Here is a 228,191-nt window from a genome sequence, read left to right as displayed (position 1 = left end):
CGGCGTGCCGCCGCGGGTCAGCGGACCGCCGAGGGCGAACTCGCCCCGCGGACGCGCAGTTCGGGCTTGCCGGTGCCGTCGGCCCGTACCGTCCACACGTTCTGCTTGCGGGTGCTCCCTCCCTCCCGCTCCGGCAGCGCGTACGCCAGCGTCCCGTCGTCCAGCCAGGCCGCCTGGTCGTCGACGCTGCGGCGCTCGGCGAGCGGGTGCTCGCGCATCGTCCGCAGGTCGAGGACGTACAGCCGCCACGGGTTCTTCGTACCGCCGCGGACACGCTTCTTGAAGGCGAGGCGGGTGTTGTCGGGGGACAGGGACGGGCATTCGACGTTCTCGCGCAGGGCCCGCGCCTTCCACTTGCGCAGGTCGCCCTGGACGAGGTGGGTGCGGCCCTTGGTGGAGACGGTGGCGTAGAAGCGGTTGTCGTCGCGGGCGAAGGTCACGCCCCAGTAGTTCACGTCGGGGGAGTGGTGGCGGCGGCCGTCGAGGGTGAGGGGGATCTCCTCCATGTTCTTGATCAGGTAGCCGGTGCGGGTGTCCAGGATCGACGTACGGGTGGAGAAGGACGAGTCGCCGCCCGCGTAACTGTCGCCGGTGGTGAACATCGTCCACGACAGCATCCGCCCGGACGCCGAGACCCGCGCCCGGTTGGGGATGCCGGTGAGCGCGACGCGCCGCTTCTCGCGCAGCCGCCCGTCGAGGACGACGGCGTACGACTTCGGCGGGATGCCGGAGCGGCGCAGCAGGCACAGGGCGGTGCCCCCGGCGGCGTAGAAGCGCTCGCAGGACGGACCGTCGGGGGTCCTCGCGGTGCGCGGCCCGGAGCCCGGCAGGGGGACGCGGGCCACGCGGCCCGCGCCCTCGTGCGTGGAACGGAAGTAGAGGTGGCCGGGGTCGAGGGCGAACTCCGAGTGCGACGCGACCGGTTCGGCCCGCTGCACGGCGCGCACCGTGTACGTGACGGCCACGGCGGCGAGCAGCGCGGCGGCGGCCACGACGGCGACGACACGCGTACGGGTGGAGGCCTCGGGCGGGGTGAGGGTCATGCGGTGCCTTCCGAGGGTGGGGGCGCGAGCGGGCGCTCCGGCGGGCCTTCCGCCGGGTGGCCGGTCGGGTGCTCCGTACGGTTCTCTGGAGGGTTCTCTGTACGGGACTCCGTCGGGCGCAGCAGCAGGGCCGCGCCCGCGAGGGCGGCGACGAGCGCGAGGGCCGCGCAGGTCAGGGCCGCTCCGATGCCCCACAGGGTCCACGCGGCGCCGAAGCCCGCCGCGGCGAGGAGCCTGCTGAGCGCCTGGCCGGTCTGGAGCACCGCCATGCCGCTCGCCCGCCGCCCCTCCGGCAGGCAGGGCGTCGCGAGCGCCATCAGGACGCCGTCGGTCGCCGCGTAGAAGACGCCGAGCGCGAGCAGCACCCCGACGAGGAGCGGTCGGCCGTCGGTGGGCAGGAGCAGCAGCGCGTAGGCGGCCAGCAGCGCGACGTGCCCCGCGAGGAAGGGGCCCCGGCGGCCGAGCCGGTCGGCGAGGCGCCCCACCGGCACGGCGAGCGCGAGATAGACCGCCGCGGTGCCGAGGGGCAGCAGCGGGAACCAGCTCTCGGCGAAGTCCAGACGCCGCTGGAGCAGCAGATACAGGAAGGCGTCGCCGATGGTCGCGGCGCCGAGGAGCGCGGCGGCGGCGCAGACACGGCGGAAGGCGGGGACGCGGAGGAGGGCGAGGGCGGGGGCCCTGCGCGGACGCGCCGCCGCCGGGGCCCGCGCCACGTCGTGCTTCGCCGCGAGCGCCTGTGCCGCGTCCCGCCCCGGTACGAACACCACCAGGAGCAGCACCCCGAACAGGCCGAAGCAGAAGCTGACGACGAACACCGCGTCGTACGCGTCCGCGGTCATCCACAGCAGCGCGAACGCGGCGAGCGGGCCGAGCAGCGCGCCCGTGGTGTCCATCGCCCGGTGCACGCCGAAGGCCCGGCCGAGGCCGTCCGGCGGGCTGCTCAGCGAGATCAGCGCGTCCCGGGGCGCGGTCCGCACGCCCTTGCCGAGGCGGTCCGCCGCGATGGCGGCCCCGATCCCGGCCGTGGCGCCGCCCGCGAGCAGCAGCCCGAGCCGGGACAGGGCGGACAGCAGATACCCCGAGCCCGCGACGAGCTTGTGCCGCCCGCCGCGGTCGGCCGCGTATCCGCCGAGGAGCCGTACGAACGCGGTGGCGCCGTTGTAGAGGCCGTCGAGGAAGCCGAAGGCCAGCGGGGACAGGCCGAGGCCGAGGACGAAGTAGAGGGGGAGGACGGCGGCGACCATCTCCGAGGAGATGTCGGTGACGAGGCTGACCGCGCCGAGGGCCAGGACGGGGCCGGTGACGCGCCCGCGCCCCGTCCCCGCCCCTGTCCCTGGCCCCGCTCCCGGCCCCGCGCCTGTCCCGGCTTCGGCTTCGGCTTTCACCAGGGACGTGGATGTGGATGTGGACTTGGACTTGGACCCGGTCCTGGCCGTGGCCACCGCGTCCGTGGTCGACAGATACATCTGTGCGGGTCCCGGGCCGGATCAGCGGCAGCTGTAGGACGGGCTGCTGTCCTTCGTCGACCCGTCCGTGCCGATGAGTTTCCAGGAGTAGCCGTTGTCGGTGAAGTCGAGCTTCACCACGCCGAAGGTGTTGGTGATCCGCTTCTGGCTGTTCCGCTGCACTTCCTCGATCTTGTACGGGTTCGCGCCGCCCGTGCCGGCGAGCAGCTCGACCATGCCGTCGGAGTCGGCCTTGCCGTTCGCGTCCTGCGGGGCGAACCGCTCGTAGTGGTGGTCGTGGCCGCCGAGGACGAGTTCGGCACCGGCCTCGTCGAGGATCTTCCAGACCGGCTTGCCGACCGGGTTGTTGCCGTGCTCGCCGGAGGAGTACAGCGGGTGGTGCCAGTACGCGGCCACGCACTTCTTGTCGTTGGCGGCGAGGTCCTTCTTCAGCCAGTTGATCTGTGAGCTGTTGAAGCTGTTGGAGTCCAGGGCGATGAAGTGCCAGCTTCCCTGGTCGAAGCTGTAGTAGCTCTTGCCGTCGGGGTACGCGACGGATCCGAAGTACGACTTGTAGCCCTTGAGCGGGCCCGCCGGGTCGTACGTCTCGTGGTTGCCCGGCACCGGACGGGTCTTGTTCTTGAAGGCGCCCCACGTCGTTGCGTAGTACTTCTGGAAGTCCTTCAGACGGGCGTCGTCGTACTGGTTGTCGCCCATCGTCATCACGAACTTCGGGTCGATCTGCTGCACGAGCGCGGCGGTCTTCGGGTGGGCGCAGCCGCTGTCGCTCTTGGTGCACTGTTCAGCGATGTCACCGACGGCCACAGCGGTGAACGCCGCCCTGGTCGAGGGGGAGGCGTCCGCCTTGTCGGCGGGCGACCACAGAAGCACCCCGCCGACGAGCGCGAGCGCCCCGGCAGCGGCGGTCGGGACGGCCCAACGTGCCTGGTGGGTGCGGGAGTTGGAGGGATTTTCGCCAGTACGGGGGGTGCGCGACATGTCCGCCTCCTGGGCGTGATGGGGGGTGGGTGAGGGCTGTCTCAGGCATGGTGGCGAGAGGGCATGTGCGCGTCAAGGTTATGGACGGATAACTGTTAGGAAACTTTCCTTTCAAGTGTCCGGGGTGTGGTCCGACGGCTCTGTCAGTGGGCTCGCCTAAGGTTGCGGGGAGTGGGGCGAAGGGTGGATGCGGAGCGGGTTCGCAGCGGGTTCGGAACGAGTGCGGAGCGGATGAGGTGGTGGCGATGGCGGCGGCCGATGTCGACTGCGTCGCCGAGCGTGTCGAGCGCGTTGCGCGCGCCGAGCGCGTTGAGCTTGCCGCGCTCGTCCGTCCTTGCGCCGCCGTGTTCCTTCCGGCGCACGTGCCCCGGGACGGCCGGATCGCGTGGTGGCGTCCGGACGGCGGGGAGCTGCCGGGGCTGCCGGGGCCGGACGAGGGCTCCTGGACGCGGGGTGAGATCACTGTCGTGCGTCGGCACGGCGCGGGTGTACGACGCCATGCCGTCCCCGCGCTGCTCACGCCGGTGACCGAGGCGGTCGGGGTGTTGTTGGGTGGGCCTGGTGGGCCTAGTGGTTTCAGTGGGTCTGGTGGTCCTGGTGGTCCTGGTGGTCCTGGTGGTCCTGGTGGTCCCGGTGCGACCGGTGGGTTTGGTGCGTCCGGCGGGCCTGGTGGGTCACGCACGCTCGGCGCGCCAGGCAGGGCTGGTGTGTCAGGTTCGCCCGGTGTGTCAGGCAGGGCTGGTGTGTCAGGTTCGCCCGGTGTGTCAGGCGGGACCGGCGGGTCCGGTGCCGCGCGCCCCCGGGCCTTGCACCCCGCCGTAGCGTGCTGGCACGCGGCGGCCCTGCACGCCCTGCACCTGGCCGCCCGCGGCAAGATCCTCCCCGGGCTCACCGGTGCGGACGTGGACGCGTGGCGGGCGGGCCCGCTGGACGCCGACGACATCGCGCAGCTGCGGGCCATCGCCGCCGCGATGCCCGCCGACGCGCATGCCGTACCGCTGCCCGGCAGCCGCCCGCCGTTGCGGCTCCCCGAGCCGTACGCCCTGGTCAGGGCGTTCGTCGACGCGGTAGTCGACACGCTGCCGCGCACACCCGCGGCGGCGTACGCCGTCGGCGCGCCCTTCGCCGCGCGCGAGCCGCAGCCGCTGCTCGCCGCGCGGGAGTGGGCGGCGGAGGTGGCGGCCGGGCAGGACGTCGGGGTGCGGGTGTCCCTGCGGGTGGATCTGCGGGCGCACGACCTCTTCGACGCGGAGGACGCCGGGGCGGAGGGGGAAACCGGAGCCACCGGGGACGCCGCGGCCTCAGCTGACGCCAGAGCCTCAGCGGCCACTGGGGCCTCCGGGGATACCCCGGCCTCCGGGGGCGTCACGGCGTATGGGGGCGCCGAGGCCTCCGGGGGTGCTGTGGCCTCCGGAGGTGCCGCGGCTGCCGAGGGTGCTGTGGCCTCCGGGGGCGTTGTGGCTTATGGGGATGTCGCGGCTCGCGGGAACACCGCGGCCTCGGGGGCCACCGCGGCCTCAGGGAACACCCCGGCCTCGGGGAACACCCCGGCCTCCAGGATCACCCCGGCCTCCAGGATCACCCCGCCCGCCGGGGACGCTGCGGCTCATGGGGACGTCACGGCCCGCGGGAACACCGCGGCTTACGGCGGTGCCGCGGCCGCCGGAACCGCGGGTGCCCCCGGCGCGGCCGCCGGAATCGCGGGTGCCCCCGGCGCAGCCGCCGCCGTGCTCCAGGTGCACAGCCTCGCCGACCCCACCCTGGTCGTCGACGCCGCGCAACTCTGGTCCGGGGCCGAGCACTTCGGGCCGCGGGCCAAGGCCCACACCCTGCTCGCGGTGCGTCGCGCGGCGCGGGTCTGGCCGCCGGTCGGGCGGCTCCTCGACCGCCCGCGCCCAGACGTGCTCCCGCTGGCCGAGCAGGAGCTGTACGACCTCCTCGGCGCCGCGGCGAGCAGGCTCGGGGCGGCCGGGGTCGACGTCCACTGGCCGCGCGAGCTGGCACGGGACCTCACCGCCACGGCAGTGGTGCGCCCCGCGCCGGGCACCGCGGCGGACAACTTCGACTTCTTCAAGGCGGACCAGCTCCTGGAGTTCCGCTGGGAGCTGGCGCTCGGCGCCGAGGGCGAGGGCGGCGCCGCTCCGCTCACCGAGGCCGAGATGGACGCCCTGGCCGAGGCGCACCGCCCCATCGTGCGCCTGCGGGACCAGTGGGTCCTGGTCGACCCCGCCCTCGTACGCAAGGCACGCAAGCGCGACCTCGGCCTGCTCGACCCGGTGGACGCCCTGACGGTCGCGCTCACCGGCACCGCGGAGGTGGACGGCGAACGCGTCGCCGCCGTGCCCGCCGGCGCCCTGGCCGGGCTGCGCGAACGCCTCGTCGCGGAGCCGCGTCCGGTGCCGCAGCCGCCCGCGCTCAGGGCCACCCTGCGCGACTACCAACTGCGCGGCCTCGCCTGGCTGGACCGCATGACCGCGCTCGGCCTCGGCGGCTGCCTCGCCGACGACATGGGGCTCGGCAAGACCGTCACCCTGATCGCCCTGCACCTGCACCGGGCGCGCCCCGAACCGACCCTCGTCGTGTGCCCGACGTCGCTGCTCGGCAACTGGCAGCGGGAGATCGAACGGTTCGCGCCGGACGTCCCGGTCCGCCGCTACCACGGCCCCGGCCGGAGCCTGGACGACATCCCCGCGGGCGCCGTCGTCCTCACCACGTACGGCACGATGCGCACCAGCGCGGCCGAACTGGCCGCCCGCGACTGGGACCTGGTGGTCGCGGACGAGGCGCAGCACGTGAAGAACCCGTACGCGGCGACGGCACGAGCCCTGCGCACCCTGCCCGCGGCGGCCCGGGTCGCGCTCACCGGCACGCCCGTGGAGAACAACCTCTCCGAGCTGTGGGCGCTGCTCGACTGGACGACGCCGGGGCTGCTCGGGCCGCTGAAGGCGTTCCGGGCGCGGCACGCGCGGCTGGCGGAGACGGGCGGGACCGCCGAGAGCGACGAGGCGGTGGCGCGCCTGTCCCGCATCGTCCGCCCCTTCCTGCTGCGCCGCCGCAAGTCCGATCCTGGCATCGCGCCCGAACTGCCCCCGAAGACGGAGACCGACCACCCGGTCCCGCTCAGCCGTGAACAGGCGGCGCTCTACCAGGCGGTGGTGCGCGAGACGCTCGCCCGCATCGAGACGGCGGACGGCATCGCGCGCCGCGGCCTGGTGATGAAGCTCCTGATGTCGCTGAAGCAGATCTGCAACCACCCGGCGCAGTACCTCAAGGAGGGCGCCGCCGCCCGCTCGGGCGCGGTCCGCCCCCGCTCCGGCTCCCGCTCGGGAAAGCTGGACCTCCTCGACGAGCTCCTGGACACGATCCTGGCCGAGGACGGCGCGGTGCTCGTCTTCACGCAGTACGTGGAGATGGCGCGACTCCTCGAAGCCCACCTGGCCGCGCGCGGCGTCCCCACGCAGCTGCTGCACGGCGGTACGCCGGTGGCCGCGCGCGAGACGATGGTGGACCGCTTCCAGGCGGGCGGGATACCGGTCTTCCTCCTCTCCCTCAAAGCGGCGGGCACGGGCCTGAACCTGACCCGGGCGGGCCACGTCGTCCACTACGACCGCTGGTGGAACCCCGCGGTCGAGGACCAGGCGACCGACCGGGCGTACCGCATCGGCCAGACCCAGCCCGTCCAGGTCCACCGCCTCATCACCGAGGGCACGGTGGAGGACCGCATCGCCGAACTCCTCGCCGCCAAGCAGGCCCTCGCGGACGCGGTGCTCGGCGACGCGGGCGAGACGGCCCTGACGGAACTCTCGGACGCGGAACTCGCGGACCTGGTGACGCTGAGGCGGGCACGGTGAACGCCGCAGGGCGGGGCGCCGGTGGCGGCCGTGGCGCGGACGGCGGTGTCGGCGGTGGGCGTGGTGGTGGCCGTCGTCCGGGCGCTGCCGCAGGGCGACGGGACGCGCGCGGCAGCGTCGGAGGGGGGCGGGCGCGCGTCTTCCCGGCGTTCGCCGCGCGCACCGACCCCGGGGCGCCCTTCGCGTCGACCTGGTGGGGCGACGCGTGGATCGCCGCCCTGGAGGAGTCCGCGCTGGACCCGGCACGCCTGGCCCGCGGTCGGGCGTACGCGCGTGCGGGGCACGTCGACACCATCACCGTCGAACCGGGGCGCATCGTCGCCTACGTCCACGGCAGCCGCCCCCGCCCCTACCGCGCCGAACTCCGCATGCGCACCCTCACCCCCGAGGACTGGGACCGCTTCCTCGACGCGGCCGCGGCGGACCCCGGGCACCTAGTGTCCCTGCTCGCCAGGGACATGCCGCACGCCCTGGCGGCCACCGCCGACCGGGCCGGTGCCCGGCTCCTCCCCGGCCGCGGCGACCTGATCTCCTCCTGCACCTGCCCCGACCGCGGCCACCCCTGCAAACACGCGGCGGCCCTCACGTACCAGACGGCCCGCATCCTGGACGCCGACCCCTTCGCCCTGCTCCTCCTGCGGGGCGGCGAGGAGCGGCACCTCCTTGACGAGCTGTCCCACCGCAACGCCCGCGCGGCGACCGAGGAGACCCCGGCCGGTCAGGGCCGTCAGGGCGGCCAGGGCGGTCCCGGCGGCCCCGGCAGCTCCACCGCCGAACCCCCGCCCCTCCCCGGCGTCCTCGCCCGCGAGGCCCTGGCGTCCGACCACCGACCGCCGCTCCCGCCCCCGCTGCCACCCCCCGCCCGCCCCGGCGAGGCCCCCCTCCTGCCCTCCGCCCCCGGCGCCCCGGACCTCGCGGCCCTGGAGTTCCTCGCCGCGGACACGGCCGCCCGCGCCCACGCCCACCTGACGCGGGGCGCACCGCCCTTCGCGGACCCCGACCCCTGGAAGGACGCGATCCGGCTCGCCGCGTCGCACCCCGGCCTCTCGGGCCGGCACACCTTCGGTCGCCGGTTCGCCGAGCTGGCACGGTCGGTGGGCCGCACCCCCACCGACCTCTCCCGCGCGGCGGCGGCCTGGCGCCAGAGCGACGAGGAGGGCCTCGCGGTCCTGGAAACCGCGTGGGACCCGCCCGCGGGACCGTTCGACCGCGCCCGGGGAGCCCTGGCGACGGCAGGCCTGCCCCGCATGACGATCGACCGAAACCGCCTCACGGACCCCACCGGCACCCGCCAGCTCCGCTACGGACGCGACGGCCACTGGTACCCGTACCGGGGCGAACCCGCCGCCGACGGCACCGACTGGTGGCCGGAGGGCCCACCGGACACGGATCCGGTGGGAGCCTTCACGGTCCTCCTCGCCACCTGAGACGGCTCCGGCCGCTACCGTTGGCTCTCCAGAACACGCGAAGAGCACAGGACGTACCCAAGGAGACCCGGTGGACGCAGAGTTGACAGCCCTCGCGGCGGCCGGAGCCACGGCGCTCGTGCAGTCGATGGTGGGGGACGGGTGGACGGCCGCGCGGGAGCGGGTCGTGGGGTTCTTCTCGCGGCGGCGCGCCGCGGGAGCCGCGGGCGCCGCCGGCGGTGAGGACGCCGTCGCCGGTGAACTCGACGAGGCACGGGAGGAGTTGGTGGCGGCCCGGGACGCCGAGGACGCCGACGCCGCCGCCGACGTCCAGGCCGAGTGGCGCAACCGGCTGCGCCGGACCCTGCGGGCCGACCCCGAGGCCGCCGCCGAACTGCGCGCCCTGCTCGCGGAGCTGACCCCCGCCGACGGGTCCGAGGGGTCGGGCGGCGTCGTGCACAACAGCATCAGCGGCGGCGTGCAGCACGGCAACGTCATCCAGGCCCACACGGTGGGCGACGTGCGGCTGGGCTAGCGGGGAGGGACGGAACCGGTGCCCGGTGGGCCGCCCGGGGCGGACGCGGCCCACCCAGGTCGATCCCGGGCGGACGCGGCCCACCCGAGTCGTCCCCTGGCGGACCAGGGGTCAGAAGTCCACCCGTGCCCGGTCGTCCAGGCGCCCCACCGAGTCCTGCGCGAACTGCTTCTCGTAGTCGGAGCGGATCTCCTCGATGAGGACGTCGCGCTTCTTCGCCTCGGCGGTGGGGTAGAGGAGGATCAGTTCGTAGGACCGCTCGCGCTCGATCCTGCCGTTGCTGTCCTTCCACTGGCCCCGGCCCCGCTGGATGGTCAGGCCGTCGGGGAAGCCGGGCGTGACCTCCTTGTCGATGAACCTCATGAACTGCTTGTCCGTCACGTCCGGGCCGCCGTCGGGGCGCTCGGTGCCGAAGAACAGGCGGGTCTCGACGAAGGGCTTGCCGCGGGGCGGCGTGGTGGCCGCGGTCTCCTTGCCCGCCGACGCGGCGGGCCGCCGGTCGGCCGAGCCGGGCTCGTCGCTGTCGAGGGCCGCGTACGCCGTGGGCGCGCCGATCGCGAGGACGGCCGCCGCGGTCGCGAGGGCCAGGCGCGGGCCGGTGAGCGTGAGGGTGAGGGCCATGAGGGGGATGCCGCCTTTCGTGCGGAAGCTCGACGGCCGCTCACAGTAGAGGACCGGGACCACCGCGATCCGCCGCGCCACGAGGCCTGACCGTAAAGCGCCGTCTTCCGTCCCGACACGCGCATCCCCTACGTTTCCCGGTACTTGACGGGTGCGGCGGAGGGGACGACGGTGCGCGAAGTGACGGAACGTGTGACGACGAGGACGCGTACGGCGGCAGCCGTTCGGGGGAGGGCGCGCGCCCTCGCGGCGGCCTGCGCCCTCGCCGCGGGGACCCTGACCGCCGGGGCCCTGGCGACCGCCCCGCCCGCCCTGGCCGACGGCGGCCCCGCGCCCACCGCCGCCGACTCCTCGTACGCCGCCACGACCGGCGTCGGTGTCCACAACGCGTACGAGAAGACGAAGTACCCCTACTTCGCCGACGCCCTGGACTCCGGTGCCGCGATGCTGGAGATCGACGTGTGGACCAACGTCTTCGGCGGCGGCTGGCGCGTCTCGCACAGCAACCCCGTCGGCAACGACAACAACTGCGAGAACGCGCAGCGCCCCCAGGAGCTGCGGACGAAGGCGCGCGACCAGCGGCTCGACGGGTGCCTCGCCGACATGAAGGCCTGGCACGACGCCCACCCCGGCCACCGGCCGATCCTGGTGAAGGTCGAGCTGAAGGACGGCTTCCAGGGCCGGGGCGGCCGCGGCCCCGCCGACCTCGACGCCCTCCTGCGCGCGAAGCTCGGCGACGCCCTGTACCGGCCGGGACAGCTGGCCGCGGGCAGCGCGAACCTCGACGAGGCCGTGCGGGCGAAGGGCTGGCCCGCGCGGTCCGAACTGGCGGGCAAGTTCGTCGTCGAGCTCATCCCCGGCACCGTCGAACAGGGCAACCCGGCCGACACCCTGTGGACCGACCGCGAGTACGCCACGCACCTGCGCGACCTCGCCGCCGCGGGCCGCCTCGGTGACGCCGCCGCCTTCCCCGCCGTCCTCGGCGCCGCCGCCGGTGACCCCCGCACGCGGTACACGGACGCCTCCATCCGGCCCTGGTTCGTCCTGTTCGACGGGTCCGCGTCGACGTACGCGGGCGGCACGGTCGACACCAAGTGGTACGCGGACCGCCGCTATCTCGTCGTCATGACCGACGCCCACGGCGTCGCGCCCGCCATCGACGCCGTCCGGCCGACCGAGGCGCAGGCCCGCGACCGGGTCGCCCTCCTCGCGGGGCGGCACGCCAGCGTCGTGTCGTCGGACTGGTACCCGCTGCCGGGGGTCCTCTCGACGGTCGTGCCGCGCGGCTGACCCCGGGGCCCGGGGCGCGGGGTCAGGTGGGGCGGAACCGTATCCAGACCGGTGCGTGGTCCGAGCCCGCCGCGTCCCTGCGCTGCCGCGGATCGGCGCCCACCGACGGCAGGTCGGGCGCCGCTTCCGCGTCCGGCAGCCCCGTGCCCGCGTCGCCGGTCGCCGTCACCCGGGCGGTGAGGCGATGGCTCAGGAGAATGTGGTCGATCAGTTCGCGGCGGCCGAACTGGATGCGTGAGAAGCGGCGTTCGGCCGGTATCAGCGGCGCCACGTTCCACAGCCGCGTCGCGTCGCCCTTGTCGGGCCTGCCGTACCCCGGCGTGCCGAGTTCGGATCCCGGCGGTCCGACCAGGAGCTGGGTGGTCGCCGCGGCCACCTCGTCGTTGAGGTCGCCGAGGACCGCCACGTCGTGCATGCGCCCGTCGCCGTCCAGGAGCCGGTCGGCGAGCGCGCGCAGCGTCACGGCCTCGGCGGTGCGGCGGAACAGGGCGTACGCCCCCACGCGGGCCCGCTCGCCCTCGTCGCGCGGCTGGAACCGGCCGCCCGGGTACGTCAGGAGCTTCGACTTCAGATGGCAGACCGCGGCGTCCAGGGTGAGGGCACGGCTCGTCACCCGCACGGCGAACAGGCCCCGGCCCGCCGCCCCCACCTGCCGCCCCGAGTCGTCGCCCTGCACCGGCCGCAGCGCCGCCGGGAACGCCGCGACGTCCGCGACCACCTCCGGCTCAAGACGGCTCAGGAAGCCGACCCTGATGCCCCGGTCGTCCGCGTGCTCCGACAGGGCGGTGTGCCAGGTGCCGTCGAGCATCCCCGCGAGATCCGCGAGCGCCGCCGGGTCGCCGACCTCTTGCACGCCGAGCAGGCTCGGGTCGAGGGCGCGCACCGTGCGGGCGAGCGCGGCCAGCTTCGCCTCGTACGCCGCCTTGTCGCGGGGGCCGGACGGGCCGCCGGGACGGTAGAGGTTCTCCAGGTTCCAGGTGCCGAGGAGCATGTGGGCGGCTCCCTACTCTCCCTCAAGGGGTAACGGCGTGCGGACTCCGCCCGCGCGCCGGTGGGCGGCTGCCGTCCGCATGCGGTGGTGCCGGTGATGCGGCAGCGGTGATGCGGTGGTGCGGCAGTGCGGTGGGAAGTCGTCGTCCGCACGCGCTGGACGGCTCCCGCCAGCGTGCCCGGGAATCGCCCGCCGCGACAGGGCGGGGAACGGCGCAGTCCCCGTACCGTGAACGGATGACCGTGCCTGCCGCATCCGGCCCCGCCGACCTCGTCGGCACGGGCCCCGCCGACCTCGTCGTCACGGGCTGCACCGCCCTCGTCCATGACGAAGCCGAACGCGTCGGTTTCGCCGAGGACGCCGCCGTCGTCGTACGCGACGGTGTGATCGACGGCATCACCACCACGGCCGCCGTGTCCGGCCTCGCTGCCGCCGAACGCATCGACGCCCGTGGCCGGGCCCTGCTGCCCGGCCTGATCAACTGCCACACCCACTCCCCGATGGCGGCCCTGCGGGGCATCGCGGAGGACCTGCCGGTGGAGGAGTGGTTCAACGACCACATCTGGCCCATCGAGTCCAACCTGGGCGAGCGCGACGTGGAACTCGGCGCGCGGCTCGCCTGCGCCGAGATGATCCGCGGCGGTGTCACCACCTTCGCCGACCACTACTTCGCCATGGACACCGTCGCCGACGTCGTCGCCGGGACCGGGCTGCGGGCCAGCTTGGGCCAGGCCTACTTCTCCTCCCAGGGGCCCGAGGGGCGCGCGGCCTCCCTGGACTTCGCGCTGCGCCGACGGGGCGACGCCGACGGCCGCGTCACCACCTGTCTGGCCCCGCACGCCCCGTACACCGTCGACGACGCCGACCTCGCCGCCACCGCCGAACTCGCCCGCGCGCACGGCCTGCCCGTGCATCTGCACGCCGCCGAGAGCCGCGCCCAGACCGAGCACAGCCTCGCCCGGCACGGCGTGACCCCCATCGGCGTCCTGCACCGCACCGGCCTGCTCGACACCGACGTGCTGATCGCCCACGGCACCGGCATCGTCGACAGCGACCTGGACCTCCTCGCCGCGGCCGGCGGGCGCGTGGCCGTCGCGACCGCGCCGCGCGGCTATCTGAAGTTCGCCTGGGACCCGACCCCCGTACGGGCCCTCGCCGGCCTCGGCATCCCGGTCGGCCTCGCCACCGACGGCGCGGCCTCCAACAACTCCCTCGACGTCTGGGAGGCGATGGCGCTCACCGCCCTCGTGCAGAAGTCCACGACCGGCGACCCCCGTTGGCTGACGTCCCGGCAGGCGCTGCACCACGCCACCCTGCAGAGCGCCCGCGCCGTCGGCCTCGGCGACCGGATCGGCTCCCTCGCCGTGGGCCGCCGCGCCGACCTCGTCCTCGTCGACCTGACAGGGCCGCACACCCAGCCCGTGCACGACCTCGCCGCGACCCTGGTGCACAGTGCCCGCAGCGCCGACGTCCTGACGACGATCGTCGACGGCCGTGTCCTGATGCGGGACCGCGAACTGCTCACCGTCGACGTACCGGCCGTGGTCGCCGAGTTGGAGGAGCGGCTGCCCGCGCTGGTCGAGCGGGGACACGGAACGCGGATCCAGACGTACGACGGGTGAGGCCGTCCCCGGCCCGGACGGACGACGGACGCGCCAGCTCCCCCTCGCGGCGGCTCCGGCACCCGGCGGCTCCCCCACACGGCCCCGCTTCCTAGGCTGGCCCCATGGCGAACCCCGCGGCTTCCACTCCTCCCGACGCGCTCATGAACGACGCGCTCATGAACGACGGGCTCATGAACGACGGGCTCATGACCGACCCCTACGGCACCTACGCGCGGCTGCGCGAGAGCACCCCGGTGCGGCGCGTCAGCGGGCCCGACGGCAGCCCGGCCTGGCTCGTGACGCGCTACGACGACGTGCGCGCCGCCCTCGCCGACGAGCGGCTCTCGGTGCACAAGAAGCATGCTCTGCCCGGCAGTTACCGCGGTTTCTCACTGCCGCCCGCCCTGGACGCGAACATGCTGAACATGGACCCGCCCGACCACACCCGCATCCGGCGCCTGGTCGTCAAGGCGTTCACCGGGCGGCGCGTCGAGAAGCTGCGTGCGCCCGTGCGGCACACCGCCGACCGGCTCCTCGACGCCGTCGAGCGCGACGGCCACGCCGACCTCGTGGCGGCGTACGCCGAGCCGCTGCCCATCACCACCATCTGCGACCTCCTCGGCGTGCCCGCCACGCACCGGCGCGACTTCACGGACTGGACCGACGCCCTCATCGCCCCCGACCCCGCGCGGCCGCAGCGCGCCAAGGAGGCGGTCGTCGCGATGCTCGGGTTCTACACCGGTCTCGTCGCGGACAAGCGGAAGGCGCCCGGCGACGACCTGCTCTCCGACCTGATCGCCGCCCGCGACGAGGGCGACCGGCTCGGCGAGGACGAGCTGACGTCGCTCGCCTTCCTGCTGCACTTCGCCGGGTACGAGAACGCCGTACAGCTCATCGGCAACTCCGTGCTCGCCCTCCTGACCCACCCCGACCAGCTCGCCGCCCTGCGCGCCGACCCGGCACGCCTCCCCGGCGCCGTCGAGGAGTTCATGCGGTACGACACGTCGGCGGTGTTCTCCATCCGGCGGTTCGCCCGCGAGGACGTCACGATCGGCGGGGTGACCGTGTCCGCGGGGGAGACCGTGTTCCTCGGCCTCGGCTCCGCGGGCCGCGACCCCGGCCGCTTCCCCGACCCGGACCGCCTCGACATCACCCGGGACGCGGGCGGGCACCTCGCGCTCGGCCACGGCATCCACCACTGCGTGGGCGCGCCGCTGGCCCGCCTGGAGCTGACGGTCGCGGTCGGCGCGCTCCTCGAACGCTTCCCGCGGCTCGCGCTCGGCGTGCCGGAGCAGGAGCTGCGGTGGCGTCCCTCGATGCGGTCGCGGGGGCTGCTCGCGCTGCCGGTGGTGTTCTGACCTGCCGCGTCCGCACCGCTGACCTGCCGCGTCCGCCTCGCTGACCTGCCGCGTCCGCCTCGCTGAGAAAAAAATTCAGAAATCCCGTACAGCTCCGATGAGTTCTTGTGAGACATCCGGTCAGCCCTTCCGGGAGCCGCGCACCGCGGTCCGGATCCGGAGGAATGCGCCATGGGACTGCCGCACATCGTCACGCGCGCGGAGTGGCTGGCCGCGCGCGAGAGCCTGCTCGCGAAGGAGAAGGCCGCCACCCGCGCCCGCGACCGGCTGAACGCGGAGCGGCGCGGCCTGCCGATGGTCGAGGTGCCACAGGAGTATCTGTTCGACGGCGCGGACGGCAAGGCGACGCTGCTCGACCTCTTCGAAGGCCGCGACCAGCTGATCACCTATCACTTCATGTTCGCCCCCGAGTGGGACGCGGGCTGCCGCAGCTGCTCGGCGTTCCTCGACCAGATCGGCCATCTCGCGCACCTGCGGGCCCGCGGCACGACCTTCGTCGCCGTCTCGCGCGCCCCGTTCACCCGCATCCTGCCGTTCAAGGCCCGCATGGGCTGGGTCGTGCCGTGGTTCTCGGCGTGCGGCGACGAGTTCAACCGCGACTTCGCCGCGTCGTACACGGACACCGCCGGACGGATCACCGACCGGCCGGGGATCAGCTGCTTCCTGCGCGACGGCGACCAGGTCTTCCACACGTACTCGACGTTCGACCGCGGCCTCGACGGCCTCGGCTCCACCACCAGCCTCCTCGACCTCACCGCCCTCGGCCGCCAGGAGGAGTGGGAGGAACCGAAGGGCCGCGCCTCCGCCCTCGGCGCACCGGCGGGCAGCGACCGGGTGCGGTACCACGACGAGTACGACGAGTACGACTACTGACGCCGGGCACGGCGACCGGAGCTGTCACGCGGCGTGACAATCGCCTCCGTACGGCCCCAACTCGGTGTCGGTTGCGTCACGTTGCGAGTCCTCAGGGGGGTCCTGCGCGTTCTACCCGGTGCAGAGTCGATGTCGACTCGCAGTCGATGTCGACTCGCACACGGGGAACGAGAACGAGAACGTACACGGGGGATCGAGAACATGATGAACGGACGAGTCGTCCTGGAGAGCTTTCCGGCGGGCGGACCGCGCGGATCCTGGCCCGCGGAGGAGTTCGCGCGGGACCGGCGCAGCGAGGGCCAGCGCGCGGAAGTCGTGATGGACCTGTCGACCGACGCGTTTCTGGTGATCGTACGAGGCAAAGCGGATCTGGCTGATTCCTGACGCCCGCCGCAGACGGCGGCACACGGGCATGCGGCTCCACGCGGGCATACCACTCCGCGCGGGCACCCGGCTCCACATGGGCATGCGGCCCCGCACGGGGGAACACGGCGAAGGGCGCCGCGCGGTCGACCGCGCGGCGCCCTTCGGGTGTGGGCAGGGTGTGGCGGCACCCCTGAGGCGTCCCCGGGTCAGGCCCGGACCGCGCTCGCCCACCCCGGCACGGCCCCGGCCATCCGGCACAGGGCCAGGTACAGGGGGATCGGGGGGGTGTACGGGGTGTGGGGGGCGGCGTTCCCGGGGCCCTCGGGGGTCTCCGGGCGGTGCACCAGGACGGGCTCCCGCATCGAGTCCGGCGGCAGCAGGGCCCCCCGCGAGTAGTACGCCGAGGACGGCCACTCCAGGGCCACGTCGGAGTCGGCGGGCACGATCCACCACCAGCGCGGCCCGTCCTCGTACACACAGCCCACGCGGGGGAGCCGTGCGAGCAGATGCGGTCCGAACTCCGCCGGTATGGCCACCGCGTCGCAGCCGAGCGGCTGCTGCATTCCGGCGGGGACGGCGAGCCGTGCCACTGGCTGCACACTCACGACCCGCCGTCCGACCGCCCGCTCCCGCTCTCGCGAGAGCCGTACCAAGGTGTCAAGCTCGAACAGCCGCACTGACCCCGCGCTCACATATCCCCCGGCCGCATCTCTCGTCGCTCTCGTCGCTCTAGTCGTACTGGTCGCACTCGCCTCACCGTCATCCGGCCCGCGAGCCGCCGGTCACCCGGACGGGCTCAGGCGGCGGAGCCGTCGTCCACATCGAAGGCCGCCGCGTCGAACCCGCCTGCCGCGTCGACACCGAAGCTCTCCACTCCGAAGGAGCAAGCCGCCGGATCGGGAGATCTTGGCAGCTCCGCCCACACCGAAAGGCCGGATCCGAAGTCCTGGACACCCCATGCGCTGCTCACGGCGCTCACGAGAAGCAGTCCCCTCCCATGCTCCTCGTCGGGCCCCCTGAGGCCCGGCCGTGGCACTCCCGCGCCGTGACCCTCGTCGCGTATGGCTATCCGCACGGTGTCGGCACCCGTGCAGATCTCGCAGACGACGGTACGGCTTCCGGTGTGCACGATCGCATTGGTGACCAGCTCGGACACGACGAGCGCCGCGATGTCGCAGGCGTCGTCGCCGACCGCGAGGGAACCGAGCCTGTCGCGCGTCAGCCGCCTTGCCCGCGCCACGGAACTCGGCGTCGCGGCGAGGGTGAAGGTGACACAGGGCTCGCCACCGTGCGCCCGGCCCTTGGTGCAGGCACCAAGTCGGCCGCGGGTGGCTTCAGTTCCTAACGATGCGGGCGGAGTCACGCTCTCCACTATCGCCCCGGCGCGAACACCTTGGCAAGGGCCACTCTGAAAAGTGCACAGTGACATGTCCCTTTGAGACGGCGCATGGCACACTTCTCGCAACGCCTCACCAAGCGGCGTGAGTTGGCACGACACGCAGTGAAGAGCGGTTACGCACGGTAACGCGGGTGGTGCACCGGCATGCAGAGAGCGACGCGAAGTGGGTGGAGGTAGGACGTGAGCGAACCGCGGTCGGCGCCGACCGTCGGGCAGGTCGTTCTCGGTCGTCGCCTGCAGGACCTGCGCGAACGGGCCGGCCTGAAGCGCGACGAAGCCGCACGGATACTCCGCGTGGCCCCGGCCACGGTCCGCAGGATGGAGACCGCCGAGGTCGCCCTGAAGATCCCGTACCTCCAGCTGCTGCTGAAGGCGTACGGCGTCACGGACGAAGAGGCGGACGCCTTCGTGCTGCTCGCCGAGGAGGCGAACAAGCCCGGCTGGTGGCAGCGCTTCCACGACATCCTGCCCGGCTGGTTCAGCATGTACGTCAGCCTGGAGGGCGCCGCGAGCCTCATCAGGTCCTACGAGCCGCACTTCGTGCCGGGGCTGCTCCAGACGGAGGACTACGCGCGTGGCGTGCTGCGCTCCGGGGCCATCGGCCAGACCCGGCCCGAGGACATCGAGCGGTATGTGGCGCTGCGCATGGAGCGCCAGGCGCTGCTCGCCCGGGAGGACGCGCCCCGGCTGTGGGTCGTGATGGACGAGACCGCGCTGCGCAGGCCCGTGGGCGAGCCCGAGGTGATGCGCGCCCAGGTCGACCGTCTGCTCGAAGCGGTGGAGCTGCCGCATGTGACGTTGCAGGTCGCGCCGTTCGCGGCGGGCCCGCACCCCGGCACCTTCGGCCCGTTCGTGCTCTTCCGCTTCGCCATGGCGGAGCTGCCGGACATGGTCTACAGCGAGTACCTGACCGGCGCCGTCTATCTGGACGCGCGCACCGAGGTGGCGACCCACCTCGAGGTCATGGACCGCATGGCGGCCCAGGCCGCGACCGCACAACGCACGAAGGAGATCCTCCGGGATGTCCGCAAGGAGCTGTGAATGGACCGAGATCGACACCGTGCGGGCACGGGCCCCGCGTCCCGGCCCGACGCCCGCGCCGATTCCCGGCCGCCGGGGTCCGGATCCCGGGTCTACAACGGCATGCCCGCCCGCGACCTGGGTGTCGAGGGCTGGCACAAGCCTTGGAGCGGCGGCAACGGCGGGAACTGTCTCGAAGCCATGAAGCTCGCCGACGGCCGCGTCGCCGTCCGCCAGTCCTCCGACCCGGACGGACCGGCCCTGATCTACACCGACGGTGAGATCAGGGCGTTCATACAGGGAGCGAAGGCCGGGGAGGCGGACTTTCTGCTCTCGTGACACGTGTGCGTTGTGCGTGGGGCTTGCTGGGTATGACGGTGACGCGCGACGCGGTGACGCGCGGCGCGGTGCCGTGGCGTGATGCGGTGGCGCGCGGTGCGGTGGCGCGCGGCGCAGCGATTCGGTGATGTGGTGATTTGGTTGTTGCTGTTGTTTGGTTGTTGAAGGGGCAAGGGAGCCACTGATGACCGGGACGGAGCAGGCCCAGGACGACCGGGGCGGCTCGGCGTACATCGACACCAGCAAGCCGCATCCCGCGCGGATGTACGACTGGTGGCTCGGCGGCAAGGACAACTATCCCGTCGACGAGGAGATGGGCCGCCAGCTCGTCGCCATGGACCCGCGCATCCCGGCTGTGGCGCGGGCCAACCGCGCGTTCATGCAGCGCGCCACGCGCTGGCTCGCCACCACGGCCGGGATCCGGCAGTTCCTCGACATCGGCACCGGCATCCCCACCGAGCCCAACCTGCACCAGATCGCCCAGGGCGTGGCGCCCGACACCCGTGTCGTCTACTGCGACAACGACCCCATCGTGCTCGCCCACGCCGAGGCGCTGCTGCGGTCGACGCCCGAGGGCGCCACGGAGTACATCCAGGGCGACGCGCGCGACCCGGCGACGATCCTCGCCGAGGCCCGCAAGACCCTCGACTTCACCCGTCCCGTCGCCCTGTCCCTCGTCGCCCTCCTGCACTTCGTCCCCGACGAGGACGGCGCGTACGACGTGGTGCGGGAACTGGTGTCCGCGCTGGCGCCCGGCAGCCATCTGATGCTGTCCCACGGCACCGGCGAGTTCACGCCCGACCGGGCGCGCTCCGCCGGCGACCTCTACAAGGCGCGCTCCATCGACCTCGCGCTGCGCGACCGCGCCGAGGTGGTCCGCTTCTTCGACGGCCTGACCCTGGTGCCGCCCGGGGTGACGGTGGCCGACGAGTGGCACCCGGAGCTCGGCGAGCGCACGCCGCCCGTCGGGGACGGGCCGCTGCCCATCTTCGGCGGGGTCGCCCGCAAGGAGCAGGGGCGGCCGTAGAGCCGCCCGTCAGGCCCGTACGTCAGGCCCGTACGGGGTGGCGGGCGCCCTCCTTTTTGGAGTCCGAGTCCGAGTCCGGTGCTCCGTGCCGCGGGGCCGGTCACGCCCTGAGCGGGCGGGTCGACGCCGTCACGGGCGACGGCAGCGACGTCGCGCCCATGAGATGGCGGTCCACGGCTGCCGCGACCGCGCGGCCCTCAGCGATCGCCCAGACCACCAGGGACTGCCCGCGCCCCGCGTCCCCGGCGGCGTACACCCCCGGCACATCGGTGGCGTACTCCTCGTCCCGGGCCACCGTCCCGTCCCGCGTCACCGCGACGCCGAGCTCCGCGACCGCGCCGCCCGCCGCCACCTCCGGCCCCTCGAAGCCCAGGGCGAGCAGCACCAGGTCGGCCCGCAGCGTCCGCTCCGCCCCCGGCACGGGGCGCCTCCGCGCGTCCACGCCGCCGAGGTGGACGGCCCGTACCCGCCCCGCACCGTCCCCCGAGAACCGCAGGGCCGACGCCGCGAACAGCCGCGCGTCGGCGTCGGGATCCTGCGCGAAGCGCAGCTCACCCGCCTCCTCGTGGGCGGGGGACACCCGGTGCACGGTGGGATACACCGGCCACGGGTCGACGGCCTCGTCGCGCTCCGCGGGCGGGAGCACGCGGATGTCCACCTGCGTCACCGACGCGGCACCCTCCCGTACCGCCGTGCCCAGGCAGTCCGCCCCGGTGTCGCCGCCGCCCACGATCACCACGTGCTTGCCGGCGGCGGAGAGCGGCGAGACGTCGAGGTCGCCCTCGCAGACGCGGTTGGCCGGCGGCAGATACTCCATGGCCTGCACGACCCCCGCCAACGCGCGCCCCGGAACCGGGAGCTCCCGCCACGCCGTGGCCCCGACGGCCAGCACCACCGCGTCGTGGCGGGCCCGCAGCCGCGCGGCACCGATGTCCCGGCCGACCGCCGTCGAGGTACGGAACCTGGTGCCCTCGGCCCGCAGCTGCGCGAGCCTGCGCTCCAGCTGCGCCTTCTCCATCTTGAACGCGGGGATCCCGTACCGCAGCAGCCCGCCCGGCCGGTCGTCCCGCTCGTACACGACGACTGTGTGCCCAGCCCGTGTGAGCTGCTGCGCCGCCGCGAGGCCCGCGGGTCCCGACCCGACGACCCCCACCGACTTCCCGCTGAGGCGCTCCGGCGGGCGCGGTGGCGCGAGGCCGTCCGCCCAGACGCGGTCGGCGACGGCGGCCTCGACGTTCTTGATGGTGACGGCGGGCTGGTTGATGGCGAGCACACAGCCCGCCTCGCACGGCGCCGGGCACAACCGGCCGGTGAACTCGGGGAAGTTGTTCGTGGCGTGCAGCCGCTCGGCGGCGGCGTGCCAGTCGGCGCGCGAGACGAGGTCGTTCCACTCGGGGACGAGGTTCCCCAGCGGGCACGCCTCGTGACAGAAGGGCACCCCGCAGTCCATGCACCGCTCGGCCTGCTGCTCCACGAAGGGCAGCACGCCGCCCGGCACGTACACCTCGTCCCAGTCCTTGACCCGCTCGCCCACCGGCCGCCGCGGCCACTCCCGGCGCGCGTGCCGCATGAATCCCTTGGGGTCGGCCATCGCCGTCTCCCTACGCGTAGGCCGCGTCGCGTCGTCCTTCCGCCACGGTACGTCGGGCATGGGGGACCGGCATGCCGGCATGGGGGACCGGCTTGGCGGAGGGGGTGGGCTCACCCGCAAGGCCGGGGGCGGGCCCCGGGCTCCGGGCTCCGGGCTCCGGGTGTCGGGTGTCGGGTCTCAGGTCAGGCCCAGGATGAAGGAGAAGGCCGCGGCGGTCGCGGCGGCCGTGCGGACGTGGTTCCACGCCGTCCACTCGGCCACGTACGAGCGCCAGTACGCGGCGCCGTCCTCGGACGCCGGGTCCACCTTCGCCAGGGCCTCGTTCCTCGGCACGTTCGCAGCGACGGTCACGCCGAAGCACCCGAACAGATACAGCGCGCAGCCGAGCAGCAGCTCCACCGTGCCCTCGTCCGGCCACAGCACGAACGTCACCACGGCGAGCACCGCGCTCAGGCCCGTCGCCCCCATGAACACGGCCATGAACGCGGGCCTGAGCGCCGCCACGTTGATCGCCTGCATGGCCGCGACGCCCTGGGCGGGCGGCAGGGCGGCGAGCCCCCGCATCACGAAGGCGGAGAAGCCTATGAACACCCCGGCGACGAGGCCACAGGCGACCGCGCCGACCACGGTGAGCACGAAGTAGGGTCCCTCGATCATGGCAACTCCCTGGCTGGATCCGGCCCCGGCCGGACGGGCACCACACCGGTCCCGAACGCTGCGGACCGGACGTGGTCTGGGTGGGGTGGGCTGGGCGACGTGGTCTGGGTGGGGTGGGCTGGGCGACGCGGACTGGATGGGGTGAGCTGGGCGACGCGGACTGGACGAGGTGGGCCGGGCGACGCGGACTGTCTGGGACCAGTCAATGACCACGACGCCCCGGAAGCCATACGCGGAGCCCGCGATCTCATACGCCCGCGTCTCACGGGGAGCCCGGCCCGCTTGCGGTGTCGTCGCCCGACCGCCGTCGCTCCTGCGGTCGCCCCACTGCCGTCGCTTCTGCGGTCACCCCACCGCCGTCGCTCCGACGCCATCGCTCCACGGCCTCCGCGAAGGCTCGGTGAGCGGCGGGGCATCATGGGCCCGTGCGACTCGAAGCGATCACTTGGGAACGGCTCACGGACACCCTCGCCGACCGGCTCGCCGACCTGGAACCGCAGGACGGCTCCTCCTGGCCCCGCGCCGCCTTCGACGGCGCCCCCGCCTCCCGGCCGGGTGACCTCGCCCGGCAGGTGGGCGAGGCGCTGCGCCTGCGGGGACGGCCCTCGCTCGTGGTCGGCACCGAGGGGTTCCTGCGGCCCGCCTCGGTCCGCCTGGAGTACGGGCACGAGGACGTCGAGGCCTACTACAGCGGCTGGTTCGACACCAACGCCCTGTGGCGCGAGGTCTTCGGGCCGCTGGAGGCGGGCGGCACCGGGCGTGTCCTGCCCGACCTGTGGGACCCGCACGCCGACCGCGCCACCCGCACCCCCTACGTCCAACTCCCTCCCGGCGCCGTGCTGCTGCTGCACGGCCCGCTGCTGCTCGGCCACTGGTTCCCCTTCGACCTGACGGTGCACATACGACTGTCACCCGGTGCCCTGCGACGTCGCACACCGGAGACGGAACACTGGACCCTGCCCGCCTTCGACCGCTACGAGACGGAGACCGGGCCCACCACCGCGGCCGATGTCGTCGTCCGCGCCGACGACCCCCGCCACCCGGCCTGGAACGGCTGACCCCCGCAGCCCCACCCACCTGCGAGCTGCGCCCACCCACCTGGAGCTGTGCCCTCCCACCTGGAGCTGTGCCCTCCCACCTGGAGCTGTGCCTCCCGCCTGGAGCTGTGCCTCCCGCCTGCGAAACGTGCCCTCTCGCCTGCGAACCGCGCCCGCCCTCCCCGAGCTGTGCCCTGCCCTCCCCGGGCTGTGCCCTGCCCGCCCACCACCTGTGAGCGGCTGCGCACCGCCCACGGGGCTGCGGGTGCGTCCCGTCGGTACGGCGCCCACAATGGGGGTGCCGGGACCATTGCGGGTGCCGGGACCAGCGGTGCTCCCGCGCCGCGCCGGCCATCCGGCACCGGGAGGTACCCATGACCACCGCCGCAGACATCATGCACCGGGGAGCCCAGTGGATCCCCGCGCACGAGACCCTGGACCGCGCCGCCCAGCTCATGCGCCAACTCGACGTGGGCGCCCTGCCGATCAGCGACGAGAACGAACGGCTGTGCGGCATCCTCACCGACCGCGACATCGTCGTCGGCTGCGTGGCCATGGGACACGACCCCGCCAAGGTCACCGCGGGCGACATGGCCAAGGGCACCCCGCGCTGGGTGGCCGCGGACGCCGATGTCGACGCCGTGCTCGATGAGATGCAGGGACATCAGATCCGCAGGCTGCCCGTGATCGAGAACAAGCGCCTGGTCGGGATGATCAGTGAGGCCGACCTCGCCAAGTACCTCACCGACGAGCAGCTCGCGGGCTGGGTGGAGAGCGTGTACGCACGGTCCTGAACGCGGGGCCCGGACCGAGGCGTGGTCGCTGCGGCCCGGTAGCTGAGTCCGGTCGTCGAGGCCAAGTGGCTGAGTCCGGTCGCCGAGGCCGGGTGGCTCAGCCCGGTCGCCGAGGCCGGGTGGCCGAGCCCGAACGCCGAGGCCGGGTGGCTCAGCCCGAACGCCGAGACCGGGTGGCGCAGCCGGGTCACAGCCAGCCGTTGCGCCGGAAGCCGCGGTACAGCGCGAAGCAACCCGTGGCGATCACCCCCATCACCAGTCCGTAGCCGTACTGCCAGTGCAGTTCGGGCATGTGGTCGAAGTTCATGCCGTACATCCCGCAGATCATCGTGGGGACGGCGACGATCGCGGCCCATGCCGTGATCTTCCGCATGTCCTCGTTCTGCGCGACCGTGACCTGGGCCAGATGTGCCTGGAGGATCGAGTTCAGCAGTTCGTCGAAGGCGGCTATCTGCTCGGTGACCCGCTTGAGGTGGTCGTCCACGTCGCGGAAGTACGCCTGTATCTCGGGGGCGATCAGGCGCATCGGTTTCGCGGCGAGCACCTGGAGGGGGCGGCCCAGCGGCACCACCGCCCGCTTCAGTTCGAGCAGCTCGCGCTTGAGCTGATAGATCCGGCCCGGGTCCACCCCTCGCGCCCCCTCGGGCGCGAACACGTCCGCCTCCACCTGGTCGATGTCGTCCTGCATCGCGTCCGCCACGCCCAGATAGTCGTCCACGACCTGGTCCGCGATGGCGTGCAGCACCGCGGCCGGGCCCTGCGCGAGCTGTTCCGGGGTGCCTTCGAGCTGCTCGCGCAGCGGGCCGAGCGAGCCGTGCCTGCCGTGCCGCACGGTGATCACGAACTCTCTGCCGACGAAGACCATGATCTCGCCGGTGTCCACCACCTCGCTGGTCGCCGTGAGCTGGGCGTGTTCCACATAGCAGACCGTCTTGAACACCGCGAACAGCGTCTGGCCATAGCGCTCGACCTTCGGCCGCTGATGGGCGTGCACCGCGTCCTCGACGGCCAGCGGGTGCAGGTCGAAGAGGTCGGCGATGTCCGCGAACTCCTGCTCCGTGGGTTCGTGCAGTCCGAGCCAGACGAAGCCGTCGTCGCTCTTGCGGATCTGCGTCACGACCTCGACGAGGCTGCCGTCACGGCCCGGCGTCTGACGTACACCCTTGCGATACGTCACGCACTTGACGACGGAGGAGCCGAGCGGCGAGCGGGCGGGGTGGCTCAGGTCGACGCGCGGGCCGCGCCGGGTCAGCCGTGCCACCTTCCGCAGTCCGCGGACGGTCCGCAGATTTCCCACCTTGCGCAGGCCACCGACCTTCCGCAGGTTGTCCGTCATCGACATGTGCAGCTCCTAGCGCTGGACTTGATGACCAAGTCTGCCAGTCCGGTCCGACACCACGCTGAGGCCTGTGGGAACGGAACACTCCGCTCCGAAGCTGTAATGATCCCCATATGACACGTATCGACGGACATGTCCTCGCTGGGCCGCCGCGCGAGGCGGCGGCCCGCTGCACCGCCTTCGCCGCTCTCTTCGACCCCACCACCTTCCGGCACATCGAACGGCTCGGCGTCGGGCCCGGCTGGCGCTGCTGGGAGGTCGGCGCCACCAGCACGTCCGTCGTGTCCTGGCTCGCCAAGCGGGTCGGACCCACCGGTCTCGTGCTCGCCACCGCCGTCGACACGGCGCCGCTGCGGTCCGCCGCGCGTCCGCCCGTCCAGGTGCGGACCCATGACCTGGGTGCCGACGCGCCGCCGCCCGAGACGTTCGACTTCGTACACGCCCGGCTGGTCCTCACCCGCGTACCGGACCGCGAACAAGCCCTGCGGTCCATGGTCCGGGCCCTGCGTCCGGGCGGCAGGCTCCTGGTCGAGGAGGCCGACCCGGCCCTGCAGCCGCACGCCTGCCCCGACGAGCACGGGCCCGAACAGGAGTTGGCGAACCGGCTTCGTGACGGCGTCCGCACCCTGCTCGCCGAGCGCGGCACCGACCTCGCGTACGGGCGGGTGCTGCCGCGGCTGCTGCGTGCCGCGGGGCTCCGCCAGGTGGAGGCCGACGCGTACTTCCCGCTGGTCTCCCCGGCGGGCGCGGCCCTGGAGTCCGCCACCGTCGAGCAGGTGCGCGCGGACCTCGTCGACGCGGGGCTCGCCACGCACGACGACGTCGAGCGGCACCTCGCCCACGTCGCCGAGCACGCCGTCGACCCGGCCTCGGCCCCGCTCGTCTCGGCCTGGGCCCGCAAAGCCTGACGTTTGCTTGTCCCGGGTGGGGTGTGCGAGGCCTGACGTTTGCTTGTCCCGGGTGGGGTGTGCGAGGCCTGACGTTTGCTTGTCCCGGGTGAGGTGTGCGAGGCCTGACGTTTGCTTGTCCCGGGTGGGGTGTGCGAGGCCTGCCTTCCGCTCGTCCCGGCCCGGGACCGCAGGGCCTGATCGCGGGGGCACGCGCTCCTGACGCCGTGTCACGACGCAGCGCCGTCCGCCACCTCGTCGGCACCGCCCTTCACCTCCCCTCGCGGGCGGTGTCGCAGGCGGGGGCCCGCCACGCCGGCCGGGCCCCGACCCGCGACACCGCCCGCGCCCCGGCCCTGCACCCCTCGGTCACCGCGTCCGGCAGCGCCGCCCCCGCGAGCCGTGCCGCGACGAACGCCCCGGTGAACGCGTCACCCGCCCCGGTGGAGTCCCGCGCGTCCGCCCGGACGGCCGGAACACGGGCCAGCACCTGTCCGTCCCGCACGGCCAGCGCGCCCTCCCCGCCCAGCTTGACCACCACCTCGGGGAACCGGCGGCTCAACTCGGCCGCCGCGTCAGCGGGTCCGGGCAGCCCGGTGAGCAGTTCCGCCTCGTCCCGGCTCGGCAGCAGCACGCTCACGCCCGCCGTGTCGGCCAGGAAGCGGTCCGGTCCGTGCCGGGCGAGGAACCCCGCCGAGGCCGGATCCACACTGACCGTGAGCCCACGCGCGCGTGCCGCCGCCAGGGCCGCCCGCGCCGTCTCGCGGCTAGGCCCGGCGAAGAACAGGTACCCGGACAGATGGAGCCAGACGACGCCATCGAGCAGCGAGGGTGACCAGTCGTCGGGTGACAGGCGCAGAGAGGCGCCGCTGTCGGTCAGGAACGTCCGCTCGGCCGCCGCGCCGGCCGCGTCCACCAGACTGATCACGGTGCCCGTGGGGGCGTCGGGGTCGACGGCCAGATGGGGACGTACGGCGGCACGGACCAGCATCTCCTCGTGCCACGCCGCCGCGTCGGCCCCGGCCCGCCCGAGGAAGCGCACGTCGGTGCAGCCCCAATGGGCCGCCCAGCACGCGACGTTGGCGCCCGCGCCGCCCGGCACGGTACGGATGGCGGCGGCCGTGTCGGTGCCCGGTGCGAGGGGGGTGTGGTGCCGGGCGACGATGTCCGTGACGACGTCACCCACGACCAGCAGTGCGCCGGGAGCAGTCCCGCCCTGCCCGTCGGCTCCAGCAGGGGCTCCATCCGGGACGGCGCTGAGAAAGGCTCCGTCCGGCTTGGTGGTGTCGGGTGGGGTCTCGTCCGGCCCGGCGGTGTCGGCACAGGTCTCGCCCGGTCCGGCGGTGCCGGTACAGGTCTCGCCCGGTCCGGCGGTGCCGGTACAGGTCTCGCCCGACCCGGCGGTGCCGGCAGAGGCCCCTTCCGGCCCCGCGGCGCCGACGGGAGCCCCATCCGGCCCGGCGGCACCGATCACCCCCGCACCCACGCCGCCGCGATCCGCGCGGCGAGGCGCACGTTCCCGCGCACGGCGGCGAGGTTGGCCTCCAGGGAGGCTCCTGCGGTGCGGTGCATCAGACGGTCGAGCAGGAACGGTGTCACGGCCTGGCCCGTCACGCCCTGTGCCGCGCACTCCCGCAGTGCCTCGTGGAGCACGCGCGCGTGGAGGGCGGGTTCGAGCTGCTCGGCCCTCGCCACGGGGTTGGCCACGACGAGAGCCGAATCGGGACCCGCCACCGTGTCCTGGGCGCGCATGACCGCGGCGACCTCCGCGGGCGTCCGCAGCGTCCAGTCCACGGCGTGCCCGGAGTCCGTGAGGTAGAAGCCGGGGAAGCGGTCGGTCCCGTAGCCGGCCACCGCGACGCCCAGCGTCTCCAGGCGCTGCAGCGTCGCCGCCACGTCCAGGATCGACTTCACCCCCGCACACACCACCGTAATCCGGGTCCGGGCGAGCAGGCCGAGGTCCGCCGACTCGTCCTGCGTGCGCGTCCACTCCCGGTGCACGCCGCCGAGGCCGCCCGTGGCGAACACCCGCAGTCCCGCGCGGGCCGCGAGCGACGCGGTCGCGGACACCGTGGTGGCTCCGTCGGCACCCGTGGCCACGGCGAGCGGCAGGTCGCGGTGGCCCAGCTTGCGGATGGCGTCGGACCCGGCGACGCGCTCCAACTGCTCCTCGGACAGGCCTACGCGGGGGCGGCCGTCCAGGACGGCGATCGTCGCCGGTACGGCGCCCTCCGCGCGTACGGCCTCCTCCAGTTCGAGTGCCACGCGCAGATTGCGCGGGCGCGGCAGTCCGTGCGCGATGATCGTGGACTCCAGGGCGACGACCGGATGCTGCCGGGAAAGAGCCGTCTGTACCTCGTCGGACACCACCAACACGGTCAGCCTCCTGCCAGTCGGGCCAGTCGGGTCTCCCTTCATCCCTGGCGGTCGGGGCACCCCAGCAAACCCATTAGGGTGACCGGCCATGACCACGAATGATCAGAGCGCCGCCTCTTTTGCTGTGCACATTCCGGATGTCGCGCTGGAGGAGGAGCCGCTCGACCCGGCGCAGATCGTCTCCGGAGAGCCCGTCGTCACCGGCAAGGTCCTGTGGGAGTCCGCCGACGGCAAGCAGGTGCGCGGCATCTGGCAGATCACCCCGGGCGTCGTGACCGACACCGAGGCGAACGAGCTCTTCGTGGTCGTCAGCGGCCGCGCCACCGTCGCCGTGGAGGGCGGCGACGTACTGGAGATCGGCCCCGGCGACGCGGCCGTCCTGCGTGAGGGCGACCGTACGACGTGGACGGTGCACGAGACGCTGCGCAAGGCGTACCACATCACGCTTGGCGACTGAGCGGATCGCCTCCGACGGTGGGGCGGGGGCACGTACCGCGGTCGGGCGTGATCATCCCGGCGTCCGGGCGTGAACCCGCCCCGGGTGTCCGGGCGTGAACCCGCCCCGGGTGTCCGGGCAGGATGACGCTCGGTGGCCGGGCAGGATCATGCTCGGCGGCCGGAGACAGGGCACGCTCGGCGTCCAAGCGGGGCCACGCTCGGCGTCCGGGCGGGTTCACGCTCGGCGTCCGGGCGAAGTCACCTCTGACGGTTCGGCCGGATCACCCCCGGCGCCCGAGCAGGGCGAGCCCGGCGAGCGGCAGCAGCAGGAGCGCCGCGCCCAGGTTGAGCCAGCCGTAGCTCGCCCGCGCGACCACCAGGCCCGCCACGGCCCCGCCGACGCCCGCGGCGGCGTTCATGGTCAGGTCGGAGAGGCCCTGGGCGGCGGCGCGCGCTGCCTGCGGCACGGAGTCGGTGAGCAGCGCGGAGCCCGCCACGAGCCCCGCCGACCAGCCGAGGCCGAGCAGGAAGAGGCCCGCGGCCGTCTGCCCGTGGTTGCTCCCCGCGGTCCCGGCGAGCAGTGCCGCGCAGCCGAGGAGCCCCACGGACAGGCCGATCACCGCGAGCCGCCCGACGCGGTCGGCGAGTCGCCCCATCACCGGCGAGAAGGCGTACATGCCCGCGATGTGGCCGCTGATGACCAGGCCGATCAGGTCGATGCCCGCGCCGTGGTGGCCGAGGTCGACCGGGGTCATCGACATGATCGAGACCATGGCGGTGTGCGCGATGGTGACCGTCACCAGGGCGAGCCGGGCCCGGCCGGAGGCGGCGACCGCGGCGATCCCGTCCCGCAGCGAACTGCCCCCGGCCGTGCGCTCGGCGGCCGGTTCGAGGGCCCGCGCGGTGAGCAGCGGGTCCGGGCGCAGCAGCACCGCCACCACCAGCGCCGAGATCAGGAAGACACCGGCCGCCCACACGAAGGGCCCCGACGCCTCCGGGATGCCGAGCCCGTGGACGCTGCGCCCCGCGGGCGCCGCGATGTTGGGGCCGAGGACGGCGCCGATCGTCGTCGCCCACACGACGTTCGAGATGGCCCGCGCCCGGCCGTCGGGCTCGGCCAGGTCGGCCGCCGCGAACCGGGCCTGCAGATTGGCCGCCGACGCCGCGCCGAACCCGGCCATCCCGACGAGCAGCAGCGGGAAGCTCCCGACGGCCGCGGCCGCGACCACGACGGCCGCGCCCACCGCGCCGATCACATAGGCCAGTACGAGACCGGGGCGCCGGCCCCGCGCCGTCATCAGCGCCGCGAGCGGCACGGAGAGCAGCGCCGTCCCGGCGACGGTCGCCGTCGGCGCGAGCCCGGACAGCGACTCCCTGCCGCTGACCTCCTTCGCGAGGACGGCCGCGAGCGCGACGCCCGTGGCCACGCCGAGCCCGCCGAGTATCTGGCTCGCGACCAGGACCGCGGTGACCCGGCGCCGCACCGAGGGCAGCTCCTCGACACCCACGGGCACCCCGGCCACGGACCCGGAGCCGGCCACCCGCCCGATGGCCCTCATCTGGGAAACCGGGGATATCGGCGACATCGGGGACATCGGCGACACCGAGGGCGTCGCGGATCGTGGGGGACCGGCATGGCACCCCGGGGCACCGACGGCGACTGCTGCCACGACGGCGGCGAGGAGGATATGACCACGCGCGCAGTGTGCCAGGAAGGCGCTGACGGGGACATGACCTGTTCCGGAAGGAGTGCTTCAAGAAGCGGCTCAAGGAGTGCCTCAAGGAGCGGCTCAAGGGGTGCTCCAGGGAGTGCTTTAAGGGGTGCCCCAAGGGGCGCCTCGCGGAGTGCCTCAAGGGGCGGCTCAAGGACTGCCTCAAGGGGTGCCTTGAGGAGCGCCTCAAGGAGCCCCTCAAGGAGTGCCTCGCAGAGCGCCTCAGAACAGCGGCGCGGGCAGCACCCCTTCCAGCGCGAGGAGCTGCCGCTTCGTCTCCAGGCCGCCCCCGAAGCCGCCGATGCCGCCGTCGCGCTCCACCACGCGGTGGCAGGCCACGACGACCGGCAGCGGATTGGAGCCCATCGCGACGCCCACCGCCTGGGCCGCGCCGGGCTGGCCGACGCGCCGGGCCAGGTCGCCGTACCCCACCACCGTGCCGAACGGCACGCCCGTGGCCAGTTCGCGCAGCACCTGGCGGTTGAAGCCGGATATCAGCGACCAGTCGAGCGGCAGCTCGAAGTCGCGCAGCTCACCCGCGAAATACGCCCGCAGCTGGCGCACGGGCTCCGCGAGGAGCGGCGAGGCGGGGTCCTCGGCCGGCTCGGCGCCGAGGCGGGACGCGAGCCGCGCCAGTGCCTTGTCGCGCACGTCGGGCGTGGCGTGGAAGACGACGTTGACCAGGCCGTTGTCCGTCGCGGCCAGCAGCAGCGGGCCGATGTCGGAGGCGACGACGGTCCACACGGCGCGGGGGCGCGGGGCCTGCGGCCCGCGCTCGTCCCGGTCCTGCTCGTGGTGCCCCATGGCGTTCATGACGCATACGGTACGACCGGCCACTGACAGCGCCGCGGGACGATGGTCCCGCGGCGCCGGGCGGGCCGTGGCCCCGCCGCTCCGGGCAGGCGGTGGTGGTGCCGCTCCGGGCAGGCGGGCGCCCGCCGTGCCGGGGCCGGTGCCGCGCGCCCGACCTCAGCCGCGGATCGCGCCGCGCACCACGTCGGGCTTGTTGGTGATGATGCCGTTCACACCGAACCCGGCGACGCGCTGGGCGGCGGCGGCCTCGTCCACGGTCCAGGTGAAGATCTCCAGGCGCTTGCCGTGCGGGCCCTTGAGCGCGTGGATCGCGGCCACGTAGTCGGCGGATATGGACGTGTGCGTCGAGTTGATCTGGTCCGCGAACTTGGCGTACGCGGGCAGGTCGGCGACCGCGGGCGTGCCGAGGAAGCCGGTCTTGACGTCCGGCCGCAGCTCGTGCACCTTCTTCACGCTGTCCGCGCCGAAGCTCTGGATGACCAGCTTGTTCTTGACGTGGTTGCGGTCGAGCCAGCCCGTCTTGCGCAGCACCCGCAGGGTGTCCTGCTCGATGCCGGGGTACAGCTCCGGCTTCTTGATCTCCAGGACCAGGCTCTGGTGGTTGCGCGAGACGCGGTTCATGTACTGCGTCAGCGTCGGCACCCGCGCGCCCTTGTACTTCTCCCCGAACCAACTGCCCGCGTCAAGCTCGGCGATCTCCGCCGCCGTGAAGTCCTTCACCTTCCACGGGGCGCGGTCGGGGAAGACCTCCTCGACGTTCGTGGTCCGCTTCAGGTTGTCGTCGTGGACGATGACGAGCTCGCCGTCCTTGGTGCGCTGGACGTCGTTCTCGACCCAGCGGAAGCCCATCCGCGCGGCCTTGTCGATCGCGGCCAGCGTGTTCTCGGGCGCGTAGGCGGAGGCGCCGCGGTGTGCCACGACTGTGGGGGTCTTGTGTGCGGCGGCCGACTTCCCAGTTGCGACGGCGGCGTCGGCGGGGGTCCGCGCGGCAGCGGTGGAGGGCAGGACGAGCGCGCCTGCCCCCAGCAGGGCGGCGGTGGTGGCAGCGGCGGCGCGTACGTACACGGGTTCTCCTCGCGTCAGGACTCACGGGGGTTCCGTTTGAGAATGACAGTGCACGGCCAACTACTGACAGGTACAGGATGGCCACAGGTTGAACGCCAATCCCCCAAGTGAGGACCCCGCGCGCGGAAGCCGTGTTTCTTTGCCGGAAAATCGTTCGTGCGTTCACGGCTGAGCCCTACTCTCACCTCAGTCCACGGCCCCTCGTCAGGCCGTCGGACAGGGAAGACGGGGCGTTCCGGGGACATCCGAGTACGACAGGCGGAAGGGCTACCGCTCATGGAGGGCACGGTCGACGGCTTCAGCTACGGATTCGTCACGCCCGTGGTCGCCTACCTGATGGCATGCCTCGGAGGGGCGCTCGGCCTGCGCTGCACCACGAGATCGCTGCTCGTCGCGCACTCCTGGCGCCCCGGCTGGCTCGCCCTCGGCTCCGCGGCCATCGGCTCCGGCATCTGGACGATGCACTTCATCGCCATGATGGGCTTCACCGTGGAGGGCACCCCGATCCACTACGACCGGACGACGACCTTCGCGAGCCTCGCCGTCGCCATCGTCATGGTCGGCATCGGGATCTTCATCGTCGGCTACCGCGGCGCCAGGGGAACCGCGCTCTTCACCGGGGGCACCATCACGGGGCTCGGCATCGCGTCGATGCACTACCTGGGAATGGCCGGTATGCGCCTTGGCGGCAGACTGGAGTACAACACCCTGACCGTGGCCGCCTCCGTGGTGATCGCCGTGGTCGCCGCCATCGCCGCCCTGTGGGCCGCGGGCCAGATCAGGGGCTTCCTCTGGAGTCTCGGCGCCAGCCTCGTCATGGGGCTCGCCGTCAGCGGCATGCACTACACCGGCATGGCCGCCGTCAGCGTGCATCTGCACGGTCCGTCCACCGCGCCGCCCGGCGACTCGTCCGCCGAGATCCTCGCCCCCCTCATGGTCGGCCCGCTCGCCTTCCTGCTGCTCGCGGGCGTCATCGTGATGTTCGATCCGCTGATGATGCTGGGCAAGGCCGACCTGAAGGCCGCCGCGCGCCCGCGCACCTCCCCGTACTCCGTGCCCCGCTCCGGGGACCGCCCGATGTCACACGTGAGCCGCCGCGGCGGGCCCCGCCCCGCCACCCGCAGGAGCCGCCGCCGGCCGGAGGCGCGCGCCCTGCGGAAGTGGTGAGCGGAGGGCGTTGTCAGTGGGTGGTCGTACGGTTGATTCCATGCGGCCCGTATCGAAGATCGAACGCACGGTGGCGCCTTTCGAGGTCGTCAGCCCGTACCAGCCCAGTGGCGACCAGCCCACGGCCATCGCCGACCTGGACAAGCGCATCCGCGCAGGTGAGAAGGACGTCGTCCTGCTCGGCGCGACCGGCACCGGCAAGTCGGCCACCACCGCGTGGATGATCGAGAAGCTCCAGCGCCCCACCCTCGTGATGGCGCCGAACAAAACCCTGGCCGCCCAGCTGGCGAACGAGTTCCGAGAGCTCCTCCCGAACAACGCCGTCGAGTACTTCGTCTCGTACTACGACTACTACCAGCCCGAGGCCTACGTCCCCCAGTCGGACACGTACATCGAGAAGGACTCCTCGATCAACGAGGAGGTCGAGCGCCTGCGCCACTCCGCGACGAACTCGCTGCTCACCCGCCGCGACGTCGTCGTGGTCGCGTCCGTCTCCTGCATCTACGGCCTCGGCACCCCACAGGAGTACGTGGACCGTATGGTGCCGCTCAAGGTCGGCGAGGAGATCGACCGCGACCAGCTCCTGCGCCGCTTCGTCGACATCCAGTACACCCGCAACGACCTCGCCTTCACCCGCGGCACCTTCCGCGTCCGCGGCGACACCATCGAGATCTTCCCGGTCTACGAGGAGCTGGCCGTCCGGATCGAGATGTTCGGCGACGAGATCGAGGCCCTCTCCACGCTGCACCCCCTGACCGGCGAGGTCATCAGCGACGACGACCATCTGTACGTCTTCCCGGCGTCCCACTACGTGGCGGGCCCCGAGCGCCTGGAGAAGGCCGTCACCGGCATCGAGAAGGAGCTCGCCGAGCGCCTCGCGGAGCTGGAGAAGCAGGGCAAGATGCTGGAGGCCCAGCGCCTGCGCATGCGCACCACGTACGACCTGGAGATGCTGCGCCAGATCGGCTCCTGCTCCGGCGTCGAGAACTACTCGATGCACTTCGACGACCGCGCCCCCGGCACCGCCCCCAACACCCTCCTCGACTACTTCCCCGAGGACTTCCTGCTCGTCCTGGACGAGTCGCACGTCACGGTCCCCCAGATCGGCGCGATGTACGAGGGCGACGCCTCCCGCAAGCGCACCCTCGTCGACCACGGCTTCCGGCTGCCCTCCGCCCTGGACAACCGCCCGCTGAAGTGGGAGGAGTTCCTCGGACGCATCGGCCAGACCGTCTATCTCTCAGCGACCCCGGGCAAGTACGAGCTCTCGCGCGGCGACGGCTTCGTCGAGCAGATCATCCGCCCCACCGGCCTCGTCGACCCCGAGGTCGTCGTCAAGCCCACCGAGGGCCAGATCGACGACCTGGTGCACGAGATCCGCAAGCGCACCGAGAAGGACGAGCGCGTCCTCGTCACCACCCTCACCAAGAAGATGGCCGAGGACCTCACCGACTACTTCCTGGAGCTCGGCATCCAGGTCCGCTATCTGCACAGCGACGTCGACACCCTGCGCCGCGTCGAGCTCCTGCGCGAACTGCGCGCCGGTGAGTACGACGTCCTGGTCGGCATCAACCTCCTCCGGGAGGGCCTGGACCTGCCCGAGGTCTCCCTGGTGGCGATCCTCGACGCGGACAAGGAGGGCTTCCTGCGCTCGGGGACCTCCCTGATCCAGACCATCGGCCGCGCCGCGCGCAACGTCTCCGGCCAGGTCCACATGTACGCCGACAAGATCACCCCGGCGATGGAGAAGGCCATCGACGAGACCAACCGCCGCCGGGAGAAGCAGATCGCGTACAACAAGGAGAAGGGCATCGACCCGCAGCCCCTCCGCAAGAAGATCAACGACATCGTGTCGGCGATCGCACGCGAGGAGGTCGACACCGAGCAACTGCTCGGCACCGACTACCGCAAGGCGAAGGACGGCAAGGGCGCCAAGGCCCCGGTGCCCTCCCTCGGCAGCGCGGCCAAGGACGGCAAGAAGGCCGCCGCGGCCGGATCCGCCAAGGGCAAGGGCGCGAAGGCGGCGCCCACGGACCGCCCCGCCACCGAACTCGCCGCGCAGGTCGAGGAGATGACCGAGCGGATGCGCACGGCCGCCGCGAACCTCCAGTTCGAGATCGCCGCCCGGCTGCGGGACGAGGTGTCGGAGATGAAGAAGGAGCTGCGGCAGATGAAGGAAGCCGGCCTCGCGTAGCGCGTGCCGGAAGCCGGCCCGGCGTAGCGCAGTGTTGCAACACCGACACAAAGTGCCCGACCGGGTGCGTCGCCCTGGACACCGCTGCATAGGGTGAACGGGCAACCGCCGCAACGGGCGGTTGCCCGGGGCAGTTCGAGAAGGGGACAGCGCGTGACGGTCAACATGACCAAGGGCCAGGCCATCAGCCTGCAGAAGAACGACGGGGGCGCGCTGACCTCAGTGCGCATGGGGCTCGGCTGGCAGGCGGCCCCGCGGCGCGGCCTGTTCGGTTCGCGCACCCGCGAGATCGACCTCGACGCGTCGGCGGTGCTCTTCGCCGACAAGCAGCCCGTCGACGTGGTGTTCTTCCGCCACCTCATCAGCGACGACGGCTCGGTGCGGCACACCGGCGACAACCTCGTCGGCGGCGTCGGCCAGGGCGGCGACGACGAGGCCATCCTCGTGGACCTCCAGCGCGTCCCGGTCCACATCGACCAGATCGTCTTCACGGTGAACTCCTTCACCGGCCAGACCTTCCAGGAGGTGCAGAACGCCTTCTGCCGCCTGGTCGACGAGACCAACGGCCAGGAGCTGGCCCGCTACACCCTCGACGGCGGCGGCCAGTACACCGCCCAGATCATGGCCAAGGTGCACCGCGCGGGCTCCGGCTGGCAGATGACGGCCCTCGGCAACCCTGCCAACGGCCGCACCTTCCAGGACCTGATGCCGGCGATCCTGCCGCACCTGTAAGCACCGGGGGCCGTCCGTCCGGCACGGCAGTCCGAAACGCAGGCCCGGTGAGGGGGCCGACACAAGGGGGAACGAACGCGATGACGGCTGAGCTGGTCAGGGGGCAGAACCACGCACTGCCCGGTACCCGCCTCGAGATCCGGGTGTCGGCCGGCAAGCCGATCGTGGCTGGGGCCACGCTCAGCGACGAAGGGCGCGCGGTGCGCGGCACGTCCTGGGTCGCGCACCCCGGCGCGCCCACCCTGCCGGGGCTCGAAGTGTCCCAGCAGGCGGCGGCCGACCACCGTCTCGCCGTCGACCTGGACGCCCTGCCGGACGGGGCGCACCAGGTCAACGTGATGCTCGCGCTGCCGGTCGGCGTCGGCGGCCCGGTCACCTTCGGCGCCGTCGCCGCCCCCTTCGTCGCCGTCACCGGCCTCGACGGCACCGAGATCGCCAGCTACACGATCACGGACCTGTCCGCCGAGTCCGCCGTCGTCGCCCTGGAGCTGTACCGCAGGGGCGACGCCTGGAAGGTCCGTGCCGTCGGCCAGGGCTATGCGGGCGGCCTCGCCGACCTGCTGGCCGACCAGGGCCTGACCGACGCCCGGGAACTGGCGGGCGCCATCAACGAGGCGGTGGCGCGCGGCCTGGCCCGCTCGGTGGCAGCGCCCCCGCCCCGCCCCGCCGACGAGGCCCGGGTGCGCGCCGCGGCCCAGGGCCACACCGCCCCCGGCCAGCCGGCCACCCCGCCCGACCCGGCCGCCGAACCCCCGGCCCAGCCCGTGGTCCCTGCGGCCCCCGCCGCCCCCGCGCAGCAGCCCGGCGACGGCGGCCCCGTGAACTACACCCACCCGCGCCGTCAGACCGCCGCGCCCCCGCCGCCCCCGCCCGCGGCGTCCCCCGCGGCGCCCGGACAGCACCCCGCGCCCGTCGCCGGTGACGCCACCGGCTGGTCCCTGGAGGAGCGGCTCTACAACCAGGTCTGGGGCATGTTCGAAGACCTGGCCCGCACGGCCGCCGCGTACCGCAGCGCTGTGGACTTCGCCGACTCCCGCATGGAGCAGGAGCTGGACAAGGTCCTCTCCGACCCGCGCAGCCGCATCGGCGACACCGGGGACACCGCGCGCGCCGCCGCCCGTGCCCGCCACGGCGACCTCGTCGACCAGGCGCGCGCCGCCCTCGACCGCGACCTGGCCCAGCTCGCCGCCGAGGCGGAGGTCGTGGAGCCGGCCCTGCCCGTGGCCTTCGCCGACTGGTCGAGCCCCGTCTGGCAGGGCTATCGCGCGCCCATGGAGGTCCCGATGGCGCTGCGCCTCGGCGGCCTGCACCTGCCCGAGCGCCCGGACCTGCGCATCCCCATGCTCGTCCGGCTGCCCCTCGAACGCGGCCTGTGGATCGACAGCGGCCGCTCCGGCACGGACTCCCTCGCCGACGCGGACCAGCTGCGCCGCCTCGCCCTGGACAGCGCCGTGACGCACGCTGCCCGGCTGCTCGCCTCGTACCCGCCCGGCGCGTTCACGGTGCACGTCATCGACGCCGCGGGCACCGGCCGGAGCGCCTTCGCCCCGCTCGTGACGGCCGGAGTCCTGGACGAGCCGCCCGCGACCGGCGCCGCCGGTGTCACCGCCATGCTCAAGCGGCTCACCCAGCGTGTGGACCTGGTGCAGATGGCCGTCAGGGGCGGTGTCGCCGACGCGCTGCCGCAGGATCTGGACACCGGTGAGCAGCTGCTCGTCGTCAACGACTTCCCGCACGGCTTCGACGACCGCGCCGTGACCCGGCTGCGCTACCTCGCCGACGAGGGCCCCGCGGTCGGCGTCCACCTCATGATGGTCGCCGACCGCGAGGAGGCCGCCGAGTACGGCCCCCTGCTCGACCCGCTGTGGCGGGCCCTGCTGCGCCTGACGCCGGTGCCCGAGGACCACCTCGCGGACCCCTGGGTCGGCCACGCGTGGACGTACGAGCCGCCGGCGGTGCCGCCGGGCAGCCAGGTGCTCGCCCACGTCCTGGACCGGGTGGGAGCGGCCCGCCGCACCGGAAGCCGCTGACGGCCGTCCCTCGCCCGGGGCCCCTCGCCCCTCTCCCCTCGCCGCACAGCCCGCCCGCCCCCATCGCGGGCGGGCTGTTGTCGTTCGGTGGCGAGCTTTGTCGATCTAATGACTGTCGGCAGCCCATCTACCGTCCTGACCTGGCCACTTGGGCGTTGTTTGCCGCTCCCTTTACCTAACCTTGGTGTTTCGCGTACCCTGGTGCGTGCGGAGGGGAGTACTCCCGTACGCGACGTGCCCGTCAATACGGACCGCCATCGGTCCCGGGGCGTCGGCCCGAGGCGCGGACAGCGCGCCCGGGTGGAAGAGACCTCCGGCAGCGACGACGCTGATCAGTAGCCGTACGACGCCGGAGGCGCAGTGGACGTTTCTATGACCCTGTGGGTGCTGACCGTTCTCGGTCTGTGTGCCCTGATCGCGGTGGACTTCTTCATCGGGCGCAAGCCCCACGACGTGTCCATCAAGGAAGCCGGTACGTGGACGATCGTCTGGATCGTGCTCGCCGTGCTGTTCGGAATAGGCCTGCTCATCGCGGGTGAGAGCCAGGCGTCCGGCGAGTTCTTCGCGGGCTTCATCACCGAGAAGTCGCTGAGCGTCGACAACCTCTTCGTCTTCATCCTGATCATGGCGAAGTTCTCGGTGCCCTCCCACCTCCAGCAGCGCGTACTGCTGTTCGGCGTGCTGATCGCCCTGGTCCTGCGAGCGATCTTCATCGCCGCCGGTGCCGCGGTCATCGCCAACTTCTCCTGGGTCTTCTACATCTTCGGCGCGTTCCTGATCTACACCGCCTGGAAGCTCATCCAGGAGGCCCGCGCCGACGAGGAGGAGGACGACTGGGAGGAGAACCGCCTCCTGAAGTCCATCGAGAAGAAGTTCGGCGTCTCGGACCGCTACGAGGGCACGAAGCTGTTCATCCAGAAGAACGGCAAGCGCATCATGACGCCCCTCATGGTCGTCATGCTCGCCATCGGCACCACCGACGTCCTGTTCGCGATGGACTCCATCCCGGCGATCTTCGGCCTCACCCAGGACCCGTACATCGTCTTCACCGCCAACGCCTTCGCCCTGATGGGTCTGCGGCAGCTGTACTTCCTCATCGGCGGACTGCTGAAGAAGCTGGTCCACCTGAGCTACGGCCTGTCGGTGATCCTCGGCTTCATCGGCGTCAAGCTCGTCCTGCACGCCTTGCACGAGAACGGGGTACACGTCCCCGAGATCTCCATCCCGGTGTCGCTCGGCGTCATCTGCGGCGTGCTGGTCATCACCACGATCACCAGCCTCATGGCCTCCAAGAAGCAGCAGGAGCGCGAGGCGGCCGAGGCCGGCCCGTCCGGCAGCGACGACAGCCAGAAGGACAGCGTCGAGGCGTAAGCGCACAGAAGAGCCATCTGGAGCGGTGCACGGTCGGTCGTCGACCGTGCACCGCTCCCGCATAGAAAGGCACACATGAAGTCGCGGCCCTCCCGTGAGCGGGGCAGCATCAAGTACATGATCCCTAAGTTCCGGGCACTCGCCGCGCGGTGGACGACCGCCGTGCCCGTGCTCGGAGTCGTCCTCCTCGTCCTCACCTGGGGGCGCGATCTGCCCGGCCTCGTCGTCGCCCTGGTGACGGCGGTACTGGCCGGGGCCGTGCTCTCCGCGGTCCATCACGCGGAGGTCATCGCGCACCGCGTCGGCGAACCCTTCGGTTCCCTGGTCCTTGCCGTGGCGGTCACGATCATCGAGGTCGCCCTCATCGTCACCCTGATGGTCGACGGCGGCGACAAGAGCGCGACCCTCGCCCGTGACACGGTCTTCGCGGCCGTCATGATCACCTGTAACGGCATAGTGGGTCTCTGTCTGCTGACCGGAGCCCTGCGCCACCGCGTGGCCGTCTTCAACTCCGAGGGCACCGGTGCCGCGCTCGCGACCGTCGCCACCCTGGCCACGCTGAGCCTGGTCCTGCCGACCTTCACGACGTCGAAGCCGGGCCCGGAGTTCTCCACCTCGCAGCTCACCTTCGCCGCACTGGCCTCACTCGTCCTGTACGGACTGTTCGTCGCGACCCAGACCGTACGGCACCGCGACTACTTCCTGCCGGTCACCAAACAGGGCAAGGTCGTCGACGGCGACGACCACGCCGAGGTGCCCTCCTCGCGCACCGCCCTCATCAGCCTCGGCCTCCTCGGGCTCGCCCTGATCGGTGTCGTCGGGCTCGCCAAGGGCGTGTCGCCGACGATCGAGTCGGGCGTCGAGTCCGCGGGCCTGCCGCACGCCGTGGTCGGTGTGATCATCGCCCTGCTCGTGCTGCTCCCGGAGACCATCGCGGCCGTGCGCGCGGCCCGCAGGGACCGCGTCCAGACCAGCCTCAACCTGGCCCTCGGCTCGGCGATGGCCAGCATCGGCCTGACCATTCCCGCCGTCGCCATCGCCTCCGTGTGGCTGTCCGGGCCGCTCGTGCTCGGCCTCAGCTCCACCCATATGGTGCTGCTCGTCCTCACGGTCCTCGTCGGCACGCTCACGGTCGTCCCCGGACGCGCCACACCGCTGCAGGGCGGTGTGCACCTGGTCCTGTTCGCGGCGTACCTGGAGCTCGCGGTCAATCCATGAGATGTGGTGTCCGGCCGGGACGCGCCGCGATCCGGCCGGACACCATGCCTCACCGCACGTACCTCCCCGAGCATCCGGGCGGTGGCGCACGGTCATCCGGCGACCGGCACCACCACCTCCTTCCGCGCGGGCCGCGTCTCCGGCAGCAGCGCGAAGCACCCGAGGCTCAGCACCGCCATCGCCGCCAGATACGCCGCCACACCCCACGGAGGCCCCTCGCCCCGGGCCGCCGCCGTCGCCACCATGGGCGTGAGCGCACCACCGAGGACCCCGGCGAGGTTGTAGCCCACCGCGGCGCCCGTGCAGCGCACACGGGGCGCGTACAGCTCCGGCAGATACGCCGAGACCACGGCGAACATCGTGACGAACGCGAGCATCGTCACCAGGAAGCCGGTGAACATCAGCAGTGGCTCTCCCGTGGCCAGGAGGGCGACCATCGGGAACATCCACAGGGCGGTGGCCGCGCACCCCACCAGACACATCGGTCGCCGTCCGTAGCGGTCGCCGAGCAGGGCCGCCACCGGTGTCAGGGCGCCCTTCACGACGACGGCCGCCATGATGCAGGCCAGCATGACCGTACGGCTCACGCCGAGCTGCTCCACGCCGTACGCCAGCGACCACGTCGTGACCGCGTAGAACACCGCGTACCCGACGGCGAGCGCGCCCGCCGTGAGCAGCACCAGGCGCCAGTGCTCGCGCGCGACCTCGACGAACGGCACGCGCGCGTGCTCGCGCACCTGAAGGAAGTCCGGGCTCTCCACGAGCGAGGCGCGCAGCACGAGACCGGCCAGGGCCAGAAGGCCCGCCCCCCAGAACGGGATCCGCCACCCCCAGGAGGCGAACTGCGCGTCCGTGAGCGCCGCGGAGAGCGTCAGCGTGATGCCGTTGGCCAGCAGGAACCCGATCGAAGGGCCGACCTGCGGGAAGCTCGACCACAGCGCCCGCCGCTCGGGTGGCGCGTGCTCGGCCGTGAGCAGGACCGCGCCGCCCCACTCGCCGCCGAGCCCCACGCCCTGGACGAAGCGCAGCACCAGGAGCAGCAGGGGAGCGGCCACACCGATCGACTCGAACGTCGGCACACAGCCGACGGCCACGGTGGCCAGGCCGGTCATCAGCAGGGAGATCACCAGGACGGGCCGCCGGCCGCGCCGGTCGCCGAGATGCCCGAAGAGCACCGAGCCGAGCGGCCGGGCCACGAAGCCCACGCCGAACGTCGCGAACGCGGCCAGCGTTCCCGCGAGCGGCGAGAAGGTCGGAAAGAACAGCGGCCCGAGGACGAGCGCCGCCGCGGTGCCGTAGATGAAGAAGTCGTAGAACTCGATGGCCGTCCCCACCAGCGACGCGGCGGCGAGCCGTGGCAGCGAGGGCCCTGAGGCCTGATCTGTTGACGGAGGGTCACTGTTGCGCACGCTGCGTCAACTACCCGGTGTGACGGGCGGTTACGGGGGCGTGCGGAGGTGTCGGCACGTGACCCGAAGTACGGCCTCGCGCTGCTCGTGTGCGATAAAACCATCTGTGAGCAGCAGCCCGACGCGCATGGAGGTCCCTGTGCCCCACACCCTCGCCACCGCCCCGGTCATGATCCTCAACGGGCCCAATCTGAACCTCCTGGGCAAGCGCCAGCCGGAGATCTACGGCACCGACACGCTCGCCGACGTCGAGGCGATGTGCGCCGAGGCGGCCGCCGCGCACGGCGGGACGGTCGACCTGCGCCAGTCCAACCACGAGGGCGAGTTGGTGGACTGGATCCACGAGGCGCGGGAACGGCACGCGGGCATCGTCATCAACCCGGCCGCGTACACGCACACCTCGATCGCGATCCTGGACGCCCTCAGCACCTGCGACGGGCTGCCCGTGGTGGAGGTCCACATCTCCAACGTCCACCAGCGCGAGGAGTTCCGCCGCCACTCGTACGTCTCCCAGCGTGCCGACGGCATCATCGTGGGCTGCGGGGTGCAGGGGTACGTGTTCGGGGTGGAGCGGGTGGCTGCGCTGGTGGCGCGGGGCTAGTCCCGCGCCACCAGCGGGGTCACCAGCCGCGCGTGCGCCACTCGGCGAGGTGCGGTCGCTCCGCGCCGAGGGTGGTGTCGCCGCCGTGGCCCGGGTAGACCCACGTCTCGTCGGGCAGCGTGCCGAAGATCTTGGCCTCGACGTCGCCGATGAGGCGCGCGAACCTCTCCGGGTCCTTCCAGGTGTTGCCGACGCCTCCGGGGAACAGGCAGTCGCCCGTGAAGACGTGCGGGTGGCCGTGGGGGTCGTCGTACACGAGGGCGATCGAGCCCGGGGTGTGGCCCACCAGATGCCGGGCGGTGAGCGTGATCCGGCCGAATGCGATGGTGTCGCCGTCGTCGACCAGGACGTCCGTGGGCACCGGGATGCCCTCGGCGTCCTCGCGGCCCGCGTACGTGCGCGCGCCCGTGGCCGCGACCACTTCCTCCAGCGCCTGCCAGTGGTCACCGTGCTGGTGCGTGGTGACGACGGACCCGATGCCGTCGTCACCGATCAGCGTCAGCAGCGTGTGCGCCTCGTTCGCCGCGTCGACGAGCAGCTGCTCGTCGGTGGCCCGGCAGCGCAGTAGGTAGGCGTTGTTGTTCATCGCCCCGACCGCGACCTTGGAGATCATCAGGTCCTGCAACTCGTGCACGTCCGCGGGTCCGCCGACCTGCACTGCTCCGCTGTACGTCATGGCCGCCAGCCTATAGCGGGGGGAGGGCGGGAAGTGGGCCGCCTTCGCAGGTCAGGTCGGCCGCCAGAGCGTCGCCGCCGCGGCGCCCGGCGAGCCAGCCGACCAGGGCGGGGGGCGGCCCCGCCACGGTCACCTCGGGCTTCTCCGCAGCGCGGCCCGTGCGCCACGCGCGCGTGCCGTCGGTGACGCTCGTCGCGGGCACGTCCGGGTTCCCCGAGAAGCGGGCGGTCAGGAAGTCGGTCTCGCGCTCCAGGAACTCGGCGGACAGATCCTCGAGGTGATATCCGACCCCCAGGTCGACGAGGTGCAGCTCCAATTCGACCCAGCGCCGGAACGGCACCCGTGACGCCGAGTCCGTGACGCCGTTGCGCATCGTGATGGTCCGGGACCAGTCGGCGGGCAGCGCGGCCTGCGCCTCCAGGCGCGCGGCGGACTCCCGCAGGTCGACGAGGTGGTCCGCGATCGGCCGGGGCGCGTCCCGCTCGATGTCGGCGCCACGGGCCGCCCCGCTCACGTACATGGGCCGCCCTGCCAGCACATTCACCAGCGCGTCGGCGTTCCGCGCCACGTGGGCGAGGACATGGCCGCGGGTCCAGCCCGGAAGCAGTGACGGCTCGGCCGTCGAGACGTTGTCCAGGTCGGTGGCTGCGGCGAGCAGCCGTTCGGTCGCGTCACGTACAGACGCCAGGTCGCGCACATGATCAATCATGGGCCCGACGATAGCTTCGCCACACGTTCGGGTGAAGGCGGTGGATGAGCCCCGCAAATCGAATGCCCGTGCTATACGCTCGACGATGGCATCGGGCACTCTTGAGAGTCGGGCTTCGTCCCCCCGGGTTCCACCCCGGACTCCTCCACACAGAGATCCAGCCCGGCGTTGTCAGTGGGTCGCTCTAGTCTGTGAAGGACGGGGGCCCCGCCCCTGTCACTTCTCTCAAGAAAGGTGCGGACCGGCGTGGCCGACCGTCTCATCGTCCGTGGCGCGCGCGAGCACAATCTCAAGAACGTCTCGCTCGACCTCCCGCGTGACTCCCTCATCGTCTTCACCGGTCTGTCCGGGTCCGGCAAGTCCTCGCTCGCGTTCGACACGATCTTCGCCGAGGGCCAGCGCCGGTACGTCGAGTCCCTGTCCTCGTACGCCCGCCAGTTCCTCGGGCAGATGGACAAGCCGGACGTGGACTTCATCGAAGGCCTCTCCCCGGCGGTCTCCATCGACCAGAAGTCGACCTCGCGCAACCCGCGCTCCACGGTCGGCACCATCACCGAGGTCTACGACTATCTGCGCCTGCTCTTCGCGCGCATCGGCAAGCCGCACTGCCCCGAGTGCGGCCGACCGATCTCCCGCCAGTCGCCGCAGGCCATCGTCGACAAGGTCCTGGAGCTGCCCGAGGGCAGCCGCTTCCAGGTCCTGTCGCCGCTGGTGCGCGAGCGCAAGGGCGAGTTCGTCGACCTCTTCTCCGATCTCCAGACCAAGGGGTACAGCCGCGCCCGGGTGGACGGCGAGACCATCCAGCTCTCCGAGCCGCCCACGCTGAAGAAGCAGGAGAAGCACACCATCGAGGTGGTCGTCGACCGCCTCACGGTCAAGGACAGCGCCAAGCGCCGCCTCACGGACTCCGTGGAGACCGCGCTCGGCCTCTCCGGCGGCATGGTCGTCCTGGACTTCGTGGACCTCCCCGAGGACGACCCCGAGCGCGAGCGGATGTACTCGGAGCACCTCTACTGCCCCTACGACGACCTGTCCTTCGAAGAGCTGGAGCCCCGCTCCTTCTCCTTCAACTCGCCCTTCGGCGCCTGCCCCGACTGCACGGGCATCGGCACGCGCATGGAGGTCGACCCCGAGCTGATCGTCCCCGACGAGGACAAGTCGCTCGACGAGGGTGCCATCCACCCCTGGTCCCACGGCCACACGAAGGACTACTTCGGGCGCCTCGTCGGCGCCCTCGCCGACGCGCTCGGCTTCGCCACGGACATGCCGTGGGCGGGCCTGCCGCAGCGCGCCAAGAAGGCCCTCCTGAACGGCCACAAGACCCAGATCGAGGTCCGCTACCGCAACCGCTACGGCAGGGAGCGGGTCTACACCACCGCCTTCGAAGGCGCCGTCCCGTTCGTGAAGCGGCGGCACAGCGAGGCCGAGAGCGACGCCAGCCGCGAGCGCTTCGAGGGCTATATGCGCGAGGTGCCCTGCCCCACCTGCGAGGGCACGCGCCTGAAGCCGATCGTCCTCGCCGTCACGGTGATGGGGAAGTCCATCGCCGAGGTCTCCGCGATGTCGATCAGCGACTGCGCGGACTTCCTCGCCCAGCTCAGGCTGGGCGCCCGCGACAAGAAGATCGCCGAGCGGGTCCTGAAGGAGGTCAACGAACGGCTGCGCTTCCTGGTCGACGTCGGACTGGACTACTTGTCGCTCAACCGCGCCGCGGGCACCCTCTCCGGCGGTGAGGCCCAGCGCATCCGCCTGGCCACGCAGATCGGCTCCGGCCTGGTCGGCGTGCTCTACGTCCTGGACGAGCCGTCCATCGGCCTGCACCAGCGCGACAACCACCGCCTGATCGAGACCCTCGTCCGGCTCCGCGACATGGGCAACACCCTGATCGTCGTCGAGCACGACGAGGACACCATCAAGGTTGCCGACTGGGTCGTGGACATCGGCCCCGGCGCGGGCGAGCACGGCGGCAAGGTCGTGCACAGCGGCTCCCTGAAGGAGCTCCTGGACAACGACAAGTCGGTCACCGGGCAGTATCTGTCGGGCAAGCGGGCCATCCCCGTCCCCGACGTCCGCCGCCCCGCCGACCCCACGCGCCGGCTCACGGTGCACGGCGCCCGCGAGAACAACCTCCAGGACATCGACGTCTCCTTCCCGCTCGGCGTCCTCACGGCCGTCACGGGCGTCTCGGGATCCGGCAAGTCGACGCTGGTCAACGACATCCTCTACACGCACCTGGCCCGGGAGCTGAACGGCGCCAGGTCCGTCCCCGGGCGGCACACGCGCGTGGAGGGCGACGACCTCGTCGACAAGGTGGTGCACGTCGACCAGTCGCCCATCGGCCGCACCCCGCGGTCGAACCCGGCGACGTACACCGGAGTCTTCGACCACGTCCGCAAGCTCTTCGCCGAGACCACGGAGGCCAAGGTCCGGGGCTATCTCCCCGGGCGCTTCTCCTTCAACGTCAAGGGCGGCCGCTGCGAGAACTGCTCCGGCGACGGCACCATCAAGATCGAGATGAACTTCCTCCCGGACGTGTACGTCCCGTGCGAGGTCTGCCACGGCGCGCGCTACAACCGCGAGACCCTGGACGTGCACTACAAGGGCAAGTCCATCGCCGAGGTCCTCGACATGCCCATCGAGGAGGCGCTCGACTTCTTCGAGGCGGTGCCCGCCATCGCCCGCCACCTGAGGACCCTCCACGACGTGGGCCTCGGGTACGTCAGGCTCGGCCAGTCCGCGCCCACGCTCTCCGGCGGCGAGGCCCAGCGCGTGAAGCTGGCCAGCGAGCTCCAGAAGCGCTCCACGGGCCGCACGGTCTACGTCCTCGACGAGCCGACCACGGGTCTGCACTTCGAAGACATCAGCAAGCTCATCTCGGTCCTCTCGGGGCTCGTCGACAAGGGCAACACGGTCATCGTCATCGAGCACAACCTCGACGTGATCAAGACCGCCGACTGGGTCGTCGACATGGGCCCGGAGGGCGGCAGCGGCGGTGGCCTCGTCATCGCCGAGGGCACCCCCGAAGAGGTCGCCGGCGTGCCCGCCAGCCACACCGGCAAGTTCCTGCGGGACATCATCGCCGCTGACCGGATCAGCGACGCGGCGGTGCCGCAGGCACGCAAGGGCGCGAAGAGGGCCCCCGCCAAGAAGACGGTGGCCGCGACGGCGACCGCGAAGAGGACCGCCACTGCGAAGACCGCCACCAAGGCGACCTCCACCAAGGCGACGGCCACCAAGAAGGCGGCGGCTGCGAAGTCGGCGGCCACGAAGGCGGCCACCGACACGAAGGCCGCCACCAAGCAGGCAGCGGCCAAGAAGACGGTCGCCAAGAAGACGGTGGCCAAGAAGGGTGCGGCCAAGAAGACCGTCGCGCGGTCCCGCAAGGCCTGAGTGCCGGTCCCGGTCCGGGGGCGGTTCCTTCGGCCCCGGTCCCGGCTTCGGACCGAGGGGCTGGCTTCGGCCGCGGCCCTGGCTTCGGCTTGGGCGGGCTTCGGTTCCGGCACGTCAGCGCGTCGTCCCCGCAGGGACGGCGCGCTGACGTCTTGTTGTGCGTGCGCCGGCGTGTTCGGCTGGCCCGGACCCCACGAGCAGCGAGGGAGAAGGCGGACCATGGCCGAGGAGACGACGCGCACCACGCCCACAGCCGCCCCGCCCGTGCGGGCCGAACGCGACGGCCCCGTCACCACGGTCGTCCTCTCCCGCCCGCACACCCGCAACGCGGTCGACGGCCCCACCGCCCGCGCGCTCGCGGACGCCTTCCGGGCCTTCGACGCCGACCCCGAGGCGTCGGTCGCCGTCCTGTGGGGCGAGGGCGGCACCTTCTGCGCGGGCGCCGACCTCAAGGCCCTGGGCACGCCCGACGCCAACGACGTCACCGGAACCGACGGGCCGATGGGGCCGACGCGGCTGAACCTGTCCAAGCCCGTCATCGCCGCGGTCTCCGGCCACGCCGTCGCGGGCGGTCTCGAACTGGCGCTCTGGTGCGATCTGCGGGTGGCCGAGGAGGACGCCGTGTTCGGGGTCTTCTGCCGCCGCTGGGGCGTACCGCTCATCGACGGCGGGACAGTGCGACTGCCCCGGATCGTCGGTGAGGGCCGCGCCATGGACCTCATCCTCACCGGTCGCCCCGTCGACGCTGCGGAAGCCCTCGGCATGGGCCTCGTCAACCGCGTCGTACCGCGGGGGACCGGGCGGGCGGCGGCCGAGCGGCTAGCCGCGGAGATCGCCGCGTTCCCGGGGACCTGCCTGCGGAACGACCGGCTCTCCGCCCGCGAACAGCACGGGCTGCCCGAACGGGAGGCCCTCGCGGCCGAGTTGCGGCACGGCCTGCGCTCGCTCGACGAAGCGGCCGAGGGCGTCGCGCGGTTCACCGCCGGGGCGGGGCGGCACGGCGCCTTCGGCGCGGACGACTCGCACCCATAGCTACGCCTCCGGTGTGCCCGGCTCCGAGAACTGCAGGTCCAGCTGGATCTTCACGACCTCGCCGAGCATGCCGGGCGCGAACGTCAGGCCGTACTCGCTGCGGCGGATCTCGCCCGTCGCCTCGAAACCGGCGTGCCGGGTGTCGCCGAACGCGCCGAGGCCGCCGAACTCCACGGCGAGCGTCACCGGACGGGTCACGTCGCCGATGGTCAGGTCGCCCGCCAGCGTCCACTCCTCACCGGCGCCGGTGATCCGGCGCGAACGGAACACCATCGTCGGGCGGCGCTCCACATCCAGCAGGTCGGAGGCGCGCACATGCGCGTCGCGATCGGTGTTGCCGGTGTCGATCGACGCCAGGGCGATCGTGGCGTTCACCGCCGTGTCCTCCAGGGTCTCGCCCACCAGCAGCTCCGCGTCGAACTCCGTGAAGCGGCCGCGGACTATGGAGATGCCGAGGTGACGGATGGTGAAGTTGACGGCCGAGTGCAGCGGGTCGTGCGTCCAGCGGCCCGCGGGCAGCGGCAGAGCAGGGGCGGCAGCGGCACTCGGGGCAGCAGGGGCAGCTGTGGCGGCGGCGTCGGCAGTGGTGGCGGTGTTGGTCTCGGTAGTCATGGCGTCCACTGTGGAGCGGTGCAGGAGGCCGAGGAAGGCCGGGCCGAGACTGGTAGTGGCAGGGCCATGATGAGAGCGGCCGCACCGGAACGCGTCCTGATACGTTCGAACGGTGAGCGACAACGAGCTGGGAGCCTTTCTGCGCGCCCGCCGCGAGGCCGTCACCCCCACCGAAGTGGGCCTGCCGAGCGGCCCGCGACGCCGCACCCCCGGCCTGCGCCGCTCCGAGGTCGCCACGCTCGCGGGCATCAGCGTCGAGTATCTGACCCGCCTCGAACAGGGGCGTGACCGCAACCCCTCGCCGTCCGTGCTGGGTTCGCTCGCCGACGTCCTGCGGCTCACCGTCGAGGAGCGCCTGCATCTGCGCCGTCTGGACCGGGCGAGCAGCGCGGCGGACGATCCCTGCTGCGCCGCCGCCCCGCCGCCCGCCCTGTCCGTGCGCCCCACCGTGCGTGCCCTCGTCGACCGTCTCGAACCCACCCCGGCGGTGCTGCTCAACCGGCTCAGCGACGTCCTCGCGTACACGACCGGCTACGAACGGATCGCCCGGCCCCTCGGTCTGCTCGACGACGACCGGCCCAACGTGATGCGCTTCGTCTTCACCGACGTGCGGGCGCGCACCGCGTTCACGGAGTGGGATCTGGTCGCCGACGACCAGATCGCGTATCTGCGCAGCGAATCGCCGATGATCGACCCCCATGTGCAGGAGTTCGTCGACGAGTTGACGGTGCTCGCGGGAAAGCCGTTCGCCGACCGCGTCGAGGGTGTTCCCGGGGTGCCGCGTCGCAGTGGTGTGCTGTGCATGGCCCACCCGCAGGCGGGGGCGCTGCGGCTCGCGTACGAGTCGCTCGCGCTGCCGGACGTCGACGGTCAGCGGCTGCTGGTCCACCTGCCCGCGGACGACGCCACGGCGGTGGCGCTCGACCGTCTGAACGGCCGCAGACCGGGAGGCTTGCGCGCGGTGGGCGACTGACCCGCACGCGCACCCGCCGCGTTCGGGTCGCGTGGCGGCGTCTACGCCTCGCCGAGCTCCCGCGCGTACGGCGGCTCCGCGCCCGCGCGCGAGCAGGTGAGCGCCGCCGCGCGTGCCGCGAACCGCAGTACCGCCTCCCAGTCGTCGGCGCCGAGGCCCGCCACCGCGTCCGCGGACAGCGCGTCGCGTGTACCGAGGGCGTGCAGCAGCGCGGCGTTGACCGTGTCGCCCGCTCCGATCGTGTCCACGACGTCGACCGCGACACCAGGCACGGACACCTCGCCGTCGCGCGTGAAGACGGAGAGGCCGTCGCCGCCCCGCGTCACCACCACGGCGGCGGGCCCCGACGCCAGCCACTCCCGCGGTGTCCCGCCGAGCCAGCGCGCGTCCTCCTCCGACACCTTCAGGAGCGTCACCGAGGGCAGCCAGCTCTTGAAGCGGGCGCGGTAGGCGTCGGCGTCGGGGATGAGGCCGGAGCGGATGTTGGGGTCGAGCGCCGTACAGACGCCGCGCTCCGCCGCGTCCCGCATCAGCTCCTCGTAGGCGGTCGCGCCCGGTTCGAGGGCGAGCGAGCAGGTACCGAAGGACATCGCCCGTACGCCGTCGGGGAACCGGGAGGGCGCCGCGAAGAGGCGGTCCGCGGTGCCGTCGACGTAGAAGGAGTAGCCGGCGGAACCGTCCGCGCCGATCGAGGCGACGGCCAGCGTCGTCGGCTCGGCGCCGCGCTGGACGTGCGTCACGTCGACACCGGCGGCCCGCAGCCCCGCGAGCAGCGCCTCGCCGAACGCGTCGGACGAGATCCGCGAGCAGAAGGCGGTGGCGGAGCCGAGGCGGCTGAGGGCGATCGCGGTGTTGTACGGGCCGCCGCCGAGGCGCGGCGCCAGGGCGGGCAGGGGGAGCGCGGGGGCTCGGCCTTCGGCGCCGACGCTTGCGGCCGCGCCCGCACTCGCGCCAGCGCGTCCGCCCGTACTCGCGCCCGCGTGCACGCCCGCGCCTGCGCCCGCATCGACGTTCACGCCCGCGCCCGCATCAGCGTTCACGCCTGCGCCCGCACCGGCGCCCACGGAGGCTTCGCTCCCGTCCGCGGTGTGCCGTCCGTCCCGGGGCGCGGGCCCGGCCTCCTGCGGAACGAGGTCGATCAGGGCCTCTCCTGCGACGACTATCACTGACGGTTCCTTTCCACGCTCCCGTGCTCCGGAGCGTCCGTACCTCGACGGCGTCCGACGGCGTCCGACGGCGTCCGACGGCGTCCGACGGCGTCCGACGGCGTCCGATGGTGCCCGACGGCGTCCGGCGGCGTCCGACGGCGTCCGATGGTGCCCGACGGCGTACCCGACGGCGACCTGCGCACAGGCTAGGGCCAAAGGAGGCGGGCGTGGTCGATGCGGGCGGCACTCGGGCGCCGCGGAGCCGCACCCGGTCACTCGATCGCCCACCGGTAGGGTCTACGCGTCGCCGCACCCCCTGACCTGTGGAGAGTCCATGCCCGGCACGCCCCCCGCCCGCCGTACCGTGCTGCGCGCCGCCGCACTCGTCCCGGCCGCGGGGCTCGGGCTCGCCGCCTGCTCGACCGGCGGCAACGGCAACCGCTCGGCGCCGACCGAGCCGGTGGACCTGGGCGCGGCCGAGGAGGTCCCGGTGGGCTCCTCCAAGCTCTACACCGACGAGAACGTGGTGGTCAGCCGGATCTCCGACGACGAGTACAAGGCGTTCAGCAGCATCTGCACCCATGCGCGGTGCCCCATCCAGAAGCTGAAGGGCGCCAAGCTGACCTGTCAGTGCCACGGCAGCGAGTTCGACGCGAGGAGCGGCAAGGTGCTCCGCGAGCCCGCCGTGTCCCCGCTGGCGGAGCTGCCCGTGAAGGTGGCGGGCGGCAAGATCGTGGCGGGTCCGGAAGCCTGACCGGGCCGCACTGCCGGTCCTGCTCCGGTCACTGCCGGTCCCTACCTCCCCCTCGTTCACTGCCGGTCCCACCCCATCCCGATGTTCACTGCCAGTCCCACCCCATCCCGATGAGCCCGGCCCGCACCTGGGGCTCCACCAGGTGCACCGAGCGGTGGCTGCCGCTCAGCGTCAGCTCCTGGCGTCCGAGGCGCGGGGCTGCCGCCGAGTGCTGGGTGAAGCGGTGGCAGCGTACGGGGAGCGCGTTCTCGGCGAACCTGACCTGGAGCGCGTACTGGCCGCCGGCGAAGCTGAAGCTGCGTACGTACTCGGTGCTCGTGCCGGCCGTGCCGTCCTCGAAGCCGTAACAGAACAGATGGGTGTCGCCCGCCCGCAGCCGCGCGTCGAACAGGAGCTCCGCGACCAGGACGCCGGTGTCGTGGTGCCAGCGGACGCGGCCGGTGCGGCAGTTCTCCAGGGCGCGCACCTCCACGTTTTCCGGGGCGGAACCGGGGTCGCCGTGGTGGATGGCCAGGTAGCGGTCGATGCCGTCCTTGTGGGCACGTACGACGTGCTGGGAGTCGCGTCCCAGGAGTTCGCGGTGTGCGCCGATACGGACGCGCTCGTGGTGGCCGACGGTGTGCAGACCGCCGTCCCGCGGTGCCTCCAGGTCGGCGAGCAGTGACTGAAGGACGTCGGACGCCTCCACCAGGGAGCGGTACGAGCGGGCGGCGGGCCGCTCCGCGTCCGGTCGCTCGTCGTCCTTGGCGAGCAGCCGGATCAGGGACTCCTCGGGGAGTCGCAGTATCTCCTCCAGGGCGCGTACGGCACGCAGCGACTCGGCGCGCTGAGGGCGCCGCGCGCCCTGCTGCCAGTAGCTCAGGCTGGTCACGCCGACCTGGACGCCCGCCCGCGCCAGGTGGTGGCGGACGCGCTGCAGGGGCAGCCGCCGGGCGGCGATGGCGGCCCGCAGGGCGACGTGGAACGGCCCGGTGCGCAGGGCGGTGGCCAGGTCCTCCGCGCGGCTGTCCGCAGGCGCGGCGGAAGGAGGGACCGGCACAGAAGCCGGGGGAGTGGCAGGAGGGGAAGCCGGGAGAGCCGGGAGAGCCGGGAGAGAGGGAGAGGCGACGGGGGATGCGTGGGGGGAGGCGTACCGCACCGCAGGTCCTTTCTGTGAACGTTCACTGCGGCCGCACGGGTGTACGCCCCGGTCGGGGCGGGCGGCCAGGTGGGCGCAGGGCCGGTGTTCACACGGATACGCCGCCGTTCACGCTGCATGTTCCTCCCGCATTGAAGCGTGTTGACCTGCACCGGACAACACTTGATGCTCAATCGCAGCGTCCGGACGCGCTCCTCCACCTCTCACCCCCCCTTGCTCGGGAGGAACGCGATGCACCCAAGAAACAGCGGAACCAGCCGTCGCAGACGGATCTCCGCGCTCACCGCCGCCGCGGCGGCCTTCCTCGCCGTACCGGCGGCCACCGCCGTTGCCGCGCCCCACGAGACGCCGTCCCCCCACGGCACGTCGTCCCTCCCCGCCCCGTCCGCCGACGCTCCGGCCGCCTCGGGAGCGGCCGGCAAGTCGGCCCTGGCGGCCAAGCGCCTGAACATCACCATGCAGGCGCAGCAGAAGAACAACTGGTGCTGGGCGGCGGCGGGCAACACCATCGCCACCTTCTACGGCAGGAACTACAGCCAGAACCAGTTCTGCAACGCCGCCTTCGGCCGCAGCCAGAACACCGAGTGCCCCAACAACCAGGCCAACCTGGGCAACGTGCAGAACGCCCTGGCCTGGGCGGGCATCAGCCGTGGCTCGTACATCGGCGACTGGCTGCGCTACTCCGCCGTGCAGACGGAGATCAACGCGGGCCGTCCGATCGAGACCCGCATCCTGTGGTCCAACGGCGGCGGCCACATGCACACCATCTACGGCTACGACACGGCCAACAGCTGGGTGTACTGGGGCGACCCCTGGCCCTCCAGCGACCGCTACAACTGGGCCTCCCACAACTGGTACGTGAACAACAACACCTTCTCCTGGACCCACTCGCTGTACCGGATAGGGGCGTGAACGCGATGACCCGTCACGACACCCGCACCGGCCACGTCCTGAAGGCCACACTCGCCGGGACGGCCGCCGCGCTGCTCCTCGGCCTCGCCGCGCCGCACGCCACGGCCGACTCGGGCCCGGCCGCGCAGCCCGCACCGCCCGCGCCCGGCGCGCCCTCGGAGGCCTCCCGCGACGCCGCCCACGAAGCGGCCGAGGCCCCGAAGACCCTGGACACGCTCGCCCGCTTCTTCGCCCGCGAGGGAGCCGTCACCAAGGGGGCGGCCGACCCGCGCGTGCAGGGCGACAAGGCCGTGCCCGTCTACTACTTGTCGCCGGACTTCGTCGCGGGCAAGAAGAAGGCGCCCATCGCACGGATGGAGTTCCTCGCCAGCAAGGCGGTGTCGGCCGACGGCCAGGAGGCCTCCCTGTGGTCCGTCCGGCAGGGCGGCTCCTGGGAGATCGTGAACATCGCCACCGGGGACGACGAGACCCACTACGCGCGCGTGGGTGCCGACAAGCTCCCCGGAGGCACCGTCTTCCACGAGCCGCAGATCAACGCCTGGTACGTCACCAAGGGTGCCCGCGTCCTGCCGCTCGACGAGGAGGCCCGGCGGGCGGTCGGCGCGCGGGGCACGACCACCGCCGCCTACCAGGAGCGCGTGCACAAGGAGTACGGCGACAAGCTGCCGGGGTCCGCGTACGCGAAGTCCGGACAGGCGGGCGGGTTCGGTCCGGACTCCGCGGACGCGCCGGCCAAGGCCGGGGGCGCGCAGGCCAAGGCCGAGGGCACGGCGTCCGCCGCCGGGTCCGACGGGGCGGTGGCCGTCGCCTCCTCCGTGGCCGGGGCGGGGGCGCTGGTCGCGCTCGCTCTGTCGGGGGTCGCGGTTGTCCGGCGGCGGGGGCGTCGTCTGGGCTGAGCCGGCCACGGCCCTCGGCCGTGACGTTCCCCACCCGTCCGCCCTCCCGGGGCGGGCGGGTGGCCGACGGCCAGTGGGCTTCGCGACTGACTGTCACCGCTCGCCAGTAGGCTGTCCGACATGGCCGACCCTTCCAGCTACCGCCCCAAGCCGGGGCAGATCCCCGACTCGCCGGGGGTCTACAAGTTCCGTGACGAGCACCGCCGGGTGATCTACGTCGGGAAGGCCAAGAGCCTGCGCCAGCGGCTCGCGAGCTACTTCCAGGACCTGGCGAACCTGCACCCCCGCACGGCGACGATGGTCACCACCGCCGCCTCGGTGGAGTGGACCGTCGTCGCCACGGAGACCGCGGCGCTCCAGCTGGAGTACACCTGGATCAAGGAGTACGACCCGCGGTTCAACGTGAAGTACCGCGACGACAAGAGCTATCCGTACCTCGCGGTGACGATGAACGAGGAATTCCCGCGCGTGCAGGTGATGCGCGGTCAGAAGAAGAAGGGCGTGCGCTACTTCGGTCCGTACGGCCACGCCTGGGCGATCCGGGACACGGTGGACCTGCTCCTGCGCGTCTTCCCCGTCCGCACGTGCTCCGCGGGCGTCTTCAAGAACGCCGCCCGCACCGGCCGCCCCTGCCTCCTCGGCTACATCGGCAAGTGCTCGGCGCCCTGCGTCGAGCGCGTCTCCCCCGAGGAGCACCGCGAACTGGCCGAGGACTTCTGCGAGTTCATGACCGGCCGCACGGGCACGTACATCCGACGCCTCGAACACCGGATGACGGAAGCCGCCGAGGACATGGAGTACGAGCGCGCGGCGCGGCTCCGCGACGACATAGAGGCCCTCAGGAAGGCGATGGAGAAGAGCGCCGTCGTCCTCGCCGACGCCACCGACGCCGACCTGATCGCGGTCGCCGAGGACGATCTCGAAGCCGCCGTCCAGATCTTCCACGTACGCGGCGGACGCGTGCGCGGCCAGCGCGGCTGGGTCACCGACAAGGTCGAGGCGGTCACCACGGCCGACCTCGTCGAGCACGCGCTGCAGCAGCTCTACGGCGAGGAGACGGGCGACGCCGTCCCCAAGGAGGTCCTCGTCCCCGCGCTGCCCGACCCCGTGGAGCCCGTCCAGGACTGGCTCACCCAGCGCCGCGGGTCGAACGTGTCGCTGCGCGTCCCCCAGCGCGGCGACAAGAAGGCGCTCATGGAGACCGTCGCGCGCAACGCCCAGCAGTCCCTCGCCCTGCACAAGACCAAGCGCGCCTCCGACCTGACGACCCGCTCCCGCGCCCTGGAGGAGATCGCGGCGGCCCTGGACCTCGACAGCGCCCCCCTGCGCGTCGAGTGCTACGACATCTCGCACCTCCAGGGCGACGACGTCGTGGCCTCCATGGTCGTCTTCGAGGACGGCCTCGCCCGCAAGAGCGAGTACCGCCGCTTCCAGATCAAGGGCTTCGAGGGGCAGGACGACGTCCGGTCCATGCACGAAGTGATCACCCGACGCTTCCGGCGCTATCTGGTCGAGAAGGAGAAGAACGGGGAGTGGACCTCCGAGGAGGTGCAGGAGAGCCTCACCGAGGAGGACGGGCGGCCCAAGAAGTTCGCGTATCCGCCGCAGCTCGTCGTCGTGGACGGCGGCCAGCCGCAGGTCGCCGCCGCCCAGCGCGCCCTGGACGAGCTCGGCATCGACGACATCGCCGTCTGCGGCCTCGCCAAGCGTCTCGAAGAGGTCTGGGTGCCCGGCGAGGACGACCCGGTGATCCTGCCGCGCACCAGCGAGGGTCTCTACCTCCTGCAACGGGTGCGGGACGAGGCACACCGCTTCGCGATCTCCTACCAGCGGACAAAGCGGAGCAAGCGCTTCAGGTCGAGCCCGCTGGACGACGTGCCCGGCCTCGGCGACGCCCGCAAGCAGACGCTGATCAAGCACTTCGGTTCGGTGAAGAAACTCCGGTCGGCGACCCTCGACCAGATCTGCGAGGTGCCCGGCATAGGCCGCAAGACGGCCGAGTCCATCCTGGCGGCCTTCGCCCGAGCGGAACCGGCGGCACCCGCCGTGAACACCGCCACCGGAGAGATCATGGAAGACGAGCAGGACCACACGGGTCCCGCACCCGCGGGTCAGGCATCGGCGGATCCGGAGTCCGAGGGCCCTGAATCCGCGGCCCCCGAGCCTGCGGGCCGTGAATCCGCAGGTCCCGAGCCCACGGGTCCCGCACCCACGGCTCCCGACTCCGCGGCTCCCGAGCCCGAGGACCCTGAACCCGCGGGCCCCGGGTCCACGGCTCCCGCACCCGCGGATCCCGCGCCCACAGGCCCCACGCCCGTGAATCCCACCCGCGCGGGTGACGTGCACGACGGCGAGTCCGCCGCGGGTGCGGGAGACTCGCACGACGGGGCGGGGACCGGTTCACACCGCGCCCCGAGCAACGGCTAGGGCGCCCACGCGCGTGGGCGCCGCACACGGACGACGGGGGATGGAGACATGAGCGAGCACGACGAAGACGGAGCGCAAGTGAGTACGGGCACGACCATCGAACCGGGCGAGGCGGCGGAAGCGGCCATCCCCGAGCTGGTGATCATCTCCGGGATGTCGGGCGCGGGCCGCTCCACGGCGGCCAAGTGCCTGGAGGACCTCGGCTGGTTCGTCGTGGACAACCTGCCGCCCGCGCTGATCCCCACCATGGTGGAGCTCGGCGCCCGGTCCCAGGGCAATGTCGCGCGCATCGCGGTCGTCGTCGACGTCCGCGGTCGGCGCTTCTTCGACAACCTGCGCCAGTCCCTCGCGGACCTGGAGTCCAAGCACGTCACCCGGCGCATCGTCTTCCTGGAGTCCTCGGACGACGCCCTGGTGCGCCGCTTCGAGTCGGTGCGCCGCCCGCATCCGCTCCAGGGCGACGGCCGCATCGTCGACGGCATCGCGGCCGAGCGGGAACTCCTGCGCGAGCTGCGCGGCGACGCCGACCTGGTCATCGACACCTCCAGCCTGAACGTGCACGAGCTGCGCGCCAAGATGGACGCCCAGTTCGCGGGCGACGAGGAGCCGGAGCTGCGGGCCACGGTCATGTCCTTCGGCTTCAAGTACGGCCTGCCGGTCGACGCCGACCTGGTCGTGGACATGCGCTTCCTGCCCAACCCGCACTGGGTGCCCGAGCTGCGCCCGTACACCGGACTCAACGAGGAGGTGTCGGCGTACGTCTTCAACCAGCCCGGCGCCAAGGAGTTCCTCGACCGCTACACCGAACTGCTCCAGCTGATCGCCGCGGGCTACCGCCGCGAGGGCAAGCGGTACGTGACCATCGCCGTGGGCTGTACGGGCGGCAAGCACCGCTCCGTCGCCACGTCCGAGAAGCTGGCCGCCCGCCTGACGGCCGCCGGGATCGAGACCGTCCTCGTCCACCGGGACATGGGGCGCGAATGAAGCCCAACCGCCGGGTGCTCCGCCTGAACCGCACCGGCCGCAAGCGGGGCGCCCAGCCCAAGGTCGTCGCCCTCGGCGGCGGCATGGGCCTGTCCGCCTCGCTCGCCGCGCTGCGCCGCATCACCGGCGACCTCACCGCAGTGGTGACGGTCGCCGACGACGGCGGCTCCAGCGGGCGGCTGCGCGCCGAGCTCGGGGTGCTGCCGCCCGGCGACCTGCGCAAGGCCCTCGCCGCGCTCTGCGGCGACGACGACTGGGGCCAGACGTGGGCGCGCGTCATCCAGCACCGCTTCCAGTCCCGCGGCGACCTGCACGAGCACGCCGTCGGCAATCTGCTGATCGTCGCCCTGTGGGAGCAGCTCGGCGACCATGTCCAGGCCCTGGACCTGGTCGGCAGGCTGCTCGGCGCGCAGGGCCGGGTGCTGCCCATGTCCGCGGTGCCGCTGGAGCTCCAGGCGCTGGTCAGGGGCCACGACCCGGACCGGCCCGACGACGTGGACACCGTCCGCGGCCAGGCCACGGTCGCGCTCACCCCGGGCGAGGTGCAGTCGGTGCACGTCGTCCCGCAGGACCCGCCGGCCGTCCCGGAGGCCGTGGAGGCCGTCCTGGACGCCGACTGGGTGGTTCTCGGCCCCGGATCCTGGTTCTCCTCCGTGATCCCGCACCTGCTCGTGCCCGAGCTGCTCGACGCGCTCACGGAGACCAAGGCCCGCCGGGTGCTCTCCCTGAACCTCGCGCCGCAGCCCGGAGAAACCGAGGGGTTCTCTCCGCAGCGTCATTTGGAGGTTTTGGCCCGACACGCCCCTAAACTCGCCCTGGACGTGGTGCTGGCCGACGAGGCCGCCGTGCCCGACCGTGGATCCCTCACCGAAGCCGCCAAGCGGTTCGGCGCCACGGTGGAGCTGGCGCCGGTGGCCCGGCAGGACGGCAGCCCCAAGCACGACCCGGAGCTGCTGGCCGCCGCGTACGACCGTATTTTTCGGATGCATGGAAGGATCGGCCCATGGCGATGACGGCAGCGGTGAAGGACGAGATCTCCCGGCTCCCCGTCACCCGGACCTGCTGCAGAAAAGCAGAGGTCTCGGCGATCCTGCGGTTCGCAGGCGGCCTGCACCTGGTGAGCGGCCGCATCGTGATCGAGGCGGAGCTGGACACGGCGATGGCGGCCCGGCGGCTCAAGCGGGACATCCTGGAGATCTTCGGGCACGGTTCGGAGCTGATCGTGATGGCTCCGGGCGGCCTGCGCCGCGGCTCGCGCTACGTCGTACGGGTGGTCGCGGGCGGTGACCAGCTGGCCCGCCAGACCGGTCTGGTGGACGGCCGCGGCCGTCCCATCCGCGGTCTGCCGCCGCAGGTGGTGTCGGGGGCCACCTGTGACGCGGAGGCCGCCTGGCGCGGCGCGTTCCTCGCGCACGGCTCGCTGACCGAGCCCGGCCGCTCCTCCTCCCTGGAGGTGACCTGCCCGGGTCCCGAGGCGGCGCTCGCCCTGGTGGGCGCGGCCCGGCGGCTGCAGATCGCCGCGAAGGCCCGTGAGGTGCGCGGGGTGGACCGGGTCGTCGTCCGGGACGGGGACGCGATCGGTGCCCTGCTCACCCGGCTCGGCGCCCATGAGTCGGTGCTCGCCTGGGAGGAGCGGCGGATGCGCCGCGAGGTCCGGGCCACCGCCAACCGCCTGGCCAACTTCGACGACGCCAACCTGCGCCGCTCGGCCCGCGCCGCCGTCGCCGCGGGCGCCCGGGTGCAGCGCGCCCTGGAGATCCTCGCCGACGAGGTGCCCGAGCACCTGGCGGCCGCGGGCCGGCTGCGCATGGAGCACAAGCAGGCCTCCCTGGAGGAGCTGGGCGCGCTCGCCGACCCGCCGCTGACCAAGGACGCCGTGGCCGGGCGCATCCGGCGCCTGCTCGCCATGGCCGACAAGCGGGCGCAGGACCTGGGCATTCCGGGGACGGAGTCCAATCTGAGCGACGAGCTCGCCGACAACATGGTGGTCTGACACCCCCGCGTGCCGGGCCGACCCTCCCGCATCCCAGAAACCGCCGGTGCCCCACGGGCCCCGGCGGTTTCTTCGTCGCCCCCGGGCTCCGCCCGTCCCGCCCCACGAACCGGCCACCCGACGTATTGACATGATCATGAAGGGTGACAAGCCTGGCGTTCGCGCACAACCGTGCCGGACAACTGCAAGGGGGGCTCATGAGACGAAGAGCGCGCGCGAGATCGATCCTCGCCGCCGGCGCACTGCTCGTCGGCGGACTCGTCGCCGCACCGCACGCCCAGGCGAGCGACCCGGCGAAGGCCGCGGCCGCCGGTGACGACGCCGTGCGGGTCTACCGCGCCGAGGTCACCGAGAAGCAGATCCCGATCCTGGTCGCGGCGGGCCAGGACGCACACGAACTCGCCGGGCAGGCGCCCGAGCACGGCACCGGCCGTGTCGAGCTGTATCTGACGAAGGCCCAGGCCGAGAAGATCGAGCGCCGGGGCATCGCGCTGAAGGAGCACAAGGTCTCCGCGGCGGCCGCGAAACGGGTCGAGGCCGCGGGGGACGGCGTCTACCGGCCGTACAGCGGCAAGGGCGGCCTCCAGGAGGAGATCGTCAAGACCGCGCAGGCCCACCCCGGCATCACCAAGGTCGTCTCGATCGGCAAGACGCTCCAGGGCAAGGACATCCTCGCGCTGAAGCTCACCAAGGGCGCCCAGAAGTCCAAGGACGGCTCCAAGCCCGCCACGCTGTACATGTCCAACCAGCACGCGCGTGAGTGGATCACCCCGGAGATGACCCGCCGCCTGCTGCACCACTACGTGGACAACTACGGCAAGGACAAGCGCGTCACCAGGCTCGTGAACTCCACCGAGCTGTGGTTCGTGCTCTCCGCCAACCCGGACGGCTACGACTTCACGCACGCCGCCGACGGCGAGCGGCAGTGGCGCAAGAACCTCCGCGACATCGACGGCGACGGCCGGATCGCCGCGGGCGACGGCGTGGACCTCAACCGCAACTTCGCCTACAAGTGGGGCTACGACAACGAGGGTTCGTCCCCGAACCCCTCCTCGGAGACCTACCGCGGCACCGGCGCGATGTCCGAGCCCGAGACGAAGGCGATCGACCGCTTCCAGAAGCGCATCGGCTTCACGTACGGGATCAACTACCACTCGGCTGCCGAACTGATCCTCTACGGAGTGGGCTGGCAGGTCGCCACGCCCACCCCCGACGACGTGCTCTACAAGGCACTCGCCGGCACCCCCGAGAAGCCCGCGATCCCCGGCTACCACCCGCAGGTCTCCTCCGAGCTCTACACCACCAACGGCGAGGCCGACGGCCACGCGGGCAACGTCAACGGCATCGCGATGTTCACCCCGGAGATGTCCACCTGCCAGACCGCGTCGAACGTCGACCCCGACGACGCCTGGAAGCCCGAGGACTGCGCGTCCATCTTCACCTTCCCCGACGACGAGAAGCTGATCCAGCAGGAGTTCGCGAAGAACGTCCCCTTCGCGCTCGCCGTCGCCGAGACCGCACTCCACCCCGACCAGCCGGTCTCCGTCACCGGCATCGACGCCCCCGACTTCACCCCCGACTCCTTCACCACCTCCTACGCGCGCGGCGGTGACCAGGAGGTCGCCGTCACCGCCCGCAGGTCCGTACGCGACAAGGAGCTCCGCTACCGCGTCGACGGCGGCCGGACACAGAGCGGGGAACTCAAGCGCTGGAAGGGCGGCGAGACCTACGGCGGCGAGGACAACCTGTACTTCGACCAGTACCGCGCCGAGATCGAGGGCGCCCGCGCGGGCGACGAGGTCGAGGTGTGGTTCACCGGCCGCGCCAAGAAGGGCCGCACCGAGAGCCCGCACTTCACGTACACCGTCGCCGAACGGCCCAGGGCGGACACGCTCGTCGTCGCCGAGGAGGGCGCCAAGGCCACCCAGCTTCAGAAGTACGTCGACGCCGTCAAGGCGAACGGCCGGACGGCCGCCGTCTGGGACGTCGCCGAGCAGGGCGTCCCGCACCCCCTCGGCGTCCTCGCGCACTTCCGCGCGGTCGTGCACTACACCGGCGACCCCGTGCCCGGGGCACCCACCCAGCTGGCCCTGCGCGCCTACCTCAACGAGGGCGGCAAGCTCATCGAGTCCGGCGAGCGGGCCGGCGGCAACGTCAACCTCGGCGAGGCCCTGACCGACGACTTCGCGCAGTACTACCTGGGCGCCTACGAACGCCTCACCGCGCCCGGCGCGACGAGCTTCGAGGGCAGCGGCGCGCTCGCCGGGACCGGGGGCGCGCTCGGCGCCGCCGACGGGAACCCGCCCGACAAGGCGGGCCGCTTCACCGTCACCTCCGACAATCTGCCCGCCAAGGACTTCCCGCAGTTCAAGAGCGCGGCGGCGGGCTCCTACCCGGGCCTGACCAACCCGTACGCGCCGTACGAGGGACAGGGCATGGCCTCCGCGACGCACGCCGACCGGGACTACAAGCGGCTCACCCGCACCTTCGACCTGACCGGCGTCACGGCGGCCGACGCGCCGGAGCTGCGCGTCGCGCTGAACTGGAGCATGGAGTCCGGCTTCGACCACGGGCTCCTCGAAGCGCACACCGCGGGCGCCGACGACTGGACCACGCTGGCGGACCGCAACGGCGGCTCGTCCGCCACCGTGCCCGCCCAGTGCGCGGCCGGCTTCTTCATCAACGCCCACCCGTTCCTGCGCCACTACCTGACGCGCACCGCGACGAGTTGCGCGGCGAGCGGCACCAGCGGCGCCTGGAACAGCTTCACCGGCTCCTCCGGGGGCTGGAAGCAGGCCTCCTTCGACCTCAGCGCGTACGCGGGCAAGAAGGTCGAGGTGTCGCTCAGCTCGGTCACCGACCCCTCCGACGGCGGCAGGGGCCTCTTCGCCGACAACGCCCGACTGGTCGTCGGCGGCACCGCGACCGAGACCGAGGGGTTCGAGACGACGCTCGGCTCCTGGGCCGTCGCGCCGCCCCCGGCCGGGAGCCCCAATATCACAGGTGACTGGGTGCGCACCGGCGAGCTCTACAAGCCCTACGCGGCCGTCACGGCGCGTGACAGCGTGCTGCTCGGCTTCGGGTTCGAGCACGTGGCCGGAAACGCCGAGAGGGCCGCTCTTATGGGCGCTGCCCTGACACATCTGCGCAGCTGACACAGCGTAATCAGAACCAGGGTCCCGGTGGCCCGTACCCCTACCGAGGGGTACGGGCCATCGAGCCGTTTCCGGCCCCGCTCGATGTCACCTATGAGGCTTCAGAGAGGTAGGGTCGGAGGCGGTCGGGGACATCCCATACATCTCGCCGGCGTCTCAGACCGGCGTACCAACGAGGAGATCGGTTCGTGACGATCCGCGTAGGCATCAACGGCTTCGGCCGCATCGGGCGCAACTACTTCCGCGCGCTGCTCGAGCAGGGTGCGGACATCGAGATCGTGGCTGTCAACGACCTGGGTGACACCGCCACGACGGCGCACCTGCTCAAGTACGACACGATCCTGGGCCGCCTCAAGGCCGAGGTGTCGCACACCGAGGACACCATCACCGTCGACGGCCACACCATCAAGGTGCTGTCCGAGCGCAACCCCGCCGACATCCCGTGGGGCGACCTCGGCGTCGACGTCGTGATCGAGTCCACCGGCATCTTCACCAAGCGCGACGACGCCGCGAAGCACCTCGCGGGTGGCGCGAAGAAGGTCCTCATCTCGGCTCCGGCCAAGGACGAGGACATCACCATCGTGATGGGCGTCAACCAGGACAAGTACGACGCGGCGAACCACCACGTCATCTCCAACGCCTCCTGCACCACCAACTGTGTGGCGCCGATGGCCAAGGTCCTCGACGAGAACTTCGGCATCGTCAAGGGCCTGATGACGACGGTGCACGCGTACACCAACGACCAGCGCATCCTGGACTTCCCGCACAAGGACCTGCGTCGCGCCCGCGCGGCCGCCGAGAACATCATCCCGACCACGACGGGCGCCGCGAAGGCCACCGCCCTGGTCCTGCCGCAGCTCAAGGGCAAGCTCGACGGCATCGCGATGCGCGTCCCGGTCCCGACGGGCTCGGCCACCGACCTGGTCGTGGAGCTTCAGCGCGAGGTCACCAAGGACGAGGTCAACGCCGCGTTCAAGAAGGCCGCCGACGACGGCGACCTCAAGGGCATCCTGTACTACACCGAGGACCCGATTGTGTCCTCGGACATCGTCAGCGACCCGGCGTCCTGCACCTTCGACTCCTCCCTGACCATGGTCCAGGAGGGCAAGTCGGTGAAGATCCTCGGCTGGTACGACAACGAGTGGGGCTACTCCAACCGCCTCGTCGACCTCACGGTCTTCGTCGGCGGTCAGCTCTAAGCGGTCCCCGTCTCAGAGCCAGGCATCCCGATGTGAGCACAGGGTCCGGACAGCGCGAGGTGGCGCGGTTCGGACCCTGTGGTGCGTGAGCCCCTCTCCAGAAGTCCGAGCCACGGAGTCCTATTACATGAAGACGATCGACGAACTTCTCGCCGACGGTGTCGCAGGCAAGCGGGTCTTCGTCCGCGCCGACCTCAACGTGCCGCTCGACGGCACGACCATCACCGACGACGGCCGCATCCGCGCGGTCGTGCCCACCGTCAAGGCGCTGGCCGACGCGGGCGCCCGCGTGGTCGTCGCCTCGCACCTGGGCCGCCCCAAGGGCGCCCCGGACCCGGCGTTCTCGCTGGCCCCGGCCGCCGCCCGGCTCGGTGAGCTCCTCGGGGCCGAGGTCCGCTTCGCCACCGACACCGTGGGGGACTCGGCCAGGGCCACCGCCGCGGGCCTCGCCGACGGCCAGGTCGCCGTCGTCGAGAACCTGCGTTTCAACGCCGGTGAGACGGCCAAGGACGACGCCGAGCGCGGTGCCTTCGCCGATCAGCTCGCCGAACTGGCCGATGTCTACGTGGGCGACGGCTTCGGCGCCGTGCACCGCAAGCACGCCTCGGTGTTCGACCTGCCGGCCCGGCTGCCGCACTACGCCGGGCACCTGATCAGCACCGAGGTCGGTGTCCTGAAGAAGCTCACCGAGGACGTCAAGAGGCCGTACGCGGTCGTTCTCGGCGGCGCCAAGGTCTCCGACAAGCTCGGTGTCATCGAGCACCTCCTGGAGAAGGCCGACCGCATCCTGATCGGCGGCGGCATGGCGTACACCTTCCTGAAGGCGCAGGGCCACGAGGTCGGCATCTCGCTCCTCCAGGAGGACCAGATCCCTGCCGTGCAGGGCTACTTGAAGCGCGCCGAGGAGCGGGGCGTCGAGTTCGTCCTGCCGACGGACGTCCTGGTCGCCGGTGAGTTCCCGGACCTGAGGACGAAGGCCCCGGCCAACCCGACCACGGTCGCCGCGGACGCCATCCCGGCCGACCAGGAGGGCCTCGACATCGGCCCCGAGACCCGCAAGCTCTACGCCTCCAAGCTCGCCGACGCGGCCACCGTCTTCTGGAACGGCCCCATGGGCGTCTTCGAGCACCCCGACTACGCCGAGGGCACCAAGGCGGTCGCCCAGGCACTTCTGGACTCCTCGGCCTTCACGGTCGTCGGCGGCGGCGACTCCGCCGCGGCCGTGCGCACCCTGGGCTTCGACGAGAACGCATTCGGCCACATCTCGACCGGTGGCGGCGCCTCCCTCGAATACCTCGAGGGCAAGACGCTCCCCGGCCTCGCCGCACTGGAGAACTGACACCCCTCATGACGAATCAGACCGCTCGCACGCCGCTGATGGCGGGCAACTGGAAGATGAACCTCAACCACCTCGAGGCCATCGCGCACGTCCAGAAGCTCGCTTTCGCGCTGGCCGACAAGGACTACGAGGCCGTCGAGGTCGCCGTCCTGCCGCCCTTCACCGACCTGCGCTCCGTGCAGACCCTGGTCGACGGCGACAAGCTGAAGATCAAGTACGGCGCCCAGGACATCTCGGCCCAGGACTCCGGGGCCTACACCGGCGAGATCTCGGGCCCGATGCTCGCCAAGCTGAAGTGCTCCTACGTGGCCGTCGGCCACTCCGAGCGCCGCCAGTACCACAACGAGACCGACGAGATCTGCAACGCCAAGGTCAAGGCCGCCTTCAAGCACGGCATCACGCCGATCCTGTGCATCGGCGAGGGCCTGGACATCCGCAAGGCGGGCCAGCAGGTCCAGTACACGCTCACCCAGCTCGACGGCGGCCTCAAGGACGTCCCCGCCGAGCAGGCCGAGTCCATCGTGATCGCCTACGAGCCGGTGTGGGCCATCGGCACCGGTGAGGTCGCGACCCCCGAGGACGCGCAGGAGGTCTGCGGCGCGATCCGCCGCCGTCTCGCCGAGCTGTACTCGCAGGAACTGGCCGACAAGGTCCGCATCCAGTACGGCGGCTCCGTGAAGGCGAAGAACGTCGCCGACATCATGGCGCAGCGTGACGTCGACGGTGCCCTGGTGGGCGGTGCGGCGCTCGACGCCGACGAGTTCGTCAAGATCGTTCGCTTCGGCGACCAGTGACGTCACCAGTGAGTATGCGCTAGCGGCGATACGTCGTACTCTTGCGGGGTCCGAGGCTTGCATTCTGAGTGTTCCGCACTCACGAAAGAGCTTCGGGCCCCGTCGTCGATTCAGATCCGAGGAAGTTGGTCCAGCCGTGGTTATGGGGTTCTCGATCGCCCTGATCGTCTTCAGCCTGCTGCTGATGCTGCTGGTGCTGATGCACAAGGGCAAGGGCGGCGGCCTTTCCGACATGTTCGGTGGCGGAATGCAGTCGTCCGTCGGCGGCTCCTCGGTCGCCGAGCGCAACCTCGACCGGATCACGGTCGTGGTCGGACTGCTGTGGTTCGCGAGCATCGTCGTGCTCGGCATCCTGATGAAGGTCAACAACTGACAGCTGACGTGGGCCGCTTGCCAATTCGGCGGCGGTTTGGTTCGCTGTCCCGCTCATAGCCCCATGTTCAGTACGCGCCCCCGTGCGCGGCTTATCATGGGGCTTGCGTGTCGGGGTGGGGTGTAACTCCCAACACTGGACGCGCGTTGGGCCTTACGTAGACTGAGGCGCCCGCAGCGGAGCCGGCAGTCGACCCCGCGGCGCAGCCGCCGTTCGACACAGGCAGCACCATCACGCAGGGAGTTACGACCGTGGCAAGTGGCAACGCGATCCGGGGAAGCCGGGTCGGGGCGGGGCCGATGGGCGAGGCCGAGCGCGGTGAGTCCGCGCCGCGACTGCGCATCTCCTTCTGGTGCTCCAACGGGCACGAGACGCAGCCGAGCTTCGCCAGCGACGCGCAGGTCCCCGACACCTGGGACTGCCCCCGCTGCGGCTTTCCGGCAGGCCAGGACCGGGACAACCCCCCGGACCCGCCGCGCACCGAGCCGTACAAGACCCATCTCGCCTACGTCCGCGAGCGGCGCAGCGACGCGGACGGCGAGGCCATCCTCGCGGAGGCGCTCGCCAAACTGCGGGGCGAGATCTGAGACGTCAACCGGCCGGACACCGAGAGGTGCCCGGCCGGAGCTGTATCTCCTCCCTGAGTTCCGCGCCCTCAGCGCCCTCAGTTCCGCGCCTTGAGTCCCGCACCTTGAGTGTCAGTGGCTACCTCTACGGTGGGTCCAGGTTCGGCGGATCATCATCGGTCCGGGCTGTGAACCACGGGGCTCGAAGGGGGAGTTGTGACGGCTGTTGTCGAGACGCCGGACACGGGCACGCGCAGCGTCGCCTGGCGCGGCGGCTTCGGACGGCTGTGGGGCGCCGCCGTCCTGTCCAGCTTCGGCGACGCGCTCCGCAAGGCCGCCCTGCCCCTGCTCGCCGCGTCCCTCACGGACGACCCGCTGCTCATCGCCTCCGTCACCGCCTGCGGATATCTGCCCTGGGTCGCCTTCGGCCTGCTCGGCGGCGCCGTCGCCGACCGGGTGGACCAGCGGCGCGCCATGTGGATGGTGGACGTGGTGCGCGGCGTGCTCGTGGCCGCCTTCGCGGTGGCCGTCGCCCTCGGCCACGCCACGATCGGGCTGCTCATCGCCCTGGCCCTGCTGCTCACGACCCTCCAGACCCTGTTCGACAACGCCGCCACGGCCCTGCTTCCCGCCCTCGTGGACCGCGACGCCCTGGGCAGCGCGAACGCCCGGCTGCTCACCGGACAGCAGTTCGCGGGCGGCCTCCTCGCCGCGCCCGCGGTGCCCTTCCTGATGACGGCGGGCCCCGGCCTGCCGTACGCGGCCGACGCGGCGACGTATCTGGTGGCGGCCGCGCTCGTGGCCTCCCTGCGGGTGCCCGTGCCCGAGCGTCCGCCCAGACCGGCGGGGGCCACCCTGCGGTCCGACATCGCCCGCGGCCTGCGCGCCCTGTGGCAGGACCGGGTCCTCAGGGGCCTGTGCGTGGCGACCGCGCTCGGCAACGTCGGCATAGGCGCGCTCATCGCCACCCTCGTCGTCCTCGTCACCCACTGGCTCGACGCGGGCAGCGGCGGATACGCGGCGGCCATAACGGCCTACGCGGCCGGAAGCCTGCTGGGCGGTGCGCTGGCGGGCAGGCTCGCCCGCAGGTTCGGACGCGTCCGCAGCGTGTTCGTCGCCGGAACGGCCCAGATCGCCGCGCTCGTGGCGATGGGGACGGTCCGCGACCTCACGGCGCTCGTCGTGAGCATGACGTTGTTCGGGGCCATGGGGATGGTGTGGAACGTCAGCAGCCACACCCTCATGCAGCAGCGCCCGCCCGCCGCCATGGTCGGCCGCGTCAGCTCGGCGTTCCGCACCCTGGCGGTCGCCGGAGCGCCCCTCGGCGCCGTCCTCGGCGGGGCCGTCGCGGCCCTGTGGGGGCCCAACACGCCGATGCTGCTCGCCGCCGCCCTGTTCGCACTCTCCGTCGTCGCCCTCGCCCCCGTGCTCAAGTCCACCGGCTCCGTGCCCGAGTCCACCGACAGCGGACAGACGACTCGCGGCGCGCGCTGATCAATTAGGTTGGAAGGGCAGCGGGGCGCACGCACGGTACTCAGGTTGCACGAGAGAGAGCTGAAGTCCGAGATGAATGCAGAAGTCCGCACCAGGCTGAATCAGACGCCCGAATGGACGGCGCTGGCCAAGCACAAGGAGCAGCTGGGGGAGGTGCGGCTGCGGGAGCTGTTCGACGCCGACCCCGCGCGCGCGGGAAAGTACACCCTCCAGGTCGGCGACCTGCACCTCGACTACTCCAAGCACCTGGTGACCGACGAGACCCTGGCGCTGCTCAGGGACCTGGCCGCGGCCACGGACGTCTTCGGCCTCCGCGACGCCATGTTCCGCGGCGAGAAGATCAACACCACGGAGGGCCGCGCGGTCCTGCACACCGCGCTGCGCGCCGCCCGCGACACGGTCGTCGAGGTGGACGGCGAGAACGTCGTACCGGCCGTGCACGCCGTGCTCGACAAGATGTCGTCCTTCTCCGACAAGGTCCGCTCGGGCGAGTGGACCGGCCACACCGGCAAGCGCATCAAGAACGTCGTCAACATCGGCATCGGCGGCTCCGACCTCGGTCCGGCGATGGCGTACGAGGCCTTGCGCTCCTTCACGGACCGTGAGCTGACCGTCCGCTTCGTGTCGAACGTCGACGGCGCCGACCTGCACGAGGCGATCCGGGACCTGGACGCCGCGGAGACGCTGTTCATCGTCGCCTCCAAGACGTTCACCACGATCGAGACGATCACGAACGCGACCTCCGCGCGGAACTGGCTGCTCACCGAGTTGCAGGCCGACGAGAGCGCGGTCGCCAAGCACTTCGTGGCGCTGTCGACGAACACGGAGAAGGTCTCCGACTTCGGCATCGACACGGCCAACATGTTCGAGTTCTGGGACTGGGTCGGCGGGCGCTACTCCTACGACTCGGCGATCGGCCTCTCCCTGATGATCGCCATCGGCCCGGACCGCTTCCGCGAGATGCTCGACGGCTTCCGCCTCGTCGACGACCACTTCCGCACGGCGTCCCCCGAGGAGAACGCACCGCTGCTGCTCGGCCTGCTCGGCATCTGGTACGGCAACTTCCACGACGCCCAGTCGCACGCGGTCCTGCCGTACTCGCACTACCTGTCCAAGTTCACGGCCTACCTCCAGCAGCTCGACATGGAGTCCAACGGCAAGTCCGTGGACCGCGACGGCAACCCGGTGCGGTGGCAGACGGGTCCCGTGGTGTGGGGCACCCCGGGCACGAACGGACAGCACGCGTACTACCAGCTCATCCACCAGGGCACCAAGATCATCCCGGCGGACTTCATCGGCTTCGCCGAGCCGGTGGCCGACCTGCGGCCGGGCCTGGTCGCCCAGCACGACCTGCTGATGGCCAACTTCTTCGCGCAGACGCAGGCCCTCGCCTTCGGCAAGACGCCGGACGAGGTCCGCGCCGAGGACGTTCCGGAAGAACTCGTTCCGCACAAGACGTTCCAGGGCAACCACCCGACGACGACGATCCTCGCGAGCGCGCTGACCCCCTCGGTCCTCGGCCAGCTCATCGCGCTCTACGAACACAAGGTCTTCGTGCAGGGCGCCGTCTGGAACATCGACTCCTTCGACCAGTGGGGCGTCGAACTCGGCAAGGTGCTCGCCAAGCGCGTCGAGCCCGCCCTGACGGAGGGCGCGGACGTGCCCGGCCTGGACGCGTCGACGACCGCGCTGGTCGCCAAGTACCGGGAGCTGCGCGGGCGCTGAGCCCCAGGCAGGACGAAGGGCCCCGGACCAGGTGCGGTCCGGGGCCCTTCGTCCTGTGGGCCAGGTCCTGTGGGCCAGGCCGACGCCGTCCTGTGGGTCAGGCCGACGCCGGGGGATACAGATCCCGCGGCAGCTGGGACGCCGCCGCCGCGTCCAGGAGCCACAGCGTGCGCGCCCTGCCGTACGCTCCCGCCGCCGGGGCCTGGACCTCGCCCGCCCCGGACAGCGCGATCGCCGCGGCCTTCGCCTTGTCCTCGCCCGCCGCGAGCAGCCACACCTCGCGGGCCGACCGGATCGCCGGCAGGGTGAGCGAGACGCGCGTGGGCGGCGGCTTGGGCGCGCCGTGGACGCCGACCACCGTGCGCTCGGTCTCCCGCACCGCGGGCGACTCCGGGAAGAGCGAGGCCACATGGGTGTCCGGGCCGACGCCCAGCATCAGGACGTCGAACGTCGGCACCGGCCCGTGGTCCTCGGGGCCCGCCGCCGCAGCGAGTTCGGCCGCGTACGACTCCGCCGCCGCGTCCGCCTCGTAGAGACCGTCGGACGCGGGCATCGGATGCACCCGCGCGGGGTCGAGCGGCACCGAGTCGAGCAGGGCCTCGCGGGCCTGCGTGTGGTTGCGCTCGGGGTCGCCGTCCGGCAGGAACCGCTCGTCGCCCCACCACAGGTCGAGCCGCGACCAGTCCACGGCATCGCGGGCGGGCGCCGCGCTGAGTGCCGCGAGCAGGCCGTTGCCGTTGCGGCCGCCGGTGAGGACCACGGAGGCGGAGCCGCGGGCCGACTGCGCGTCGACGATCCTTGTGATCAGCCGGGCCGCGGCGGCCTGGGCCATCAGCTCCTTGTCGCGGTGCACGACGAGCTGCGGGGCGGTGCTCACTTGGCGGCCGCCTTCTTGGCCGGGGCCTTCGCGGCCGCCTTCTTGGCGGTCCCCGACTTGCTCCCGCCGTCCTTGGCCGCAGAGTCGTCCTCGGCCGACGCGTCCCCTTCGGCGGCCGAACTCCCGGAGGAACCCGAACCGGAATCCGAGGAGGAACCCGAACCGGAATCCGAGGAGGAGCCCGAACCCGCACCCGGATCCGAGGACTCCTTGTCCCGCGAGTCCACCGAAGGCTCCGGAGCGACCGCCTCACCGAGCCGGTCCACGCCGAACTTCAGCGCGGCCGCGTAGGTGTCGTCCGGGTCCAGGCGCCGCAGCTCCTCCGCGATCAGCTCGGACGTCTCACGGCGCTTGAGCGCGACCGCGCGGTCCGGCTGGCCCTGGATCGACAGCGTCGCGAGGGAGCCGTCGGCACGGTCGAGGACGATCGGGCCGCAGTTGGTCTCCATCCGCACGCCCGTCAGGCCGGGGCCCGGCGACAGCGTTCGCTTGACCGGTACGCCCAGGCGCTCCGCGAGCCACATCGCGAGCAGTTCGACGCTCGGGTTGAACTCCTCGCCCTCCACCTGCGCACCGGTGACCTCGCAGGCCACCTGGTCCAGGGCGGCGGCCAGCATCGAGCGCCACGGCGTGATGCGGGTCCACGACAGGTCCGTGTCGCCGGGGTGGTAGGCCTCGGCGCGCGCGGTCAGCTCGTGGATGGGCTGCTCGGCCGCGTAGGTGTCGGTGACGCGGCGCTGGGCCAGGGCGCCGAGCGGGTCCTTGGCCGGGTCGAGCGGGGCGTTCACCGGCCACCACGCCACCACCGGCGCGTCCGGGAGCAGCAGGGGCAGGACCACCGACTGGGCGTGATTGAGCACCTCGCCGTACAGGCGCAGGATCACCGTCTCGCCGGTGCCCGCGTCCGCGCCGACCCGCACCTCGGCGTCGAGGCGCGACGTCGTGCGGTCGCGCGGCGAGCGCGAGACCCGCTTGATGACGACCAGGGTCCGCGAGGGGTGCTCGCGGGAGGCCTCGCTGGCCGCCCGCAGCGCGTCGTACGCGTTCTCCTCGTCGGTGACGATGACGAGGGTGAGCACCATGCCGACGGCCGGTGAGCCGATGGCGCGGCGGCCCTGCACGAGGGCCTTGTTGATCTTGCTGGCCGTGGTGTCCGTCAGGTCGATCTTCATGGCCGGCGCCAGCTCCGTCCGTCTCGTGCGAGCATTTCGTCCGCCTCGACCGGCCCCCAGGTGCCGGCCGGGTACTGCGCCGGCGTGCCGTTCTCGTCCCAGTGCTGCTCGATCGGGTCGAGGATGTTCCAGGACAGCTCGACCTCCTCCGTGCGCGGGAACAGGTTGGCGTCGCCGAGCAGCACGTCCAGGATCAGCCGTTCGTAGGCCTCCGGGCTGGACTCGGTGAAGGACTCGCCGTACGCGAAGTCCATCGACACGTCCCGGATCTCCATCGAGGTGCCCGGCACCTTCGAGCCGAAGCGGACCGTGATGCCCTCGTCCGGCTGGACGCGGATGACGATCGCGTTCTGCCCGAGCTCCTCCGTCGCCGTGTGGTCGAAGGGGGAGTGCGGGGCGCGCTGGAAGACGACCGCGATCTCCGTGACGCGGCGGCCGAGGCGCTTGCCGGTGCGCAGGTAGAAGGGCACGCCCGCCCAGCGGCGGTTGTCGACGCCCAGCTTGATCGCGGCATAGGTGTCGGTCTTCGACTTGGGGTCGATGCCCTCTTCCTGGAGGTAGCCGACCGCCTTCTCGCCGCCCTGCCAGCCCGCCGAGTACTGCCCGCGGACGGTGTCCTTGGACAGGTCCTTGGGCAGCCGCACCGCGCCGAGCACCTTCGCCTTCTCCGCGACCAGCGCGTTGGCGTCGAAGGACGCGGGCTCCTCCATGGCGGTCAGGGCCATGAGCTGGAGCAGGTGGTTCTGGATGACGTCGCGGGCGGCGCCGATGCCGTCGTAGTAGCCGGCCCGGCCGCCGATGCCGATGTCCTCGGCCATCGTGATCTGTACGTGGTCGACGTACGACCGGTTCCAGATCGGCTCGAACATCTGGTTGGCGAAGCGCAGCGCCAGGATGTTCTGGACGGTCTCCTTGCCGAGGTAGTGGTCGATCCGGAACACCTGGTCCGGGGCGAACACCTCGTGCACGATCGCGTTCAGGTCCTTGGCGGACTTCAGGTCGTGACCGAACGGCTTCTCGATGACGGCCCGGCGCCAGGAGCCCTCCGGCGCGTCCGCGAGCTCGTGCTTCTTCAGCTGCTGGACGACCTGCGGGAAGAACTTCGGGGGCACCGAGAGGTAGAAGGCGAAGTTGCCGCCCGTGCCCTGCGCCTTGTCGAGCTCCTGGATGGTGGACTTCAGCTGCTCGAAGGCGGCGTCGTCGTCGAAGTTGCCCTGGACGAAGCGCATCCCCTGGATGAGCTGCTGCCAGACCTCCTCGCGGAACGGCGTGCGCGAGTGCTGCTTGACCGCGTCGTGGACGACCTCGGCGAAGTCCTCGTCCTCCCAGTCGCGGCGGGCGAAACCGATCAGCGAGAAGCCCGGCGGCAGCAGACCCCGGTTGGCGAGGTCATAGACAGCAGGCATCAGCTTTTTACGGGACAAATCGCCCGTGACGCCGAAGATGACGAGGCCCGACGGCCCCGCGATGCGCGGGAGCCGTCGGTCCGCGGCGTCACGAAGCGGGTTGGCTCCATGAACTGCGGTCAAGGTGTCAGCCCTCCGAGGGGGAAAGGCGCTTCAGCTCCGCCTCGGTCGACTTGAGCAGGTCGTTCCAGGACGCCTCGAACTTCTGCACGCCCTCGTCCTCCAGGAGCTGCACGACCTCGTCGTAGGAGATCCCGAGCTTCTCCAGGGACGCGATGTCCGCGCGCGCCTGGTCGTAGGCACCGGCGATGGTGTTGCCGGTGACCGAGCCGTGGTCGGCGACGGCCTCCAGGGTGGCCTCGGGCATGGTGTTCACCGTGCCGGGGGCGACCAGGTCGTCCACGTACAGCGTGTCCTTGTACGCCTTGTCCTTGACGCCGGTCGACGCCCACAGGGGGCGCTGCTTGTTGGCGTGGGCCTTGTCGAGCGCGGCCCAGCGGTCGGAGCCGAAGACCTCCTCGTACGCCTCGTAGGCGAGCCGGGCGTTGGCGAGGGCGGCCTTGCCGCGCGCCGCCTTGGCCTCGTCGGTGCCCAGGGCGTCGATGCGCTTGTCGATCTCGGTGTCCACGCGGGACACGAAGAACGACGCCACCGAGTGGATCTTCGACAGGTCCAGGCCCGCCGCCTTGGCCTTCTCCAGGCCGGCGAGGTAGGCGTCCATGACCTCGCGGTAGCGCTCCAGGGAGAAGATCAGCGTGACGTTGACGCTGATGCCCCGGCCGATGACCTCGGTGATGGCCGGCAGGCCCGCCTTGGTCGCGGGGATCTTGATCAGCGTGTTCGGGCGGTCCACCAGCCACGCGAGCTGCTTGGCCTCGGCGACCGTGGCGCGCGTGTGGTGGGCGAGCCGCGGGTCGACCTCGATCGAGACCCGGCCGTCCTGGCCGTCGGTCGCGTCGAAGACCGGGCGCAGGATGTCGGCGGCGTCACGGACGTCCGCCGTCGTGATCATGCGAATGGCTTCCTCGACCGTGACCTTGCGGGCGGCGAGGTCGGTGAGCTGCGTGTCGTAGCCGTCGCCCTCCGAGATCGCCTTCTGGAAGATCGAGGGGTTGGTCGTGACGCCCACGACGTGCTGCTGGTCGATCAGCTCGGCGAGGTTGCCGGACGTGATCCGCTTGCGCGACAGGTCGTCCAGCCAGATCGCGACGCCTTCGTCGGAGAGGCGCTTGAGTGCGTCTGTCATGGAATTACATCTCCTACTTGGTCGTATATGGGCGTCAGCGCTGAGCGGCGGCGGTCCCATTCAGTGAATCGAGCACAGCCCGCGCCGCCGAGGCCACCGCGTCGGCGGTGAAGCCGAACTCGCGGAACAGCACCTTGGCGTCCGCCGACGCACCGAAGTGCTCCAGCGAGACGATGCGGCCCGCGTCACCGACGAAGCGGTGCCAGGTCAGGCCGATGCCCGCCTCGACCGCGACGCGCGCCTTGACCGACGGCGGCAGCACCGAGTCCCGGTACCCCTGGTCCTGCTCCTCGAACCATTCGACCGACGGCATCGAGACGACGCGCGTCGGGACGCCCGCCGCCTGCAGCTGCTCGCGCGCCTCCACGGCGAGCTGCACCTCGGAGCCGGTACCGATGAGAACGACCTCGGGAGTCGTGTGCTGCCCGGAGGGCCCTTCCGCCTCGAACAGGACGTACCCGCCCTTGGCGGCGTCCTCGTTGCGCTCGTACGTCGGCACGCCCTGACGGGTCAGCGCCAGGCCGTGCGGGGCGCCCTTGCCGAACTCCTTGGTGTGGCGCTTGAGGATCTCGCGCCACGCGACGGCGGTCTCGTTCGCGTCGGCCGGGCGCACGACGTTCAGGCCCGGGATGGCACGCAGCGAGGCCAGGTGCTCGACCGGCTGGTGCGTCGGGCCGTCCTCGCCGAGGCCGACGGAGTCGTGCGTCCACACGTACGTCACCGGCAGGTGCATCAGGGCCGACAGGCGCACGGCGTTGCGCATGTAGTCCGAGAAGACCAGGAACGTGCCGCCGTAGATGCGCGTGTTGCCGTGCAGCGCGATGCCGTTCATCTCCGCGGCCATGGAGTGCTCGCGGATGCCGTAGTGGATCGTACGGCCGTACGGGTCGGCCTCCGGCAGCGGATTGCCCTCCGGCAGGAACGACGACGTCTTGTCGATCGTGGTGTTGTTCGAGCCCGCCAGGTCGGCGGAGCCGCCCCACAGCTCGGGGATCACCGCGCCGAGCGCCTGCAGGACCTTGCCGGACGCGGCCCGCGTCGCGACGCCCTTGCCCGTCTCGAAGACCGGGAGCTTCTCCTCCCAGCCGGCCGGCAGCTCGCCCGCGGCGACACGGTCGAACTCGGCGGCGCGCTCGGGCTGCTGCGTACGCCAGTCGGCGAAGGACTTCGCCCATGTCGCCTTGGCCTCGCTGCCCCGCTCCAGGGCGCCGCGGGTGTGCGCGAGCACCTCGTCGGCGACCTCGAAGGACTGCTCCGGGTCGAAGCCGAGGACGCGCTTGGTGGCCGCGACCTCCTCGTCGCCGAGCGCTGAGCCGTGCGCGGCCTCGGTGTTCTGCGCGTTCGGGGCGGGCCAGGCGATGATCGAGCGCATCGCGATGAAGGACGGCCGGTCGGTGACGGCCTTGGCCTCCTGGATCGCCGCGTACAGCGCGGCCGGGTCCAGGTCGCCGTTCTCCTTGGGCTCCACGCGCTGCACGTGCCAGCCGTAGGCCTCGTACCGCTTCTCGGTGTCCTCGGAGATCGCCGTCTCCGTGTCGCCCTCGATCGAGATGTGGTTGTCGTCCCACAGCAGGATGAGGTTGCCGAGCTTCTGGTGGCCCGCCATCGAGGACGCCTCGGCGGAGATGCCCTCCTGGAGACAGCCGTCACCGGCGATGGCGTAGATGAAGTGGTCGAAGGGCGACTCGCCCGCGGCGGTGTCCGGGTCGAACAGACCGCGCTCGTACCGCGCGGCCATCGCCATGCCCACGGCGTTGGCGACGCCCTGGCCGAGCGGGCCCGTCGTCGTCTCGACACCCACCGTGTGGCCGTACTCCGGGTGACCCGGGGTCTTCGAACCCCAGGTGCGGAACGCCTTCAGGTCGTCGAGCTCCAGGCCGAAACCGGCCAGGTACAGCTGAATGTAAAGCGTCAGAGACGAGTGTCCCGCGGACAGGACGAAACGATCGCGGCCGGTCCAGTCGGCGTCCGCCGGGTCGTGCCGCATCACCTTCTGGAAAAGGGTGTATGCGGCAGGCGCGAGGCTCATGGCCGTACCCGGATGGCCGTTGCCGACCTTCTGTACGGAATCCATGGCCAGGACGCGGACGGTGTCGACAGCCCGCTGGTCCAGTTCGGTCCACTCGAGGTCTGTGGTGGTCGGCTTGGTGCTCACCCTGGGTCAGGGCTCCTCTCCACATGTCGAATGCCGGCGGCGTATGGATCCCACCGGCCGCTGACGAGCCTACCGCTGTAAGAACGTGCATTCTTTCGAGTCATTCCAGACTGCGGGGGACGGTTCGAATCCGCCTCCCGAAAGGAATCCCTTGTTCACCATGTGAATGCGGTACTGCTCATCTGCCGACTGGTTCCGGTCGTCCGTTCGACGTCCGCGCGCCGGGTGCGCGCACGTGCTCCGCACTCCCCTCCGGTCGCCTCCCGCTCCCTCCCTTCGCTCCCCGCTCCGGTCCTGTTGCCCCTCAACACGAACCCACCCCCGCGAAGGGCGAGGTATGGGCAACGTCTACAGTGGCGTGGTACGCGCGAGCCTTTACCGGATCTTCATGTCCGAACGTCCGACGCAGGGCTTGCTGGGAGTCTCTGTCAGGGGTGTGCGTGACGGCCGTTGAATCCCGTCCAGCGGGGGTAATCGGGACGAGCCAGAACCCGAGCAACCGGCCGTTCGGGGCCCGAGTCAAGGCGTTCGTGGCGCTGACCAAGCCGCGGATCATCGAGCTGCTGCTGATCACCACCGTTCCGGTGATGTTCCTCGCCGAGCAGGGGGTGCCGGACCTCACGCTGGTCCTGCTCACCTGCGTGGGCGGCTATCTCTCGGCCGGTGGCGCGAACGCGCTCAACATGTACATCGACCGCGACATCGACGCCCTCATGGAGCGCACGTCGCAGCGGCCGCTGGTCACCGGTATGGTCAGCCCCCGGGAGTGCCTGGCCTTCGGCATCACGCTCGCCGTGGTCTCCACGCTCCTGTTCGGCCTCACCGTCAACTGGCTCTCCGCCTGGCTGTCGCTCGGGGCGCTGCTCTTCTACGTCGTCGTCTACACGATGCTCCTCAAGCGGCGCACCTCCCAGAACATCGTCTGGGGCGGCATCGCGGGGTGCCTGCCGGTCCTCATCGGCTGGTCGTCGGTCACCAACTCGATGTCCTGGGCGCCGATCGTCCTCTTCCTGGTCATGTTCTTCTGGACGCCGCCGCACTACTGGCCGCTGTCCATGAGGGTGAAGGAGGACTACGCGCGCGTGGGCGTGCCGATGCTTCCGGTGATCGCCTCCAACAAGGTCGTCGCGCGCCAGATCGTCCTCTACAGCTGGGTCATGGTCGCCGTCTCGCTGCTGCTGCAGCCCCTCGGTTACACCGGCTGGTTCTACACCGCGGTCGCCCTCGCCACCGGTGGCTGGTGGCTGTGGGAAGCGCACGGGCTGCAGAACCGCGCCAAGTCCGAGGCGACCGGCGGCAAGCTCAAGGAGATGCGGCTCTTCCACTGGTCCATCACCTACGTCTCGCTGCTGTTCGTGGCGGTCGCGGTGGATCCCTTCCTGCGGTAGCCCCCGGCGGGCCCGTTCCGTTCTCGGCCCCGTTTTCCGTTTCCTTTCCGCTTCCCCTTCCCGTCCCTCTTCTGCTTCCTGTTCCTCCTCCTGTCCCTCCTGTTCCTCCTCCTCTCCTTCCTCCTCGCCTTCCTGTTATTCCTCTCCCTCTTTCCGGGCCGGGTACAGGTAGCCGTCCGCGTCCCGCCGGGCCGTGCGGCCGGTGCGGAACCAGCCGTCCCGGAGCACCGCGTCCGTGGCCCGCGCGTCCCCGAGGTACCCGTCGAACAGGGACGGGCCGCGCACCCACAGCTCGCCGTCCACGACCCGCACTCCGACACCCGGCGCGGGGGACCCGAAGCTGCCCGGCCGCGCGCGGACGTCGGCGTGGTCGAGCGCGGCGATGTCGCCCGTCTCGGGGGCGCCGAGGACGGCACGGACGAGGGCGGCGGGGGTCGCGGTACGGATCGCCTCCAGGAGCTGGGAGGGCGTGTCGTACGGATCCTGCGCCTCCACGACGGCGAGGCGCAGGGGGGCCAGCTGGTGGGGAGCGGTGTCCAGGACGGCCCACCACACGTCGGGCGGGCCCGTCAGCCGGGCGGCCCGGTGCTCCCGCACGGCCGCGCAGACCGCCGCCGGGCCCGGTCGCGCGGGCAGGACGACGGTGCCCCGTGTCTGCCACTGGCGCAGGACGGCCGTCCAGGCGGCCGGGTGCCCCGGCGGGAAGGCGCAGACCAGGGTGCCCGGGGGCTCGGGCCGGCACCCGGGGTGGGTGCGCAGGGCGCTCGCACGGTGGGAGAGGACTATGCCTCGCGGGAGTGGGGTGTCGGCGGGGCCGGGGGTGCCGGTGAACAGGATCAGGTGGGGGTCGGACTCGTCGGCAGGTGTCCGGCCGGGGGGTTGCCGGCGCTCGTGGGGCGGCCGTCCGGGTGGTTCACCGACTGGCGGGGTCCCTTGTTCCGGTACGAGGATCTCCTGCCGTTGCAGGAACTCCTGGAGTACGAGGTGCTGGGCGCCCGCGGTGGTGGCGCTCCGGGCGCGCCGGGCACCTGCGCCGGTGCCCGGCTTCGGTTGCGGTTCTGACCCCGGTCGCGGTTCCGTCCACGGTTCCTCTTCCAGTTCTGGTTCCGGTTCCGGTTCCTGTTCCTGTTCCGCCCACGGTTCGTCCGTGACGACGAGCCGCGGTGCCGCCGCCCGTACGACAGCGGTCGTGGCCGTGCCCTTGCCCCGCGGGTCCAGCGGGACGAACACCGCACCGGCCCGCGCCGCCCCGGCGAACAGCGGCAGCGCGGCGAACAGGTCGCCCGTCAGGCAGACGACACGGTCCCCGCGCCGGACACCGCGCGCCCGCAGGCACCCGGCGGCCCGGTCGGCCGCCGCGTCCAGTTCCGCGAAGCCGAGCGCGCGGCTCCCGCACACCACGGCCGGGCGGTGCGGGTGCGCTTCCGCGGCGGACCGGAAGACCTCGTCGATCAGCAGACCGGTCATGCTCCCCGGTCCTACCATGGGGCGGTACGGGGCGGAACGTATGTGCGAGCCATGGGCCGACTCCGGGCGCACCGTGGCCGAGACCACGCCACCCGGACGTCGCCGAACGATTTACCCGTCGGTAGCATCCTGTGCCATGGCAGACACGGAGCAGGGCACGGAGCAGAGCGCGGACCAGGGCACTGAAGAGGGCACCGCCGCCACGGCTGCGGCCTCCACGTCCGCGCCCGCGGACAAGGAGGCCGGAGGCAAGGAAGGCGCTACGGCCGCGGGGAGCGCCGGGGACGCAGAGAAGGCGGAGGGCTCCTCGCCCACCGAGGCCACCGGGGGCGTCGCGGCTGCTGAGGGCGCTGGCCCCGCTGAGGGCGTCGAGGCCGCTGAGACCGTCAAGGCTGCCGAGGGCGACAAGGCCGCTGAGGGCGACAAGGCCGCCGAGGGCGACAAGGCCGCTGAGGGCGACAAGGCCGCTGAGGACCCCAAGCCTGCGGCAGTGGCTGAGCCTGCCGAGGGCGCCAAGGCGGTTGAGACCCCCAAGCCTGCCGAGGCCACCGATTCTGCCGGGGCTGCCAAGCCCGCCGAGGCGAAGCCTGCCGAGACCGTCAGGCCCGCCGAGACGGTCAAGCCCGCCGAGACGGTCAAGCCTGCTGAGACGGCCAAGCCTGCTGAGACGGCCAAGCTCGCCGAGGCGGCCAAGCCCGCTGAAAGCCCCAAGCTCGCCGAGGCGGCCAAGCCTGCTGAGGCGGCCAAGCCTGCTGAGGCGGCCAAGCCCGCTGAGACGGCCAAGCCCGCTGAAAGCCCCAAGCCCGCCGAGACGGCCAAGCCGGCCGAGCCCGCCGAGCCCGCCGAAGCCCCCAAGGACCCCGCCGCCCTCAAGGCCGCCAAGGAGGCCGCCCGGGTCGAGCGTGCGGCCGGGAAGCTGGCCAAGGCGATCACCGTGTTCGCGCGGAAGCACGGCGGGGCCGAGGGGCAGGTCGCCTACATCGGTGAGCGCGGTGCGCGCATCGTCCTCGTCGGTGCGGACGGCAACTGGGGCGACCTCGTGGCACCGACCCACAAGATCGCGACGACCGCCGTGGAGCGGGCCGGAATCACCGTCCACGAGGACTTCGACGGCGAATTCGCGGCCAAGGTGAAGACTGGACCGTACGAGTGGACGCGCATGGCGGGCATCCAGGTCGGCGGCCCCGCGAACGGCTGAGACACGCGCGGGCCGGGCCCCGAGCGGCGCGGCCAGCAACACCTGACGCCGGGCTCACCCGTTAGGACCGTAGGTACACACAGACACACCCAGGTACACGGTCCATGCAGGGGAGCCAGGATGATCGAAACACCGTCCCTGGTGGACCAGCACTGCCACGGCGTCCTGCGGACGGAGCTGGGCCTCGGCACCTTCGAGGCCCATCTCGGCCGGGGGGAGGGCCCGCCCGCCCCCGGCACCACCTTCTTCGACACCCAGACGGGTTTCGCCGTGCGCCGCTGGTGTCCGCCGCTGATCGGTCTCGAACCGCACTGTCCGCCCGCCCGCTATCTCGCGCGCCGCCGCGAGCTCGGGGTCCTGGAGGCCGGCCGGCTGCTGCTGCGCGGCAGCGGGATCACGACGTACCTCGTCGACACCGGTCTGCCCGGTGACCTGACGGGACCCGGCGAACTGGCGTCGGCCGGTGCGGCGGACGCCCACGAGATCGTCCGTCTCGAACTCCTCGCCGAGCAGGTCGCCGACACCTCGGGAACGGTCGACTCCTTCCTCGCCAACCTCGCCGAGTCCGTGCACGGCGCCGCGAACGGGGCCGTGGCCTTCACCTCCGTCGCGGGGGCGCGCGGGCGCCGGGCGCTCGCCGCCGAACCGCCGGGCCCCGGTGAGGTGCGCGGGGCGGTGGGACGGTGGCTGGCCGGACGGCAGGTGGGCGGCGAACTGACGGACCCGGTGCTGCTGCGGCATCTGCTGTGGATCGCCGTCGCCTCCGGGCTGCCCCTGCAACTGCACGCGGGTGCCGCCGACCCGGAGGGCTCCTTCGAGGACTTCGCCCGCGCGACGGCCGGGCTCGGCACCGATCTGGTGCTCCTCGGCACCTATCCGCACCACCGCGCCGCGGCCCACCTCGCGGGTGTCTTCCCGCACGTGTACGCGGACCTCGGCTCCGCGCTCGTACGGACCGGGGCGCGGGCGGCGGCCGTCCTCGCCGAGATCCTGGAGCTGGCCCCCTTCGGCAAGCTGCTGTTCTCCAGCGGCGCGCAGGGGCTGCCCGAACTGCACGTGGTGGGCGCGCACCTGTTCAGGGAGGCACTCGGACGGGCGCTCGGCTCCTGGGTCGCGGACGGCGCGTGGTCGCTGACGGACGCGCAGCGCGTGGCCGGGCTGATCGCGGCGGGCAACGCGGAGCGCGTCTACGGACTCGCGGAGGGGTAGCCGCCGGACGGCGCACCGTGAGGGGCGGGCCGGTCCTCCAGCCGCGGGTTCACAGGATCGCGGGTTCAGACAGTGGAGAGCGCCGGGTCCGCCTGGGTCGGGACCCCGGGCGAGAGCACCGGCCGCTCCCGCAGCGACAGGAGCACCCGTACCACCCCGATCCACACCAGGCATGACCCCAGCATGTGCGCCGCCACCAGCACCTCGGGCAGGTCCGTGAAGTACTGGACGTACCCGATGACGCCCTGGGCGAGCAGGATCAGGAACAGGTCCCGGGTACGGGCCAGCGGCCCGGGGGGCGCGTCGACCGCCTTCAGGACGAACCACAGGGCGAACGTCAGCGTCACCACGACCCACGCGAGGACGGCGTGCAGCTTGGTCACGCCCTCCCAGTCCAGGCCCACCGCGCCGACGTTCATGCGCGGTACGTCACTGGAGTCACCGGCGTGCGGACCCGCGCCGGTCACCACCGTGCCCACCGCGATGAGCAGCACCGAGACCCCGACCAGGACCCACACCAATTGCGCGACGGCCTTGCCGACGAGCGGGCGGGGCTCCGCGTCGCCCTCCCGCGTGCGCTGCCACATGGTCGTGGCGACCGCGATCAGCGCGGTGGAGAGCAGGAAGTGCGCGGCGACCGTGTACGGGTTGAGGCCGACGAGGACGACGATGCCGCCGAGCACCGCGTTGCCCATGACCAGCCAGAACTGCGTCCAGCCGTACCGGGTCAGGCTGCGCCGCCACGGCTTCTGCGAGCGCACGGCGATGATGGCCCAGCCGACGGCGGCGCACAGCACGTACGTCAGCAGGCGGTTGCCGAACTCGACGACCCCGTGGAAGCCCATCTCGTGGGTCGCGGTGAGCGATTCGTCGGTGCACTTGGGCCAGGTCGGGCAGCCGAGACCGGACCCGGTGAGCCGGACGGCGCCGCCGGTGACCACGATGACCACCGTCATCACGAGCGAGGTGAGCACCGCGCGCCGGACGGTCCGATCGGTCGGGGTCCAGCGTTCCGCGATGAAGGCGAGCGGATTGCGTGCTGCTTGAGCCAGTCCGGCCCGGGTCACGTTTGGCACGGGCCCATCGTAGGGGGCCGCTTGTGCACGGCTTCACGAGGGGGACGTATCCGGTCCATTTGTGACGCCGGTTACGCCGGTTACACGGGAGACGCCGGTCACGCCAGGTCACGCCGGTGACAGTGGCAGTGACAGTGATGACGCCGGGTGACGGCGATGACGCCGCGCGACGGCGATGACGCCGATGTCGCGACTACTCCCAGCGGAAGAACCGCCCGGCCGCACCGAGCCCGAGCACCGCCCACACCGCGAGGATCCCGAGGTCGCCCCACGGCATCGACGCGCCGTCCTGGAGGACGTCCCGCAGCCCGTCGGAGAGCGCCGAGATGGGCAGCAGGGCGAGCGCCGACTCGACGCCGCCGGGGAACTTGTCGAGGGGCACGATCACGCCGCCGCCGACCAGCAGGAGCAGGAAGACCAGGTTGGCGGCGGCCAGCGTCGCCTCCGCCTTGAGGGTGCCCGCCATCAGCAGGCCGAGCCCGGAGAAGGCGGCCGTGCCGAGGACGAGGAGCAGCAGGACGGCGAACGGGTTGCCGTGCGGCGACCAGCCGAGCGCGAAGGCGACGGCGGTGAGCAGCGCGATCTGGAGCACCTCGGTGACCAGGACGGACAGCGTCTTGGCGGTCATCAGACCCCAGCGCGGCAGCGGCGAGGCACCGAGCCGCTTGAGCACTCCGTACCGCCGCTCGAAGCCCGTCGCGATGGCCTGTCCGGTGAAGGCCGTCGACATGACGGCGAGGGCGAGGACGCCGGGCGCGAGGAAGTCGACCGCCTCGCCGTCTCCCGTGTCGACGATGTCGACCGCGCTGAAGAGGACGAGTAGGAGGGTCGGGATGACGACGGTGAGCAGCAGCTGCTCGCCGTTGCGCAGCAGCATCTTCGCCTCCAGGGCCGCCTGCGCGCCGATCATGCGGGGGAGCGGGGCGGCGCCCGGCTTCGGCGTGTACGTACCGGCGGCGCTCATCCGCGCAGCTCCTTACCCGTGAGCTCCAGGCTGTGTCGTCCCGGGGGGCGACCCCCGGACCCCCGGCCGAAATGCGGGTGGGCCTGCGTCATGAGCGCAACTCCTTGCCGGTGAGCTCCAGGCTGTGTCGTCCCGGGGGGCGACCCCCGGACCTCCGGCCGAAATGCGGGTGGGCCTGCGTCATGAGCGCAACTCCTTGCCGGTGAGCTCCAGGCTGTGTCGTCCCGGGGGGCGACCCCCGGACCTCCGGCCGAAATGCGGGTGGGCCTGCGTCATGAGCGCAACTCCTTGCCGGTGAGCTCCAGGAAGACGTCTTCGAGGGTGTGGCGTTCGACCGAGATCCGGTCCGGCATGACGCCGTGCTGGGCGCACCAGGAGGTGACGGTGGCGAGCAGCTGGGGGTCGACGGTGCCGCTGACGCGGTAGGCGCCGGGGGTGAGTTCCGCGGCGGCGGAGTCCGGGGGCAGCGCCTTGAGCAGGGAGGCGACGTCGAGCCCGGGGCGGCCGGTGAAGCGGAGCGTGTTCTCGGCGCCGCCGCGGCACAGCTCCTCGGGGCTGCCCTGGGCGATGACCTTGCCCGCGTCGATGATCGCGACGTCGTCGGCGAGTTCCTCGGCCTCGTCCATGTGGTGCGTGGTGAGGATGACGGAGACGCCGTCGGCGCGCAGATCGCGTACGAGGTTCCAGGTGGCGCGGCGGGCCTGCGGGTCGAGGCCCGCGGTCGGCTCGTCGAGGAAGACGAGTTCGGGCCTGCCCACCACGGCCATGGCGAGCGCGAGGCGCTGCTGCTGGCCGCCGGAGAGGCGCCGGTAGGTGGTGCGGCCGCAGGAATCGAGGCCGAGGCGTTCGATGAGCGCGCCGACGTCCAGCGGGTGGGCGTGCAGCTTGGCGACGTGACGCAACATCTCGTCGGCGCGGGCGCCGGAGTAGACGCCGCCGGACTGGAGCATCACGCCGATGCGGGGCCGCAGCGCGGCGGCCTCCCGGACCGGGTCGAGGCCGAGGACGCGGACCTCGCCCGCGTCCGGCCCGCGGTAGCCCTCGCAGGTCTCGATGGTGGTGGTCTTGCCGGCGCCGTTCGGGCCGAGGACGGCCGTGACGGCGGCCGCGCGGACGTCCAGGTCGAGGCCGTCCACCGCGGTCTTTGTCCCGTACCGCTTGACCAGACCCCGGGCCTGGACGACGGACTCATTTCCCATGCCGGGAAGTCTAGAGAGCGCTGCCCGCCCCTCGGCCGGGGGGCGTCCCGTAAGGGGCGCGGGGAACTGCGCGGCCAGCCAGGAAGTACCCGCGGACGCGTCTGCGCCCTTCTCGGCAGACGCGTCTGCGGCTCGTCGCGCGCTGAGCGCGCAGTTCCCCGCGCCCCTCAAGGGGTCCCCGGCCGGTGCTTCGGCAGCCACGCCTGCGCGTAAGCCACCGCGTCGGCCAGAGGGAAGAGGCGGGCCGTCGCCGCCCCGACCGAGCCGCGCAGCACGGGCCGCTCCCGTTCGTAGTCCGCGCCCAGCTCGTCGAAGCGCGTCTCGTCGATGTCGGTCTCGCGGACCGTCATCCAGCGGCGGCGGCCGTCGTCCGTCATGACGGCGAACGAGTTCTCCACCAGGGGCGCCGGCACCGGGAGCCGGTACTCCGCCAGGTGGAAGGCGGTGCACGCGCCGAAGCCCGCCCCCAGGAGCAGCACGCGCGCCCCCGCCGCCTCGAGGCGGGCCAGCGGGCTGTGCTCGCCGAGTCGGCAGTCCAGGGCGTGGCCGTCCACCAGGTGCTCCGCGCGGGGCCCGACGGCCGCGAAGGAGGTCTGCGGGTGGGCGCTGCGGACGGCTCCGGGCCAGGTGCGTACGGTCTCGGGCAGGACGCCGACGCCGCGCGTGCGGGCGGTGCGCGGGTCGTACGCGGGCATCGTGGCGCGGATGGTGGGCCACCACTCGGCGGGCACGGGCGGATGCTGCCACTCCGCGGGATCGGAGATGCCGCCGGAGTGGGTGGGCGCCACCAGCGTCCCGTCGTCACCCAGACAGTCGAGCAGGGCGAGGACGACCGCTTCGGGGCCGCCGTTGACCCAGCCGAGGGAGCTGAGCGAGGTGTGGACGAGCACCGTGTCGCCGGGCCGCAGTCCCAGGGTGCGCAGGTCCGCCGCGAGCGAGTCGCGCGTGCACAAAGGGCCGGTGAGAGGGGGTGTCGACATGTCCAAGGAGTGTCCTGGACGGGGTCGTCGCCCGCCACTGATTTGATCGATCAGTGATCGTTTTACCAGGTCAGCTTAGGTGAGCCTAAGTGATGCACGGCACCGAACACTGATCCGGGCGCGGGTTGTCAGGCTCTGAGGAATTACGCAACAATGGCGTTGTGAAAAACGTTGGCGAGGCTCGGGAGGTCCCGGAGAGGGCCCCCCAGGAAGAGTTCGCGACCGGTGAGCGGTCCACCCGCAACCGCGTCGCGCGCTCCATCCTGGACCACGGCCCGTCCACCGTCGCGGACCTCGCCGGACGGCTCGGCCTGACCCAGGCCGCGGTCCGCCGCCATCTGGACGCCCTGGTCCAGGAGAACGTGGTCGAGGGCCGCGAGAAGCGGGTCTACGGCGCGCGTACCCGAGGCCGCCCGGCCAAGGTCTTCGCGCTGACGGACTGCGGCCGTGACGCCTTCGACCAGTCCTACGACAAGCTGGCGGCCGACGCCATGCGCTGGATCGCCCTGACCCACGGCGAGGCCGCGGTCGCGGAATTCGCCCGCGCCCGCATCGCCGAGCAGGCCGAGGCCTACCGCGCGGCCATCGAGGCCGCCCCTCCGGAACGGCGCACCGACGCCCTGGCGAAGGCGTTGACCGCCGACGGGTACGCTGCTACGGCGCGCAGCGCACCGGTGGGCGAGCAGCTCTGCCAGCACCACTGCCCCGTAGCGCACGTCGCCGAGCAGTACCCACAGCTCTGCGAGGCGGAGACGGAGATCTTCTCCGCGCTCCTCGGGACGCACGTCCAGCGACTCGCCACCATCGCCCACGGCGACGGCGTCTGCACGACGTACATCCCCAAGGCGGCCCCGCAGCCCGCCGGCAGTGCCGACAACACTGCCGACAGCACGGGCGGCACCGACATCGCTGAAAACACTGCCAACACTTCTGCAAGCACGGCCGGGAGGAACCCCGCATGACTCTCCCCACGGAGACTGCCCACCCTGAGCTCGAGGGCCTGGGCAAGTACGAATACGGCTGGGCCGACTCCGACACGGCCGGTGCCTCTGCCAAGCGCGGCATCAACGAGGACGTCGTCCGGGACATCTCCGCGAAGAAGAACGAGCCGGAGTGGATGACCAAGCTCCGCCTCAAGGGCCTGCGCCTGTTCGAGAAGAAGCCCATGCCGAACTGGGGCTCGGACCTCTCCGGCATCGACTTCGACAACATCAAGTACTTCGTGCGCTCCACGGAGAAGCAGGCGGAGTCCTGGGAGGACCTGCCCGAGGACATCAAGAACACGTACGACAAGCTCGGCATCCCCGAGGCGGAGAAGCAGCGCCTGGTCGCCGGTGTCGCCGCGCAGTACGAGTCCGAGGTCGTCTACCACCAGATCCGTGAGGACCTGGAGGAGCAGGGCGTCATCTTCCTGGACACCGACACCGCCCTGAAGGAGCACCCGGAGCTCTTCAAGGAGTACTTCGGCACGGTCATCCCGGTCGGCGACAACAAGTTCGCGTCGCTGAACTCCGCCGTGTGGTCCGGCGGCTCCTTCATCTACGTGCCGAAGGGCGTGCACGTCGAGATCCCGCTCCAGGCCTACTTCCGCATCAACACGGAGAACATGGGCCAGTTCGAGCGGACGCTGATCATCGTCGACGAGGACGCCTACGTCCACTACGTCGAGGGCTGCACGGCGCCGATCTACAAGTCGGACTCCCTGCACTCCGCGGTCGTCGAGATCATCGTGAAGAAGGGCGCCCGCTGCCGCTACACGACGATCCAGAACTGGTCGAACAACGTCTACAACCTGGTCACCAAGCGCGCCGTGGCCTACGAGGGCGCGACCATGGAGTGGATCGACGGCAACATCGGCTCCAAGGTGACGATGAAGTACCCCGCCGTCTACCTGATGGGCGAGCACGCCAAGGGCGAGACCCTCTCCATCGCCTTCGCGGGCGAGGGCCAGCACCAGGACGCCGGCTCCAAGATGGTCCACATGGCGCCGAACACCTCGTCCAACATCGTCTCCAAGTCGGTGGCCCGCGGCGGCGGCCGCACGTCGTACCGCGGCCTGGTCGAGATCGGCGAGGGCGCCCCCGGCTCGAAGTCGAACGTGCTGTGCGACGCGCTGCTCGTCGACACCATCTCCCGCTCCGACACGTACCCCTACGTGGACGTCCGCGAGGACGACGTGTCCATGGGCCACGAGGCCACCGTCTCCAAGGTCTCCGAGGACCAGCTCTTCTACCTGATGAGCCGAGGCCTCACCGAGTTCGAGGCGATGGCGATGATCGTGCGCGGCTTCGTCGAGCCCATCGCGAAGGAGCTGCCCATGGAGTACGCCCTGGAGCTCAACCGGCTGATCGAGCTGCAGATGGAGGGCGCGGTGGGCTAGGGCGCCCCGCCGAACCGATCACAACTCCGGGCTCAGTCGCTGAGCCCCATGAGCCTGCCGCCGGCGGCAGGTGCAAACAATGAGGCAGAAAGCGAGCAACACCGAAGCCATGGCTCAGGCTCAGAACATCCCGGTGGGCGGCACCACCTCCGGCTCGATCGCGGTGGCCGCCGAGTCGACCGTCGCCACGCGCATGAGCGCCCCCCCGTCCTTCGACGTGGCGGACTTCCCGGTGCCGCACGGCCGCGAGGAGGAGTGGCGGTTCACCCCGCTGGAGCGGCTGCGCGGGCTGCACGACGGCACCGCGGTCGCCACCGGCGACGGTGTGAGGGTCGACATCGACGCCCCCGAGGGCGTCGTCGTCGAGTCCGTCGGCCGTGACGACGCGCGGGTCGGCAAGGCGGGCGTCCCCGTGGACCGCGTCGCCGCCCAGGCCTACTCCGCGTTCAAGGAGGCCGGTGTCGTCACCGTCCCCAAGGAGACGGTGCTCACCGAGCCGATCCGCATCGCCGTGCACGGCGAGGGCGGCGTCGCCTACGGCCACCAGGTCATCGAGCTCGGTGCCTTCGCCGAGGCCGTCGTGGTGATCGACCACACCGGTGACGCCGCGCTCGCGGCCAACGTCGACTACGTCCTCGGCGACGGTGCCAAGCTGACCGTCGTCTCCGTCCAGGACTGGGACGACAAGGCCGTGCACGTCGGCCAGCACAACGCCCTGATCGGCCGGGACGCGAGCTTCAAGTCCTTCGTGGTCACCTTCGGCGGCGACCTCGTGCGCCTGCACCCGCGCGTGCAGTACGCGGGCACCGGCGGCGAGGCCGAGCTGTTCGGCCTGTACTTCACGGACGCGGGCCAGCACCAGGAGCACCGCCTCCTGGTCGACCACAACGTCCCGCACTGCAAGTCCAACGTCGTCTACAAGGGCGCGCTCCAAGGCGACGACGCGCACGCCGTGTGGATCGGTGACGTCCTCATCGAGGCCAGGGCCGAGGGCACCGACACCTACGAGATGAACCGCAACCTCGTCCTGACGGACGGCGCCCGCGTCGACTCCGTGCCGAACCTGGAGATCGAGACCGGCGAGATCGTCGGCGCCGGTCACGCCAGCGCCACCGGCCGCTTCGACGACGAGCAGCTGTTCTACCTGATGGCGCGCGGCATCCCGCAGCAGGAGGCGCGCCGCCTCGTGGTGCGCGGCTTCTTCGCCGAGCTGGTCCAGCAGATCGGTGTCGCGGACATCGAGGAGCGGCTCATCACGAAGATCGAAGAGGAGCTGGAGGCGTCCGTCGCATGACGTACGTACGCGCCTGCGGCCTGAGCGAGCTGGAGGAGGACACCCCCAAGCGGGTGGAACTCGACGGCACGCCGGTCTCGGTCGTCCACACCGAGGGTGAGGTGTTCGCGATCCACGACATCTGCTCGCACGCGAACGTCTCCCTCTCCGAAGGCGAGGTGGAGGACTGCCAGATCGAGTGCTGGCTGCACGGCTCCGCCTTCGACCTGCGTACCGGCAAGCCGTCCGGCCTGCCCGCGACGCGCCCCGTCCCCGTATACCCCGTAAAGATCGAAGGGGGCAGCGTCCTTGTCGACGTACACGCCTCCCTCACCCAGGAGTCCTGAGGCACCCATGGCAACGCTTGAAATCCGAGACCTGCACGTCACCGTCGAGGCCGACAACGCCACGAAGGAGATCCTCAAGGGCGTCGACCTCACCGTGAAGCAGGGCGAGACGCACGCCATCATGGGCCCGAACGGCTCCGGCAAGTCGACTCTCGCCTACTCCATCGCCGGTCACCCCAAGTACACGATCACCCAGGGCACCGTCACCCTCGACGGCGAGGACGTCCTGGAGATGGAGGTCGACGAGCGGGCCCGCGCCGGCATGTTCCTCGCCATGCAGTACCCGGTCGAGGTCCCCGGCGTCTCCGTCTCCAACTTCCTGCGCACGTCGGCGACGGCGATCCGCGGCGAGGCCCCCAAGCTGCGCACCTGGGTGAAGGAGGTCAAGGAGTCGATGGCCGCGCTCCAGATGGACCCCTCCTTCGCCGAGCGCAACGTCAACGAGGGCTTCTCCGGCGGTGAGAAGAAGCGCCACGAGATCCTCCAGATGGAGCTCCTCAAGCCGAAGATCGCGATCCTCGACGAGACCGACTCCGGCCTGGACGTCGACGCCCTGCGCGTGGTCTCCGAGGGCGTCAACCGCGTCCGCGACACGGGCGAGGTCGGCACCCTCCTGATCACGCACTACACGCGCATCCTGCGCTACATCAAGCCCGACTTCGTGCACGTCTTCGCGAACGGCCGCATCGCCGAGTCCGGCGGCGCCGAGCTCGCGGACAAGCTGGAGAGCGAGGGCTACGAGGCCTACGTGAAGGGTGGCGCATCCGAGTGACTGTGGCCCGCCAGGGGCTGCCCGGCCTCCTCGACACCGAGGCGCTCCGCAAGGACTTCCCGATCCTGGAGCGCGCGCTCCACGACGGAAAGAAACTGGTGTACCTGGACAACGCGGCGACGTCGCAGAAGCCGCGCCAGGTCATCGACGCGCTGAGCGAGTACTACGAGCGGTACAACGCCAACGTCCACCGCGGTGTGCACGTCCTCGCCGAGGAGGCCACGGCGCTGTACGAGGGCGCCCGTGACAAGGTCGCGGAGTTCATCAACGCGCCGAGCCGCGACGAGGTGATCTTCACCAAGAACGCCTCCGAGTCGCTCAACCTCGTGGCCAACATGCTCGGCTGGGCCGACGAGCCCTACCGCGTGGACCACGAGACCGAGGTCGTCATCACGGAGATGGAGCACCACTCCAACATCGTGCCGTGGCAGCTGCTCTCGCAGCGCACCGGCGCGAAGCTGAAGTGGTTCGGCCTCACCGACGACGGCCGGCTCGACCTGTCGAACATCGACGAGGTCATCACCGAGAAGACGAAGATCGTCTCCTTCGTCCTGGTCTCCAACATCCTGGGCACGCACAACCCGGTCGAGGCCATCGTGCGCCGCGCCCAGGAGGTCGGGGCCCTGGTCCTGATCGACGCCTCCCAGGCCGCGCCGCACATGCCGCTCGACGTGCAGGCCCTGCAAGCCGACTTCGTGGCCTTCACCGGCCACAAGATGTGCGGCCCGACGGGCATCGGCGTGCTGTGGGGCCGCCAGGAGCTCCTGGAGGACCTGCCGCCGTTCCTGGGCGGCGGCGAGATGATCGAGACCGTCTCGATGCACTCGTCGACGTACGCCCCCGCGCCGCACAAGTTCGAGGCGGGCACCCCGCCGGTCGCGCAGGCCGTGGGCCTGGGCGCGGCCGTGGACTACCTCACCTCGATCGGCATGGACAAGATCGCGCTGCACGAGCAGGCGATCACCGAGTACGCGATCAAGCGCCTCCTGGAGGTCCCCGACCTCCGGATCATCGGCCCGGCGACGGCCGAGGAGCGCGGCGCCGCGATCTCCTTCACGCTCGGCGACATCCACCCGCACGACGTGGGCCAGGTCCTCGACGAGCAGGGCATCGCGGTCCGGGTCGGCCACCACTGTGCCCGCCCGGTCTGCCTGCGGTACGGAATTCCCGCGACCACGCGAGCGTCGTTCTACCTGTACTCCACGCCCGGCGAGATCGACGCCCTCGCCGACGGTCTGGAGCACGTACGGAACTTCTTCGGCTGAGGGGCTGGCTGGTGTGAAGCTGGATTCGATGTACCAGGACGTGATCCTGGACCACTACAAGCACCCGCACGGGCGCGGTCTGCGCCCCGGCGACGCCGAGGTGCACCACGTCAATCCGACGTGCGGCGACGAGATCACGCTGCGGGTGAAGTACGACGGCGCGCGCATCGAGGACGTGAGCTACGAGGGCCAGGGCTGCTCCATCAGCCAGGCCAGCGCCTCCGTGCTCAACGACCTGCTCGTCGGCAAGGAGCTCGCCGAGGCACAGCGGATCCAGGCCGTGTTCCTGGAGCTGATGCAGTCCAAGGGCAAGCTGGAGCCGGACGACGCGATGGAGGAGATCCTGGAGGACGCGGTCGCGTTCGCCGGTGTCTCCAAGTACCCCGCGCGCGTCAAGTGTGCTCTGCTGAGCTGGATGGCGTGGAAGGACGCGACGGCGCAGGCACTGGGCGCCGACGTCGAGGCCCCCGAGGCCGAAAGGAAGACGGCATGAGCGAGAACGAGACCCTCACGACCAAGCCCGCCTCGGAGGAGGAGGTCCGCGAGGCCCTCTACGACGTCGTCGACCCCGAGCTGGGCATCGACGTCGTCAACCTGGGCCTGATCTACGGCATCCACGTCGACGACGCCAACATCGCCACCATCGACATGACGCTGACGTCCGCGGCCTGCCCGCTGACCGACGTCATCGAGGACCAGGCGAAGTCCGCGACGGACGGCATCGTCAACGAGCTGCGGATCAACTGGGTCTGGATGCCGCCGTGGGGCCCGGACAAGATCACGGACGATGGCCGGGAGCAGCTTCGGGCGCTGGGGTTCAACGTCTGACAGGTCTTCGTGAAGGGCCCGCACCGACTGGTGCGGGCCCTTTTGCATGCGCCTGCATATGTACAGCCGTACGCATCGATGTGTACACTCGTACGCATGGGATACGGACTGCTGGCCGCGGCCATCGCGGCGGAGGTGGCCGGGACGACGGCCATGAAGTACAGCGAGGGATTCAGCCGACTCTGGCCGTCGCTGTTCACCGTCGCGGGATATCTGCTGGCCTTCACACTGCTCGCGCAGACGCTGAAGACGCTGTCGGTGGGGACCGCCTACGCGATCTGGGCGGGGATCGGGACCGCCGCCGTCGCGGGCATCGGGATGCTGTTCCTCGGGGAGTCGACGAGCATGGTCAAGATCCTGGGGATCGTGCTCGTGATCGCGGGTGTGGTGGTGCTGAATCTGGGCGGGGCCCACTGATGGGGCGCCGCTACGACCCCGAGCGACGGCAGCGGATCATCGACGCGGCGCTGCGGGTCGCGGCCGAGAAGGGCATCGCGGGCCTGAGCCACCGCTCCGTCGCCGCCGAGGCCGATGTGCCGCTCGGGTCGACCACGTACCACTTCAGGACCCTCGACGATCTGCTGGTCGCCGCGCTGCGGCAGTCCAACGAGGGGTTCGCGCAACTGGTGCGCGAGCGTGGAGTCCTCCAGGACCCCGACGCCGACCTGCCCGCCGAGCTGGCGGCGCTGCTCGGGGAGTGGGCTGCCGGGGGGCGCGAAGGGGTCGAGCTGGAGTACGAGCTGTATCTGGCCGCGCTGCGCCGCCCCGCGCTGCGGCCGGTGGCCGCCGAGTGGTGTGAGGGCGTCGGCGAGGTCCTGCGGGAGCGGACGGACCCCGTCACCGCGCGGGGCATGGTGGCGATGATGGACGGCATCTGCCTCCAGGTGCTCCTCACGGGCGCGGAGTACGACGAGGCGTACACCCGGGAGATGCTCGGGCGGGTCCTGGCCTCGGCGGGGACTCCCTCCTAGCGGAGCTTGTAGTCGGGCGCGGCCCCGTAGTCGGGCGCGGCCCCGTAGTCGGGCGCGGACCCGCAGTCCGGCGAGCCGCCGGGGGCGCCCGGCACCTGAGACGCTCCGGCACCGGTTCGCCTCCGCGCCCCCGCCCCGGTTAGGTTGCACCCATGACCGATACGACTGCTCCCCGCGTTACCGGCGCTGTTGCCGCCGGGCTTGCCACCGTCGCCGCCGACGGCACCGTTCTCGACACCTGGTTCCCCGCGCCCGAGCTCGTCGCCGAGCCGGGTCCCTCCGGCAGCGAGCGGCTGACCGCCGAGCGCGCCGTGGAACTGCTCGGTGAAGGCGCCGCGAAGGCGATCGGTCCCGACGCCCGCCGGGGCGTGGACGTCGTCGCCGTCCGCACGGTCATCTCCTCCCTCGACGACAAGCCGCTGGACGCGCACGACGTGTACCTGCGCCTGCACCTGCTCAGCCACCGCCTGGTCGAGCCGCACGGCCAGAGCCTCGACGGCATGTTCGGGCTGCTCGCCAACGTCGCCTGGACCTCGCTCGGCCCGGTCGCCGTCGACGACCTGGAGAAGGTCCGTCTGAACGCCCGCGCCGAGAGCCTGCACCTGGCGGTGACGTCCGTCGACAAGTTCCCGCGCATGACGGACTACGTGGCCCCCAAGGGCGTGCGCATCGGCGACGCCGACCGCGTGCGGCTCGGCGCGCACCTCGCCGAGGGCACCACCGTGATGCACGAGGGCTTCGTGAACTTCAACGCCGGCACCCTCGGCACCTCCATGGTCGAGGGCCGCATCTCCGCGGGCGTCGTCGTCGGCGACGGCTCCGACATCGGCGGCGGCGCGTCCACCATGGGCACCCTGTCCGGCGGCGGCAACGTCCGCATCGTCATCGGCGAGCGCTGCCTCGTCGGCGCCGAGGCGGGCGTCGGCATCGCGCTCGGCGACGAGTGCGTCGTCGAGGCCGGTCTGTACGTCACGGCGGGCACGCGCGTCACGATGCCCGACGGCGAGGTCGTGAAGGCCCGCGACCTGTCCGGCGCCTCGAACATCCTCTTCCGCCGCAACTCGGTCACCGGCGCCGTCGAGGCCCGCCCGAACAACGCGGTCTGGGGCGGCCTCAACGACGTGCTGCACAGCCACAACTGACCCGCGCGGGCGGCCCGGTGCCGCCCGGTCACGCGTCCGTGATGAGGGTGCCCTTCCTGCCGGAGGGGCGCCCTCGTTGCGTATGCTGCGCGCAGTCGGAGGGGAGATCGGCATGTACAAGACAGGGGCACGGCCCCTGGGCGCCGCGTTACGAGCCCTGGCGGCCGGGGCCGCGGCCGTGGTCGTCCTGCTCGCGGGCAGCGGCGAGAGCCTGGGCAGGGACACGGCAGCTAGGGGCGGTGACGCGGCAGGGCGAGGCGGTGACGCGGCAGCGCAGGGCCGCGGTACGGCAGCGCAGGGGCGTGACACGGACGCGCGCACCCACGCCCTCCGGCACAGCGACATCCCCTGGAGCGGCAGCCGCAGCCCCTTCGAGTTCCAGGTGAAGCTCGGGGACGGCCGCCGCGTCGCCCTGTACTGCCTGCGCGACGAGCGCCTCTACGCCCAGGACCGCGGCCCCCGGGAACGCGGCTGGTCCGAGCCCGCCGTCGTGTACCGGGCCGGGAGCGGAGCCTGCCGGGGTGTCACGCTCAGGGCGCGGGCCGCGACCGTCGCGGCCGTCGCCCGCTTCGGCACCCGGCGGGTCGCCTTCGAGCGGGACGGCGACACCCTGAAGTGGACGATGTCCGGAGGGTTTTCGCGGGACCAGGCATAGCGGCACACGTCCGCGCACGTCACCAGGGGCAGAGAGGCCGCAGGGCAGTCGGGCCCGGGGCGTGAACGAGAAGGTGACGATGGATGCCGAGAGTCAGAAACGGTTCCGGGAGTTCGTCGAAGGACGGTCCGCGGCGCTGCTGAGGACCGCCGTGCTGCTGACCGGCGGCGACCGGCACGCCGCTGAGGACCTCCTGCAGAACGCGCTGGTCAAGGCCGCGGGCCGGTGGTCGAGGATCGAGGACCCGGAGGCGTACGTACGCCAGGTCCTCTACCGGCAGCAGATCGGCAGGTGGCGGCTGAAGTGGCCGCGGCGCGAGGTGGCGGTGGCCGAACCGCCCGAGCGGCCCGGCGCCGACACGGCGGGCGGTGCCGACCTGCGGATGGTGATGCGGGCGGCGCTCGCGAGACTCACCCCGCGGCAGCGCACCGTACTCGTCCTGCGCTACTTCGAGGACCTGCCCGAGGCCGACGTGGCGGGCATCCTCGGCTGCACCGTCGGCACCGTGCGCAGCACGACGCACCGCTCCCTGGCCCGGCTGCGCGCCCTCGCGCCCGAGCTCGCCGACCTCGGCCCTGCCGCCGCCGAGGCCGCGCCGTCCCGTGACATCCCGCCCGTGGAGGTACGCCCGTGAACGTCGACAGGCTGGTGCGCGAGACGCTCCAGGAACAAGCCGCCGAGCAGCCCGGACCCCCCGGTGACCTGGCGGGCCGGGTCCTCGCCGCCCGGCGCCGCCGCCGCACCCGGGCCGTCACCGGCGCCGCCCTCGCCACGGCGGCCTTGGTGGCCGCGGCCGTGGCCGTGCCCGCTCTCGACTCCTCGGACCCGGGGCGCCGGGACGTGCGCCCGGCGGGCCGCCCCGATGTCGTTGCGCACCCCGACCAGGCGGTGCCCCGGGACTTCGTCGCGGCCGGGCGGGTGGGCATGGCCGGGTACGCCGCGTTCCGCGACATGAGGCAGCGCAACGGCGACGAGGTCCTCGTACGCTCCTACTGGCTCCTGAACCCCAGGACGCAGAAGTACGAGAAGGCCGACGACAGGTGGGCCTGGGTCGCCGTCGCCCCCGGCATGCGGACCGCCGCCGTCCTGGAGGGCGAACTGCCCGCCCGCCGCATCGGCCTCCTCGACCTGGCGTCCGGCGAGGTCACGCGCTGGATCACACCGGCCCACCCGGCCGCCGCCGTCGAGTGGTCGCCGGACGGCAAGCGCCTGGTGGCGACCACGTACAGCAAGAACCCCGACCGCCTCGTCAAGGTGCCCGGCACATCCCCCGCGCCGCAGCAGCACTTCAGCCGCACCGGCTGGGTCGTCGTCGACGCCGCGTCCGGCGACGTCGGCCCCTTCCGCGAACTGCCCCAGACACCAGGGGAGAAGGACGGCGGGTACGCCGGTGTCGCCCGGCAGGACCTGCACTGGAGCCACGACGGCAGCCGGCTCTACGTGCAGCAGTACGAGGGTCCGCGCGGCCGGAACTACCGCGACTGGTACACCATGGCGGGCGACAGGACCGCGGCGCCCGAAGGGGAACGGCACGCGGGCTGGCCGCGGGCCGGTCTCTCGCCGGACGGGAAGCTGCTCGCCGCCGACGGCACCACCGAGGGCTCCCCGATCCTCGACCCGCGGACCGGCAAGCAGATCGCCCGGGTGCCGAGCAGCGAACAGCTCGCCTGGGCCGACAGCAACCGCCTCATCGCCCTGAGCTGCGGCCCGGGACCCTGCACCGGGAAGAACGAGCAGCGGACGCGGCTCGTCCTCGTCACCGTCGGCAGCGACAGGACCGTCCCGCTGACCGCGCTCCGCGAGCGGCCGAAGGGCTACAAGGGCGTCTGGTCGCCGATGCTCACGACCCGCTGAACCGCCCCCGCGGGCAGCGCTCCGCCCAGCGCCTCATAGGCGGCCAGCAGCCCGTCGACCGCCTCGCGGCCGGCGGGCAGCAGCGGTGCCCTGACCGGGCCCGCGGGCAGGCCGAGCGCGCCGAGCAGCGCCTTCGCCGTGACCGCGCCGGGCAGCCCCGACGCCATCATCAGCTCGATGAGTTCGGTGAGCTGCCGCTGCCCGCGCGCGGCCGCCGCCGTGTCGCCCGCGTCGAACGCGTCCACGATCGCCCGCAGGCCGCGCGGCGCCACGTTCGCGACCGTGCTGATGTAACCCGCGCCGCCGAGCGCGTACAGCGGAAGGACGAACTCGTCGCAGCCCGTGTAGTACGCGAGGTCGCAGTTGGCCATCACCTTCGCGGAGCCGAGCAGGTCGTACGCGCAGTCCTTCACCGCCACGATCCGCGGGTGGTCCGCGAGCCGCAGCATCGTGTCCGGCTCGATGCGGGTGCCGGTGCGGCCCGGGATGTCGTAGAGGACCACCGGCAGTCCCGACACGTCGGCGACCGCGCGGAAGTGGGCCTCGACCGCCTCCTGCGGCGGCCTGCTGTAGTACGGCGTGACCACGAGCAGCCCGTCCGCGCCCGCCTTCTCGGCCCGCAGGGCGAGCTCGGCGGTGTGGGCCGTGTCGCTGCTGCCGACGCCCGCGACGACCGACGCCCTGCCGTCGACCGCCTCGCGGACGGCCTCCACGAGCGCGGCCTTCTCCGCGTCGGACGTCGTCGGTGACTCACCGGTGGTGCCGGACAGGACCAGGCCCTCGCAGCCCTCGGCGACCAGCCGGTCGGCGAGCAACTGGGCGCCGTCGAGGTCGAGGGCGCCGGACGTGGTGAAGGGCGTGACCATCGCGCACAGGGCGCGGCCGAGGGGCGCGGCGGGAACGGCGCGCGCCGCGTGCGTCGTGGGGGGCAGATGAGCTGCGGTCATAAGGGCAGTCTCAGCCCGCCGGGAGTGAAGCTCCACTTAATTCTGCTACGAGATGACGGGCAGCAGTGCTACGAGATCATGGGCGGCAGTGCCACCAGGTGACGGGCAGCAGTGCTACGAGGTGCGGAGGCGAACCCGTGAGGGACCGTACCCACGCGCACGGAAATGCGTCACCATGGCGGGAGCCGGACGCGCAGACGCCGGGACGTCCACAGGTCGTTCACAGGAGGCACCATGAGGCTGGGCAGGGCAGTCGCCACCGGAATCGCCGAGGAGAGTCCGCAGGAGCGGGAGGCCGAGCGGTCCTGCACCCCGCCGCGGGACGTAGAGACCGTGCCCGAACCCGCCCCGGCCGCCGCGGAGCCGGCCCCCGTCCTGGACGAGGTGCCGGCCGGCCGATGAGGTTACGGCTTCCCGAGGAACGCCTCACGGAGCCGCCCACCGGATACAAGATCGCCCACCCGGTCCTGTCCCAGGACGGCACCCGGGCCGGGTTCACCGGCGTCTCGCTGGGCGGCTCCCTGCCCTACGGCGCGCTCGACGAGGCCCGCTGCGCCTACGGGCGGCGGCACCGCGCGCCGCACCGGCGCTGCGACTGCGGCTTCCACTGCGTGCACGAGCGCTCGGCGGCGGAAGGGCTCCTGTGCACTGCCGAGCACCGCAGGGCCGCCTTGCTCGAAGTGGCCGTGCTCGGCGCCTACATCCGCTTCGAGAAGGGCTTCCGCTACGCGCGCCAGCGGGTGCGGGTGCTCACCGTGCAGCCGTGCGGCTGCGGCGCGGCGGCCACCCGCCTCGCCGACGCGGGCTGGGGCCGACCGGGCTGGCGCGCGCTGGAAGCGGTGTGCGGCCGGTGCGGGCGGGGCAGCGGCGGCACGGCGGTGAGCCTGTCGCGGTTCGCCGCGGTGGCGGGGGAGGGGCTGCGGGTGCTGCCCGCGCCCGCGACGGCCTCCGAGGGGGCGGGTTCCGTGCCGGGTGCCGTGCCGGGGCCCCTCGGCCCGGCCGCCGCGGCCGGTGTCGGGCTGCCCGAGCTGGCCGCCGAAGCGGCCCTGCTCCAGGCCCGCCTCGACTGGTTCCAGGTCGAGTTGGGGCGCATCGGCGGCCAGGGGCAGGACGGTCCCGGTCAGGAACGGGGGTAGCGGGGGTAACTGGGGTAACGGGGTAACGCAAGCCCGCGCGGGGCCGGAGCCGTCGCACCCTCGCGTCACGATCCGGGCAGGGCGGCGGGCGCGGCGGGGCGTGATGACACGGACGGGGCGGGATGTGGCCGGAGTGCTACTCGCGCCGAAGAGGCCTCGTTGACGCGCCCCGGCGGGCGCAGGACCCTCGGGCCATGACCCCGCATCCGTACGAGCGTTACGTCGCCGTCGGAGACAGCCAGACGGAAGGCCTCGGCGACGGTGACGAACGGCGCGGCTACCGCGGCTGGGCCGACCGGCTCGCGGAGATGCTCGCCGCAGGCCACCCGGACTTCGCGTACGCCAACCTGGCGGTGCGCGGGCGCCTGGCGGAGCAGGTCAGGGACGAGCAACTGGCCCCGGCCCTCGCCCTGAAGCCGGACCTCGTGACCGTGGTCGCGGGCGTCGGCGACCTGGTCAGGCCCGGCTACGACCCGGCCCGCACCGCACGCGCCGTCGAGGAGATGTTCGCCGAGTTCACCGCGACGGGCGCCCGCGTGGTCACCGTGACCTTCCCCGACATCGCCCGCATCGCGCCCCTGGCCCGCCGGGCGCAGCCCCGCGTCGTCGACCTCAACGCCCGTGTCCGCGCCGCCGCCGACCGGCACGGCGTCCTGGTCCTCGATCTGTTCCCGCAGCGCATCACCGCCGACCCGCGGCTGTGGAGCCGTGACCGGACGCACGCGAGCCCCGTCGGCCACGCCCGCGTCGCCGCCGGTGTCGCCGACGCGCTCGGTCTCGCGGGCTTCGCGGACTGGGCGCGTCCGCTGCCCCCGCTCGCCCCGGTCTCGGCGCTCGCCGGCGCGGCACAGGAGGTGCGCTGGCTCGCCGGCGCGGTGGGGCCGTGGGTGCGGCGCCGGGTCGTCCGGGTGCGGCCGGGGGCGGCGGGGGGCGGGACGCACCGGGCGAAGCGCCCTGGCCTCGTCGCGGTGACGCTGCCCGAGCCGGAACGGGCTTGAGGCGGGTGCGCCCGGCGGCGGGTGAACTCGGAGGCGGGCGAGGGTGAGGCGGGCGGGCTTGACCTGAACCGAGGTTCACATTGGAGCGTAGGGGTCGTCCGGCAGACAACACCCTGACGCCAGTGGAGAGTCCCATGACGCAGCGCGCCACCACGCACCCCGACCCGACCCGCTCCGACGTGGGCCTCGCCTTCTTCAGCACCTGGCACGTCGGCACGCCCGAGCGGCAGCGGGCGGCGGTCGACGCGATCGCCGCGGCCTGGGAGAGCCGCCCCTGGCCGCACGAGGGCCTGCTGTCGTACCACGTGTACGAGGGCGAGGACGGCGCCACCCTGATGCACCACTCGCAGTGGCGGGACGACGAGGCCTACCAGGACTTCTTCGCCCGCGGCAGGGACGAGCGGAACGCCGAGATCGACGCGGCGGTGCCCGGGGTGGAACGGCTCGGGCTGACCAAGACCTTCCTGCACGAAAGCGTGCGTCCGGGCCCCGCGGGCACCGTTCCCGAGGCCTTCGTGACCGTCGACGTGTCCTTCGAAGGGCCGGACGCCGACCGGCAGCGGGCCTGGGTGCGGACGGTCACCGACGCCATCGCCGCGAGCCCCGCCGTCCCCGGCCTGCTGGCGGCGCACTTCCATCTGAGCACCGACGGCACGCGCATCGTCAACTACGCGGAGTGGGAGACCGCGGCGGACCACGCGCGGGCGCTCGCGTCCCCCGGAGAGGGCATCGGCACGCTGTCCGAGGAGTGGCGGCGGGTGCGGGACTTCCCGGGCACGCTGGAGGCGGGCCGGGTGCGGCGCTACCGGCGGGCGTACGGGGTCGTGCCCGAATAGTCCCGCCCGAACAGTCCTGCCCGAATAGTCGTGCCCAGGGGCTTTACCGGGGCCGCCGCAGGTGGAGTCATAAGGACGAGAGCGTGTGATCGAGGATCGGGCGGCCCCGGCCGTCCCGCTCGGCCCCGAGGAGTCGTCATGACGATGGACAGCGGCACCGGCACCGACAGCGGCAGCGGCAGGGAATTCGAGATAGTCCGGGAGTTCGAGGTCGACTCGCCGCCCCGGGACGTGTGGGAGGCGGTCACCACCGGCACCGGCGGCTGGCTGTGGCCCATGGTGTACGAGCCCCGGGTGGGCGGTGACGCGGCGCACGGTGCCGTGGTCACCGCCTGGGATCCGCCCCGTCACCTCGCGGTCCGCTCGGACCACCCCGGAGCGCTCCCGCCGGAGCAGAACGCCGACCACCTGGAGCACCTCATCGAGCCGCGCGACGGCGGCCGCCGCTCCTGGGTGCGGCACGTGCACGGAGGCACGTTCGTCGTCGGCGCCCGGGACATGCGGAACGCCCCGGACGCCCCGGGTATCCGGGGCGTCCAGGGGCACCGGGACATCCCGGACGTCCAGATCCCCGAGAGCCTGAGCAACCCCGAGAGCCTGAGCAACCCCGAGGGCCTGAGCGACCCCGAGGGCCTGAGCAACCCCAAGAGCCCGCACAACCCCAAGAGCCTGCGGAACCCCAGGAACCTCAGGAGTTCCAAGAGCCCCAGGACTCCTCGGAGCGCCAGGGGCAACAGAGGAATCCAGGCCGGCCGGGCCGCCGAGGCCGCGCAAGCGGCCAGGGCGGCCCAGGACTGGGACGACCAGTACGAGGCGGCGAGCAAGCACACCGACTTCTATCTGCACAGCCTGCGGCAGTACCTGACGTACTTCGTGGGCCGCCCCGTCACCTTCACCGCTCTCGACGCCCCGGCCGCCGCGGCGGACGCCTCCGCCTTCGTCAGGCTCGCGCAGGAACTCGGCCTGCCCGACGACGCGTCGGAGGGCGCCCGCGTCCGCCTCGGCGCGGCGGCGAGCGAACTGGACGCCGTGATCGACTTCCGTACGACGTACTTCATCGGACTGCGCACCGAGGACGCGCTCTACCGCTTCTTCGGCCGCAACCACTTCGGCAGGCCCGTCGCGCTGAGCATCCACGACTTCGCGCCGGGCGCCGACGCCAAGGGCACCGAGGCCGCCTGGCACGACTGGCTGACGCGACTGTACGCCTGAGCCGCGCGCCGGGGCACGAGCGGGCGGCTACGGCCGGAACCGCACCACCTGCGGGTCGTGGTCGCTGTTCTGCTCCGCGAACTCCGCGTTCAGATGCACGCTGTCGTAGTGGTACCGGCCGACGCCGGGGCTCACCAGGATCTGGTCGAGCACCTGGGAGTTGCCCTGGAAGACGTACGAGTACCGCTCGGAGCGCGGCAGCGACTTGACGCCGGCGCGCAGCGCGCCGCCCGCCTCCAGGGCCTTGGTCGTCGCGGAGAACTCGAAGTCGTTGATGTCGCCGACCACGAGCACGTCCGCGTCCTTCTGGGCACCCCGGATCTCCCGCACGAAGGAGTTCACGGCCTCGGCCTGCCGCACCCGCTGGATCTCGGAGGAGCGCGTCGGCGGCTGGTGGTGCGAGGTCAGCGCCTCGTCGCCGCCCTTGGACGCGAAGTGGTTCGCGACCACGAACACCGTCCGGCCGCGGAAGCCGAACTCGCCCGCGAGCGGCTTGCGGCTGTTGGTCCACGCCGCGTCGGCCGGGGCGATCCGGCCGGGCGAGTGCGTGAGCGCGGCCCGCTTGCCGGTGCGCACGACGCCGGTGGCGGTGGTCGCGTCCCCGGCGCCGCGGTCGGTGAACGACACCCGCTCGGGGTTGAAGAGGAACACCTGGCGGATGTTGCCGCCGGGCTCGCCGCCGTCCTTGTTGTTCTCCGGGTCGATGGAACGCCAGGAGTAGCGGGGCCCGCCCGCCGCAACGATCGCGTCCGTGAACTTCTTCAGGGTCTGCCCGGCGGTGACCGTGCCGTCGTTCTTCGGGCCGTTGTCGTCCTGGATCTCCTCCAGGGCGACGATGTCCGGCGCGGCCAGGTTGGTGACCACGGCGGACGCGAGCGCGTCGAACTTCGCCTGCGGGTCGCCCGGGTCGAGGTTCTCGACGTTGTACGTGGCCACGGCGAGCTCGTCCTTGCGCTGCGGCCGGGTCCGCTCCCGCTCCAGGCCCCCGCTCCTGACCTCGCCCAGCTCCCGGGCGGCCAGCGTGTACCCGCCGTACTGGTTGAAGTCGAGCGGTCCCTCCGCCCCGCCGCTCAGGACGTCGCCGACGTCCGCCTTCGGGAACAGCCGCTCCGAGAGCGGGGCGAGCTGCTGCACCTGGAGGCGCCCGGTGTTCTGCGCGGCGTACGAGCCGTACAGCGCGCCGCCGCGCCGGGTCGGGCGCTCGTGCGGCTTCACGGTCACCCACAGCTCGGCGTGCGGGTCGGTGGCGCCGACGACGCGCGAGGAGCCGACGCGTACGTTCATGCCCTCCAGGGACTCGTAGAGGTCCAGGGCGTACGCGCGCGGCTTCAGGGGCAGGGCGTTGACGCTGTTGTCCGCGGCCGGGTCGCCCTTGGGGGCGTAGGCGCCGGGGACGTTCTTGGCGCTGATCGTCACCGGCGCGGGCAGGGCGTTGCCGGAGGACTCGACGGTCACCGCCGGCTTGGTGATCTGGGTCAGCGACTGGTTGCCGGAGGAGACGCCGCCCGGCACGTACTCGGTGACCGTGCCGGAGACCCGGACGGCGTCGCCGGTGCGCACGGTCGGCGTGGTGGCGGTGTAGACGAAGACGGCTTCGCTGGTCGCGCGGTCGCCGTCCCCGCGCACGTCCTGGAACCAGAAGCCCTTGGAGCCGTAGCCGCGCACGCCCGTGACGATGCCGGGCACGCCCTCGACCTGCTGCCCCGCGAGCGGCGAGACACGCGTGCCGCCCTGGATGTCGTGCACCCTGACCTGCTCGGCGGCGCCGGGCGACGCGGGGGAGGCCGTGGAGGCACCGGCGGTGGCGGCGAGCAGCCCGGCGGCGAGCGCGGTGGCGACGACGGCGCCGACGGCGGCGGATCTCGGTATGTGAGGCATTCGGGAGACTCCGAGGTGAGGAGGGGTGGGACGCGGCCCGGGGGAGGGGCCGAAGAGCGGCGCTCTACGCGCGTCAATCTCTTGTGCGGGCGGGGGAGTTGTCAAGGCTCTTCGGGTGTGCGCCGGCTGGACGCCGGGCGACGGGCGGATGACTCGGGAGCGGTACGGGGCGAGGCGGGCACGGCCGGACCGGGCCGCCCGGCGGCGGCGCGGAAACCCGACCGGTTCCGGTACGCCGGACGGGCGGGCGGCAAACGGTCAAATCCGTCTAGGCTTCACGCAGCAGACCCGTACGCCCGTCAGGAGAACCAGCCGATGTCCCAAAGCCCCGCCACCCTGCCGCCGGTGCTGCTGCACTCCGAAGCGGAGCTCGCGCGGGACGCCCTCGCCGCACCTCTGCTCGCCCGCGCCGTGCGGCTCGCCCGCTGGGCGGGGCCCGGGACCCGGGTGGGCGCGGGCGGCGAGCTCGTCGACGAGCAGCTCCCGGCCGCCGCGGCCGAGCTCGGGCTCACCGGTGCCGACGGCGCCGGTTCCGGGGACGACGACGGCGACGCGGCGGCGTACGCGAGCGAGGCGTGGCGGGTCGCCGTCGACACGGGCCTGGTGGAGGTGCGGGACCCCGAGGAGACGGAGGACGGCGACGCCGAGGAGGCCGAGGGCACCGTCACCGCGGGCGAGGAGCTGCGGCTGCTCACCTCCGGCGGGCCGCAGGACGTCCTCGGTATCTGGCTCGCCGCCCTGGAGACCGTGTTCGCCGACGCGACGGTCCCCGACCTGGAGGACCTCGTCGACGCCATCGAGGGCGGCGGTGAGATCGACTTCGAGGAGCTGGGCTGGGACCCGCAGGGCGAGGCGGAGTTCCTGGAGGGCGTCCTCGGCAATCTGTATCTGCTGACCGTCGGCGACAACGCCCCCGAGGGCGGCGCCGTACCGCTGCCCGCGCTCGCCGCCTCCATGATCATCCCGGATGACATGGGCGAGCCCACGGACGACGTCCTGGAGCAGGTGTCGGACGCCATGATGCGGCTCGACGACCAGTTCCGGATGCTGGAGCCGATCGGCCTCGTCGCGTACCAGCCCGTCGACGAGGCCCTGATGGCCGACATCGACAGCGAGGAGCCGCTGCCGCCCGCCGACGAGGACGAGGACGTCACGCGGTACGGGATGGTCAGGCTGACGCCCCTCGGCCTGTACGGCATCCGGGCGCGGATGCTGGAGGCGGGCCTCGACGCGCCCGCCGTCGGTGACCTCGCCGACAAGGGCGCCGACACGCTCCTCGACGCCACGGCCGCCTTCCCGCAGGCCGCCGCGCAGGCCGAGATCGAGCTGTGGCTCACGCGGCGGGTGCCGCTGGAGGCCGCGCGGGAGCTGCTCGCCGCGGCGCGGGGCGGGGACGAGGGGGCGCCGTTGCGCCGGCTGCGGTGCCAGCAGGCGCTCTCCCTCGTCGGTGGCACCGCCGAGCCCGCGCTGCGCGAGGTGCTCGACGACGCGGAGCTCGGGGGGCTGGCCCGGGTGTGGCTCGCGGAGCACGGTGCCGCTCAGGTGCCCGCGCCGTCGGAGGGGATGGTGTTCTGGCTCACCATCGACACGATCGCCGCGCAGCTCGCCGCCGAGGGGAACTCCGAGGAGTTGCAGGGTCTTGTGGAGGGGCTTGCCGCTCAGCACAGCGGGTTCTTCGCCGCCGCGTGGCGGGTGGAGCATCCCGCTACCGCGGATGTGCTGGAAGCGATGGGGCGGTTGCATCCTGACAAGAGGGTGGCGAAGGAAGCCCGCAAGGCAGCCTTCAAGGCCCGTTCGCAACAGGCCTAGGTTCCCCTCCTGGGTGGGCTCGGCCGCTGTGCCGTGCGGGCGGGACAGCTCCCGCGCACATCGGCCTGCGGCCACGCCCTCTTCCCCACCCACCCGCCCTTCCATCGGCCTGCGGCCTCGTCCTCAAGCGCCGGACGGGCTTTTCCCCACCCGCCCGCCCTTTCGTCGGCCTGCGGTCGGGAACATTGAGCCCGTCCGGCGATTGAGGACGAGCGCGGAGCGCGATCAGGGCGGGTGGGTGGGGACCGCCGGGTGACGACGAGCTGCTCCCCGGCCGGCCCGAGGCGTCAGCATTCGTAGCGCGTCGTGTGCTTGAAAGAAGACGTCGCGCCGTCGAAGCCGTACGTGCCGCGGTAGGCGGGCGGGTTCTGGTACTCGCCGACGATGGTGACGGTGTCGGCGCAGGACCCCTGGCCCGTCCGCTTGGCGTCCAGGCGGATCGTCTCGCCGACGAAGCCGCCGGTGATGTCCCAGGGCGCCCCGCAGATACCGGATGTGATCTGCCCGCCGGTCACGACGTGCGGGTAGGTGTTGGGGTTGTACTTCACCTCGATGGCGAAGGTGACCTGCCCGTTGTGGAGCGTGAGTTTGCAGTCCGTCGCGACGGCCTCCGCCGAGACGTCCATCTGCGTGGCGAACGCCTCGTCACGCGTCTTGACCTCGGCCCCCTGCGGATTGTGGAAGCGGTGCTCCGCGTGGGCCCGGCCCTTCTGCTTGCGTGCCTGTGTGGTCATGGAACCCTCCCTCCGGGAAGTCGTGCGTCAGGCCAGCTGTTCCGCGATCTCGACGCGCAGCAGCGCGCGGACGTTCTCGATGTGGTTGACGACGGTGACGGTCGAGGACCCGGCGAAGAGCAGGCCGAGCGCCACGTTGTCGAACGAGGTCACCAGGGAACCGGAGTCGCCGCCCGCGGAGATGTTGGTGGTGAGGATCTGGTCCTTGAAGCGGGCGGTGCCCGCGGTGCCGTAGTTCACGTCGATCGTCGCGTCGACGGAGATGATCCGGCCGAAGCTGATGTTCGTCGTGCGGCCGGACTTCTTCACGAGGTCGCCCACGGCCACGTTCGCCTTGCGGCGCCAGGCCCGGGGAGCGCCGCTGAAATACTGCTCGCGTGTCGCGTCCTGGAAGTCGACGGTGCCGAGGGCGGCGTCCACCACGTTGTTGTGCCGCTCCAGCGGGATCTGCGGGGCGAACTGGATCGTGATGAAGCGGTCCAGGGTCGCGATCCGGTCCGCGGGGTCCTGGCCGCCGTCGAACACGCCGGGCTGCACGATGGCGCTGCCGAGCTGGGCCCGGTTGGAGTCGGCGAGGACGTGGTTGTTGGACAGGATGTAGAACTTCGCCGGCACGCCGAGCCCGGGGCCCGGCGGGTCGACGGCCGCGCCGGGCAGGAAGTCGTACACCACGCTGCCGAGCGTGCCCGCGGTGACGCGCACGTTGCCGACCGAGAACCCGGACGGGCTCGGCCGCATCCGGCGCTTGAGCAGCTGCGGCTCGAACGCCCCGAGCCCGCCGGCCTCTTCGAGCTGCGGCTGGGCCAGGCCCGCGAACTGCCCGCCCGCCGCGGCCCCGGCCTCGTACGCCATCGGGCCGCGCACGTCGCCGCGCCCGGCCTTGCTCTGCTGCCGCTGGGCGGCGACATGGCCGACGGCGACGATGTCGGTGGGTGTGCCGTCGTCCATCTGGCGCGGGATCACGTCCCTCTCGGGAAGGAGCGACTCGGGCACCTTCTGGGTGACGAAGACCAGGACGGCGGGTTCACCGGTGGGCGTGCCGTTGCTCCACTTCACGCCGTGGCCGAAGCCGACGACGTTCGCGAGCGGCTGGTCGCGGCGCATGAAGTCGTTCGACGCCTGCTGCCGGGCGCTGTCGCTGAGCGTGCCGCCGGTGGGTCCTCGCATCAGTTCGGGCTGGCTCACGCCAGACCACCTCTTCCCCTGTGGGTGAAGCTCAAGGGTTCCGGGCCGTCTCAGGCGTCGCCCTGCGCGCCGACGTCGCCGATGGCGAGGACACGCACGGGCACGCCGTCGAGTACGTCCGGAATCACGTCCTCGTCCCGGAGCCGGTCACGGGACACCCTGCGCGTGACGAAGACGACGATCACGTCCGCGCCCGAGTGCTCGTCCCTGCCGGTGCCGACACCGGTGACGTTGGCCAGCCTCATCAGCCGGTCCTCATGGAGGCTGCGTGCCTGGTGTGCGTCCACTCCGGCTCGCCTCCCCCCGCGTGGGTGATGCGGTTCCGCGGGGGCGCCCCCGCGGGATGCGGTACCTGGGTGTCTATTGCCGGGGCCGGGGCCGGTCAAGGCGTGGCGCGTGAAATCTTGCCTTTGCTGCCGTTCCGCGCCTGTTGACCTTGTTCAGCAAGGTTCTGTCCGGTTGGCGCGGACTGCTCCAACCAGTTACGTGCGGGAAACGTACGCCGCATCCCGTACGCGGTACCGGGCTCACGTGCGCAGATGCGACGCTCCGTTGAGGTCGATGACCGCGCCGGAGGCCCACTCGGCGGGCGGCGACGCCAGCCAGAGCACCGCGGCGGCGATCTCCTCCGCGGTGCCCGCGCGTCCGAACGGGCTCTGCGCGCGGATCGCCTCGCCCTCCGCGCCGTCGAGCCGGTGGGCGACACGCTCGGTGCCGAAGAACCCGGGCGCCACCGACGCCACGGCGATCCCGTGCGGCGCGAGCGCCACGGCCAGCGACTGGCCGAGCGCGTGCACGGCCGCCTTCGTCGCGCCGTACGCGGGGTGGTCGGGCTCGCCCCGGAAGGCCCCGCGCGAGCCGATGTTGAGAATCCGGCCACCGGTGCCCTGCCCCCTCATGCGGTGCGCCGCCAGGTGGCTGAGGTTCGCGGTCGCGACCAGGTTCACCGCGACGTGCCGCTGCCACAGCGCGGACCAGTCCTCGTACGAGGTGGTCGCGGGCGGGTGCGGCAGATTGACGGCGGCGTTGTTGACCAGGACGTCGATGCCGCCGAGCGCGTCGGCCGCGCGGTCCGCCACGTCCCGGGCGCCCGCCGGGTCCGCCAGGTCGCCGCCCACCAGGACGTGCCCGGAACCCGCGAGCGAGTCGAGGGTGGCCCGCGCGTCGTCCGCACGCGAGCCGAAGTGCACCGCGACCCGGTCGCCGTTGTCCGCGAACGCCCGGGACAGGGCGCGCCCGAGCCCCCGGGAGGCGCCGCTGACCAGCACGCGGCGGCCGGAGGCGGGGAAGGGCCCCCGCGCGGCCGTACCGGTCGCCGTGTCGGCGTCCGTGGTCGTCCCCATGTCCGTACTCATATGAGAGCCTCCTGGCGGAATCTGTGCGTCCGGAAGTCGACCGCCGAAGTCGGCCTTCGTTCAACTGCCGTTTATACGTGAGCGGGACCGTGTCGCCGACAGCAGGCCCAGGCCCGGTCGTACGCGCCCTCAGGAGAACTCATGTCGTCGCTCACCCGCAGGGACTTCACCAGACGGTCGGCGGCCACCGGGGCGGGCGTCGCCCTGGCCGGCAGCGTCGGCGCGCTCGCCACCGCACCCGGAGCACTCGCCGCCGAGGACCCCGAAGTAGCCGGCATCGAAGCCGCCGACACGGCCGAGGGATACGGCCACGGCCACGGCTCGCCCGGCTACGGCCCGCTGCTCCCCGACCCCGAAGGGCTCCTCGCCCTGCCCGCGGGGTTCTCGTACCGCGTCGTCACCCACAGCGGGAAGACCAAGCTGGAGACCGGCGAGTTCACACCGTCCCACCACGACGGCACCGCCGCCTTCGAGGGGCACCGCGGCGTCACCCTCCTCGTCAACAACCACGAGATCGGCGGCCCCCGCACCCGCGCCAAGTACCCCGTCCCGCTCGCCGAGGGCCTCGTGTACGACCCGGCCGCGGCGGGCGGCTGCACGGTCGTCGAGGTGCGCCGCGGCGGCGAGATCGCCGAGTGGGTCGGCATAGCGGGCACCGCCACCAACTGCGCGGGCGGCTCGACCCCGTGGGGCACCTGGCTCACCTGCGAGGAGACCGAGGACCGGGCAGGCCAGAACGGCATGACCAAGGACCACGGCTACGTCTTCGAGGTCGACCCCTACGACCGGCGGGCCAACCGCGACCCGAAGCCCCTCAAGGCCCTCGGCCGTTACGCCCACGAAGCCGTCGTCGTCGACCCCAAGCGCGGCCACCTCTACCTCACCGAGGACGCCTCCGGGCCCAACGGCCTGCTCTACCGCTGGACGCCGCCGCACGGCTTCCGGCACGGCCGCGGCAGGCTGCGCGCCCTCGCCGACGACGCCGGTGTCCTCAAGGCCCTCAAGTGCTACGACTCCGGCGGCCGCTACGTCGACGACCTCGCCCGCGCCAAGAAGATCGGCACCGTGTACGGCGTGGACTGGGTGGAGGTCGAGGACCGCGACGCGCGCACCGTGCCGGTCCGCAAGCAGTTCGGCCCCGGGGACGTCACCCGCGCCCGCAAGCTCGAAGGCATGTGGTGGGGCGACGGCGGCACCTACATCGTGTCCTCGTACGCCCGTGACGAGAGCCCCGAGCAGCACGACGGGCAGGTGTGGTTCTACCACCCCGGCCGCCGCACCCTGACCCTGAAGGTGCTCCTCGGCGTCAACCAGAACCCCGACAAGGACGGCGCGTTCGACGGCCCCGACAACATCACCGTCTCGCCCTACGGCGGCCTCGTCGTCGCCGAGGACGGCGACGGCGTCCAGCACCTGTTCGGCGCGACCGAGCGCGGGCGCACGTACCCCATCGCCCGCAACGAACTGAACGCGGGCACTCCGGAGAAGCCGTCCTACAGCGAGTTCACCGGCGTCACCTTCTCGCCCGACGGCCGGACGCTGTTCGCCAACATCCAGACGCCGGGCATCATGCTGGCGATCAGGGGGCCGTGGCGGCGCCAGCGTCCCTGAGCGCCCTTGCCCGCACCGCGCGGGGTCCTCACCACGCGGGTGCGTTGACGGCCTGCACGGACCCGCCGGCGATCGCGTACCAGCCCGCGGAGTCGGCGGCGAGCGAGGTGATGGGACTGTCCGCCTCGGGCAACGACCAACTCGTCCGGTGCTTCCCGTCGCGCAGGCTGAGGGCGTGGACCTCCTGGCCCGCCGTGACGTAGACGGTGCCGCCGCCGACGACGGGCGGGCGCCGGTCGGTCGCGTCGACCGGCGCCCGCCACAGCGGCTCGCGGCCGTCGCGGAGGTCGACGCCCTGGAGCGTGGTGGTGTCCGCCCAGTGCACGAGCACGCCGTCGGCGGTCACGGGCCCCGGCGCGCCGCCCGGCCGCCGCGGCCAGCTCGCGTCGAGCCCGGCGGACGGGTGCGACCAGAGCTCCTCGCCGTCCCCGGGGGCGAAGCCGACGAGCCTGCCGCCGCCGAGCGCCAGGCCGACGCCCGCGGCGTACCCGAGCGCCGTCGTGCCCCGGCCCGCCGTCATGCCGAGGCGGCGCCGTGCCACCGCCCTGCCGCCGTCGCGCACATCGATCAGGTGCAGCTCGGCCTCCTCGGTGAGCAGCGCGAACCGTGCTCCGCGCGCCCCGTCCCGCGGAAGGGTCACGGGTGCTGCCACCGCGCGGTCCGCGGAGCGCAGGCCCTCGTACGACCACCGCTGCTTGCCCGTACGGGCGTCGAGGCAGGTCGCCCCGTCGGCCGGGGACGCGGGCTCGGGCGCGAGCAGCAGCGACGATCCGTGGACGGCCGGCGGCAGCCACACCGGGACGTCCGTGCGCAGGTCGGGCGCCGAGCCGTCGGGCAGGGTGCGCAGGCGCAGCTCCGGGTCGTCCGCCGAGCCGCTCGTGTGCAGCGTCACCAGGCGGCGGCCCACGACCGCGTACCACCGCGCGGCCACCGACGGCCACGCGCCGAGCACCGGCCAGGGCTTGCCCGTCGCCACGCCGATGACCTCCGGCAGGACCTCGGGCGCGATCAGGAGCCCGTCGTGCACGCCCCACAGTGTGGGCCCCTCCGCGGTGCCCCCGTCCCGGCGCCACCGCTGGCTGCCGTCGGTCGCCCGCACGGCGGTGACGGCGCCGCCGAGGGAAGTGCCGCGGGCGGGGGCGTGCACGAGGACGGTGCCTTCGGCGTGACCCGCGCTGCCGTCTCCCGCCCTGTACACGTTGACCGCGCTGCCCGTGTCGCCCGCGAGGAGCAGTCCGTTCACGCCGTCGCCGCCCGGATCCTTGCCGGGTTTGAGCATCCACCGGGTCGCCCCGGCCTCCTCGTCACCCGGCCACCAATCGAACGAGTACTCGTCGGTAGAACCATCGGTACTCCCCGGTGCGGTGCCGATCGCCCACCCGGCGAGGGCCGCGGCCGCGCCCCCGCTGGCGGCGAGGGCGGCACGGCGGGTCAGGGTGCGCCGCCGGGCGGCGGAGCGCGGCGGGGCCGGGGTGACGGAGGTCCGGGGCGTCGCGCCCGCCGCGTCCGACGTGTCCCTCGTGGGTGTCGCGTCCGGCTCGGGGACGTCCGGGGCAGGGACGTCCGCCGGTGGGAGGCCGGGGGCGGCGTCGGCGATGAGGGTACGCAGGGGTTCCCGCCGCCACCACAGCGGGCTGTCGGGCGCGGCGGTCCGGCGCAGGACGGCCTCGACCCCGGGCCGCAGCGCCGGATCCCGGTGGAGGCAGCCCGCGGCCAGGTCGCGCAGGCCCGCGGCGCGCGGCACCGACGCGAGGTCCGGTTCCTCGTGGGCCGCCCGGTACAGGAGGACGGCGAGCGGGCCCGTGCCGAAGGGCCCGGTGCCGGTCGCCGCGAACACCAGGACCGCGCCGAGCGCGAACACGTCGGTCGCGGGGCCCACCGTGCCGCCGAGCACCTGCTCGGGCGCCATGTAGCCGGGTGTGCCGAGCAGGGCGCCGGTGGCGGTCAGCGCTCCGTGCTGGTGCCCGTGTCCGCTCGCCTCCGTCGCGCGGGCGACACCGAAGTCGATGACGCGCGGCCCGTCGGCGGTGAGCAGGACGTTCGACGGCTTCAGGTCGCGGTGGACGATTCCGGCGGCGTGGATGCGGGACAGCGCCTCCGCGAGCGCCGCGGCGAGGGCCCGAACGGTCTCCGGTGTCAGCGGCCCCGTGCCGCCCACGGCCTGGCGGAGTGTGACCCCCGGCAGATACGCGGTGGCGAGCCACGGCTGCTCCGCGTCCGGGTCGGCGTCCACGACGGCGGCCGTGTGGGCCCCGGTCACGGCCCGCGCGGCGGTCGCCTCCCTGCGGAAACGCTCCCTGAACCGCGCGTCGGCCGCGAGGTGCGCGTGCACCGTCTTCAGCGCGAGCAGCCTCCCGCCCGGACTCCTGGCCAGGTACACCTGGCCCATGCCGCCCGCACCCAGCCGGGCGAGGAGCCGGTGGCCGCCGAGGGCGCAGGGGTCGTCGGCGAGCAGGGGGGAGGTCATGAAGGAACACCGGCCGCGACCACGGCGGGACCGTACGCGCACCACCGGCACGGGCAGCGCTCCGCCGCCGTCCTCACAGCGGCTCCGGAGGAACGATCGCCACGACGCTCTTCTCCGCGTACAGATGCACCGGGCCCGGTGTCGCGGTCGCCGCCCGTATGGAGCGGATGTCGTACGGCATCACCCACTCCGTGTCGCCGGTGCGGACGTCCAGGGCGTGCAGACCCCAGTCCGGCTCGCCCGACGACGTTCCGGGCTCCGGCCCCGACACGTACACAGCCGAGCCTGATGAGAGCAACCATCCGTCGGAGTCCGTGAGTGCGCGTACGTCGTCGCGGTGCCAGCGGAGCTGTCCCCGAGTGACCCCGTACGCGCCGAGGCCTTTGGGCGTCGCGGCGAGGAACATGTCGTACGTCGCTCGCGGGGTGACCGTCGCGGCCGCGTCCATGCCGCGGGTCCACCGGACGCGGCCGGAGGTGAGGTCGACCGCGCGGATCGCGGTGCGGCTCGCGTAGCAGGCCGTGCCCCACGCGCCCGGATGGGCCCGCGGGTACGGGGCGCCGCCGCGCACCGTCCGCTCCACCGTGCCGTCCTTCGCGCGCAGCACGACCAGCGGGTCTCCGCGCGCGTAGCGTTCGTCAAAGGGCGCTCCTCCCGGGTCCGCGGACACGGCGACGGCGATGCGGCCGCCCTCCGTGTCGACGCCGATCACTCCGGCGGCGGTGCCCTCGTGGAACCACAGGGCCTCCCGGGTACGCGCGTCGTAGCCGTACGCCCGCCAGCGCCTGCCCCAGGCACCGCGCCGTGCCGCCAGGGTGTCGTACGAGGCGTACGTCAGCAAGCAGATCACGTCCCCGGCCGGGACGAGCATGCTCCGGTCGCCTTCCAGCACGCCGGCGGCGTCGGCGGCGGCGTCCGCGTCGAAGGAGCGCGGGCGCGTCGTGGCGCGCCGCACCGGATGGTGGGCCGGGAACGGAGAGGTCCAGGTCTTGCGGCCCGCGTTGGCGTCCAAGGCGTTCAGTTCCGGCCCGGACGGGGAGTCCCGCAGCACGTACACCGTGCCGTCGTGGCTGCTCACGTCCCGTAACCGGTCCGCGGAGTACACCCAGAGCGTGGTGCCGAAGCGAGCCTCGAGACAGGTGAGGGAGGACGGGCCGAGCAGGTGCAGTTTGTTCCCGTCGAACCGCAGACCGGTGCCGCCGGGCCGCAGCTCACCCACGTCCTGCCGCCACATCACCTGTCCCTGCGGCGGCCCCTTCACCCTCTTCTTGCGCCCTGCCCGGGGAGCCTTTCCGCCCATGCCCCCGTCCCCGAGGGTCACGGCGGCACCGGCCGCGCCCGCGGCGGCGAGGAGTGTGCCGCCGCCCCATCGCAGGAGGCGGCGGCGGGAGGGGCCGGGGGACGGTGGGGGGTCCTCCTCCGGAACGTGGCGCGCGTCGCCGTCCACCCCCGACAAGTCGTCCACCCCCCATAACTCCGCGACCCCGAGCTCATGACGGCCGATCAGGTCCGCCACCGCCCCCCGCTCCCACCACGGGGCCGGCCCGTCGCTCGCCCGCTCCCCGCACCAGAGCAGGACTTCGGCGACCGTCGGGCGGTCGGCGGGAGCGCGGGACAGACAGCGGGCCAGGAAGGCTCCCAGGGCGGGGGAGGGGACGCCGACGAGGTCGGGGGGCTCGTGCAGAGTGCGGTAGAGCACGCGGGCGACGCCGTCCGCGCCGAACGGGGCGCGGCCCGTCGCGGCGAGGGCGAGCAGCGCGCCGAGGGCGAACACGTCGGCCGGCGGCCCCGCCCGGCCGTCCCCCTCCGCGCGGGTCAGCTGCTCGGGGGCGATGAAGCCGGGCGAGCCGATGGCTTCGTCGGACGCCGTCAGGCTGTCGTCGACCGCGCTCTGCGCGATGCCGAAGTCGAGGACCTTGGGCCCGTCACGGGTCACGACCACGTTGGACGGCTTCAGGTCGCGGTGCACGATGCCCGCCGCGTGCACGGCGGCCAGGGCCTCGGCGAGGGAGGCGCCGAGGACGGCGAGGTCGGCGGCGGAGAGCGGGCCGTGCGCGGCCACGGCGTCCGCGAGGAGCGGCCCCGCGCAGAACTCCGTCACCAGCCAGGGCTGTTCGGCGTCCGGGTCGGCGTCGAGCACGGCCGCGGTGTACGGCCCGGTGACGGCGCGGGCGGCGGCCGTCTCGCGGCGGAAGCGCTCGCGGAACTCCGGCTCGGCGGCGAGGTGCCCGTGCACGGTCTTCACGGCGACGGGCCGCCCCGACGCGGACCGCGCGAGATGCACCCGCCCCATCCCGCCCGCCCCGAGCTGCGCGACGAGCCGATATCCCCCCACTTCGACGGGCGTCCCACGCGTGGCCCCAGCCATGCCCGGCCTTCCTCCTCGGCTCACCGCTCGCTCCCGTTGCGGCCGAACTGACGGTCGCAACGACGGCCGAACTGTGCGACGCCTGCGAGGCATCGTACGGTTGCGCCGCCACGCGCCGCCGGTGCCGCGGGAAATTCCGTGGCGGCCGTGCGATCCCCGCTCCTAGAGTGATCCGTGTCCAGGTGCGAAGGCAGGACTTACTTCCACTTCTCATGGGGAGGCCGCGGGTTCGAGTCCCGCCACCGGCACTCAGGCCGGTGTAGCTCAGGGGCCAGAGCGCCGATCGTCAGTTCCGCCGCCTCAGATCTCTGGACACCCCAACTTCCGTGAATTCGGGGGAATTCATCGTGTCCCGCTTCAACACCAAGACCGTCAAGGCCCTGCTCACCTCGCCCGTGCGGTCGACCGGACGGACCGTCCGCAATCCGCAGGGCGGGCCGGGCCACCCCCGGGACGCGCGATCCGAACTCTTCCTGCTCGCGGTCGCGAACTTCGTGACGCAGGACACGTTCTACGAGGGCGGTGCCGACCGCGACGACCGGTTCGCCGCGCTGGTGCGGGCGCTCGCCGTCGAGGACCCGGAGTGGACCGCGGGCCTGCTCGGCTGGCTGCGGGGCGAGGGCAACATGCGGACGGCGTCCCTCGTGGGCGCCGCCGAGTACGTGAAGGCGCGCCTCGACGCGGGCGTCACGCACGGGCCGACGGGCCGCAGCGTCGTCGACTCCGTGCTGCGCCGCCCCGACGAGCCCGGCGAGCTGCTCGGCTACTGGACGGCGACGTACGGCCGCGCCGTCCCCAAGCCCGTCAAGCGCGGCATCGCCGACGCCGTACGCCGCCTCTACGGCGAGAAGTCCCTGCTGAAGTACGACACGGCGACCAAGGGGTACCGCTTCGGCGACATCCTCAACCTCGTGCACGCGGCGCCCGACCCGGCCAAGCCGTGGCAGGGCGAGCTGTTCCGGTACGCCCTCGACCGGCGCCACCACCCGGACACGGCCGAGGTGCCGGGCACCCTGCGCACCCTCGCCGCGCACCGCGAGCTGGTGGCGCTGCCCGTCGCCGAGCGGCGCGCGGTCGTCACGGCACCGGACGGTGCCGCGCGGCTCGCCGCCGCGGGCATGACGTGGGAGGCGCTCGCGGGCTGGCTGCGGGGGCCGCTGGACAAGGCGGCCTGGGAGGCGGTCATCCCGTCGATGGGCGCGATGGCACTGGTCCGCAACCTGCGGAACTTCGACGGGGCGGGCGTCTCGGACGAGGTCGCCGCGGGCGTCGCGGCGAAGATCGCGGACCCGCGGGAGGTCGAGCGCTCCCGGCAGTTCCCGTTCCGCTACCTCGCCGCGTACCAGCACGCGCCTTCGCTGCGCTGGTCGTACCCGCTGGAGCGGGCCCTCGGCCACTCGCTCGGCAACGTTCCCGCGCTGCCCGGCCGTTCGCTGATCCTCGTCGACCGGTCGGGGTCGATGTGGGCGCCGCTCTCGGCGCGCTCGCAGCTCAACCGCGCGGACGCGGCGGCGGTGTTCGGCACGGCGCTCGCGCTGCGGGCGGAGAACGCGGACCTCGTCGAGTTCGGCACGTCGAGTGCCGCCGTGCGGTATCGCGCGGGGGAGTCGGTCCTGAAGATCCTCGGCCGGTTCGGCGACCTCGGCGGCACGGACACCACGGCGGCCGTGCGCCGGCACTACCGGAGCCACGACCGGGTCCTGATCGTCACCGACGAGCAGGTCGCGCACAGCCGCCACGGCGGGCCCACCGAGCAGATACCGGCGTACGTCCCCGTCTACACCTGGAACCTGGCGGGCTACCGCACCGGCCACGGCGCCTCCGGCACGGCGAACCGCCATGTGTTCGGCGGCCTCTCCGACGCGGCCTTCCGCATGGTGCAGCTGCTCGAGTCCGGGCGGGCGGCGGACTGGCCCTGGCTGAAGTGAGCTGCCCCCGGGCGGTGGCGGTGATCCGTCGCTGCCACCGCCGCCGCCCGGGGGGTTCGCTACAGTGCCTGCGCCGCGGGCTTCACCATGCCCCGCACCGTACGCGACTTCACGAAGTCGCCCATCGCCGTCATGTCCCACTCGCCGGAGAACTGACGGATCAGCTTCGCCATCATCACGCCCGTCTGCGCCTCGGCGTTCGTCAGGTCGAAGCGGACCAGCTCCTCGCCCGTGGCGCCGTCGAGCAGGCGGCAGTAGGCCTTCGCGACCTCCGTGAACTTCTGGCCGGAGAAGGAGTTCACCGTGAAGACCAGGCCCGTGACCTCCGGGGGGAGCGCGCCGAGGTCGACCACGATCACCTCGTCGTCACCGCCGCCCTCGCCCGTCAGGTTGTCGCCGGAGTGCTTGACGGCGCCCTTGAGGATCTTCAGCTTGCCGAAGTAGCAGCTGTCGATGTGGTTGCGCTGCGGGCCGTACGCGATGACCGACGCGTCCAGGTCGATGTCCTTGCCGCGGAACGCGGGCTCCCAGCCGAGGCCCATCTTGACCTGGGAGAGCAGCGGGCGGCCGCCCTTGACCAGGGACACCGTCTGGTTCTTCTGGAGGCTGACGCGGCCCTTGTCGAGGTTAATCTTCCCGGCGCCCGGGGCCGGGGCGGCGGGGGCCCCGGCCGGGGCGGCGGCCGGGGGCGGGGGCATCTGCACCGGGGCGCCGGTCGGGGGCGCCATCGGGGCGGCGGGCTGCGGCGGGGCCGCGGGGGCCGCCGCCGGGGCGGGCGCCGGCGTCGGCTCCTCGACGGTCACGCCGAAGTCCGTCGCGATGCCCGCGAGGCCGTTGGCGTACCCCTGGCCGACGGCGCGGGCCTTCCACGCGCCGTTGCGCAGATAGACCTCGACGATGACCAGGGCGGTCTCCGTGCCGAGCCGCGGCGGGGTGAACGTGGCGAGCACCGAGCCGTCGTCCGCGTTGCGGATCGTGGCCGTGGGCTCGACGCCCTGGAAGGACTGGCCCGCCGCGTCGGGGCTCGCCGTCACGACGATCTTCTCGATGCCCGGGGGCACCGCGGTCGTGTCCACCGTGATGGCGTCGGGGGCGGTGCCGCCGCCCGAGCGGTACGTCACGCCGGGGCCCGCGGGCTGGTTGTAGAAGATGAAGTCGTCGTCGGAGCGCACCTTGCCGTCGGCGGTGAGCAGCAGGCCCGAGACGTCCAGGCGCACGGGGGCGGAGACGTCCACCGCCACGCGGGTCGCGGGCAGCGGGATGTTCGAGCCGGGGGTCATAGCTGTCATGCCAGGGGTAACGAGCGGGGGGACTTTGCCGTTCCCTTACCCGGGGGTTTTCTGGGCGGGGTGCGGGTGGGTGCCCTCGCGGGGGCGTCCCGGACCCGCCCCTTTCCCGTAACCAAGGGGCTCCGCCCCCTGGACCCCCGGTCCTCAAACGCCGGACGGGCTGGAACACCCAGCCCCTCCGGCCGCCCCTACGGCACCACCACGATCTTCCGCCCCTCGCCCGCCGCGAACTTCCCGAGCGCCTGCGGATACTCCGCCAGCGGCAACCGGTCACTGATGAAGACATCGGGATCGAGCACCCCCCGCGCGAACAGCTCCGCGGCGCGCTCGTAGCTGTGGAGGACGGCCATGGAGCCGGTGATGGTGATCTCCTGGTTGTAGATGCGGTAGGGGTCGATGGTGACGCGGGTGGCGTAGTCGGCGACGCCGAACTGGAGGAAGGTGCCGGCCTTGGCGACCCGGTCGAGGCCGTCCTGGATGGCGGCGGCGTTGCCGGTGGCGTCGATGACGACGTCCCAGCCCTGCGGGCGGTCCAGCTCGTCGGGGCTGGCCCCGGCCCCGGTGACGCCGAGCTGCCGCGCGGTGGCGAGCCGCTCGGCGTTGAGGTCGACGACGTCGACGCTCGCGGCGCCGGTGCGCTTGGCGAGCTCCAGCATCATCAGGCCCATGGTCCCGGAGCCGTAGATCAGGACGTGCGCCGCGAGCCGGGTGCGCAGCACGTCGTAGCCGCGCACCGCGCAGGACAGCGGCTCGATGAGGGCGGCGTCCTGGGTGCGGATGTGCTCGGGGAGGCGTACGCAGTTGGCGACGGGTGCGACCGCGTACTGGGCGGCGCCGCCCGCCGTGGTCACGCCGATCGCGGCCCAGCGCTCGCACATGTTGTTGTGGCCGTCACGGCAGTAGCGGCACTCGTGGCAGTACAGGGAGGGGTCCACGGCGACCTGGTCGCCGATCGACACCTCGGTGACGTCCTTGCCCAGGCCGACCACCTGTCCGGCGAACTCGTGCCCCGGCACCACCGGCAGCGTCGGCGCGAACTCGCCCTGCAGAATGTGCAGGTCCGTGCCGCAGATGCCGCACGCGGCGACCTCCACGACGACGTCGCGCGGTCCGGGCGTGGGGTCGGGCACCTCGCCGACCACGGCCTTGCCGACGGACTCGATGATGGCGGCTTTCACTTGACGGCTCCCAACGACAGGCCCTGGACCAGCTTGTCCTGGGCGGCGAACCCCGCGGCGAGCACCGGCAGGGAGATGATGAGCGACGCGGCGCACACCTTGGCGAGGAACAGGCCCTGGCTGGTGATGAAGCCGGTCAGGAAGACGGGTGCCGTCTGGGCGACCACACCCGTCAGGACCCGGGCGAAGAGCAGCTCGTTCCAGGAGAAGATGAAGCAGATCAGGGACGTCGCGGCGATGCCGGGCAGCGCGATCGGGGCGACCACGCGGGTGAGGATCGTGGGCAGCCTGGCGCCGTCGATCTGCGCCGCCTCGATGATCGCCACCGGCACCTCGGACAGGAACGACTGCATCATCCAGACGGCGATCGGCAGGTTCATCGACGTATAGAGGATGACCAGGAGCCAGATGTTGTCCAGGAAGTCGGTGTTCTTGGCGAAGAGGTAGATGGGCAGCAGGCCCGCGACGACCGGCAGCATCTTCGTGGAGAGGAAGAAGAAGAGGACGTCCGTCCACTTCTTCACCGGGCGGATCGACAGGGCGTACGCCGCCGGGAGCGCCAGGAGGAGGACGAGCAGGGTCGAGGCCGTCGACGCCACGAAGGAGTTGATGAGCGAGGGCCAGGGGCTCGCGCCGCCGCCCGAGCCGAAGAACTCCCGGTAGCCGTCCAGGGTGAGGGACGCCGCGACCGAGGGCGGGTTCGTCGCCGCGTCCTGCTCGGAGTGGAAGGACGTCAGGGCCATCCAGGCGATGGGCAGGAAGAAGAGCAGCCCGGCCAGCCAGGCGGCGAGGGTGAGGCCCGCTCCCCGGGTCCGGGTGCGGAGCGCCTCGGGCGGCCGGGCGCCGGGCCGGGTGCGGTGCGCGGGTGCGCCGCTCGTACGGATGTCGCTCACGCGGACGTCGCTCATGCGCGGGACACCTCCTCGCGGAAGAGGGACGACACCACGCGGAGCGCGAAGGTCGCGATGATGATCGAGCCGATGACGACGAGGACACCGGCGGCGGACGCCAGGCCGTTCTCGTGGGCCTGGTAGAAGCTCTGGTAGACGGTGTAGGGCAGGTTCGCGGTGCCGAGGCCGCCCGAGGTGATGGTGAAGACGGCGTCGAAGTTCTGCACGATGTAGATCGAACCGAGCAGGGCGCCCAGTTCCAGGTAGCGGCGCAGGTGCGGCAGGGTGAGATGGCGGAAGACCTGCCAGTTGTTCGCGCCGTCCATGCGGGCCGCCTCGATCAGCTCGGTGTCCCGGCTCTGCAGGCCCGCGAGCAGGATCAGCATCATGAACGGCGTCCACTGCCAGATCAGGGACAGTTCGATGGCGATCAGCGGGGTGTTGGATATCCAGTCGGGCTGGCTCGCGCCGTCTCCGCCGACCCAGTGCAGGACGCCGTTGAACAGGCCGTACTCGGGGTTGTAGAGGACGTGCTTCCACAGCAGCGCCGCGGCCACCGGCACGAGCAGGAACGGTGCGATGAGCAGCGTGCGCACGACGCCCCGGCCGCGGAACCTCCGGTCGAGGAGCAGCGCGAGGCCGAGGCCGATGACGAGGCTCGCGAGGACGACCGTCGCGGTCAGCAGGATCGTCGTCCACACCGACTTGCGCAGGTCCGCGTCGGTGAGGACCTCCTGGTAGTTGGCGAAGCCGGTGAAGGAGCGGGCGTCGGGGTAGAGCGCGTTCCAGTCGAAGAAGGAGATCACCAGCGTGGCCACGAACGGCAGCTGGGTCACGGCGATCATGAAGATCAGGGCGGGGAGCAGCGGGGCCCGGGTGGCCCAGGCGCGCAGCCGCCCGGAGGGGCGTGACGCCGCTGTCCGCGCGGGTGCGCGGGTGGGTGGGGGAGTGGTGGTGGCGGTCATCGGCCCTCGTACTCCTCGGAGATCTTCTCGGCGAGCTCTTGGGACTTCTCCAGGGCCGACTCGACGGACTGGCGTCCGGCGATGGCCGCGCTGATCTCCTGCGAGACGCGGGTGCCGAGGTCGGTGAACTCGGGGATGCCGACGAACTGGATGCCCGGCGCGGGCCGGGGCTGCACGCCCGGGTCGCGGGGGCGGGCGTCGGCGATGGCGGCGCGCATGACGCTCTGGAAGGCGCCCGCCTCCTTGCGGTACCGCGGGTTCTCGTATGTCGAGGAGCGTTTTCCCGCGGGCACATTGGACCAGCCGATCTTCTCGCCGACCAGTTGCTCGTACTCCTTGCCGGATGCCCAGGAGATGAACTTCCAGGCCTTGTCGGGGTTGTGCGAGGCCTTCTGAAGGCCCCAGGCCCAGGTGTAGAGCCAGCCGGAGCTCGCGGTCCTGTCCACCGGCGCGGGCACGTAGCCGATCCTGCCCTTGACCGGGGACCCCGCGGCCTCCAGGGAGCCGGCGGCGGCCGTGGCGTCGTACCACATGGCGGTCTTGCCCTGGGTGAGGTTGTTCAGGCACTCCGCGTACCCGGACTGGGCGGCGCCGGACTCGCCGTGCTCGCGGACGAGGTCCACGTAGAAGCGGGTCGCGCGCTCGAACTCGGGGGAGTCCAGACGGGCCTTCCAGTCCTTGTCGAACCAGGTGCCGCCGAAGGTGTTGACGACCGTCGTCAGGGGCGCCATCACCTCGCCCCAGCCGGGCAGCCCGCGCAGACAGATGCCCTTCATGCCCTTCTGCGCGCCGTCGGCCTTCGCGGCGAGGTCGGCGACCTGCTGCCAGGTCGGCTTCTCGGGCATGGTCAGGCCCTTCTTCGCGAAGACGTCCTTGCGGTACATGAGGAAGGACGACTCGCCGTAGAAGGGCTGCCCGTAGAGCTTGCCGTCCTCGCCGGTGAGGGACTGGCGCATCGGCGGCAGGATGTCGTTCTGGTCGAAGGCGCGGTCCTCGCGGGTGTAGGAGCCGAGCTCGTGCAGCCAGCCGTTCTTGGCGTAGATGGGGATCTCGTAGTTGCTGAGCGTCGCCACGTCGTACTGGCCCGCCTGGTTGGCGAAGTCCTGGCTGATCTTGTCGCGGACGTCGTTCTCGGGCAGCACGGTGAAGTTCACCTTGATGCCGGTCTTCTTGGTGAAGTGGTCGGCGGTGAGCTTCTGCAACTCCACCATCTGCGGGTTGTTCACCATCAGGACGTTGATGGAGTTGCCGCCGGAACCGGTCCCGCCCGCCCCGGCCCAGCAGCCGGAGAGCAGCGGGGCGAGCAGCGTCCCTGCGGCGGTCACGACGAGCAGCCGCCGTGACCTCCGTCGGCTGTGGGTTCGCATGAATCGCTCCTGAACAGTGGGGGCAAGAGGGTCGTTTCGGTGCGACTGAGGGCATGGGGTGCCGCACCGGCTGCCCTGGGAGTGGGCGCGGTGGGCCTCGGTGGCGGGCGGAGGGGTGTAGGGGGGAAGGCGTGCGGGGTGCGGGGTGTAGGGGGCTTTGGGGGGAAGGGGGTGGGCGGGCGGTCAGGTCCGGATGACCTGCGGCCCCTGCAAGGAGTAGCGGTGCGCCTCGGACGCGGGCAGCTGGGTGCTGGTGACGATGCTCTCCAGGTCGCTGACGCCCGCGAAGCGGCAGAAGCTGGCCGCACCGAACTTGGTGTGCACGCCCGCGAACACGGTCCGCCGCGAGGCGCGCATGGCCTGCGCCTTCACCTCGCAGACCGCCGGGTCCGGGGTGGTCAGGCCGTGCTCGCGGGAGATGCCGTTGGCGCCGATGTACGCGAGGTCGATCACGAACCCGGCGAGCATGCGGGTCGTCCAGTGGTCGACGGTGGCGAGGGTCCCGGCCCGCACCCGGCCGCCGAGCAGCAGCACGGTGACGTGGTCGGCCCCGGCGAGCGCGCCCGCGGTGGCGAGGGAGGCGGTGACCACGGTCAGGGGGCGGTTCTTCGGCAGGGCCTCCGCGATGAGCTGTGGGGTGAAGCCCTCGTCGATGAAGACGGTCTCGGCGTCGCCGAGCTGCTCGGCCGCGGCGGCGGCGATGCGGCGCTTCTCGGGCACGTGCATCGTGGTGCGGAAGGCGAGGGTCGTCTCGAAGCCGGCGCTCTCCACGGGGTAGGCCCCGCCGTGGGTGCGGCGCACCAGGCCGTGGTCCTCGAGGGCGCGCAGATCGCGGCGTACGGTCTCCTTCGCGACGCCCAGTTCGGCCGCGAGCACCGTGACGTCCACGGACCCGGAGCGGCGGGCCGCGCGCACGATCTGCCGCTGGCGTTCCTCCGCCGTCATGGACGCCACCCACCCCTCTCCCCGGTGCCTCCGGAGACCTCACTTCCGCGTGCTGCCCGTTCGGGCCCTGTGCAGGAAGTTCTACAGCCCGAGGGAGAGGGGTGGCCAGGTGCGCTGCGGGCCCGATGATGCCCGTATCCGCCCGTTTGGCGAGGCGGCTGCCTGCGGGGCGGGCTGATCATGGGCCCGTCGCCGGGCTCGCCGTGCCCGTTTGCTGCCCGCTTGGCGTTCGGACGGGGGGTCGAACGGCCGGAAAGCGACGGTGTCAGGGCTGGTGGAATCCGACCTCGGGGTGTGCGGCCGTGGGCCCGTCGAGCAGCGGCTGCTCGGTGCCGCGCAGGTGCCGGTCGAAGTACGCGGCGATGTAGGCGCGGGTGATCTGCTCGGCCCGCGGACCGGAGATCGGGGCGGTGGGGTCGTCCACGCCGAGCTGGTCGAAGAGGACCGGTACGTCGGTGAAGGTGAAGTGCCCGGACCCGGCGACCGTCAGCCACCGCTTCCAGCCCTCGAAGCGGGGCCAGGCGCTCTTCCAGGTGTAGGGGTCGTCGGCCTGGACGGTCCGCTCGGTGCCGAGGAGCAGGAACGGGCGCTTGCCGAGGCCGTCGGGCATGACCTGGATGCCGCCGTCCATGTTCATGCCCGCCCGCACCCGCTGGTCGGTGTTCATCACGGCGACCGTGGCGGCGCCGCCGATGGAGTGCCCGCCCATGCCGATCCGCCGGGCGTCGATCAGGCCGGAGTGCCGCCAGACGGCCGCCCGGCCCACGAGCCGGTCGAGGACGAACGACAGGTCCTTCGCCCGGACCGCGGCGATGGCCTTGCCGCTCCCGGGGTCCTGGTTCTGCTCGCACGCGAGGCAGGTCAGGATCCGCCCGCCGGGGAAGGCGGTGCCGGCCGACTCATAGGCGTGGTCCACCGTCGCGACGACGTAGCCCCGGCTCGCCAGGTCCTCGGCGAGATGCGTCAGCGTGGAGCGGGGCGCGGTCATCCCGGGCGACAGGACCACCAGCGGGAAGCGCCCGCCGACGGGCTTCGCCCCGGTCCGCGCGTAGGTGCGGGTCGCGCCCACCGCGGCCGCGGACGTGTCGACCTCGAACGCCTCCAGGAGCAGCCGGGCCTCCTCGGTGGAGGTGTACGGGGCGGGGCGCCCGCCCGTCGCGTGCGCCGGGTAGTAGAGCGACAGCATCAGTTCCCGCGCCTTCGCCGTGGGCACCCACGGGTCCTTGCGGCTCTTGTCGACCAGGTGCAGGGTGTCGCGGCCGACCGCGAACGGGCCGGTGGGGCGGGGCAGGGCGGTGCGGGGCGCGGGTGTGTCCGTGTCGTTCGCGGTGCTCGCGGCGGTCACGGCCGCGGGGGCCGGAGCGGGCTGCGCCACGGCCGTGGCCGGCAGCGGCACGGCGAGCGCCACGGCGATCGCGGCGGCAACGGCGAGTCCGCGCACGGCGATTCGGGTTCGTGTCATGACAGCTCACGCTAGCCAGCGCCGCGTGGGGCCACGTCGGACCACGGTCTGACCCGCCCCCACCGTGAGGCGTACGGAACCGTCAACTCCAAGGACGAGACTCAATACGGCCACACTGGCGGATTCACGCAGAAGCGGCCGCCGAGGCGGGTGTGCTCGGGGTTGGCCGGGTCGAGTTCGCCGTGCTCCGCGATCAGCTTCTCGGCGAACTGCTCGGAGTCGTCCTGCGGGGCGTAGCCGAGCGCGCGGGCCGGTCCCAGGTCCCACCACAGCCGGGTGTTGGCCGACGAGCCGTAGACGACGGTGTGGCCGACGTCCGGCGCAGTGAGCGCCGCGTGGAACAGGCGTGCCCCGTCGCCCGGCGACAGCCACACCGACAGCATGCGTACGTCGGCGGGTTCGAGGAAGCAGGAACCGATGCGTACGGACACCGTCTCGACGCCGTGCTTGTCCCAGTAGAACTGCGCCAGGTCCTCGCCGAAGGACTTCGACAAGCCGTAGAGGGTGTCCGGGCGGCGCGGGGTGTCGACGGGGATCAGCGGGTCGTCGCCCACCGGCCGCGGTGTGCAGCCGACGGCGTGGTTGGAGGAGGCGAAGACGACCCGGGGGACGCCTTCCTCGCGCACGGCCTCGTAGAGGTGGTGCAGGCCCTCGATGTTCGCCTTCAGGATCTTCTCGAAGGTGGACTCCAGGGAGATCCCGGCGAGGTGCAGGACCGCGTCGACGCCGCGCACGGCCTCGCGCAGGGCGGCCCGGTCGGCCAGGTCCACCGTGAGGGCGTCGGGCTCGCCGTCGACGGGCCGCAGGTCGAGCAGCCTGAGGTCGTAGCCGTAGGCGGGCAGCAGGCCTCGCATCAGGGTGCCGAGACCGCCTGCGGCGCCGGTCAGCAGGACGGTGCGGGGAGCGGGCATGCGGTGATCTCCTCGTACGCGTTCATGTATGGTGTTCACATCCATGGACACGCTAGGGAGCGCAGTCCTGTGCCGTCAAGGGGCGCGCGGAAGCGGTGAATCCGCTCCGAGTCGCGGGTTTGGCCGCTTGGCCGGGCCGTCCCGGCGGCTTGGCGTGGGCGCGTTCAGCCCCTCTCGCCTCCCGGCTCCGCGTTCCCAGCGGGCACCGGACGACGACCTCGCCTCGCCCTGGTCGGGCGGGCCCTGTCGGGGGCCGGATGACGAAGGCCACGATCCGCGCACCACTCGCCGCCCACGGGCGGCGTCCGCACGCTGGCCGCGCATGATGGCCGTCCACGGCCGCAACGACCCGTGGAGCGCGGAGCGGTTCACGCAGAGCCACCGCCACTCCCACCGCCACTCCCACCGCCACGCCGTGCCCGGCGCCACCCACGGCGCGACCATCGCCGAGCCGACCGAACTCCAGCGCGCGCAGGCCGCCGCCACCATCCAGCGCCGGGCGGAGGTGCGGTAGCAGGCCCGCGCCCGGACCCCAGCAGGGGCAGGGCGAGCAGCAGCCGCGCCCCTGCGAGCCCGCACAGCAGCAGCCGGTGGTCGACCGGCCCGACGAGCGCGGCGCCCAGCGCGACCCCGGCAGCCGTCGGCGCGAACAGGACCGTGTTCGCGGTGGCCGCCACCCGGCCGGCGAGCGCGTGCGGCACCTGGCGCTGCACCGCCGTCAGCGCGGCGATCAGCACGCACGGCAGCCCCACGCCGTTCACCGTGAAGCCCACGAGGACCGCCGCGTCCCAGGGCAGCGCCTGAAGCACCGCCGCGAGCGACGTCAGCGCGATCCCGGCACCCGCGAACCGCCGGTCCCCGAACCGCCGCAGCAGGGCGCCCGAAGTCACCCCGACGGCGACGGACCCGGCGCCCTGCGCGACGTACAGCGCACCCGTGTACGCGGGCGAGTGGCCGAGCGCCTCGACGAGCGCGTACACCAGGGCGCCACCGAGCCCCGACGACAGCATGGTGAGCCCGCCCGCGACGACCAGCGGCCGCAGCCGCGTGTCGCCCCACAACCGGCGGGCCCCCTGCGCGGTCTGCTCCCGCCAGCCGCGCGGGCCGGGTGTCGGACGGCGCTCCGACACCCGCAGCAGCGCGAACAGGCACCCGGCCAGGACGAAGGTGACGGCGTCGAGCAGCAGCACCGCGGGGCCGCCCCAGGCGGTGAACGCGGCGGCCCCGGCGAGGGGCGCGAGCAGCTTCATGCCCTCGTTCGCGGACATCCGCAGCCCGTTGAAGTCGCCGAGCAGCTCCTTGTCGACCGCCCCGGCCACCAGGGCGGCCTCCGCGGCGTCGGTGACGACCCCGCAGGCCCCGTACACCACGAGCACGGCGAGCAGCCCCCACACGCCCGCCGCCGAGTCGGCGCCGCCCGCCCCGCACAGCGCGAGCAGCAGCACCCCGAGCCCCGCGTTCGCGGCGACCAGGAGCGGCCGTCTGCGGACGCGGTCGGCGAGGGCGCCGAGCGGAGGGCCGAGGAGTAGCGGCGCCCACACCGCAAGGACGCACAGCGCGGCGAGCCCGTCGGAGCCGGTGCGCTCCTTCACCCAGACGCTCGCCACCAGCATCATCGCGAAGCTCCCGAATCCGGAGACCACGACCGCCCCCAGGTAGAGCCCCGCGTTGCGGTCCCGCAGGACCCGTACGAGGCTCGGCGTCGGCGTGCGTCCCGTCATCGGCATGCGGTCGATGCTGAAGCTGAGGCCCCCCGCCGCGGATCGGGAGAATGCCTCAGGGAGCGCCGATGAGTCCGGGGCGCGAGAGGAGTCCCCTGGGGAGGAAGCCTTACGGCACACGGCCCGAGAACCCCCCGCCGGGCACCGCACGCACCACCCCGAGGAGACCTTGATGTCGGACATCTCAGAGAACCCGGCCGACCTGCCGGACTTCGGACCGCAGACGCGGCTCGTGGCACGCCTCGCCGAGGCCGTCCCCGACGACCGGCTCGAAGGCCCGACGCCCTGCCCGGACTACGCGGTGCGCCATCTGCTCGGCCACATCACGGGCCTCGCCACCGCCTTCGCCGACGCGGGCCGCAAACGGCTCGGGCCGACGACGGACACCGACCCGTCGAGCACCCTGCCGGACATCGGCCCCGACTGGCGCGAGGAGCTGCCGCGCGCGCTCGACGACCTCGCCGCGGTGTGGCGGGACCCGGCGGCGTGGACCGGCGACACCAGGGCGGGCGGCGTCGAGCTCACCGGTGACGTCGCGGGCGTGATCGCCCTGAACGAACTCGTCGTGCACGGCTGGGACCTGGCCCGCGCCACGGGCCAGGAGTACGCCCCCGACGCGGCGAGCCTCGCCGTCTCGCACGCGATGGTCTCCGCCACGGCGGCGGAGTCACCGGACGCGCGGGGCACCCTGTTCGGCCCACCGGTACCGGTCCGCGACGAGGCCCCGCTCCTGGAGCAGGTGGTGGCACTGAGCGGCCGCGAGCCGTCCTGGCGGCCTTGACCCGGCTGGGGTCCGGAGACGGTCCGCGGACGCCTGACGGCCGTGGGGCGGCTCGGGGGGCCGGAAGCTCGTGGGTGGCTGGAAACGGGTGGGCGGGTGGGAAAGATCCCGGCGCGGTAGCGGCGGGTACGCAGAAGCCCCCCTAGCGCAGCGCCGCGCGCATCGTCGCGGCGGCGACGGGGGCCGCGAGGCCGTTGCCGCTCACCTCGGAGCGTGCCGCGTCGGAGGACTCCACGATCACCGCGACGGCGACCTCCTTGCCGGAGTCGCCCTTGGCGTAGGACGTGAACCAGGCGTAGGGGGTCCGGGAGTTGTTCTCGCCGTGCTGGGCGGTACCGGTCTTGCCGCCCACCCGCGCCCCGGCGATCCGCGCGTTGGTCCCCGTCCCCTTCTCGACCACCGTCTCCATGGCCGACTGCAACCCCTCGGCGGTGGTGGCGCGAAGGACCCGCCGGGAGTCGCCGTCGCCGAAGTCCCGCAGCACGTTCCCGTCGGCGTCGGTGACCTTCGAGACCAGGTGCGGCGCCGCCAGCTCCCCGCCGTCGGCGATCGCGGCGGACACCATGGCCATCTGAAGCGGCGTCGCCGTCACGTCGAACTGGCCGATGCCGGTCAGCGCGGTCTGCGCCTCGTCCATGTCCGAGGGGTAGCCGCTCCTCGCCGCCCGCACGGGCACGTCCAGCTTGTCGGCGTCGAAGCCGAACTTCTCCGCCTGCGCCTTCACCTTGTCCTGCCCGAGGTCGACGGCCATCTTGGCGAAGACGTTGTTGCACGAGTACCGCAGGGCCGTGCGGATCGACGCGTTCTCGCAGGGCGCGGAAGCGTTCTCGTTCTTGAGGACGGTCCGTGTGCCGGGCAGCGGGTACGGGTTCGGGCTCGCAGTGCCCTCGTCGACGGAGCCGTAGAGCCCGTCCTCCAGGGCGGCCGCGGCGACGACCAGCTTGAACGTCGAACCGGGCGGCAGGGGCTGGCGCATCGCGCGGTTCACCATCGGCTTGTCCTCGTCCGATGTGAGCGCCCGCCACGCCGCGGAATCGGTGGAGCCGCTGATCTTCGAAGGGTCGTACGACGGCGTGGACACCATGCCGAGGATCCGCCCCGTCCTCGGGTCGACGGCGACGGCCGCGCCCTTCTTGTCGCCGAGCGCCTCGTACGCGGCCTTCTGCACGGCCGGGTCGATGGTCGTCAGGACGTCACCGGGGTCGGCGCGCTTGCCGGTCAGCGTGTCCAGCGGGCCCTGCAACCGGTTGTCGGTGCCGTCGAGGAGGTCCTTATAGATGCCCTCGAGCTGCGTGGCGCCGTACACCTGCGAGCTGTAGCCGGTGACGGCGGCGTACAGCGGCCCGTTCTTGTACGTGCGCTGGTACGCGAGGTCACCGCCCGCCGTCCGCCGGGAACCGGTGACGGCGTCCCCGCCCACGATGATGTCGCCCAGCGGGTACGCGTACTGCTCGATGGCGCTCCGCCGGTTCAGCTTGTCGTCCGCGAGGGCCTTCGCGTCGTGGAACTGCACCCAGGTGGCCCGCAGGAGCAGGGAGAGCACCAGGAGCAGCGCGAAGACTGAGGCGTGCCTGATCGTCTTGTTCATCTCACGAAAGGACGAGCGCCCCGCGGCCTTTCGTTCCCCTCTTGCCCCGAGGTGTCCGTTTTCTCAGGAACTCCTCATGGACCGGGCAGTTCATGAGTTCCGTATGAATCCGGCCTCGTACGCCGCGATCACCGCCTGGGTGCGGTCCCGCGCCCCCGTCTTCGCGAGGACCGCCGCCACATGCGTCTTCACCGTCGCCGGGCCGACCTCCATCCGGCGGGCGATCTCCGCGTTGGTGAGCCCCGCCGCCATCTGCCGCAGCACCTCGCTCTCCCGCCCGGTGAGCCGCGCCACCCAGGGGGGCCTGGCGGACTCGGCGCGCGCGTACGCCTCGGCGAGCGCCCGCACCGACGCCGGGAACAGCAGCGAGTCGCTGCGCGCGACCAGGCGCACCGCCTGGACGAGCGCCTCGGCCTCGGCCCGCTTGAGCAGGAACCCGGACGCCCCGGCCCGCAGCGCCTCGTACACGTACGCGTCGTTCTCGAAGGTCGTGACGACGACGATGCGCGGCGGTCCTTCCATGTCCCGCAGGATCTGCTCGGTGGCGCGGATGCCGTCGACCTCCGGCATGCGTACGTCCATGAGCACCACGTCGGGCCGCAGCTCGCGCACCACGGACACCGCCTCGGCGCCGGTCGCCGCCTCGCCGACGACCTCCAGATCGGGCTCGGCGGCGAGGATGGCGCGCAGCGCGGTGCGCACCATGCGCTCGTCGTCGGCGAGCACGATGCGCAGCGGGGCGGGGGAGGCGGTGCCGGTCATGGGGTCCGTTCCTTCGTACGTGGCGTGGTCGTGGGTGGCCCGTGGAGGGGCAGGCGTACGCGCAGCCGCCAGACGCCGGTGCCGCCCGTGCCCCCGGTGCCGGAGACGTCGGAGGCCGCGGCGGGGCCTGTCTCCGCCGTGCCGCCGAGGAGGCGGGCCCGGTCGGCGATGCCGCGCAGGCCGTGGCCGCCGCCCGTGCGGACGGCGGACGGCCGCGGCCCGGCCGGGAGCGGGTTCTCGGCGACGATCTCCAGGCCGGAGCCGTCGAGCCGGACGTGCAGCGTCGCCCCGGAGCCGGGCCCGGCGTGCTTGAGCACGTTGCTCAGGGCCTCCTGCACGATGCGGTAGCCCTCGCGGGACACCATCGCGGGCAGCGCCGCCGCGTCCCCGGGCCCGCCCAGGTCGACGGTGGCGTCGACGCGCAGGCCGCCCGCGCGGGTGCGGCGCAGGAGGCCGTCCAGGTCGGCGTCGAGCGTGGGCGCGGGCGCCGCGTGGCCGTCGCGCCCGCGCTCGCCGCCCTCGCGCAGCACCCCGAGGACGGCGTCGAGCTCGCCGACCGTGCGCCGGGTGGTGTCCTCGATGGCGGCGAGGGCCTCGCGGACGAACTCCGGGTCCCGGTCGAGGAGTCTGCGGGCCGCGCTCGCCTGCAACGTGACGGCGCTCAGCGCGTGGCCGACCGAGTCGTGCAGCTCCCGGGCCAGGCGGTTGCGGACCGCGAGGTCGGCGGCGCGCCGCTCGGCTTCGGCGAGCCGGTCGGCGGTCGTCGGCCCGAGCAGCGCGGGCGCCCACCGCGCGAGCAGCCCGCCCGCCCCCGCCGCGCACCCCGCGAGCACGACCAGGGACACCGCACCGACGACCGGCGCGAGCAGCAGCGTCCAGGGCCCGAGGAGACCCTCGGGGAAGCCGATCCAGGAGCCGGCGAGCCCCACGGTCGCGGGCAGCGCGAGCAGGAACGCGGCGAACGGCACCAGGGCGAGCGTCATCCCGCTGACGATCCCGCCGAGGCCGAGGTGCAGCGTGAACCAGGCCATGGTGCGCCCCCGCGCGGCCCGTGACCGCGGCGGCCCGTCGGCGAGCGCCGCGTCCGGCACGTCGCACAGCGCCCGCACCGCCGCCACCGACATGGGCCGGGTCAGCGGGAACAGCGCGGTGACCGCGGCGAGCGGGAGCCCGAACGCGAAGGAGAGGAGCTGGGAGGCGAAGGAGCCGAACATGACGCCCTCGCCGAGCAGCGGCCCGGCCAGGGCCGAGCCCACGAACACGTACGGCATGGAGACCGCGCCGCCGAGGACCAGATGGATCCACCGCCGCCGCGTGCGCCGCCCGGCGAGCACCGCGACGGCGTGCCGCACGCGGAGCGCTTCCGCGCGGGGTCGTTTCGCGTCGGGCCCTTCCGCGCGGGGCCGTTTCGCGTCGGGCCCTCCCGCGCGGGGTCGTTTCGCGCCGCGCCCTCCCGCGCCGGGCGCCCCGGACCGTCGCACGCAGCGCGCTCCCGTCAGAGGCGGCGCGTGGCCAGCGTCAGCCGGTCCCGGGCGTCGAACAGCGCGTCCTTGACCATCTGCTCGTGGGCGGGCGTGAGCCGGGCCACCGGCACCGAGCAGCTGATGGCGTCACGGGCGGGCGTGCGGTAGGGGATGGCCACGCCGAAGCAGCGCAGACCGAGGGTGTTCTCCTCGCGGTCCACGGCGAAGCCCTGCTCGCGCACCGTGTGCAGCTCCTCGATGAGCTGCTCGCGGTCGGTGATGGTGTTCTCCGTGAGCGACGGCAGGGTCTGCGGCAGCAGCTTGCGGACCTGCTCGTCGGTGTGGCTGGCGAGCAGCGCCTTGCCGAGCGACGTGGAGTGGGCGGGCAGCCGCCGTCCCACGCGGGTGAAGGGGCGCAGATAGTGCTGCGACTGGCGCGTGGCCAGATACACCACGTTCGTCCCGTCGAGACGGGCGAGGTGGATGGTCTCCGTGGTGTCGTCCGAGAGGCGGTCGAGGGTGGGGCGGGCCGCCGCGACGACCTCGTCGCCGTCGATGTACGACGTGCCGACTAGGAGCGCCCGCACGCCGATGCCGTACCGCGTCCCGGTCGCGTCCGTCTCGATCCAGCCCAGCTCGACGAGGGTGCGGAGCAGCATGTAGAGGCTGGACTTCGGGTACCCGACGGCCTCCTGGACGTCGGCGAGCGCGTGCATGCCGGGCCGGCCCGCGAAGAACTCCAGCAACTCCACCGTCCGCACCGCGGACTTGACCTGTGCGCCCCCGCCCGTCTCCCCAGCAGACATCGCCCTTGACCCCTCACGTCCGACGAGAAATAGTACGACCGCCCCCGAAGATTCATCACCAGAGACAGCGTTCAGTATATCGAACGCCGCTCGTAGGCGGCAGCGGACACAGAGCACACGGACCGGCCGGAGCACGCGGACCGGCCGCAGCACACGGGCCAGTCGGACCAGTGGAGGGACCCAAGGTGGCAGCAGCACCAGTCTGGAGTGTCGACCCCCGAACCGGGAAGCAGCGCGAGCAGGTCGGTGCCGAGGCCACCGTCCACGACGTGGACCGGGCCGTCCGGGCCGCGCACTCCGCGCGTGCCGCCCTCGCCGACCGCACCGTCCGCGCGGCGTTCCTGCGCGCCGCCGCCGAGCTCCTCGACGCCGCGAGGGACGACCTCGTCGCCGTGGCGGACGCGGAGACCGCCCTCGGCGCCGCGCGGCTCACCGGCGAACTCGCCCGCACCTGCTACCAGTTCCGTGCCTTCGCCGACACCGTGGACGAGGGCGCCTTCCTCGGCGTCGTCATCGACCACCCCGACGACACGGCCACCCCGCCCGTCCCCGACCTGCGCCGCCACAAGATCCCCCTCGGTGTCGTCGCCGTCTACGCCGCCTCCAACTTCCCCTTCGCCTTCTCCGTGCCCGGCGGCGACACCGCGAGCGCCCTGGCCGCGGGCTGCCCGGTCGTCGTCAAGGCGCACCCCGACCACCCCGCGACGTCCGAGCGCGTCGCCGCCGTGCTGCGCGCGGCGGCCGAACGGCACGGGATCGCGGCGGACGCGATCGGCCTGGTGCACGGATTCGACGCGGGCGTCGAGCTGGTCCGCCACCCGCTGGTCGCGGCGGCGGGCTTCACCGGTTCGGTACGGGGCGGCCGCACCCTCTTCGACGCGGCGGCCGCACGCCCCGTACCGATCCCCTTCCACGGCGAACTCGGCTCCCTGAACCCGGTGGTCGTCACCGAGGCCGCCGCCACCGAGCGCGGCGAGGACATCGGCCGCGGGCTCGCGGGCTCGATGACGCTCGGCGTCGGCCAGTTCTGCGTGAAGCCCGGCCTGGTCCTCGCGCCCGCGGGGGCGGGCGGCGACCGCCTCCTGAAGTCCCTCGCGGAAGCCGTCGGCGCCACCGGGCAGGGGGTGCTCCTCGACCACCGCATGCGGGACCACTTCGTCACCGGGGTCGCCGAGCGCGCCCAGCTGCCCGACGTGGCCGCCCCGGTGGCGCCGGGCGCGGGCGGCGCCCACACGGTGACCCCGGGATTCCTGACCGTCCCCGCCGCCAGGATCGCCGCCGAAGGCGCCCACGACCTGCTCCTTCAGGAGTGCTTCGGTCCCGTCACCGTCGTCGCCCGGTACACGGACGACGCCGAGATCACGGCCGTGCTCGCCCGCCTGCCCGGGAACCTCACCGCGACCGTGCACCTGTCGGCCGCCGAGGCGGCGGGCACCGACGGGACGGCCGCCACCGGCGGCGCCACCGGAGGCGGCAGCGGCCGGGGCGCGCGGCTGCTCGCCGAGCTGACCCCCCTGGCGGGGCGGGTCCTGGTCGACGGCTGGCCCACCGGCGTCGCCGTGGCCCCCGCCCAGCAGCACGGCGGCCCCTACCCGGCGACGACCAGCACCTCCACGTCCGTCGGCGGCACCGCGATCGAACGCTGGCTGCGCCCGGTCGTCTACCAGAACACGCCCGAGGCGCTGCTCCCGCCGGAGCTGCATGACGCCAATCCCCTGGGACTGCCGCGCCGGTACGACGGCCGCCTGGAACACTGACGGCATGAACGCCAAGCAGACCGGCAGCCTGACCCTGCCCGAACTCCCCTTCACCCTGCGGCCGTACGGCCCCGAGGGGAACTGGTCGTACGACGAAGCCGAGGGTGTCCTCACCGGCTGGGCGGGACCCCGTCAGGACCGCTTCGTGCCGCCCACCGGCGAGGCACTCGACCCGGCATCCGACGCGCCCCGGCTGCTCGGCGCGCCGGAAGGGGACTTCCAGCTCATCGCGCGCGTCACGGTCGGCTTCGCCGCCGCCTTCGACGCGGGCGTGCTCTATCTGCACGTGGGCGAGCGCGAGTGGGCCAAGCTGTGCTTCGAGCGCTCCCCCGACCGGCCCACCATCTGCACGGTCGTCACCCGCGGCCGTTCCGACGACGCCAACGCCTTCGTCGTGGACGGCTCGCACGTCTGGCTGCGGATCAGCCGCACCGGTACGGCGTTCGCCTTCCACGCGTCGACGGACGGCGAGCACTGGACGTTCGTGCGGATCTTCCAGCTAGGCGAGGAACAGGCGGCGGCGTCGGCGCTCGTCGGCTTCCTCGCGCAGTCCCCGCAGGGGGAGGGGTGCGTGGTGACGTTCGACGGCATCGAGTTCCGCCCGAACTGGCCGAAGGGCCTGCGCGACGGTTCGTGACGGCGTCTTCGCGCCCCGGCCCCGCAGGGGGCGGCAACACCTGCTGACGCCGTCCGGTCCCAGGCGGCACGAGGGGCCGGAAGCCCGGGGCGGGCTGGAAACGGGCGGGCGGGTGGGAGAGGACCCCCGGCGCGGAGCGCCAGGGGAATGGAAAAGCACCCGCACGGGTTGGACGAAGGCGCGGAGGACCTCTCCGTTTCGTTCGACCCAAGGAATATGCAGATGCGCGTCGAGATCTGGAGCGACATCGCCTGCCCCTGGTGCTATGTGGGCAAGGCCCGCTTCGAGAAGGCCCTCGCGGCCTTCCCGCACCGCGACGCCGTGGAGGTGGTCCACCGCTCCTTCGAGCTGGACCCCGACCGCCCCAGGGGTGACACGGCCGCGGTGATCCCGATGCTGGCGCAGAAGTACGGGATGACCGAGGACCAGGCGCGGGACGCCGAGCGCCGCCTCGGCGACAACGCGGCGGCCGAGGGCCTCACGTACCGCACCGAGGGCCGCGACCACGGCAACACCTTCGACATGCACCGCCTCCTGCACTTCGCGGCCGAGCGGGGCGGCGGGAAGGCGCAGGACGAGCTGATCGGCCTGCTCTACCGCGCGAACTTCGCCGAGGAGCGCTCGGTCTTCGACGACGCCGAACGCCTGGTGGCCCTCGCCGCCGAGGCGGGCCTCGACCCGGCGGCGGCCCGCGCGGTCCTCGACGACCCCACCGCGTACGCCGACGCCGTCCGCGCCGACGAGCGCGAGGCCGCGGAGCTGGGGGCGAACGGCGTCCCGTTCTTCGTCCTCGACCGCAAGTACGGCGTCTCCGGCGCCCAGCCCGCCGAGGTCTTCACCCAGGCCCTGGAGCAGGCGTGGGGAGCCCGGCCGCCGCTGACGGTCATCGGTGAGAGTGCCTCCGGGAGCGCCGACGGCGAGGCCTGCGGCCCGGACGGCTGCGAAGTCCCGCGCGCCTGACGCCGACGGCAGGGGCGAAAACCCTGGTCGGAGCGTATGCGTAAGCGTTGCTGAGCAGTACGCCGCAGTCATCCGCAATGGACCGCGCCCGGTCCACGGGGCAGCATGAGCCCATGGAGACCACCGGCCAGGGCCATGCCACGTCCGTACCGACCTCCGAGAGCGTCACCGCAGCCACCGGCGCCACCGGCCATATCGGCGCCACCGCTCTCGTGTCCTCCGAATTCGCCCCCCGCACCACCTATCTGAACAGCGCGAGCACCGGACTGCTGCCCGCCCGCGCGGTGAGCGCGATGCACCGCGGAGCCCTCTCCGTGGCGGAGGGCCGCCCCGAGGACATGTTCGCCGACGTGGAGGCGGCCCGCGCCTCCTTCGCCCGCCTCCTGGGCGTGGCCCCGGAGCGGGTCGCGGCGGGCGCTTCGGTCGCCGTGTACTCGGGCCTGGTCGCCGCCTCCCTGCCCGTGGGCGCCGAAGTCCTCACCGCGGAGGACGACTTCAGCTCGACGGTGAACCCCTTCCACGTACGCGGCGACCTGAAGGTGCGCACCGTGCCGCTGGAGCGGATCGCCGAGTCCGTGCGGCCGGGGACGGAGTTGGTCGCGGTCAGCGCGGTGCAGTCGGCCGACGGCCGGGTCGCCGACCTGCCCGCGCTGCGCGCCGCGGTCCGCGCGCACGGCGCCCGGCTGTACCTGGACGCCTCGCAGGGCACCGGCTGGCTGGACCTCGCCGCCCACATGGCGGACGTGGACTACCTGGCGTCGGTCGCCTTCAAGTGGCTCACCTGCCCGCGGGGGGTCGCGTTCTTCGTCGTGCCCGAGGAGGCGGCGGGCTTCGGTGGGGTGCCGCCGCTGTTCGCGGGCTGGGTCGCGGGGGAGCGCCCCTGGGACAGCTGCTACGGCCCGGTCACCGAACTCGCCCGCTCCGCGCGCCGGTTCGACGAGAGCCCGAGCCTGTTCGCGTACGCGGGCGCACGGCAGTCCCTCGCCGTGATCGAGGAACTGGGCGTGGCCGCGATCCGCGCCCACGACCTGGCGCTCGCGGACCGCTTCCGCGCCGGACTCGCCGAGCTGGGCCAGGAACCGGTGCCCGCGCCGGGGTCGCCCATCGTGTCGGTGCCGGGCCTCGGCGCCCGGCAGCCGGAGCTGAGCGCGGCGGGCATCGAGGTGTCGGACCGGGCGGGCAATCTGCGGGCCGCCTTCCACCTGTACAACACCGAGGCGGACGTGGACGCGCTCCTCGGGGCTCTGCGCCAAGGGGGGAGGGGCTGACGCCCCGGGAGGGGCACGGGCTGACGCCCCCGGGCTAGCCCAGCGCCTCCCGGCGTGCCACCTCCGGGCAGTCCGCCGTCTCCGTGCAGAGGTTGGCCTCGACACGCGTCAGGAGGTGGGCCAGCTGGATGCGCTCGTCCGGGGTGAGGCCCGCGAGGGTCTGTTCCTCCAACTCGCCCCAGGAGCGCTGGACCTCGGTGAGCAGGCCGCAGCTGGCCTCCGTGGACTCCACGAGCACCGCGCGCCGGTCCTCGGGGTCGGGGCGGCGGCGCACATGCCCAGCCTGCTCCAGGCGCTGGAGCATCTTGGTGACCGTGGACGGGTCGAGGTCGACCGCCTTGATCAGCTCCGACTGGCGCACCGGGCCCGCGTCCCACAGGTGCATCATCAGGAACTCCTGGCCGGGGTAGAGGCCGAGGCCCTTCAGGAGCTTGCCCGCCGCGATCCGGTGCAGCCTGGCCACCCGGCTCACCAGCATCGAGACGGGGCCGTTCCGTGCGGCCAGGGGCAGCCGCTCGCTACAGGCGGGGTCGTCCTGCGCGGCCCCCGCCGCCTTCGTCACGGCCTTCATCGGAACTCCTGCCCGTCCGGGTGGCGCGGTCCTGTCCGCCGCCGCCTCGCCACCAGTGTCGTCCTGCTTCTCCCTCGAGATTAACTTGGTCGGCCAAGGAATGCGCTACAGTGACTTCCGGTTGAATTACTTGGCCGACCAACGGTTGGCCGGTCCGCTCTCTGCCGGCCGGCCCGCTCTGTCGGCCGGCCCGTCCTCATACGTCCTGGAGCCGTGATGACCACCGCGTTCGACCCGATCGACCTCTCCGGCCTCGCCCTGTCCAACCGCGTCGCGCTGGCGCCGATGACCCGCAGCCGGGCGGGCGCGGGCGGTGTGCCCACCGGCCTCACCGCCGAGTACTACGCCCAGCGCGCGAGCGCCGGCCTCGTGATCACCGAGGGCGTGCAGCCCTCGCCGGTGGGCCAGGGCTACCCGGACACCCCCGGCCTGCACAGCGCCGAGCAGATCGCGGGCTGGCGCGAGGTCACCGACGCCGTGCACGCCGCGGGCGGCAGGATCTTCGCGCAGCTCATGCACACCGGCCGCATCGGCCACCCCGTGCTGCTGCCCGACGGCCTCGCGAACGTCGGCCCGTCCCCGGTCGCCGCGCGGGGCCAGGTGTACACGCACGAGGGACCCAAGGACTTCGTCACGCCCCGCGAGCTGACCGGCGACGAGGTGCGCGCCACCATCGGCGAGTTCGTCACCGCCGCCCGCAACGCCGTGGACGCGGGCTTCGACGGAGTGGAGCTGCACGGCGCCAACGGCTACCTCATCCACCAGTTCCTCGCGCCGAACTCCAACCGGCGCACCGACGAGTGGGGCGGCTCGCCGGAGAACCGCATCCGGTTCGCGGTGGAGGTCGCCAAGGCCGTCGTCGCCGAGATCGGGGCCGCGCGCACCGGCATCCGGCTCTCGCCCGGCAACCCCTTCAACGACATCGACGAGCCCGACCCCGAGGGGACCTACCCGGCCCTGGTGCGGGAGCTCGACACGCTCGGCCTCGCCTATCTGCACGTCATGGAGGTGGGCCCGATCCGCGACCTGGTCACCACCCTGCGCAAGAACTTCTCGGGCCCCTTCGTCCTCAATCCGGAGACCGAGGGCCCCACCGGCCACGACGCCCTCGCCCTGATCGAGGACGGCACCGCCGACATCCTCTCCTTCGGCGCCCTGTTCCTCGCCAACCCGGACCTGCCGGCCCGGCTGCGCACCCGCGGCCCGTACAACACCCCGGACCAGTCCACCTACTACGGCGGCGACGCCAAGGGCTACACGGACTACCCCGCGCTCTGACCTCCAGGACGCGGACGTACACGGGCGCGGGCCCGGGCCCCCGACAGGGTCCCGGGCCCGCGCCCGTCAGCGACGTGTCACCGCACCGGAGTGAAGTCCCGCGCCCCGATGAACTCGGGGCGCCGGACCGGCGCCGCGAACGGCTCGACCGCGGTGTTCTCCACGCTGTTGAACACGAGGAAGACGTTCGAGCGCGGGTAGGGCGTGATGTTGTCCCCGGAGCCGTGCATGGCGTTGCAGTCGAACCACGTCGCCGAACCGGCCTCGCCCGTGAAAAGACGGATGCCGTGCGCGGACGCCAGCTTCGTGAGCGCCGCGTCCGACGGCGTCCCCGCGTCCTGCATCTGCAGCGACTTCTTGTAGTTGTCCTTCGGCGTCTCGCCGGAGCAGCCGAGGAACGTCTTGTGCGAGCCGGGCATGATCATGAGCCCGCCGTTGGTGTCGTGGTTCTTCGTGAGGGCGATCGACACCGAGACGGTCCGCATGTTCGCGAGGCCGTCCTCCGCGTGCCAGGTCTCGAAGTCCGAGTGCCAGTAGAAGCCGGAGGCCCCGAAGCCGGGCTTCACATTGATCCGGGACTGGTGGACGTACACGTCCGAGCCCAGGATCTGCCGGGCGCGGCCGACGACGCGCGGGTCGGCGGCGAGGCGTCCGAAGACCTCACTGATCTTGTGCACTTCGAAGATCGACCGGATCTCCTGGGAGCGCGGCTCGACGATGGAGCGCTCGTCCGCCCGCATCGTCGGGTCGTTGATCAGACGCTCCAGCTCCGCGTGGTACGCGGTCACCTCGTCGGGCGTGATGAGCTGGTCGATCGCCAGGAATCCGTCGCGTTCGAACCCCGCAAGATCGTCGGCCGACGCCGGACCCGGGGCACCCGGCTCGGACCACACCACGGGGTCCTTGCGCTCGATGAGCACCTCCTCGGTGCCTCGCGTCGGGTACAGGTCGGCGGTGCGTTCGGCTGCGGTGGTCATGGTGGTGCCTGCCTCTCCTCTCGTACGGCCCTGGTGCGGGATGTCTGCGCGGGGCGGGGGTTACTCGGCGTCCGGCTCGGTGAGCAGCGGGTAGACGCCGTTCTCGTCGTGGTCCTCACGGCCGGTCACCGGCGGGTTGAAGACGCACAGGCAGTGGAAGTCCTCCTTCACCCGCAGGGTGTGCTTCTCGTGCCCGTTCAGCAGGTACATGGTGCCGGGGGTGATGATGTGGGTCTCACCGTTGGTGTGGTCGGTGAGCTCCGCCTCGCCCTTGGTGCACACCACGGCCTCGATGTGGTTCGCGTACCACATCGAGGTCTCCGTACCCGCGTACAGGATGGTCTCGTGCAGCGAGAAGCCGACGCGCTCCTTGGCGAGCACGATGCGCTTGCTCTCCCAGGTGCCCGACGCGGACTTCACGTGCCGGTCGGTGCCTTCTATGTCCTTGAACGAACGGACGATCACAGTGGGTGCTTCCTGTTCTGTGCTGGGTTTCTACGGTACGAGGGCCCCGCGCGCCGGGCGGGGCGCGCTCAGGCGGTCTCGCGGACCGCGCGGGCGAGCGTGCGCAGGCCCTCGTCGAGCTCGTCGGCCGTGATGGTCAGGGCCGGGAGCAGCTTGACGACCTCGCTCTCGGGACCGGAGGTCTCGATGAGCAGGCCGAGTTCGAAGGCCCGCCTGGCGACGGCGCCCGCGCGCTCCTTGTCGCGGAACTCGATGCCCCACACCAGGCCGCGGCCGCGGTACTCGACGGTGGCCTCGGGGTGCTCGTCACGCAGGGCGACGAGGGCCTGCTCGACCTGCTCGCCGCGGGCCCGGGTCTGCTTCTCCATGGCCGAGCCGTCGGCCCAGTACGTCTCCAGGGTCGCGGCGGCCGTCACGAACGCCGGGTTGTTGCCGCGGAACGTGCCGTTGTGCTCGCCGGGCTCCCACACGTCCAGCTCGGGCTTGAAGAGCGTGAGGGCCATGGGCATGCCGTAGCCGCTGATGGACTTGGAGACGGTGACGATGTCCGGCACGATGCCCGCCTCCTCGAAGGAGAAGAAGGGGCCGGTGCGGCCGCAGCCCATCTGGATGTCGTCGACGATCAGCAGCATGTCCCAGCGCTTGCAGACGTCGGCGAGCTGCCGCAGCCACTCGGCGCGCGCGACATTGATGCCGCCCTCGCCCTGGACCGTCTCCACGATCACGGCGGCGGGCTGGTTCAGACCCGACCCGGAGTCCTCCAGGAGGCGCTCGAACCAGATGAAGTCGGGGGTGCGCCCGTCCAGGTAGTTGTCGAACGGCATCGGCGTGCCGTGCACCAGCGGAATGCCGGCGCCGGCGCGCTTGAAGGCGTTGCCGGTCACCGCGAGGGAGCCGAGCGACATGCCGTGGAAGGCGTTGGTGAACGACACGATCGACTCGCGGCCCTTGACCTTGCGGGCCAGCTTCAGCGCGGACTCCACCGCGTTGGTGCCCGTCGGGCCCGGGAACATGACCTTGTACGGCAGGTCGCGCGGGCGCAGGATCAGGTTCTGGAAGGACTCGAGGAAGGCGCGCTTGGCGGTCGTCGACATGTCGAGGCCGTGGGTAACGCCGTCCCGCTCGATGTAGTCGAGCAGAGCGCGTTTGAGGACCGGGTTGTTGTGGCCGTAGTTGAGCGAGCCGGCCCCCGCGAAGAAGTCGAGGTACTCGTGACCGTCCTCGTCGAACATGCGGCTGCCCTGCGCGCGGTCGAAGACAGTGGGCCAACCGCGGCAGTAGCTGCGCACCTCCGACTCCAGGGTCTCGAAGACGCTCAGGTCGGGCTGGGTGATGGTCACAGCGAATCTCCTGGGAGATGGAATGTCGTGAGGGGGGTGAGGGGACGGGAGTCGTGCCGCGCCGGCCGGCGGGGCGCCGGGTCCGGGCCGCGGCAGCCGGCCGGGACGTCGGTGCCCCGTCGGGCGAGGTCAGGTGCCCCATCGGGCGAGGTCAGAAGGGCAGCGGGGCGATGTCGTAGAGGACTTCGGGCTCGTGCCCGCCGTCGTCGCCGGGAAACAGGGCCGCGTCGAACAGGACGGTCCGCTCGACCTCTGCCCCGTGCCGCTCGGCGAACGACAGGAACAGCCGCTCGGAGGCGGTGTTGCCCGGAGTGATGGTCGTCTCCACGGCGTCGAGGCCGCGGTCGGCGGCCACCTTCGCGGCAAGCCCGTCGAGCATCGCACCGGCGAGGCCCCGGCCACGGTGAGCGTGGTCGACGGCCGTCTGCCAGACCACCAGGGTGCGCGGCTTGTCGGGACGGATGTAGCCGGTCATGAAGCCGGCGGGGGCGCCGTCGGCGTCCCTGGCGACCACGGATGTCGCCGCGAAGTCGCGACACCACAGCAGGTAGCTGTACGACGAGTTGAGGTCGAGGACCTTCGAGTCGCGGGCGATCCGCCAGATCGCGGCGCCGTCGGTGACGCCCGGGGTGTCGAGCCGTAGCCCCTCGGGCATTCCAAGGAATTTCGCTTGCAGGTCGGTCGGTAGATCGGCTTGTGCAGCGGTCATGCGAATTGAATTTACCGAGCAATTTCTGGGATTGCATCGGGGGGAGGGGTTACGTCCAGCCTTCTCGTCTGTTATCACGCATGCGCGTACGCCCGCATGAGCAGCCGGTGTTTGATGGTGATTTGCCCCGTTTATATCCGACATTACGGGCGTGCTGTGGAGTGCGTCACAGAGTGATAACACCAGTGAAGTGTGCCCGGATTGCGGCTTATGGTGCTTACAAAACCTTAGTGTTTAGCCCCTCGGAAAGCGGGCAGAAGAATACGGGAAGCTGTTCGCGATAAGAAATTCATTTAAAGCGTGCGCGTGAATTTGTGCGCGAATTGCTGTGGGGGTTTCGCGTGGCCGCGCACCACCGCCGCACGAGGCGGCGGCACGCAGGCCTCCGGTGCCCTTGCGCCCCTGCGCGCCCGGGCCTACGCCCAGGCCGCCGTGACGGCGCGCCGGGCCGCCTCCAGGTCGACTTGGCGCCCCATCTCGCCCATCGCGGCTCCGAGGGCCGCCAGACAGCCGTGCACCACGCCGCGCGTGGCGTCCGGGCCGTAGTGGTTGACGCGGACCATCTCCTTGGCCAGCGCGCCGCCGCCCGCGACGAGCGGCAGGACCGGGTCGGCGGCCAGGGCCCGCGCGACCAGGTCCGCGGCGTCGACCCCCGCCGGGGTGCGCAGCGTGGTGGCGACGGGCGCGGCGTCGGAGGCCTCGTACACATACGGTTCGAGGCCGCCGCCGAGCGCCACCGCGCCCGCGCGCGTAGCCGCCGCGGCCGTGGCGTGCCGCCCCATGAGCGCGTCGAGGCCCTCCGCCTCGACGCGCTCCACGCACGCTTCGAGAGCCAGCATCTCCAGCTGCGCGGGCGCGTGCAGGAGCGCCTTGCGGCCGCCGTCGATCCACCGCTCCTTCCAGTCCAGGAGCGAGAGATAGGAGCGGCGCGGAGCCTGCGGATTGGCGGCGAGCCGCTGCCAGGCACGCTCGCTCACCGACACCGCGGAGACGCCCGCGGGACCGCCCATCGCCTTCTGCGCGCCGATCACGCACAGGTCCACGCCCCACGCGTCAGGGAGCAGCGGCTCGGCGGCCACCGACGCCACCGCGTCGAGCATGAACAGGGCGCCGTGCGCCCGCACGACCGCACCGATCTCCGCGACCGGGTTGGTGTTGCCGGTGGCCGCCTCCGCGTGCACGAGCGACACGAAGTCGATCTCCGGGTTCCCGGCGAGGGCCTCCTCCACCTGAGCGGCGGTCACCGCGGTGTGGAACGGCACCGCGAGGTCGACGACCGTGGCACCGCAGTCCCGCAGCCAGTTGCCGAAGGTCTGCCCGTACGGGCCCGTGATCACGTTCAGGGCGGTGGTGCCGGGCCGCGCGGCGCCGCGGATGCACCCCTCCAGGGGCAGCAGCGCCTCGCCCTGCATGATCACGACGTCCTGCTCGGTGTCCAGGAGCCGGGCCACCCGGTCCTCGATGGCGGCGAAGTGCGCGGCGCCGAGCGGCGCCAGGTCAAGGAAGGGATGGGTCACGCTGCTGCTCGCTTCGGTAACGGTGACGGTGCCACGGTGGCTTTCGCGGTCGAGCGTACCGACCCCCGGCGATCCCCGGAGTCAGCCCTCTCACCCGCCACGGTGCTGTCTAAGCTGGCGCCCATGAGCGATCGCGCGGTGCTGCACGTGAAGGGGCGGGTGCTCGTAGGGCCCGAGGACGTACGGGACGAACTGTGGGTAATCGGCGGGCGGGTGACCTACCGGCGGCCCGCGGGGACGGGCCCGGACACCCTCACGGTCCGGGGCTGGGCGCTGCCGGGCCTTGTCGACGCCCACTGCCACGTGGGCCTCGACGCGCACGGCCCGGTGCCGCCCGAGGAGGCCGAGAAGCAGGCGCTCACCGAACGGGACGCGGGCGCGCTGCTCCTGCGCGACGCGGGCTCGCCGTCCGACACCCGCTGGATCGACGACCGCGAGGACCTCCCGAAGATCATCCGTGCCGGGCGGCACATCGCCCGCACCCGCCGCTACATCCGCAACTACGCCCACGAGATCGAGCCGGACGACCTCGTCGCGTACGTCGCCAGGGAGGCGCGGCGCGGCGACGGCTGGGTCAAGCTCGTCGGCGACTGGATCGACCGCGACGCGGGCGACCTCACCGCGTGCTGGCCGCGCGGCGCCGTCGAGGCGGCCATCGCCGAGGCCCATCGGCTCGGGGCCCGGGTCACCGCCCACTGCTTCGCCGAGGACTCCCTGCGCGACCTCGTCGAGGCGGGCATCGACTGCGTCGAGCACGCCACCGGCCTCACCGAGGACACCGTCCCGCTGTTCGCCGAACGCGGCGTCGCCATCGTCCCGACCCTCGTCAACATCGCGACCTTCCCGCAGCTCGCCGACGGCGGCGAGAAGAAGTTCCCCCGGTGGTCCGCCCATATGCGCCGTCTGCACGCGCGCCGCTACGACACCGTGCGCGCCGCCTACGACGCCGGCGTCCCCGTGTACGCGGGCACCGACGCCGGCGGCTCCCTCGCCCACGGCCTCATCGCCGACGAGGTCACCGAACTCACCAAGGCCGGCATCCCCGCCGTCGAGGCCCTGTCCGCCGCCGTGTGGTCCGCCCGGGCCTGGCTCGGCCGACCCGGGCTGGTGGAGGGGGCTCCGGCGGACCTCGTCGTGTACGGGGAGGATCCGCGGGGGGATGTGCGGGTGCTGGGGGCGCCGGAGGCCGTGGTGGTGAACGGGCGGGTGGTGGGCTGAGGGCCGGTGCGGCGGAGCTTCGAAGCGCGCGGCGGAGCTTCGAAGCTCGGCGAAGTCTTGGCGCGCGCGGCGAAGTCTCAGCGCGCGCGGTGAACTCTCAGCGCGCGCGGCGAAGTCTCAGCGCGTGCGGCGAAGTCTCAGTGCGCGCGGCGAAGTCTCAGCGCGTGCGGTGAACTCTCAGCGCGTGCGGCGAAGTCTCAGTGCGCGCGGCGAAGTCTCAGCGCGTGCGGTGAACTCTCAGCGCGTGCGGCGAAGTCTCAGTGCGCGCGGCGAAGTCTCAGTGCGCGCGGCGCAGTCTCAGCGCGCGCGGTGAACTCTCTGCGCGTGCGGCGAAGTCTCAGCCTGTCCGGCGTTTGAGGACGAGCGCGGAGCGCGATTCTCAGCCCGTCCGGCGTTTGAGGACGAGGCGCGGAGCGCCGATGCCTTTCGGGGGTTCGGCGGTCCGGGGGCCCGGGGCTCGGCGGTCCGCCGGTCCGGGGGGGGAGCCCCCGGCTAGGGGAAGGGGCGCTGAGGGATACAGCGGGGCGCCCCGCGAACGTCCCCCGGCGGCCCGGCGGCCAGATAACGTTGCAGGTCGATGTGGCGGAACTGGTACACCGCCCCCACCTGCCGCAGCACCCCCCGCTGCGCATGCGCGTCCCGAAGGAACGCCATGAGGTTCCACGGCAACCGGTGCCGCACCACGAGATAGGCCTTGGCCAGCAGGAAGTCCGCCCAGGCGGTCGGCAGCGGCCCGGTGGCCAGCCCGGCCGCGAGCCCGCCCCCGATGCCCACGACGAGCCCCCCGAGCAGCCCTCCGGCGAACAGCACCCCGAGCGCGTACACGAGCCCGACCACCAGGGCGGCCGCGATCCCGATGACGAGGAACGTACGGCGGTCGAGGGCGAGCAGGGTGCCGGGACCGATCGCGGTGGTGAGGTCGGGCTTCTCCACGCTGAGCCCGCCCACCAGCGCCCCCGCGAACCCGACGGCCAGCCCGCAGACCACCCCGCCCGTGACCCCGGCCGCGAGACCCCCGGCGAGCCCGCCCGCGAGCCCGAAGGCGAGGCCCACCGAGAGCCCGGACCACAGCCGCCCGGACGACCAGCGCAGCCGTGGCCGGGTCCCCGGCGTGCTGGGGCGCTGGAGCAGCGACACCGTGCACCCGTACACGAGGCCGCCCGAGCCGCCCGCCGCGAGCCCGGGACCGGTGCCGAGGACCAGCCCCACCGCGAGCCCTCCGCCGAGGCCGAACGCGAGCGCGGAGACCAGGCCCGAGGACAGCCGCAGGGTCCTGACGCGCATCACCCGGTGCAGCTCCCACCAGGCGAGGTCGGGGCCGCCGCCGTGGTGCTCGGCCAGGTGCCGGGCGAGGAACACGAGCACGTACCGCGCCCGCTCCGCGGTCCACCGCGGCGGGCGGGGGCCGTGCGGGGCGTACGCGGCCGGGATGAAGGCGTTGAACAGATGCGTGTCGAGGGCCGCCCGCGTGGGGAAGGCGACGGGGTCGCACAGGATGTCGGGGTGCGGGACGGACCCGCCGCGGGCGCCGGGGGAGGGCACAGGGTCCTCGGATGCGGATGCGGATGCGGATGCGGATGTGGATGCGGATGTGGAGGTAGAGGTAGAGGTAGAGGCGGAGGCGGAGGCCGGGTCGGGGGCGGAGGCGTCGTCGGGCCCCGGGTGGTGGGGGAAGGCGCGCGGGTTGTGGATGGTGCGGGCCAGGAACAGGCCGAGCGGGGTGCTCAGGGCCTGCCCCACGGGCGTGTCCGTGCCCAGGTGGGACACCACGCGCCGCCAGCGTGCGGCGGCGGGCGCGTGCGGCCCGCCCGCGTCACGGCGCAGATAAGCGGCCGCCTGCGCGGCGGTGAGCGGGAGCAGCCGGATGCCAGCGGCGCCGTTGAGCCGCACGGCACCCGCGCTGCGGGCGAGGGCGGCCCTGAAGCCCTCCGTGCGGCAGGCGAGCACGACGGGCTGCTTCGCGGACAGCGACCCGTTGACCGCGGCCAGGGCCTGCGGGTGCAGAGCGGGCGGCAGTTCGTCGAAGCCGTCGAGCAGCGGCAGGATCCGCCGCTCGTCGAGCAGCGCCCGCGCGAGCCCGCCCTCGGTGCCCGGCGCAGGGGCGCGCAGCGCCGGATGGCTGCGCCGCAACTGCTCGGCCAGCCAGTCCGTCAGCTCCTCGTGGGCCGGGTCCCAGGACGCCAGCGAGAACAGCACGGGTACGAGACCGCCCGCCGTGCGCCGTTCGCACAGGTCCTCCAGGAGCCGGATCAGGAGCACCGTCTTGCCCGCGCCCGGCTCCCCGAGCACGACGAGGCGCCTGGTGGGCACCCGGTCGGAGAACACCTCGCCGATCTGCGCGCCGGACCCGGCGAGGCCCGCCATGTCCGCGGGCCACGCGGCGGGGTCCCCCGGCGGCCCGCCGGGCCAGGCGCGGGTCAGATACGTCAACAGGCTCCAGGGCTCCACGAGTTCAGCGTCGGCGGCGCACCAGGAGACCGGCAGGGGGTAGGGGTCGTTCACCCGCCGGATCCGGGCCTCGGCGGCCCACTGCCTGCGCACCGCGTGCGCCAACTGGTCGGCGGCGAGCGCCAGGTCCACGGGGCCCGCCCCGACCGCCTGCTGCCGGAAGGCCGCCCAGGCCAGATACAGCGGGGCGAACGCGGGCAGCAGCGTCGCGGCCGTCGCCGCCGTGCCCAGCTCGAAGTGCCGGGCGAGGGCGAGCGCCCCGACCGTACCCAGCACCACGAGCAGCAGATACCGGACCCCCACGGGCCCCGGCCCGCCCCCCTCCGCATGCCCCACTCAGCCATGGTGCCTTGCCGGTGGCCCGTTGCTCGTGGCCCGTGCCTCCCGTTCGTTGACAGGGAGTTACCCATCGGACCCCGGGCTCGTTGTACGTGCCTTCGGCGCGCCCCGCTGTCAACAAGTCGACCCTGCCCGTCACCCGCACGTCGGCGGCACGGGCGGGGTGCGCGGGGTCTGAGGGAACGTCCGTGCCGCCGGATTCGAATACATCGGCGGAAACCTCTCCTTGGAGTGAACTCACGCCAGGTTGCTGACCGTTCACTCTCAGTGCGTAAAGATTCCCGGAGTCGGGGCGCCGCCAGGCGCATCCCGGCATCCGTGGTGCCCCGCGCACGCGATGTCCCCGTATGGCGTGCGCGGTCGGCACTTCCGTGACTCATGTGAGGGTTCCACCACCTTGACCAGCAACGCCTTCCGCAGACTTCCCGCCCGTCGCATCGGCGCGCTCGCCGCCGCCACCGTCGTCGCCGCGGGCTCCGCGGTGCTCGCCTCCACGGGCACCGCCCACGCCACCGACAAGGACCGCGGTGGCCGCGCGAGCGCCGTCGTGCTCCGCACCGGCCTCAACGTGTCCCTGCTCGACAAGACGGTGAACCTCCCGCTGAACACCGCGCTCAACGACGTGGCCGCGCCCGCGAGCGCCGAGAGGACCGCGCTCACCGCGAAGCTCGACGGAGTCGAGGGAGGCCGGCCCTTCGAGGTCCTGCGCGCGGACGTGGCCACCGCGAAGGCCACGGTCGAGGGCGGCACGGCCGAGGGGTACAGCAACCTCCTGCGCGCCAAGGTGCGGCTGCCCGGACTGCCGGCGCTGCCCCTCGTCGAGGTGGAGCAGGTCACCTCCAAGGCCGTGTGCGTGGCGGGCAAGCGGCCCGTGGCCGAGTCGGAGCTGCTCGGCGGGGTGACGGTGCTCGGCAAGCGGGTCGCGCTCAGGGCCGCGGGCACGACGCAGGTGTCCGTGCCCGGCGTCGGCGACGTCCGGCTCGACCTGTCGTCGACGCGGACCACGTCCCGTACGGCGGCGGCGGTCGCCCTGCGGCTCAAGGTGTCCGTGGACCCGCTGAAGCTCGGGGTCGCGGCGGTGGAGGGGTCCGTGACGCTGGCCGGGGCCGACTGCACCGTGCCAGGGCCCGGCGCCGAGCCGCAGCCCCGGCCGCAGGAGGAGGAGCCCGCCCCGCAGGGCAAGGCCGCCGAGCCGGTCGTCGCCAAGAAGGAAGCCCCCGACGACAACCTCGCCGAGACCGGCGGCAGTTCGGCCACCCCGTACGTGGCGGGCGGCGCCGTCGCTCTCCTCCTCGCCGGAGGCGGCACTCTGGCCTACACACGCCGCCGCCGCTGACAGGGACCCCCGGTCGACGGTGCCCCTGGGCACGCCGTAACGGCACCGTCGACCGGGGCTGTGCCCACAGGGGTATCCGCCACCCGCTGTGGGCGCCTCCGGTGCGACGGCATGGGCGCTCAGGGCGCGGGCGGCAAGGACGCCCGCAGGGCGGTGAGGAAGGCGTCCGTGGTGGGGCGGTCCCGGACCGCCACCCGTATCCACTCGGGCCCCAGGCCAGGGAACGTGTCGCCGCGCCGCACGGCGAACCCCCGCTCCCGCAACCGCTCCCGCACCCCCTGGGCCCCCTCCACCCGCACCAGCACGAACGGCCCCTCCGCGGGCCCCGCCACCGTCACCCCGGGCACCTCCCCGAGGCCGGCCACCAGATGCCCCCGCTCGGCGGCTACCCGGTGCGCCACATGCCCCGCCTCCGCGAGCGCCCGCGGCCCCACGCACGCCTCCGCCGCGGCGAGGGCGGGCGACGACACCGGCCACAGCGGCTGCGCGCGGGCGAGTTCGGCGACGATCTCCGGGGCGGCCAGGACATAGCCGATGCGCAGCCCCGCGAGCCCCCACGTCTTCGTCAGGCTCCGCAGCACCACGAGCCCCGGCACGTCGTCCCGCCCGGCGAGGGCCTCCCGCTCACCGGGGACCGCGTCCATGAACGCCTCGTCCACCACCAGGATCCGCCCGGGACGGGCGAGCCCGACCAGGTCCGCCGCCGGATGCAGGACCGACGTGGGGTTCGTCGGGTTGCCGACGACGACCAGGTCGGCGTCCGCGGGCACGGCGCCGGGGTCGAGCCGGAAACCGTCCTCGGCCCGCAACAGGACCCGCCGCACCCGGTGCCCCGCGTCACGCAGCGCCGCCTCCGGCTCGGTGAACTGCGGATGCACGACCACCGGCCGCCGCACCCGCAGCGCCCGCGCGAGCAGCACGAAGGCCTCCGCGGCCCCCGCCGTCAGGAGCACCCGCTCCGGCGGAACGCCGTGCCGCGCCGCGACCGCCGCCCGCGCGGCCCGCCCGTCCGGATAGGCGGCGAGCCCGTCGAGCGACTCGGCGACACACTGCTTCAGCCACGCGGGCGGCGTACCGGCGCGGACATTGACGGCGAGGTCGACGAGCCCGCCCCCGCCGCGCACCTCGGCGTCCCCGTGATGCCGGAGATCGACCTCGGCCTCGACCTCGACCTCGGCCTCGACCTCGGCCTCGACCTCGGCCTCGACCTCGGCCAGGATCCCGGGCCCGGCCCCGACCTCGGCCTCCGCGTCAGTGGAAGTGCCCATGTCTGCCGCCGCCCTCATGCTCGTATCGATATCTGTGTCTGTGTCTGTGTCCGTGTCGGTGTCCGGTACGTGTCGGTGTCCGTGTCCGGCTTCGTGCGCGTGTTCCTGTCGTACGGGGTCTCACTCGTCCTCCTCGGGACGGGACGACGCCCGGTGGCCACCACCCGGCGGTGTCACCATGCGCCCCGCCTCCGTCCGCGTCGCGGTGTTGCCGACGATCACCACGGCCGTGCGGTCGACGTCGTCCGGGTCGAGGGCGGCCAGGGTCGTCAGGCGCACGCTCCCGTCGGAGCGCGGGCCCGCGCCGACCCGGACGACGCCCACGGGGGTCGTCGGCGGGAGGTGTGCGGACAGCAGCCGCAGGGCTCGCGGCAGGCGCTGCGCGATATCGCCCGCCAGGGCCGCGGACTGTCCGCCGAAGGCGGCGTGCGGGGCGTGGAACGTGATCACCAGATCCACCTCCGCCGCCGCCCGCACCCGGCGCTCCACCAGCTCCCACGGCGTGTGCGCGTCCGACCAGGCGACGCTGACGTGGTCGTCGCCGAGCGGTGCGCCGAGGAGCGCCGCGGCGGCGGCCGCCGCGCTCACCCCCGGCACACCGACCACGTCGATGCCGTCCCCGGCCGCGGCGAGCGCGGGCGACGCCATCGCGTGCCCGGCGCGCCCCCCGGCGTCCCCCGGCTCGACCAGCGCGACGGCCCGCCCCGCACGGGCCTCGGCCACGGCCGCGCGGACCCGCTCCTCCTCGGCGCCGGGGCCGGACGCGACGATCCGCGTCCCCGGGCGCAGCAGGTCCCCGATCCGCTCGACGCAAGCGTCCAGGCCCACGAGCACCCCGGCCCGCCGCAGCTCGTCCAGGGCGCGGGGCGTGAGCAGGTCCCGGTCGCCGGGGCCGAGACCCACGACGGCGAGGCGTCCGCGCGCGGGCCGCCGCACCACGGCACACGTGGCGCGCGCCGGCCCGCCGTCCGCGCGCTCCGACTTCCGCTTGGGGACGAGGAGTTCACCGCCACCGCGCAGCGCCGCGGCCTCGGCGACCGACGGCGTCCCGAAGGCGGCGAGCGCCGCCCCCGAGGGATGGGGCACGTCCACCCGCGCCAGCTCCTCGGCGGGGTACGCCACCAGGGGCACCCCGAGGCGCGCCGCCGCCCCGGCCACCCCGGCCTCGTCCCGCTTGTCCGCCACGGTCGCCAACTCCCGTACGCACAGCGCGGAAAGGCCCGCGGCCCGCAGCGACTCACGGACCAGTTCGAGGACTTCGTCGACGGGTGCGCCGCTGCCCGCGCCGACGCCCACCACCAGGGAGGGCGGCCGGAGCGTGACCTCGCGCAGCGACGGCGTGCAGGTGCGGTCGGAGATCCGCACGGTCGCCCGGCCCGGCTGCGGCCGCCCGTCGGGCGGGGCGAGCGGGGTGACGTTGGGCGGCAGGGCGGGCAGGGGCCACGCCAGTTCCGCGTCCAGGGCCACGGGCTCCCCGCCGAGGATCGCCCGGGTCACCCCGGCGATGTCGCCCTCCACGGGGAACCCCAGCGTGTCGAGCCCCGGCGGCACGGACCCCCCGTCGGAGGAGGCCCTGCCGGTGGGCGCGACGTCGGCCATGGGGAGTACCTGGTATCTCTCGTGCGGACGCGGCGGAACATGATCACACATCGGACCATGAACCGGACCACGCATCGGAACATCAAGGGGACAACCGCGAGGATAAGGAGGGTGCCGGGGGAGCGGTGCGGCCGGGGCCGGGCGAGTGGCTCACGGGGCCCGCGGGCGGGTGCGCGGTGCACGGACGGGATCAATCCGCTAGCAAGGGCGCATGGCGGTGTTCGTGGCGCTCGGCGCGTTCCTGATGACCCTCGTCGGCGGCTGGACCGCGGGGCGGGTCACCGACCGGCGCCATCTGGTCCTCGGCCTCGCGGGCGGCCTCATGCTCGGCGTGGTCGGCCTCGACCTGCTCCCGGAGGCCCTCGACGCGGCGGGCGGGCCGGTCTTCGGGGTGCCCGCGGCGCTGCTGCTCGTCGTCGCGGGCTTCCTCTTCGCCCATGTGGTGGAACGGCTGCTCGCGCTGCGGCGGGCGGCGCACGGCGGTGCCGACGCCGCGAACGACCGGGTGCCGCAGGTGGGTCTGACGGCCGCCGCCGCGATGGTCGGCCACAGCGTGATGGACGGCGTCGCCATCGGCGCCGCGTTCCAGGTCGGCGGCGGCATGGGCGCGGCGGTCGCGCTCGCCGTCATCGCCCACGACTTCGCGGACGGCTTCAACACGTACACGATCACCCGCCTGTACGGGAACGCGCGCCGCAAGGCCGTCCTGATGCTCCTCGCGGACGCCGCGGCCCCGGTCGTGGGCGCGGCGACCACCCTGGCCTTCACCATTCCCGAGCCGCTGCTCGGCGGCTATCTCGGCTTCTTCGGCGGCGCCCTGCTCTACCTCGCCGCCGCCGAGATCCTGCCCGAGGCCCACCACGACCACCCCGCGCGCTCGACGCTGCTGTGCACGGTGGCGGGCGCGGCGTTCATCTGGCTGGTGGTGGGCCTCGCCGAGTGAGCGGGGCGCGGGCCCGGCGGGCAGCGCACGGCTCACGCCGCGCACCGCGCCACGAACCGGCGGGCGACCCCGGGCTCGGCGGCCCAGTGGGTGTGCAGATAGCTGGCGTGCACGCCCCGCTCCACGAACCCCTCGACGCGCCGCTCCGGGGTGTGCATGCCCCAGGCGGGAGTCGCCCCCGCGCCCGGCTCCACGACCGTGCGGTGGAACTCGTGCCCGCGCATCCGGGTGCCCGCGGCCGCGAGGACGCTGTCCGACACGGCGACGGCCTCGCGGTAGCCGAGCGTCAGCCGCTCCGACATCCGCGCCCGCGCGTCCAGGACCCCGCACATCGGCCTGCCGTCCAGCTCCCGCGCCAGATACAGCAGCCCCGCGCACTCGGCGGCCACCGGGCCGCCGCTCGCCGCGAGGTCGGCCACGGCCTTGCGCAGCGGCTCGTTGGCGGACAGCTCCGGCGCGTACATCTCGGGGAACCCGCCGCCCACGACGAGACCGCGGGTGCCGGGCGGCAGTTCCTCGTCGTGCAGCGGGTCGAAGGGCACGACGTCTGCGCCCGCCGCGGTCAGGAGTTCGGCGTGTTCCGCGTACGAGAAGGTGAACGCGGCCCCGCCGGCCACGGCGACGACCGGGGCCGCGGCCGGCACGGGGGCCGGGGAGCCGACGGCCTCGTGCGGGTCCCAGACCGGGCCCGGCAGCCGGGGCGCGCTGCGGGCGAGGGCGAGCAGCGCGTCCATGTCGCAGCCCTGCCGCACCTGCTCGGCCGACGCGGCCACGGACTCCAGGGCCGCCGCGCCCCGCTCGGCCACCGGCACCAGACCCAGGTGCCGGGACGGCGCCTGCACCTGCGGGGCCCGGCGCAGCGCACCGAGCACCGGCACCCCGGAGGAGCCGAGCGCGTCCCGCAGCAGGTCCTCGTGGCGCTGCGACCCCACCTTGTTCAGGATCACCCCGCCCATCCGGACCTCCGGGTCCCAGGACGCGAAGCCGTGTACGAGCGCCGCCACCGACCGCGACTGCGACGACGCGTCGACGACGAGCACCACGGGCGCCCGGAGGAGCTTCGCCACGTGGGCCGTGGACGCCAGCTCCCCCTGCCCGGAGGCGCCGTCGTACAGGCCCATCACGCCCTCCACGACGGCGAGGTCGCAGCCGCGCGCGCCGTGCGCGAACAGCGGCGCCACCAGGCCGGGACCGCACATGAAGGCGTCGAGGTTCCGCCCGGCGCGCCCGGTGGCGAGCGCGTGGTACCCGGGATCGATGTAGTCGGGGCCGACCTTGTGCGGGGACACGGCGAGCCCGGCCGCGGCGAACGCGGCCATCAGGCCGGTCGCGACGGTCGTCTTCCCGCTCCCCGACGACGGCGCCGCGACCACGAGACGTGCTACCACTCGATGCCCCGCTGCCCCTTCTGGCCCGCGTCCATCGGGTGCTTGACCTTGGACATGTCGGTGACGAGGTCGGCGAAGTCGAGGAGCGGCTGCGGGGCGTTGCGCCCGGTGATCACGACATGCTGCGTCCCCGGCCGGTCGCGGAGCACCGCGACGACCTCCTCGACGTCGATCCAGCCCCAGTGCAGGGGGTAGGCGAACTCGTCGAGGACGTACAGCTTGTAGCGCTCCGCCGCGAGGTCCCGCTTGACCTGCTCCCAGCCCTCGCGGGCCTTGTCCTCGTTGGTCGTCTCGCCCTCGGCGGGGGCGCGCTGGATCCACGACCAGCCCTCGCCCATCTTGTGCCAGTCGACGGAGCCGCCCTGCTCGCTCGCGCCGAGCACCTTGAGCGCGTTCTCCTCGCCGACCTTCCACTTCGCCGACTTCACGAACTGGAACACCCCGATCGGCCAGCCCTGGTTCCAGGCGCGCAGCGCGAGCCCGAACGCGGCCGTCGACTTGCCCTTGCCGATCCCCGTGTGCACGAGCACCAGCGGGCGGTTGCGCCGCTGCCGCGTCGTCAGTCCGTCCTTCGGCACCACACTCGGCTGTCCCTGAGGCATCAGGCAACCCTCCCCTTCACCGTCGTCGTCTTCTGCGCGCTCTGCGCATTCCTCGCGCTCTGCGCACCGCGGGCACCGTTGCTCTGCGCACCGCGGGCACCGTTGCTCTGCGCACCGCGGGCACCGTGCCCGCCCTGGACGTCCTTGACGAGCCCGGCGATCGAGTCCGCCCGCAGCTCGTCGAGCGTCACCGCGCTCCCGCCGAGCTCCCCGGCGAGCTGTCCGGCGAGGCCGAGCCGCACCGGCCCCGACTCGCAGTCCACGACGACCGAGGCGTGTCCCTCGGCCGCGAACAGGCGCGCGGCGCGCCCGGCCTGCGCCAGCGGCTCGGCGCCGCCGGTCGCACGGCCGTCGGTCACCACGACCACCAGGGGGCGCCGCGCGGGGTCCCGCAGCCGCTCGATCCGCAGCACCTCGTGCGCCCGCAGCAGACCGGTCGCGAGCGGGGTGCGCCCGCCCGTCGGCAGCGTCTCCAGGCGCGCCGCCGCCGCGTCCACCGACGACGTCGGCGGCAGCGCCACCTCCGCCGTCCTCCCGCGGAACGTCACCAGGCCCACCTTGTCCCGCCGCTGGTAGGCGTCGAGGAGCAGCGAGAGCACCGCGCCCTTCACGGCGGTCATGCGCTGCCGGGCAGCCATCGAACCGGACGCGTCCACGACGAACAGCACGAGGTTGCCCTCGCGGCCCTCCCGCGTCGCCTGCCGCAGGTCGTCCCTGCGCACCACGAGCCCGCGTCCGGACCGGCCGCGTGCCCGCTGGTGCGGCGCCGCCGCCTGCACGGTCGCCGCGAGGTGCAGCTTGGTGAGGACGCCGCGGGGCCGCCGCGCCCCCGTCGTCCTGCCGTGCTCGGTACGGGCCCGGGAGCGCCGGCCCGCCGCGCCCTCCCCGAGTCCGGGCACGCTCAGGACCTTCGTGCGGAACGGCTCACCGGACCGTACGGGCTGCTGGTCCGGGGCGCCGGCCCGCTGGGGCTGGGGCCGACGTTCGTCGGGGGACTCGGGGGACTCGGGGGACTCGGACTCGGGGGACTCGGCCGGGTCGGTGGTGTCCTGTGCCTCGGTGGTCTCTTGGGCCTCGGGGGCCTCAGGGGGCCGCGTGGCGCCGTCGTCGCCGGGGCGCTCGGGGCCGGGGTCCTGCGGGGGGCGGCCGCCACCGCCGTCCGGGCCGCCGTCGGGGCCGCCGTCCGGGTCCGGGTCGTCCTCGGGGCCCGTGCCGGGGTCGTCGTCGCCGAACTCCTCCAGGGTCTCGTCGAGCTTGTCCTCGTCGAGGCCCGGCGCGTCGAACGGGTTGCGGCGGCGCCGGTGCGGCAGCGCGAGCAGCGCCGCCTGCCGCACGTCCTCGGCGAGGACGTCCTCGCGGCCCGCCCACGCGGCGAGGGCGGTCGCCGTCCGCGCCATCACGATGTCGGCGCGCATGCCGTCCACCTCGAAGGCCGCGCAGGTCGCCGCGATCTGGCGCAGGGCGCCGTCGCCGAGCCGTACCTCCGGCAGCAGCGCGCGGGCGGCCACGACCCGCTCGCGCACCTCGGCCTCGTCCGCCGCCCAGCGCGCCGCGAACGCCTCCGGGGCGTCGTCGTAGGCGAGCCTGCGCCGCACCACCTCCACGCGCTGGTCGGGCTCGCGCGAGGCGGCGACCTCGACGGTGAGGCCGAACCGGTCGAGCAGCTGCGGCCGCAGCTCGCCCTCCTCGGGGTTCATCGTGCCCACGAGCAGGAACCGCGCCGCGTGCCGCACGGACACGCCCTCGCGCTCCACATAGCTCGCGCCCATGGCCGCCGCGTCGAGCAGCAGGTCGACCAGGTGGTCGTGGAGGAGGTTCACCTCGTCCACGTACAGGATCCCGCGGTGCGCGTCGGCGAGGAGCCCCGGCTCGAAGGCCTTCACGCCCTCGGAGAGCGCCCGTTCGATGTCCAGGGCGCCCACGAGGCGGTCCTCGGAGGCGCCCACGGGCAGCTCCACCATGCGCGCGGGCCGCGCCGTGCCCGGACCCGCCTCGTGCGGCCCGTCCGGGCAGCCGGGGTCGGGCGCGTCCGGCGGGCACGAGAACCGGCAGCCCGGCACGGTGTCCACCTCGGGCAGCAGCGCCGACAGGGCACGCACGGCGGTGGACTTGGCGGTGCCCTTCTCACCGCGCACCAGGACACCGCCGACGGCGGGGGAGACGGCGTTGAGCAGCAGGGCGAGGCGCAGGTCGTCCTGGCCGACGAGGGCGGTGAAGGGGTACGGGGTGCTCACGCGGTGACCTCCTGAGGGTGCTGCGGCGACCACTCGGCGCGCCCGGTGTCGGCGGGCGTGGCCAGAGGCCGTGGGGCGGGGTACGGATGCGGATGCGCTCGCGGACGAGGCCGGGCGGGGGTCACGGGCGGGGGCGGTGGTGCGGCGGGGCTGTTCCCGGCGGCGGCATCTGCGGTGTTCCCGGCGGTGGCGCCTGCGGCGTTCCCGGCGATGGCACTTGCGGTGCTGCCTGCGGTGTTCCCGGCGGCGGCACTTGCGGTGCTGCCTGCGGTGTTCCCGGCGGCGGCACTTGCGGTGCTGCCTGCGGCGGTACCTGCGGTGCTGCCCGCGATGGCACCCGCGGTGCTCCCGGCGGGACGAAGGGCAGGCCGGCGGGTGCGCCGGACTCGATCAGACGCAGCAGCGCCGCGGTGTCCGCGTGCTCCTCGACGAGGTCGCCGAGCAGATCGAGCTGCTGCTCGCGCAGCGCCTCGAAGCAGGTGTCGGGGGCGGGCACGAAGCGGCGGCCCGCGGCACGGGCGATCTCGGTGAGGAAGCGGCGCCGGAACGCGTCGCTCTCCAGCGAGCCGTGCCAGTGCGTGCCCCACACCGCACCGACCCGGCAGCCGTCAAGGAAGGGCTCACCGCCGAGGACGTCGGCGACGCCGTGGTGGATCTCGTACCCCTCGACGCGCTCGCCGAGCGCTTCGCCGACAGGCCGCGCGAGCGTCTTCTCCCGCCGGAAGGCGACGCGCACGGGCAGCAGGCCGAGCCCGTCGACGGATCCGGCGCGCGACTCCACGTCGTCCTCGATGTGCTCGCCGAGCATCTGGAAGCCACCGCAGATCCCGAGGACCGGACGGCCCTCGGCGGCCCTGCGGGCCAGCGCGTCCGCGAGGCCGCGCTCGCGCAGCCACCGCAGGGCGCGCACGGTGCCGCGGGTGCCGGGCACGACGACGAGGTCGGCGTCGACGAGTTCCTCGGCCCGGTCCACGAACCGCACGACGACGCCCGGTTCGGCGGCGAGCGCGTCGACGTCGGTGAAGTTGGACATCAGCGGCACGGCGCACACGGCGACGCGCAGCACGTCCGCGCCGACGGGCGGCGCCACGACGGACTCACGGACCGCCCCGCGCAGCGACACCCGCAGGCCGTCCTCCTCGTCGATGCCGAGCCCGTGCCGGAACGGCAGCACACCCAGCGTGGGCCGCCCCGTCAGGTCCCGCAGCATGTCGAGTCCGGGTTTGAGCAGCGACACGTCACCGCGGAACTTGTTCACGAGGAAACCCGCGACGAGTTCCTGGTCCGCGGGCGCGAGCAGCGCCACGGTGCCGAAGAAGGACGCGAAGACGCCGCCGCGGTCGATGTCGCCGACCACGACGACGGGGAAGCGCGCGGCCCGCGCGATGCCCATGTTCACGATGTCGGTGCGCCGCAGATTGATCTCGGCGGGACTGCCCGCGCCTTCACAGATCACGGCGTCATAGGTGCCCCGGAGTTCCTCCAGGCATCCCACGACGGTTTCCAGCAGGGCCTGCTGGCGCCCGCCGTGGTAGCCGCGGGCACTCATCTCGCCCACCGGTTTCCCCATGAGGACGACCTGGCTGGAGCGGTCGCTGCCCGGCTTGAGCAGCACGGGGTTCATCAGCGCGGACGGCTCGACGCGCGCGGCCTGCGCCTGCATGGCCTGCGCCCGCCCGATCTCGGCGCCCTCGCGCGTGACGAAGGAGTTGAGCGACATGTTCTGCGCCTTGAACGGCGCGACGGAGATCCCCTTGCGCGTCAGCCACCGGCAGATGCCCGCGGTCACGACGCTCTTGCCGGCGTCGGAGGTGGTCCCGGCGACGAGCAGCCCTCCACTCATGAACTACCTCCGGACGTCCGTGGGGCCGGGGCCGCTGTGCGGGCACCCCGTACGAGATCGGCGGCCACGGCGACGCCCAGGGCGAGCAGGGAGACCCGCCGGGACAGACGCACGGCCCGCTCGATGTCCGTCACGGCGACAGGACGACCGCCGCCGTTCAGGACCGGCCGGTGCTCGACCCGGCCCGCGTACGAGAGCGTCCCCCCGAGCCGTACGCCCAACGCCCCCGCGAAGGAGGCCTCGACGACGCCCGCGTTGGGACTGGGGTGGAGCGCGGCGTCCTTGCGCCAGGCCCGCGCCGCCGCGCCGGGGGAGCCGCCCGCGACCACCGCGAGCACACCCGTGAGCCGGGCGCCGGGCCAGCCGAGGACGTCGTCCAGGCGGGCGGAGGCCCAGCCGTAGCGCCGGTACCTGCGGGACTTGTGGCCGACCATGGCGTCGAGCGTGTTCACCGCGCGGAACCCGAGCAGCCCCGGCACGCCCGCGGCGGCGCCCCACACCAGCGCGCCCACCACGGCGTCGGAGGTGTTCTCGGCGACGGACTCCACGACGGCACGGGCGATCCCGTCCGCGTCCAGGGCCTCGGGGTCGCGCCCGCACAGATGCGGCAGCCGCTCCCGCGCCACGTCGACGTCCCCCGCGGCCAGGGCCCCCGCGACGGCGCGGGCCTCGCGGCCGAGCGAGGTGCCGCCGACGACGGCCCAGGTCGCGGCGGCGGTCAACCCGACGGACGCGGTACGGGAACGGCGTACGGCGAAGGCGGCAAGCGCACCGGCACCGGCCGCGCCCCCGGCGCACACCACTGTGTGCAGCGCGCCCCAGCCGCGGTGGTCGCGCCACAGCGCGCGTTCGACGGCCGCCGCCGCGCGCCCGAACGCGGCGACCGGGTGGCCGCGGCGGGGGTCGCCGAGCAGCAGGTCACCGAGGAGGCCCGCGGCGGCGCCGTACGCGAAGTCGCGATCGGCACACACGGCTCAGCCCGCCGTCGCGTACGGGCGTACCCGCCGGGGCAGGGAGACGGGAACCGGCAACGGGCGGCCGCGCATGACGACATGTCCTCACTCAGGGTGTCCGCGCCCTGGTTCGACGAGACCGGCGGCGAGAGTTCCTGGCTCCCGGGGACCGCGTGCGGTCGCCCGGTGACAGTGGCGGGACCGCGCCGGACTCGCACCGGCTTCCTCTCCTGCCGCCGTAAATTGGCTTCGGCAGTTCACCATGGCCCGCGATGTCCGTCAACTTGCTGTTGACCTGCGGTGGGAGAGTGTGCGGAGGTCCACACGGGGCTCGTGACCCGAGGGCCGGTTTGAGCCTAGGCGTGGCCGACCACGCTCCGTAGGCTCGAATATGACAGGAGACCGGCGCGGGACGCCTACCCGGCGTGGCGCGGGCGATCTCGCCGGTCCCGGCACACCGGTGACGCGGGCTCGCGCGAGGGCAAGGGGGCGGTGTGGCCGACGAGTACATAGCCGCGGAGCAGTGGTTCACAAGCAGTTACACCAGGCCTGACGGCGATTGCGTGGAAGTGGCCCTCCCCGCAGGAGCGGTGTGGGTCCGTGACTCGAATCACCGCGGCGAGGGGCACATGAACGTGACGCCGTCGGCGTGGCGGGCGTTTGTCAGGGCGGTGTCCTCGGGGAGAGTCGGGGTGGAGTGAGCAGTCCCAGCGCGCGCAAGGAAGGCTGGAGACCATGGGGGTTGAGAGCAAGCAGCTGCCGCTGAGCAAGCACGCGCCGCGATCCACCAGGCGTCTGTTCCTGGTGGTGTACTGCGCGGTCTGCGGCGCCGTCGCCACGCTCGCGGGCGCTCTCGCCTCCCTGCTCGTCGAAGGCCTCCCGCTCCGGCTCGCGGTCTGGCTCGGAACCTCCGCGGCCGTGGCGGCGGGGGCCGGGGTCCTGTGGGGGCGCACGACGCTCATCCGGTGCCCGCCCGGGGCGCCGGACCGTCCGCGGCGGCCCCGTTCGCCGGCGGACCCGGATCGTCCGTAGGTCCGGCACGGGGACGGCCGCGCCGCAAGGTCCGTACCAGCCAGCCCACCCCTGCGGTGAGCAGGCCGCAGATTCCCGCCAGGGCGGTGACGAAGTGCCAGGGGGCGATGACGTACTGCGCGACGACGCCCTTCGCGATGATGGCGGCCGGGGCCAGCGCCGCGATGACCGCGACGAGGCACACCGACACGCAGCCCGCCTTCGCCAGGAAGCTCAGGGTCTGCTGTTCCTGGGTGTGCAGGCTGCGACGGTGCTCGCTGTCGAGAAGGCGGTTCAGCTCCCGGGCGAACACGGGATCCTTCATGCCCTCCCGGAAGAGGTCGTGCAGCTGGGACGGGGTCGTGGCCGGGGAATCGGTCGCGTCCTCCTCCTGGGGGTCGCCCGGGGAGTCGTTCGCGTCGGGCCCGTCGGCGGCCGTCCCGCCGACGGGAGGTGCGTTGCCGGATGTGTCGGTGGAGCGCCATGCCGTCAGACAGCGCATCACCCACCGTGCCAACGTGACGACCGGCATTGCGCCAGCCCTCCCCTCGTCCCGGAGCGCACGGCTCCGGGGGTCAGCCTGTGAAGCCTTCCCTGACCTCGTTGATGAGGTCGATCGCGCGGTCGTCGCTGTAGGCGATCTCCCGCAGTTGTTCGAAGCAGTCCTGGAAGTTGGCGACCAAGTCGTAGTCGTCGCGGGTGGCGACGACGGATTGAGCGCTCTCCAGATAGATCAAGTCGTCGTCGTCCTCGAAGCCGAGAAGGACGAAGGCGTTCTGCGTACTCAGCAGGGAGCCTGCCGTGTACGGCAGCACCTGCATGGTGGTGCGGGGATGCTGGCTCACGTCGATGAGCCGCTGGAGCTGGGCGCGCATCGTCGCGGGACTGCCGATCTGCCGGCGCAGTGCCGACTCGTCGACGACGAAGTGGAGCTCGTCGGTGCCGCTCTCGTCGAAGACCCGCTCCTGCCGCGCCGTGCGGAACTCCACGAGGCGTCGGCGCGTCGCCGGGTCATGGACGTCGGGAGTGGCCAGTGCGTCGGCGTAATCCTCGGTGTGCAGCAGGCCGGGGATGACGATGGGGTGGTAGGTGCGCAGGGAAACGGCGGCTGCCTCGAAGGGGAGGTACCCCGTGAACCGCGGGTTCGCCACGTCCGACCACTGCGTCCACCACGACTGACCCTTGGAGCCGCGCGCGGCGTCGACCAGGTCGGTGACCTGCTGCTCGTCATCCACCGCGTACTGCCGCAGCAGCGCTCGCAGGTCGGTCACCGAGACACTGACCGTGCCCTTCTCGATGCGGTTCAACTTCGAAAGTGACCATTCGAGGGCGTTGGCCGCCTCGTTCTGAGTCTGACCCGCGTCCTCGCGGGCCTTGCGCAGGGCGATGCGGAGTTTGCGACGGCTCAGGCTCGGGTCCAGTTCGCTGGGCATGGGGCTCCTTCGCTAAGACCAGGAGTCGACCAGCCACGCAGCCGTACGGGTGACAGCGTTACGCAGGTATGCCTAACGAAGGCTGTCCCTCCGCCGTGCAGCGCAGCGCAGTCGCTCTGTCTGACATATGTGAGACCGACCCTAGCATGCTGCGGCTACCCATTATGACACATGTCTAATCGAACTTGAGCGAGTCGCTGTGCGCCTCGGATCGAAAAAAAGCCACGGGGGCGGCCGTGGCGGCCGCCCCCGTGGCGGGGAAAGCGGGGTGCGCGGGGAAACCGGGGCGCGAGGGAGGCGTCCTGCAGTCAGGCGACGATCAGATAGATCCCGTACGCCACCGCTGCCGCGCACAGCGCGAAGCACGCATACGCCCCGGCCTGCGCCGGCAGCGCGGCCGTGCCGCCGCCGGTGGCGCGGGCCTCGCGGGCCTGCTCCTGCTTGGAGAGGCCGACGACGCCGAGCGTGAACAGGCCCACGAGGGCGACGGTCACCAGGAGGCTGACTCCGAACACGGAGCCGAGGGCTGCCCAGTCGATCTTCATGCTGCTTCTTCCTTAGACCGTGGCGGGCCGGGCGGGATCCGCCACGGCCGCGGCGGACGCGGGCGAGTGCGACGCCGGGGCGTCGGCAGGGAACGGCGCGAGGTCCTCCGCGAGCGCGACGGAGGGGCCCGCGGGCGGCGGCGAGACGGCCGCGATGGCGGTGGTCACGACGCCCGCGGGCTCGGAGGGGACGGCGGGAGTGCCGATCTCCTCGGCCGTGACGTTCGTGTGGTCGACCGGCTGGCGGCGCGACAGGGCCCAGATGACGGCGGAGCCGCCGACGAGCAGCGCGGCCGTGGTGGCGACACCCCACGTGCCCTGCTTGGTGAGCAGCTCGGCGCCCGCGCCGACCAGGCCGGCGGCGGGCAGCGTCAGACCCCACGCCACGAACATCCGCGTCGCCGTGGACCAGCGGACCACGCCGCCCTTGCGGCCGAGGCCCGCGCCCATCACGGCGCCGGAGCAGACCTGGGTGGTGGAGAGCGAGAAGCCGATGTGCGAGGAGGCCAGGATGGCGGTCGCGGCGGACGTCTGCGCCGCGAAGCCCTGCTTCGGGGCCAGCTCGGTGAGGCCCTTGCCCATGGTGCGGATGATGCGCCAGCCGCCCAGGTAGGTGCCGAGCGCGATGGCGAGACCGGCCGAGACGATGACCCACATCGGCGGGTTGGCGCCCGGGTTGAGGACACCGCCGGTGATGAGCGCCAGCGTGATGATGCCCATGGTCTTCTGCGCGTCGTTCGTGCCGTGGGCGAGCGAGACGAGGCCCGCCGAGGCGATCTGACCCGCGCGGAAGCCCTTGGCGGTGGACTTCTCGTCGGTACGGCTGCTGATCCGGTACGTCAGCCGGGTCGCGAGCGTCGCGGCGACACCGGCGACGAGCGGGGCCGCGACGGCGGGCAGCAGCACCTTGGTGACGACCGTGCCGCCGTTGACCGAGGACCAGCCCATGGACATCACGGCGGCGCCGATGAGGCCCCCGAACAGGGCGTGCGAGGAGCTGGACGGCAGGCCGAGCAGCCAGGTCAGCAGATTCCAGAGGATCGCGCCCACCAGGGCCGCGAATATCACCTCGGTCTTCAGGCCGTCTTCGTTGATGATGCCGCCGGAGATCGTCTTGGCGACTTCGACGGAGAGGAACGCTCCGACGAGGTTCAGCACGGCGGACATGGCCACCGCCGTCTTGGGCTTGAGAGCGCCGGTCGAGATGGTCGTCGCCATCGCGTTGGCTGTGTCGTGGAAACCGTTCGTGAAATCGAACACGAGAGCGGTGACGATCACGATCCCGAGGAGAAGCGTGATGTGTTCCATTTACCCAGGCTTCTGTTGGACGTCAGTGGCACGTGGAACGTAGGCAAACTGAGTGAACGGAAAGTGAACTGGATCGGGCTGTGCGGTGACCCATATTTGGTTGTGGTCACTCAGTATCTGTCCGGCTCCCCCCGGCCCCGGTGCCACCGGCTCGACGAGGGCCCGCCGCGGCCCCGGAATTACGCCGTCCGGGGGCCCTCACGGGGCTTTCCGCGCTGACGCGGCGGCTCCCCGCACGGCCCCCCGGCCCCTTCCCGGCCGGGTGCGGAATCCACGAGGAGACACTGATCACGTGGCCCCCGCGGCGGCCCGCACACGGTCTCCCCGCTCCCCGCGGCCCTCTGGCAGGATCACCGCATGACTGAGCAGCGGCACACCGATCCGGGCCCGGGAAGCGCGGCGGTCACACGGGCCTGGGACGACCTCGTCGCGACCGCCCGCAGGACCGTCACGGACGGCCTCGTCGTCGGCACCTCGGGAAACGTCTCCGTACGGGTGGGCGACACGGTCCTCGTCACACCGAGCGGCGTCGCCTACGACCGGCTGCGGCCCGCGGACGTCCTCGGTGTCGGCCTCGACGGCGAACGGCTCTTCGGCACCCTCGTCCCGACCAGCGAACTGCCCATGCATCTGGCGATCTACCGGGCCACGGACGCCCGCGCCGTCGTCCACACCCACGCCGTCCACGCCACGGCCGTCTCCACCCTCGTACCGGAGCTCCCCGCCGTCCACTACATGACCGCCGCCCTCGGCGGCACCGTCCGCGTCGCCCCTTACTCCTTGTACGGCACCGACGAATTGGCCGAGAACATGCTGCACGCCCTGCGTGACCGCAACGCCTGCCTGCTGCAGAACCACGGCACGGTCGTGTACGGGGACACGCTCGCCCAGGCCTTCGACCGCACCGCCCAACTGGAGTGGATGTGCCGCCTGTGGCTCACGGCGACCTCGGTCCCCGGCCACGCGCCGACCATCCTGACCGCGGCCCAGGTACGGGAGACGGGGGAGAAGCTGAAGGGGTACGGGCAGCCGGGCTGAGCCGCGCCCGGCCGCGCAGGGCCGGTTCGGGTCGGTCCGCGCCGGGTTGGTCCGCGCCGGGCCTGGTCGCGCCGGGCCGGGGCGAAGACGGGTCGGCCCGGGTCGGGCCGGGGCGAAGACGGGTCGGCCCGGGTCGGGGCCGGCCGGGGAAGCCGGGGGAGTCCGGGGAGCCGGGCCCCCGGGGGCGGGCCGAATGCACTCGCGCGCGGTACGCCCACTGGCAGCGCCCCCCGACGACGCGGACACTGGGTCCGTGCGCCCAGCCAAAGCGACGGCCACCGCAGCCGTCACCACCGCCACCGCCGTCCTAGGCGCCACCGCCCTGGCCATCGCGGCGGGCCGCTACGCCAGCGACGCCGCCCTGAAGGCCGCCGCGAACCGGCCCCTGCCGACCGAACCCCGGCTCACCGTGCACGCCACGGCCGCCGGACAGATCACCCTCACCCGGTCCCTGGCCTCCCTGCGCCCCGGCCGTTACGGCCTGAACGGCAACGGCTGTCACGCCGTGGTCGGCCCGGTCCTCGACGCCGCCCCGCACGAGGCCGACACGGTCGTACGCCGGCTGGAACGCGTCACCCACGGCACCCTGGAGCCCGGCGCCCGCGTCTGGCTCACGCCCCAGGTGCACATCGGCGACCCGCACGCCGCGCTCGGCCTCGACCACGCCGACGTCGACATCCCCGGCGAACTCGGTCCGCTGCCCGCCTGGTTCGTGCCCGGCACCCGCGACACCTGGGTGATCGCCGTGCACGGCCTCGGCACCACGCGCGAGCACCCGATGGTCGTCATGGACTTCCTGCACCACCAGCAGCTCCCGGTGCTGTCCCTCGGCTACCGCGGCGACCTGGGCGCGCCCCGCTCCCCGGACGGCCTCGGCCACCTCGGCGAGACCGAGTGGCGCGACCTCGACGCCGCCATCCGCTACGCCGTGCGGCACGGCGCCCGCGACGTCGTCCTGCACGGCTGGTCCACCGGCGCCTCCATGGCCCTGCGCGCCGCCGCCCACTCCGGGCTCCGCGACCGCGTCAGCGGACTCGTCCTCGACTCGCCGGTGCTCGACTGGGAGACCACGCTGCGCGCCCTCGCCACCGCCCGGCGCACACCGGGCCCCCTGCTCCCGCTGGCCGTGCGCGCGGCGCAGGGCCGCACCGGCCTGCGCGGGGGCCGCGTCGCGGAAGCCGTCGACCCCCGCGCCCTGCGGGTGCCGACCCTCGTCGTGCACGGCCCCGACGACACCGTGGCCCCCTGGGCGCTGTCCCGTCAACTGGCCGGGAAGCGACCCGACCTCGTCACCCTGCACACCGTTCCGGATGCACCTCACGCAGCCATGTGGAACGCCGACCCCGCACGGTACGAAGAGGCCCTCAGGCGCTTCCTCACCCCCCTGATGTAGCCGATGTGAGCCCTTCGGCGCCCCGAAGCGGGGCGGCGCGCGACCCCCGGCCGGGCTCCGTGCGGGAGCGCCGCCGGGATTCCGTTTGGGTTTTCGGACCGTCAACAGGAAGACTGCTCTCGTGACGTCCCGTATCCCGCGCGACTCCCGGCTCCACCTCGTCCGCACACCCGCCCAGAAGGCCGAAAGGCGACCGGAGGCGGAGCGCGGCCGAAGCCGCAGCCCGCTCGGCGCTCCCGGCGCAGTGACCCAGCGCCGCTCGCGTCGGCCCGCGCCCCCACCGCCGGAGGGCACGCCCGCGCCCGCCGAGCTGGCCCGGATGGCACGCGCGGGCCTGGCCGGCGCCGTACGCGTCGCCCGCTGGGCCGACCGCGCCCCGCGCCCCGGCACGGGGCCGCTGCGCGGCGTCGGCAATCCCGGCAGGACCGCGAAGGACGCTGACGGCGGCGCCGCCGAAGGGGCCGGTGCGCTGTCCGACGCCGCCGCCGAACGCGCGGCCGCCGAACTGGACATGACGGTCCACCAGCTCCGCGCCCACTGGGACACCGCCCGCCTCGCCGGGCTCGTCGAGGTGCACGGTGCCGTCGCCCGGCCCGGCTGGCGGCTGCGCGCCTGGGACCGGGACGACGCCGCGGTGCTGCGCGGCTGGGTCGCCCTGTTCGACGCCTGGTCGCTCGTCCACCCGGCCCCCGCCGAACTGCCGACCGCCACCGTCGCGGAGACCGTCGAGGCCGTCCCCCAGCTCCTCTCCTTCCTTCAGCTGTCGGCGGGCCCCGTGCCCGTGCCGCAGCTCCTCGACCTCCTGGACCAGCGCGTCCGCGAACTGCGCACCGAGCGCTGCGAGATCCCGTACGACCCGCGGGCGGCCCACGATGGCCCGCAGGCGGCCCCCGACGGATCGCGTGCGGCCCCCGACGGATCGCGTGCGGCCCCCGACGGATCGCGTGCGGTCGATGAGGGCTCGCGGCCGGTCGACGACGCCTCGCATGTGGCTCTCGACGGATCGCGGGCGGCCCACGACACCCCGCGGACGGTTCCGGAGCCCCGGACGCCGGACACCGTCCCGCACGGCGGCGGCCCCGCCCTCGTCGCCGCGGCGGCGCCGCTCACAGGCCCCGACGCCTCCGACCCGCCCGACGCCTCCGACGTGCCCGGGGGTCCCGACGCCCCCAGGGCTTCCGACGTGCCCGGGGTTCCCGACGCGCCCGGCGCGCCGCACCCGCTGGACGCCGAGCACTCCGGCGACAGCACGCCCCCGCTGCCCGCCCTGCTCGACTGGGCCCTGCACGCCCTGGCTGCCGTAGGTGCGCTGACCTGCGACGACGGTCAGGCGACGCTCACCCCGCTGGGCAGTTGGGCGGTGTGGGTCAAGCTGGAGCAGATCTGCGTCGCCGCGCAGAGCCCCGCCGGGCACATCGAGCAGTCCGCCGAGGACATGCTGCGCGGCTGCGCCCGTCTGCGGCCCAACGCGGCCCGCTCCGAATACCGCGCCTGGCTCGCCGCCAGGGACGCGGGCAGCGCCGTCACCGAACTCCTCGACGCCGCCCGCGGCGAGGACGCCCTGCTGCGCGGGCTCGCCTTCGAGGCCCTGCGGGTCGTCGGCGCCCCGGCCGAGCCGGACGTGCGCGCCGTCGTGGACGAGACGTCGCTGCGGCCCTACGCCCTGCTGTGGCTCGCCGAGCACGAGGGCACCGACCCGGAGGACGTCCATCTCGTCCTCACCCGCGAGGAGTCCACCTGGCTGTGGGTCGACACCGCCGCCGCCGTCGCCGACCACGGCGAGGCCGAACTCCTCGTGCGCCATCTGGACTCGGCACCGCAGCCCACCGTGCCCGCACTCATCGACGAGGTGCGCACCGTGGGCCATCCGCGGACCGTGCAGGTGCTCGTGGCGCTCGCCGCGGCCCATCCGGACCCGGCGCTCGCCAAGGCCGTGCGCCGTGCCGCGTTCCAGGTGCACACCGGCGGGGTGTGAGACCGGCGAACCCGCCTCCCGGCGGCTATCTCCCGGCCGGCTCGCGGGTATCCGGGGTGTACGTGCCGAAGCTCCAGATGTTGCCCTCGATGTCCCGCGCCATGTAGTCCCGGGCGCCGTACGCCTGGTCCGTCGGGGGCATCACGACGTCCACGCCGTGTTCCACGGCACGCTGGTGGTGGGCGTCGACGTCGTCCACCACCAGATACGCGGCCGAGGGCCCTGCCTCCTCCATGATCTCGGAGAACAGACCGCCGCGGCCCTTCGAACCGAGCATCACCGCGCCGTTGCCGTACGCGAGTTCGGCGTGCGCGACCTTGCCGTCCTCGGTCTCGTACACCCTCGTCTCCGTGAACCCGAAGGCCTCCGTGAGCTGCTTGATCGCGGCCTTGGCGTCCGCGTACAGCAGCGTCGGGACGATGCTCGGACCCTCCGTGGTCGTGCCCGCCATCCCGCTCACCCCTCTCGCACTCTCTTCGAACGTCCGTCCTGCCCCGTGTCTCAAGGTCTTTCGGGGCCTCTCAAGTCTTGCACCGGGGTGTGACAACGGCTCGCCGTGCCGGACGGGGCCGCCGCGTGCCCTCAGCGGAAGGTGTCGCACTGCGCCATGTCGCCCGTACGAAGGCCCTGGCGGAACCAGGTCCGGCGCTGCTCGGCGGAGCCGTGCGTCCAGGACTCGGGGGTCACACGGCCCTGGAAGCGCTCCTGGATCCGGTCGTCGCCCACCGCCGCCGCCGCGTCCATGCCGTCGCGGATGTCGGCCTCCGTGAGCCGCGTGATCAGGGGCCGGCCCGACTCGTCGGGTGTGCCCGTGGCGTGGTGGGCCCAGACGCCCGCGTAGCAGTCCGCCTGCAGTTCCACGCGTACGGCGTTGCTGTTCCTGCCGGTCCGTCCGTCCTGCGAACGGCTGAGCGTGCCCATCAGGTTCTGCACGTGGTGCCCGTACTCGTGCGCCACCACGTACGCCTGCGCGAACGGGCCGCCGCTGGAGCCGAACTTCGTCCGCAGCTCGTCGAAGAACCCCAGGTCCAGATAGACCTTCCGGTCGCCGGGGCAGTAGAAGGGGCCGACCGCCGACGACGCGGCGCCGCAGGCGGTGCCGACCCGGGCGGTGTAGAACACGGTCGGTGCGGGCGCGTACCGGCCCTGGCGGCGGGGGAACTCCTGCCGCCAGTAGTCCTGGACGCTGTTCACGACCGCCACCGTGCGGCAGTCGTCGCGGGCGTTCGCGTCCTTGCCGGTACGGCAGCTCTGCTGGACCTCGGCGAGCGAGGACGACTGCGCGGCGGGCTCCTCGTCGCCGTCCGTCAGCCCCAGCTGGTCGGGGCCCACCCCGAAGAACAGTCCGAGCAGCAGCGCGATCAGGCCTGCGACGCCGCCGCCCACCGTCGCCTTGCCGCCGGGGATGCGGCTGCCGCGGACGTCCTGCACCTCCGAGGTGTCCAGATCCGCGTCGTCGTCGAACTGCATGGGCGCACCACCTCCGCCTCCCGTGCGGGACCCGCCGTCCCGCGCGCGAGCGGCGCGAGGGTCGTCCCACCTGCGGGACGACGCTCCGCCGCCCCGCGCCGGACGCCCGGCCACCCCATCCTTCTACGCCACCCGCCGCCCGGCCCGGACGGAGGTCCGAACGGGGGACACCGCCGCCCGCCGCCCGCCGTGTCACGCCCGCCCTGAGCCCCGCCACCCGGGCCCGCGGCTACGCTCTGCGCCTGATCCGCGGCCAGGGGTACCGGTGCCGCTGCCGGAGGGAGCGAAGGGGCACCCATGACCACGGCCCGTCCCCACACCACAGCGACCAAAACCACCACAGCCACAAAAGCTTCCACAGCCTCCACAGCATCCACAGCCACCAAAGCCACCACGGTCTTCGCAGCCGCCACACCGCCCCCGGACCCCTCGGCCGCCACACCTGCCGCGCTCCCTGAGCCTCTGACGCCCGCCGTACTCCCTGCGCCCCTCACGCCCACCGCGCTCCCAGCGCCCCCGACACCCGCCGTACCCCCTGCGTCCCTGACGCCCGCCGCGCTCCCCGTTCCTTTGCCGCCCCCCGCGCCCCCCACGCCTCCGCCCCACCCCACCCCGAACGTCCCGTCGGCCCGCCCCGCCGCCGACCCCGTGCCATGCGCCGCCGCGGCCGAGCCGACAGCCGCACCCCGGCGCCGCGCCCCGCGTGGCCCGCTGCTCCTCGGGCTGGCCCTGGCCCTCGCCCTGAGCGCCGTCCTCCCGCTCCTCGCCACCGCCCCCGCACAACACTGGTGGCAGACGGCGCCCTACGGAGACCGCCTCACCGTGCACGCGCGCGTGGCCGACGGTGAGGCGTCGACGGGGGTGCGGACGCGGGACGGTGCCGTCGAGGCGTACGACGTGGGGAGCGGGCGGGCGCGGTGGACGTACGCGCGGGAGGGGCGGCGCGCCCTGCGCCTCCTGGCGGCCCCGGGGCACACCCTCACGCTCTGGAGCGACGGCCTGGTCACCGACACCGCGCCCGGCGGGGTGCGCTGGCACCGGGCCGTACCGGCCACCGCCCGCTGGCTCGGCACCGCGCGGGCACGCGGCGGCGCGGGCGTGCTGCGGCCACTGGACCGGGCGGCCCGCATGCTGGCCGTCGTCACCCCGCACCGCATCGCCGCCTACCGCACGGCCGACGGCGACCTGCGCTGGACGCTGCCCGCGCGCGAGGGGTGCGTCTTCGAGCCCGCCCGCTCCCTGCGGCGCGACGGCGTGCTCCTGATCGCCCAGCCCTGCCGCGCGGGCGCGGCGGCGCGGACGGCGTGGACGTCACAGATGGTCGCCGTGGACGGCCTCGGCCGGATCACACCGCGCCGCACACCGCTCGGCAACGAACTGCCGGGCGCGCGCCCGGACCGGACGGCCGACCGGGTCCGCTGACGCGGCCCGCCGACCGCCGCCGGAAAAGCGGTTGCGCGGCACCGTTAGAATTGGCCCATGGCCATTCTCCTCCTGCATTAGACGGCTGAGCGGCGCGCTCCCGCGCGGCGCCGCATCGTGCATCGCATCGTGCATCGTCCTTGCATCCCTGCATCTCTGCATATTTCCCGCCGTCCGTTCCCTGTCCAGGAGTCTGACCGTGATCACCGCCTCCGGTATCGAGCTGCGTGCCGGCGCCCGCATCCTCATCGAGAACGCCTCGTTCCGCATCGCCAAGGGCGACCGCATCGGCCTCGTCGGCCGCAACGGCGCGGGCAAGACGACGCTCACCAAGTGCCTCGCGGGCGACGGCATCCCCGCGGCGGGCACCATCAGCCGCTCCGGAGAGGTCGGCTATCTCCCGCAGGACCCGCGCACCGGCGACCTCGACGTGCTCGCCCGCGACCGCATCCTGTCCGCCCGCGGACTGGACGTACTGCTGCGCAAGATGCGTGAGAACGAACACCGCATCGCCAACGGCCAGGGCTCCACGCGTGACAAGGCCATGAAGCAGTACGAGCGCCAGGAGACGGAGTTCCTCACCAAGGGCGGATACGCCGCCGAGGCCGAGGCCGCCACCATCGCCGCCGCGCTGAACCTCCCCGACCGCGTGCTCGGGCAGCCCCTGCACACGCTCTCCGGCGGTCAGCGCCGCCGCATCGAGCTGGCCCGCATCCTCTTCTCGGACGCCGACACCCTCCTGCTCGACGAGCCGACGAACCACCTCGACGCCGACTCGATCGTCTGGCTGCGCGACTACCTGAAGACGTACCGGGGCGGCTTCATCGTCATCTCCCACGACGTCGACCTGGTGGAGACGGTCGTCAACAAGGTCTTCTACCTGGACGCCAACCGCTCCGCGATCGACGTCTACAACATGGGCTGGAAGCTCTACCAGCAGCAGCGCGAGTCCGACGAGAAGCGCCGCAAGCGCGAGCGCCAGAACGCCGAGAAGAAGGCCGCCGCCCTGCACTCGCAGGCCGACAAGATGCGGGCCAAGGCCACCAAGACCGTGGCCGCGCAGAACATGGCGCGCCGTGCCGACAAGCTCCTCGCCGGTCTGGAGGAGGTGCGCCAGTCCGACAAGGTCGCCAAGCTGCGCTTCCCCGAGCCCTCGCCGTGCGGCAAGACGCCGCTCATGGCCGAGGGCCTGTCGAAGTCGTACGGCTCGCTGGAGATCTTCACCGACGTCGACCTCGCCATCGACAAGGGCTCGCGCGTCGTCATCCTCGGCCTCAACGGCGCGGGCAAGACCACCCTGCTGCGGCTCCTCGGCGGCGCCGAGAAGCCCGACACCGGCCAGGTCATCGAGGGCCACGGCCTCAAGCTCGGCTACTACGCCCAGGAGCACGAGACCCTCGACCCGGACCGCACGGTCCTGGAGAACATGCGCTCGGCCGCCCCCGACCTCGACCTCGTAGAGGTGCGCAAGACCCTCGGCTCGTTCCTGTTCTCCGGGGACGACGTCGACAAGCCCGCGGGCGTGCTCTCCGGCGGTGAGAAGACCCGGCTCGCCCTCGCGACGCTCGTCGTCTCCTCCGCCAACGTGCTGCTCCTCGACGAGCCCACCAACAACCTCGACCCGGCGAGCCGCGAGGAGATCCTCGGCGCGCTGCGCACCTACAAGGGTGCCGTCGTCCTCGTCACCCACGACGAGGGTGCCGTCGAGGCGCTCCAGCCGGAGCGGATCATTCTGCTTCCGGACGGCGTCGAGGATCTGTGGGGCGCGGACTACGCCGACCTGGTCGCCCTCGCCTGACGGGCCCCTGGGGGTGGCGTCCAGCTCGCTTGATCGAATGACTGATCCACTGCGTATGGATCATTCGGCCGATCCGTGATCCTTCATCTGTGTGAGACGTCCTCGTACCGGCATGTGCGATACACGCATTCCGGCGCCCCGTGACCCCCGCAGGCCCCTGTTTCTCCAGTACGTCGCTGACCTGCCGCTTCCTCGCAGAACCCATTCGGCTGTACGGGACGCAACGCGCGGAATCGTTAATTCCGGTCGTGTCGTCCCCTGAATACGCGGCCAATCAAGTCGCACCGACCTTGCCGAATGGGTGGCCAGGACGCTCGGTAGGGGTGATCATGAGAAGTCCAGAGCGCACTTCCCATGAGGAGGCACGGGTGGCCGAGACTCTGAAGAAGGGCAGCCGGGTGACCGGCGCCGCGCGCGACAAGCTCGCGGCAGACCTGAAGAAGAAGTACGACGGTGGAGCGAGCATCCGGGCACTGGCCGAAGAGACCGGCCGCAGCTACGGGTTCGTGCACCGCATGCTCAGCGAGTCCGGAGTCACGCTGCGGGGACGCGGCGGGGCGACGCGGGGCAAGAAGGCAGCCGCCGGCTGACCTGCTCCTCGCGGCCGTCCGGCTCCGGTGGGCCGGGGTGGCCACCCGGTCGGTCGTCCGATCGACCGGGTGGTTACTGTGCAGTCACTTGTGGGCGCGGCATCGCACCCACAGCGCGCGCCGACAAGCGCCCGCACGGGCGCAGCACGCGTCCGCACGGACGCGGGTGGGCGTGCGTCCCCTGACTGCACCCATCCGGAGGCACTGATGGCTTCGTCTTCGTCCGACAGCGGTTCGCCCACGCGTGCTCCCGGCGGAGCGGCACCGGGCGCGGCACCGGTCATCGACCGTGACGGCGTACGCCTCACGGTCGACGACGCCGTGGCCACGGTCACGCTGACGAACCCGGCTAAGCGCAACGCCCAGTCCCCCGCGCTGTGGCGGGCGTTGACGGAGGCCGGCCGGGCGCTGCCCGGAAGCGTCCGCGTGGTGCTGCTGCGCGGGGAGGGCAAGTCCTTCTCCGCCGGTCTCGACCGGCAGGCGTTCACGCCCGAGGGCTTCGACGGCGAGCCGTCCTTCCTGGACCTCGCACGCGGTACGGACGACGCCCTCGACGAGACCATCGCCGAGTACCAGGACGCGTTCACCTGGTGGCGGCGCGGTGACCTCGTGTCCATCGCCGCCGTCCAGGGCCATGCGATCGGCGCCGGGTTCCAGCTCGCCCTCGCCTGCGATCTGCGGGTCGCCGCCGAGGACGCGCAGTTCGCGATGCGCGAGACCAGCCTCGGCCTGGTGCCCGACCTCACCGGTACGCATCCGCTCGTCTCCCTGGTCGGGTACGCCCGCGCCCTGGAGATCTGCGCCACCGGCCGCCTCGTGCAGGCCGCCGAGGCCGAACGCATCGGCCTCGCCAACCTCGTCGTGCCCGGCGACCAGCTCGACGCCGCCGCCCAGGACCTGGCCGCGGCGCTGCTCGCCGCCCCGCGCGACGCGGTGATCGAGACCAAGGCCCTGTTGCAGGGCGCCGCGGGACGCTCGTACGAGGACCAGCGCCGTGCCGAACGCGCCGCACAGGCCCGCAGGCTGCGGGACCTCGCGGGCCTCGGCGACTGATCCCGACGGCGGCCTCAGGCAGGGGCCGCCGTGGCCGTCCCCCGTTCCACGGATGTGATCAGCACCGCGACCGTGGGGTGGTCGGGGAACGCCCCGGCCACGGCCGTACGGACCGCGCGGGCCACATCCAGGGCGCGGTGGGCGGCGTCCGCCGCCAGCTCCACACGGACATGGCGGCGCGGCAGGGCGTGCGGGGCCGGCTGCTCCGTGACCAGGACGGCGCGGCCCAGGCCCCCGAGGGTGCCCGCCATCCGGACCACGCCCGGCACCGCGAGGCAGGCGCGTGTCGCGCGGTCCTCGTCGGAGTCGGGGGGAGGGGCACCCTGGGCGACCGGGCCTTCCGGGCTGCCGGGGCCCTCCACATGTTCAGTGACCGGGCCTTCCGGGTCGCCGGGGCCCTCCACATGTTCAGTGACCGGGCCTTCCGGGCTGCCGGGGCCCTCCACATGTTCAGTGACCGGGCCTTCCGGGCTGCCGGGGCCCTCCACATGTTCAGTGACCGGGCCTTCCGGGCTGCCGGGGCCCTCCACATGTTCAGTGACCGGGCCTTCCGGGCTGCCGGGGCCCTCCACATGTCCAGTGGCCGGGCCTTCCGGGCCGCCGGGGGCCTCTACAGGCCCGGTGACCTTTCCGCCGGCCCGCTCGGACTTGTCGGCTGCCGTGCCCCCGGCGGCCTCCTCGGACAAGCCCGTCACCCGCAGGTCCACCTCCGTCACCTCAAGGCCCAGCCGCTCCGCCGCGGCCGTGCCCAGGGCCGTGCGCAGGCGGGCCGCCACTGCGGGCAGTGGCTCGGTCGTGCCCGCGGTGAAGTCCGCGGTGATCCGCAGCGGCCCGGGTGGCAGTGCGCTCGGAGGGGCCGGCACCCCGGCGGCGTACCCCTTCGCGGGAACCCGCTCCTCGTGGCGCTCGTCGTGCCGCTCCGCGTCCTGCCCGGCGGCCGGGCCCACCCGCAGCCCGGTCACCCGCGCACCCGTCACCCGCCCGGCCGAGCCGAGCAGCACCGCCCGTGCCGCCGACTCCGCGAGCCACGCGCCGTCACCCGGCCCGCCCAGGGGCAGCACCCGGCCGAGGCCCAGCTGGCGCCGGACCGCCGAGGTCCATCGGTCACCCGTCATGGCTCCAGCCTGCCCCATCCCGGGCGCGCGGGTGCGAGGCCGCGCTTAATGTGGACGAAAGAGCAGATCCCCTGCTGAAAAGGACCAACGCGATGACCGACACCGGAGAGCGCACGACGTCCCAGACGCTCACGAAGGAGTCGCCCGACCAGGACGCCGGGCAGGGCGGCTCGGCGCGACGAGGCGGGGGAGCCCCCGCGACACGCGGGCGCACCAGCATCGCGGACGGGGTCGTGGAGAAGATCGCCGGGCTCGCCGCGCGGGACGTGGACGGCGTCCACGCCATGGGCGGCGGGCTCGCCCGGACCTTCGGGGCCGTGCGGGACCGGGTGCCGGGCAGCTCCAAATCCGTCACCCGCGGGGTGAAGGCGGAGGTCGGCGAGGTGCAGACGGCCCTCGACCTGGAGATCGTCGTCGAGTACGGCGTACCGATCGCCGACGTCGCCAGGGACGTACGGGAGAACGTCGTCACCGCGGTCGAACGCATGACGGGCCTGGAGGTCGTCGAGGTGAACATCGCCGTGAGCGATGTGAAACTGCCGGACGACGAGGACGACGAGGAGCCGTCGAGGCTCCAGTAGCGTCCGATCCGGCGCCGCCGGAGCGCTCCGTGGCGCGCGGCCCGGGTAGACGAAGGGCAGCACGGTCGTCGTCGCCAGGCGACGACGACGGCGGACGGCGGCAGGCACGGCGTACGCGACGCCCGCGATGACGCAGGCAGGCACAGGCAGGCACAGGCAACGGCAGCAACGAAGGAGCGCACGATGAGCTATGCCGTGATCGGCATGATCGCCGGTATGGCCCTCGGCTTCGCCGGGTACTTCGGCGGATTCGGGGCCTTCCTGCTGGTGGCCGCCCTCGGCGCCATCGGCTTCGTAGCCGGGCGGTTCCTGGAGGGGGACCTGGAGCCCGGTGACTTCTTCCGTACGCGCGGCGACCGGCGGCGATGAGCGGTGGCGGCCGAGGTCGTGGGACAGGTCGCGCCCGGCGAGCGCGGCGCGACCCGGATCGCCGACCGCGTCGTCGCGAAGATCGCGGCCCGCGCGGCACGCGAGGCGCTGCCCGCACTGCCCACCGAGGCGGCCCCGCCGCACGCGACGGTGGGCGTCCGGCAGAACAGCGCCCATGTGCGCGTCAGCCTCGAACTGGACTACCCCAGCGACATCGGTCGCCAGTGCGGTGCCGTGCGTCGCCATGTCGCCGAACGGGTAAGGGCGTTGGCGGGCATGGACGTGCCCGAGGTGGCGGTCGAGGTCGAGCGGCTGCACTCGGCGCAGGCGCGGACCGCGGCGCAGGGGAGGACCCGATGAGCGAACCCCGGCACACCGGCGCGAGCGAACACACTGGCACGCCCGAGCACACCGGTACGCCCGAGCACACCGGCGCGACCGACATGACCAAAGCGGTACCGGTCATGGGGGACGCGGCCGGCCAGGACTCCGGGTCCGGGTCCGGGTCCGGGCCCGGGTCCGGGTCCGGTTCCGCATCCGGCTCCGCGTCCGACCAGGGGGCCCGGCTCGACCAGTCGGCGTCGGCCGCCGCCTACGAACCGCTGCCCACCCTCGACGGCGCGGACGACCACGCCCCCCGTTTCTGGTCCGCGCGCCGGGTGCCCGCGGGGATCCTCGCGCTGCTGGTCCTCGGCGGGACCGGGCTGCTCCTGTACGACGTCGTCGCCGTACGGGCCGACCGTCCCGCGATGCGGTGGCGGCGCTCGCTCGCGCGGGAGCTCGCGGAGCGGCCCCTGGACAGCACGGCCGTGCTCGCCGGGGCCGCGGTGGCCGCGGCCCTCGGCCTCTGGCTTTTCGTGCTCGCCGTGACGCCCGGCCTCCGGCGCCTGCTGCCGATGCGGCGCCCGCACGCCGACGTACGGGCCGGGCTCGACCGCGGCGCCGCCGCGACCGTGCTGCGGGACCGGGCCGTGGACGTGGCCGGGGTGCAGTCCGCACGGGTGCGTATGAGCCGGTCCACAGTGGACGTCCGCGCCGTGTCGCACTTCCGCGAACTCGACGACGTACGCGCGGACCTGGACGCGACACTGGCCGACACCATCCGTGACCTCGGGCTCGGCAAGCCGCCCGCGCTCGCGGTGCGGGTGGCGCGGCCGAGCCGGAAGGGGTGAACGGGTCATGCTGCGTACGGTGAACCGCGTGCTGCTCGGCCTGGCCGGCCTGGCCCTCGTGCTGCTCGGCGGCTCCGTGCTCGCCGTCGGCCTCGGCGTCGAACCGCCGTCGTGGTGGGTCCACGACGGCCGTCACGACGTGCTGCTCAGCGATGCCGACCGGGCGCGGTGGCGCGACGACGGCTGGTTCTGGCCCACGGTCATCGGCGTGCTCGCCCTGGCGGTGCTCCTCGCCCTGTGGTGGCTGACCGCCCAGTTGCGGCGGCGCCGGCTCGCGGAGGTCCTGGTGGAGACCGGGGACGGTGAAGGGGCTCTGCTGCGGGGGCGGGCCATGGAGGACGTCCTGGAGTCCGGGACCGCGGGGCTCGACGGGGTCGAGCGGGCCCGGGTGCGGTTGACCGGGCGGCGGAACGCGCCCGAGGCCCGGGTCGAGGTGGCACTCGGAGCCGAGGCGGTTCCTGCGGAGGCCCTTCGGGGGGTCTGCGGGGAGGCGCTCGCGCGGGCGCGGGAATCCGCGGGGTTGGAGCGGTTGCCTGCCGTTGTGCGGTTGCGCGCGGTGAAGCACCGCGCCGGGCGCGTCACTTGAGCTGTACGCCGAACTCCCTCGCCCCGAGGCGCCAACCGACCCCACCGCTGCGCGACGGCCTCCCTCCCACCCACCCACCGCCCGCCCGTGCTGGCGTCCCCGGCAAGCCTGGAATCGACGCTTGCTCGTCGCCGGGCTGCCGCTGGTCGTTGAGGCGCCAACCGACCCCGCCGCTGCGCGACGGCTTCCCACCCGCCCGCCCGGGCTGCCCCGGGCTGCCGCCGGGTAACGGGTGGGCGGGTGGGAGAACCCCCACCGCGGTAGCGGTGGGGCACCAACCACCGGCCCGCGGGCAGCCACGCGCAGCCGCACACAAGCCGGGCAAGGGCAGGCAGCCGGAACCCCCGGAGGCTAGAAGCCGTGGCGGGCGCCGCCGTCCACAGGGAGCATCACGCCCGTGAGATACGAGGCGGCGGGGGAGAGAAGGAACGCGGCGGCACGCCCGAACTCCTCGGGGGTGCCGTACCGCCGCAGCGGAATGCGGGACTCGTGCGCGGCACGGGTCGCCTCGGGATCGGCCGAGAGGCCGTCGAGCTCGCGCACGCGGTCGGTGTCGATACGGGCGGGAAGGAGCCCGACCACGCGGATCCCGCGCGGCCCCAACTCGTCCGCGAGGGACTTGGCGAAGCCCGCGAGACCGGGCCGCAGCCCGTTGGAGATGGTCAGACCGGGAATCGGCTCGTGCACCGACGCCGAAAGGACGAAGGCCACGACACCCCCCTCGCCCAGCTCCGCCGCCGCGGCCCGCGCAAGCCGCACCGCACCGAGGAACACCGACTCGAACCCGGCCTGCCACTGCTCGTCGGTGTTGTCGGCGACATAGCCGGGCGGCGGCCCGCCGACGCTGACGAGGATGCCGTCGAACCGGCCGAAGCGCTCCCGCGCGGTGGCGATCAGCCGCTCCGGAACCCCGGCGTCGGAGTTGTCCGCGGCGACGCCCACCGCGTTCGGGCCCAGCTCCGCGGCCGCCGCGGCGACCGTCTTCTCGTCCCGGCCGGTGAGGACCACCTTCGCGCCGTCCGCGACGAGCTCACGCGCGGCGGCGTTGCCGAGACCGCGCGTGGCACCGGTGACGACGTACACACGGTTGTTCAGTCCAAGATCCATGGGCCCCATCCTGCTCTATACGAGAACGCTCTGTTCGACCGGCGGCCTGTCCGACTGGCGGCCTGTCCGGCCGGCGGCGCTCTGTCCGGCCGGCGCCGCTCTATCCTGTCGCGTCCGGGCCGAAGAGCGTGAACGCGGTGCCCGCGAGACCGACGTGGGAGAACGCCTGCGGGAAATTGCCCAGCTGGCGTCCGGCCACCGGGTCGTACTCCTCCGAGAGGAGCCCCACGTCGTTGCAGAGCGCGAGCATCCGCTCGAACAGCTCCTCGGCCTCGCGGGTACGGCCCGTCATGTGCAGGGCGTCGGCCAGCCAGAACGAGCAGACGACGAAGACACCCTCGTCACCGGGCAGACCGTCCACGGCGGCCTCACCAGCGGCCTCACCAGCCGTGTCGCCAACCGCGTCGCCAACCGCCTCACCAACCGCGCCAGCGGCCGTGTCGCCGGCCGGCTCGGCGGTGGAGTAGCGGCGCAAGAAGCCCTCCTCCGTACCCAGTTCCTTGCGGATCGCGTCGATGGTCCCGACGACACGCGCGTCCTCGGGCGGCAGGAACCCCACGCGCGGAATCAGCAGCAGCGCGGCGTCCAGCTCGCGCGAGTCGTACGACTGCGTGAACGTGTTGCGCTCCGCGTCGTAGCCGCGCTCGCACACCTCGGTGTGGATGGCGTCCCGCAGCTCCCGCCAGCACTCCGCGTCGCCGGGCAGGTCCGGGTCCTCCTCAAGGGCGCGCACGGTGCGGTCGGCCGCGGCCCACGCGAGCACCTTGGAGTGCACGAAGTGCCGGCGCGGCCCGCGCACCTCCCACAGCCCCTCGTCCTCGCGGTGCCAGTTCTCGCGCAGGAACTCCATGAGCGCGAGTTGCAGCCGCCACCCGTGCGCGCGAGTGGCGAGACCCGACCTGCGGGCCAGCGAGAGCGACTCCACGACCTCGCCGTACACGTCGAGCTGGCGCTGGTGCACCGCCTTGTTGCCGATGCGCACCGGCGCCGACCCCTCGTACCCGGGCAGCCACTCCACCTCGTACTCCGGCAGCCGCCGCTCACCCGCGAGCCCGTACATGATCTGAAGGTCGTCGGGGTTGCCCGCGGCGGCGCGCAGCAGCCAGTCGCGCCACGCCTCTGCCTCCTCCAGATAGCCCGCGGCGAGCAGCGCGCCGAGCGTCAGTGTGGAGTCGCGCAGCCAGCAGTAGCGGTAGTCCCAGTTCCGTACGCCGCCGATCTCCTCGGGGAGCGAGGTGGTGGGGGCGGCGACGATGCCGCCGGTCGGGGCGTAGGTGAGGGCCTTGAGCGTGATCAGGGAGCGGACCACGGCGTCGCGGTGCGGTCCCTCGTACCGGCAGTGCGCCGCCCACGCCCGCCAGTCCTCGACGCTCTCGCGCAGCGCCTGGTCGACGTCGAGCAGGCGCGGGCACGTCTCGTGCGAGGGATGCCAGGTGAGGACGAAGGTCACGCGCTCACCCGCGGCCACCGTGATGTCCGTGTACGTGGTGAAGTCGCGGCCCTCGCAGGGCACCTCGGGTTCGATCCGCAGCCACACCGAGTCGGGGCCCGCGACGGCCACATGGTGACCGTCGGCCCTGCGCATCCACGGCACGACCGAGCCGTAGTCGAAGCGCAGCCGCAGCGTGCTGCGCAGCGTCACCTCGCCCCTCAGGCCCTCGACGACCCGGATCAGGTCCGGTGCGTGGTCGCGCTGCGGCATGAAGTCGGTGACCCGTACCGAGCCGCCGTCCGGAGTGTCCCACTCCGTGTCCAGGACCAGGGTGTCCTCGCGGTAGGCGCGGCGGGTGCAGACGTCGGCGTCCGTCGGCGCGATGCGCCAGTGGCCGTGTTCGTCGTCGCCCAGGAGCGCGGCGAAGCAGGCTCCCGAGTCGAAGCGGGGCAGACACAGCCAGTCCACCGACCCGGTACGGGAGACCAGGGCGGCGGTCTGATGGTCGCCGATCAGGGCGTAGTCCTCGATGGGGCGTCGCACGGATGACGGTTTCCCGGATCACGGGACCGTCAATCGGGGGCGTGCGCGCAAGTGCCTCGGCCGCCCGGCTCCGGCGCCGTGGGTACACAGGGGGCACCCCCGCCGTCGCGGGGCCGTGTCATCGGGCCGGGGCGTCCCGTCGTCGCCGGGTCGGGATGTCCCGTCGTCGCTGTGCCGTGTCGTCGGACAGCGGGTGCCACGCGGGCCGTGCGCGCGCGTCAGGCCGTGGCCGGAGCGGTCTCCTCCGCGGGCTCCGACTCCGTCTTCGCGGCCGCCGCCCTGCGGTCCTTGACCTCGCGGCGGACCAGGACGATCCAGCCCGCGGGCACCCCGGCGGCGAACAGCCACCACTGCACGGCGTACGCCATGTGCGCCCCGATCCCGCTGTGGTCGGGCGCGCCGAGGAGCTGGGGGGAGCCGTCGTCCGGCTGCGGCGAGGTCTGCTCGATGTAGCCGCCGAGCACCTCCTTGCCCAGGGCGTGGGCCTGCTGGCCGCTGCTGATCAGCATGATCTGCCGGTCGGGCAGGCCCCGTACGTCCTTGATGCCGCTGGCCGCGGACGTCTCGTCGGCCATCAGACGGCCCGTGACCGTGACGACGCCCCGGGCCGGGGCGGGGATCTTCGGGAAGGCGGTCTGCGGTCCGTCGGCGGGGATCCAGCCGCGGTTCACGAGCAGGACCTTGCCGTTGTCGAGGACGAACGGGGTCAGGACGTGGAAGCCGACCTCGTCGTCGGCGTTGGTGCGGCGGCGGACGACGACCTCGTGCCGCGGGTCGTAGCTGCCGCGGGCGGTGACCCTGCGGTACACGGCGGAGTCCGGGACGTCACGGCCGGGCGCGGTGAGCCGCTCGGCGGGGACCGGCGGGGCGTCCAGGGCCCTGCCGATCTTCGCGTTGTGCGCCACGCGCCTCTCGTGCCGGTGCAGCTGCCAGAAGCCCAGCTCGATCATCACGGGGATGAGGACGAGGCCGATGAGGGTGAGGATCACCCACTGGCGGGTCAACAGGAAGCGGTACACCCCATGACGGTACAACTCGGCCATGGGGTGTCCGACAGGGGGTGGGGCGCCACCTCGTGCTCACACCTTGTCGACGATGCCCACCCGCCCCTCCGCGCGGGAGCAGTGCGCCCCGCAGTACCAGTGGCCCTCCACCTCGACGCCCTGCCCGATGATGCGGCACCGGCAGTGCTCGCAGATCGGCGCCATGCGGTGGATGGCGCAGGAGAAGCAGTCGAAGACGTGCACCGCGCCCTGCGCGTGCACCTCGAAGGACATGCCGTAGTCGTTTCCGCAGACCTCGCAACGTGCCATGCGCCACAGGGTGGGACCCGGCGGCGGCGCGGGGCGAGCGGCGGGCGGGCGAGTCGCCCGGCAATCACCCGTCCGAGGGGGCGGGTCCGCCGGGCGGGGGCACGCTGCCGGCCGTGCCGTCGGCCGGCGCGACGTCCTGGAGGAGCTGGCCGAAGGCGGCCTCGTCGACGACCGGCGTACCGAACGCCCGCGCCTTCGTCGTCTTCGACGTGCCCGAGTCCGGGTCGTTGGTGACCAGCAGGCTCGTCAGCCGCGACACGCTGGTCGCGATGTGCAGACCGGCCTCGAACGCCCGGTCCTCCAGGAGCTCGCGCTCCACGGAGGTGTCCCCGGAGAACGCGACCCGCATGCCCTGCTGGAGCGGCTTGCCGTCCTGCCACCGCCCCGGGTTCGGATAGGGGCAGGCGGGGCGCTTCCGGGAGGGCCGCCAACTTCCCGGACGGTACGAGGAGTTGGCGCCGCCGTAGGAGCCGGGGCCGGTGCTCTGGTGGCCGATGCGGGCCGAGCCGTCGGACCACTCGGTCAGCGCGCGGCACTCCAGGAGCGGCAGCCGCACGCCGTCGCCCGCCGCCGCGTGCAGGCTCGGCCGGAACGCCTCGGCGAGGACACGGGCGTCGTCGAGGGCGTGGTGGGCCTGGCGCTGGACGACGCCGAAGTGCGCGGCGAGGGACTCCAGCTTGTGGTTGGGCAGCGGCAGGCCCAGCTCCTTGGAGAGCGCGATGGTGCACAGCCGCTGGCGGACGGGCGCGGTGCGCTCCGCGCGGGCGTACTCGCGGGCGATCATCGACCAGTCGAAGACGGCGTTGTGCGCGACCAGGACGCGGTCCGCGAGCCGGGCCGCGAACTCCTCGGCGATGTCGGCGAAGAGCGGGGCGCCCGCCAGCTTGTCGCTCGTCAGGCCGTGGATCCACACGGGGCCCGGGTCGCGCTGCGGGTTCACCAGCGTGTACCAGTGGTCCTCCACGTCGCCGCGGGCGTCGAGGCGGTAGACCGCGGCCGAGATGATCCGGTCGTCTCTGGACAGGCCGGTGGTCTCGACGTCCACGACCGCGTACCCCGAGGGGTAGGCCGTGGGCCAGGGTGCGGCGGGTCCGGGGGCGGCCGTCGCCGCGATCGCCTCCCCCCTCGCCGGTCCCTGCGGCGCCTGCGGTGCGTCGGGCCCCTTCGGCCCCTCCGTCGGCGGTGCGGTCGTGCGGTCTTCGAGCATGGTCCATGAGGATACGGGCCACGACCGACAGTCGGTTCCCTGGGCCGGGTGTGTTCGCGCCACTGTCGGTCCCTTTGGAGCCGAGCAGCCCCGCCACCAGGGCCCGCACCGACGGCGTGAACAGCCTTTCGGCTTCCGGGGATTGGGCGCGCGGGCGGGGGCGCGCCCCTCGGGCAGGAACATCCGCTCCGTCAGCCGCGTGCGTGGAGGCGGCCGTCACGCCGCGTGCGCGGAGGCGCCTTCTTGGCGGAGACCACCAAAAAACCAGGGCGTACCCTCGGTAATACTTATCGGTAACAACGTCTGGCGGCGGGCCCACGGCCGTTCTACGGTGCCTGCATGTCCCCGAACCTGCCCGATGTCGTGCTGTGGTCCATTCCCGCCTTCGTGCTGCTCACGGTCATCGAGATCATCGGCCACCGGGTCCATCCCGACGAGGACGCCGCCGGGTACGAGACCAAGGACGCCGCCACCAGCGTCACCATGGGTCTCGGCAGTCTCGTCTTCGACTTCCTGTGGAAGATCCCCATCGTCGCGATCTACTCGGGCGTCTACGCGCTGACTCCGCTGCGCGTGCCCGTCCTGTGGTGGACGATCCCGCTGATGCTGCTCGCGCAGGACTTCTTCTACTACTGGTCGCACCGCGGCCACCATGTGATCCGGGTCCTGTGGGCCTGTCACGTGGTGCACCACTCCAGCGAGAAGTTCAACTTCACGACGGCGCTGCGCCAGCCCTGGACGAGCCTGACGGTGTGGCCGTTCTACCTGCCGCTCATCGTCCTCGGCGTGCATCCGGCGGCCCTCGCCTTCTGCTCCTCGGCCAACCTGGTCTACCAGTTCTGGATCCACACCGAGCGCATCGGCAAGCTGCCCCGCCCCGTCGAGTACGTCTTCAACACGCCCTCGCACCACCGCGTGCACCACGCCTCCCAGGGCGGCTACCTGGACCGCAACTTCGGCGGCATCCTCATCGTCTGGGACCGGATGTTCGGCTCCTGGGTCCCGGAGACGGACCGCCCGGTCTACGGCCTCACCAAGAACATCCACACCTACAACCCGCTGCGCGTCGCCACCCACGAGTACGCGGCGATAGCCCGCGACCTGAAGCGGGCCACGAGCTGGCGCGAGCGCGCGGGCAGGGTGTTCCGAGGTCCGGGCTGGCAACCACACCAGCCACCGGCCCCGGCGGAGACCCTGTGCCCGGCTCCGGCTCCGGCCCAGGCCCCGGCTCCGGCCCCGGCCCCGGCCCCGGAGAAGGTCGCGTGACCCCCGCTGTACGCGATCGCTCCGCACGGCGGAACGGGTGGGCACAGCCCACCGCTTCGGGCACCGTTGCTCCAACGCCCGCGCGACTCCGCTGCGGAACGGCAGCCCTCACGGCATTCGCCCTGGTGGCGGTGGCGGACCTGGCCACCCTCGCGGCCGGGTCCGACGCGGGCCACACCCTCCTCAAGCCCCTCCTCATGCCGCTCCTGGCCGCGTACGCCACCCTCCGCCGAGGCCCCCGCCTCCTCACCGCGGCCCTCCTCCTCGGCTGGGGAGGCGACATCCTCCTCCTGTCGGACGCCGACCCCGCCTTCCTGACCGGCATGGCGTCCTTCGCCGTCGGCCACGTCTGCTACTTGACACTGTTCCGCCGGTACGGCGTGCGCTCCCGCCCCCGCGCCGCCTTCGTCGCGACGACGTACGCCGCGGCCCTTGTGGTCACGGTGGCCCTCCTGTGGCCCGACCTGCCCCCGGACATGCGTGTCCCGGTGGCGGGCTACAGCCTGCTGCTCACCGCCATGGCCCTCGGCGCGACCGGGCTCGGCCTCACGGCGGCGGCGGGCGGCGCCCTGTTCCTGCTCTCGGACACCCTCATCGCCACCGACGTGGCCGGCTGGCCGCAGGCCCCCCGCCCCGACTTCTGGGTCATGCTGACCTACATCGCCGCCCAGGCCCTCCTCGCCAGAGCCGTCCTCACCGGCGCGGAAGGGTCCGTCCTCACCAGCGGATCGGCAACGGCACGACGGTGAGCAGCGCCGACACCGCCACCACGAGGGCGAGCACGACCACCTCGACCCGCGCGGGCGCGTACGCGGCGGCCGTCCGGCCCTTCGGGGACCGCCCGAGCCGCCGCCGGGCGAGCAGCGCGAGGACGGCGACGACGGTCACGAGCAGCACCTTGGCGAGCAGGGTGCGGCCGTAGGCCGTCTCCGTCAGCTGGTCCGTCACGGTGCCCGGCGGCATCCGGCGCAGGGTGCTGACGATGCCCGTCGCGGTGATCGCGGCGAACAGCAGGGCCGCCGCGCGCGCATAGCGGGTGAGCACGGCGACCCCCGCCTCCGGAGCCCGCGTCCGCAGGGTCCGCACCGTGCGCAGGGCGTACAGCAGACCGCCCGCCCACAGCGCCGCGCAGGTCAGATGCACCAGGGTGAGGCCGGAGCCGATGAGCGGGGTGTCCTCCGCCGGCGGGTGCGCGCGCAGCGCCTCCGCCACGATCACGGCGGCCAGCGGCAGGACGGCGCTGTCCGGGCGGCGCGAGCGCGCGCAGAGGGCGGCCACGACGAAGGCGTTGACCTCGACGAGGGCCAGGCGTCCGTCCCGCGTCCCGGAGAGCCCGCCGACGTCCAGGTCGGACAGCTGGTGCGGCACCAGATTGCCGCCTGCCACGAACGCGGCGAGGCCGAGCGCGGCGGCACAGCCCGCGACCGCCGCCCAGCACCCCCACCGGGCCGGTGCCGCCCCGTCCCGCGCCCCCGGCACCCGGGCCGCGACGCGGGCCACGAACACCTCGCCCAACTGCACGCACAACGCGCCGAAGAGGACCGTACGCAGGAACGTGATGCCCTCGGTCCCCGGCACCCGCGCCTCACCGGTGTCCTCCAGGACGGCGGAAGGGCCGAAGAGCGGGACGACGGCAGCGACGGCCACGAGGACGAGGACGGCGACGGCACGGCCGGCCGCGGCCGGACGGGGCCGCGCGTCCGCGCGGGCGGGACGCGGGGAGAGCGCGGCGGCAGCCGCCGCGTCCGCCGTCTCGCCGCCGGGTTCCACGGGGGGTCCTATGGAGCTCACCACACGATCTTCACCAGGCTTCGCACTCCGGGGCAAGTCCGGGCAAACAACTGGTGGGCTGTCGTTCCGCCCCTTCGCGCACCCGCACGGTCCCACGGGGGCATGCACGGTCCCACGGGGGCAGGCACGGGCCCACGGGGCATGAGAGAGGGGCCGGGCGGTCCGCACGCCGCCCGGCCCCGGTCCCTCGCGCGCGGGGGCACCCCGCCCGCGCGCGGACCTACCTGCGCACGGCGTCCAGGGCGTCGGCCATGCCCACGCCGTAGAAGCCGTTCTTGTTCCTGCCGCCCTCGCACACCGCGTCGACCTTGCCGTCGCCGTCGATGTCGTACGGGTCGGTGCACGGCATCGCGTCGGCCTGCCGGTACAGCAGGGCCTTCACCCGGGCCGCGGAGGCCTTGGGGTGCGACGACTTGATGAGCGCGGCCACGCCCGCGGCGTGCGGCGAGGCCATCGACGTACCGGCCTTGTAGCCGAACTTGTTGCCCGGAAGCGTCGACAGGATGAGCCCGCTGGTGGCGGGCGGCTGCGGCTTCTGGAAGGCGGTCGAGTCGCCGCCGGGGGCCGCGATGTCGATGACGCCCTTGCCGTAGTTCGAGAACGAGGACTTGATGTTCTTGGCACCCGTGGACGACACGGTCACCACGCCCGGGAGCTGCGAGGGCAGGTCCAGGCAGTCCGCCGTCTTGATGGTCCGCCTGACGGGAGTGGTGTCGTCCGGGCTCGACTCGTCGACGATCTCGTCCTGGGCGAGGTCCGTCCTCGCGTTGCCGGCCGCGGCGACGTTCACCGCGCCCTTGCGCTCCGCGTACCTGGAGGCCCGGCCCACCGCGTCGACGAGCGCCTTCTGGTCGTCGTCGGTACGGCAGTTGAACAGCCACGGATCCGTGTAGTAGCTGCTGTTCGTCACGTCCACGCCGTGGTCGGCCGCCCACATGAAGCCGCAGACGACGGCTTCCGTGTAGTACATGCCGGTGGCGGGCTCGGCCACCTTGAGGCTCGCGACCTTCACGCCCGGCGCGACACCGGTGATGCCGGTGCCGTTCTTCGCTGCGGCGATGGTGCCCGCCACGTGCATGCCGTGGTCGCTCTCGTTCTCGACCGGCCGCCACGCGTTGTCCTTCTGCGTGGGCACGCCGCCCAGACAGCTCGCGGACGCGCGCCTGTCGAAGTTCGGCGCGATGTCGGGGTGGGTGTCGTCGACGCCGGAGTCGAGGACGCCGACGGTCACCTTCGGGCTGCCGAGGGAGACCTTGTGGGCCTTGTCCGCCTTCATGGCGGGCAGGTCCCACTGCAGCGGCTCCAGCTCGTCCTGTGCGCCCGCGGCCCGGCCCGCGGCGGCCTTCGCCTCCTTGGCGGTCAGCGGCCGGGCGTCGTCGATGTCGTCGCTGGACTGCGCGGACAGCGGCGCCGTACGGGTGGCACCGGCCGACTGCACGCCCTTGACCTTGCGGATCTGCTTCGCGAAGTCGGGGTTCGCCGAGTGCACGACGATGACGCCGATCTTGTCGTACGAGATCACGACCTTGCCGCCGGCCTTGGCGACGGCCTGCTTCACGTACTTCGCCGCCCAGGAGCCGTGGCCCGTGCGGAGGTTGACCACGTAGCTCATCGACGAACCGTCGGCGGCTGCGGCGAGCACACCCGCGCCCACGCCCGCGGCCCCCGGCGCCGCCGGAGCGTCGGGCTGCGCGGACGCGGTGCCGGGCAGGAAGGCGAGCGCGGACACCACCGCGACACCGAGGGGCAGGGCGAGCGCGCGCCGGGCGAGGGGAGTGTGGTGACTGGTCATCGGGCCCCTCACTTCTTGACGGCGTCGAGCGCGTCGACGATCCCGTGGCCGTAGAAGCCGTTGCGGTTCTTGCCGCCCTTGCAGACCGCGTCGACCTTGCCGTCACCGTCCGGGTCGTACGGCTTCGTCGGGCAGCCGGGGTTGTCCGCCTGCGCCTTGAGCAGCCGCTGGAGCGTGGCCGGGCCCGCCTTGGGGTGGGTGGACTTCAGCAGCGCCGCGACACCGGCCACGTGCGGGGACGCCATGGACGTGCCCTGGAGCCAGGCGTACTGGTTGCCCGGCATCGTGGAGAGGATGCCGCCGTCCTTCGAGGGGGTGTCGGTCGGCTTCTGGTAGCGCCGGTCACCGCCGGGGGCCGCGACGTCGACGACGCCGTTGCCGTACGTGGAGTAGTAGGACTTGGCGCCGTACACGCCCGTCGCGCTGACCGTGACGACGCCCGGGAGCTGGGTGGGCACGTCGAGGCACGTGTGTGGGTCGATGGTCCGCTCGACCGGGGTGGAGTCGTTCGGGCTCGACTCGTCGACGATCTCGTCCGCGTCCAGGTCGTGGTTGGAGTTGCCCGCGGAGGCGATGTTCAGGGTGCCCTTGCGCTGGGCGTAGAGCTGGGAGCGGTTGACCGCGTCGAGGATGGCCCGCTGGTCCGGGTCGTCCTTGCAGTTGTACAGCCACGGGTCCACGTAGTAGCTGTTGTTGGTGATCTCGATGCCGTTGTCGGCGGCGAACACGAAGGCGCAGACCACGTTCTCCGCGTAGAACAGCTGGCCGACCGGGTCGGCCACCTTGATGCCCGCGACCTTCACGCCGGGCGCGACGCCCGCGACACCGACGTTGTTGCGGGCGGCGGCTATCTCGCCCGCCACGTGCGTGCCGTGGTAGTGCTCAGGCGTCGCCGGGCGCCAGGCACCGGGCGAGGTGTCCGCCTTGCCGCCGACGCAGCTCGCGGACTGCGAGGCCGAGAAGTTGGGCGCGAGGTCGGGGTGGGTGTCGTCCACACCGGTGTCGATGACGCCGACGGTGACCTTCTTGCTGCCCGGGTTGATCCCGGCCGCCTTGTCGGCGCCGATGGAGCGCAGGTCCCACTGGTCGGCCTCGAGCGGCTCCTGGGCGGGGGCGCCGCCCTTGCCCGCCGCGGCCCGCTGCCGCAGCGCCTCGGCCTTGTCCTTCGACAGGAAGGTGGGTGCGCCCTCCTGCGTGGTGGTGGCCGGGGTGAGCGGCGAGGTGCGGGTGGCGCCCGCGGACTGCACACCCCGTACGTCACGCAGTTGCTTGCCGAAGTCGGGGTTGGCCGAGTGGGCGACGATCACGCCGATTTTCGCGTACGTGACGACGACCGTGCCGTCGGCCTTGGCTATCGCGCGCTTCACGGCGGCGATGGTCTTGGCGTCGGTGCGGGTGTTCACGACGTAGGCGAGCTTGCCGGCCGCGGGGGCGTCGGCGTTCCCGGCCCGTGCGGTGACGGAGCCGGGGGAGTCGAGCGGGGCGGCGGTCGCGGCGCCGGGCGCGAAGCCGACCGCTGCGGCGAGCACGACACCGAGCGGCAGGGTGAGTGCCAGGCGTCTGGAGCGCGACGTGCGCGAGGAGCGCAGATGAGCCATGGGATCTCCACATCATCCGGATACGGAACTGCCCGAACACAGCTGGTGCTCGGGCAGGTGCATGACGAGTGGTGCAGGGGCGAAGTTATCCCTAGAACTCCCAGGCCAGCAATGGGTTGCCGAAGTAATCGGGAAAAGGGTGAGTTCGGCCGCTTCGGGCGTGCCGCCACACCGTTGAGCAGGCGACAGAAGCAATATCAACCCCCTGTCGGATCCCGTCCCATGGCCCTAGCATCACCAACCGCGGCCACGTGATCCGCATCACTCGCCCCGCTCCGAGAGCAGAGAACGCAGACCTTCATGGACCGCACCGCTTCCATCCCCGCCACCCCCGCACCACGAGGAGACTCCGTGGCCACCGACGCACCGCCACCACCGAAGGGCGGCCCCGACCCCGAACCCGCGCGCCCCACCCCCTCCGCGGCGGAGTTCGTCGAGGTGCAGCAGAGCGCGGAGTTCGGCGAACTGCGCTCCGCCCACCGCTCGTTCGCGTTCCCTCTCACCATCGCCTTCATCACCTGGTACCTGCTGTACGTGCTGCTTTCGATCTACGCCGGCGACTTCATGGGCAACAAGCTGATCGGCAACGTCAACGTCGCCCTGGTCCTCGGCCTCGCCCAGTTCCTGACCACGTTCCTCATCGCCTGGTGGTACTCCCGGCACGCCGCCACGAAGCTCGACCCCAAGGCAGAAGCGATCAAGTCCCGGATGGAGGGCGGCGCGTGAGCACCCTGAGCGTCCACACGGCCCAGGGCACCGTCCTGGCCGCCAACGAGGCCAGCGAGCACCGGCCGCTGATCATCACCCTCTTCGCCGTCTTCGTCGTCGCCACCCTCGTCATCACCGTCTGGGCGGGCCGGCAGACCAAGAGCGCCGCCGACTTCTACGCGGGCGGCCGCCAGTTCACCGGCTTCCAGAACGGACTCGCCGTCTCCGGCGACTACATGTCCGCCGCGTCCTTCCTCGGCATCGCGGGTGCCATCGCCCTGTTCGGCTACGACGGGTTCCTGTACTCCATCGGCTTCCTGGTGGCCTGGCTGGTGGCGCTGCTCCTGGTCGCCGAGCCGCTGCGCAACTCCGGGCGCTACACCATGGGCGACGTCCTCGCCTACCGCATGCGCCAGCGCCCCGTGCGCACCGCCGCGGGCACCTCCACCATCGTCGTGTCGATCTTCTACCTGCTGGCGCAGATGGCGGGCGCGGGCGTCCTCGTCTCCCTGCTCCTCGGCATCACCAGCGACGCCGGGAAGATCGGCATCGTCGCCCTCGTCGGCGTCCTGATGATCGTGTACGTGACCATCGGCGGCATGAAGGGCACCACCTGGGTGCAGATGGTCAAGGCCGTGCTGCTGATCGCGGGCGCGCTCCTGCTGACCTTCCTGGTGCTCCTGAAGTTCGACTTCAACATCTCCGACCTGCTCGGCACCGCCGCCGAGAAGAGCGGCAAGGGCGCCCCGTTCCTGGAGCCGGGCCTCAAGTACGGCGTGTCCGACACCTCCAAGCTCGACTTCATCTCGCTCGGTATCGCCCTGGTCCTCGGCACGGCCGGCCTGCCGCACATCCTCATCCGCTTCTACACGGTGCCCACGGCCAAGGCCGCCCGGAAGTCCGTGAACTGGGCCATCGGCATCATCGGCGCCTTCTACCTGATGACGATCGCCCTCGGCTTCGGCGCGGCGGCGCTGATCTCACCTAAGGAGATCACCGACTCCAATCCGGCGGGCAACACGGCAGCCCCGCTGCTCGCGCTCCATCTGGGCGGGACCGACTCCAACTGGGGCGCGATCCTGCTCGCCACGATCTCGGCGGTCGCCTTCGCCACGATCCTCGCCGTCGTCGCGGGCCTCACCCTCGCCTCGTCCTCGTCGTTCGCGCACGACATCTACGCCAACGTCATCAAGAAGGGCAAGGCGACCGAGAAGGAGGAGATCAAGGCCGCCCGCTGGGCGACCGTCTTCATCGGTCTGGTCTCCATCGCCCTCGGCGCCCTCGCCCGCGACCTGAACGTGGCGGGCCTGGTGGCCCTCGCCTTCGCCGTCGCCGCCTCCGCGAACCTGCCGACGATCCTCTACAGCCTGTTCTGGAAGCGGTTCACCACCCAGGGCGCCCTGTGGTCGATCTACGGCGGCCTCACCACCGCCGTCGTCCTGGTCCTCTTCTCACCCGTCGTCTCCGGGAACGAGAAGACGTCCATGTTCAAGGGCGTCGACTTCCACTGGTTCCCGCTGGAGAACCCGGGCCTGATCTCCATCCCGGTCGGCTTCCTGCTCGGCTGGCTCGGCACCCTGCTGTCCAAGGAGGAGCCGGACAAGGAGAAGTACGCGGAGCTGGAGGTCCGGTCCCTGACCGGCACCGGAGCCCACTGACCCGCCCTCGGGAAGGCCCCCGCCCGGCCGCGTCGTAGAGATCGTCGTAGATCTCTACGACGCGGCCGGGCCGCTCCTGGTGGATCAGGCCCTTTCGATGTCACAGCCGTCACGTAGGCTCGTGGTTGAAGGCAAACCGACACCGCACTGCCGATCCGGACCGGGGAGGGGGCCCACGTGCTCATCGACACGTACGGCCGAGTGGCCACCGATCTGAGGGTTTCGCTGACCGACCGCTGCAATCTGCGCTGCACGTACTGCATGCCCGAGGAGGGTTTGCAGTGGCTGGCCAAGCCCGACCTGCTCACGGACGACGAGATCGTCCGCCTCATCCGCATCGCCGTGACCGGGCTCGGCATCGAGGAGGTCCGCTTCACCGGCGGCGAGCCGCTGCTGCGCCCCGGCCTCGTGGGCATCGTCGAGCGCTGCGCGGCCCTGGAGCCGCGCCCCAGGATGTCCCTGACGACGAACGGCATCGGCCTCAAGCGCACCGCCGAGGCCCTGAAGGCAGCGGGCCTCGACCGGGTCAACGTCTCCCTGGACACCCTGCGCCCCGACGTCTTCAAGACCCTCACCCGCCGCGACCGGCACCGCGACGTCCTCGAAGGCCTCGAAGCCGCCCGCGAGGCAGGCCTCACCCCCGTCAAGGTCAACACGGTCCTGATGCCGGGCCTGAACGACGACGAGGCCCCGGACCTGCTCGCCTGGGCCGTCGAGAACGGCTATGAGCTCCGCTTCATCGAGCAGATGCCCCTGGACGCCCAGCACGGCTGGAAGCGCGAGGGGATGATAACGGCCGGTGACATCCTGGCCTCGCTCCGCACCCGCTTCGACCTCACCGAAGAGGGCTCCGAGCGGCGCGGCTCCGCCCCGGCCGAGCGCTGGGTCGTCGACGGCGGCCCGCATCGCGTCGGCGTCATCGCCTCCGTCACCCGCCCGTTCTGCGCCGCCTGCGACCGCACCCGGCTCACCGCCGACGGCCAGGTGCGCACCTGTCTGTTCGCCAGGGAGGAGACCGACCTCAGGGCGGCGCTGCGGGCCACGCCCGAGGACCCCTCCGGTGCCCCCGACGCCGACGCGGACGCCGAGATCGCGCGCATCTGGCGGCTCGCGATGTGGGGCAAGAAGGCGGGCTCCGGCCTCGACGACCCGACGTTCCTTCAGCCCGAGCGCCCAATGTCCGCGATCGGCGGCTAGCGGGACCGACGGCCGGCGACACCGGAGCAGGCGACCGGCACCGGAGCCGACGACCGGCTCCGGATACGGCGACTAGGGCGCCGACTCCCACTCGGCGAGCGGCACGACGTCCTTCAAGAAGCCGCGGACGCCGAGGAATTGGGAGAGATGCTCCCGGTGCTCGGCGCAGGCGAGCCACGTCTTGCGCCGGTCCGGCGTGTGGATCTTGGGGTTGTTCCAGGCGAGCACCCACTCCGCGGCGGTGCGGCAGCCCTTGGCGGAACAGATCGGTGTCTCGTCGCTCACGTTCTCATCCCAAACAAGGCGACGCCGAGCAGCCACGGGGGGAGCTGCCCGGCGTCGGTCTGTCGCTCCGACGGGGGATGCGGAGCGCGTACGAAGTATGTCACGGGGAACCGGCCGCCTGGCACTGGAACAACATGATTGATCTGAGCTTTTCTTGAGCTTGGCGTAAGGTCGACGGTCAGCCCTGTTCTGGTGACCGTGCGTCCCGCCGGTCGTCCCGGGCTCCGGTCACGTCTTCCGGGGCGGGTTCCGCGGTCCGCTCATGGGATGCCGGCGGAGGCAGCATCGGCCGCGACGGCGCCGGTACGAAGGTTGACGGCAGCGAGGGAGCGTTCTCCCGCCCGGCGTTGGCGATCACCACCGCGACGTACGGCAGGAGGATCCCGAGCACCAGCGCGACCAGAGCGACGTGCCGCTCCACGTTCCAGAGCACCGCGGCGGCAATGACTGAAACAGTGCGGACCGACATCGAGATCACATACCGCCGCTGGCGGCCGCGGACGTCGTCCGCGAGGCCCTGCCTCGCTCCCGTGATCCGGAAGACCTGGGCGCTGCTCTGGTTCCGCATCACGTTCCACCACCTGCCCGCTCTGCCAGACCCTCCCCGGCCTGGACGCCCCACCACGTTACGCCTCGCCTGCGCAGACGCGTAGACCGGGGGCCGGGCCACCTCCCGGTATGCGCTGCGTCCCGCCACGTACGGACCGCCCGACATGCGCCGTATGGCGGATGGAACGACACTGAGCGTAATGCTCATGTCGAGCCGTCTGAGGAGGCAGCTATGGGCTGGTTGTGGGCGATCATCGTGGGATTCGTGCTGGGCCTCATCGCCAAGGCGATTCTCCCGGGCAAGCAGCACAGTCCGCTGTGGCTGACGACCATCTTCGGCATCATCGGCGCCGTACTCGGCAACTGGATGGCTGCCGGCTTCGGTATCGACGAGACCAAAGGCATCGACTGGGGGCGGCACGCCCTCCAGCTGGTCGCGGCACTGGTGGTGGTGGGCCTGGGCGACGCCGCCTACACGATGATCAGGGGGAACAGGAAACGCACCTGATCGTCGCAGGCGCGCAGCGCACCCGGGACACGGGCCCCGCCCCGAACGATCCATGGGGCCCACGCGGGAGGGGCCGGTCCACCGGACCGGCCCCTCCTGCTTCATCCGGGTACGCGGAACGCCCCGCGTACGTGGTGCGCGGTCAGGCGGTGACCTCGACCGCCGCGAGGTTCTTCTTGCCCCGGCGCAGGACCAGCCAGCGCCCGTGCAGAAGGTCCTCCCGGGCCGGTACGGCGTCCTCGCCGGCGACCTTCACGTTGTTCACGTAGGCGCCGCCCTCCTTGACCGTGCGGCGCGCCGCCGACTTGCTCGCCACCAGGCCGACCTCGGCGAACAGGTCCACGATCGGGCCCGGCTCGGCGACCCGCACGTGCGGCAGCTCGGAGAGCGCCGCCGCGAGCGTCGCCGCGTCGAGGTCACCGAGGTCGCCCTGGCCGAACAGCGCCTTCGACGCGGCGATCACGGCCGCGCACTGGTCGGCGCCGTGCACCAGGGTGGTCAGCTCCTCGGCGAGGGCACGCTGCGCGGCCCGCGCCTGCGGGCGCTCCTCGGTCTGCCGCTCGAGGTCCTCCAGCTCCTCGCGGGACCTGAAGCTGAGAATGCGCTGGTACGTGGTGATGTCCCGGTCGTCCACGTTCAGCCAGAACTGGTAGAACGCGTACGGCGTCGTCATCTCTGGGTCCAGCCAGACGGCGCCGCCCTCGGTCTTGCCGAACTTGGTGCCGTCCGCCTTCGTCATCAGGGGCGTCGCGAGCGCGTGCACCACCGCGTCCGGCTCCAGGCGGTGAATGAGGTCGATGCCCGCGGTGAGGTTGCCCCACTGGTCGCTGCCGCCCTGCTGGAGGGTGCAGCCGTGGCGCCGGTACAGCTCCAGGAAGTCCATGCCCTGGAGCAGCTGGTAACTGAACTCCGTGTAGCTGATGCCCTCCTGCGACTCCAGGCGGCGGGCGACCGAGTCCTTGGTGAGCATCTTGTTCACCCGGAAGTGCTTGCCGATGTCGCGCAGGAACTCGATCGCGGACATCCCCGCGGTCCAGTCCAGGTTGTTGACCATGACCGCGGCGTTCTCGCCCTCGAAGGACAGGAACGGCTCGATCTGCGTGCGCAGCCGCGCCACCCAGTTCGCGACCGTCTCCGGATCGTTCAGGGTGCGCTCCGCGGTCGGCCGCGGGTCGCCGATCTGGCCCGTGGCGCCGCCCACCAGGGCGAGCGGGCGGTGGCCCGCCTGCTGGAGGCGGCGCACGGTCAGGACCTGCACCAGATGCCCGACGTGCAGGCTGGCCGCGGTCGGGTCGAAGCCGCAATAGAACGTGACGGGACCGTCCGCGAGCGCCTTGCGCAGTGCTTCTTCGTCGGTGGACTGGGAGAACAGCCCCCGCCACTTCAGCTCGTCGACGATGTCCGTCACGGTCTCTTGTCTCCTTGGGTGTGCTGGCCCGCGCACCCAGGGGTGTGCGGTGTCCGTGGATCGTGCGCCTCGGGGCGCGGTCCCCGGGGGACCGCGGTGCGCCTCGGGTGCGGTCTACGAGGTTATACGCCCTGGCTGACCGAACTCATGTTGAAGTCCGGCACCCGCAGTGCGGGCATCGCGGCCCGGGTGAACCAGTCGCCCCACTCGCGCGGCAGCGTCCTCTCCGTGCGCCCGGCCTCGGCGGCCCGCGAGAGCAGATCCACCGGCGACTCGTTGAACCGGAAGTTGTTCACCTCACCGACCACCTCGCCGTTCTCGACGAGATAGACGCCGTCCCTGGTCAGACCGGTGAGCAGCAGCGTCGCCGGGTCCACCTCGCGGATGTACCAGAGGCAGGTGAGCAGCAGACCGCGGCCGGTGGCCGCGACCATCTCCTCCAGGGAGCGGTCCGTGCCGCCGTCCATGACCAGGTTGTCGATCGCCGGTGCCACCGGCAGGCCCGTCAGCTTCGCGCTGTGCCGGGTCGTGATCAGCCGGGTCAGCTCGCCCTCGCGCATCCAGTCGGTGGGCTCCAGGGGGAGCCCGTTGTCGAACACGGACGCGTCGTCGCCGGAGGCGTGCGCGATCACGAAGGGCGCGGACTCCAGGCCCGGCTCGTGCGGGTCGCTGCGCAGCGTCAGGGGCAGCTGTGCCAGCTGGTCGCCGATCCGGGTGCCGCCGCCCGGCTTGGAGAACACCGTGCGGCCCTCCGCGGCGTCGCGTGCCGACGCCGACCAGAGCTGGTAGATCAGCAGGTCCGCCACCGCCGTCGGCGGGAGCAGCGTCTCGTACCGCCCGGCGGGCAGCTCCACCCGCCGCTCCGCCCATCCGAGGCGCCGCGCGAGGTCCTGGTCGAGGGCGCCGGGATCGACGTCCTTGAAGTCCCGGGTGGCCCGGCCCGCCCACGCCGAGCGGGTCCGGTCCGGTGACTTCGCGTTCAGCTCCAGGGTGCCGTTCGGCTGGTCGTGGCGCAGCCGGAGCCCGGCCGACGTACCGACGTAGGTCGAGGTCAGCTCGTGGTTGGCGAAGCCGTACAGCTCACGGCCGCCCGCGCGGGCCACGGCGAACGCCTCGCCGAGCGCCGGTGCGAAGTCGGCGAAGACCGCCGACGAGGTCTCGGCGGGCGCCTCAGTGAAGTCCGAGGCCGGCTGCCCGCCGGTGACCAGCGGCTGGGCGTCCTCCGCGGGCCCGGCCGCGCGCGCCGCCGCCTCCGCGGCCCGCACGAGCGGTTCCAGGTCGGCCGCGGTCACCGCGGAGCGCGAGACGACACCGGAGGCGGTGCCCTCCTTGCCGTCGACCGTGGCGACGACGGTCAGGGTGCGGCCGCGGGTGACGCCGTTGGTGGTCAGGGCGTTCCCCGCCCAGCGCAGATTGGCCGTCGACCGCTCGTCGGCGATCACCACGCAGCCGTCCGCCGTGGAGAGTTCCAGGGCGCGCTCGACGATCTCGTGCGGCCGGGTGCCGGCCGCGCCGTTCGTACCGTTCGTACGGGAGCTCATCGCCCGGCCTCCTGCGTGGTGTTCAGAATGTTGACGCTGGTGAAGAGGGCGGAGGGGCAGCCGTGGGACACGGCCGCCACCTGGCCCGGCTGGGCCTTGCCGCAGTTGAAGGCGCCGCCGAGCACATAGGTGTCAGGGCCGCCGACCGCCGTCATCGAGCCCCAGAAGTCGGTGGTGGTGGCCTGGTAGGCGACGTCGCGGAGCTGTCCGGCGAGCCGCCCGTTCTCGATCTTGTAGAAACGCTGACCGGTGAACTGGAAGTTGTACCGCTGCATGTCGATGGACCAGGACCGGTCACCGACCACGTAGATGCCCCGGTCCACGCCGCTGATCAGGTCCTCGGTGGAGAGCCCCGCGGGGTCCGGCCGCAGCGAGACGTTCGCCATCCGCTGCACCGGGACGTGCCCGGGGGAGTCCGCGTACGCGCAGCCGTTGGACCGCTCGAAGCCGGTGAGCTTCGCGATGCGGCGGTCGAGCTGATAGCCGACGAGCGTGCCGTCCTTCACCAGGTCCCAGGACTGCGCGGCCACGCCCTCGTCGTCGTACCCGATGGTGGCGAGCCCGTGCTCGGCCGTGCGGTCGCCCGTCACGTTCATCAGCGACGACCCGTACGCGAGCTTGCCGAGCTGGTCGAAGGTCGCGAATGAGGTGCCCGCGTACGCCGCCTCGTAGCCGAGGGCGCGGTCCAGCTCCGTGGCGTGGCCGATGGACTCGTGGATCGTCAGCCACAGGTTCGAGGGGTCGACCACCAGGTCGTAGCGGCCCGCCTCGACGCTCGGCGCCCGCATCTTTTCGGCCAACTGCTCGGGAATGCGCTCCAGCTCGCCCTGCCAGTCCCAGGTGCTCCCCGTGAGGTACTCCCAGCCCCGGCCGACCGGCGGCGCCAGGGTGCGCATGGAGTCGAATTCGCCACTGGACTCGTCCACGGCGACCGCGGTCAGCTGCGGATGCAGCCGCACCCGCTGCTGCGTGGTCACCGTACCCGCCGTGTCCGCGTAGAACTTGTTCTCGTGCACGGTGAGCAGCGTCGCGTCGACGTGCGCCACCCCCTCGGCGGCGAGGAGGCGACCGCTCCACTCCGCGAGCAGCCCGGTCTTCTCCTCGTCCGGCACCGAGAACGGATCGATCTCGTACGAGGAGACCCATGACCTGTCCGCGTGCACCGGCTCGGCGGCAAGCTCGATCCGCTCGTCGGACCCGGCGGCCTCGATGACCTTCGCGGACAGCTTGGCCATCGCCACCGCCTGGGACGCGACCCGCGCCGCGGCGTCCATCGTGAGGTCCACACCGGAGGCGAACCCCCAGGCCCCGCCGTGCACCACCCGCACCGCGTACCCCAGGTCCGTGCTGTCGGACGACGCGGCGGGGCGGGCGTCCCGCAGCCGCCAGGACGCGCTGCGCACCCGCTCCAGGCGGAAGTCCGCGTGCTCGGCGCCCAGCGCACGCGCGCGGGCGAGCGCGGCGTCGGCAAGAGCCCTCAGCGGCAGCGCCGTGAAGGCGGAATCGATCGAATGAGGCACGGAATGTCTCCCTGCTGTCACCTGTGGTGGGCACCTCCCGGCACCGGTCAGGACCGATCATCGCGCGCGGAGCGGCCACCGGGCCACACCTTTGTCCGCCGCTCGCCGCCGACTTTCTGTAGGGACCCCACAGCGAGTCTTCCGAGCCACTGTCGGTCACCGATTCCCCGTATCGAGCACAGGACCGATAGGTTTCCGGGTGACCACACAGCCAAGGAAAGGGTGATCCGTTGAGCCGCTCGGTTCTCGTCACTGGAGGAAACCGGGGCATCGGCCTCGCCATCGCCCGCGCGTTCGCCGACGCCGGCGACCAGGTCGCGATCACCTACCGCTCGGGTGAGCCGCCCAAGGACCTCACCGCCGCCGGCGTCCTCGCCGTCAAGTGCGACATCACCGACCCCGAGCAGGTGGAGCAGGCCTACAAGGAGGTCGAGGAGAAGCACGGCGCGGTCGAGGTGCTCGTCGCCAACGCGGGCATCACCAAGGACCAGCTCCTGATGCGCATGTCCGAGGAGGACTTCACGTCCGTCCTCGACACCAACCTCACCGGCACCTTCCGGGTCGTGAAGCGCGCCAACCGCGGCATGCTGCGCGCCAGGAAGGGACGCGTCGTCCTCATCTCCTCGGTGGTCGGCCTGTACGGCGGTCCCGGGCAGGCCAACTACGCCGCGTCCAAGGCGGGCCTGGTCGGCTTCGCGCGCTCGCTCGCCCGGGAACTGGGCTCGCGCAACCTCACCTTCAACGTCGTCGCGCCCGGTTTTGTCGACACCGACATGACCAAGGTCCTGACGGACGAGCAGCGGGCGAACATCGTCTCGCAGGTGCCGCTCGGCCGTTACGCGCGGCCCGAGGAGATCGCCGCCACGGTGAAGTTCCTCGCCTCGGACGACGCCTCGTACATCACTGGAGCCGTCATCCCTGTTGACGGCGGATTGGGCATGGGTCACTGATCACATGAGCGGAATTCTCGACGGCAAGCGGATCCTGATCACGGGTGTGCTGATGGAGTCGTCCATCGCCTTCCACGCGGCCAAGGTCGCGCAGGAGCAGGGTGCCGAGGTCATCCTGACCGCCTTCCCGCGGCCCACGCTCACCGAGCGCATCGCCAAGAAGCTGCCCAAGCCCGCCAAGGTCATCGAGCTGGACGTGACCAACCAGGAGCACCTGGACCGTCTCGCGGGCGTCGTGAAGGACGAGCTCGGCGGCCTCGACGGCGTCGTGCACTCCATCGGCTTCGCGCCGCAGGGGGCCTTCAACTTCCTGGAGGCGACCTTCGAGGACGTCTCCACGGCCATGCACGTGTCGGCGTACTCCCTGAAGTCGCTCACCATGGCCTGCCGGCCGCTGTTCGAAGGCGGCGCCTCGGTCGTCGGCCTCACCTTCGACGCGCAGTACGCCTGGCCCAAGTACGACTGGATGGGCCCGGCCAAGGCCGCCCTGGAGGCCACCAGCCGCTACCTCGCCCGTGACCTGGGCAAGGAGGACATCCGCTGCAACCTGATCTCCGCGGGCCCGATCGGCTCCATGGCGGCCAAGTCCATCCCGGGCTTCGCCGACCTCGCGGACGTCTGGAACACCCGCTCCCCGCTGGACTGGGACATGGCCGACCCCGAGCCCGCGGGCCGCGGCATCGTCGCGCTGCTCTCGGACTTCTTCCTGAAGACCACGGGCGAGATCATCCACGTCGACGGCGGCGTGCACATGATGGGCGCCTGAATCTCCTCCCGGGCTCACGCCCACCGACGCCCCGTCCTCCCGCGCGCAGCGGAAGGACGGGGCGTCGCCCGTTCGGCCCTCCGACCGGGCGCGGGCGGGCCGGTGCCGCACACCCTGGAGTGTGCGCTGGTCCCCAGGCGCGGTGCTCGCCGCCCTCGCCCTTCTCGTCGCCCTTCCCTACGACCTTCTTCCGTACGAGCTGCCTTCCGGCACCGCCTCCCGCGGCGCCGGGGGAGCGGCGGAGTCCCGCGCCGTCGGCGGGGGAGCGGCGGAGTCCCCGGTTGCCGAGGGCGGGGAGAGTGCGGACGACGCCGAGCGGGACGCGCGGGACGACCGGCCGTTCGGCGCGGAGTGCCGCAGCAGCGTCCAGGGGTCGACGGCCGTCGCCTACTGCCACAACCCCTACCCCGAGAGCGACCGGGTGCGGCTGCACATCGAGTGCGACCGGTGGTGGGACGTGGACAGCGACAGCCGGCCCGTCGCGGCCGGGCCCGCCACCACGGTGCGGCTCACCGGGCGGTGCTGGAAGGAGATCCGCGCGGTGTGGGTGAGTCATCAGAGGTGAGTCATCAGTGGTGAGTCATCAGTGGTGAGTCATCAGTGGTGAGCCACCAGAGGTGAGTCATCAGTGGTGAGCCACCAGAGGTGAGTCATCAGAGGTGAGCCACCAGAGGTGAGCCTCAGGCGTCGGCCGCGAGGCGTTCGGGGCGGCACAGGTATGGATAGCTCGCGGCCTCCGCGGCGGCGGCCTCCGCGTCCTGTGCCCTGATGGCCTCCACCAGACGGCTGTGGTCCATGTAGGCGGCGGGCGTGAGCTCACGGCCGATGTCCTCGCGCAGCCAGTCCCGCAGGACCTCGCCCAGGTCCGCGTACATCGCCGTCATGACGTCGTTGTGGGACGCGGCCACCACGGCCAGGTGCAGGGTCGCGTCCGCCGTCACGAACGCCTCGGCGTCACCCGACGCCCAGGCCTCCTCGCGCCGGGCGAGCAGCGAGTCGAGCTGCCGCAGGTCCCGGTCGGTGCGCCGCTCGGCGGCGAGCTTCGCCGCGCTCGACTCCAGCGTGGCCCGCAGCTCGGCGATGTGCCGCGGGCTCGCGTCGGCGAACCTGCGCTGCATCACCCCCGCCAGCTCGCTGGTGGCGACCACATAGGTGCCCGAGCCCTGCCGGATGTCGAGCAGGCCGTTGTGGGCGAGCGCGCGCACGGCCTCGCGCACCGTGTTTCTGGCCACGCCCAGCTGCTCCACCAGCTCGGGCTCGGTCGGGATGCGGGAGCCCACCGGCCACTCGCCGGACGAGATCTGGTTGCGCAACTCGGAGATGACCTGCTCGGAGAGCGCCGAGCGGCGAGGGGTGGTCAGCGGCATGACGTTCCTTCGGGCGAGCGGTCACGGACAATCGATTGGACAGCCAATCATCCCATGATTCTATGATGGCCCCATGGCGAGTGAGGAAGAGAAGACGACGAACAGCACGGGCGCGGGTGCCCCGACGAGCACGAAGACGGCACCCGCGGGCCCGGCGGGCCCGGCCGCGGGGTCATCCGGTGCCGGGACGTCCGCTACGGGGATATCCGGCGCCGGGACGTCCGGTACGGGGGCGTCCGCCGCGGGGGCCTCTGCCGCCGGGGCGTCCCTCGCGCGGGGCTCCAAGGGCGAACAGCCCGCCACGCGCGCGTGGGCGACGCGACTGGTCGTCGTCGGCATCGTCCTCGCGGCGCTCAACCTGCGGCCCGCCATCACCAGCCTCGGCGCGCTCCTCGAAGAGGTGCGCGACGGGCTCGGCATGAGCGGCACCCTGGCCGGCCTCCTCACCTCCGTGCCCCCGCTGTGCTTCGCGGTCTTCGGAAGCCTCGCCCCGCGCTTCGCCCGCCGCTTCGGGCCGCCCGCCGTGGTCTGCGCGGGCATGGTGGCCATCGCCACGGGCCTGCTGATACGCCCCTTCCTCGGCGGCACGGCCGGCTTCCTCGCCGCCAGCGCGCTCGCCCTGATGGGCATCGCCGTCAGCAACGTCCTGATGCCGGTGATCGTCAAGCGCTGGTTCCCCGACCGAGTCGGCTCGATGACCGGTCTGTACTCGATGGCCCTCGCGCTCGGCACCTCGCTCGCGGCGGCCGTCACCGTGCCCGTGACCGACGCCCTCGGCGGAAGCTGGCGCACCGGGCTCGCGGTCTGGGCGACGATCGCCGTCGTCGCCGTGGTCCCGTGGATACCGCTGGTGCGCCACCGCGCGGCCGGCGAGGCGGGTGCCGAACACGTGCCCGCCGCCGTGCGGCGGCAGGACGAGGCCCTGCGCATCACCCACAGCCGTACCGCCTGGGCGCTGGCCTGCTTCTTCGGCCTCCAGGCCACCGCCGCGTACATCACGATGGGCTGGATGCCGCAGATCTTCCGGGACGCGGGGGTGCCGGCCGGTGAGGCCGGTGTGCTGCTCGCCGTCACCATGGCCATGGGTGTCCCCCTCGCCTTCGTCATCCCGCGCGTGGCCACGCGCCTGCCCCACCAGGGTCCTGTGGTGGCCGCCCTCGGCGCATGCGGTCTCGCCGGATACGCGGGCCTGTACTTCGCCCCCGCGGGCGGTGCCTGGGCGTGGGCGCTGCTGTGCGGCATCTCCAACTGCGCCTTCCCGCTGGCCCTCACCATGGTCGGCATGCGCGCCAAGAGCAGCGCGGGCGTGGCCAAGCTCTCCGCCTTCGCGCAGAGCACCGGCTATCTGATCTCGATCCCCGGGCCGCTGCTCGTCGGTGTGCTCTACCAGCACAGCGGCGGCTGGGGCCTGCCGATCGCCCTCATGGCGGGCCTGATGGTGCCGCAGATAGCCGTCGGCATCGTCGCGGGCCGTGACCGCACGGTCGAGGACGAGGTGGCGGCCAGGGCGGCGGCCGCACGGCCTGGCGCCTGAAGCGGCCCGGCCCCTCGGGGTCGGGCACGGGCGAAGGGTGCGAGACTTGCCCCATGCCCGTGCTCGACCCGAACCCCCAGAACGGCCAGAAGAAGCTCCTGATCGTGCTCGGCGCGATGCTGGCCATCACCGTCGTCATCGGAATCATCGCTTCGGTGGCCTCGCCCTGACGCCGCCTCAGCAGGCCCCCGGGCGCCCCGCGCCGACGCGTGGTGGGGCTAGCACCACCATCCCCTAGGGGGCCAGTGTCAGGGTTAACTGGGTGGATCACCGGATGGGTTGGAGGAGCCGGACTCCGTACCTTCGAGATGTGGCCGCGAACACGCGGCACGGAGCACTCGGAGACCTTGGAGGCGGCATGCCGGCCCGTTCGCACACCCGGCGCGACCCGGCGGAGCAGGCGAAGCCGGCCGCCATCGAGATCCAGCTCCCTTGGTGGGCCATCGCTCTGCCCGCGATAGCCTTCGCCGCCCTGCTCCTGCTCATCCTGAACCCCGCCGACGCGCACGCGGCAAGCAGTGAGCCCGCCGTCTCGGACCTCCTGGAGCGCTTCCGCGCCCTCCTGCGCATCGCCGCCTGACGCTCGGCCCGCCCCCTCTCCGACGCGCCACCAGGGCGGACGGAAGATCGCGGACGAGCACCCCCGAAACCCAGTGATCGGCCCGGAAACCGCCCCCGACCTCGTGCGTCACACGGTGGGCGCCCCGTCACTCGTGTCGGCAGAGCCAGTCAACTCCCTGCGCTCCATGGCGTGTTTCATGCGAAGCTGGGACGTATGAGCGTCGCAGAACTCCGCAGGATTGTCCTCTTCCGGCATGCGAAGGCCGACTGGCCGCAGGTGTCCGACCACGAGCGGCCGCTCGCCGAGCGCGGCCGCAAGGATGCCCCTGTCGCCGGCCGCAGACTCTCCGAGACCGGCATCGCCTTCGACCTGGCCCTCTGCTCGACCGCCGCCCGGACCCGCGAGACGTGGAAGCTCGCCGTCCAGGAACTCCCGCAGCGCCCCCGGACGGTCTACGAGGACCGGGTCTACGAGGCCTCGCCCGGCGAGCTGATCGCCGTGCTCAACGAAACCCCGGACGACGCGCGTGACGTGATCCTGATCGGCCACAACCCGGGCGTGCACGGCCTCGCCGACGTCCTCGCCGGAGATGCCGAGGGGGACGCGCTGGTGCGCATGAACCGCCGCGGCTTCCCGACGTCGGCTTTCGCCGTCCTGACGCACACCGGCTCCTGGAAGACCCTGGAGCCGGGCACGGCCACTCTCGTGGACTACTGGGCGCCTTCGGAGTAGCGACAGCAGCGACAGCAGCGACAGAGCGAGGTGGGGTGCCGGCCGACGGGACCGGCACGACAACGGCACATGGCGGGGCCCGGCGGCATATGGACGCCGGGCCCCGTGCCGTGTCTGCCGTTACGGTCGTTGCTGGGCGTTACCGGCGTTACCGGCGTTACCGGCGTCACCGGTGCGACCGTGCTGCAAGCTGGACCTGGACCTGGACCTGGACCTGGACCTGGACCCGGGCCCGGCCCCGGCCCCGGACCTCAGTCCAGGTGCATGTCCGCGGCCTCGACCTCTTCGCGGGTGATGCCCAGGAGATACAGGACAGTGTCCAGGAACGGGACGTTCACCGCGGTGTGGGCGGCCTCGCGGACCATCGGCTTGGCGTTGAAGGCGACACCGAGACCCGCCGCGTTGAGCATGTCCAGGTCGTTGGCGCCGTCGCCGATCGCCACGGTCTGCTCCAGCGGCACCCCCGCCTCGGCGGCGAAGCGGCGCAGCAGCCGGGCCTTGCCCGCACGGTCCACGATCTCGCCGGTCACCCGGCCGGTGAGCTTGCCGTCCACGACCTCCAGCGTGTTGGCGTGGGCGAAGTCCAGGCCGAGGCGCTCCTTCAGGTCGTCGGTGACCTGGGTGAAGCCGCCGGAGACGACGCCGACCTGGTAGCCGAGGCGCTTGAGGGTGCGGATGAGGGTGCGGGCGCCCGGGGTGAGCCGCACCTCCGCCCTGACCTTGTCCACGGAGGACACGTCCAGGCCCTTGAGCAGGGCGACGCGGGCGTGCAGCGACTCCTCGAAGTCGAGCTCACCGCGCATGGCCGCCGTGGTCACGGCGGCGACCTCCTCCTCGCAGCCCGCGTGCGCCGCGAACAGCTCGATCACCTCGTCCTGGATGAGGGTCGAGTCGACGTCCATCACGACCAGGCGCTGGGCGCGGCGGTGCAGGCCCGCGGAGACCACCGCGACGTCCACGCCGAGGGCGTGCGCCTCCGTCGCGAGGGCGGTGCGCAGCGGTTCGGTCTCCGTGCCCGAGACGGCGAACTCCACCGCGGTGACCGGGTACTTGGCCAGGCGGAAGATACGGTCGATGTTGCCGCCGGTGCCCGTGATGCGGGCGGCGATCGCCGCCGTCGACTCGGCGGTGAGCGGGTGGCCGAGGACGGTGACCAGGGACCGGCCGAGGCCGCGCGGGCGGTTGTCGCCCCGGCCCGAGATGATCTCGGCCTGGAGCTTCAGGGACTCCGCCCAGCTGTGCACGGTGGCCCGCAGGTCGCCTTCGAGGCCCGGCTGCGGGGCGGTGACGAGGGCGCACAGGACTATCCGCCCACGGGTCACGACCTGCTCGATGTCGACGACGTCGACGGAGTAGGCGGCGAGGGTGTCGAAGAGCCCGGCGGTCATTCCCGGACGGTCCTTGCCGAAGATCTTGACGAGGAGCGTGGGGCGGTCGGCGGGGGCGCAGGCGCCTGCCGGCGGCGCGGGCGTGGGCGACGGTGCCGGCGTGGGCGCGCCGGAGTCTGCCAGTACGGGCGCGCCGGGGGTCTTGGGGGGCGTCGAGGCACTCATGGTGATCCCCACGGTAGCTGGCCCCGTGACCCGCCCGACGTGCGTGTCCGGCCCTCGGACGCCCGGTCCATCGACCCCTCCGCCTCCCGTTGCCCGGGGTCCGCCGGGGGGTGGGGGCTTGTTCACCCGGGGCGCGGGGCTTGCGCGCGGGGCTCGCGCGCGGGCGCCGGACGCCTCGGTCCGCAGGGGGTGCTCAGGAGCCCTCGGGCCTCCGGGGCGGCTTTCGCCGAGGTGGCGGCGGGGGTGGAGGCGGTGGCGGGGGAGGCGGTGGCGGCCAGTCCGTCTCGCCCCTGCGCCCGCGCCGCGGCCCGTCACCCGGCGGCGGGACGGTCGGCCCCGCCACCGTGGGCGCCCCACTCACCTGCGGCGGCACGCCCGACCCTGACCGCCCGTACTCAGCCGCCCCTCCACTGCCACCCGACCACCGATCGTCGCGTTCCGCATCGGCACGCCGGGGTCCGCTGGGGTCTGCGTACGCAGGTCCGCCCTCACTGGCGTGCCCGGGTCGGCCGGAGTCGGCGCGCCCGGGTGCACCTGGATCGGTACGCCGGGGTCCGCTGGGGTCGGGGTATCCGGGTCCGCCCGCACTGGCGTGCCGGGGTCCGCCGGGGTCGGGGTATCCGGGTCCGCCCGCACTGGCGTGCCGGGGTCCGCCGGGGTCGGCGTACGCAGGTCCGCCCGCACCGACGTGCCCGGGTCCGCCGTGACCGGCCCGCCCGGATCCCTCCGCACCGGCATACCCGGCTCCACCGGCACCGGCATACCCGGGCCCACCCGCACCCTCCCGCCCGCCACCGGCCCCACCGGCCCCGTACTCACCCGCAGACCCAGCCTGGTGCCCACCAGCCCCACGGTGCCCGCCGCCCCCCGGGTGCCCGCCACCCCCAGCCATGCCGTCCGCTGGACCTGCCCCCGGGTGCCCACCTGCCCCCTGGTGCCCACCTGCCCCCGGGTGCCCGCCACCCCCAGCAACGCCGTCCGCAGGACCCTCCCCCCGATCCCGCCAGCCCCGCGGCACCTGGAGGTACGGATTCGTCTCCGCCCGCGGCGGCCGGTACGGCGTGCTCTGGCGGTACGGTCCGGGTGCCGTTCCCGAAGGCTGCGGTCCGAGGGGCGCCCCGGGGTGGAGCGGCTCCGGGTACTCGGGGGACAGCCCAGGAGCTGAGTCCTCCTGCGGCCCGCCGCCGCCCCCGGCCCCGGGCGAAGCCCCCGCGCTCCCCAGCGCCAGGGGCGAGGCACGCCCCCCGGCCGCCCCCGTCGCCCGCGCGAGCAGCGCCCCCGCGGCACCGGCGGCGAGCCCCCACCCGGCACCCAGAAGCAGCGCCATGCCGAGACGGCCGTGCAGCTCCAGGCCCGCCCCGAACGCGTCGAAGCCGAGGACCGACAAGGAGGCGTTCGCGGAGACTCCGGTCAGCCAGGTCATCAGGGGCAGCGCGACGGCCGTCGTCAGGCCGAGCCACAGCGCGCAGCGGGCGGCGAAGCCGACGGTGCCCGTGTCGCGTGCCAACGGGCTCCGTACGGCCGTGAGCACTCCGGCGAACAGCATGCTCAGCACCGCTGCCACCGCGAGCAGCCAGACCCTGCCGTCGAGTTCCGCGAGCCGGTCCAGGGTCAGTGGCTTGTTCGTGTCGCCGCGCAGCAGATCGTCCACCGGATCGGGCAGGAAGCGCGTCAGGGCGCCGGACGCCTCACCGTCGTAGGGGACGAAGAGGCCGACGGGCAGCCCGAGGAACACGCCGTTGGGCGCGCCGAGCAGCGCACCGCCCGCGATCCGCTTCGGATGGGCGTCGCCGATCATCGCGTACGCCGCCGCGGTGATCCCCGCGAGCACGGCCATCAGGACCACCGTCACCAGGGCGGACACGGCGGGCCGCACCAGGCGGTGCACGACGCCGAAGCCGGGCGGCAGCGGGGTGTGGCGGGAGGCGAGCAGCGCGACGAGCAGTACGGCGGCGACCCAGACGGCGCCGCCGAGCAGGGTGGCCCCCGTGTCGACGGTGAATCCCACGGCGGCCTTCGCCTTCGCCAGGTCGGCGAGCCGGTCGGGCAGCAGTCCGCCGATGTCCCCGATGCCGCCGATGTCCTTGAGGCCGTCGGGAATCCGGTCGGCGATACCGTCGGGAAGATTGTCCAGACCTTTGTCGACGCCTTTGTCCATTCCCTTGTCGATACCGAGCTGTTCGCCGTCGATCGTGATGACATCGTGTCCGGCCCACGCGAGGCCGCCGAGCATGCCGAGGAAAAGGACGATCACCGCGACCGCACGGGCGCAGAGTTCGCCGGGTGAGATCAGCACTCCCGCACCGCGCAGGGAACGCAAGAAGAAGAAGGCGAGCAACACCGCCCCCACGAGACTCACGCCGAGCGGGGCGACGTCGATGGCGGTGGTCGCCTCCGCGCCCTCGATGCCGAAGGCCGACATGTCGCCGGAAGGAGTGATCGAACCGCCGACGCCGAGGGCCACCGCCGCCGCGGTCATCGGCCCGAGCGAGCCCGCCGCGTCCGCGCCGAGCAGGTGCAGGCCGAGCGCCGCGACGCCCGCCATGCCGATGAGTGCCCAGCTGACCGCGGCGATCGCGGAGAGCAGCACGTCCCCCCAGGGGACGCCTCGGCGCACGTCCTGGTGCCGGCCGGTCTCCATCGGACCCCCCGAGTTCGCAGCGCGTCGCCCTCCTCGCGCGGACACACCGGTCATGAGGTCATGAAGGCCACGGCGGCGACGGCGAACAGAACGTCGCATCGCTGACATGGGAGACATGCACTTTATGTACGCGATCCGTACCCGCTGAGAGCCCTTACCACTTTCCGGGGTGGTATCCACCCCGTCAACGGGGCAGTCATAGTGGCCCGTACGCAGTCTTCACAAGGCCCGACTTTCGGTCAGAGGCCTCCGCCTGAAATAGTTCCTCCCGATGTTCGACATCCCTAGACTCCCCATGATGGGGGCAACTCGGGGGACAACTCAGTGGGGCATGGAGTGCCGGAACTCGTACTGGAATTGAATGGCAGGACCTGGACGCTAGATTCGTCCAGGGCATACACCCTTGGTCGTGATCCACAGGGTGACATCGCGCTCGACGACGCCAGGGTCTCCTGGCGGCACGCGACGATCAGCTGGGGCGGCCGCAGTTGGGTCATCGAGGACCACGGCTCGACCAACGGCACGTTCGTGCAGGGGCAGCGGATCCATCAGATGGAGATCGGTCCCGGGTCGGCCGTCCATCTGGGCAACGCCAACGACGGCCCGCAGCTGGTCCTTTCCGGCGGTGCCCACGGCGCCGCCGCCGCTGCCGTGGCCGCGCCGGGCGCTCAGCAGCAGGCGCAGCACGCCCCGCCGCAGCAGGCCCCCGGCCAGTCCGGTCGGCAGGACGCGCCGGGCTGGGCCGCGCAGGGCGGGCAACCGCAGCAGCACCAGGCACCGCACTATCAGGCGCCGCAGCAGGTGCAGCAGCAGGTACCGCAGCAGCAACACCAGCAGCAGGCCTGGCAGCAGCAGGGCCAGGCGCAGATGCCGCAGCAGCAGGGTCCGGGTGCGGGCGCGGACGTGGGATCGGGCGGCGCGGCGGGGGCCCCGCCGGTCCACGGCGACCGCAGCCCGACGACGTACCACCAGTTCGCGCTTGGCCGAAAGATGCGCATCGGCCGTGCCCTGGAGAACGAGTTGGTGGTCTCCGACCTCCAGGTCTCCCGGCTGCACGCGGAGTTCACGGCGTCGCCCGACGGCCGCTTCGAGCTGCGCGACCTCGGCTCGCACAACGGCACGTACGTCAACGGCATGCCGATCGCGAAGTCGTCCACGGTCCTCATCGGCCCGAACGACATCGTCGGCGTCGGCCACTCGACGTTCCGCCTGGTCGGCGACCGCCTGGAAGAGTTCGTCGACACCGGCGCGGTCTCCTTCTCCGCGCGCCACCTGACCGTCACGGTCGACGGCGGCAAGCAGATCCTGAAGGACGTCTCCTTCGGCGTTCCGGAGAAGTCGCTGATCGCGGTCATCGGCCCCTCGGGCTCCGGAAAGTCGACCCTGCTCAAGGCGCTCACCGGCTACCGGCCCGCCAACGAGGGCGACGTCCTCTACGACAACCGCAATCTGTACAAGCAGTTCGCCGAGCTGCGGCAGCGCATCGGTCTGGTCCCGCAGGACGACATCCTGCACAAGGAGCTGACCGTCAACAAGGCGCTCAAGTACGCGGCCAAGCTCCGCTTCCCCGCCGACACCAGCGAGCAGGAGCGCCAGCAGCGCATAGGCGAGGTCCTGCGCGAGCTGAAGCTGGACATCCACAAGGACAAGAAGGTCACGTCCCTGTCGGGCGGCCAGCGCAAGCGCGTGTCGGTGGCGCTCGAACTGCTCACGAAGCCGTCGCTGATCTTCCTGGACGAGCCCACGTCGGGCCTCGACCCGGGCATGGACCGCGACGTCATGCAGCTGCTCCGCGGCCTCGCGGACGACGGCCGCACGGTCCTCGTCGTCACGCACTCCGTGGCCGAGCTGGCCATCTGCGACAAGCTGCTCGTGATGGCGCCGGGCGGCGCGGTGGCGTACTTCGGCCCGCCCGAGGAGGCCCTGAACTTCTTCGGCTACAGCACCTGGGCCGATGTCTTCTCCGCCTTCGAGAACTACCGCGACTACGACTGGGCGGGCCGCTGGAAGGGCTCGCAGCACTACCAGATGTACGCCGCGGACATCGACGCCGTCGCCGCGCAGTCCGTACACATGCCGCCGCCGCAGGCGATCAGCCCGCCCAAGCCGCAGGGCTGGGGCTCGCAGCTCATCACCCTGATCCGCCGCTATGTGTCCGTGATCGCCTCCGACAAGGGCTTCATGGCGCTGATGCTGATCCTGCCCGCGGTACTCGGCGCGGTGAGCCTGCTCATCGACCCGGACAAGGGCCTGCTGCCGGTCGTGAACCCGAGGACCGGCAAGATCATCCCGAATGGCACCGCCACGACGGTGCTCCTGATCCTCGCGGTCGGCGCGTGCTTCGCGGGCGCCGCCAACTCGGTCCGCGAGCTGATCAAGGAACGGGTGATCTACGAACGGGAACGCGCGACCGGCCTGTCCCGGTCCGCGTATCTGATGTCGAAGGTCATCGTCCTCGGCGCGATCACCGTGCTTCAGGGCGCCCTGGTCGGCGCCATCGGCTTCTCCACCCGTGAGATCCCGGAGAAGGGCCTGGTGCTCGGCGGCGGGGTGCTCCTGGAGCTGTCCCTGCCGATCATGGCGCTCGGCTTCACCTCGATGATGTTCGGCCTGATCATCTCGGCCCTGGTGAAGACCGCCGAGAAGACCATGCCGCTCCTGGTGATGTTCGCGATCATCCAGGTCGTGTTCACCGGCTGTCTGTTCATCCTGCACGGCACGGTCGGCGTCAACCAGTTCTCGTTCCTGATGCCCTCGCGCTGGGCCGTCGCCGCCGCCGGCGCGACGCTGGACTTCAACAGGATCAGCCCGAACCCGGACGACCCGGGCGCCACCGACCCGCTCTGGGACCACGAGGTCATGGCCTGGGGCATCGACATGGCCGCCCTGCTCGCGCTGGGCGCCCTGTGCGGCTTCTTCGTCGCACGCTTCCTGCGCCGCCACGAGCCGGAGGTCATGCGCAAGTAGCGGCGCGGTGCCCGCACGGACACGCGAGGACACGTATGGGCACGCGAGGACACGAAGAAGGGCGGCATCCCGCGAGGGGTGCCGCCCTTCGGCGTCTGTGAGCCTCGGAAGAGGTCCAGTCGTCCGACTCAGTAGGCGCTGTTGACGTTGTCGATGGAGCCGTAGCGGTCGGCGGCGTAGTTGGCCGCGGCCGTGATGTTGGCGACCGGGTCGTAGATGTTCGTCGAGGTGCCCTCGACGTGGTAGGCGCTGAACGTCGGCTGGATCACCTGGAGCAGGCCGATCGACGGGGTGCCGTTGATGGCGTTGATGTCCCAGCCGTTCTTGGCGTTCGGGTTGCCCGTGGACTCCCGCATGATGTTGCGGTGCAGACCGTCGTACGAGCCGGGGATGCCCTTGGACTTCATGATGTCGAGGGACTGGCGGATCCAGCCGTCGAGGTTGTTGGCGTAGACGGGCTTGCGGGCGGCGGCGCGGCTGGCCGCCTCCTTGGCCTTGCGCTCGTCCTCGGCCCTCTTCTTCGCGGCGGCCTCGTCGGCGGCCTTCTTGTCGGCGGCGGCCTTCGCGGCGGCGTCCTTGGCCTGCTTGCTGGCGTTGGCCTGCTGCTTGCTGACGCTCGCCTGCACGGTCTGGGCGTGGGCGGGCGTCGACCAGGCGGCCGCGTGGCTGTCGAGCGCCTCGGCCTCGGCTTCGGAGCTGCCCGGCACGATCGAGAAGGCGAGGGCGGCGGCACCGAGAGTGGCGACACCGGCGATCGAGAACTTCTGGGCCTTGGTCAGGGAGGAGCGACTATGACCAGAGGGGGCGTGCGTGGACATGCGGAATGGACCTCTTCGTATCGGGGAGGCCGCTCTGCGCCGACGGGGGACGAACTGCTTTCCGGCGAAACGCCGCGGTGCGATGACCGCGGCGCCGAGCGACGGATGCAATTCTTAGCGGGCGCAAAATTGTGTGGCAAAGGTGTGACGTACGATCCCGGTTAGTGGATCAGGGGGCACGCCCCCGGCCCTCATCCCCGCCCCCGAGCCACCCTTACGGGAACTTCACCTCCACTAGGCGGCTTCGTACGTGACGTGCGTCCTATGCGCGGGCTCACATCGGCGGCGTAACGGCCTCACCAACAGTTGCTGACGCAATGCTCTCGGTGAGCAAACTCATCCGGAAGGACGAGGTCCGCTTCCATGGGTGTCCTGCCAGGGGCGGAGAGCGGCTGTCCACCCCTCCTACCCGCGGGCACGCGCGCGTGCCCGCGTGCGTGGTTCCTCGCGCCCACGCACGCGTACAGGGCCCTTCGGCCTAGGGCCGGGGGCCTAGAGCCCGGCCGCCACAGGACGGATACGCACTGTCACAGCCCGCCGGTACGGTTGGGCCATGAAAGAAGGACCCCGATCGGGGCTGTACGCGGTCAGCTCCGCGCTGCTCGCCATGAGCAGCCAGCTGGAGGTGCGCGACGTCCTGAAGACGATCGTCGCCTCCGCCCGCGAGCTGCTCGACGCGGAGTATGCGGCGCTCGGTGTCCCCGACGACCACGGCGGCTTCGCCCAGTTCGTCGTCGACGGCGTCAGCGACGAGCAGTGGAAGGCCATCGGCCCGCTGCCCCGCCAGCACGGCATCCTCGCCGCGATGCTCTGCAAGGCCGAGCCCGAGCGCCTTGCCGACGTCCGCGAGGACCCCCGCTTCGAGGGCTGGCCCGCCGCCCACCCCGACATGTCCGACTTCCTCGGACTGCCGATCCGGCACGGCGACGAGACCCTCGGCGCGCTCTTCCTCGCCAACAAGCGGTGCGCCAAGCCGACCGGGAGCTGCGGCTTCGACGAGGACGACGAGGAACTCCTGTCGATCCTCGCCCAGCACGCCGCGATCGCCCTGACCAACGCCCGTCTCTACGAGCGCAGCCGTGAGCTCACCATCACCGAGGAGCGCTCCCGCCTCGCCCACGAGCTGCACGACGCCGTCAGCCAGAAGCTCTTCTCGCTGCGTTTGACCGCGCAGGCGGCCGCCGCCCTGGTGGACCGCGACCCGTCGCGCGCCAAGGGCGAGCTCCAGCAGGTCGCGGCACTCGCCGCGGAGGCGGCGGACGAGCTGCGGGCCGCCGTCGTCGAGCTGCGGCCCGCGGCCCTGGACGAGGACGGCCTGGTCGCGACCCTGCGCACCCACGTCCAGGTCCTGGACCGCGCCCACTCCGCGACGGTCACGTTCGACAGCAGCGGGGTGCGCGCCCTGCCCGCGGCCCAGGAGGAGGCGATGCTGCGCGTCGCCCAGGAGGCCCTGCACAACGCCCTGCGGCACGCGGACGCGGAGCGCGTCGGCGTCGCCCTGGAGAAGCGCGGCCCCGGCGCGGTCCTGCGGATCACGGACGACGGCAGGGGATTCGACCCGCGCACGGTGCGGCGCGCGGGCCGGCATTTGGGCCTGGTCTCCATGCGGGACCGGGCGGGCGGGGTCGGCGGACGGCTGACCGTGGAGTCGGAGCCCGGCAAGGGCACGACGATCGAGATGGAGGTCCCTGGTGGCTGACGCCGTGGTCCATTCGAAGGCAGCGATCCGGGTGCTTCTGGTGGACGACCATCAGGTGGTCCGGCGCGGTCTGCGCACGTTCCTGGAGGTCCAGGAGGACATCGAGGTCGTCGGTGAGGCCTCGGACGGCGCCGAGGGCGTCGCCGCCGCCGAGGAGCTCAAACCCGACGTCGTCCTGATGGACGTCAAGATGCCCGGCATGGACGGCGTCGAGGCCCTGCGCACCCTGCGCGAGCTTGCCAACCCCGCGCGCGTGCTGATCGTCACCAGCTTCACCGAGCAGCGCACGGTCGTCCCGGCCCTCCGCGCGGGCGCGGCGGGCTATGTGTACAAGGACGTGGACCCCGACGCCCTCGCCGGCGCCATCCGTTCCGTGCACGCCGGGCATGTGCTGCTCCAGCCCGAGGTGGCGGGCGCGCTCCTGTCCCAGGAGGAGAACCACGCCCCGCAGGGCAGGGGCGGCTCCCTCACCGAGCGGGAGCGCGAGGTGCTCGGCCTGATAGCGGACGGCCGTTCCAACCGCGAGATCGCCCGCGCCCTCGTGCTCTCCGAGAAGACCGTCAAGACGCATGTGTCGAACATCCTCATGAAGCTCGACCTCGCCGACCGCACCCAGGCCGCCCTGTGGGCCGTACGGCACGGCGTGGCCGGCTGATCGCCGCAGGTCCGGACGGGGCCCCACCGGGTCAGCGCCGGCCGTCGCGTTCCGGGCTGAGATTCATACCGTCGTGTGGATGTCCCCCGTTCGGCGCAACCCGCCAGGGGCTCCGCCGTTCTCCAGTGCGTGCTGCGGCGGCTGGCCGCAGCTTCTGCTCAGGAGGATCCAAGAAGTGAAGAACCTGAAGAAGGCCGCTGCCGTCACGATGGTGGCCGGCGGCCTCGTTGCGGCCGGTGCGGGCCTCGCCTCGGCGCACGGCGGCGCGGACGCGGCCGGCGTCGCGAAGAACTCTCCCGGCGTCGTCTCCGGCAACCTGGTCCAGGCCCCGGTCCACGTCCCGGTGAACGCCTGCGGCAACAGCGTCAGCGTGGTCGGCGTCCTGAACCCGACGTTCGGGAACGTCTGCGAGAACCTCTGACCGCAGCCGCGTCCCCGCGCGAATGACCGCAGTCGCGTCCGCGTGAATGACCGTAGCCGCGTCCGCGTGAATGACCGCAGCCGCGTCCGCGCGAACCGGCGGAAGACCGGACTCCCTGTGTCCGGCACCCCCCGCCGCAGCGCCGAAGCGTCGTACACCTCCCGACCCCGCAGCCGGGGTCACCGCGTCATCAGTGAGGAACACTCCCCCATGAACATCGCCAAGAAGGCCGCCCTGGCCGTCGCCGTCGCCGGTATCGCCGCGGGCGCCTCCGCCGGTGTCGCCTCCGCCGCCTCCGGCGCCGAGGCCAACGGCCTGGCCACCAAGTCCCCGGGCGTCGGCTCCGGCAACCTGGTCCAGGTCCCGGTCCACGTCCCGGTGAACGCCACCGGCAACAGCGTGAACGTGATCGGTGTCCTGAACCCGGCCTTCGCCAACGCGACGGTCAACCGGTGACACACCGCCCCCTCGGGTAGCCGCACGCCACCCTCCGGGCAGAGGGCCCCGCGACCCACCAGGTCCGCGGGGCCCTCTGCCACGCACCCGCCGTACCCGGGACGGCGGAGCCCTCGGCTCCCGCCTACCGTCCCCCGCCCCGCTCCCGCTCCTCCACCCAAGCGTTGTACGCCGCCACCTGCGCCCGCCGCGCCACCCGCTCCACCGGCCGCAGCGCCTGCGCCCGCGCGCCCATCTGCGACGCGCTCACGGCCCCGCCGTGCCCGTTCTCGTACGCCACCGAGATCAGCAGGCCGACCCGCTGGGCCAGCTCCAACACCCGTACCGCGCGCGGCGGATACCCCGGCGCGAGCAGCTCGCGCCCCCGCTCGGACCGCGCCCGGTACGCGTCGACCGCGGCCTCCGCGACCGGCCCCGAAGCCGCCACGTCGAGGCGCGCGAGCACCTCCGTCGCCTCCCGCAGCGCGTCCGCGAGCTCCCGCTCCGCCTCCCCGAGCGAGGGCACGTCCGCGGGCGGCGCCGCCCGCACCGGCAGGCAGTGCCACACGACCTCCACATGGACGTCCGCCGCGTCCGCGGCGCCCCCGGGCCCCGACTCCGTCACCTCCGGCACGAGCCCGTACGGCGCCCCCGAGGCGACCACGGCCTCCTCGGCCTCCAGAGCGCGCTCGTTGAAGGCGGGCGGCCCGCTCAGACCCAGCGGATGCCCCGGCGCGGGCAGCGCCACCCGCAGCCCCGTCACGCCGAGCGCCCGCAGCCGTCCGAGCGCCAGCGAGAGGCCGACCGGCGCGGACTCGCCCGGCAGCCCCTCGACCCGGTGCACCGCGTCGTCGCCCACGATCGCGTGCACCGCGTCATCGGGTGAAACATGTCCGGCCAAAAGGGCGTTTCCCCAAGCGGCCAAGCGTCCTGAACGTGGTTCCGAGAGCATGCACACAGCCTAAGGACCGGCCTCGGCACGGGAACGGTCGGCCGGTGGCGTAGGTTTTATCCGGGGGCCGCGTCCACAGACGCGGACACGCGAGCGACAGCCGAGAAGAGCAATGGGAGACAACGCGCTCATGAGCGATGTACTGGAGCTTCAGGACGTATCCGTGGTCCGGGAGGGCCGGGCTCTGGTGGACCAGGTCTCCTGGTCGGTGAAGGAAGGGGAGCGCTGGGTCATCCTCGGCCCGAACGGCGCCGGCAAGACCACCCTCCTGAACGTCGCATCCAGCTATCTCTTCCCGAGCAAGGGCACCGCCACCATCCTCGGTGAGCAGCTCGGCAAGGTCGACGTCTTCGAGCTGCGCCCGCGCATCGGCATGGCGGGCATCGCCATGGCCGACAAGCTCCCCAAGCGCCAGACCGTCCTCCAGACGGTCCTCACGGCCGCGTACGGCATGACGGCCGGCTGGCACGAGGACTACGAGGACATCGACGAGCAGCGCGCCCGCGCCTTCCTCGACCGCCTCGGCATGAGCGACTACCTGGAGCGCAGGTTCGGCACCCTCTCCGAGGGCGAGCGCAAGCGCACGCTGATCGCCCGCGCCCTGATGACCGACCCCGAGCTGCTCCTGCTCGACGAGCCCGCCGCAGGACTCGACCTCGGCGGCCGCGAGGACCTCGTACGCCGTCTCGGCCGGCTCGCCCGCGACCCCATCGCCCCCTCGATGATCATGGTCACGCACCACGTCGAGGAGATCGCCCCCGGCTTCACCCACGTCCTGATGATCCGTCAGGGCAAGGTGCTCGCCGCCGGCCCGCTGGAGCTGGAGCTCACCTCCCGCAACCTCTCCCTCTGCTTCGGCCTGCCACTGGTCGTCGAGCAGCGCGGCGACCGCTGGTCGGCACAGGGCCTTCCGCTCAGCTGATCGCGTACGCCCTGTCGGTGACGGGACTCGCGCACCTACCATGACCATGTGGACATCGACGCATGGGTGTGGTGGCTGATCGGCGCGGCCGCCCTCGGAATCCCGCTGGTAATGACCGCCATGCCGGAGTTCGGCATGCTCGCCGTGGGCGCGGTCGCCGCCGCCGTCACCGCTGGACTCGGCGGTGACGTGGTCCTTCAGGTGGTGGTCTTCGCCGTGGTCTCGGTCGCGCTCATCGCGGTCGTACGCCCGATCGCCGCCCGGCACCGCTCACAGCGGCCCGAACTCGTCAGCGGAGTCGAGGCGTTGAAGGGCAGATCCGCCGTCGTCCTGGAGCGGGTCGACGCCAACGGAGGCCGCATCAAGCTGGCGGGCGAGATCTGGTCCGCGCGCCCGCTCGACAACGAGCAGAGCTACGAGGCCGGCCAGGAGGTGGACGTCGTCGAGATCGACGGAGCGACAGCCGTGGTCATCTGAGCGTCCCACGGACGTCAACACGCCCTGCCCGACGGGGAAGTGACGATCCGTGACGTCAGGTGATCCGAACGGCCCACGGTCCGGGCGCCGTTCTGACAGACTCGACCGGCGGACCCAAGATCTTCCGGAACGCCGCAACCATCCGGGAACACGAAGCACGAAGGGTACGGGGAAACCACGATGGAACCAATCATCATCGTCCTGATCATTCTGGTGGTGCTGGTCTTCATCGCCCTGATCAAGACGATCCAGGTCATCCCACAGGCCAGCGCCGCGATCGTGGAGCGCTTCGGACGCTACACACGCACCCTGAACGCGGGCCTGAACATCGTCGTCCCGTTCATCGACTCCATCCGCAACCGCATCGACCTGCGTGAACAGGTCGTGCCCTTCCCGCCGCAACCGGTGATCACCCAGGACAACCTGGTCGTGAACATCGACACCGTCATCTACTACCAGGTCACCGACGCCCGCGCCGCGACGTACGAGGTCGCCAGCTACATCCAGGCGATCGAGCAGCTCACCGTCACCACCCTGCGCAACATCATCGGTGGCATGGACCTGGAGCGGACCCTGACCTCCCGCGAGGAGATCAACGCGGCCCTGCGCGGCGTCCTCGACGAGGCCACCGGCAAGTGGGGCATCCGCGTCAACCGCGTCGAGCTCAAGGCGATCGAGCCGCCCACCTCCATCCAGGACTCGATGGAGAAGCAGATGCGCGCCGACCGCGACAAGCGCGCCGCGATCCTCCAGGCCGAGGGTGTCCGCCAGTCCGAGATCCTGCGGGCCGAGGGTGAGAAGCAGTCCGCGATCCTGCGCGCCGAGGGTGAGGCCAAGGCCGCTGCCCTGCGCGCCGAGGGCGAGGCCCAGGCGATCCGCACGGTCTTCGAGTCCATCCACGCGGGCGACCCGGACCAGAAGCTCCTCTCCTACCAGTACCTTCAGATGCTGCCGAAGATCGCCGAGGGCGACGCCAACAAGCTCTGGATCGTGCCCAGCGAGATCGGCGACGCCCTCAAGGGCCTCGGCGGGGCGCTCGGCAACTTCGGCCCGCTCGGTGGCGGCGGCTCCGGCGGCGGCGCGGCGGGCGTGAAGAGCCCTGGCGGCCTGGAGCGCCGGGAGCAGCCGCCCATCGACTGACCTGCCGGACTGCATACGGGTACGACGTCGGGGCGCCCCCTGGTGAAGGGGGCGCCCCGACGTCGTACCCGAGGTACCTGTACCTACGCGGCGGGCTGTGCCAGCCAGTCCGGCAGTGCCTCGAAGTCCTCCCGGCCGAGCGCGAGCAGCATCGCGTCCGCAGGCGTCGGCTCGAAGGGCTGGCGGAGCAGCGGCATCTGCGCCTGCTCCGGCGTACGGTCCGCTTTGCGGTGGTTGTCGAGCGCGCACGACGCCACCGTGTTCAGCCAGGAGTCCGCACCGCCCTGGGAGCGTGGCACCACGTGGTCCACGGTCGTCGCCCTTCTGCCGCAGTACGCGCACCGGTGCTGGTCACGCACCAGGACACCGCGCCGCGACCATGGAGCGCGTCTTCGGAAAGGCACCCGTACATAACGGCACAGTCTGATCACCCGGGGCACCGGAAGTTCGACGGCGGCGGCGCGCACGCGCAGCGCGGGGTGGGCCTGCTCGACAACGGCCTTGTCCTGCAGAACCAGCACGACGGCGCGGTTCAGCGTCACCGTCGACAGAGGTTCGAAGCTTGCGTTCAGCACCAGCGTGTCCCGCATCTCGCCCACCCTCCCAAGCGCACCGGCCCACCCCCTGGCGGGCTTGGATCAACTCTGGCCGGGCACGCCGGGTTGGACAACGCAATAAAAGATGCCCGCCTCTGATCACTTCCAAGACCAGAGGCGGGCAAACGTTGCATGAACCCTGAGCTGTCGGGAATTCCCCCCGGGGCGCACGCCGGGGTACGCCCCGGCGCCGCCCCTAGCTGTCGGCTTCCGCGGCGTACTCCGCGAGGACCTGGGCCCGCGCCAGCGTGTGGAACCGCAGGTTGAAGCCGACGACGGCGGGCGAGGCGTCCGAGTCCGGGCCGAGTTTCTCCTGGTCGACCGCGTACACCGTGAACACATAGCGGTGCGCCGGGTCGCCGGGCGGCGGGGCGGCGCCACCGAAGTCCTTGGTGCCGTAGTCGTTGCGCACCTGGACGGCCCCCTCGGGGAGCCCCTCGAACTTGCCGCTGCCCGCACCCGTCGGCAGTTCCGTCACCGACGCCGGGATGTCGAACACGGACCAGTGCCAGAACCCGCTCCCGGTGGGGGCGTCGGGGTCGAAGCAGGTCACGGCGAAACTCTTCGTCTCCGGCGGGAAACCCTCCCACCGCAGCTGCGGCGAGGTGTTCCCGTCCGCGTACACCTGCGCGTCCTTCAGTACCGCACCCGGTTCGAAGTCCGTGCTCCGGACCGTGAACGACGGCACGGCCGGGTGGAAGTCATGGGGCAGCGGCGGCCTCTTGACCTCGGTCACGTAGGCACCTCCTGATCGGTTCCAGTGGGCTTGCGGGGCGATCGCGGCGCTAGCGCCGCTGCCGTCGAGCCTAGAACCAGTTGCGCTTGGAGCCGACGTGGGACAGCCACTCGTTCAGGTACGCCGCCCAGTCGGTGCCCTGGAAGTCGTTGAGCCCCACCTTGAAGGACTTGTACGAGTCGCTGCCCTCGCTGAACAGGCCCGGCTTCTTGTCCATCTCCAGGACGACGTCCATCTCCCGGTCGTCCGCGACGAAGCTCAGCTCGACCTGGTTCAGGCCGCGGTACTGCTCCGGCGGGAAGAACTCGATCTCCTGGTAGAACGGCAGCTTCTGCCGGGTGCCGCGGATGTGGCCGCGCTCCATGTCGGCGCTCTTGAAGCGGAAGCCCAGCTGCCCGAAGGCGTCGAGGATCGCCTGCTGCGCCGGCAGCGGGTGCACGTTCACCGGGTCCAGGTCACCGGAGTCCACGGCACGCGCGATCTCCAGCTCCGTGGTCACTCCGATGTTCATGCCGTGCAGCTGGCGTCCTGCGAAGTGGGTGACGGGCGTCTCCCAGGGGATGTCGAGACCGAACGGCACCGCGTGCACCGCGCCGGCCTTCAGCTCGAAGGCACCGCCGAGGCGCTGCTTGATGAACTCGATGTCCTGCTTGGTCTCCTGGTCGTGGCCCTCGACCTCGACGCGGGCCTGCAGACCGACGGACAGCGCCTCGATGCGCTGGTCGACGCTTCCGCCCTGGATGCGCACCTCGCCCTGGACGACACCGCCCGGCACGACATTGGCCTCGGTGAGCACCGTCTCCACGGAGGCCCCGCCGGCACCCAGACTCGCCAGCAGCTTCTTGAACCCCATGACTCTCCTCCCCAGGCCCAGCCTGTGGCTTGACTCGATCGATTGATCGTCGACCTTCGACAACGTACGAACGCAATCGGGCCGTGCGCGGTTCCACGCCCGTGCCCGCGCCCACACCCTCGCGGCGGGGCGGCCGGGAGGCCAGCCTCCACGCCAAACCCGTACACGTTCGGTGCACTACGCTCGTACGGCATGATCGTGGCCCCTGACCGTACGCCCCTGCCCCGTGACTTCTTCGACCGCCCCGTCCTCGAGGTCGCACCCGAACTCCTCGGTCGAGTCCTCGTGCGCAGCACGCCGGACGGTCCGATCGAGCTGCGCCTGACGGAGGTCGAGGCGTACGCGGGGGAGGCGGACCCCGGTTCCCACGCCTATCGCGGCCGTACGGCCCGCAACAGCGTGATGTTCGGCCCTCCCGGGCACGCGTACGTCTACTTCACCTACGGGATGTGGCACTGCCTGAACGTGGTGTGCGGTCCGGAGGGGACGGCGAGCGGTGTCCTGCTGCGCGCGGGGGAGATCACCGCGGGCGCCGAGCTGGCCCGCGAGCGACGACTCTCGGCCCGCAACGACAAGGAACTGGCCAAAGGCCCTGCCCGGCTGGCCACGGCCCTCGACGTGGGCCGGAACCTCGACGGTGCCGACTTCTGCGCGGGCCCCGACGCCCCCCTCACCCTCCTCCGTGGCACACCCACTCCCTCCGAGCAGGTCAGCAACGGGCCGCGCACCGGAGTGGGCGGCGAGGGAAGCGTCCACCCCTGGCGCTTCTGGACGACCAACGACCCTACGGTGAGCCCCTATCGGGCCCATGTCCCGCGCCGCCGACGAACTTGACGCGGCCTTGGTGGATCCGTAATGTAGCCCGAGCCGCTTGACCCGGGTACGGCGTTCAGCCTGCAGCCGGAAGCGGCCAACCACTACCTACGACTTCCCTTCAGCGGGGTCCTGTTTCGCATGCCTGCATGCCGGAATTCGAATCCGCGGAACTCGATTATGAGTTGCCAGGGAAATCCGCTAACGTAGTGACCACGCCAAACGGGGCCGAAAGGCAGTCGAAAGGCAAAAGGCCCTCCAACGGCCACCGGAAATGAAATCCGAACCGGGAACGGAACGGAAAACGGATCTGGTAGAGTGGGAAACGCAGGAACAAGAGAAACAAAAAGAAACACCGAAGGGAAGC

At 72.6% G+C, this 228,191-nt stretch carries 202 protein-coding genes, 2 pseudogenes and 1 riboswitch; of the genes and pseudogenes, 110 read left to right on the top strand and 94 right to left on the bottom strand.

What is annotated here, in order from left to right:
• Nucleotides 1–17: 17 nt before the first annotated feature.
• Genes GPA10_RS20040 through GPA10_RS20030 form a run of 3 tightly spaced genes read right to left on the bottom strand, consistent with a single transcriptional unit; the run spans nt 18 to nt 3,487 of the window.
• Nucleotides 18–1,043: a TolB-like translocation protein gene (locus GPA10_RS20040; RefSeq protein WP_058851630.1), complete on the bottom strand. Its 1,026-nt coding sequence runs from the start codon at nt 1,041–1,043 to the stop codon at nt 18–20.
• Entirely contained in the window at nt 1,040–2,509 is a 1,470-nt protein-coding gene (locus GPA10_RS20035) for an MFS transporter (RefSeq protein ID WP_246259449.1), read from the bottom strand. Before GPA10_RS20035 ends, GPA10_RS20040 begins: the two co-directional genes overlap by 4 nt.
• Before the next feature lie 21 nt (nt 2,510–2,530).
• Nucleotides 2,531–3,487 (bottom strand): metallophosphoesterase family protein, encoded by a 957-nt coding sequence (locus GPA10_RS20030; RefSeq protein WP_157166670.1) that lies wholly within the window; start codon nt 3,485–3,487, stop codon nt 2,531–2,533.
• A gap of 806 nt (nt 3,488–4,293) precedes the next feature.
• On the opposite strand from GPA10_RS20030, the gene GPA10_RS42565 reads away from it, so the two are divergent.
• From GPA10_RS42565 to GPA10_RS20010, 3 genes are all read left to right on the top strand, one after another.
• Nucleotides 4,294–7,338, top strand: a complete 3,045-nt coding sequence (locus GPA10_RS42565; protein ID WP_246259482.1) for a DEAD/DEAH box helicase — start codon at nt 4,294–4,296, stop codon at nt 7,336–7,338.
• The gene (locus GPA10_RS43395) at nt 7,335–8,765 is read left to right on the top strand and encodes an SWIM zinc finger family protein (RefSeq protein ID WP_343041122.1); all 1,431 of its coding nucleotides are present in this window, start codon (nt 7,335–7,337) and stop codon (nt 8,763–8,765) included. Before GPA10_RS42565 ends, GPA10_RS43395 begins: the two co-directional genes overlap by 4 nt.
• A 70-nt stretch (nt 8,766–8,835) precedes the next feature.
• Nucleotides 8,836–9,279 carry a hypothetical protein gene (locus GPA10_RS20010; protein ID WP_058851628.1) on the top strand — a complete coding sequence of 148 codons (444 nt, stop codon included), beginning with the start codon at nt 8,836–8,838 and terminating at the stop codon, nt 9,277–9,279.
• Between the two features lie 111 nt (nt 9,280–9,390).
• Here the strand turns inward: GPA10_RS20010 and GPA10_RS20005 are convergent, their stop codons facing one another.
• Nucleotides 9,391–9,900, bottom strand: a complete 510-nt coding sequence (locus tag GPA10_RS20005) for a DUF3574 domain-containing protein (RefSeq protein WP_157166669.1) — start codon at nt 9,898–9,900, stop codon at nt 9,391–9,393.
• A gap of 276 nt (nt 9,901–10,176) precedes the next feature.
• Between GPA10_RS20005 and GPA10_RS20000 the strand changes: the two genes are divergently transcribed.
• Nucleotides 10,177–11,190, top strand: coding sequence for a phosphatidylinositol-specific phospholipase C domain-containing protein (locus GPA10_RS20000; RefSeq protein ID WP_058852008.1), 1,014 nt, complete (start codon nt 10,177–10,179; stop codon nt 11,188–11,190).
• A 22-nt stretch (nt 11,191–11,212) separates the two neighbouring features.
• Here the strand turns inward: GPA10_RS20000 and GPA10_RS19995 are convergent, their stop codons facing one another.
• A complete protein-coding gene (locus GPA10_RS19995) occupies nt 11,213–12,181 on the bottom strand; it encodes an endonuclease/exonuclease/phosphatase family protein (RefSeq protein WP_157166668.1) in 969 nt (322 codons plus the stop codon).
• A gap of 236 nt (nt 12,182–12,417) precedes the next feature.
• Between GPA10_RS19995 and GPA10_RS19990 the strand changes: the two genes are divergently transcribed.
• The 4 genes from GPA10_RS19990 to GPA10_RS19975 all read left to right on the top strand — a co-directional run bounded on the left by GPA10_RS19990 (nt 12,418) and on the right by GPA10_RS19975 (nt 16,400).
• On the top strand, nt 12,418–13,803 hold the full coding sequence (locus GPA10_RS19990; protein ID WP_157166667.1) for an amidohydrolase: 1,386 nt from the start codon (nt 12,418–12,420) through the stop codon (nt 13,801–13,803).
• A 173-nt stretch (nt 13,804–13,976) separates the two neighbouring features.
• Nucleotides 13,977–15,143, top strand: coding sequence for a cytochrome P450 family protein (locus tag GPA10_RS19985; RefSeq protein ID WP_157166761.1), 1,167 nt, complete (start codon nt 13,977–13,979; stop codon nt 15,141–15,143).
• A gap of 171 nt (nt 15,144–15,314) precedes the next feature.
• On the top strand, nt 15,315–16,016 hold the full coding sequence (locus GPA10_RS19980; protein ID WP_058851624.1) for a DUF899 domain-containing protein: 702 nt from the start codon (nt 15,315–15,317) through the stop codon (nt 16,014–16,016).
• Between the two features lie 201 nt (nt 16,017–16,217).
• Nucleotides 16,218–16,400, top strand: coding sequence for a hypothetical protein (locus GPA10_RS19975; RefSeq protein WP_157166666.1), 183 nt, complete (start codon nt 16,218–16,220; stop codon nt 16,398–16,400).
• Between the two features lie 188 nt (nt 16,401–16,588).
• Here GPA10_RS19975 and GPA10_RS19970 read toward each other — a convergent pair whose 3' ends face one another.
• Together GPA10_RS19970 and GPA10_RS19965 are read right to left on the bottom strand one after the other, a co-directional pair.
• Nucleotides 16,589–16,987 (bottom strand): hypothetical protein, encoded by a 399-nt coding sequence (locus GPA10_RS19970; RefSeq protein ID WP_343041121.1) that lies wholly within the window; start codon nt 16,985–16,987, stop codon nt 16,589–16,591.
• 191 nt (nt 16,988–17,178) lie between these two features.
• The gene (locus tag GPA10_RS19965) at nt 17,179–17,745 is read right to left on the bottom strand and encodes an ATP-binding protein (protein ID WP_241845506.1); all 567 of its coding nucleotides are present in this window, start codon (nt 17,743–17,745) and stop codon (nt 17,179–17,181) included.
• A 216-nt stretch (nt 17,746–17,961) separates the two neighbouring features.
• Between GPA10_RS19965 and GPA10_RS19960 the strand changes: the two genes are divergently transcribed.
• The 3 genes from GPA10_RS19960 to GPA10_RS19950 all read left to right on the top strand — a co-directional run bounded on the left by GPA10_RS19960 (nt 17,962) and on the right by GPA10_RS19950 (nt 20,167).
• Nucleotides 17,962–18,822: a helix-turn-helix domain-containing protein gene (locus GPA10_RS19960; RefSeq protein ID WP_058851620.1), complete on the top strand. Its 861-nt coding sequence runs from the start codon at nt 17,962–17,964 to the stop codon at nt 18,820–18,822.
• A gap of 102 nt (nt 18,823–18,924) precedes the next feature.
• The gene (locus tag GPA10_RS19955; protein ID WP_058852006.1) at nt 18,925–19,140 is read left to right on the top strand and encodes a DUF397 domain-containing protein; all 216 of its coding nucleotides are present in this window, start codon (nt 18,925–18,927) and stop codon (nt 19,138–19,140) included.
• 184 nt (nt 19,141–19,324) lie between these two features.
• Nucleotides 19,325–20,167 (top strand): SAM-dependent methyltransferase, encoded by an 843-nt coding sequence (locus GPA10_RS19950; RefSeq protein WP_157166665.1) that lies wholly within the window; start codon nt 19,325–19,327, stop codon nt 20,165–20,167.
• Between the two features lie 100 nt (nt 20,168–20,267).
• Here GPA10_RS19950 and GPA10_RS19945 read toward each other — a convergent pair whose 3' ends face one another.
• The gene (locus GPA10_RS19945; protein WP_157166664.1) at nt 20,268–21,758 is read right to left on the bottom strand and encodes a glutamate synthase subunit beta; all 1,491 of its coding nucleotides are present in this window, start codon (nt 21,756–21,758) and stop codon (nt 20,268–20,270) included.
• Nucleotides 21,759–21,935: 177 nt separating this feature from the next.
• Nucleotides 21,936–22,415 (bottom strand): anthrone oxygenase family protein, encoded by a 480-nt coding sequence (locus GPA10_RS19940; RefSeq protein ID WP_058851617.1) that lies wholly within the window; start codon nt 22,413–22,415, stop codon nt 21,936–21,938.
• Between the two features lie 425 nt (nt 22,416–22,840).
• On the opposite strand from GPA10_RS19940, the gene GPA10_RS19935 reads away from it, so the two are divergent.
• A complete protein-coding gene (locus tag GPA10_RS19935; protein ID WP_343041120.1) occupies nt 22,841–23,473 on the top strand; it encodes a nucleoside/nucleotide kinase family protein in 633 nt (210 codons plus the stop codon).
• Nucleotides 23,474–23,826: 353 nt separating this feature from the next.
• Nucleotides 23,827–24,246 (top strand): CBS domain-containing protein, encoded by a 420-nt coding sequence (locus GPA10_RS19930; RefSeq protein WP_157166663.1) that lies wholly within the window; start codon nt 23,827–23,829, stop codon nt 24,244–24,246.
• Between the two features lie 187 nt (nt 24,247–24,433).
• Here the strand turns inward: GPA10_RS19930 and GPA10_RS19925 are convergent, their stop codons facing one another.
• On the bottom strand, nt 24,434–25,588 hold the full coding sequence (locus GPA10_RS19925; RefSeq protein ID WP_157166662.1) for a magnesium and cobalt transport protein CorA: 1,155 nt from the start codon (nt 25,586–25,588) through the stop codon (nt 24,434–24,436).
• Nucleotides 25,589–25,698: 110 nt separating this feature from the next.
• Here GPA10_RS19925 and GPA10_RS19920 point away from each other — a divergent pair, with 110 nt between their 5' ends.
• A complete protein-coding gene (locus GPA10_RS19920) occupies nt 25,699–26,493 on the top strand; it encodes a methyltransferase domain-containing protein (RefSeq protein ID WP_157166661.1) in 795 nt (264 codons plus the stop codon).
• Nucleotides 26,494–26,743: 250 nt separating this feature from the next.
• On the opposite strand, the gene GPA10_RS19915 is transcribed toward GPA10_RS19920, so the two are convergent.
• Complete coding sequence (locus GPA10_RS19915) at nt 26,744–27,667, bottom strand: carbohydrate kinase family protein (protein WP_157166758.1); 924 nt, start codon at nt 27,665–27,667, stop codon at nt 26,744–26,746.
• A gap of 275 nt (nt 27,668–27,942) precedes the next feature.
• The gene (locus GPA10_RS19910) at nt 27,943–28,890 is read right to left on the bottom strand and encodes a pseudouridine-5'-phosphate glycosidase (protein WP_157166660.1); all 948 of its coding nucleotides are present in this window, start codon (nt 28,888–28,890) and stop codon (nt 27,943–27,945) included.
• 46 nt (nt 28,891–28,936) lie between these two features.
• Between GPA10_RS19910 and GPA10_RS19905 the strand changes: the two genes are divergently transcribed.
• Nucleotides 28,937–29,305 carry a cupin domain-containing protein gene (locus GPA10_RS19905; protein WP_058851611.1) on the top strand — a complete coding sequence of 123 codons (369 nt, stop codon included), beginning with the start codon at nt 28,937–28,939 and terminating at the stop codon, nt 29,303–29,305.
• A gap of 262 nt (nt 29,306–29,567) precedes the next feature.
• Here the strand turns inward: GPA10_RS19905 and GPA10_RS19900 are convergent, their stop codons facing one another.
• The 3 genes from GPA10_RS19900 to GPA10_RS19890 form a co-directional block, all read right to left on the bottom strand.
• Nucleotides 29,568–30,845 carry an MFS transporter gene (locus tag GPA10_RS19900; RefSeq protein WP_157166659.1) on the bottom strand — a complete coding sequence of 426 codons (1,278 nt, stop codon included), beginning with the start codon at nt 30,843–30,845 and terminating at the stop codon, nt 29,568–29,570.
• Between the two features lie 375 nt (nt 30,846–31,220).
• Complete coding sequence (locus tag GPA10_RS19895) at nt 31,221–31,802, bottom strand: methylated-DNA--[protein]-cysteine S-methyltransferase (RefSeq protein ID WP_058851609.1); 582 nt, start codon at nt 31,800–31,802, stop codon at nt 31,221–31,223.
• A gap of 165 nt (nt 31,803–31,967) precedes the next feature.
• Nucleotides 31,968–32,876, bottom strand: a complete 909-nt coding sequence (locus GPA10_RS19890; protein ID WP_343041119.1) for a glycerophosphodiester phosphodiesterase — start codon at nt 32,874–32,876, stop codon at nt 31,968–31,970.
• Between the two features lie 276 nt (nt 32,877–33,152).
• On the opposite strand from GPA10_RS19890, the gene GPA10_RS19885 reads away from it, so the two are divergent.
• The 6 genes from GPA10_RS19885 (at nt 33,153) to GPA10_RS19860 (ending at nt 41,588) form a co-directional block, all read left to right on the top strand.
• On the top strand, nt 33,153–34,043 hold the full coding sequence (locus GPA10_RS19885) for an MHYT domain-containing protein (RefSeq protein WP_157166658.1): 891 nt from the start codon (nt 33,153–33,155) through the stop codon (nt 34,041–34,043).
• Nucleotides 34,044–34,083: 40 nt separating this feature from the next.
• The gene (gene uvrB / locus GPA10_RS19880) at nt 34,084–36,237 is read left to right on the top strand and encodes an excinuclease ABC subunit UvrB (RefSeq protein ID WP_157166657.1); all 2,154 of its coding nucleotides are present in this window, start codon (nt 34,084–34,086) and stop codon (nt 36,235–36,237) included.
• A gap of 153 nt (nt 36,238–36,390) precedes the next feature.
• The gene (locus GPA10_RS19875; RefSeq protein ID WP_343041118.1) at nt 36,391–36,969 is read left to right on the top strand and encodes a TerD family protein; all 579 of its coding nucleotides are present in this window, start codon (nt 36,391–36,393) and stop codon (nt 36,967–36,969) included.
• Nucleotides 36,970–37,049: 80 nt separating this feature from the next.
• Complete coding sequence (locus GPA10_RS19870; protein ID WP_157166656.1) at nt 37,050–38,999, top strand: TerD family protein; 1,950 nt, start codon at nt 37,050–37,052, stop codon at nt 38,997–38,999.
• Nucleotides 39,000–39,359: 360 nt separating this feature from the next.
• Nucleotides 39,360–40,370, top strand: a complete 1,011-nt coding sequence (locus GPA10_RS19865) for a TerC family protein (protein ID WP_058851603.1) — start codon at nt 39,360–39,362, stop codon at nt 40,368–40,370.
• A gap of 117 nt (nt 40,371–40,487) precedes the next feature.
• Nucleotides 40,488–41,588 carry a calcium:cation antiporter gene (locus tag GPA10_RS19860; protein ID WP_157166755.1) on the top strand — a complete coding sequence of 367 codons (1,101 nt, stop codon included), beginning with the start codon at nt 40,488–40,490 and terminating at the stop codon, nt 41,586–41,588.
• Nucleotides 41,589–41,680: 92 nt separating this feature from the next.
• Here the strand turns inward: GPA10_RS19860 and GPA10_RS19855 are convergent, their stop codons facing one another.
• Nucleotides 41,681–42,949 (bottom strand): MFS transporter, encoded by a 1,269-nt coding sequence (locus tag GPA10_RS19855; protein ID WP_157166754.1) that lies wholly within the window; start codon nt 42,947–42,949, stop codon nt 41,681–41,683.
• A 187-nt stretch (nt 42,950–43,136) separates the two neighbouring features.
• Here GPA10_RS19855 and aroQ point away from each other — a divergent pair, with 187 nt between their 5' ends.
• Entirely contained in the window at nt 43,137–43,598 is a 462-nt protein-coding gene (gene aroQ / locus GPA10_RS19850) for a type II 3-dehydroquinate dehydratase (protein ID WP_058851602.1), read from the top strand.
• 19 nt (nt 43,599–43,617) lie between these two features.
• On the opposite strand, the gene GPA10_RS19845 is transcribed toward aroQ, so the two are convergent.
• Both GPA10_RS19845 and GPA10_RS19840 read right to left on the bottom strand, forming a co-directional pair.
• Nucleotides 43,618–44,274, bottom strand: coding sequence for an MBL fold metallo-hydrolase (locus tag GPA10_RS19845; protein ID WP_058851601.1), 657 nt, complete (start codon nt 44,272–44,274; stop codon nt 43,618–43,620).
• A gap of 10 nt (nt 44,275–44,284) precedes the next feature.
• Complete coding sequence (locus GPA10_RS19840; RefSeq protein ID WP_157166654.1) at nt 44,285–44,983, bottom strand: maleylpyruvate isomerase family mycothiol-dependent enzyme; 699 nt, start codon at nt 44,981–44,983, stop codon at nt 44,285–44,287.
• A gap of 246 nt (nt 44,984–45,229) precedes the next feature.
• On the opposite strand from GPA10_RS19840, the gene uvrA reads away from it, so the two are divergent.
• Nucleotides 45,230–48,373 (top strand): excinuclease ABC subunit UvrA, encoded by a 3,144-nt coding sequence (gene uvrA, locus GPA10_RS19835; protein ID WP_343041117.1) that lies wholly within the window; start codon nt 45,230–45,232, stop codon nt 48,371–48,373.
• 219 nt (nt 48,374–48,592) lie between these two features.
• A complete protein-coding gene (locus GPA10_RS19830) occupies nt 48,593–49,405 on the top strand; it encodes a crotonase/enoyl-CoA hydratase family protein (protein ID WP_157166653.1) in 813 nt (270 codons plus the stop codon).
• On the opposite strand, the gene GPA10_RS19825 is transcribed toward GPA10_RS19830, so the two are convergent.
• Entirely contained in the window at nt 49,406–50,017 is a 612-nt protein-coding gene (locus GPA10_RS19825) for a YceI family protein (RefSeq protein ID WP_157166652.1), read from the bottom strand.
• A 112-nt stretch (nt 50,018–50,129) separates the two neighbouring features.
• Here GPA10_RS19825 and GPA10_RS19820 point away from each other — a divergent pair, with 112 nt between their 5' ends.
• Nucleotides 50,130–50,990, top strand: a complete 861-nt coding sequence (locus GPA10_RS19820) for a helix-turn-helix domain-containing protein (protein WP_343041116.1) — start codon at nt 50,130–50,132, stop codon at nt 50,988–50,990.
• Between the two features lie 41 nt (nt 50,991–51,031).
• On the opposite strand, the gene GPA10_RS19815 is transcribed toward GPA10_RS19820, so the two are convergent.
• Nucleotides 51,032–51,883: a carbohydrate kinase family protein gene (locus GPA10_RS19815; RefSeq protein WP_157166750.1), complete on the bottom strand. Its 852-nt coding sequence runs from the start codon at nt 51,881–51,883 to the stop codon at nt 51,032–51,034.
• 589 nt (nt 51,884–52,472) lie between these two features.
• Here GPA10_RS19815 and GPA10_RS19810 point away from each other — a divergent pair.
• Complete coding sequence (locus GPA10_RS19810; RefSeq protein WP_157166651.1) at nt 52,473–52,892, top strand: Rieske (2Fe-2S) protein; 420 nt, start codon at nt 52,473–52,475, stop codon at nt 52,890–52,892.
• Nucleotides 52,893–52,977: 85 nt separating this feature from the next.
• On the opposite strand, the gene GPA10_RS19805 is transcribed toward GPA10_RS19810, so the two are convergent.
• Nucleotides 52,978–53,931, bottom strand: coding sequence for a hypothetical protein (locus GPA10_RS19805; protein ID WP_343041115.1), 954 nt, complete (start codon nt 53,929–53,931; stop codon nt 52,978–52,980).
• Between the two features lie 330 nt (nt 53,932–54,261).
• Between GPA10_RS19805 and GPA10_RS19800 the strand changes: the two genes are divergently transcribed.
• From GPA10_RS19800 to pgi, 14 genes are all read left to right on the top strand, one after another.
• A complete protein-coding gene (locus tag GPA10_RS19800) occupies nt 54,262–54,942 on the top strand; it encodes a papain-like cysteine protease family protein (protein ID WP_157166650.1) in 681 nt (226 codons plus the stop codon).
• Nucleotides 54,943–54,947: 5 nt separating this feature from the next.
• A complete protein-coding gene (locus GPA10_RS19795) occupies nt 54,948–55,838 on the top strand; it encodes a hypothetical protein (RefSeq protein ID WP_157166649.1) in 891 nt (296 codons plus the stop codon).
• 120 nt (nt 55,839–55,958) lie between these two features.
• Nucleotides 55,959–58,265 carry an excinuclease ABC subunit UvrC gene (uvrC, locus tag GPA10_RS19790; RefSeq protein ID WP_246259446.1) on the top strand — a complete coding sequence of 769 codons (2,307 nt, stop codon included), beginning with the start codon at nt 55,959–55,961 and terminating at the stop codon, nt 58,263–58,265.
• Between the two features lie 48 nt (nt 58,266–58,313).
• Nucleotides 58,314–59,249 (top strand): RNase adapter RapZ, encoded by a 936-nt coding sequence (gene rapZ / locus GPA10_RS19785; protein WP_058851595.1) that lies wholly within the window; start codon nt 58,314–58,316, stop codon nt 59,247–59,249.
• Entirely contained in the window at nt 59,246–60,262 is a 1,017-nt protein-coding gene (locus GPA10_RS19780; protein ID WP_058851594.1) for a gluconeogenesis factor YvcK family protein, read from the top strand. Before rapZ ends, GPA10_RS19780 begins: the two co-directional genes overlap by 4 nt.
• Entirely contained in the window at nt 60,253–61,242 is a 990-nt protein-coding gene (whiA, locus tag GPA10_RS19775) for a DNA-binding protein WhiA (RefSeq protein ID WP_030564696.1), read from the top strand. The genes GPA10_RS19780 and whiA overlap by 10 nt, the downstream gene beginning before the upstream one ends.
• Nucleotides 61,243–61,439: 197 nt before the next feature.
• Nucleotides 61,440–64,397 carry a M14 family metallopeptidase gene (locus GPA10_RS19770; RefSeq protein ID WP_157166648.1) on the top strand — a complete coding sequence of 986 codons (2,958 nt, stop codon included), beginning with the start codon at nt 61,440–61,442 and terminating at the stop codon, nt 64,395–64,397.
• 188 nt (nt 64,398–64,585) lie between these two features.
• Nucleotides 64,586–65,596 carry a type I glyceraldehyde-3-phosphate dehydrogenase gene (gene gap, locus GPA10_RS19765; protein ID WP_058851592.1) on the top strand — a complete coding sequence of 337 codons (1,011 nt, stop codon included), beginning with the start codon at nt 64,586–64,588 and terminating at the stop codon, nt 65,594–65,596.
• A 127-nt stretch (nt 65,597–65,723) separates the two neighbouring features.
• A complete protein-coding gene (locus GPA10_RS19760; RefSeq protein WP_157166647.1) occupies nt 65,724–66,935 on the top strand; it encodes a phosphoglycerate kinase in 1,212 nt (403 codons plus the stop codon).
• An 8-nt stretch (nt 66,936–66,943) separates the two neighbouring features.
• Entirely contained in the window at nt 66,944–67,729 is a 786-nt protein-coding gene (gene tpiA, locus GPA10_RS19755; RefSeq protein WP_157166646.1) for a triose-phosphate isomerase, read from the top strand.
• A 142-nt stretch (nt 67,730–67,871) separates the two neighbouring features.
• Nucleotides 67,872–68,102, top strand: a complete 231-nt coding sequence (gene secG, locus GPA10_RS19750; protein WP_030358806.1) for a preprotein translocase subunit SecG — start codon at nt 67,872–67,874, stop codon at nt 68,100–68,102.
• Nucleotides 68,103–68,353: 251 nt separating this feature from the next.
• Complete coding sequence (locus GPA10_RS19745; RefSeq protein WP_003957010.1) at nt 68,354–68,689, top strand: RNA polymerase-binding protein RbpA; 336 nt, start codon at nt 68,354–68,356, stop codon at nt 68,687–68,689.
• A 195-nt stretch (nt 68,690–68,884) separates the two neighbouring features.
• Complete coding sequence (locus tag GPA10_RS19740) at nt 68,885–70,162, top strand: MFS transporter (RefSeq protein ID WP_343041114.1); 1,278 nt, start codon at nt 68,885–68,887, stop codon at nt 70,160–70,162.
• Nucleotides 70,163–70,234: 72 nt separating this feature from the next.
• Complete coding sequence (pgi, locus tag GPA10_RS19735; protein WP_157166645.1) at nt 70,235–71,887, top strand: glucose-6-phosphate isomerase; 1,653 nt, start codon at nt 70,235–70,237, stop codon at nt 71,885–71,887.
• Between the two features lie 97 nt (nt 71,888–71,984).
• Here pgi and pgl read toward each other — a convergent pair whose 3' ends face one another.
• The 5 genes from pgl to tkt are packed head-to-tail and all read right to left on the bottom strand — an operon-like array spanning nt 71,985 to nt 78,743.
• Nucleotides 71,985–72,764, bottom strand: coding sequence for a 6-phosphogluconolactonase (pgl, locus tag GPA10_RS19730; RefSeq protein WP_079086943.1), 780 nt, complete (start codon nt 72,762–72,764; stop codon nt 71,985–71,987).
• On the bottom strand, nt 72,761–73,936 hold the full coding sequence (opcA, locus tag GPA10_RS19725; protein ID WP_157166644.1) for a glucose-6-phosphate dehydrogenase assembly protein OpcA: 1,176 nt from the start codon (nt 73,934–73,936) through the stop codon (nt 72,761–72,763). The genes pgl and opcA overlap by 4 nt, the downstream gene beginning before the upstream one ends.
• A complete protein-coding gene (gene zwf / locus GPA10_RS19720) occupies nt 73,933–75,465 on the bottom strand; it encodes a glucose-6-phosphate dehydrogenase (RefSeq protein WP_058851587.1) in 1,533 nt (510 codons plus the stop codon). The genes opcA and zwf overlap by 4 nt, the downstream gene beginning before the upstream one ends.
• A 4-nt stretch (nt 75,466–75,469) precedes the next feature.
• On the bottom strand, nt 75,470–76,588 hold the full coding sequence (tal, locus tag GPA10_RS19715; RefSeq protein WP_157166643.1) for a transaldolase: 1,119 nt from the start codon (nt 76,586–76,588) through the stop codon (nt 75,470–75,472).
• Between the two features lie 34 nt (nt 76,589–76,622).
• The gene (gene tkt, locus GPA10_RS19710) at nt 76,623–78,743 is read right to left on the bottom strand and encodes a transketolase (RefSeq protein ID WP_058851585.1); all 2,121 of its coding nucleotides are present in this window, start codon (nt 78,741–78,743) and stop codon (nt 76,623–76,625) included.
• A gap of 434 nt (nt 78,744–79,177) precedes the next feature.
• On the opposite strand from tkt, the gene GPA10_RS19705 reads away from it, so the two are divergent.
• Nucleotides 79,178–80,131 carry a heme o synthase gene (locus tag GPA10_RS19705; protein WP_343041113.1) on the top strand — a complete coding sequence of 318 codons (954 nt, stop codon included), beginning with the start codon at nt 79,178–79,180 and terminating at the stop codon, nt 80,129–80,131.
• Between the two features lie 135 nt (nt 80,132–80,266).
• Here GPA10_RS19705 and GPA10_RS19700 read toward each other — a convergent pair whose 3' ends face one another.
• The gene (locus GPA10_RS19700; RefSeq protein ID WP_157166642.1) at nt 80,267–81,598 is read right to left on the bottom strand and encodes a class I adenylate-forming enzyme family protein; all 1,332 of its coding nucleotides are present in this window, start codon (nt 81,596–81,598) and stop codon (nt 80,267–80,269) included.
• 916 nt (nt 81,599–82,514) lie between these two features.
• On the opposite strand from GPA10_RS19700, the gene GPA10_RS19695 reads away from it, so the two are divergent.
• A complete protein-coding gene (locus tag GPA10_RS19695; protein ID WP_157166745.1) occupies nt 82,515–82,796 on the top strand; it encodes a hypothetical protein in 282 nt (93 codons plus the stop codon).
• A gap of 120 nt (nt 82,797–82,916) precedes the next feature.
• Nucleotides 82,917–84,005: an amidohydrolase family protein gene (locus tag GPA10_RS19690; RefSeq protein WP_157166641.1), complete on the top strand. Its 1,089-nt coding sequence runs from the start codon at nt 82,917–82,919 to the stop codon at nt 84,003–84,005.
• 65 nt (nt 84,006–84,070) lie between these two features.
• On the opposite strand, the gene GPA10_RS19685 is transcribed toward GPA10_RS19690, so the two are convergent.
• From GPA10_RS19685 to GPA10_RS19670, 4 genes are all read right to left on the bottom strand, one after another.
• Complete coding sequence (locus tag GPA10_RS19685; protein WP_425505784.1) at nt 84,071–85,081, bottom strand: COX15/CtaA family protein; 1,011 nt, start codon at nt 85,079–85,081, stop codon at nt 84,071–84,073.
• 193 nt (nt 85,082–85,274) lie between these two features.
• On the bottom strand, nt 85,275–86,045 hold the full coding sequence (locus GPA10_RS19680) for an ABC transporter permease (protein ID WP_157166640.1): 771 nt from the start codon (nt 86,043–86,045) through the stop codon (nt 85,275–85,277).
• Nucleotides 86,046–86,317: 272 nt separating this feature from the next.
• Entirely contained in the window at nt 86,318–87,244 is a 927-nt protein-coding gene (locus GPA10_RS19675; protein WP_157166639.1) for an ABC transporter ATP-binding protein, read from the bottom strand.
• A 167-nt stretch (nt 87,245–87,411) separates the two neighbouring features.
• Nucleotides 87,412–88,224, bottom strand: coding sequence for an AAC(3) family N-acetyltransferase (locus GPA10_RS19670; RefSeq protein ID WP_157166638.1), 813 nt, complete (start codon nt 88,222–88,224; stop codon nt 87,412–87,414).
• Between the two features lie 161 nt (nt 88,225–88,385).
• Here GPA10_RS19670 and GPA10_RS19665 point away from each other — a divergent pair, with 161 nt between their 5' ends.
• From GPA10_RS19665 to GPA10_RS19600, 14 genes are all read left to right on the top strand, one after another.
• Nucleotides 88,386–89,186, top strand: a complete 801-nt coding sequence (locus GPA10_RS19665) for a helix-turn-helix transcriptional regulator (RefSeq protein WP_343041112.1) — start codon at nt 88,386–88,388, stop codon at nt 89,184–89,186.
• The gene (gene sufB / locus GPA10_RS19660) at nt 89,183–90,604 is read left to right on the top strand and encodes a Fe-S cluster assembly protein SufB (protein ID WP_058851576.1); all 1,422 of its coding nucleotides are present in this window, start codon (nt 89,183–89,185) and stop codon (nt 90,602–90,604) included. Before GPA10_RS19665 ends, sufB begins: the two co-directional genes overlap by 4 nt.
• A 109-nt stretch (nt 90,605–90,713) precedes the next feature.
• Nucleotides 90,714–91,898, top strand: a complete 1,185-nt coding sequence (sufD, locus tag GPA10_RS19655; protein WP_157166743.1) for a Fe-S cluster assembly protein SufD — start codon at nt 90,714–90,716, stop codon at nt 91,896–91,898.
• Complete coding sequence (locus GPA10_RS19650) at nt 91,895–92,224, top strand: bifunctional 3-phenylpropionate/cinnamic acid dioxygenase ferredoxin subunit (RefSeq protein ID WP_058851575.1); 330 nt, start codon at nt 91,895–91,897, stop codon at nt 92,222–92,224. The genes sufD and GPA10_RS19650 overlap by 4 nt, the downstream gene beginning before the upstream one ends.
• 7 nt (nt 92,225–92,231) lie before the next feature.
• Entirely contained in the window at nt 92,232–92,996 is a 765-nt protein-coding gene (gene sufC / locus GPA10_RS19645) for a Fe-S cluster assembly ATPase SufC (RefSeq protein WP_058851574.1), read from the top strand.
• Nucleotides 92,993–94,261: a cysteine desulfurase gene (locus GPA10_RS19640; RefSeq protein WP_484600349.1), complete on the top strand. Its 1,269-nt coding sequence runs from the start codon at nt 92,993–92,995 to the stop codon at nt 94,259–94,261. The genes sufC and GPA10_RS19640 overlap by 4 nt, the downstream gene beginning before the upstream one ends.
• Before the next feature lie 13 nt (nt 94,262–94,274).
• Nucleotides 94,275–94,754 carry a Fe-S cluster assembly sulfur transfer protein SufU gene (gene sufU / locus GPA10_RS19635; RefSeq protein ID WP_058851572.1) on the top strand — a complete coding sequence of 160 codons (480 nt, stop codon included), beginning with the start codon at nt 94,275–94,277 and terminating at the stop codon, nt 94,752–94,754.
• Nucleotides 94,751–95,089 (top strand): metal-sulfur cluster assembly factor, encoded by a 339-nt coding sequence (locus tag GPA10_RS19630; RefSeq protein WP_030687191.1) that lies wholly within the window; start codon nt 94,751–94,753, stop codon nt 95,087–95,089. Before sufU ends, GPA10_RS19630 begins: the two co-directional genes overlap by 4 nt.
• Nucleotides 95,090–95,185: 96 nt before the next feature.
• Entirely contained in the window at nt 95,186–95,506 is a 321-nt protein-coding gene (locus tag GPA10_RS19625) for a DMT family transporter (RefSeq protein WP_246259444.1), read from the top strand.
• Complete coding sequence (locus tag GPA10_RS19620) at nt 95,506–96,060, top strand: TetR/AcrR family transcriptional regulator (protein WP_157166635.1); 555 nt, start codon at nt 95,506–95,508, stop codon at nt 96,058–96,060. The genes GPA10_RS19625 and GPA10_RS19620 overlap by 1 nt, the downstream gene beginning before the upstream one ends.
• A 152-nt stretch (nt 96,061–96,212) precedes the next feature.
• Nucleotides 96,213–97,202, top strand: a complete 990-nt coding sequence (dapD, locus tag GPA10_RS19615; protein WP_157166634.1) for a 2,3,4,5-tetrahydropyridine-2,6-dicarboxylate N-succinyltransferase — start codon at nt 96,213–96,215, stop codon at nt 97,200–97,202.
• Between the two features lie 112 nt (nt 97,203–97,314).
• Nucleotides 97,315–97,857, top strand: coding sequence for a hypothetical protein (locus tag GPA10_RS19610; RefSeq protein WP_157166633.1), 543 nt, complete (start codon nt 97,315–97,317; stop codon nt 97,855–97,857).
• A 79-nt stretch (nt 97,858–97,936) separates the two neighbouring features.
• Nucleotides 97,937–98,491 (top strand): SigE family RNA polymerase sigma factor, encoded by a 555-nt coding sequence (locus GPA10_RS19605; RefSeq protein WP_157166632.1) that lies wholly within the window; start codon nt 97,937–97,939, stop codon nt 98,489–98,491.
• Nucleotides 98,488–99,711, top strand: coding sequence for a TolB-like translocation protein (locus GPA10_RS19600; RefSeq protein ID WP_343041111.1), 1,224 nt, complete (start codon nt 98,488–98,490; stop codon nt 99,709–99,711). Before GPA10_RS19605 ends, GPA10_RS19600 begins: the two co-directional genes overlap by 4 nt.
• Here the strand turns inward: GPA10_RS19600 and dapA are convergent.
• Nucleotides 99,672–100,658, bottom strand: a complete 987-nt coding sequence (gene dapA, locus GPA10_RS19595; protein WP_157166631.1) for a 4-hydroxy-tetrahydrodipicolinate synthase — start codon at nt 100,656–100,658, stop codon at nt 99,672–99,674. The genes GPA10_RS19600 and dapA overlap by 40 nt on opposite strands.
• A gap of 234 nt (nt 100,659–100,892) precedes the next feature.
• On the opposite strand from dapA, the gene GPA10_RS19590 reads away from it, so the two are divergent.
• From GPA10_RS19590 to GPA10_RS42070, 5 genes are all read left to right on the top strand, one after another.
• Nucleotides 100,893–101,060, top strand: a complete 168-nt coding sequence (locus tag GPA10_RS19590) for a hypothetical protein (RefSeq protein WP_157166630.1) — start codon at nt 100,893–100,895, stop codon at nt 101,058–101,060.
• Nucleotides 101,057–101,794 carry a hypothetical protein gene (locus GPA10_RS19585; RefSeq protein ID WP_157166629.1) on the top strand — a complete coding sequence of 246 codons (738 nt, stop codon included), beginning with the start codon at nt 101,057–101,059 and terminating at the stop codon, nt 101,792–101,794. Before GPA10_RS19590 ends, GPA10_RS19585 begins: the two co-directional genes overlap by 4 nt.
• A 194-nt stretch (nt 101,795–101,988) precedes the next feature.
• Nucleotides 101,989–102,792 carry an SGNH/GDSL hydrolase family protein gene (locus GPA10_RS19580; RefSeq protein ID WP_157166628.1) on the top strand — a complete coding sequence of 268 codons (804 nt, stop codon included), beginning with the start codon at nt 101,989–101,991 and terminating at the stop codon, nt 102,790–102,792.
• A gap of 134 nt (nt 102,793–102,926) precedes the next feature.
• Nucleotides 102,927–103,628 carry an antibiotic biosynthesis monooxygenase gene (locus GPA10_RS19575; RefSeq protein WP_157166627.1) on the top strand — a complete coding sequence of 234 codons (702 nt, stop codon included), beginning with the start codon at nt 102,927–102,929 and terminating at the stop codon, nt 103,626–103,628.
• A gap of 138 nt (nt 103,629–103,766) precedes the next feature.
• Complete coding sequence (locus GPA10_RS42070; protein ID WP_214660349.1) at nt 103,767–104,840, top strand: SRPBCC family protein; 1,074 nt, start codon at nt 103,767–103,769, stop codon at nt 104,838–104,840.
• A 27-nt stretch (nt 104,841–104,867) separates the two neighbouring features.
• Here GPA10_RS42070 and GPA10_RS19560 read toward each other — a convergent pair whose 3' ends face one another.
• Nucleotides 104,868–106,718 carry an endonuclease/exonuclease/phosphatase family protein gene (locus GPA10_RS19560; RefSeq protein ID WP_157166626.1) on the bottom strand — a complete coding sequence of 617 codons (1,851 nt, stop codon included), beginning with the start codon at nt 106,716–106,718 and terminating at the stop codon, nt 104,868–104,870.
• A 315-nt stretch (nt 106,719–107,033) separates the two neighbouring features.
• Between GPA10_RS19560 and GPA10_RS19555 the strand changes: the two genes are divergently transcribed.
• Nucleotides 107,034–108,527: a hypothetical protein gene (locus GPA10_RS19555; protein WP_157166625.1), complete on the top strand. Its 1,494-nt coding sequence runs from the start codon at nt 107,034–107,036 to the stop codon at nt 108,525–108,527.
• 287 nt (nt 108,528–108,814) lie between these two features.
• Here the strand turns inward: GPA10_RS19555 and GPA10_RS19550 are convergent, their stop codons facing one another.
• From GPA10_RS19550 to GPA10_RS19535, 4 genes are all read right to left on the bottom strand, one after another.
• On the bottom strand, nt 108,815–109,261 hold the full coding sequence (locus tag GPA10_RS19550; RefSeq protein WP_058851559.1) for a hypothetical protein: 447 nt from the start codon (nt 109,259–109,261) through the stop codon (nt 108,815–108,817).
• Nucleotides 109,262–109,288: 27 nt separating this feature from the next.
• On the bottom strand, nt 109,289–110,428 hold the full coding sequence (locus GPA10_RS19545) for a chymotrypsin family serine protease (RefSeq protein ID WP_157166739.1): 1,140 nt from the start codon (nt 110,426–110,428) through the stop codon (nt 109,289–109,291).
• Nucleotides 110,429–110,496: 68 nt separating this feature from the next.
• Nucleotides 110,497–110,691, bottom strand: a complete 195-nt coding sequence (locus GPA10_RS19540) for a hypothetical protein (protein WP_058851993.1) — start codon at nt 110,689–110,691, stop codon at nt 110,497–110,499.
• A 282-nt stretch (nt 110,692–110,973) separates the two neighbouring features.
• On the bottom strand, nt 110,974–111,789 hold the full coding sequence (locus GPA10_RS19535; protein WP_157166738.1) for an SDR family NAD(P)-dependent oxidoreductase: 816 nt from the start codon (nt 111,787–111,789) through the stop codon (nt 110,974–110,976).
• A gap of 153 nt (nt 111,790–111,942) precedes the next feature.
• Between GPA10_RS19535 and GPA10_RS19530 the strand changes: the two genes are divergently transcribed.
• On the top strand, nt 111,943–113,412 hold the full coding sequence (locus GPA10_RS19530; RefSeq protein ID WP_157166624.1) for an alkaline phosphatase PhoX: 1,470 nt from the start codon (nt 111,943–111,945) through the stop codon (nt 113,410–113,412).
• Between the two features lie 28 nt (nt 113,413–113,440).
• On the opposite strand, the gene GPA10_RS19525 is transcribed toward GPA10_RS19530, so the two are convergent.
• Nucleotides 113,441–115,879, bottom strand: a complete 2,439-nt coding sequence (locus GPA10_RS19525) for a protein kinase domain-containing protein (RefSeq protein WP_157166623.1) — start codon at nt 115,877–115,879, stop codon at nt 113,441–113,443.
• 73 nt (nt 115,880–115,952) lie between these two features.
• A complete protein-coding gene (locus GPA10_RS19520; protein ID WP_157166622.1) occupies nt 115,953–118,247 on the bottom strand; it encodes a serine/threonine-protein kinase in 2,295 nt (764 codons plus the stop codon).
• Nucleotides 118,248–118,594: 347 nt separating this feature from the next.
• On the opposite strand from GPA10_RS19520, the gene GPA10_RS19515 reads away from it, so the two are divergent.
• Entirely contained in the window at nt 118,595–120,175 is a 1,581-nt protein-coding gene (locus GPA10_RS19515) for a TROVE domain-containing protein (protein WP_343041142.1), read from the top strand.
• Nucleotides 120,176–120,234: 59 nt separating this feature from the next.
• Here the strand turns inward: GPA10_RS19515 and GPA10_RS19510 are convergent, their stop codons facing one another.
• The 8 genes from GPA10_RS19510 to GPA10_RS19475 form a co-directional block, all read right to left on the bottom strand.
• A complete protein-coding gene (locus GPA10_RS19510; RefSeq protein ID WP_198351649.1) occupies nt 120,235–121,455 on the bottom strand; it encodes a TerD family protein in 1,221 nt (406 codons plus the stop codon).
• A 197-nt stretch (nt 121,456–121,652) separates the two neighbouring features.
• On the bottom strand, nt 121,653–122,642 hold the full coding sequence (locus GPA10_RS19505) for a zinc-dependent alcohol dehydrogenase family protein (RefSeq protein ID WP_058851553.1): 990 nt from the start codon (nt 122,640–122,642) through the stop codon (nt 121,653–121,655).
• Nucleotides 122,639–123,550 carry a carbohydrate ABC transporter permease gene (locus tag GPA10_RS19500; RefSeq protein ID WP_246259440.1) on the bottom strand — a complete coding sequence of 304 codons (912 nt, stop codon included), beginning with the start codon at nt 123,548–123,550 and terminating at the stop codon, nt 122,639–122,641. Before GPA10_RS19500 ends, GPA10_RS19505 begins: the two co-directional genes overlap by 4 nt.
• Nucleotides 123,547–124,497 carry a carbohydrate ABC transporter permease gene (locus GPA10_RS19495; RefSeq protein WP_058851552.1) on the bottom strand — a complete coding sequence of 317 codons (951 nt, stop codon included), beginning with the start codon at nt 124,495–124,497 and terminating at the stop codon, nt 123,547–123,549. The genes GPA10_RS19500 and GPA10_RS19495 overlap by 4 nt, the downstream gene beginning before the upstream one ends.
• Nucleotides 124,494–125,864 carry an ABC transporter substrate-binding protein gene (locus tag GPA10_RS19490; protein ID WP_157166620.1) on the bottom strand — a complete coding sequence of 457 codons (1,371 nt, stop codon included), beginning with the start codon at nt 125,862–125,864 and terminating at the stop codon, nt 124,494–124,496. The genes GPA10_RS19495 and GPA10_RS19490 overlap by 4 nt, the downstream gene beginning before the upstream one ends.
• 183 nt (nt 125,865–126,047) lie before the next feature.
• Nucleotides 126,048–126,809 carry a DeoR/GlpR family DNA-binding transcription regulator gene (locus GPA10_RS19485; protein ID WP_157166735.1) on the bottom strand — a complete coding sequence of 254 codons (762 nt, stop codon included), beginning with the start codon at nt 126,807–126,809 and terminating at the stop codon, nt 126,048–126,050.
• A 265-nt stretch (nt 126,810–127,074) separates the two neighbouring features.
• Nucleotides 127,075–128,271, bottom strand: a complete 1,197-nt coding sequence (locus GPA10_RS19480; protein WP_157166619.1) for an alpha/beta hydrolase family protein — start codon at nt 128,269–128,271, stop codon at nt 127,075–127,077.
• A gap of 101 nt (nt 128,272–128,372) precedes the next feature.
• Nucleotides 128,373–129,182, bottom strand: coding sequence for an NAD-dependent epimerase/dehydratase family protein (locus GPA10_RS19475; protein WP_157166618.1), 810 nt, complete (start codon nt 129,180–129,182; stop codon nt 128,373–128,375).
• Nucleotides 129,183–129,210: 28 nt separating this feature from the next.
• Between GPA10_RS19475 and GPA10_RS43730 the strand changes: the two are divergent.
• Nucleotides 129,211–129,627: pseudogene (locus GPA10_RS43730) on the top strand (hypothetical protein); the annotation flags it as partial.
• Here GPA10_RS43730 and GPA10_RS19470 read toward each other — a convergent pair.
• On the bottom strand, nt 129,551–130,903 hold the full coding sequence (locus GPA10_RS19470; RefSeq protein ID WP_157166734.1) for an MFS transporter: 1,353 nt from the start codon (nt 130,901–130,903) through the stop codon (nt 129,551–129,553). The pseudogene GPA10_RS43730 and the gene GPA10_RS19470 sit on opposite strands and share 77 nt — an antisense overlap.
• A 172-nt stretch (nt 130,904–131,075) precedes the next feature.
• On the opposite strand from GPA10_RS19470, the gene GPA10_RS19465 reads away from it, so the two are divergent.
• On the top strand, nt 131,076–131,684 hold the full coding sequence (locus GPA10_RS19465) for a TIGR03086 family metal-binding protein (RefSeq protein WP_157166617.1): 609 nt from the start codon (nt 131,076–131,078) through the stop codon (nt 131,682–131,684).
• Nucleotides 131,685–131,826: 142 nt separating this feature from the next.
• Here GPA10_RS19465 and GPA10_RS19460 read toward each other — a convergent pair whose 3' ends face one another.
• The 4 genes from GPA10_RS19460 to GPA10_RS19445 form a co-directional block, all read right to left on the bottom strand.
• Nucleotides 131,827–133,272, bottom strand: a complete 1,446-nt coding sequence (locus GPA10_RS19460) for a peptidoglycan D,D-transpeptidase FtsI family protein (RefSeq protein ID WP_157166616.1) — start codon at nt 133,270–133,272, stop codon at nt 131,827–131,829.
• A 90-nt stretch (nt 133,273–133,362) separates the two neighbouring features.
• Nucleotides 133,363–134,034 carry a response regulator transcription factor gene (locus GPA10_RS19455; RefSeq protein ID WP_157166615.1) on the bottom strand — a complete coding sequence of 224 codons (672 nt, stop codon included), beginning with the start codon at nt 134,032–134,034 and terminating at the stop codon, nt 133,363–133,365.
• Complete coding sequence (locus GPA10_RS19450) at nt 134,031–135,386, bottom strand: sensor histidine kinase (protein ID WP_343041109.1); 1,356 nt, start codon at nt 135,384–135,386, stop codon at nt 134,031–134,033. The genes GPA10_RS19455 and GPA10_RS19450 overlap by 4 nt, the downstream gene beginning before the upstream one ends.
• Before the next feature lie 143 nt (nt 135,387–135,529).
• Nucleotides 135,530–136,303, bottom strand: coding sequence for an IclR family transcriptional regulator (locus GPA10_RS19445; RefSeq protein ID WP_157166614.1), 774 nt, complete (start codon nt 136,301–136,303; stop codon nt 135,530–135,532).
• 185 nt (nt 136,304–136,488) lie between these two features.
• Between GPA10_RS19445 and GPA10_RS19440 the strand changes: the two genes are divergently transcribed.
• From GPA10_RS19440 to GPA10_RS19425, 4 genes are all read left to right on the top strand, one after another.
• Nucleotides 136,489–138,060: an aldehyde dehydrogenase (NADP(+)) gene (locus tag GPA10_RS19440; protein ID WP_343041108.1), complete on the top strand. Its 1,572-nt coding sequence runs from the start codon at nt 136,489–136,491 to the stop codon at nt 138,058–138,060.
• 4 nt (nt 138,061–138,064) lie between these two features.
• Complete coding sequence (locus GPA10_RS19435; protein ID WP_157166612.1) at nt 138,065–138,697, top strand: DUF1349 domain-containing protein; 633 nt, start codon at nt 138,065–138,067, stop codon at nt 138,695–138,697.
• A gap of 222 nt (nt 138,698–138,919) precedes the next feature.
• On the top strand, nt 138,920–139,657 hold the full coding sequence (locus GPA10_RS19430; RefSeq protein ID WP_058851990.1) for a DsbA family oxidoreductase: 738 nt from the start codon (nt 138,920–138,922) through the stop codon (nt 139,655–139,657).
• Between the two features lie 113 nt (nt 139,658–139,770).
• Nucleotides 139,771–140,925: an aminotransferase class V-fold PLP-dependent enzyme gene (locus GPA10_RS19425; RefSeq protein WP_157166611.1), complete on the top strand. Its 1,155-nt coding sequence runs from the start codon at nt 139,771–139,773 to the stop codon at nt 140,923–140,925.
• 34 nt (nt 140,926–140,959) lie between these two features.
• Here GPA10_RS19425 and GPA10_RS19420 read toward each other — a convergent pair whose 3' ends face one another.
• Nucleotides 140,960–141,496 carry a MarR family winged helix-turn-helix transcriptional regulator gene (locus tag GPA10_RS19420; RefSeq protein ID WP_058851541.1) on the bottom strand — a complete coding sequence of 179 codons (537 nt, stop codon included), beginning with the start codon at nt 141,494–141,496 and terminating at the stop codon, nt 140,960–140,962.
• A 216-nt stretch (nt 141,497–141,712) separates the two neighbouring features.
• Here GPA10_RS19420 and GPA10_RS19415 point away from each other — a divergent pair, with 216 nt between their 5' ends.
• Nucleotides 141,713–142,774, top strand: coding sequence for an alkene reductase (locus GPA10_RS19415; RefSeq protein ID WP_157166610.1), 1,062 nt, complete (start codon nt 141,713–141,715; stop codon nt 142,772–142,774).
• 77 nt (nt 142,775–142,851) lie between these two features.
• On the opposite strand, the gene thpD is transcribed toward GPA10_RS19415, so the two are convergent.
• From thpD to GPA10_RS19390, 5 genes are all read right to left on the bottom strand, one after another.
• Nucleotides 142,852–143,751, bottom strand: a complete 900-nt coding sequence (thpD, locus tag GPA10_RS19410) for an ectoine hydroxylase (RefSeq protein ID WP_058851539.1) — start codon at nt 143,749–143,751, stop codon at nt 142,852–142,854.
• 60 nt (nt 143,752–143,811) lie between these two features.
• A complete protein-coding gene (locus tag GPA10_RS19405) occupies nt 143,812–144,216 on the bottom strand; it encodes an ectoine synthase (protein ID WP_058851538.1) in 405 nt (134 codons plus the stop codon).
• A gap of 68 nt (nt 144,217–144,284) precedes the next feature.
• Nucleotides 144,285–145,556, bottom strand: a complete 1,272-nt coding sequence (gene ectB, locus GPA10_RS19400) for a diaminobutyrate--2-oxoglutarate transaminase (protein ID WP_058851537.1) — start codon at nt 145,554–145,556, stop codon at nt 144,285–144,287.
• Nucleotides 145,557–145,707: 151 nt separating this feature from the next.
• Nucleotides 145,708–146,265: a diaminobutyrate acetyltransferase gene (gene ectA / locus GPA10_RS19395; protein WP_079086935.1), complete on the bottom strand. Its 558-nt coding sequence runs from the start codon at nt 146,263–146,265 to the stop codon at nt 145,708–145,710.
• A gap of 416 nt (nt 146,266–146,681) precedes the next feature.
• The gene (locus GPA10_RS19390; protein WP_343041107.1) at nt 146,682–147,782 is read right to left on the bottom strand and encodes a pyridoxal-phosphate-dependent aminotransferase family protein; all 1,101 of its coding nucleotides are present in this window, start codon (nt 147,780–147,782) and stop codon (nt 146,682–146,684) included.
• Nucleotides 147,783–147,905: 123 nt separating this feature from the next.
• Here GPA10_RS19390 and GPA10_RS19385 point away from each other — a divergent pair, with 123 nt between their 5' ends.
• Nucleotides 147,906–149,000 carry an amidohydrolase family protein gene (locus GPA10_RS19385; RefSeq protein ID WP_157166609.1) on the top strand — a complete coding sequence of 365 codons (1,095 nt, stop codon included), beginning with the start codon at nt 147,906–147,908 and terminating at the stop codon, nt 148,998–149,000.
• Between the two features lie 492 nt (nt 149,001–149,492).
• Here GPA10_RS19385 and GPA10_RS19380 read toward each other — a convergent pair whose 3' ends face one another.
• A complete protein-coding gene (locus GPA10_RS19380) occupies nt 149,493–151,784 on the bottom strand; it encodes an NACHT domain-containing protein (RefSeq protein WP_157166608.1) in 2,292 nt (763 codons plus the stop codon).
• Nucleotides 151,785–152,184: 400 nt separating this feature from the next.
• Between GPA10_RS19380 and GPA10_RS19375 the strand changes: the two genes are divergently transcribed.
• Nucleotides 152,185–153,123, top strand: coding sequence for an SCO1860 family LAETG-anchored protein (locus tag GPA10_RS19375; RefSeq protein WP_246259439.1), 939 nt, complete (start codon nt 152,185–152,187; stop codon nt 153,121–153,123).
• Nucleotides 153,124–153,242: 119 nt separating this feature from the next.
• On the opposite strand, the gene cobC is transcribed toward GPA10_RS19375, so the two are convergent.
• Entirely contained in the window at nt 153,243–154,391 is a 1,149-nt protein-coding gene (gene cobC / locus GPA10_RS19370) for an Rv2231c family histidinol phosphate aminotransferase CobC (RefSeq protein WP_157166606.1), read from the bottom strand.
• A gap of 120 nt (nt 154,392–154,511) precedes the next feature.
• Nucleotides 154,512–155,990, bottom strand: a complete 1,479-nt coding sequence (locus GPA10_RS19365; protein ID WP_246259437.1) for a cobalamin biosynthesis protein — start codon at nt 155,988–155,990, stop codon at nt 154,512–154,514.
• A gap of 211 nt (nt 155,991–156,201) precedes the next feature.
• Here GPA10_RS19365 and GPA10_RS19360 point away from each other — a divergent pair, with 211 nt between their 5' ends.
• The gene (locus tag GPA10_RS19360) at nt 156,202–156,933 is read left to right on the top strand and encodes a ZIP family metal transporter (protein WP_058851531.1); all 732 of its coding nucleotides are present in this window, start codon (nt 156,202–156,204) and stop codon (nt 156,931–156,933) included.
• A 32-nt stretch (nt 156,934–156,965) separates the two neighbouring features.
• Here GPA10_RS19360 and GPA10_RS19355 read toward each other — a convergent pair whose 3' ends face one another.
• The 5 genes from GPA10_RS19355 to GPA10_RS19335 form a co-directional block, all read right to left on the bottom strand.
• Entirely contained in the window at nt 156,966–158,321 is a 1,356-nt protein-coding gene (locus tag GPA10_RS19355; RefSeq protein ID WP_343041106.1) for a cobyrinic acid a,c-diamide synthase CobB, read from the bottom strand.
• Nucleotides 158,315–158,923: a cob(I)yrinic acid a,c-diamide adenosyltransferase gene (gene cobO, locus GPA10_RS42545; RefSeq protein ID WP_058851529.1), complete on the bottom strand. Its 609-nt coding sequence runs from the start codon at nt 158,921–158,923 to the stop codon at nt 158,315–158,317. The genes GPA10_RS19355 and cobO overlap by 7 nt, the downstream gene beginning before the upstream one ends.
• Complete coding sequence (locus GPA10_RS19345) at nt 158,923–161,157, bottom strand: putative cobaltochelatase (protein WP_343041105.1); 2,235 nt, start codon at nt 161,155–161,157, stop codon at nt 158,923–158,925. Before GPA10_RS19345 ends, cobO begins: the two co-directional genes overlap by 1 nt.
• 121 nt (nt 161,158–161,278) lie before the next feature.
• Nucleotides 161,279–163,000: a cobyric acid synthase gene (locus GPA10_RS19340; RefSeq protein WP_246259435.1), complete on the bottom strand. Its 1,722-nt coding sequence runs from the start codon at nt 162,998–163,000 to the stop codon at nt 161,279–161,281.
• Nucleotides 162,997–163,971 (bottom strand): cobalamin biosynthesis protein, encoded by a 975-nt coding sequence (locus GPA10_RS19335; RefSeq protein WP_343041104.1) that lies wholly within the window; start codon nt 163,969–163,971, stop codon nt 162,997–162,999. Before GPA10_RS19335 ends, GPA10_RS19340 begins: the two co-directional genes overlap by 4 nt.
• A 109-nt stretch (nt 163,972–164,080) precedes the next feature.
• Nucleotides 164,081–164,233, bottom strand: a riboswitch (cobalamin riboswitch).
• 214 nt (nt 164,234–164,447) lie between these two features.
• Between GPA10_RS19335 and GPA10_RS19330 the strand changes: the two genes are divergently transcribed.
• On the top strand, nt 164,448–164,654 hold the full coding sequence (locus GPA10_RS19330; RefSeq protein ID WP_343041103.1) for a DUF397 domain-containing protein: 207 nt from the start codon (nt 164,448–164,450) through the stop codon (nt 164,652–164,654).
• Nucleotides 164,655–164,911: 257 nt separating this feature from the next.
• Here GPA10_RS19330 and GPA10_RS19325 read toward each other — a convergent pair whose 3' ends face one another.
• From GPA10_RS19325 to GPA10_RS19310, 4 genes are all read right to left on the bottom strand, one after another.
• Nucleotides 164,912–165,496, bottom strand: coding sequence for a hypothetical protein (locus tag GPA10_RS19325; protein ID WP_157166604.1), 585 nt, complete (start codon nt 165,494–165,496; stop codon nt 164,912–164,914).
• A 43-nt stretch (nt 165,497–165,539) separates the two neighbouring features.
• Complete coding sequence (locus tag GPA10_RS19320) at nt 165,540–166,397, bottom strand: helix-turn-helix domain-containing protein (protein WP_157166603.1); 858 nt, start codon at nt 166,395–166,397, stop codon at nt 165,540–165,542.
• Nucleotides 166,398–166,705: 308 nt separating this feature from the next.
• On the bottom strand, nt 166,706–166,942 hold the full coding sequence (locus GPA10_RS19315) for a hypothetical protein (RefSeq protein WP_058851525.1): 237 nt from the start codon (nt 166,940–166,942) through the stop codon (nt 166,706–166,708).
• 12 nt (nt 166,943–166,954) lie between these two features.
• Nucleotides 166,955–168,250 carry an inorganic phosphate transporter gene (locus GPA10_RS19310; RefSeq protein ID WP_058851524.1) on the bottom strand — a complete coding sequence of 432 codons (1,296 nt, stop codon included), beginning with the start codon at nt 168,248–168,250 and terminating at the stop codon, nt 166,955–166,957.
• A gap of 357 nt (nt 168,251–168,607) precedes the next feature.
• Between GPA10_RS19310 and GPA10_RS19305 the strand changes: the two genes are divergently transcribed.
• The 3 genes from GPA10_RS19305 (at nt 168,608) to GPA10_RS19295 (ending at nt 172,656) form a co-directional block, all read left to right on the top strand.
• Nucleotides 168,608–169,288: a class II aldolase/adducin family protein gene (locus GPA10_RS19305; RefSeq protein WP_157166602.1), complete on the top strand. Its 681-nt coding sequence runs from the start codon at nt 168,608–168,610 to the stop codon at nt 169,286–169,288.
• Nucleotides 169,289–169,541: 253 nt separating this feature from the next.
• Entirely contained in the window at nt 169,542–170,681 is a 1,140-nt protein-coding gene (locus GPA10_RS19300; protein WP_343041102.1) for an alpha/beta hydrolase, read from the top strand.
• A 511-nt stretch (nt 170,682–171,192) separates the two neighbouring features.
• Nucleotides 171,193–172,656, top strand: coding sequence for a hypothetical protein (locus tag GPA10_RS19295; protein WP_246259472.1), 1,464 nt, complete (start codon nt 171,193–171,195; stop codon nt 172,654–172,656).
• 25 nt (nt 172,657–172,681) lie between these two features.
• On the opposite strand, the gene GPA10_RS19290 is transcribed toward GPA10_RS19295, so the two are convergent.
• Both GPA10_RS19290 and ypfJ read right to left on the bottom strand, forming a co-directional pair.
• Nucleotides 172,682–173,107 (bottom strand): VOC family protein, encoded by a 426-nt coding sequence (locus GPA10_RS19290; RefSeq protein WP_157166601.1) that lies wholly within the window; start codon nt 173,105–173,107, stop codon nt 172,682–172,684.
• Nucleotides 173,108–173,238: 131 nt separating this feature from the next.
• A complete protein-coding gene (gene ypfJ, locus GPA10_RS19285; protein WP_157166600.1) occupies nt 173,239–174,126 on the bottom strand; it encodes a KPN_02809 family neutral zinc metallopeptidase in 888 nt (295 codons plus the stop codon).
• Nucleotides 174,127–174,774: 648 nt separating this feature from the next.
• Here ypfJ and GPA10_RS19280 point away from each other — a divergent pair.
• The 4 genes from GPA10_RS19280 (at nt 174,775) to GPA10_RS19265 (ending at nt 178,989) form a co-directional block, all read left to right on the top strand.
• Nucleotides 174,775–175,548 carry a PQQ-binding-like beta-propeller repeat protein gene (locus tag GPA10_RS19280; protein WP_343041101.1) on the top strand — a complete coding sequence of 258 codons (774 nt, stop codon included), beginning with the start codon at nt 174,775–174,777 and terminating at the stop codon, nt 175,546–175,548.
• 199 nt (nt 175,549–175,747) lie between these two features.
• On the top strand, nt 175,748–177,346 hold the full coding sequence (locus tag GPA10_RS19275; RefSeq protein WP_058851519.1) for an ABC-F family ATP-binding cassette domain-containing protein: 1,599 nt from the start codon (nt 175,748–175,750) through the stop codon (nt 177,344–177,346).
• A 368-nt stretch (nt 177,347–177,714) separates the two neighbouring features.
• Entirely contained in the window at nt 177,715–177,936 is a 222-nt protein-coding gene (locus GPA10_RS19270; protein WP_055550175.1) for a helix-turn-helix domain-containing protein, read from the top strand.
• 207 nt (nt 177,937–178,143) lie between these two features.
• Nucleotides 178,144–178,989: an enoyl-CoA hydratase/isomerase family protein gene (locus GPA10_RS19265; protein ID WP_157166599.1), complete on the top strand. Its 846-nt coding sequence runs from the start codon at nt 178,144–178,146 to the stop codon at nt 178,987–178,989.
• A 14-nt stretch (nt 178,990–179,003) separates the two neighbouring features.
• Here the strand turns inward: GPA10_RS19265 and GPA10_RS19260 are convergent, their stop codons facing one another.
• Nucleotides 179,004–180,104: an ICP22 family protein gene (locus GPA10_RS19260; protein ID WP_157166598.1), complete on the bottom strand. Its 1,101-nt coding sequence runs from the start codon at nt 180,102–180,104 to the stop codon at nt 179,004–179,006.
• Between the two features lie 92 nt (nt 180,105–180,196).
• Between GPA10_RS19260 and GPA10_RS19255 the strand changes: the two genes are divergently transcribed.
• The 5 genes from GPA10_RS19255 (at nt 180,197) to amaP (ending at nt 182,812) form a co-directional block, all read left to right on the top strand.
• Nucleotides 180,197–180,685: an Asp23/Gls24 family envelope stress response protein gene (locus tag GPA10_RS19255; RefSeq protein ID WP_058851516.1), complete on the top strand. Its 489-nt coding sequence runs from the start codon at nt 180,197–180,199 to the stop codon at nt 180,683–180,685.
• A 183-nt stretch (nt 180,686–180,868) separates the two neighbouring features.
• Nucleotides 180,869–181,054 (top strand): hypothetical protein, encoded by a 186-nt coding sequence (locus GPA10_RS19250; protein WP_030571647.1) that lies wholly within the window; start codon nt 180,869–180,871, stop codon nt 181,052–181,054.
• 3 nt (nt 181,055–181,057) lie between these two features.
• Nucleotides 181,058–181,414, top strand: a complete 357-nt coding sequence (locus GPA10_RS19245; protein WP_343041100.1) for an Asp23/Gls24 family envelope stress response protein — start codon at nt 181,058–181,060, stop codon at nt 181,412–181,414.
• The gene (locus tag GPA10_RS19240) at nt 181,411–182,226 is read left to right on the top strand and encodes a DUF6286 domain-containing protein (RefSeq protein ID WP_246259433.1); all 816 of its coding nucleotides are present in this window, start codon (nt 181,411–181,413) and stop codon (nt 182,224–182,226) included. The genes GPA10_RS19245 and GPA10_RS19240 overlap by 4 nt, the downstream gene beginning before the upstream one ends.
• A 7-nt stretch (nt 182,227–182,233) precedes the next feature.
• On the top strand, nt 182,234–182,812 hold the full coding sequence (gene amaP, locus GPA10_RS19235; RefSeq protein ID WP_157166597.1) for an alkaline shock response membrane anchor protein AmaP: 579 nt from the start codon (nt 182,234–182,236) through the stop codon (nt 182,810–182,812).
• Nucleotides 182,813–183,163: 351 nt separating this feature from the next.
• Here the strand turns inward: amaP and GPA10_RS19230 are convergent, their stop codons facing one another.
• The 5 genes from GPA10_RS19230 to GPA10_RS19210 form a co-directional block, all read right to left on the bottom strand.
• Complete coding sequence (locus GPA10_RS19230; protein WP_058851512.1) at nt 183,164–183,919, bottom strand: SDR family oxidoreductase; 756 nt, start codon at nt 183,917–183,919, stop codon at nt 183,164–183,166.
• 100 nt (nt 183,920–184,019) lie between these two features.
• Nucleotides 184,020–185,894 (bottom strand): glycoside hydrolase family 15 protein, encoded by a 1,875-nt coding sequence (locus GPA10_RS19225; protein WP_343041099.1) that lies wholly within the window; start codon nt 185,892–185,894, stop codon nt 184,020–184,022.
• Between the two features lie 218 nt (nt 185,895–186,112).
• Complete coding sequence (locus tag GPA10_RS19220; RefSeq protein ID WP_343041141.1) at nt 186,113–186,913, bottom strand: SURF1 family cytochrome oxidase biogenesis protein; 801 nt, start codon at nt 186,911–186,913, stop codon at nt 186,113–186,115.
• A 60-nt stretch (nt 186,914–186,973) separates the two neighbouring features.
• Nucleotides 186,974–187,207: a hypothetical protein gene (locus GPA10_RS19215; protein ID WP_055702389.1), complete on the bottom strand. Its 234-nt coding sequence runs from the start codon at nt 187,205–187,207 to the stop codon at nt 186,974–186,976.
• Between the two features lie 64 nt (nt 187,208–187,271).
• Complete coding sequence (locus tag GPA10_RS19210) at nt 187,272–188,414, bottom strand: DEDDh family exonuclease (protein ID WP_157166595.1); 1,143 nt, start codon at nt 188,412–188,414, stop codon at nt 187,272–187,274.
• A gap of 339 nt (nt 188,415–188,753) precedes the next feature.
• On the opposite strand from GPA10_RS19210, the gene GPA10_RS19205 reads away from it, so the two are divergent.
• Complete coding sequence (locus GPA10_RS19205) at nt 188,754–189,680, top strand: sterol desaturase family protein (protein WP_157166594.1); 927 nt, start codon at nt 188,754–188,756, stop codon at nt 189,678–189,680.
• Nucleotides 189,681–189,805: 125 nt separating this feature from the next.
• On the top strand, nt 189,806–190,429 hold the full coding sequence (locus GPA10_RS19200) for a lysoplasmalogenase (RefSeq protein WP_425505781.1): 624 nt from the start codon (nt 189,806–189,808) through the stop codon (nt 190,427–190,429).
• Here the strand turns inward: GPA10_RS19200 and GPA10_RS19195 are convergent.
• From GPA10_RS19195 to GPA10_RS19185, 3 genes are all read right to left on the bottom strand, one after another.
• The gene (locus tag GPA10_RS19195) at nt 190,398–191,471 is read right to left on the bottom strand and encodes a CopD family protein (protein WP_343041098.1); all 1,074 of its coding nucleotides are present in this window, start codon (nt 191,469–191,471) and stop codon (nt 190,398–190,400) included. The genes GPA10_RS19200 and GPA10_RS19195 overlap by 32 nt on opposite strands.
• 220 nt (nt 191,472–191,691) lie before the next feature.
• On the bottom strand, nt 191,692–193,263 hold the full coding sequence (locus tag GPA10_RS19190; protein ID WP_058851508.1) for a S8 family peptidase: 1,572 nt from the start codon (nt 193,261–193,263) through the stop codon (nt 191,692–191,694).
• Nucleotides 193,264–193,271: 8 nt separating this feature from the next.
• On the bottom strand, nt 193,272–194,861 hold the full coding sequence (locus tag GPA10_RS19185) for a S8 family peptidase (protein ID WP_157166592.1): 1,590 nt from the start codon (nt 194,859–194,861) through the stop codon (nt 193,272–193,274).
• A 351-nt stretch (nt 194,862–195,212) separates the two neighbouring features.
• Between GPA10_RS19185 and GPA10_RS19180 the strand changes: the two genes are divergently transcribed.
• From GPA10_RS19180 to moaA, 3 genes are all read left to right on the top strand, one after another.
• Complete coding sequence (locus GPA10_RS19180) at nt 195,213–195,587, top strand: DUF485 domain-containing protein (protein ID WP_343041097.1); 375 nt, start codon at nt 195,213–195,215, stop codon at nt 195,585–195,587.
• Nucleotides 195,584–197,227, top strand: a complete 1,644-nt coding sequence (locus GPA10_RS19175) for a solute symporter family protein (protein WP_241845491.1) — start codon at nt 195,584–195,586, stop codon at nt 197,225–197,227. The genes GPA10_RS19180 and GPA10_RS19175 overlap by 4 nt, the downstream gene beginning before the upstream one ends.
• 177 nt (nt 197,228–197,404) lie before the next feature.
• Complete coding sequence (gene moaA / locus GPA10_RS19170; RefSeq protein WP_343041095.1) at nt 197,405–198,424, top strand: GTP 3',8-cyclase MoaA; 1,020 nt, start codon at nt 197,405–197,407, stop codon at nt 198,422–198,424.
• A gap of 72 nt (nt 198,425–198,496) precedes the next feature.
• Here the strand turns inward: moaA and GPA10_RS19165 are convergent, their stop codons facing one another.
• Both GPA10_RS19165 and GPA10_RS19160 read right to left on the bottom strand, forming a co-directional pair.
• Nucleotides 198,497–198,709, bottom strand: a complete 213-nt coding sequence (locus GPA10_RS19165) for a hypothetical protein (protein ID WP_058851504.1) — start codon at nt 198,707–198,709, stop codon at nt 198,497–198,499.
• Between the two features lie 178 nt (nt 198,710–198,887).
• On the bottom strand, nt 198,888–199,277 hold the full coding sequence (locus GPA10_RS19160; RefSeq protein ID WP_157166590.1) for a DUF3099 domain-containing protein: 390 nt from the start codon (nt 199,275–199,277) through the stop codon (nt 198,888–198,890).
• Between the two features lie 213 nt (nt 199,278–199,490).
• Here GPA10_RS19160 and GPA10_RS19155 point away from each other — a divergent pair, with 213 nt between their 5' ends.
• A complete protein-coding gene (locus GPA10_RS19155; RefSeq protein ID WP_058851502.1) occupies nt 199,491–199,766 on the top strand; it encodes a GlsB/YeaQ/YmgE family stress response membrane protein in 276 nt (91 codons plus the stop codon).
• Between the two features lie 142 nt (nt 199,767–199,908).
• On the opposite strand, the gene tyrS is transcribed toward GPA10_RS19155, so the two are convergent.
• The 3 genes from tyrS to GPA10_RS19140 all read right to left on the bottom strand — a co-directional run bounded on the left by tyrS (nt 199,909) and on the right by GPA10_RS19140 (nt 204,235).
• On the bottom strand, nt 199,909–201,174 hold the full coding sequence (tyrS, locus tag GPA10_RS19150) for a tyrosine--tRNA ligase (RefSeq protein ID WP_343041094.1): 1,266 nt from the start codon (nt 201,172–201,174) through the stop codon (nt 199,909–199,911).
• 122 nt (nt 201,175–201,296) lie between these two features.
• Complete coding sequence (locus tag GPA10_RS19145) at nt 201,297–202,715, bottom strand: metallopeptidase TldD-related protein (RefSeq protein WP_157166589.1); 1,419 nt, start codon at nt 202,713–202,715, stop codon at nt 201,297–201,299.
• A complete protein-coding gene (locus GPA10_RS19140) occupies nt 202,712–204,235 on the bottom strand; it encodes a TldD/PmbA family protein (protein ID WP_058851499.1) in 1,524 nt (507 codons plus the stop codon). The genes GPA10_RS19145 and GPA10_RS19140 overlap by 4 nt, the downstream gene beginning before the upstream one ends.
• 230 nt (nt 204,236–204,465) lie before the next feature.
• On the opposite strand from GPA10_RS19140, the gene fabG reads away from it, so the two are divergent.
• The 3 genes from fabG to GPA10_RS19125 all read left to right on the top strand — a co-directional run bounded on the left by fabG (nt 204,466) and on the right by GPA10_RS19125 (nt 206,516).
• Complete coding sequence (fabG, locus tag GPA10_RS19135) at nt 204,466–205,185, top strand: 3-oxoacyl-[acyl-carrier-protein] reductase (RefSeq protein ID WP_157166588.1); 720 nt, start codon at nt 204,466–204,468, stop codon at nt 205,183–205,185.
• Nucleotides 205,186–205,189: 4 nt separating this feature from the next.
• Nucleotides 205,190–205,951 carry an enoyl-ACP reductase FabI gene (gene fabI / locus GPA10_RS19130; RefSeq protein WP_157166587.1) on the top strand — a complete coding sequence of 254 codons (762 nt, stop codon included), beginning with the start codon at nt 205,190–205,192 and terminating at the stop codon, nt 205,949–205,951.
• Between the two features lie 121 nt (nt 205,952–206,072).
• The gene (locus GPA10_RS19125; RefSeq protein ID WP_343041093.1) at nt 206,073–206,516 is read left to right on the top strand and encodes a hypothetical protein; all 444 of its coding nucleotides are present in this window, start codon (nt 206,073–206,075) and stop codon (nt 206,514–206,516) included.
• A gap of 115 nt (nt 206,517–206,631) precedes the next feature.
• Here the strand turns inward: GPA10_RS19125 and GPA10_RS19120 are convergent, their stop codons facing one another.
• Nucleotides 206,632–207,318: a FadR/GntR family transcriptional regulator gene (locus tag GPA10_RS19120; RefSeq protein WP_058851495.1), complete on the bottom strand. Its 687-nt coding sequence runs from the start codon at nt 207,316–207,318 to the stop codon at nt 206,632–206,634.
• Between the two features lie 73 nt (nt 207,319–207,391).
• Here GPA10_RS19120 and GPA10_RS19115 point away from each other — a divergent pair, with 73 nt between their 5' ends.
• The 4 genes from GPA10_RS19115 to GPA10_RS19100 all read left to right on the top strand — a co-directional run bounded on the left by GPA10_RS19115 (nt 207,392) and on the right by GPA10_RS19100 (nt 210,146).
• A complete protein-coding gene (locus tag GPA10_RS19115) occupies nt 207,392–208,852 on the top strand; it encodes a CynX/NimT family MFS transporter (RefSeq protein ID WP_246259431.1) in 1,461 nt (486 codons plus the stop codon).
• Between the two features lie 53 nt (nt 208,853–208,905).
• Nucleotides 208,906–209,022 carry an SGM_5486 family transporter-associated protein gene (locus tag GPA10_RS43390; RefSeq protein ID WP_107450643.1) on the top strand — a complete coding sequence of 39 codons (117 nt, stop codon included), beginning with the start codon at nt 208,906–208,908 and terminating at the stop codon, nt 209,020–209,022.
• A 188-nt stretch (nt 209,023–209,210) separates the two neighbouring features.
• Nucleotides 209,211–209,432, top strand: coding sequence for a hypothetical protein (locus tag GPA10_RS19105; RefSeq protein WP_058851494.1), 222 nt, complete (start codon nt 209,211–209,213; stop codon nt 209,430–209,432).
• Between the two features lie 195 nt (nt 209,433–209,627).
• A complete protein-coding gene (locus tag GPA10_RS19100; protein ID WP_157166586.1) occupies nt 209,628–210,146 on the top strand; it encodes a SixA phosphatase family protein in 519 nt (172 codons plus the stop codon).
• A gap of 251 nt (nt 210,147–210,397) precedes the next feature.
• Here GPA10_RS19100 and serB read toward each other — a convergent pair whose 3' ends face one another.
• The gene (serB, locus tag GPA10_RS19095) at nt 210,398–211,699 is read right to left on the bottom strand and encodes a phosphoserine phosphatase SerB (RefSeq protein WP_157166585.1); all 1,302 of its coding nucleotides are present in this window, start codon (nt 211,697–211,699) and stop codon (nt 210,398–210,400) included.
• Nucleotides 211,700–212,696: 997 nt separating this feature from the next.
• A pseudogene (locus GPA10_RS19085) lies at nt 212,697–214,340 on the bottom strand (streptophobe family protein); the annotation flags it as partial.
• Between the two features lie 324 nt (nt 214,341–214,664).
• Here GPA10_RS19085 and GPA10_RS19080 point away from each other — a divergent pair.
• Nucleotides 214,665–217,307 carry an ABC transporter ATP-binding protein/permease gene (locus GPA10_RS19080; RefSeq protein WP_343041092.1) on the top strand — a complete coding sequence of 881 codons (2,643 nt, stop codon included), beginning with the start codon at nt 214,665–214,667 and terminating at the stop codon, nt 217,305–217,307.
• 128 nt (nt 217,308–217,435) lie between these two features.
• Here GPA10_RS19080 and GPA10_RS19075 read toward each other — a convergent pair whose 3' ends face one another.
• Nucleotides 217,436–218,125, bottom strand: a complete 690-nt coding sequence (locus GPA10_RS19075; RefSeq protein WP_058851491.1) for a transglycosylase SLT domain-containing protein — start codon at nt 218,123–218,125, stop codon at nt 217,436–217,438.
• A 553-nt stretch (nt 218,126–218,678) separates the two neighbouring features.
• Here GPA10_RS19075 and GPA10_RS19070 point away from each other — a divergent pair.
• The 4 genes from GPA10_RS19070 (at nt 218,679) to GPA10_RS19055 (ending at nt 221,356) form a co-directional block, all read left to right on the top strand.
• Nucleotides 218,679–219,824 carry a GAF domain-containing sensor histidine kinase gene (locus tag GPA10_RS19070; RefSeq protein ID WP_157166584.1) on the top strand — a complete coding sequence of 382 codons (1,146 nt, stop codon included), beginning with the start codon at nt 218,679–218,681 and terminating at the stop codon, nt 219,822–219,824.
• The gene (locus GPA10_RS19065; protein ID WP_277819690.1) at nt 219,817–220,479 is read left to right on the top strand and encodes a response regulator; all 663 of its coding nucleotides are present in this window, start codon (nt 219,817–219,819) and stop codon (nt 220,477–220,479) included. Before GPA10_RS19070 ends, GPA10_RS19065 begins: the two co-directional genes overlap by 8 nt.
• A gap of 175 nt (nt 220,480–220,654) precedes the next feature.
• Nucleotides 220,655–220,900 carry a chaplin gene (locus GPA10_RS42540; protein WP_343041091.1) on the top strand — a complete coding sequence of 82 codons (246 nt, stop codon included), beginning with the start codon at nt 220,655–220,657 and terminating at the stop codon, nt 220,898–220,900.
• A 210-nt stretch (nt 220,901–221,110) separates the two neighbouring features.
• Nucleotides 221,111–221,356, top strand: a complete 246-nt coding sequence (locus GPA10_RS19055) for a chaplin (RefSeq protein WP_058851488.1) — start codon at nt 221,111–221,113, stop codon at nt 221,354–221,356.
• Between the two features lie 124 nt (nt 221,357–221,480).
• On the opposite strand, the gene GPA10_RS19050 is transcribed toward GPA10_RS19055, so the two are convergent.
• Entirely contained in the window at nt 221,481–222,287 is an 807-nt protein-coding gene (locus tag GPA10_RS19050) for a hypothetical protein (protein ID WP_079086919.1), read from the bottom strand.
• A 130-nt stretch (nt 222,288–222,417) separates the two neighbouring features.
• On the opposite strand from GPA10_RS19050, the gene GPA10_RS19045 reads away from it, so the two are divergent.
• The 3 genes from GPA10_RS19045 (at nt 222,418) to GPA10_RS19035 (ending at nt 224,826) form a co-directional block, all read left to right on the top strand.
• Nucleotides 222,418–223,209 (top strand): ABC transporter ATP-binding protein, encoded by a 792-nt coding sequence (locus GPA10_RS19045; RefSeq protein WP_058851977.1) that lies wholly within the window; start codon nt 222,418–222,420, stop codon nt 223,207–223,209.
• Between the two features lie 48 nt (nt 223,210–223,257).
• On the top strand, nt 223,258–223,686 hold the full coding sequence (locus tag GPA10_RS19040) for an NfeD family protein (RefSeq protein WP_058851486.1): 429 nt from the start codon (nt 223,258–223,260) through the stop codon (nt 223,684–223,686).
• A gap of 180 nt (nt 223,687–223,866) precedes the next feature.
• A complete protein-coding gene (locus GPA10_RS19035) occupies nt 223,867–224,826 on the top strand; it encodes an SPFH domain-containing protein (RefSeq protein ID WP_157166583.1) in 960 nt (319 codons plus the stop codon).
• Nucleotides 224,827–224,909: 83 nt separating this feature from the next.
• Here GPA10_RS19035 and GPA10_RS19030 read toward each other — a convergent pair whose 3' ends face one another.
• The 3 genes from GPA10_RS19030 to GPA10_RS19020 form a co-directional block, all read right to left on the bottom strand.
• The gene (locus GPA10_RS19030) at nt 224,910–225,416 is read right to left on the bottom strand and encodes an HNH endonuclease (RefSeq protein ID WP_030571243.1); all 507 of its coding nucleotides are present in this window, start codon (nt 225,414–225,416) and stop codon (nt 224,910–224,912) included.
• Nucleotides 225,417–225,618: 202 nt separating this feature from the next.
• The gene (locus GPA10_RS19025; RefSeq protein WP_058851484.1) at nt 225,619–226,158 is read right to left on the bottom strand and encodes a YbhB/YbcL family Raf kinase inhibitor-like protein; all 540 of its coding nucleotides are present in this window, start codon (nt 226,156–226,158) and stop codon (nt 225,619–225,621) included.
• Between the two features lie 70 nt (nt 226,159–226,228).
• Nucleotides 226,229–227,011, bottom strand: coding sequence for a sporulation protein (locus GPA10_RS19020; RefSeq protein ID WP_157166582.1), 783 nt, complete (start codon nt 227,009–227,011; stop codon nt 226,229–226,231).
• Nucleotides 227,012–227,203: 192 nt separating this feature from the next.
• Here GPA10_RS19020 and GPA10_RS19015 point away from each other — a divergent pair, with 192 nt between their 5' ends.
• On the top strand, nt 227,204–227,845 hold the full coding sequence (locus GPA10_RS19015; RefSeq protein ID WP_058851482.1) for a DNA-3-methyladenine glycosylase: 642 nt from the start codon (nt 227,204–227,206) through the stop codon (nt 227,843–227,845).
• The last annotated feature ends 346 nt before the right edge of the window (nt 227,846–228,191 follow it).

It is taken from the genome of Streptomyces typhae, assembly GCF_009755605.1.
Lineage (GTDB): Bacteria > Actinomycetota > Actinomycetes > Streptomycetales > Streptomycetaceae > Streptomyces > Streptomyces typhae.
This window is presented reverse-complemented; position numbering and strand designations above follow the sequence as displayed.

What these genes read in the sequence shown, in the direction of transcription:
- GPA10_RS20040 (WP_058851630.1), bottom strand. Translation starts at nt 1,043, where the DNA reads ATGACCCTCACCCCGCCCGAGGCCTCCACCCGTACGCGTGTCGTCGCC.
- GPA10_RS20035 (WP_246259449.1), bottom strand. Translation starts at nt 2,509, where the DNA reads ATGTATCTGTCGACCACGGACGCGGTGGCCACGGCCAGGACCGGGTCC.
- GPA10_RS20030 (WP_157166670.1), bottom strand. Translation starts at nt 3,487, where the DNA reads ATGTCGCGCACCCCCCGTACTGGCGAAAATCCCTCCAACTCCCGCACC.
- GPA10_RS20005 (WP_157166669.1), bottom strand. Translation starts at nt 9,900, where the DNA reads ATGGCCCTCACCCTCACGCTCACCGGCCCGCGCCTGGCCCTCGCGACC.
- GPA10_RS19995 (WP_157166668.1), bottom strand. Translation starts at nt 12,181, where the DNA reads ATGCTCCTCGGCACCTGGAACCTGGAGAACCTCTACCGTCCCGGCGGC.
- GPA10_RS19990 (WP_157166667.1), top strand. Translation starts at nt 12,418, where the DNA reads ATGACCGTGCCTGCCGCATCCGGCCCCGCCGACCTCGTCGGCACGGGC.
- GPA10_RS19985 (WP_157166761.1), top strand. Translation starts at nt 13,977, where the DNA reads ATGAACGACGGGCTCATGACCGACCCCTACGGCACCTACGCGCGGCTG.
- GPA10_RS19980 (WP_058851624.1), top strand. Translation starts at nt 15,315, where the DNA reads ATGGGACTGCCGCACATCGTCACGCGCGCGGAGTGGCTGGCCGCGCGC.
- GPA10_RS19975 (WP_157166666.1), top strand. Translation starts at nt 16,218, where the DNA reads ATGATGAACGGACGAGTCGTCCTGGAGAGCTTTCCGGCGGGCGGACCG.
- GPA10_RS19955 (WP_058852006.1), top strand. Translation starts at nt 18,925, where the DNA reads ATGCCCGCCCGCGACCTGGGTGTCGAGGGCTGGCACAAGCCTTGGAGC.
- GPA10_RS19950 (WP_157166665.1), top strand. Translation starts at nt 19,325, where the DNA reads ATGACCGGGACGGAGCAGGCCCAGGACGACCGGGGCGGCTCGGCGTAC.
- GPA10_RS19945 (WP_157166664.1), bottom strand. Translation starts at nt 21,758, where the DNA reads ATGGCCGACCCCAAGGGATTCATGCGGCACGCGCGCCGGGAGTGGCCG.
- GPA10_RS19940 (WP_058851617.1), bottom strand. Translation starts at nt 22,415, where the DNA reads ATGATCGAGGGACCCTACTTCGTGCTCACCGTGGTCGGCGCGGTCGCC.
- GPA10_RS19930 (WP_157166663.1), top strand. Translation starts at nt 23,827, where the DNA reads ATGACCACCGCCGCAGACATCATGCACCGGGGAGCCCAGTGGATCCCC.
- GPA10_RS19925 (WP_157166662.1), bottom strand. Translation starts at nt 25,588, where the DNA reads ATGTCGATGACGGACAACCTGCGGAAGGTCGGTGGCCTGCGCAAGGTG.
- GPA10_RS19920 (WP_157166661.1), top strand. Translation starts at nt 25,699, where the DNA reads ATGACACGTATCGACGGACATGTCCTCGCTGGGCCGCCGCGCGAGGCG.
- GPA10_RS19910 (WP_157166660.1), bottom strand. Translation starts at nt 28,890, where the DNA reads ATGAAGGGAGACCCGACTGGCCCGACTGGCAGGAGGCTGACCGTGTTG.
- GPA10_RS19905 (WP_058851611.1), top strand. Translation starts at nt 28,937, where the DNA reads ATGACCACGAATGATCAGAGCGCCGCCTCTTTTGCTGTGCACATTCCG.
- GPA10_RS19900 (WP_157166659.1), bottom strand. Translation starts at nt 30,845, where the DNA reads ATGAGGGCCATCGGGCGGGTGGCCGGCTCCGGGTCCGTGGCCGGGGTG.
- GPA10_RS19895 (WP_058851609.1), bottom strand. Translation starts at nt 31,802, where the DNA reads ATGGGGCACCACGAGCAGGACCGGGACGAGCGCGGGCCGCAGGCCCCG.
- GPA10_RS19885 (WP_157166658.1), top strand. Translation starts at nt 33,153, where the DNA reads ATGGAGGGCACGGTCGACGGCTTCAGCTACGGATTCGTCACGCCCGTG.
- uvrB (WP_157166657.1), top strand. Translation starts at nt 34,084, where the DNA reads ATGCGGCCCGTATCGAAGATCGAACGCACGGTGGCGCCTTTCGAGGTC.
- GPA10_RS19870 (WP_157166656.1), top strand. Translation starts at nt 37,050, where the DNA reads ATGACGGCTGAGCTGGTCAGGGGGCAGAACCACGCACTGCCCGGTACC.
- GPA10_RS19860 (WP_157166755.1), top strand. Translation starts at nt 40,488, where the DNA reads ATGATCCCTAAGTTCCGGGCACTCGCCGCGCGGTGGACGACCGCCGTG.
- GPA10_RS19845 (WP_058851601.1), bottom strand. Translation starts at nt 44,274, where the DNA reads ATGACGTACAGCGGAGCAGTGCAGGTCGGCGGACCCGCGGACGTGCAC.
- GPA10_RS19840 (WP_157166654.1), bottom strand. Translation starts at nt 44,983, where the DNA reads ATGATTGATCATGTGCGCGACCTGGCGTCTGTACGTGACGCGACCGAA.
- GPA10_RS19830 (WP_157166653.1), top strand. Translation starts at nt 48,593, where the DNA reads ATGGCCGAGGAGACGACGCGCACCACGCCCACAGCCGCCCCGCCCGTG.
- GPA10_RS19825 (WP_157166652.1), bottom strand. Translation starts at nt 50,017, where the DNA reads ATGACTACCGAGACCAACACCGCCACCACTGCCGACGCCGCCGCCACA.
- GPA10_RS19810 (WP_157166651.1), top strand. Translation starts at nt 52,473, where the DNA reads ATGCCCGGCACGCCCCCCGCCCGCCGTACCGTGCTGCGCGCCGCCGCA.
- GPA10_RS19800 (WP_157166650.1), top strand. Translation starts at nt 54,262, where the DNA reads ATGCACCCAAGAAACAGCGGAACCAGCCGTCGCAGACGGATCTCCGCG.
- GPA10_RS19795 (WP_157166649.1), top strand. Translation starts at nt 54,948, where the DNA reads ATGACCCGTCACGACACCCGCACCGGCCACGTCCTGAAGGCCACACTC.
- uvrC (WP_246259446.1), top strand. Translation starts at nt 55,959, where the DNA reads ATGGCCGACCCTTCCAGCTACCGCCCCAAGCCGGGGCAGATCCCCGAC.
- rapZ (WP_058851595.1), top strand. Translation starts at nt 58,314, where the DNA reads ATGAGCGAGCACGACGAAGACGGAGCGCAAGTGAGTACGGGCACGACC.
- GPA10_RS19780 (WP_058851594.1), top strand. Translation starts at nt 59,246, where the DNA reads ATGAAGCCCAACCGCCGGGTGCTCCGCCTGAACCGCACCGGCCGCAAG.
- whiA (WP_030564696.1), top strand. Translation starts at nt 60,253, where the DNA reads ATGGCGATGACGGCAGCGGTGAAGGACGAGATCTCCCGGCTCCCCGTC.
- GPA10_RS19770 (WP_157166648.1), top strand. Translation starts at nt 61,440, where the DNA reads ATGAGACGAAGAGCGCGCGCGAGATCGATCCTCGCCGCCGGCGCACTG.
- GPA10_RS19760 (WP_157166647.1), top strand. Translation starts at nt 65,724, where the DNA reads ATGAAGACGATCGACGAACTTCTCGCCGACGGTGTCGCAGGCAAGCGG.
- tpiA (WP_157166646.1), top strand. Translation starts at nt 66,944, where the DNA reads ATGACGAATCAGACCGCTCGCACGCCGCTGATGGCGGGCAACTGGAAG.
- secG (WP_030358806.1), top strand. Translation starts at nt 67,872, where the DNA reads ATGGGGTTCTCGATCGCCCTGATCGTCTTCAGCCTGCTGCTGATGCTG.
- pgi (WP_157166645.1), top strand. Translation starts at nt 70,235, where the DNA reads ATGAATGCAGAAGTCCGCACCAGGCTGAATCAGACGCCCGAATGGACG.
- opcA (WP_157166644.1), bottom strand. Translation starts at nt 73,936, where the DNA reads ATGAAGATCGACCTGACGGACACCACGGCCAGCAAGATCAACAAGGCC.
- tal (WP_157166643.1), bottom strand. Translation starts at nt 76,588, where the DNA reads ATGACAGACGCACTCAAGCGCCTCTCCGACGAAGGCGTCGCGATCTGG.
- GPA10_RS19700 (WP_157166642.1), bottom strand. Translation starts at nt 81,598, where the DNA reads ATGACCGGTCTGCTGATCGACGAGGTCTTCCGGTCCGCCGCGGAAGCG.
- GPA10_RS19690 (WP_157166641.1), top strand. Translation starts at nt 82,917, where the DNA reads ATGATCGAAACACCGTCCCTGGTGGACCAGCACTGCCACGGCGTCCTG.
- GPA10_RS19680 (WP_157166640.1), bottom strand. Translation starts at nt 86,045, where the DNA reads ATGAGCGCCGCCGGTACGTACACGCCGAAGCCGGGCGCCGCCCCGCTC.
- GPA10_RS19675 (WP_157166639.1), bottom strand. Translation starts at nt 87,244, where the DNA reads ATGGGAAATGAGTCCGTCGTCCAGGCCCGGGGTCTGGTCAAGCGGTAC.
- GPA10_RS19670 (WP_157166638.1), bottom strand. Translation starts at nt 88,224, where the DNA reads ATGTCGACACCCCCTCTCACCGGCCCTTTGTGCACGCGCGACTCGCTC.
- sufB (WP_058851576.1), top strand. Translation starts at nt 89,183, where the DNA reads ATGACTCTCCCCACGGAGACTGCCCACCCTGAGCTCGAGGGCCTGGGC.
- sufD (WP_157166743.1), top strand. Translation starts at nt 90,714, where the DNA reads ATGGCTCAGGCTCAGAACATCCCGGTGGGCGGCACCACCTCCGGCTCG.
- GPA10_RS19650 (WP_058851575.1), top strand. Translation starts at nt 91,895, where the DNA reads ATGACGTACGTACGCGCCTGCGGCCTGAGCGAGCTGGAGGAGGACACC.
- sufC (WP_058851574.1), top strand. Translation starts at nt 92,232, where the DNA reads ATGGCAACGCTTGAAATCCGAGACCTGCACGTCACCGTCGAGGCCGAC.
- GPA10_RS19630 (WP_030687191.1), top strand. Translation starts at nt 94,751, where the DNA reads ATGAGCGAGAACGAGACCCTCACGACCAAGCCCGCCTCGGAGGAGGAG.
- GPA10_RS19625 (WP_246259444.1), top strand. Translation starts at nt 95,186, where the DNA reads ATGGGATACGGACTGCTGGCCGCGGCCATCGCGGCGGAGGTGGCCGGG.
- GPA10_RS19620 (WP_157166635.1), top strand. Translation starts at nt 95,506, where the DNA reads ATGGGGCGCCGCTACGACCCCGAGCGACGGCAGCGGATCATCGACGCG.
- dapD (WP_157166634.1), top strand. Translation starts at nt 96,213, where the DNA reads ATGACCGATACGACTGCTCCCCGCGTTACCGGCGCTGTTGCCGCCGGG.
- GPA10_RS19610 (WP_157166633.1), top strand. Translation starts at nt 97,315, where the DNA reads ATGTACAAGACAGGGGCACGGCCCCTGGGCGCCGCGTTACGAGCCCTG.
- GPA10_RS19605 (WP_157166632.1), top strand. Translation starts at nt 97,937, where the DNA reads ATGGATGCCGAGAGTCAGAAACGGTTCCGGGAGTTCGTCGAAGGACGG.
- dapA (WP_157166631.1), bottom strand. Translation starts at nt 100,658, where the DNA reads ATGACCGCAGCTCATCTGCCCCCCACGACGCACGCGGCGCGCGCCGTT.
- GPA10_RS19590 (WP_157166630.1), top strand. Translation starts at nt 100,893, where the DNA reads ATGAGGCTGGGCAGGGCAGTCGCCACCGGAATCGCCGAGGAGAGTCCG.
- GPA10_RS19585 (WP_157166629.1), top strand. Translation starts at nt 101,057, where the DNA reads ATGAGGTTACGGCTTCCCGAGGAACGCCTCACGGAGCCGCCCACCGGA.
- GPA10_RS19580 (WP_157166628.1), top strand. Translation starts at nt 101,989, where the DNA reads ATGACCCCGCATCCGTACGAGCGTTACGTCGCCGTCGGAGACAGCCAG.
- GPA10_RS19575 (WP_157166627.1), top strand. Translation starts at nt 102,927, where the DNA reads ATGACGCAGCGCGCCACCACGCACCCCGACCCGACCCGCTCCGACGTG.
- GPA10_RS42070 (WP_214660349.1), top strand. Translation starts at nt 103,767, where the DNA reads ATGACGATGGACAGCGGCACCGGCACCGACAGCGGCAGCGGCAGGGAA.
- GPA10_RS19560 (WP_157166626.1), bottom strand. Translation starts at nt 106,718, where the DNA reads ATGCCTCACATACCGAGATCCGCCGCCGTCGGCGCCGTCGTCGCCACC.
- GPA10_RS19555 (WP_157166625.1), top strand. Translation starts at nt 107,034, where the DNA reads ATGTCCCAAAGCCCCGCCACCCTGCCGCCGGTGCTGCTGCACTCCGAA.
- GPA10_RS19550 (WP_058851559.1), bottom strand. Translation starts at nt 109,261, where the DNA reads ATGACCACACAGGCACGCAAGCAGAAGGGCCGGGCCCACGCGGAGCAC.
- GPA10_RS19545 (WP_157166739.1), bottom strand. Translation starts at nt 110,428, where the DNA reads ATGCGAGGACCCACCGGCGGCACGCTCAGCGACAGCGCCCGGCAGCAG.
- GPA10_RS19540 (WP_058851993.1), bottom strand. Translation starts at nt 110,691, where the DNA reads ATGAGGCTGGCCAACGTCACCGGTGTCGGCACCGGCAGGGACGAGCAC.
- GPA10_RS19535 (WP_157166738.1), bottom strand. Translation starts at nt 111,789, where the DNA reads ATGGGGACGACCACGGACGCCGACACGGCGACCGGTACGGCCGCGCGG.
- GPA10_RS19530 (WP_157166624.1), top strand. Translation starts at nt 111,943, where the DNA reads ATGTCGTCGCTCACCCGCAGGGACTTCACCAGACGGTCGGCGGCCACC.
- GPA10_RS19525 (WP_157166623.1), bottom strand. Translation starts at nt 115,879, where the DNA reads ATGACCTCCCCCCTGCTCGCCGACGACCCCTGCGCCCTCGGCGGCCAC.
- GPA10_RS19520 (WP_157166622.1), bottom strand. Translation starts at nt 118,247, where the DNA reads ATGGCTGGGGCCACGCGTGGGACGCCCGTCGAAGTGGGGGGATATCGG.
- GPA10_RS19510 (WP_198351649.1), bottom strand. Translation starts at nt 121,455, where the DNA reads ATGACCCCCGGCTCGAACATCCCGCTGCCCGCGACCCGCGTGGCGGTG.
- GPA10_RS19500 (WP_246259440.1), bottom strand. Translation starts at nt 123,550, where the DNA reads ATGAGCGACGTCCGCGTGAGCGACATCCGTACGAGCGGCGCACCCGCG.
- GPA10_RS19495 (WP_058851552.1), bottom strand. Translation starts at nt 124,497, where the DNA reads ATGACCGCCACCACCACTCCCCCACCCACCCGCGCACCCGCGCGGACA.
- GPA10_RS19490 (WP_157166620.1), bottom strand. Translation starts at nt 125,864, where the DNA reads ATGCGAACCCACAGCCGACGGAGGTCACGGCGGCTGCTCGTCGTGACC.
- GPA10_RS19485 (WP_157166735.1), bottom strand. Translation starts at nt 126,809, where the DNA reads ATGACGGCGGAGGAACGCCAGCGGCAGATCGTGCGCGCGGCCCGCCGC.
- GPA10_RS19480 (WP_157166619.1), bottom strand. Translation starts at nt 128,271, where the DNA reads ATGACACGAACCCGAATCGCCGTGCGCGGACTCGCCGTTGCCGCCGCG.
- GPA10_RS19475 (WP_157166618.1), bottom strand. Translation starts at nt 129,182, where the DNA reads ATGCCCGCTCCCCGCACCGTCCTGCTGACCGGCGCCGCAGGCGGTCTC.
- GPA10_RS19470 (WP_157166734.1), bottom strand. Translation starts at nt 130,903, where the DNA reads ATGACGGGACGCACGCCGACGCCGAGCCTCGTACGGGTCCTGCGGGAC.
- GPA10_RS19465 (WP_157166617.1), top strand. Translation starts at nt 131,076, where the DNA reads ATGTCGGACATCTCAGAGAACCCGGCCGACCTGCCGGACTTCGGACCG.
- GPA10_RS19460 (WP_157166616.1), bottom strand. Translation starts at nt 133,272, where the DNA reads ATGAACAAGACGATCAGGCACGCCTCAGTCTTCGCGCTGCTCCTGGTG.
- GPA10_RS19455 (WP_157166615.1), bottom strand. Translation starts at nt 134,034, where the DNA reads ATGACCGGCACCGCCTCCCCCGCCCCGCTGCGCATCGTGCTCGCCGAC.
- GPA10_RS19445 (WP_157166614.1), bottom strand. Translation starts at nt 136,303, where the DNA reads ATGTCTGCTGGGGAGACGGGCGGGGGCGCACAGGTCAAGTCCGCGGTG.
- GPA10_RS19435 (WP_157166612.1), top strand. Translation starts at nt 138,065, where the DNA reads ATGAACGCCAAGCAGACCGGCAGCCTGACCCTGCCCGAACTCCCCTTC.
- GPA10_RS19430 (WP_058851990.1), top strand. Translation starts at nt 138,920, where the DNA reads ATGCGCGTCGAGATCTGGAGCGACATCGCCTGCCCCTGGTGCTATGTG.
- GPA10_RS19425 (WP_157166611.1), top strand. Translation starts at nt 139,771, where the DNA reads ATGGAGACCACCGGCCAGGGCCATGCCACGTCCGTACCGACCTCCGAG.
- GPA10_RS19420 (WP_058851541.1), bottom strand. Translation starts at nt 141,496, where the DNA reads ATGAAGGCCGTGACGAAGGCGGCGGGGGCCGCGCAGGACGACCCCGCC.
- GPA10_RS19415 (WP_157166610.1), top strand. Translation starts at nt 141,713, where the DNA reads ATGACCACCGCGTTCGACCCGATCGACCTCTCCGGCCTCGCCCTGTCC.
- thpD (WP_058851539.1), bottom strand. Translation starts at nt 143,751, where the DNA reads ATGACCACCGCAGCCGAACGCACCGCCGACCTGTACCCGACGCGAGGC.
- ectA (WP_079086935.1), bottom strand. Translation starts at nt 146,265, where the DNA reads ATGACCGCTGCACAAGCCGATCTACCGACCGACCTGCAAGCGAAATTC.
- GPA10_RS19385 (WP_157166609.1), top strand. Translation starts at nt 147,906, where the DNA reads ATGAGCGATCGCGCGGTGCTGCACGTGAAGGGGCGGGTGCTCGTAGGG.
- cobC (WP_157166606.1), bottom strand. Translation starts at nt 154,391, where the DNA reads ATGGGCACTTCCACTGACGCGGAGGCCGAGGTCGGGGCCGGGCCCGGG.
- GPA10_RS19365 (WP_246259437.1), bottom strand. Translation starts at nt 155,990, where the DNA reads ATGGCCGACGTCGCGCCCACCGGCAGGGCCTCCTCCGACGGGGGGTCC.
- GPA10_RS19360 (WP_058851531.1), top strand. Translation starts at nt 156,202, where the DNA reads ATGGCGGTGTTCGTGGCGCTCGGCGCGTTCCTGATGACCCTCGTCGGC.
- cobO (WP_058851529.1), bottom strand. Translation starts at nt 158,923, where the DNA reads ATGCCTCAGGGACAGCCGAGTGTGGTGCCGAAGGACGGACTGACGACG.
- GPA10_RS19340 (WP_246259435.1), bottom strand. Translation starts at nt 163,000, where the DNA reads ATGAGTGGAGGGCTGCTCGTCGCCGGGACCACCTCCGACGCCGGCAAG.
- GPA10_RS19325 (WP_157166604.1), bottom strand. Translation starts at nt 165,496, where the DNA reads ATGCCGGTCGTCACGTTGGCACGGTGGGTGATGCGCTGTCTGACGGCA.
- GPA10_RS19320 (WP_157166603.1), bottom strand. Translation starts at nt 166,397, where the DNA reads ATGCCCAGCGAACTGGACCCGAGCCTGAGCCGTCGCAAACTCCGCATC.
- GPA10_RS19315 (WP_058851525.1), bottom strand. Translation starts at nt 166,942, where the DNA reads ATGAAGATCGACTGGGCAGCCCTCGGCTCCGTGTTCGGAGTCAGCCTC.
- GPA10_RS19310 (WP_058851524.1), bottom strand. Translation starts at nt 168,250, where the DNA reads ATGGAACACATCACGCTTCTCCTCGGGATCGTGATCGTCACCGCTCTC.
- GPA10_RS19305 (WP_157166602.1), top strand. Translation starts at nt 168,608, where the DNA reads ATGACTGAGCAGCGGCACACCGATCCGGGCCCGGGAAGCGCGGCGGTC.
- GPA10_RS19295 (WP_246259472.1), top strand. Translation starts at nt 171,193, where the DNA reads ATGACGGTCCACCAGCTCCGCGCCCACTGGGACACCGCCCGCCTCGCC.
- GPA10_RS19290 (WP_157166601.1), bottom strand. Translation starts at nt 173,107, where the DNA reads ATGGCGGGCACGACCACGGAGGGTCCGAGCATCGTCCCGACGCTGCTG.
- ypfJ (WP_157166600.1), bottom strand. Translation starts at nt 174,126, where the DNA reads ATGCAGTTCGACGACGACGCGGATCTGGACACCTCGGAGGTGCAGGAC.
- GPA10_RS19265 (WP_157166599.1), top strand. Translation starts at nt 178,144, where the DNA reads ATGGCTTCGTCTTCGTCCGACAGCGGTTCGCCCACGCGTGCTCCCGGC.
- GPA10_RS19260 (WP_157166598.1), bottom strand. Translation starts at nt 180,104, where the DNA reads ATGACGGGTGACCGATGGACCTCGGCGGTCCGGCGCCAGCTGGGCCTC.
- GPA10_RS19255 (WP_058851516.1), top strand. Translation starts at nt 180,197, where the DNA reads ATGACCGACACCGGAGAGCGCACGACGTCCCAGACGCTCACGAAGGAG.
- GPA10_RS19250 (WP_030571647.1), top strand. Translation starts at nt 180,869, where the DNA reads ATGAGCTATGCCGTGATCGGCATGATCGCCGGTATGGCCCTCGGCTTC.
- GPA10_RS19240 (WP_246259433.1), top strand. Translation starts at nt 181,411, where the DNA reads ATGAGCGAACCCCGGCACACCGGCGCGAGCGAACACACTGGCACGCCC.
- amaP (WP_157166597.1), top strand. Translation starts at nt 182,234, where the DNA reads ATGCTGCGTACGGTGAACCGCGTGCTGCTCGGCCTGGCCGGCCTGGCC.
- GPA10_RS19230 (WP_058851512.1), bottom strand. Translation starts at nt 183,919, where the DNA reads ATGGATCTTGGACTGAACAACCGTGTGTACGTCGTCACCGGTGCCACG.
- GPA10_RS19215 (WP_055702389.1), bottom strand. Translation starts at nt 187,207, where the DNA reads ATGGCACGTTGCGAGGTCTGCGGAAACGACTACGGCATGTCCTTCGAG.
- GPA10_RS19210 (WP_157166595.1), bottom strand. Translation starts at nt 188,414, where the DNA reads ATGCTCGAAGACCGCACGACCGCACCGCCGACGGAGGGGCCGAAGGGG.
- GPA10_RS19205 (WP_157166594.1), top strand. Translation starts at nt 188,754, where the DNA reads ATGTCCCCGAACCTGCCCGATGTCGTGCTGTGGTCCATTCCCGCCTTC.
- GPA10_RS19190 (WP_058851508.1), bottom strand. Translation starts at nt 193,263, where the DNA reads ATGACCAGTCACCACACTCCCCTCGCCCGGCGCGCGCTCGCCCTGCCC.
- GPA10_RS19185 (WP_157166592.1), bottom strand. Translation starts at nt 194,861, where the DNA reads ATGGCTCATCTGCGCTCCTCGCGCACGTCGCGCTCCAGACGCCTGGCA.
- GPA10_RS19160 (WP_157166590.1), bottom strand. Translation starts at nt 199,277, where the DNA reads ATGCGGAACCAGAGCAGCGCCCAGGTCTTCCGGATCACGGGAGCGAGG.
- GPA10_RS19155 (WP_058851502.1), top strand. Translation starts at nt 199,491, where the DNA reads ATGGGCTGGTTGTGGGCGATCATCGTGGGATTCGTGCTGGGCCTCATC.
- GPA10_RS19145 (WP_157166589.1), bottom strand. Translation starts at nt 202,715, where the DNA reads ATGAGCTCCCGTACGAACGGTACGAACGGCGCGGCCGGCACCCGGCCG.
- fabI (WP_157166587.1), top strand. Translation starts at nt 205,190, where the DNA reads ATGAGCGGAATTCTCGACGGCAAGCGGATCCTGATCACGGGTGTGCTG.
- GPA10_RS19120 (WP_058851495.1), bottom strand. Translation starts at nt 207,318, where the DNA reads ATGCCGCTGACCACCCCTCGCCGCTCGGCGCTCTCCGAGCAGGTCATC.
- GPA10_RS19115 (WP_246259431.1), top strand. Translation starts at nt 207,392, where the DNA reads ATGGCGAGTGAGGAAGAGAAGACGACGAACAGCACGGGCGCGGGTGCC.
- GPA10_RS43390 (WP_107450643.1), top strand. Translation starts at nt 208,906, where the DNA reads ATGCCCGTGCTCGACCCGAACCCCCAGAACGGCCAGAAGAAGCTCCTG.
- GPA10_RS19105 (WP_058851494.1), top strand. Translation starts at nt 209,211, where the DNA reads ATGCCGGCCCGTTCGCACACCCGGCGCGACCCGGCGGAGCAGGCGAAG.
- GPA10_RS19100 (WP_157166586.1), top strand. Translation starts at nt 209,628, where the DNA reads ATGAGCGTCGCAGAACTCCGCAGGATTGTCCTCTTCCGGCATGCGAAG.
- serB (WP_157166585.1), bottom strand. Translation starts at nt 211,699, where the DNA reads ATGAGTGCCTCGACGCCCCCCAAGACCCCCGGCGCGCCCGTACTGGCA.
- GPA10_RS19075 (WP_058851491.1), bottom strand. Translation starts at nt 218,125, where the DNA reads ATGTCCACGCACGCCCCCTCTGGTCATAGTCGCTCCTCCCTGACCAAG.
- GPA10_RS19070 (WP_157166584.1), top strand. Translation starts at nt 218,679, where the DNA reads ATGAAAGAAGGACCCCGATCGGGGCTGTACGCGGTCAGCTCCGCGCTG.
- GPA10_RS19055 (WP_058851488.1), top strand. Translation starts at nt 221,111, where the DNA reads ATGAACATCGCCAAGAAGGCCGCCCTGGCCGTCGCCGTCGCCGGTATC.
- GPA10_RS19050 (WP_079086919.1), bottom strand. Translation starts at nt 222,287, where the DNA reads ATGCTCTCGGAACCACGTTCAGGACGCTTGGCCGCTTGGGGAAACGCC.
- GPA10_RS19045 (WP_058851977.1), top strand. Translation starts at nt 222,418, where the DNA reads ATGAGCGATGTACTGGAGCTTCAGGACGTATCCGTGGTCCGGGAGGGC.
- GPA10_RS19035 (WP_157166583.1), top strand. Translation starts at nt 223,867, where the DNA reads ATGGAACCAATCATCATCGTCCTGATCATTCTGGTGGTGCTGGTCTTC.
- GPA10_RS19030 (WP_030571243.1), bottom strand. Translation starts at nt 225,416, where the DNA reads ATGCGGGACACGCTGGTGCTGAACGCAAGCTTCGAACCTCTGTCGACG.
- GPA10_RS19020 (WP_157166582.1), bottom strand. Translation starts at nt 227,011, where the DNA reads ATGGGGTTCAAGAAGCTGCTGGCGAGTCTGGGTGCCGGCGGGGCCTCC.
- GPA10_RS19015 (WP_058851482.1), top strand. Translation starts at nt 227,204, where the DNA reads ATGATCGTGGCCCCTGACCGTACGCCCCTGCCCCGTGACTTCTTCGAC.